Here is a 223053-nt window from a genome sequence, read left to right as displayed (position 1 = left end):
AGCCCGGCCGCTTGCACAGCACCGCGGGCAGTTTCACCGGGGAGCAAATCATCGTTTGCTCGGGCCACGATTATCAGACCCTGCTGGCCGAGCCGATTGCCGCCCTCAACCCGCAAATCTGTCGCCTGCAAATGCTTCGTGCCCGGCCGCAGATCAACCTCAACCTGCAACATGCGCTGCTCACCGGTCTGAGCTGTGTGCACTACGGTGCCTTCGCCGATTTGCCGGAAGCGGAAGCCGTGCAGGCGCAGATTCTGCGCGAGGCGCCGCACCTGCATGAGCATGGCATTCACCTGTTGATCAGCCCGACGCCTCACGGCGAGCTGATCATCGGTGATTCCCACGATTACGGCAGGGACCCGTCGCCGTTCAACGCTGAACAGGTGGACAACTGGATGCTCGAACTGGTCGAGCAGACGCTGGGTTGCAAGGTGCAGGTGATCGAGCGTTGGCAGGGCGTTTATGGGGCGCGCGGGGCGGTGCCGTTTTCGTTCTTGCAGGCCGCACCGGGCGTGCATGCCGCGTTGATGCACACGGGTGTCGGCATGAGCGTGGGGCCGGCGATGGCTGAACGTAACGTCAGGACCTTGTTGGGAGAACACTGATGGGCCGCAACGAACAGGTGATCGCCGAAGTGTTCGGCTGGTACGAGCGCTTCGGTGACAGCGACTACATCGGCGAGCCGGTGTCGCAGATCGAGCACATGTCCCAGACCGCCGAACGGGCCATGGCCGAAGGTTTCGACGATGAAGTGGTGCTGGCCGCGTTCTTCCACGACATCGGGCATCTCTGCGTTGAGAACGCCGAACACATGGGCGGCTTTGGCGTGGTCAGCCATGAACGCCTCGGCGCTGACTACCTGCGTCGTCTGGGTTTTAGCGAACGCCTGGCGCGGCTGGTGGAGTATCACGTTGAGGCCAAGCGTTACCTGACGTTCAAAGAACCGGGCTACTACCAACGCTTGAGCGAGGCCAGTCGGCGCACGCTGGAGTATCAGGGCGGGGTGATGACGGCCACCGAGGCGCAGGTGTTTGAGCAGGATCCGTTGTGCGCCATCAGTTTGCGGATGCGCGAGTGGGATGAACAGGCGAAGGAGATCTGGGTGCCGGTGATTGATCTTGAGGTGTTGAAGGCGAAGGCTTTGGGAGTGTTAGCGTTCTGACCCTTGTTTGGATTTTACGGATGGAATGGTGGAAGTCAGCAAATCTAGACGTTTCCTACGAGATATCAGGACGAGGCTGACTAGTCGCTTCGCAAGGGGCTGTCTAGCTTTGCTGACCTTTTCGCGTAAGAGACACCATCATGCGTTACTTAAAAATTACCGCTCAGGATCGCAGTGGCAACCATCGTGCAGATACGCTCCTTCTGCATTTTTTCGAAGCAGTGAAAGATGGCGAAGACACACTGATTCACAAGGCGTATGCGCTGGATATCACGGCTGATGGCAAGGTTGATTTTCAGGTCGGTGACGTCAATAACGACGGCAAGGAGAACACCCGGGATGAACGGTTGCTCAAGAAGTTCGCAGATGCTTTTTTGCAACTGAACTGGTTCAACGCTGGCGACACTTCGGCGCGCTACCTGAAGATTTTTGTCGAGGACTTTGCTCAGGACGGCTCTCCCGATACGGTCCGTTTGCACTTTCATGAGGGCGAGGGCGAGCCGACGGATAACTCCATCGTCTATACCGCGTCGGCTTATGACACCAACAATGACGGGAAGCTGGATTGGCTCGTGCATTTTGATGTCGACAACGATGGCGACGTTGATGCGGTGGATCAGAAACTTGTCACGTTGCTGAGTAACGAGTACTTGAAGTTCAAATGGAAATGACCGGTCGATCGGCAACGTTTTCAACGTCGCCTTGAAGCGTCATTGATGCGGCTTCGGCATTGTCCGAATGCCGCATTTTTCAACCTCGTCGACGCCGTCCCGCAAACAGGCGCCAATTGAGGAAAATCCTTACGGGCCGTGGTGGCCTGATGCCGTAGAGGCGTTTTGCTCGAGTGGTTAGTGTTCCAGACTCTTTACTTCGCAAGGAACGCTTATGCGCTATTTAAAAGTAACCGCTCAGGACCGGAACAGGACGGGTAAGGCAGACACTGTTCACTTCCAGTTCTATGAAGATGAACTCCTGACAAGGGAGACGATGGTGACTGCTACGGACTCTGGGCGTCAGCCACTGGTGAAGCTTGCCAGGACCTATTTGAAGCTCGGATGGCTCAACGTGGGAGATGGTTCGGAGCGGTACCTGCAGATATTTGCGCAAAACCCTGTCAGCGACGGAACCCCCGAAGCGGTGCGGCTGCATTTCCATGATGGATCGTTGCCCCCGCCCGGGAGCACGATTGCTTACAAGGCGTCAGCGCTTGACCGGGATATTGACGGGCGTTTCGAATTGATCCTGAGTTCGGATGTGGACAATGACGGTCGTGCAGACAGAACGGACCGAAGCCGGGTGAAGTCGTTGGCCCTCGAATTTCTGAAACTCAATTGGCACTAAAGACGCTTCGGTATGGGCTACAACTGCCGCGCTAACACTTCAACTTGCTCCTGGCGTTCCGCCTGGCTCAACCTTGCATGAGAATTGAGCGATGACCACTGCGGATGCGCGCGTGCCTTGCTCAGCGCCTCCGGCAGTTTGCCTTCGCGCCAGCTCTTGTCCTGTGGCGTGGCGACCTGGATGCTGTCCATCGCCGCGTGTCCGCGCAGGTTCAAGGCGTGCACCAGTTGCCGCTGACGCAAGGCCAGCAAGCGCAGTACGCTGTCGTCGACGGTCAGTTCGCGCTGGCCTTTGATCTTGCCCAGCAAACGGCTGCCGTAACTGCGCGCCGTTTGCAGCGCGCCCCCGGCAATCGCCCCGGCCAGCGCCGCTGCACCCAGGGTCAGGCCGCCCACCAGCAAATCCACGCCGGCACCCGCCGCCGCGCCCGCCGCGATTCCGCCGCCGACCCGCACGCCCAATTGTTTGAGAGTTTCAGGGTTGAACAAATCATCGCCCCAACGACCGTCCAGCAGCGGCAAATCGCTGGCGGCGGCATCCTGTGGGCGGAAGGCATAGAGCTTGAGCAGCGCTTCGACGCAGCGTTGTTCGCGCTGGCGCACCGCTTTGCGCAGCTCGCTGATGGCTTGGCGTTCCTGCTCGGCGTCGCTGGCCACGCTGCGCCGACACGCCGCGCAGTCGATCAGCAGTTCGGCGATCAAGCGTGCCGCGCTTTGCTGGCGCGCTTCACGTTGCGCCTGTTGATCGGCGATCAGGCGCTCCAGTTGTCCGCGGGCGCTTTCCATCAGCAGCGCAAGGCTTTCATAGAGTCGGCGCTCGCCGTCCTCGGGCGGCGCCACGCTGTCGAAACGCACCAGTGCATGCAGCCCCAAGCGCGCCAGGGCTTCGCGCCAGTCCGGCTCGCGGTGGTTGGCGCTGCTGACGAAATTCAGCACCGGCAGCAGCGGTTTGCCGCAACTGGCCAATACTTCGAGTTCGTCACGGTATTTGGCCAGCACCGGCTCGCGGGCGTCGATCACGTACAGCCCGGCGTCGGAGGCCAGCAGTTGCCGCAGCACTTTGGCTTCCTGTTCGAAACGCTGGCGCGCCTCGCTGCCATCAAGGAAGCGCGCCAGCCGCGCCGGGCCGTCGAGGCGTTCGCCGGGGCGTTCCAGCCGCTCCAGGTAATCGAGCAGGGCGATGGCGTCTTCCAGGCCAGGCGTGTCGTAGAGCTCCAGCAAGGCTTCGCCGTCCACCGACAACCGCGCCCCTTCGACATGCCGCGTGGTGCTGGGGCGATGGGACACTTCGCCGAAGCCGACGTCGCGGGTCAGGGTTCGCAACAGTGAGGTCTTGCCGACATTGGTGTGGCCGACCACGGCGAGTTTCAGCGGCTTGTTTACAGCATCAGTCATGGCCCGACTCCAGCCAGTTCATGGGTGCGCAGTCGGCGAACGGCAGTTCCAACTGTTGCAGCGCGGCATGCCAGTCGCCCAGGCGTTCGGCGTCCAGCGCCTGGCCGGGTGGCGCTTGCAGCAGCCAGACCCGTGTCGCGGCGGCGCTGCGGGCGAGTTCGGCGATCAATGCCAGGCTGCCGCGATCCGGCGAACGCCGAGGGTCACAGGCAATGGCCAGGCGTGCCGGCGGGAAACGGGTCAGTTGTTCGAGCAGTTTCTGTCGGGATTCGCGGCTGTCGAGAATCCCGGCATCGTTGACGTTTTTCGGCAGCTGCGGTGGCCATGGGCGCTGATCGTCCAGCTCTATGGCCACCAGCAGCGCGCCGTTGCTGTCCAGCGCGTGGGCGCCGCCCTCGACCTGATGCAATCGCTCGGGCGCGGCATCGCTGACGCCGAGGCGCTCGCTGCTGGGCATCAGCCGTTCGCGCAGCTGTGCGTAGCCGGGCAGTTTCAGGTCCAGCCCCAGCGCCGCACGGCCGGTTTTCCAGCGCCACAGGCAAAACAGCGCCAGCAACAGGCGTGGCAACACGCCGTACACCAGCAACACACCGACCAACCACGTCGCCCAGGCTTGCCGGGCGCTTTCGATGTTCAGCGCGGCGTCACCGCTGGCGCGGATCATCTCCACGGTGGGCACATTGAAACCCAGCAGCGCGGGCAGGGCGCCGAGGGTTTGGGTCATGGTCACGAAAGTGTCGCCGCTCAGCAGCGTGGTTTCCCAGACAAAGCCGTAGCGTCGGGTCGCCATCAGTATCAGCAACATCGCCAGGGCGCTGAGCATTGCCAGCAGCCACAAGCCGTTGACCAGAATGCCGAGCACCCAGCGATTGAGTTTCTGGCGTTGCAGCAACAGCAGCAGGGCTGGCGCCAGTTGTGCGGCTTTGGCGTCGCGGGCGAATTTCTCGCTGAGCCACAGCCACAAGCGTCCGAGGGTGGCGCCGTAGTCGCCGGCGAAGATCAGGCCCGAGGCCCAGCTCAGCAGTAGAATCAGGTTCAGCCCGAGCAGGCTGCCCAGGGCCCAGAACACATTCACCGGTTGCCGGCCATCGCTCAGCGCGGCCAACGCCAGGCCCGCGCCGCTGATGACTGCGACCACGGCCAGCACGATCAACGCCAGTCGCGCCCCTTGCAGCCAGTGGCGCAGGGCGCCGGTCAAGCCATCGCGTTCGGCCAGCCACCGGGCGCGGGCCTGGATGCGGCCCGGCAGGTCGCCGCCAGCGCTGCGGGCCAGTCGGTTGGCTTCCTGATCTTCCAGTGGGCCTGCATGTTCCTCGCGCAGGCGCACGGTTTCAGTCAACCAGAGTGTTGTCAGTTCAGTCACGCGCCATCCCGTCGCTCAAATGAGCCGTGAGCATAACCGCTGTGGCGCTTATCGGGGTAAGCGAGCCTCTGGTATCCTCGCCGACATGAAAAAAACTCTCCCTCTCAGCCTGATCGCAGCCCTCGGTGAAAACCGTGTGATCGGCGTCGACAACAGCATGCCCTGGCACTTGCCGGGGGATTTCAAATACTTCAAGGCCACCACGCTAGGCAAGCCGATCATCATGGGCCGCAAGACCTGGGATTCCCTGGGTCGTCCGCTGCCGGGTCGGTTGAACATCGTGGTCAGCCGTCAGGCGGATCTGGTGTTGAAAGGGGCGGAGGTTTATCCGTCGCTGGAAGCTGCCGTTGTTCGCGCAGAAGAATGGGCGAAAGAACAGGGCGTCGATGAGCTGATGCTGATTGGCGGCGCGCAGTTGTATGCGCAAGGAATGGCGCAGGCCGATCGCTTGTACTTGACCCGCGTGGCGTTGAGCCCGGAAGGGGATGCGTGGTTTCCGGCGTTTGATTTGAACCAGTGGAAACTGGTGTCGAATGTGCCGAACCCGGCGGAAGGCGACAAACCGGCATTCAACTTCGAAGTCTGGGAGAAGGCCTAGAAACTGTGGCGAGGGAGCTTGCTCCCGCTGGGTCGCGAAGCTGCCCCAATAAGGCTGGTGCAGTCTTTCAGAAAGAACGCGGCGCCGGGTTTTAGGGCTGCTGCGCAGCCCAGCGGGAGCAAGCTCCCTCGCCACAAAGTTGTTCTACCCGTTAAGCGTGCGCCAGATCCTCATGCTCATCGGCATCCAGCAGTGCTTTGTCGGTCTGCTGCATCATCTGGCTGGTAATCGCACCGGCCGTCATCGAACCACTGACGTTCAACGCGGTACGGCCCATGTCGATCAACGGTTCAACCGAGATCAGCAGCGCCACCAGTGACACCGGCAAGCCCATGGCCGGCAGCACGATCAGCGCGGCGAAGGTTGCGCCGCCGCCAACCCCGGCAACTCCTGCCGAACTCAAGGTCACAATCGCCACCAGCGTCGCGATCCACAGCGGGTCCAGCGGGTTGATGCCTACGGTCGGCGCTACCATCACCGCCAACATCGCAGGGTAAAGACCGGCGCAGCCGTTCTGGCCAATGGTCGCGCCAAACGAGGCGGCGAAACTGGCGATCGACTGTGGAATGCCCAGGCGACGGGTTTGCGCTTCGATGCTCAGCGGAATGCTCGCGGCGCTGGAGCGGCTGGTGAAGGCGAAGGTCAGTACCGGCCAGACTTTACGGAAGAAGCGCAGCGGGTTGATCCCGGCCAGCGACACCAATACGCCGTGAACCACAAACATCAGGCCCAGGCCGATGTACGACACCACCACGAAGCTGCCGAGTTTGATGATGTCCTGCAGGTTGGAACCGGCGACCACTTTGGTCATCAGCGCCAGCACACCGTACGGGGTCAGCTTCATGACCAGACGCACCAGACGCATCACCCAGGCTTGCAGGGTGTCGATGGCGTTGATCACTTTCTGACCTTTTTCCACGTCATCCTTGAGCAGTTGCAGCGCTGCAATCCCCAGGAATGCCGCGAAGATCACCACGCTGATGATCGAGGTCGGCTTGGCCCGGGCCAGATCGGCGAACGGGTTCTGCGGGATGAACGACAGCAGCAGTTGCGGCACATTCAGGTCCGCGACCTTGCCGGCGTAGTCGGTCTGGATGGTTTGCAGGCGCGCCATTTCCTGGGTGCCGGCCACCAGGCCTTCGGCGGTCAGGCCGAACAGGTTGGTCAGGCCGATGCCGACCAGCGCCGCAATGGCGGTGGTGAACAGCAGGGTGCCGATGGTCAGGAAGCTGATTTTGCCCAGTGACGAGGCATTGTGCAGACGGGCCACGGCGCTGAGGATCGAGGCGAACACCAGCGGGATCACGATCATTTGCAGCAACTGCACATAACCGTTGCCGACCAGGTCGAACCAGCCGATCGAGGCTTTGAGCACCGGGTTGCCGGCACCGTAGATCGTGTGCAGCGCGACGCCAAACACCACGCCGAGTACCAGCGCGAGCAAGACCTTCTTGGCCAGGCTCCAGGTGGTGTGGCGGGTTTGTGCCAGGCCGAACAGCAGGGCGAGGAACACCAGCAGATTGAGGATCAGCGGCAGATTCATTGAGGCTCCGTTAAGTCTTTGCCAGTCGCACGCTTGGGCAACCGCGAACCGGCAAGCCTAACAGCTTGATATTTATTGATTTAATAACAAAAACGCATGGCAACTGTCGTTTTTGGAATAAGGCCCTGACGCTGTGGCGAATGCCGGTGACGCAATCGGGACGCAAGCGGTCGTGCGCAGACGAGGGCTGTCACACTTATTTGTTAGCGTCGATGGCTTTCAGTCAGGGAGAAATGCACATGAAGTTCGCTCCGAAAATGTTAGCCGTTGCGATGTGCCTGGGCCTTGCCGGTCAGGCGTTTGCCACCGAACTCAAGCACTGGCCCCAGGATCAGGCCAAGCAGTTGGACGCCATGATCGCGGCCAACGCCAACAAAGGTAACTTTGCGGTGTTCGACATGGACAACACCAGTTACCGCTACGACCTCGAAGAGTCCCTGCTGCCGTTCATGGAAAACAAGGGGCTGATCACCCGTGAAACCCTCGATCCGTCCCTGAAACTGATGCCGTTCAAGGACACCGCCGACCACAAGGAAAGCCTGTTCAGCTATTACTACCGCTTGTGTGAAGTCGACGACATGGTCTGCTATCCATGGGTCGCGCAGGTGTTTTCGGGCTTCACCCTCAAGGAACTCAAAGGCTACGTCGATGAGTTGATGGCGTCCGGCAAACCGGTGCCGAGCACGTATTACGAAGGCGATGTGGTCAAGACCATCGAGGTTCAGCCGCCAAAAGTCTTCACCGGCCAAGCCGAGCTGTACAACAAGCTGATGGAGAACGGCATCGAGGTCTACGTGATGACGGCCGCGTCTGAAGAGCTGGTGCGCATGGTCGCCGCCGATCCGAAGTACGGCTACAACGTCAAACCGCAAAACGTCATCGGCGTGACCACGCTGCTCAAGGACCGCAAGACCGGCGAGCTGACCACTGCACGCAAGCAGATCGCCGCTGGCAAATATGACGAGAAGGCCAACCTGGGCCTGGAACTGACCCCGTACCTGTGGACGCCCGCGACTTGGATGGCCGGCAAGCAAGCGGCGATCCTGACCTACATCGACGAGTGGAAAAAACCGGTGCTGGTGGGCGGCGATACGCCGAGCAGTGACGGCTACATGCTGTTCCACAGCGTCGACGTGGCCAAGGGCGGCGTGCACTTGTGGGTCAACCGCAAGGACAAATACATGACCCAGATTAACGGCATGATGGCCAAGCACGCAGCGGCCCAGGCCAAAGAAGGCTTGCCGGTGACGGCGGACAAGAACTGGGTGATCGTCAAACCGGAGGATATTCAGTAAAACCCGGTAGCCTGCATCGCCAATAGCGCTCTGGCTCGGCCGGTTGCGGGGGATTGCACCCCCGTCACCGGCGAGTCCGGGTGCTTTGTTCATTCCTGAGAGTGTTTCAACTTGTGACGGCTAAAGGCGTTCTGCCATACTCGCGGCCCTTTGCGCCCCGGCCTGTTCTTTCAGTGCCGGGCTCTGGTTTCTGCTGTACGTAATGGACTACGTTGTGAGCTATCTCTCGATTGAATTCGGCTTGTGTTTCATCCTCTTTTTCCTCGTTTACTGGTCGGTGTGCTGGAGTACGCGTCTACAGAACGTACTGTTGCTGGCCGCCAGTTACGCGATCCTCGCCAGTTTCAGTCTGGACTTCCTCTACATCCTGTTGGGCTACACCGCATTGGTGTACCTGCTCGGGCTGTTGAGTGAACGTTTTCCGGGGCGTTCATTCGTCAACGGGTTGATGTTGCTGCTGGTGCTCGGCTGCTTTTACCTGTTCAAGTACCAGGACTTCTTTACCAGCACGGTGCAAAGCGCCTTCGCTCAGCTAGGGCTGGACGTCTCGCTGCCGCTGCTGGAAGTGCTGCTGCCGGTCGGCCTGTCGTTCTACACGTTTCACTCGGTCAGTTACCTGGTGTCGATCAATCGCGGCGAGCTGAAACCGGGTTCGCCGTTTGACCTGGCGCTGTACCTGGCGTTTTTCCCGAGCCTGATCGCCGGCCCCGTGAACCGGGCCACCGACATGCTGCCGCAGATTCGCCCGGCGCAAGCCCGGCAGGTGCTGGAACCGCAGCGGGCGTTGGGGCTGATTGCGCTGGCGGTGGTCAAGCTGTTCTTCCTCAGCTCCTGGCTGGCCAACGAATGGGTCGACCCGGTGTTCGAGTCGTCTGTCAGCTTTTCGGCCGAGCAGATCCTGCGCAGCGTTTACGGTTATTCGTTCCTGATCTACTTCAACTTCAGCGGCTACACCGACCTGGTGACGGGCATCGCCTTGCTGTTGGGCTTCCGTTTGCCGCTGAACTTCAACTTCCCGTACACCGCGCGCAACCTCAAGGAGTTCTGGGGACGCTGGCACATCAGCCTGTCGACGTTTATCCGTGACTACGTGTACATCCCGCTCGGTGGCAACCGCCGTGGGGTCTGGCGCGGCAATCTGAACATGCTGCTGGCCATGCTGATTTCCGGGCTGTGGCACGGCGCCAGTGTGAACTTCATCATCTGGGGCGCACTGCATGGCGTGGGGCTGGCGCTGTACAAGCTCTTCAGCCACTGGTTGCCTGCGCGTCCGACCTGGTTGGGCGCCGGTCTGCTGGCGCGGTTGTTGACCTTCCACTATGTGGCGTTTGCCTGGATCTTCTTCCGTTGTGCGTCCCTGGGCGATGCCATCGAGATGCTCAGCGGCCTGGGCGGGATGTCGCGGGCGGGGCTGGTCAGCAACGGTCTGTCGCTGCTGGGCTGCCTGTTGTTCGTGGCGCTCTATCCGCAGATCGTGGCGCTGACGCGTCGGCTGTTCGACGCCAGCATCCGGTTGCCATGGCTGCTGTATCCGGTGCCGTTGGGACTGTTCATTTGCGTGGTTATCTTTGCTTCACCATCGGGCGTACCGGGGTTTATTTATGCCAGTTTCTAATGCGTCGCCACTGTCCACGAACCTGAGCGGCGCACTTAAAGTGCTGTACGCGATCCTCGTCATCAGCGCGCTGCTGTTTTGGTTCAACCAGGACTCGATTCGCCTGTACTGCCAGCAGAAGTATCACGACGGCTGCGAGATTCCGGGCCTGGCGCAGAACCCGCAGTGGCGTTTGGGGGCTCAGTTGAACCAGACGCTGGCGGATGCGCGATCCGAAATCGTCGCCCGGCTTGAGGGCCTGGGTGACGTCAAACTGATCGCGCAAGCTCAAGCCGCAGCGAATGAAGAGGAACCGCTTGGCGAGACGCTTGCGCCATTGCCGACGCTCGAACCGGCACCGGTAGACGCTGCGTCCCAGGTTGTGACTCATCCGGCGGTGACGCCTGCGCCGCCCGTCGAGGTAGTCAGCGCACCGGCCGCGCCGGTTAATCCTGTACCGGTCGGCGCCGCGCCGGACACTCCGTTGATGGCGACGCTGGCGCTCGGTGACGAAGTGTTTTTTGTCGGCGACTCGCTGATGCAAGGGGTCGCCCCGCACATGGCGAACACCTTGCTCAAGCGTTACAAGGTCAAGAGCATCAATCTCAGTCGGCAGAGTACCGGGCTGGCCTATCCGAGCTTCTTCAACTGGCCGAAGACCGTCGAAAGCACCTTGCAGGGCAACCGGAAGATTCGCCTGATGGTGATGTTCCTCGGCCCCAACGATCCCTGGGACATGCCCGAAGGCAAGGGCAAACCGTTCTTGCGCTTCAAGACCCCGGAATGGGAAGTGGCCTATCGTCAGCGTATTGATTCCATTCTCGACTCTGCCCGGGCGCACCAGGTACAGGTGATCTGGGTCGGCCCGCCGAACATGGAGAAGGCCAAGCTGTCGACGGCCATGGCCTACCTGAACGGGCTCTACAAAAGCCAGCTCGAGGCCTATCACCAGCACTTTGTGTCGGCCAACGAGATTCTGGGCTATCAAACCGATGAGTTCTCCTATTACCTGACGGTCGACGGGAGCCGGAAGGTCAAGACCCGGGTCGATGACGGCATCCATTTCACACCGACCGGGCAAAGGCTGATCGCCGAACACGTGTTGTCGCTGATCAACTTTCCCAGCCAACAATTGACGGAGCACTGACATGCGGCGACTGCACGGCATTGCGCTGTTGTTGAGCATTACCCTGCTGAGCAGTTGCAGCCCCACGGCCGAGGTCCAGGCCACACCGGTGCCGGCGCTGAAAAAACCGGGCTACACCTCAAAGAAAGTCGTGCCGGTGGCGGGCGGCGATCCGAACATGGTGGCACTGGCGCGCAAGTTCAATACGGCGGATCGCACGCCGATCACCATCGTGCAGTTGGGCGACTCCCACACGGCGGCCGACCTGTTCAGTGGTGAGGTGCGGCGGTTGTTGCAGGCCCAGTACGGTGACGGCGGGATAGGGTTTGTCGCCGCAACGCCGGTGCCCGGCACGCGCTATGAGCGCGTCATCCTCACCGCCGCCAAGCGCCAGTGGTCGCTGGTCTCGGCGCGTAATCAACAGAGCACGCAGTTCCCGCTGGGCGGTTATCTGTCATTGCCGATGACTCCGGGGGCCAAGGTGCAGATCGCCGAGCGCCAGGGCAGTCGCCAGCAATACCGGATTTCCGCACTCTATCAGGCGACGGCCAACAGCAGCCTCAAGGCCCAGACCAATCTCACTCAGGCCAGCCGCATGCTTGCGGCCACGGGTGGACAGTGGCGCTTCAGCCCGCCGTTCAACAACCTGACGCTGCCGGTGGAGATGAGTGTCGCCAACCCCCAGGGGCTGGCCCTGGGTGGCTGGAATATCCTCGGGCAGAAGAGCGCCGGGGTGATTTATTCGGCGCTGGGCATCAACGGTGCGCGGCTGGATGTGCTGGACAAGTGGCAGGCCGATTGGCCGGACACGCTCAAGGCATTGCGCCCGGACATGGTTGTCCTGGGCCTATGGCACCAACGAGGCGTTCGACGACGATCTGGACCTGGATAAATACCGTAGCCAGTTGCAGGACAAAATCACGCTGTTGCGTAAAACCGTGCCCAAGGCAGTGATTCTGCTGGTCGGCGCGCCAGACTCCATCAAGCGCCGTGGCGCGAGTGCCTGCGCCGCCGCGCAGCCGCCGCCCTTGCGGCAGGTTATCCAGATCCAGAAAGCGGTGGCGCAGCGCAATCGCGTACTGTTCTGGGACTGGCAGGCCTTCATGGGTGGTGATTGTTCCATCCGCCAGTGGCAGGCCAGTGAGTTGGCCCGCAACGATCTGGTGCACCTGACCGCGGACGGTTATCGCAAAAGCGCCGAGGGGCTGTATCGCTTCCTGCGGGGCCAGTTGGGCGAGCGCATGCCGTGAGCCTTGCTGCGGCTGCGCAGCTTTAGGCGCCGACAAGGTCTTCTGAAGCGCAAAAAAAGGCCCCGCACTTGGCGGGGCATTTTTATGGCCGACGGTTAAGCCTTACAGCCCGTCGAGCATCGCCTTGTTGCGTACCGCGCCCTTGTCGGCGCTGGTTGCCAGCAGGGCGTAGGCTTTCAGCGCGGTGGTCACTTTGCGTGGGCGCACCTCTACCGGTTTCCAGCCTTTCTTGTCTTGCTCGACCCGGCGCGCGGCCAGCTCTTCATCGCTGATCAACAGGTTGATCGAGCGGTTCGGAATGTCGATCAGCACTTTGTCGCCGTCCTGTACCAAGCCGATTGCACCACCAGCGGCGGCTTCTGGCGAAGCGTGGCCGATGGACAGGCCCGAGGTGCCGCCGGAGAAACGACCATCGGTGAGCAGGGCGCAGGCTTTGCCCAGGCCTTTGGATTTCAGGTACGAAGTCGGGTAGAGCATTTCTTGCATGCCCGGGCCGCCTTTCGGGCCTTCGTAACGGATGATCACGATGTCGCCGGCCTTCACTTCGTCAGCGAGGATGCCGCGCACGGCGCTGTCCTGGCTTTCGAAGATCTTCGCGTTGCCTTCGAACACGTGGATCGATTCGTCGACGCCGGCGGTTTTCACTACGCAACCGTCCAGTGCGATGTTGCCGTACAGAACGGCCAGGCCGCCTTCTTGCGAGTAAGCGTGCTCGACGCTGCGGATGCAGCCGTTTTCACGGTCGTCATCGAGGGTTTCCCAACGGGTCGACTGGCTGAACGCGGTTTGCGTCGGAATGCCTGCCGGGCCGGCCTTGAAGAAGTGGTGCACAGCTTCGTCGTCGGTCTGGGTGATGTCCCACTTGGCGATGCCTTCGGCCAGGGTCTTGCTGTGCACGGTCGGCAGGTCGGTGTGCAACAGGCCGCCACGGGCCAGCGAACCGAGGATGCTGAAGATCCCACCAGCGCGGTGCACGTCTTCCATGTGGTACTTCTGGATGTTCGGCGCGACTTTGCACAGTTGCGGTACGTGGCGCGAAAGACGGTCGATGTCCTTCAGGTCGAAGTCGATCTCGGCTTCTTGCGCTGCGGCCAGCAAGTGCAGGATGGTGTTGGTCGAGCCACCCATGGCGATGTCCAGCGTCATGGCGTTTTCGAACGCCTTGAAGTTGGCGATGTTGCGCGGCAACACCGATTCATCGTTCTCGCCGTAGTAGCGTTTGCACAGCTCGACGATGGTGCGGCCGGCTTGCAGGAACAGTTGTTCGCGGTCGCTGTGGGTGGCCAGGGTCGAACCGTTGCCCGGCAGTGCCAGGCCGAGGGCTTCGGTCAGGCAGTTCATCGAGTTGGCGGTGAACATGCCGGAGCACGAACCGCAGGTCGGGCAGGCGCTGCGCTCGTACTCGGCGACCTTCTCGTCAGAGGCGCTGGAGTCGGCGGCGATCACCATGGCGTCGACGAGGTCGAGGCCGTGGCTGGCGAGTTTGGTCTTGCCGGCTTCCATCGGGCCGCCGGAGACGAAGATCACCGGGATGTTCAGGCGCAGGGCGGCCATCAGCATGCCAGGGGTGATCTTGTCGCAGTTGGAGATGCAGACGATGGCGTCGGCGCAGTGGGCGTTGACCATGTACTCGACGGAGTCGGCGATGATCTCGCGGCTCGGCAGCGAATAGAGCATGCCGTCGTGGCCCATGGCGATGCCGTCATCCACGGCGATGGTGTTGAATTCCTTCGCTACGCCGCCAGCGCGTTCGATCTCGCGGGCGACCAGTTGGCCCAGGTCCTTGAGGTGGACATGGCCCGGTACGAATTGGGTGAACGAGTTGGCAATGGCGATGATCGGCTTCTTGAAGTCGTCATCTTTCATCCCCGTGGCACGCCACAGTGCGCGGGCGCCGGCCATGTTGCGGCCGTGAGTGGATGTTTTCGAGCGGTAATCAGGCATTGGAGCACTCCGGGCGGCTAATCAGGTATCAAAAGGGGAGTGAGCTTCTATTGACCTCGGTAACACGCAGCAATAACCGCATGCCCTGAAGATGCCGATGACTTTGCGGGATCGCCGCGCGCCTCAGCCTGAGCTCATAAACCCGCCGGGGGATGACTGGCGATGAATCTCGCGATTCTACACCGCTGGCGTCAGGAAGGAATGCCGGGAAAGCCCGATGCAGGGCTGACGCCTTGGGATGGCTGATGACCGGTCGCTGCAGGCATCGCCCGAATGGCGTTGGCGGGGATATCGGCGGGTGGCGCGCTTGGTTAGACTGCCGCCCTTCGCGCAGTCGCCACCAAAGGGAGTTGGAATGCAGGTCCTCAGTCGTTCGTTATGGTTTTACCTGATCATCGGTTTGGTGCAGGGCGTGGTGATCTGGCACTCCGATGCCCTGGACATGTCGGGCGACTACCGCCTGTTGGCCGCCGTGGTCACCGCGCTGCTGGTGGGCGGCACGCTGCTGCAACTGTTGGGCGACAAGGCCAGCAAGCCGCGTGCGCTGCTGGCAGGGCTGGGATTCACCCTGTTGGTGGCGGGCATCAGCGCCTGGGTACTCACCTCCCATGGCAAAAGCCTCATGCAGTGGCAGTGGGCGAGTTGGTCCTGGCTCTTCAGCCTGGTCTTGCTGAGTTACATCGCCAGCATTTTCATTGTCGCCTGGGCGACGTCGGCAGATCGTCGCGTGCGCTATGAAGCGCTGTTCCTGCATGCCTGGAGCAACGTGTTCATCGTGGGCTTTGCCCTGGCGATGACCGTACTGTTCGGCCTGTTGGTGGCATTGTGGAACAAGCTGTTCCTGATGGTGGGCATTGAATGGTTTACCACGCATCTCCTCAGCGCAGGCTTTCTCTGTGTCAGCATCGGCGTCGTGTTTTCTCTGGCCATGTGGCTGGGGCGGCGCAATGAGAAGATCTTTGCTCTGCTGAGTTCGCTGCTGTTCAATGCCTGCCGCTATCTGTTGCCGCTGATCGCCCTGATCAGCGTGTTGTTTACCCTGGCCCTGCCGTTTACCGGCTTGCGGCAGATCTGGTTTACCGGTTACTCGACCCCCATTCTGCTGTTGTTGGCAGGGGTTCATCTGTTGCTGCTCAACGGTGTGTTTCAGGGCGGTCAACAACCGCAGCCTTATCCCCGCTGGATGATGCGCGGTATCAATTTGAGCCTGCTGTGCCCGCCCTTGCTGGTGGGGTTGGCGGCTTATTCGAGCGGGTTGCGGGTCGATCAGTACGGCCTGACACCGGTGCGTTTTGTCGCGCTGTTGCTGACATTGCTGCTGGGCATCTACAGCCTGTTGGTGGTCTGGGCGGTGGCGCTGCGTTCGTCGTCCTGGCTGGGCAGTTTGCGTGTCAGCAACCCGTTGATGGGCGTGATGTGTGCGGTAGTGCTGGTGCTTCTCAACAGTCCATGGCTCAACCCACTGGAAATCAGCGCCAGATATCAGGTGCAACAACTGTTGGACGGCCGTCTGAAAGTCGAGAACTTCGACCCTTACTACCTGCACTACAACCTCGGTGAATTTGGTGATTCGGCTTTCTCGGCACTGGAAGAAGCGCTGAAAGCGCAGAGCATTCTCGACGCGGATTCGCGTCGGGCTCTGGACCGGAAAATGAGAGAGGCAAAGGGTTCGGGCAAATGGTACGACTCGTTAACTACCGAGGAGAGTGTGCCGGTGCTGGAATGGGTCGGCCCCGAGGAGCCGGGCAGTGAACAGTTCGTGCAGCTCAATGGTAGCGAGCACCGTTGTTTGCTCTTGGGTTGCGTGTTGTGGGGGGTTGATCTTGATGGGGACGGGCGCCATGAAGTCGTGCAGATCCCCCGCAGTGACTACAACGAGCCCGTTCGCATTTTCTCCCGTGCTGCCAGCGACAAATGGGAGGCAGTGGGGATCATGATGGGCATTAACGAGGGTGGGCAATACGATTCACAGGCGCTGATCGACCGCATTCGTGATGGTCGGGTCAAACGTGTTTCGCCCCACTACAAGAGCCTGGATGTCGATGGCATGTTGCTCGCGCCTGTCGCCGGGCCCTGACACGATTCAGGCCGGGCTCAGAACCCTGCCCCGATGACTGATACGCCAGTTCAGCAACAGGCCCAAGGTACTGAGCACCAGGAAACTGAAGGCCAGCGTGACTTGCAGGTCGGCGGTGCTCAGGTTGACCAGTGCACTGATCAACCCGCCGAATATGAAGATCAGCGTGTTACCCGCCGACGCTGATGCACCGGCATTGTCGGGAAACAGGCTCATGGCTTTCGAAGTCGCCGCCGGGCGGGCGATGGTGGTACCGGCGGTGCAGATGATCATCGGCAGCAGGATGGTCGCGGTCGACAGGCTGAACTGGTGCCACAGGTACAACAACGTTACACCGGCGAAACCGATCAGGCTCAGCCCGACGACGATTTGTGTATTCGGGGTGATTCGGTTGCCGAGCACCCGGGCAACGATTCCGCCAATAATGTAGGCCGCGCCATAGAGCAGCAGGGTCAGGGAAAACTCATAGGCCGTCAGTTGCAACTGCTCCATGAAGATCAGGGGCGAAATGACGATGAAGGAAAAGTGGCAGGCGAACACGATTGCCGCGATCAACCAATAGCCCACGAACGTGAAGTTGCTGAAGACCAGCCGGTAAGCCCCGATGATGCCGTGGCGGGGCCCCTGGGGTGTGTGCGAGTTCTCCAGGAACAGGCAGGCTTTCAGGAAGACGGCGGCGCAAAGGGCAATAAAAACATGGAAGCTACCGGGCCAGCCCAGCAGTTCTTGCAACAGTGTGCCGGCCAGTGGTGAGACGGAAATGAAGATCCCGCTCGCGGTGACCATCAGGATGCGCAACTGATCGCGCTCCTTGCCCTCGAACAGGTCCTGGACCAACGCCTGGGACAACACGAAACAACCGCAACCGAGTGCCTGGACGACCCTGAACAACAGGAAGTAGCCATATTCGGTGGACATCACGCAGCCCACCGAGCCGACAACCGACACCGCCATGCCCGCCAGCAGCAGGCGTTTGCGGCCGATGACATCCGAGAGTGGCCCGATCAGCAGTTGCGAGACGGAAATGCCGATGGCAAACAGGCTGATGGAAAAGGCAATGTCGGCGGGTGAAGTACCAAAATGTTCCGACAGCGCTGGAAACGATGGCAGCAGCACATCCACCGGAAACACCCCGAGCATGACCATGGTCATCAATAGCACCGTGGCCGCGCGGCGTTTGTTGAGGTCTTTCGCAGTGTTCACTTCAGCCATCGATAAGGCCCGCCTTCAAGAACAGTAGCCGGTTGTGGGAAAGGTCAAAGAAGCCTGCTTTTTTCATCGCCAACAGCGTAGCCGTTGCGCCTGATCGCGCACGCTGGAGCTGCGCCGCTGCTGTTGAGAGGTTGCCGAGCAGGTCGGCGATGGTGTCAGCCGGCAGGGCCGACGCTGTGCAGGCTGCTGCTCAGCCACGGCTCATCGATTTCGAAGAAAATCATGATGATTTCCAGCAACAGGTCCGCAGCGAATGTGCGCTGACGGGCGTCGAGGGTCGGCCACAGGTGCTCGAACACCTCGCAGAAGTAACGACTGTGTCGGGCCTCGTCTTCAAGGTGGTCCCTGAGCATTTCATAGACGCCGCTTACCAGGCTTTGCCGGGTGATGTTCAGCAGTTCTTTGGCGATGATCGTTTCGCTGACAAAACCCATCAACAACCACGCCAGCGCGGTATGTCGGTTGGGTGTATGACTGATCACGCCAAGTAAACGGCTGATGCGGCGCGGGGACGTGCCGCGCAGGCTCATGCCGTAATGGCTCGCCACTTGCTCGGCGATCGCGTTGGAAAACAACGCGTGATAACCCTCGTCTGTGTAGAGCTGCAGGGCGGCGGTTTTCATGGCGGAGGGGACGACGATATCGAGTTCGCCGTGGACGAGGGTTTCGACCGCACGATTGACGATTTTGTGTTCAAGGCGGGTGGTGTAGTCGAGGAAGTACACCAGGTGGTTGGCCGCCAGCCGCTGGCAGGCGCCCTGTCCCATTGCTTCGACTCTCGGGTGTTGCAGGTAGGGCAGGAAGGCCGGTGGGAACCAGTCTTTGGTTTCCAGTGCTTGTTCCAGCGCGTCGGGCAGCACATAGGCATGTCGGTGATTACGTACCGCTGCTTTGGTGTCCCAGTCCCCCAGGGTGAAACGTAGCGGCAGTGATTGCGTGGCGGTGCCGGGCATTATCGAGGCTCCCGGGTGTTGATCAGTGCGTTGAGTTCCTGGCACTGCGCATGCCCGTTCCCCGGCCCGCAGCCTACAAAGAATAATGGCTGCTCTGCGTTGTTCTCAAGCCCCAGCAGGGTTTCGACTCGCTGGTCCGTCAGTGCGCCGGTCAACCAGGTGTCCAGGCCCATGGCAGTGGCCAGTAGTTGAAACGTCTGGGAAATATGGCCAGCCTCGACGTAGGCCATTCGGTAGGCGCGCGAGTGTGGGTATTTCCACCAGAGCTTGTCGAACCGCGAGGTGATGAACAGCCCGCAAGGCAGGTTGTCGATGAAGTGCTGGCCGCAGAGCAATTGCCCCAAGGGTTGATCGGGCAGTGGATTGACCGGGCTCAGGGCGTGCGCGTCTGGGTGATAGGCATAAAGGCCCGGGGCCAGGCCGTCGATGTTGCGGGCATACAGATAGCCTTCGCAGGCATTGAGGCCACCGCCGGAAGGGCTGCTGCGCCGCGCCCGCAGGTTTTCGGGGACACAGGCGTCGACAGCGTCTTCGCGCGCCTTCAGGTAGCCCAGAGACAGGTAGAGCAGGGTGCCGACCTCGTCAAGGGCAATGGCTTCGCCAGTGAAGGACCTGGAGGTTTTTCGGGTCAGCAGGGTGCTGGCGAGCGTGGCTGAAATGTCGGCGGCCGGCGAGGGATGAGGGAGGAATATCAGCGTGTCGCTGTTACCCGCATGCAAACCGGCGCGGGGCTGTTCAGTGGTGAGCACTTCGTCGCAGTGGGCGAGGTAGTACGCGGACCATTGGTGGGCATCTTCGGGCATCTGCTCAAAGGGGATGTCCTTGGTGCCGATATGGAATATTTTTGATAAGTCGTCCCATCCCCAATCAATCTCGGGGCTGGGGTGTGAAGTCATGATCCCGGCCTCCAGAAAGGCTGCATCTATACTGTTGTGGCTGTCGAAGTGTTCGGGAGTACTTATAAGGTGTGCCAGTCGAGCCGAATGTTCTTCGTCCAGTTCAAATTGTGTATGGTTTTTGTAGTTCCATACAACTTGATAAGGTGTGCGGGCAAGAATGAACAAATAAGGATTTATATGCATGGTTCTTGGGGTGCTCTTGAGAACCTCAGGATAGAGCTGGGTAGCCGGCACTCCCCAGCTCTTCGTTTACTTAGCGGGCTTTAGCGGCAACCAGGCAAGCCAGGTTGGCGATTTTTTTTGCTTCCAGAGTAATGGCTTTCATTTTTATTGCTCCTTGTTGTTATGTGGCGGATGTCACCTTCGTGGTGACATTCCAAGAGTAGTTTGTAGCGGGGCCTTATCAAGGATTAGTTGAGTAGGACTTATCCAGTAGTTATGTGGGAGTGATCTTACTTATTAAGATATCTGAGAACTTTCTGAGGCAAACAGTGGCCGAACGGAAACTTCCCGCAGGTTAGTAGGGCCTGGAGAGTCAGAAAGTTTACGGAGTGCTTAAGATACAGGACGGATGCGGCGGGGAAAGCAGCAGTGGGGAGCCTGCTGGCTCCCCACGGATTCAACGGCCTTAGCTGTTAGGCAGCAGTCGGCAAGTGATGCTCTTGATGTAGCGGGTTTCAGCGATGGCCGGGTGTACCGGATGGTCCGGGCCTTGACCGCCACGTTCCAGCATCTGGATGTTGCGATCCAGGTGACGGGCGCTGGTCAGCAGGATGTTCTGCAGATCATCTTCCGGCAGGTGCATGGAGCACGAAGCGCTGACCAGGATGCCGTCCTTGCTGAGCAGGCGCATGGCTTGCTCGTTCAGGCGACGGTAGGCGCCTTCGCCGTTCTTCATGTCTTTCTTGCGTTTGATGAATGCCGGAGGGTCGGCCACGATCACGTCGAAACGTTCTTCGCTGGCTTTCAGCTCTTTCAGGGCTTCGAACACATCGCCTTCAATGCAGGTCATCTTGTCGGCGAAACCGTTCAGGGCGGCGTTACGCTCGACGCCGTCGAGGGCGAAGGCCGAAGCGTCGACGCAGAACACTTCACTGGCACCGAAAGCGGCAGCCTGCACGCCCCAGCCGCCGATGTAGCTGTACAGGTCCAGCACGCGTTTGCCTTTGGCATAAGGTGCCAGGCGCGCGCGGTTCATGCGGTGGTCGTAGAACCAGCCGGTTTTCTGCCCCTGGATGACCGGCGCTTCGAATCTCACGCCGTTTTCTTCCAGCGCTACCCACTCCGGCACCAGGCCGAACACGGTTTCGACGTAGCGGTTGAGGCCTTCGGCATCACGGGCGGCGGAGTCGTTCTTGAACAGAATGCCGCTTGGCTTGAGCACTTGGGTCAACGCGGCAATCACGTCTTCTTTATGGGCTTCCATGGTCGCCGAAGCGATCTGCACCACCAGGATGTCGCCGAAACGGTCGACCACCAGGCCTGGCAGCAGGTCGGAATCACCATAGACCAGACGATAGAACGGCTTGTCGAACAGGCGGTCGCGCAGGGACAGTGCCACGTTGATGCGGTGCACCAGCAACGACTTGTCGAGTGGCAACTTGATGTCGCGCGACAGCAGGCGTGCGCAGATCAGGTTGTTCGGGCTCATGGCGACGATGCCCAGCGGTTTGCCGCCGGCTGCTTCGAGGATTGCTTGATCGCCCGCCTTGAAGCCATGCAGTGGGGTGGCGGCTACATCGATTTCGTTACTGTAGACCCACAGGTGGCCGTTGCGCAGGCGACGGTCGGCGTTGGCTTTGAGGCGCAGGCTTGGCAGGGACATGACGTCGCTCCAGGTGAAAAAAAGAGCGGGATTATAGCGTTAGTCGGCCTGGCGCAGCGCGGTTGTTTCTGGACATTGCGTCGGACAGATCGCCCATGGCGCGGAAAATTTCCGCTAGAATCCCCGCCTGGCCCAGAGTGAGTACTTATGTCCCAAGAGCTATCTTCCGAGCAGATTCAACAGGCCCTGCAAGGCATCAGCGTGCCGCCCCAGCCGCAAATCATGGTGGATTTGCAGATGGAGCAGTACATGCCCGACCCGGATCTGGAAGTGATCGCCAAGTTGATCTCCCAGGACCCCGGCCTCTCTGGGGCGCTGTTGAAGATCGTCAATTCGCCGTATTACGGCCTCAGCAACAAGATTGCCTCGATCCAGCGGGCGGTTAACCTGCTGGGCAGCCGTTCGATCATCAACCTGATCAACGCGCAGTCGATCAAGGGCGAGATGAACGACGACACCATCGTCACGCTCAACCGTTTCTGGGACACCGCCCAGGACGTGGCGATGACCAGCCTCAGCCTGGCCAAGCGCATTGGCTCGCAAGCAGTGGACGAGGCGTACGCCCTGGGGTTGTTCCACGATTGTGGCGTGCCGCTGATGCTCAAGCGCTTTCCCGACTATATGACGGTGCTGGAACAGGCTTACGCCAGTGCCAGCCCCGAGTGCCGGGTGGTGGACACCGAGAACCATGCGTTCAACACCAACCACGCCGTGGTCGGCTATTACACCGCCAAGTCCTGGCGGTTGCCGGAACACGTTACCAACGCCATCGCCAATCACCACAATGCGCTGGCGATTTTCAGCGATGAGTCGTCGCGCAACAGCCAGTTGAAAAACCTGTTGGCGATCCTGAAGATGGCCGAGCACATTTGCGCGTCTTACCGGGTACTGGGCAACCAGGCCGAAGACCACGAATGGAACAATGTCGGGGCCATGGTGCTCGATTATGTGGGCTTGTCGGACTACGATTTCGAGAACCTCAAGCAGACGATTCGCGAGCTCGGCGCTCACCATTGAGTGTTGGCTCCCGCCTGATCCGAGAACGCCATGCCTGAACTGCCAGAAGTCGAAACCACCCGCCGCGGGATCGCGCCGCACCTTGAAGGGCAGCGCGTCAGCCGGGTGATTGTGCGTGACCGGCGGCTGCGCTGGCCGATTCCCGAAGACCTCGATGTGCGCTTGTCCGGGCAGCGCATCGTATTGGTGGAGCGGCGCGCCAAGTACCTGCTGATCAACGCCGAGGTCGGTACGCTGATCAGTCATTTGGGTATGTCGGGCAATTTGCGTCTGGTGGAGGTCGGCTTGCCGGCGGCCAAGCATGAGCACGTGGACATCGAGCTTGAGTCCGGCCTGGCCCTGCGCTACACCGACCCACGCCGGTTTGGCGCGATGCTCTGGAGCCTCGACCCGCTCAATCACGAGTTGCTGGTTCGGTTGGGGCCGGAGCCGTTGACCGACCTGTTCGACGGTGATCGGCTGTTTCAGCTGTCCCGTGGGCGTTCGATGGCGGTCAAGCCGTTCATCATGGACAACGCGGTGGTGGTGGGCGTGGGTAACATCTACGCCACCGAAGCCTTGTTTGCCGCCGGAATCGATCCGCGCCGCGAGGCCAGGGGCATTTCGCGGGCGCGTTACTTGAGGCTGGCCATCGAGATCAAGCGCATTCTGGCCGCCGCCATCGAACAAGGCGGTACTACGTTGCGCGACTTTATTGGCGGTGACGGCCAGCCTGGCTACTTCCAGCAGGAGCTGTTCGTGTACGGCCGCGGTGCCGAGCACTGCAAAGTCTGTGGCACACAGTTGCGCGAAGCTCGCCTGGGGCAGCGCACCAGCGTCTTTTGCCCACGCTGCCAGAGCTGAAAAAGTCCCACGGTCTATAGTCAGTTATCTCACTGACCCGCCGAAGGACCGCGCCATGAATCCGTTTCGAATCCTTGCCGTTGCGGTGCTGCTCAGCGCCGGTTTGTCCGCTCAGGCGTCCGAAGGCGGTAGCGGCGACCCGAACTACACCCTCCAGAACCCCCCGGCCTACGCGATGATCGGCGACCTGCTGATCGCCCGCCCTTTGCTGGCGGTGGCGACGGTGATCGGTGCGGGGGTGTTTGTGGTGTCGCTGCCGTTTACCGCGCTGGCTGGCGGTATCGGCGATGCAGGCAAGGCGTTGGTGGTCGACCCGGCGAAAGCGACGTTTGTGCGTTGCCTGGGGTGTATCGGGGAGGGGTTCGAGCAGCGGGAGTGAAGTCAGTTGTATCTTCGACGTGGCTGATGACGCTTTCGCGAGCAAGCTCGCTCCCACATTGGATCTGTGTTGTTCACACATCCCCTGTGGGAGCGGGCTTGCTCGCGATAGGGCCAGAATGGGCGCCAGTAGACTTAAGCCTTGCCAGTAATGACCCGGTACTTGGCCATCAACTGTTCTTCGGTCTCGGGATGGGCTTCATCCAGCGGGATGCAATCCACCGGGCAGACCTGCTGGCATTGCGGCTCGTCGTAGTGGCCGACGCACTGGGTGCACAGGTTCGGGTCGATCACATAGATCTCTTCGCCCTGGGAAATGGCTGCGTTCGGGCACTCGGGTTCGCAGACGTCGCAGTTGATGCAATCGTCGGTGATGATCAGGGACATGGGGCACTCCTGCCGGGGCCGTCGACCCAGGCACATGAAAACTAATGCGCGCAATTGTGCCGCATTGGCGCCCGCAGTGCACGCGGGCGCCGCTTGAGCGGTCGTTACTTCTTGAAGCGCAGGGTCAGGGCGTCGGCCACGATCGGGTGGACGAACTTGGTGATGTCGCCGCCCAGGGCCGCGATTTCACGGACCAGCGTCGAGGAAATGAACGAATAACGTTCCGACGGCGTGAGAAACAGGCTCTCGACGTCCGGCGCCAGTTGGCGATTCATGTTGGCCAGCTGGAATTCGTATTCGAAGTCCGAGACCGCGCGCAAGCCACGCAGGAACACGTTGGCGTTCTGCTCCTTGGCAAAATGCGCAAGCAGCGTCGAAAAGCCGACGACTTCGACGTTCGGCAGATGTTTGGTGACCTCGCGGGCCAGCTCCACACGCTGTTCCAGGGGGAATAGCGGGTTTTTCTTGGGGCTGGCGGCGACGGCGATGATCACATGATCGAACAGGCGCGAGGCGCGTTCGACCAGATCGCCATGGCCCTTGGTAATAGGGTCGAAGGTACCTGGGTACAACACTCGGTTCATCGCGTCGTCCTGGCGGGAATCCGTTGGGGAGTCGGATGGTATCGCAGCCTTCCCGGTCGGCCAAGTCGCCTTTAGGGGAAGAAAGCACTATAGACGGTACGATTATTGTGCTTTTTCAGGTGTTTTTTAAACGTTCGACCAACGCAGTGGCCAGTTGGGCGGTCAGCCCGTAAACCGACAATTGGGGGTTTGCGCCAATGCTGGTGGGGAACAACGAGCCGTCGTGGATCGACAGATTGCTCAGTTGGTGATGCCGGCCGAGGCTGTCGGTGACCGCATTTTTCGGGTCCTCGCCCATGGTGCAACCGCCCATCACATGGGCGCTACCCAGCCGCGTTCGGTACAGCTCAAGGCTCAGGTCGTCGATCAGCGTGCGGGCTTCGGCCAGGGTTTTCACGTAGCGCGCATCCGCGTGCATCGGCATCACGGCCTTGGCACCGCCCGCGAACTGGATCTCGGCCATGCTGTGAAACGAGCGCCGCAGACCGTCCCAGGCGTAGGCAGACACCTGATAGTCGAGGACCGGCGTGCCATCGCCGCGCAATTCGACGCTGCCGCCGGGGCTTTCCGGGTGAAAGCCGTCGCGCATCAGCGCGAGCATGGCGTGGGTGTGGGGCAATTGGCGCATGTGTTCGGCGTTCTCGCCGCCAAAACCGCCGAGCAGCGTGGTGGCCAGCGCCGGGTGCAGCGGCGGGACTTCGAGCTTGTAGGACATCCTGCCGGTGGTGCCGTCCTGCCACTGGAAATGGTCGGAGTAAATCGACTGCGGCGCGCCGTAGAACGGGTTGATCACCTCGTCGAACAGCCCGGCGGACATGTTCACCAGATGCAGAAACGTACGTTTGCCCAACCGTTCGTGGGGGTCGGGGGCTTCGGAGCGCAGCAACAACGCCGGGCTGTTGATGCCGCCACCGGCCAGCACATAGTGCCGCGCCTTGACGGTGATGCTGCGCCCGGTCGGTGCCACGCAGCGTGCGTCCATCGCCACACACAGCAGGCCCGTGACCTTGTCGTCCTTGATCAGCAGCCGCTCGGCGCGGGCGAGATAGAGCAGCTCTCCGCCCTTTTCCAGGGTGGCGGGAATAGTCGTCACCAACATGGATTGCTTGGCGTTGGTCGGGCAGCCCAGGCCGCAGTAGCCCAGGTTCCAGCAGCCACGCACATTGCGCGGGATCACATGCCAGCTGTAGCCGAGTTGTTCGCAGCCTTTTTTGATCACGTCGTTGTTCGCGTTGGGTGGGACCAGCCAGGGAGCGACGCCCAGGCGCTGTTCCATTCTTTCGAACCAGGGCGCCATGTCGGCGGGGCTGTGGCCCTTGACGTTGTGTTCCGTGGCCCAGTGCGTGAGGGTCGGGTCCGGGGTGCGAAAGCTGGAGGTCCAGTTGATCAGCGTGGTGCCGCCCACTGCACGCCCTTGCAGGATGGTGATTGCGCCATCCTTGCTCATGCGCCCGATGCCTTCCTGATAAAGGCTGGTGTAGGCCTGGTCTTCGAGCATCTTGAAGTCGCTGCTGGTCTTGAGCGGACCTTCTTCGATCAACAGCACTTTGTAGCCGGCGGCACTGAGGATTTCAGCGGTGGTGCCACCACCCGCGCCGCTGCCGATGATTGCAACGTCCGTTTCCAGGGTCAGGTTCTCGCTCAGTTGCGAGCCGTCGTAGGTTTTCCAGCCTCGGGCCAGGCCTTCGCGGAACGGATCGGGTACAGGCATCTTCAGGTTCTCTTGTTGTTTTTATTGAGGGAGGTGAGGCGGCTGACGCCATCGCGAGCAGGCTCTACTCGGTCCCTGTGGGAGCGAGCCTGCTCGCGATAGGGTCGCCTAGGTCTTAAACAGTGGGAGGCCCGGGATACCCGCAATGCCCCCAGGACTCGGCCCGGCTGTACCAGGCCATCATCACCAGTTGCAGCAGTGAGCTGTGGCCCATTTTCAGCAGGCTCAATGAGCTGTTTTCCCAGCGCGTCAGGAACTGGCGGATGTCATCGCTGCTGGCGTTCTCCCAACTGCCCCAAATCCCGGTCAGCGGCCCACGGGTGACCGCCATGGCGAGGACATCGAACAGTTGTTGGGTCAGCTTGAGCATTTGCGGCGACAAGTGATCGAGGCCGTAATCCAGCGATTGCAGGGTGGCATCCAGGGCTGTCGCACGCTTGTCGGGAGCCACGGCACCGTCGAGCATCACCGGGATCAGCGCCCGCAGAAACGGCAAATCGCTGCTGCGCAAAGCCGCGTAACCGCTGGCCGGCGTGCTGGCCGAACAGCCGCTGAGGCTGGCGCCCAGGCCCGCCGTCGTCAGGAAGGCGCTGGCGCAGAGGCTGAATTTGAGCAGGCCGCGCCGTGACAGCGCGGGCGTTTGGGACAGGCTGGGGTTCATTATTGTTATTACCCGACGGTCGTTTTCAGCGAATGAACAGCTTCTGGATCAGTTTCTGGATCGACTTGCCGTAAGGCGGGTAGATCAACTTCGCCGCATTGAAACGCTGCTTGATGAACACGCCCTTGGCCTTGCTGAAGGTCAGGAAGCCTTCGTGGCCGTGGTAATGCCCCATTCCCGACGCCCCGATACCGCCGAACGGCATGTCGTCCTGGGCAACGTGCAGCAACGTGTCGTTCAGGCACACACCGCCGGAGTGGGTCTCATTGAGCACGCGGTTCTGTTCGCTCTTGTTGTAGCCGAAGTAATACAGCGCCAACGGACGTGGTCGCTGGTTGATGTAGGCAAATGCCTGATCGAGGTCCCGATAGGGCACGATCGGCAGCACCGGGCCGAAGATTTCGTCCTGCATCACCAACATGTCATCGCTGACGTTCAGCAGCAGGCTATGGCCCATGCGCCGGCCCTGACCTTGTTCGAACAGCGGAATCAGCAGCGCGCCTTTGCTGGTGGCGTCGCTGACGTAATTGTTGAGTCGCGCCAGTTGGCGATCGTTGATGATCGCTGTGTAGTCCGGGTTGTCGACGAGTGTCGGATAAAAGCTGCGAACGGCGTGGCGATAGGCTTCGACGAACGAACCTACGCGGTCTTCCGGCACCAGTACGTAGTCCGGCGCGACGCAGGTTTGCCCGGCGTTCAGGGTTTTACCGAAGGCGATGCGTTCGGGCCGCGTCGCTGAGGGGCACATCGTGAGAAACAATGGCCGGCGACTTGCCGCCGAGTTCGAGGGTGACCGGCGTCAGGTGTTCAGCGGCGGCGCGCATCACATGCTTGCCGATGCTGGTGGCGCCCGTGAACAGCAAGTGATCGAACGGCAGTCGGGAAAAGGCTATGCCGACCTCGGCTTCGCCCAACACCACGCAGACCAGGTCCTGCGGGAAGACCCGGGCCAGCAGTTCCTTGAGCAGTTGCCCGGTTGCAGGCGTCGATTCGCTGAGTTTGAGCATCACCCGGTTACCGGCCGACAGGGCGCCCACCAGCGGCCCGATGGCCAGGTACAGCGGATAGTTCCAGGGCACGATCACCCCGACCACGCCCAGTGGCTGATAAACGACCTTGGCCGAGGCTGGCTGAAAGGCCAGGCCTACAGCGCGCCGGGATGATTTCATCCAGCTCTTGAGGTGTTTACTGGCGTAATGAATGCCGTGCAGGCTGGGCATCAGTTCGGCGACCAGGGTTTCGTCGGCACTGCGATGGCTGAAATCCTGGCTGATGGCGTCGATCAGGGCCTGACGCTCATCGCTGAGGATTTCACGCAGCGCCTTGAGCCATTGCTGGCGCTGGGCGGCCGAGGGCATCGGGTTGGCGGCGTACGCCTGACGTTGGGTATCGAACAGGGTTTGGAGTTCGGCCAGATGCTGCTGAGCGTTTTGCAGGTAGGCTATTTCGGCAGACATTGTCGGCTCCGGTTTTATTGGAATGAGGAAGTTTTTAGAGTCTATACTCTAAAATGTCAATCGGGTTTATCGGCCCGACGTGTTTTATCCATCGCCGGATAGGTCGTAAGATGCCCGCCACCGCACATTGAATTAAAGCTCAAGCCATGGCCCCACGAATAAAAACCAGCGAGCGCATCGTGCAGAACAGCCTGGAGCTGTTCAATCAGTTGGGCGAGCGCAGCATCAGTACCAATCACATCGCCGCGCACATGGAGATTTCTCCGGGCAACCTGTACTACCACTTCCCCAACAAGCAGGCGATTATCGCCGTGTTGTTCAGTGAGTACGAAAGCCTGGTGGACAGTTTCCTGCGCCCACCCCAAGGGCGGGCCGCGACCGTGGAAGACAAGCGCTTTTACTTGCAGGAGTTGCTGTCGGCCATGTGGCGCTACCGGTTCCTGCACCGCGACCTTGAGCATCTGCTTGAGAGCGACGCCGATCTGGCCGCGCGCTATCGACGCTTTTCCCAGCGCTGCCTGATCCATGGCACTGCCATCTACGAAGGATTTGTCGACGCCGGGATCCTCACCATGGACAAAGTCCAGATCGAATCCTTGACGCTCAATGCCTGGATCATCCTCACGTCCTGGGTACGGTTTCTGTGCACCACGCGGGAAAACTCCAGTCACTTGAGCGAGCAAGCCATCAAGCGTGGCGTGTATCAGGTGTTGGTGCTTGAGGCCGGATTCGTCACCGAACAGTCCCGTGAGGCCGTCGACGCGTTGTTCGAGGAGTTTTACGTGCCGTTGGCCCAAGCGTTGGAAGAAGTGCAGTAGGATCGACCTTCGACCCCCTCAGAGGAGCCCGCCATGCCCATTGCGCAACTGATCAGCCCGGCCGAACTGGACCTGAAGAAGGACCAGGCCGATTGGGTGATTCTTGATTGTCGTTTTGCCCTCGAAGACCCGGATTACGGCCATCGCAGCTATGCCGAAGGGCATATTGCCGGTGCGCACCATGCCGATCTGGAACGCGATTTCAGCGGGCCGGTGGTCAAGGGTGTCACCGGTCGGCATCCCTTGCCGCAGCCCGCACACCTGATCGAGCGGTTGCAGGCGTGGGGCATCAATGCCGACAGCGACATTGTGTTGTATGACGATGGCCCGGGTGCTTACGCCGCGCGGGCCTGGTGGTTGCTGGCCTGGCTGGGTAAGCGTGACGGCGTGTTCATCCTCGATGGCGGCCTCAAGGCCTGGCATGCGGCAGGGTTGCCCCTCAGTCTTGATTCGGCACCGAACATGCGCGGGACATTCACCGGTCAACCGGACTCCGGGCTGTTGCTCAGCGCTCAGGAATTGCACAAGCGCCTCGGTCAGCCGACGCTGACCTTGCTGGACGCCCGCGCCGCGCCGCGTTTTCGCGGTGAGGTCGAACCGATTGACCCGGTCGCCGGCCATATTCCCGGCGCTCACTGTGCAGCGTTCACCGACAATCTGGGCAGCGATGGGCGTTTCCTGTCGCCTGCGCAGCTCAAGCAGCGGTTTGCAGCGAAGCTGGGTGACCGTTCGCCGACAGAACTGGTGGCGTATTGCGGTTCCGGTGTCACGGCCTGCCATAACCTGTTCGCGCTGTGCCTGGCCGGTTATCCGCTGGCGCGGTTGTATGCGGGGTCGTGGAGCGAATGGATCAACGACCCGCAACGCGGCATCGCCACGGGCGATTGAGCCGTACGGGCCAGTTCAGACCGGTAACTGGCCCAGCATCCAGCGCAGTAAAAAGAACACCAGCATCCCGCCGCCGATGGTCGCCAGCAAATGGCGACTCAGCGCGGCAATGGCGATCGCCACCAACCCTGCCAGCAAGTACGCGTTATTCAGGTTCACGGCCCACTGCTGACCGTCCGGCAGCAACATGCCGGGTACGACGATGGCGGTGAGCACCGCCGTGGGCACGTAGTGCAGCCCTTGGCGCACCAGCGGCGCAAAGCTCAGGTTGGGCCAGGCGAACAGGCTGTAACGCAGCGCAAACGTGATCGCAGTCATCCCGACAATCATCCATCCGTAACTCATGAGTGAACCTGCGCGCCTGAAGGGCTGGCCAGTTGTCGGCGCTCCAGCACGACGCCGATGGCTATCCCGCTGAAGGCGGCGGCCATCAACCCGAGTTTGTAGGGCCAATTGAACGTCATCAGCGCCACGGCACCGGCCGCCAGCGCGGCGGCGATTTGCGGCTGATTGCGCAGCAGCGGCACGACAATGCCGATGAAGGTGGCCAGCATGGCGAACTCCAACCCCCAGCTCGCCAGGTCCGGCACGGCCTGACCGAACAACACCCCCGCCAGTGAACTGACCACCCAGCAGGCGTAGAGCGAACTGGCGACGCCAAGCCAGTACCAGTGGGCCAGTGGCCGGTCGCCGTGCAGCAGGTAAAAACGCTGGACCACGGCGAAGGTTTCATCGGTCAGCCAGAACGCCAGCAGCATCCGCCAGCGTTGCGGCAATTGGCTGGTGTGAGGTTGCAGGGTGGCGCTGTACAGCACGTGCCGCAGGTTGACGATGAAGGTCGTCAACAGAATCACCCACACACTGGCAGCGGTCCCGAGCAGGCTCAGGACAATCAGTTGCGCGGAGCCTGCGTAAACGAACACTGACATGCCGACCGCTTGCCAGAGTGTCAGGCCTGCGGCCCCGGCCAGAGTGCCGAAGATCAGGCCGAAGGGCAGGATGCCGACCGCCATGGCGAAACTGTCGCGGATGCCGAGGGTGTAGAGGTGTTTTCGGGTCATGGAGACTCTCCTTGTGTCGGCATCCTGAACCACACGCAAAAAGCCTGTCTTGAACGATCTTGCAGATGACCCGGAGCCTACGAGGTTCTGCCGACTCGCCCGATATCGCTCAACCACGCTCCAGATCAGTCAACCATTGCGGGATTCGCCGTTCCAGGTAATACCCCGGATTGTTCACGGAACCGTCGACGAAGCCGACGTGCCCGCCCTTGGGCTGCAACTCGAATCGGGTGCTGGCTGACAACTCGCCAGGCTCGGGCAGGCTGTGGGGGAAGACGAACGGGTCGTCCGAGGCCTGGATAATCAGGGTTTGGGTGCGGATTTCTCCCAGGAAGTAGCGACTGGATGCGCGTCGGTAGTAGTCCTCGGCGTCCTGGAAACCGTTCAGTGGCGCGGTCACCCGGCCATCGAAATCCCAGAACGTGCGCATGTTCTCCAGCGAGCCCAGCCCGGCGAGTGTCGCCAGGCCATCGTGGCGGCCGTCATGTTGAAACTGGCGTTGTTTGGTTTTGATGTAGGCGAGCATCTCACGCATGAAATGCGCCTGATACACCTTGGAAAACCCCTGGTCGATACGGTCGGCGCACTGGTCGAGGCGAAACGGCACCGACACCGCCACGGCGCCCTGCAAGCCGCTGCTGCTGCCGGTTTCGCCCAGGTGCTTGAGCAGCACATTGCCGCCCAGCGAGTAGCCGACGGCATACAACGGCGCCAATGGCCGCGAGGCACGAAGGTGCCTGATGGCTTCGGCAAGGTCTTCGCTGGCGCCGGAGTGGTAGCTGCGTGGCAACAGATTCGGCTCGCCGGAACAGCCGCGCCAGTTCAGTGCGACGCTCGCCCAGCCGTGGTCGGCCAGGGCTTTTTGCAGGCCGGCGACGTAGGGTGAATTGGAGGAACCGGTCAACCCGTGAAGCACCAGCACCAGCGGGGCTTCGGCGCTGTGCGGGCCGTGCCAGTCGAGATCGAGAAAATCACCGTCCGCCAGCCACAGGCGTTCGCGCGGGCGTTCAAGGTGAGTGGTTTTGCGCCACAGCGGGCCCCACAAGGTTTGCAGGTGCGGATTGCCCAGGCCAAGGGCGGGGATGAAGCGGTCAGGCGGTGTGGGCACGGTTGTTCTCAATGCAGCGGTACGTACCTTGGACTGTAGACCCCCGGTACGCACCTTGTTCAGGCCGGTCGGTTAACCGGCGATCTCTGCCACACGGTGCCACAACGCGTAATAGACGCGCCCGGATTTTTGTTCGCGGTGCAGGCGCCAGCTGCCCGGCAGGCCGAGGGTCGACGGGGCGTTTTCGCTTTCGGTGTACACCCAGGCGTCATCGGCCAGCCATTGGCGTTCTTCAAGCAGCGCACAGACCGTGGGCAGCAGGTTCTGGTTGAACGGCGGGTCGAGGAACACCAGGTCGTACGGCGTGGCGGTCTGGGTTTCCAGATAACGCAAGGCGTCGGCGGTCTGGACCTGGCCAACGGTGCAGCGCAGCGTTCCCAAATGTTCTTTCAGGCTCGAAACCGCCAGGCTGCTGGCGTCGAGCGCCTGGCCCATGGCGGCGCCACGGGACAGGGCTTCGAGGAACAGCGCGCCGCTGCCGGTAAACGGGTCGAGCACTTTGGCCCCGGCGACATAAGGCGCCAGCCAGTTGAACAGGGTTTCGCGCACCCGGTCCGGCGTCGGGCGCAGGCCCGGGGCGTCGGGGAAGCTCAGCTTTCGGCTGCGCCATTCGCCGCCGATGATGCGCAATTGGTTCACGCCGTTATGCACGTTGTGAACAGGTTTTTTAGGATGGGCCATTAATGCTCCGGAACCCCGAGCGGCTGCTCGGAAGGTTTGTCAGTAGGGGCCGGTAACGGCTGTTGTGGCACGGTCGGGCCAGCGGTGACGATGACCATTTTGTCCGTGCTCAGGTGTTTGTTCATGGCCGCCTTGACCTGCTCGACGGTCAGGCTCTGGGACTGACGCATGAAGTCTTCGAGGTAGCTCAGCGGCAAGTTGTAGAAACCCATGGCGCCCAATTGGCCGACGATATCGGCGTTGCTGGCGGTGGACAGCGGGAAGCTGCCGGCCAGTTCACGCTTGGCATCGTCGAGTTCTTTTTGGGTCGGGCCTTTTTCAAGGTAGTCAGCGAGTACATCCTGCACCAGTTTGAGGGTGCCTTCGCTCATCTCGGCGCGGGTTTGCAGGTTGATCATGAACGGACCACGGGCCTGCATCGGCGAGAAGCCGGAGTACACGCCGTAGGTCAGGCCGCGCTTCTCACGCACTTCGCTCATCAGTCGGGTGCCGAAGCCACCGCCACCGAGGATCTGGTTGCCCAGCGAAACGGCGGCGTAGTCCGGATCATCGCGATCAATACCCAGTTGCGCGAGCATCAGGTTGGTCTGCTTGGACGGGAACTCGATATGCGTAATACCAGCCTTGGGTTCAACGGCTGCCGGGATTTTCGCCAGCGCCGGGCCGTGGGGCAGGGTGCTGGAAACCTGTGCGGCAATCGCTTCGGCTTCGCTGCGCGACAAGTCGCCGACCAGCGCGATCACGACGTTGCCGGCGGCGTAGGCTTTCTCATGGAACGCCCGCACTTGCGCCTGGGTGATCGACGGGATGCTTTTGGCGGTGCCATCGCTGGCGTTCGCGTACGGGTGATCGCCATACAGGCGTTTCATCAGTTCGATGCTCGCCAGTTTGCCGGGGTTCTGCTTCTGGTACTCGAGGCCGGCCAGTATCTGGTTTTTGATCCGCGCCAGCGAATCGGCAGGCAAGGTCGGCTTGCCGACGACTTCGGCGAACAGCTTGAGCGCCGGTTCGCGTTTATCCACAGCACTCAGGCTGCGCAGCGACGCGACGGCCATGTCTTTGTAGGCGCCGTTGCCAAAATCCGCGCCCAGGCCTTCGAAGCCTTGAGCGATGGCGCTGACATCCTTGCCCGCCACGCCTTCGTTGAGCATGGCGTTGGTCAGCACGGCCAGGCCTGGCGATGCGCCGTCCTGGCTGCTGCCCGCGGCGAAGATCAGGCGCAGGTCGAACATCGGTAGCTCGGGGGCGGCGACGAACAGCACTTTGGCGCCTTCGGTCGTGGTCCAGGTCTGCACGTCCAGCGCGCGGTGGCTTGGCGCCTTGCCGTCAAGTTCGGCCAGCGATTGCAGCTGTTTGCTGGCCTTGGCCTTGTCGAGGGCTTCGCTGGCGTTGGAGGTGTCCGAACGGCTGAGGTAGAAACCCGCCGAGCCGAGCAGCGAGACGACCACCAGCCCGATCAGGGCCAGGCGTGATTGTTTGCGCTCACTCATGAGCTGTCTCCTCGGGCAGTACATGCGCAACGCTGAGACGTTCGCGAGTGAAATAGAGGGTGGCGGCCTTCTGGATATCTTCCGGGGTCACGCTTTGCAGCTCGGCAAGTTCGGTGTCCATCAGCTTCCAGGACAGCCCGACGGTTTCCAACTGAGCGATGGAGGTGGCCTGGCTGGTAATCGAGTCACGCTCGTACACCAGGCCGGCGATCACTTGGGCACGCACGCGCTCCAGCTCTTCGGCCGACGGCGCGGTGGTTTTCAGTTGTTCGAGCAATTTCCACAAGCCGGCTTCGGCCTGGGCGATGGTTTTGTGTTTCTGGGTGTTTGGCGTTGCCGACAGGGTGAACAGGCTGTCGCCACGGGTGTAGGCGTCGTAGTTCGACGAACCGCCGGACACCAGTTCCTGACCTCGCTCCAGTTGGGTCGGGATGCGTGCGCTGTAACCGCCGTCGAGCAGTGCCGCGATCAGGCGCAAAGCGTTGACCGAGCGTTTGTCGGTGGCGGTCGCGATGCTCGGCACGTTGAAGGCCAGCATCAGGCTTGGCAGTTGGGTTTTCACGTGCAGGGTGATCTGCCGTTCGCCGGGTTCGGCCAGTTCCAGCGGGATCTTGGCCGGTGGCACGTCGCGTTTCGGGATCGGCCCGAAGTAGCGTTGGGCCAGGGCTTTGACTTCATCCGGGGTCACGTCGCCGACCACCACGAGCGTGGCGTTGTTCGGCACATACCAGGACTGATACCAGTGGCGCAGCTCTTCAACTTTCATGCGGTCCAGGTCCGCCATCCAGCCGATGGTCGGCGTGTGGTAACCGCTGGCCGGGTAGGCCATGGCCTTGAAGCGCTCGTAGGCCTTGGACATGGGTTTGTCGTCGGTGCGCAGGCGGCGTTCTTCCTTGATCACTTCGATCTCGCGGCTGAACTCGTCGGCCGGCAGGCGCAGGCTGGCCATGCGGTCGGCTTCCAGCTCAAAGGCCACGCCCAGGCGGTCGCGGGCCAGCACCTGGTAGTACGCGGTGAAGTCGTCGCTGGTGAAGGCGTTTTCTTCGGCGCCCAGGTCGCGCAGGATCAGCGACGCTTCACCGGGGCCAACCTTCTCGCTGCCCTTGAACATCATGTGTTCCAGGGCGTGGGACAAACCGGTCTGGCCCGGTGTTTCGTAGCTCGAACCCACTTTGTACCAGACCTGGGAAACCACCACCGGCGCGCGATGGTCTTCGCGCACGACGACTTTGAGGCCGTTGTCGAGGGTGAATTCGTGGGTCGGTTGTGGGTCGGCAGCCAAAGCTGAAAGGGGCAGACAAACTGTGCTGAGCAGCAGGCCTGCGGCGCGGCGGGCTAGAGCATTCATTCGTGTTTTAACCTGTTGGGCTACCCGCTTGGTCTTAGCCTGTACGGGTGAGGAGGTGCTAGGATAACGATCCGTTTTACTGGCGGCCACGCCTATCCGGCTTTTATGCCTGATCAGGTTGTATGGGTTCCCGGCGGAAAGCCTCGGTTTATCAGCTAAACTCCGCTTTTTCGCCGATTTTGCCAGTCCAGTCCTTCGTGAAATCGATCTTTGAGGTGCCGCTGAGCGCTTCGACAAAATATTGCGCGTGAACAAGCTGGGTTAATCGCAGTCTGTTCTGCATCGAATACTTATCTGCCGAGGCGCCGGATTGGCGCGTCGCTACCGTGAGATAGCCGTCCTCCATGTTTGGTTCCAACGACGACAAGAAGACCCCAGCTGCGGCTGGCGAGAAAAAAAGCCTGTTCGGATGGCTGCGCAAAAAACCGCAGGAACCCGTCGTTGAACAGCCACAGCCGATGCCCGAGCCAGCTCCGGAGCCGATCGTCGAAGCGGCGGCCATCGACGCTGCGCCCGCAGCCCCAGTACCGACACCGATTGTGCTGCCGATTGCCGAGCCGGTAGTGCAACCCGTTGTTGAACCAGAGCCAGAGCCAGAAGTTGTGCCAGTGGCGCCGCACGCCGAGCACAAGCTGTGGCTGACATTGCCCGTGGCGGAAGAACCGGTGGCGCTGGTTGCAGACGAGTTGACCCCGCATATTGTCCCGCCGATCCCGGCGCCGACCGATACGCAGCAAGCCGTGGAGCTGCTGGTGGTCGAGACGCATCCAGTGGTTGAGCCGGTTGTGGCCGAACCCGATGTGCCAGAGCAGGTGATTGCGGCATTCGTGGCACCCGAACCGGTTCGTGTGCCTGAAGCCGCACCGGTTGCGGTCGCAGCCCCCGTTGCGCCAATCGTTCCGGTTGCTCCGGTTGCTCCGGTTGCTCCGGTTGCTCCGGTTGCCGAGGCTGCGGTCGTCGCTGAGCCGGCTCAAACCGAAGACAATAAAGTCGGTTTCTTCGCCCGCCTCAAACAAGGCCTGTCCAAGACCAGCGCCAGCATTGGCGAAGGCATGGCCAGCCTGTTCCTGGGCAAAAAGCTGATCGATGACGAACTGCTCGAAGACATTGAAACCCGTTTGCTGACCGCCGACGTGGGCGTTGAAGCCACTTCGGTGATCATCCAGAACCTGACCCAGAAGGTTGCGCGCAAGCAATTGGCCGACGCCGATGCGTTGTACAAATCCTTGCAGGCCGAGTTGGCAGGCATGCTCAAACCCGTCGAGCAGCCGCTGAAAATCACCTCGCAGAACAAGCCGTTCGTGATTCTGGTGGTGGGCGTCAACGGCGCTGGCAAAACCACCACCATTGGCAAACTGGCCAAGAAGCTGCAACTCGAAGGCAAGAAAGTCATGCTCGCGGCGGGTGACACCTTCCGTGCAGCGGCAGTCGAGCAATTGCAGGTCTGGGGCGAGCGCAACAATATTGCCGTGATCGCCCAGCACACCGGGGCCGACTCGGCCTCGGTGATTTTCGACGCCGTGCAGGCCGCCAAGGCGCGCAATATCGACGTGCTGATCGCCGACACCGCAGGGCGCCTGCACACCAAAGACAACCTGATGGAAGAACTGAAAAAGGTTCGCCGGGTGATCGGCAAGCTTGACGCTGACGCACCTCACGAAGTGTTGCTGGTGCTCGATGCCGGTACTGGCCAGAACGCCATCAACCAGGCCAAGCAATTCAACCAGACGGTCGAACTGACCGGCCTGGCCCTGACCAAGCTCGACGGTACGGCCAAAGGCGGGGTTATCTTCGCCCTGGCCAAGCAGTTTGGCCTGCCGATCCGCTACATCGGGGTCGGTGAAGGCATCGATGACTTGCGTACCTTTGAAGCAGAACCCTTTGTCCAGGCATTGTTTGCCGAGCGGGAGCGTTCATGATTCGTTTCGAACAGGTCGGTAAACGCTATCCGAACGGTCACGTCGGCTTGCATGAGCTGAGCTTTCGAGTCCGTCGGGGCGAGTTCTTGTTTGTCACCGGCCATTCCGGTGCCGGTAAAAGTACCTTGCTGCGCCTGCTGCTGGCCATGGAACGCCCGACCACCGGCAAGCTGCTGCTGGCCGGACAGGACCTGGGCACCATCAGCAACGCGCAGATTCCGTTCTTGCGTCGGCAGATTGGCGTGGTGTTTCAAAACCATCAGTTGCTGTTCGACCGCACGGTGTTCAACAACGTCGCCTTGCCGTTGCAGATCCTTGGCCTGTCCAAGGCTGAAATCGCCAAGCGCGTGGATTCGGCGCTGGAGCGTGTTGCGCTCTCGGACAAGACCGACCTGTATCCGGGTGACCTGTCCACTGGTCAGCAACAACGTGTCGGTATCGCTCGTGCCATCGTTCACCGCCCGGCCTTGCTGCTGGCGGATGAACCGACCGGTAACCTCGACCCGCGCCTGGCGGCGGAAATCATGGGCGTGTTTGAAGACATCAACCGTCTGGGTACCAGCGTATTGATCGCCAGTCACGACCTGGCGTTGATCGCGCGCATGCGCCACCGCATGCTGACCTTGCAGCGTGGCCGATTGATCGGCGACGGGGAGGCTGGGGTATGAGCGCAACACGCAGCCCGAAAGTGGCCGAACGCGTGGCCCCCAAGGCCTCCGATCCGCAGCCGCCGAAGAAAAAACGCGACGAAGACGACGGTCCTGACTTCGGCACTTTGCTGCGGGCGTGGATTGAAAGCCACCGCGCCAGCCTGGTCGACAGCCTGCGACGCCTGGGCAAGCAGCCCATCGGCAGCTTCTTTACCTGCCTGGTGATGGCGGTTGCCCTGAGCCTGCCGATGGGGTTGTCGCTGCTGCTCAACAACGTCGAACGCCTGGGCGGTTCCTGGCAGCGCGCGGCGCAGATTTCGCTGTACCTGCAAATTGACGCCAGCGGCAATGACGGCGAGCAATTGCGCGATCAGATCAAGGCGTTGCCGGGTGTGAGCGATGCCGAGTACATCAGTCGCGAACAGGCGCTGGAAGAGTTCCAGCAACAGTCTGGCCTGGGCGAGGCGCTCAAGGAGTTGCCGCACAATCCGCTGCCGGGCGTGGTGTTGGTGACCCCGAACGAAGTCGACAAAGCGACTCTGGAAGCATTAAGACAAAGACTTTCCGAGTTGCCGAAGGTACAGCAGGCTCAACTTGATCTAGTCTGGGTCGAGCGTTTGGCGGCGATCCTCAAGCTGGGCGAGCGGTTTGTCTTCGGTCTGACCGTGCTTCTGGTTTCTGCATTACTTTTGGTGATAGGCAATACCATTCGTCTTCATATTGAAAACCGCCGCACCGAGATAGAAGTGATTAAACTCGTCGGCGGCACGGACAGCTATGTGCGTAGGCCTTTTCTGTACATGGGCGCGCTTTATGGCTTCGGTGCAGGGATTCTTTCGTGGGGTGTATTGGCGTTCGGGCTGAACTGGCTGAACGACGCGGTGGTCGGGCTGGCCGGTTTGTATGGCAGTGATTTTGCCTTGGCGGGCGTACCGGTTGCCGATGGTCTGTCACTCTTGCTAGGCGCGGTGCTGTTAGGGTATATCGGTGCTTGGATTGCGGTAGCACGCCACTTGAGAGAGCTTGCGCCGAAGTAGTGTCTTTTTGCTTGTATGACCTTTCAGCGTGTAGGGGAACTTGTTTTTCGGTTCCCGGTCAATTTTCGCAGTGCTGAACTGCACGAGTTATGTGAGTCGGAGGTTTTTTCGTATGACCACTTCTTTGCAACCTGCTTATGCTCTGGTCCCAGGCGCGAACCTGGAGGCTTATGTGCACACGGTGAACAGCATTCCTTTGCTGACACCGGAGCAGGAGCGTGAACTGGCCGAGAGTCTCTACTATGAGCAGGATTTGGGGGCGGCTCGGCAGATGGTGCTCGCCCACCTGCGTTTTGTTGTACATATTGCCCGCAGCTATTCCGGCTACGGCCTGGCCCAGGCTGACCTGATCCAGGAAGGCAACGTCGGCCTGATGAAGGCGGTCAAGCGTTTCAACCCGGAAATGGGCGTGCGTCTGGTGTCCTTTGCGGTGCACTGGATCAAGGCTGAAATCCACGAATTCATCCTGCGCAACTGGCGCATCGTGAAAGTCGCGACCACCAAGGCCCAGCGCAAGCTGTTCTTCAACCTGCGCAGCCAGAAAAAACGCCTGGCGTGGCTGAACAACGAAGAAGTCCATCGCGTGGCTGAAAGCCTCGGTGTAGAGCCGCGGGAAGTGCGCGAGATGGAAAGTCGCCTGACGGGCCATGACATGGCCTTCGACCCGGCCGCCGAAGCGGACGACGACAGTGCTTTCCAGTCGCCCGCCAACTATCTGGAAGACCACCGGTACGACCCGGCCCGTCAACTGGAAGATGCCGACTGGAGCGACAACTCGAACCACAACCTGCACGAAGCGCTGGAAGTGCTGGACGACCGCAGCCGTGACATCCTCTACCAGCGCTGGCTGGCAGAAGAAAAAGCCACGCTGCACGACCTGGCGCAGAAGTACAACGTGTCGGCCGAGCGGATTCGTCAGCTTGAGAAGAGCGCGATGAACAAGCTCAAACTGTCGATCGCCGCTTAACCGCCGCGCAAGGCAAACAAAAACGCCCCGATCATGGATCGGGGCGTTTTTGTGTGTGCCCGATAATCCGGCCTCACACCGTCCTCCTGTGGGAGCGGGCTTGCTCGCGATGACGGTTGATCATTCAACATTGGTATCGACTGACCCGACGCTTTCGCGAGCAAGCTCGCTCCCACAAGGGATCTTCAGTGTTCAGAAAATTGTGATCGACTATTGAGCCCAGGGCGAGCGGCGCGAATCATCCAGCCCGAGCAGGTAACTGCTGCCCCCCAACTGACTCATCTGCTGCCGGATCCAGCCTGCCCGCCGCAACACATACGGGCTTGGATGGCTGGCGCTCCAGACGCGAGGGTTGGGCAGCACCGCGGCCAGCAGGCTGGCTTGCTGGCGGCTCAGCGAGCGGGCGCCGATGCCGAAGTGATGCCGGGCAGCCGCTTCGGCGCCGAACACGCCTTCATCCCACTCCACGCTGTTGAGGTACACCTCAAGAATCCGTTGCTTGGGCCAGAAGACTTCGATCAGCCCGGTAAACCAGGCTTCCAGCCCCTTGCGCAGCCAACTGCGGCCGGACCACAGGAACAGGTTCTTGGACACTTGCTGGCTCAGGGTGCTGGCGCCGCGAATCGAGCCGCCACGCCCGTTGTGGGCCAGGGCAGCCTGAATCGCGTCGAAATCAAACCCCCAGTGCTCAGGGAATTTCTGGTCTTCGCCGGCCATGACAGCGACTTTCAGGTCGTCGGAGATGTTTTCCCACGGCTGCCAGCTACGTTGCAGGTCGATAGGTTCGCCATCGAACCAGGATTCGATCTTGCGCTCGACCATCAGCGTGGTTCCCGGTGGCGGGACAAAGCGAAACACCAACACCAGCAGCACGCTGCCGCCCGCGAACCAGAGCAGGGCTTTTGTGAAACGGCGGAAAAATAAACGCAGCATAGAGATGGCTTGGCCGAACCCGTCGAGCGGGCCATTATACAGACCCTGCTCAATGATTCTGACTGGAGTTCTCCATGCTGCGTGGCTTCCTGATGCTGGCCGCCTTCTTCGGTTTTACCGGCGTCGCCCTGGGGGCATTTGCCGCCCACGGCCTGAAAAACCGCCTGAGCGCCGATTACCTGGCGATTTTTCATACCGGCGTCACCTATCAACTGGTGCACACCCTGGCGCTGCTGGGCGTGGCGCTGTTGGCCGCGCAGGTTCCGGGGCGTTTGATTACCTGGGCTGGCGCCTCGTTTGCCATCGGTATTGTGCTGTTCTCTGGCAGCTTGTACCTGCTGACCCTCACGGGTGTCAGCAGGCTGGGCATCGTCACGCCGCTCGGCGGTTTGGCCTTCCTGGCGGGCTGGTTCTGCCTGGGGCTGGCGGCGTGGCGGTTGCAGTCGGCGAATTGATCTGACCGACAGGTCCATTTCAAGACGAATGGCTTGGGTCGGCCTGACTGATCGGGCTAGAATGCTGGCCCCTAAAAATGATGGCGGCATCCGGCATGCGCATTCAGTTGAACGGCGAATCCCTTGAACTGCCCGACGGTGAAACCGTTGCGGCCCTGCTGACCCGCCTGGAACTGACCGGACGCCGGGTGGCGGTCGAACTCAATCTGGATATCGTCCCGCGCAGCCAGCACGCTGACACCACGCTGAACGACGGCGATTCGGTTGAAGTGGTGCACGCCATCGGCGGCGGCTAGTTAATAGCGCTCAGGCGATTCCCGCGCCCCACACGTATTCTGCAAGAACCTCACCCCAACAGAGGATTTCCCATGAGCATCGTTCGTAGCGACAAGCCTTTCGTCCTGGCCGGTCGTACTTACCAGTCGCGTTTGCTGGTAGGTACCGGCAAGTACCGCGACATGGAAGAAACCCGCCTGGCCATCGAAGCCTCGGGCGCCGAAATCGTGACCGTCGCCGTGCGCCGGACCAACATCGGCCAGAACCCGGGTGAGCCGAACCTGCTCGATATTCTGCCGCCGGATCGCTACACGATCCTGCCGAACACCGCCGGTTGCTATGACGCCATCGAAGCCGTGCGCACCTGCCGCCTGGCCCGTGAGCTGCTCGATGGTCACAACCTGGTGAAGCTGGAAGTGCTGGCCGACCAGAAAACCCTGTTTCCCAACGTGATCGAAACCCTCAAGGCCGCTGAAACGCTGGTCAAGGAAGGTTTCGACGTGATGGTGTACACCAGCGACGACCCGATCATTGCCCGTCAACTGGCGGAAATCGGCTGCATCGCGGTCATGCCGCTGGCCGGTCTGATCGGCACGGGCCTGGGGATCTGCAACCCGTACAACCTGCAGATCATCCTCGAAGAAGCCAAGATCCCCGTGCTGGTGGATGCCGGTGTCGGGACTGCCTCCGATGCCACTATCGCCATGGAACTGGGCTGCGAAGCGGTGCTGATGAACTCGGCCATCGCCAATGCGCAGCAGCCGATCATGATGGCTGAAGCCATGAAGCACGCCATTGTGGCAGGTCGTCTGGCGTACCTCGCCGGGCGCATGCCGAAAAAACTCTATGCCAGCGCGTCCTCGCCGCTGGATGGTCTGATCAAGTAAGAGCCATTGATGACTGAATCGAACGACACGCCAATCGCGCCTGAAGAAGGCGAAGAGCGCCAACACCGCCGCATCAAGAGTTTCGTGATGCGCGCCGGACGCATGACGGAAGGTCAGCAAAAGGGCCTGGAGCAGGGCACGCCGCTGTTCGTGCTGCCATTGGCCGACGCGCCGGTGGACTTCGACCAGGTGTTCGGCCGCTCGGCACCGCGCTCGCTGGAAATCGGTTTCGGCATGGGCCATTCGCTGCTGGAAATGGCCGCCGCTTCGCCGGATCAGGACTTCATCGGCGTTGAAGTGCACCGTCCAGGTGTCGGCGCGCTGCTCAACGGCGTGCTGACGCAAGGCCTGACCAACCTGCGGGTCTACGATTGCGACGCGATCGAAGTGCTCAACCGTTGCGTGGCCGACAACAGCCTCGATCGCCTGATGCTGTTTTTCCCGGACCCGTGGCACAAGAGTCGCCACCACAAGCGTCGTATCGTTCAGGCGTCGTTCGCTGAACTGGTGCGCAGCAAGTTGAAGGTCGGCGGTGTGCTGCACATGGCCACCGACTGGGAACCGTATGCCGAGTACATGCTGGAAGTGATGAACGTCGCGCCGGGCTACCGCAACCTCGCCGAAGACGGCAAGTGCGTACCACGCCCGACCGAACGTCCGATCACCAAGTTCGAACGCCGCGGCGAACGTCTTGGGCATGGCGTGTGGGATCTGAAGTTCGAAAAGCAGTCCTAAGCCATAACGCTATAAAAACTGTGGGAGCGAGCTTGCTCGCGAAGAGGGAGTGTCAGTCGACGTTAATGTTGCCTGATACGCCGCCTTCGCGAGCAAGCTCGCTCCCACAGTTGTTTTGTGCCGCTATTCTTCAAGTGCCTTGCTTCCTACAAGGGGCTGATAAATTTCACCGGCACCTGTTCTGTCAGCCACACGCCATTCTCGGCCTGATAGAACTTGAAGCCTTGCTCCAGCATCTGCAATGCAGCGACCTGCAAAATGACCACCGTCCCATAGCGCTGGCCCACGGCGCTGGCGGTTTCGACTTCCTGTGACAGGTGCACATGATGCCGTGAGCCCGGGATCAAACCTTTCTCATTGATCGACGCCATGAACCGCGTGGCGGTGCCGTGGTAGAGCGTCGCGGGTGGGCGCTTCTCTTCGAATTGCAGATCTACGGTCTTTGTCGAATGGCCCTGTACGGCCCGAATGCGTTGGGCGTCTTCGGAGATCGAAAAGCGTTTCTTGTCGCTGCTGTCGACGACGTGCTGGATCAATTCCCGATCCAGGGTTCTACCGTCGCGTGTTGCGCCGCTTATCAGCGCGTCGATATCCGCCCATCCGTCAGTATCCAGTTCCAGTCCAATGGCCTGCGGTTCGTGACGCAACACATAACTGAGAAATTTGCTGGTGTCGTCTAGCAGCTTTTTACTCATGATCTTCCTTGTTTCCAGGCAAAAAACCGCGACGAATGTTGCGGGCATGGCGTATGGGGTTTGAAGCTCGAAAAGCAGTCCTAAGCCTTAACGCAATACAAACTGTGGGAGCGAGCTTGCTCGCGATGAGGCCATAACATTCAACATCTCAGTTGACTGTCAGGCCGCTTTCGCGAGCAGGCTCGCTCCCACAGTTGTTTTCGGTTGTAGCTCAGCGGCGGTCGGCGACCACGCCAATCAATACCAGCACCACCAACAGCACCGGCGCCAGGCTGTAGTTGTTGAACTGGCTCAGGCCCTTGATGATCCATGGCGTGGCGTAGATCAGGGCGGCGCCGCTGCCGATTACACACAGCAGGGCCATCAACGGGACGCGCAACGCGCCGGCAATGTTGCCCAGGCGTTGCTCGACCCAGCCTTTGAAGTCCGCGCCAAAGAGCACCAGCAAACACCCCACCAATGCCAGCGCGATCTCCGACAGGTTGCTGCGGCTCCAGCGGGACACGGTGGCGAGCAGGTCGAGTACCAGATCCATTCGATTTCCTTATGTCAGAAAATTCTGTAGCAAGTCATTGAGAAACAGCTGTCCGCGCATCGTCGCCGCCAGACGTGACGGTTCGACCTGCAACAGGCCACTTTGTTCGGCCTCGCGACGGCCTTCGGCAAGGCTTTCCAGGGTCAGCCCGGTGCGCTCCGGATACAAGCGTGCCTCGACGCCTTCGGTCAGGCGCAGGGCGTTCATCAGGAACTCGAACGGCAGCTCATCGTTGGTCAGGGCTTTCGAGCCTGCCTGAAAGCTCTTGGCCGGGTTGAGGTAGTCCTTGGGCAGGCGAGTCTTCCAGGTGCGCACAATGCGCCCGTCCGGGTGGCTGAGCTTGCCGTGGGCGCCCGCGCCGATACCGATGAAGTCGCCAAAGCTCCAGTAGTTGAGGTTGTGTCGCGCCGCACGACCGGGCTGGGCATACGCCGAGACTTCATACTGGGCGTAACCGTGTTCGGCCAGCAGCGCTTGCCCGGCCTCCTGAATGTCCCACAGGGTGTCGTCCTCGGGCAGGGTCGGCGGCTGATTCCAGAACACCGTGTTCGGCTCCAGCGTCAGCTGATACCAGGACAGGTGGGTCGGCTTCAGGGCGATGGCCTGGCGCAGGTCGGCGAGGGCATCGTCCAGGGACTGATCGGGCAAACCGTGCATCAGGTCCAGGTTGAAGTTGTCGAACCCGGCCTGACGGGCCATGCCGGCGGCGCGAATCGCTTCGTCGCCGTTATGAATCCGGCCCAGGGCCTTGAGCTTCTCTTGCTGGAAGCTCTGGATGCCGATCGACAGGCGATTGATACCCAGGGCGCGATAAGCGACGAATTTTTCCTGCTCGAAGGTTCCCGGGTTGGCTTCCAGGGTGATTTCGATGTCGCGGGCAAACGGGATGCGTTGCTCCACGCCTTTAAGCAAACGGCCCAGCGCCTGGGCGCTGAACAGGCTCGGCGTGCCGCCACCGAAGAAGATAGAGCTCAGCTCGCGGCCGTACACCGCGTGCAGGTCCTGATCAAGGTCGGCCAGCAACGCGTCGACGTATTCTTCTTCCGGCAGCACTACGCTTGCGGTGTGGGAGTTGAAATCGCAATACGGACATTTGCGTACGCACCACGGGATGTGGATGTACAGCGCCAGCGGCGGCAAGACCGGCAAGGCCGCCCGAGGCGTTTGCGCGCCGCCGATAATCAGCGGCAGCGCGGAAGGATCATGGGTCATTTCAGGCCCAGACGCTGGCGCAGCAAATCCATTGCACGGGCGCGGTGGCTGAGCTGGTTCTTCTCGGCCGGGGTCAGTTCGGCGCTGGAGCAGTCGCGCTCCGGCACCCAGAACAGTGGATCGTAGCCAAAGCCGTGTGCACCGCTGGCCTGGGTCAGGATGCGCCCGTGCCACAGGCCTTCACACAGAATGGGTAGCGGATCATCAGCGTGACGCACCAGCGCCAGCACGCAGACGAACTGCGCGCCGCGTTCGGCTTGCGGCACGTCTTTCAAGGCGTCCAGCAGTTTGGCGTTGTTCGCCGCATCGCCCTGGCCGTCGGCATAACGTGCCGAGTAGATGCCCGGCGCACCGCCGAGGAAGTCCACGGCCAGCCCCGAATCGTCGGCCAGCGCCGGCAAGCCGGAAATGCGCGAGGCGTTGCGGGCCTTGAGGATGGCGTTTTCGACGAACGACAGGCCGGTTTCTTCCGGCTCTACGCTGCTGAACTCGCCAATCGAGCGCAGGTGCACCGATTCGCCGAGCATGGCCTGGAGTTCTTTGAGTTTGCCGGCGTTATGGCTGGCCAATACGAGTTGCGTGAAGTTGATCATTCGCCGGGGAACAGCTCTTGGTTGAAGTTGATGGTGTTGATTTTGTCACCAGTCTGCACCTTGATCTCGAAGGTGCGGGTTTCCTGCTGGTCGACCGGGTATTGCGCCAGGTAGTAGATCGCGCCTTGTTCGGTGACCTGTTTGAAGTTCAGCGTCACGCTTTTGCTGGTCAGGTCTTTCACGGTGCCGGTGACGCTGGCAACCATCGGTTGGCCGGCCTTGATCACTGAGACGTTGATCACGCCCTGGTTCTTGCTGCGGATCAATTCGGCGGCTTTGGCGATGTCCGGTTGAATGAACGTCGAGTTGAAGGTGTTGTAGTGCACCGTCACATCGCCAAAGGTTTCCTGGCGATCGCTCTTGATGGCTTCAGCCGCCATGGCGCTGACGCTCAGGCAGGCGGTTAACAGAAGCAGGGCTAGACGACCCATGATCGTTCTCCTTGAAATAGTGTGGGTTACACCGCGACCTTATGGTCCGCAAGGCCGGGGCTGCTCACGCGGTAAATGCCAATCTCACCTAACAGATTAGGCCATAGCTTACTGGCCCACCCGTGTCGGTGTTGTTGATCGACGGCAAGCCGATCGATGACCTTGGCTTCACGTTCGCGGCACAGCGCCTCAAAGTCTTCGAAAGTGCAGAAGTGGATGTTCGGCGTGTTGTACCAGGTGTACGGCAGAAACTCCGACACCGGCATCCGGCCCTTGCTGGCCAGGTACCAGCGGCAGCGCCAGTGGCCGAAATTGGGGAAGGTGATGATGCACTGGCGACCGACCCGCAGCATCTCGTCGAGGAGCTTGTCCGGGTAATGCACGGCTTGCAGGGCCTGGGTCATGACCACGATGTCGAAACTGTTGCTGGCGAAGTTGCCCAGGCCCTTGTCCAGGTCCTGTTCGATGACGTTGATGCCTTTGGCCACGCATTCGGCGATGTTGTCGGCGTCGTTTTCCAGGCCATAGCCGGTGACTTGCTTGTTGTCGCGCAGCCAGGTCAGCAGCTCGCCATCACCGCAACCGAGGTCGAGCACACGGCTACCGGCGGGGATCCATTCCTGGATGATTTCCAGATCAGCTCTCATGGCTTTCTCACAGCGTAATTCGGTTCATGTAATTGCTGAACGCTTGCAGGTAGCGCGGGATCGGAATCAGGAAGGCGTCGTGGCCTTGCGGAGCGTCGATCTCCAGGTAGCAAACGTCCTTGCGGGCCGCCATCAGTGCGTCTACCAATTCCCGCGAACGGGCTGGGGAGAAGCGCCAGTCGGTGGTAAAGGACATCACGCAGAACTTGGCCTGGCTGCCGGCGAAGGTTTTCGCCAGGTTATCGTCGAAGTTCGCTGCCGGATCGAAGTAATCCAGCGCTTTGGTCATCAGCAGGTAGGTGTTGGCGTCGAAGCGCCCCGAGAATTCCTCACCTTGATAACGCAGGTAGCTTTCCACCTGGAACTCGACGCTGTGGAAGTCGTAGTTGAGCTTTTCGCTCTTGAGGCCACGGCCGAATTTCTCGCCCATGGAGTCGTCCGACAGGTAGGTGATGTGCCCGACCATGCGCGCCAGCATCAGCCCGCGCTTGGGGATCACGCCTTGTTCCTGGAACGAGCCGCCATGGAACTCCGGGTCGGTGAGGATCGCCTGGCGGGCCACTTCGTTGAAAGCGATGTTCTGCGCCGACAACTTGGGCGCCGAGGCGATGGCCACGCAGTGACGGATACGCTCGGGGTAGCTGATGCTCCATTGCATCGCCTGCATGCCGCCCAGGCTGCCACCGATGACGGCGGCCCATTGGCTGATGCCGATGTGGTCCGCCAGGCGCGCCTGGCTGTGGACCCAGTCTTCCACGGTCAGCACCGGGAAGTCGGCGCCGAACGGCTTGCCGGTGTCCGGGTTGATGCTGCTCGGGCCGGTAGAACCGTTGCAGCCGCCGAGGTTGTTCAGGCTGACCACAAAGAACCTGCGGGTGTCGATGGGTTTGCCGGGGCCGATGCAACTGTCCCACCAACCGGGTTTGCGGTCTTCGACGCTGTGGTAACCGGCGGCGTGGTGATGACCGGACAAGGCGTGGCAGATCAGCACGGCGTTGCTCGCCGTGGCGTTCAGCGTGCCGTAGGTTTCATAGATCAGGTCGTAGGCAGGCAAGGAACGGCCGCAGGCCAAAGCCAGGGGTTCGCTGAAGTGCGCCACTTGGGGCGTCACCAGACCAACAGAATCGGCGGGAAAGGCAGTTGGCATCGACCCTGCTCTCGTTGAAATGAGGCGTAAGTCTAAAGACCGCTGTGGTTAGCGGCAAGCAATGGCCGGGCTCATTTCATTCAGTTGGACCGAGGTGCGGCATTCGCGAGCAAGCCCGCTCCCACATTGGAATGTATTCCCGTGTGGGAGCGGGCTTGCTCGCGAAGAACGATGGCGTGGTCAGCCAGGCTGTCGCACTAACTCGGGCAACTCCGGCAACTTCTTCGGCGAACAAATCCGCACCCGCTTCTGCCGGTTCAGCTCGCCGCTGATCAGGCTCACCTGGCTTTTGGACACGCCAAACGCCTTGGCCAGAAACGCCATCAGGTAGGCGTTGGCCTTGCCTTCGACCGGTGGGGCGGTGAGGCGGATTTTCAGGCGGTCACCGTGCAGCCCGCAGAAATCATCGCTGCGGGCCGCCGGTTGCAGATGACATTCGAGGATCAGGTCCTCGCCGTCCCAGCGGTAATAGCTCATTCACAAAGGCCGGGGTCAGATCAGCAGGCGCAGGATTTCCGGCATCATGCTCATGGCGGCGAGGTTGTTGATCACCAGCATATCCAGCAGCTTGAGCACCATGAACGCCAGGATCGGCGAGATATCCAGGCCGCCCATGCTTGGCAGGAGTTTGCGGAACGGCGCCAGGGCCGGCTCGCAGATCTGGTTCACCAGCTCGGCGCCGGGGTTATGGCTGCCCGGTGCGACCCACGAGAGGATCACGCTGATGATCAGGGCGAAGAAGAAGATCTTCAGGAACAACGCGGTCACGCCGATGAGCGACCAGACCAGCAGTTGCAGCGGGTTGCCGGTGGTGCCGTAAGTCAGCAGCAGGGTCAGGGCCATCAGTGCCAGTTGCACAAGGATCGCCAGCATCAGCGAAGACATGTCCAGCCCGAACATGCTCGGAATGACCCGGCGCAGTGGCTTGAGCAGCGGTTGAGTGGCGCGCACGGCGAACTGGCAGAGCGGGTTGTAGAAGTTGGCGCGTACCAGTTGCAGTACGAAACGCAGCAGCACGATCAGCAGGTACAGGCTGCCGAGGGTTTGCAGCACGTACACCGCTGCAGTGTTCAATCCAATCATGAATGGCTCCTTATTGACCCAGTTGTTCGGCCATTTCGGCCGAGCGGTGTGCCGCGGCACCCAATGCTTTTTCGACCAGGGCTTCGAAACCCCCAGTCTGGAATGATTTGATCGCCGCTTCCGTGGTGCCTGCTGGCGAGGTCACGCGACGGCGCAGCTCCGCGGCGTCGACATCGCTGGCGACCGCCATGTGGGCAGCGCCCAGCGCGGTTTGCAGGGTCAGTTGGGCGGCGATGTCTCGCGGCAGGCCGAGTTTTTCGCCCGCCGCCGTCATGGCTTCGATCAACAGGAAGAAATACGCCGGACCGCTGCCAGACACGGCAGTGACCGCGTCCAGTTGTTGTTCTTCGTTCAGCCACAGGGCAATGCCGACGGCCGACAGCAGTTCTTGCGCTTGCTGGCGTTGCTCGGCGGTGACCAGTGCGGTGGCGAACAAGCCGCTCACGCCTTGGCGCAGCAAGGCCGGGGTGTTGGGCATGCAGCGCACGACAGGTTGCTCGCCGAGCCAGTTGTTCAGGCTGGCGCAGGTGATCCCGGCCGCAATCGACACCACCAGTTGATGGGGCGCAAGGCTTGGGCGAAGGGCTTCACACACGGCTTTCATCGCCTGGGGCTTGACCGCCAGAACCACTACGTCGGCACCCTGAATGGCTTCGGCGTTGTCGGCGAACACGTCGATGCCGTGTTCGGCGTTCACCCGTGCGCGGGTTTCAGCGCCCGGATCGCTGGCGCGGATCTGCGCGGCGTCCAGACCTTTGGCGCGCAGGCCGCCGATCAGGCTGGCGGCCATGTTGCCGGCACCGATAAAGGCAATACGAGTCTTGCTCATGACAGGTCCTTATAGAGAGGGGTGTGAGCCATTGTTCAAGGCTGGCCGGCTATTGATGACCAAGGGCGCGGGTGCCAAACAGGGCCGTGCCGATGCGCACCCAGGTGGCGCCCATGGCGATGGCCGACTCAAGGTCATGGCTCATGCCCATGGAAAGTGTGTCGAGCGGCAGGTTCAGGCTGGCTTGCAGTGCCTGCACCGCGCCAAAGGCTGCATCCTGAGCGGCGCGATCTTCCGTTGGCTCGGGAATGGCCATCAACCCGCGCAGTTTCAAGCGCGGCAATGCACTGATGGCGTTGGCCAGGGCCGGCAGGTCTGCCGGCGTACACCCGGATTTGCTCGCTTCGCCGCTGACATTGACCTGGATGCAGATGTTCAGTGGCGGCAGGTCCGCCGGGCGTTGTTCGGACAGGCGTTGTGCGATTTTCAAGCGATCCACGGAGTGCACCCAAGCGAAGTTCTCGGCGATAGCGCGCGTCTTGTTCGATTGAATGGGGCCGATGAAGTGCCAACTCAAGGGCAGGTCGGCCAATTCGAGCTGTTTGCCCAGGGCCTCTTGCAGGTAATTCTCGCCAAAGTCGCGGAGGCCGGCGGCGAAGGCTTCGCGGACGGCTGCGGCGGGTTTGGTCTTGCTCACGGCCAGCAGCCGGACGCTGTCTGATTCGCGGTGCGCGGCTTGTTCCGCAGCGCGGATGCGTGCGCTAACCAGAGCTATGTTGTCTGCTATCGTGGACATTCAATCCCGCCTTAAAAAGTGCCTACGCTCGATCATGCTGCGTTAAAAGTCGACTCAGAATGCTCATTGACTAACGTCAACTGCGCGTCTTCGCCAACTTTTGCCTTGCCTGATCATCGCTCGGCGACTTTTCAGGCCGGGATTCTGGCCGCCGGCAGTCTGAGGTTCGCGGCATTCTACTGGAATTGGGGAGCGCTATGGATATCACTGAACTGCTGGCGTTCAGCGCCAAACAAGGGGCGTCGGACTTGCACCTGTCGGCCGGGTTGCCACCGATGATCCGCGTTGACGGCGATGTGCGGCGGATCAACCTGCCGGCGCTGGACGGCAAGCAGGTGCATGACTTGATCTACGCCATCATGAACGACAAGCAGCGGGTAGAGTTCGAGCAGTCCCTGGAACTCGACTTCTCCTTTGAAGTGCCGGGTGTGGGGCGTTTTCGAGTGAACGCCTTCAACCAGAATCGTGGCCCTGGCGCGGCGTTCCGGACCATTCCTTCGAAGGTCCTGAGCATGGATGACCTGGGCATGGGCGATGTGTTTCGCCGTATTACCGAGTCGCCCCGTGGCCTGGTGCTGGTCACCGGCCCGACCGGTTCCGGCAAGTCGACAACCCTGGCGGCGATGATCGATTACCTGAACAACCATCGACATCACCACATTCTCACCATCGAAGACCCCATCGAGTTCCTTCACGAACCGCGCAAATGCCTGATCAACCAGCGCGAGGTCCACCGCGACACTCGCAGTTTTTCCACGGCGCTGCGTTCTGCGCTGCGTGAGGACCCGGACGTGATTCTGGTGGGGGAGATGCGCGACCTGGAAACCATCCGCCTCGCGCTGACCGCAGCCGAGACCGGGCACCTGGTGTTTGGCACCCTGCACACCACGTCGGCGGCGAAAACCATCGACCGGGTGGTGGATGTGTTTCCGGGTGAAGAAAAGTCGATGGTCCGTTCCATGCTGTCGGAGTCGTTGCAGGCGGTGATTTCCCAGGCCCTGATCAAGAAAATTGGCGGCGGCCGGGTGGCGGCCCACGAGATCATGTTGGGAACCTCGGCAATCCGTAACCTGATCCGCGAAGACAAAGTGGCGCAGATGTACTCGTCGATTCAGACCGGAGGATCGCTGGGGATGCAGACACTGGATATGTGTTTGAAGGACCTTGTGACCAAGGGTTTGATCAGTCGCGAGCATGCGCGGGAGAAGGCGCGCACGCCGGATAATTTCTGAGGTTGGAATGCGAACCTGTGGCGAGGGAGCTTGCTCCCGCTGGGCTGCGAAGCGGCCCCAAAAAACTGCGAGCGCTGCGCACTCGAACGGGAGCAAGCTCCCTCGCCACAAGTGCCCGCCCTCAGAAGGTGGGAGCTTTCAAATCAGCGCTGAACAACCCGCATCTGGTTTGGCTCTTTAGGCAGAACCCGTTTGGCAACCACGTAGTGGCTTTCCCAGTACGGTTTCTTGAGCGTATCAATGCTGACGGCTTTGCCACGACGCGGTGCATGGATGAAGCGGTCGTTGCCCAGGTAGATGGCAACGTGATTGACCTTACGGCTCTTGATGTTGAAGAAGATCAGGTCGCCCGGCTTCAGGTCCTTGCGCTCGACTTTTTGCCCGTGGCCGCTGGCCATGGCATTCGAGGTGCGCGGCAGGTCGAAGGTCGCGTCATTGAAGGCGTACTTCACCAGCCCGCTGCAATCGAAACCCTTGCTTGGGCTGCTGCCGCCCCAGCGGTACGGCGTGCCCAGCACGTTGACTGCACGGCTCAGGACGTTGCTGCTTTGCTTGGTCGCCATCGGCGGCACCAGCGCACTGTTGGCCTTGCTCAGGTGAGTCGGGCCTTTTACCGCTTGTTTGTTTTTGCTGGTGACAGCAGAAACATGGGATTTGGGGGTGTAACCATTAACGTTCGGAAGACGTTGCTCACGATTGGTGGCGTGGGCGGCCAGTGGCATTAATAGGCAAATGGTTAGCCATGTCTTGAAAAATGGACGCATTAGGCAAGGCTCTATGTAGGTAAGCGCGCAACTTTATAACAGCTTTTTTGTCTATTCCGAGGCCGTTGGTCGATTCAACCTGGGAGTCAATTTCGTCAAATGCGCGACAAATTGCCCTAATTGTCTGACAGAGGTCAGGCGCTGCAAGGCTTTGACGGGAGTGAAGGTAGCACCTGCCACACGTCGGCCGCCTGTAAAAAAGTCACAAAGAATTCAAGAATATTTATCTATCGTGTGAAATGAGGTCCCTCATGAACACCTATCAACCACCTGTTTCATACCACGACACCCACAGCAAAGTGATCGGCTACCTGTTGTGGATTTTCGGTTTTATCGGCGCTCACCGCTTTTATTACGGTAAGCCGGTGACCGGGACGATCTGGTTTTTCAGCTTTGGCTTGCTGGGTATCGGCTGGTTGATCGACCTGTTCCTGATTCCGTCCATGGACAGTGAAGCCGACCGGCGTTTCACCGCCGGGCCCATCGAGTACAGCGTCGCCTGGATTCTGCTGACGTTTCTCGGGGTGTTCGGTGTGCATCGGATGTATCAGGGGAAGTGGATCAGCGGTTTGTTGTACCTGCTGACGGGCGGGTTTTTCCTGCTGGGTGTGCTGTATGACTTCTGGACGCTTAATGACCAGATTTCCGAGTGCAATGCCCAGAATAGAGGCGCCTTCTAGGACGCCTTCGCGAGCAAGCCCGCTCCCACAGGGTTGATGCGGTCCTTGTGGGAGCGGGCTTGCTCGCGATGGCGGCGACGCGGTCTCAAGCCTGGTGGCTGATCCGCCCATCCACCAGGGTGTAACGCACCACGCCCGGCAGGCTATGGCCGAGGAACGGGCAGTTTTCGCCTTTCGACAACCAGTGCTCACCGGCCACGGTGGACGCGGCAGGGTCGAACACCACGAGGTCCGCCGGGGCACCCACCGCCAGTTTGCCCGCCGGCAGGCGCAAGGCCTCGGCAGGGCCGGCACTCAGGCGTGCCAGCAACGTCGGCAAATCGAGCAAACCGTCTTCCACCAGCGTCATCGCCAGCGGCAGCAGCAGTTCAACACTGCTGATGCCCGGTTCGGTCGCGCCGAACGGCGCCAGTTTGGCGTCGCGCTCATGCGGCTGGTGATGGCTGGAGATGGCTTGCACCACCCCGGACTTCACGGCCGCACGCAGGCCATCGCGGTCGGCGCGGGTGCGCAGAGGCGGTTGCACGTGATAGAGGCTGTTGAAGTCGATCAGCGCCTCATCGGTGAGGATCAGTTGATACAGCGCCACATCGGCGGTCACTTTCAGGCCACGAGCCTGAGCCTGCGCGATCAGGGCCACACCGCGAGCACTGGTGAGCTGGCTGAAGTGCGCACGCACGCCGGTTTGCTCGACCAGCAGCAGGTCACGGGCCAGGGCCACGGTCTCGGCGGTTTCCGGAATGCCTGGCAAACCAAGGAAACTCGCGGTCGGGCCTTCGTGAGCCAGGCCACCTTCGGCCAGGTCATGATCCTGCGAATGGAATATCACCGTCAGGTCGAACGTTGCCGCGTAGTCCAGCGCCCGGCACAGGGTGCGGGTGTTGCGGAAACTCTCCAGGCCGTTGCCAAACGCCACGCAACCGGCATCGCGCAAGGCAATCAGCTCTGCAAGCTGCTCACCGTCCAGGCCTTTGCTCAGGGCGCCAATCGGGAACACCTTGGCGTTGCCGGCTTCGCGGGCGCGGTCGAGGATCAGTTCGGCCACGGCCGAGGTGTCGAGCACCGGTTTGGTGCGAGGCGGGCAGCACAGGCTGGTAACGCCACCGGCCACTGCGGCACGGGTTTCACTGGCAATCGTGCCTTTGCGGCTGTAACCCGGTTCGCGCAGGGCGACGTTCAGGTCAACGAGACCGGGGGCGACCACCAGGTTTTTGGCGTCGATGGTTTGCACGGCACTGAAATCGGCCGGAGCGGCGCCAATGGCGAGGATCTTGCCGGCTTCCAGGTGGATATCGGTGACTTGATCCAGGCCGCTGCTTGGATCGATGACGCGTGCGCCGAGAATGCTGAGTTTCACTGGGCGTTCTCCTGCTCGAATTGGCGCTGGGCCGTTTGCCCGCTCATGGCCATGGACAACACGGCCATACGAATGGCGATCCCGTAGGTCACCTGATTGAGAATCACCGAGTGCGGACCGTCGGCCACCGCCGATTCGATCTCCACGCCCCGGTTGATCGGGCCGGGGTGCATGACGATGGCATCCGGCTTGGCACCGGCCAGGCGTGCGGTGGTCAGGCCGAACAGGCGGTAGAACTCGCCTTCGCTCGGCAACAGGCCGCCGGTCATGCGTTCACGCTGCAAGCGCAGCATGATCACCACGTCGACGTCCTTCAGGCCTTCGGTCATGTCGGTGTAGACCTTCACGCCGTACTGCTCGATACCGATTGGCAGCAGGGTTTTCGGGGCGATCACACGGATGTCCGGGCAGCCAAGGGTTTTCAGCGCCAGCATGTTCGAGCGTGCCACCCGCGAGTGCAGGATGTCGCCGACGATGGCCACCGAGAGGTTTTCGAAACTGCCCTTGTGCCGACGGATGGTGAGCATGTCGAGCATGCCCTGGGTCGGGTGGGCGTGACGGCCGTCGCCGCCGTTGATGATCGCGACTTGCGGGCACACATGCTCGGCGATGAAGTGCGCGGCGCCAGAGTCGCCGTGGCGCACGACGAACATGTCGGCGGCCATGGCTTCAAGGTTGCGCAGGGTGTCGAGCAGGGTTTCGCCCTTGCTCGCCGACGAGGTGGACACGTTCAGGGTGATCACGTCCGCCGACAGCCGCTGGGCCGCCAGTTCGAAGGTGGTGCGGGTGCGGGTGGAGTTCTCGAAGAACACGTTGCACACGGTCTTGCCGCGCAGCAGCGGGACTTTCTTGACCGCTCGGGCGCCGACTTCAAGGAACGAGTCGGCGGTGTCGAGGATCTCCGTCAGCAGCTCGCGGCGCAAACCGTCGAGCGAGAGGAAGTGGCGCAGCTGGCCCTGGTCGTTGAGCTGCAGCGGGCGCTTGGTTTCTAGAGGCGTCATCGCAATGGACTCTTTAAAAGGGCGAGTTAAATGGCGAGGTCTTGAAGTTCGAGTTGCAGCGGGTCAGGGCCGGTCAACTTGACCCGTTCGTGGGCGGCCAGCGACAGGGTTGCGCCGACCACGTTCGGGCGGATCGGCAGCTCGCCGGCGTCCAGGTCCAGCAGGCAGACCAGGGTGACGCTGGCCGGGCGACCGTAATCGAAGAGTTCATTCATGGCGGCGCGGATGGTCCGCCCGCTCATCAGCACGTCGTCGATCAGGATCAGGTGCTGGCCTTCGATTTCGAACGGCAGCGCCGAGGGGCGCACCTGCGGGTGCAGGCCGTTCTGGCTGAAGTCGTCGCGGTAGAAGGAAACATCCAGCGTGCCCAGCGGCGAATCGCTGCCCAGCTCCTGGAGCAAGGCTTGAGCGACCCATACGCCACCGGTGCGAATGCCGATGTAACGCGGTTCGCTGATGTTGCGTTTGGCCAGATAGGCGTCAAGCCGGATCGCCATCTGGCTGATCAGGTCGGCGGGATTGGGCAGGCTCATGGTTGCTCCTTCGTGGGCCCGAGCCGATGCGTGCACAGTGCGGCGCGGGGTGTCGCTAAGTAGAGCCGCGGTCACGGCTCTTCAGGATTCGGTGTTCAGGAGCCGAACAGCGCGCCGTTTTCATCGAGCCAGCCTTGCAGCAGCAGGGCGGCGGCGATGGCGTCGACGGGGTTGTCGCGGTAACTGCCTTTCTGCCCGCCACGGACCAGGCGTTCGCCTTTGGCCTCGAAGGTGGTCAGGCGTTCATCGTGGGTATAGAAGGGCAGGTTGTAGCGGCCGTTCAGGCGACGGGCGAATTTCTCGGCGCGGGCGCACATGTCACTCGGCGTGCCGTCCATGTTCAGCGGCAGGCCGACCACCACGGCGTCGGGTTTCCATTCCTTGATCAGGGCTTCGACCTGATTCCAGTCGGGAATGCCGTTTTGGGCTTTCAACGTGCACAGCTCGCGGGCCTGGCCGGTAATCACCTGGCCGACGGCGACGCCAATCTGTTTGGTGCCGTAGTCAAAACCCAGTATCAGACGCAGGGCCATCAGGCGTGCCCCGCTTGGCTGGTGAGCAGGCTGAGGTTGACGCCCAGGTGCTTGGCCGCGGCGTCGAGGCGCAGTTCGCTGCTGGTGTTGAACAGGATGTCGGCGTCGAACGGGCAGGTCAGCCAGGCGTTGTCGGCCAGTTCAGCCTCCAGTTGCCCGGCTTCCCAACCGGCATAACCGAGGGCGATCAGGCTTTTGGCCGGGCCCACGCCGTCGGCGATGGCGAACAGCACGTCCTGGGAGGTGGACAGGGCGAGGCCATCGAGTTCGACAGTTGCCTGGTACTTCGGACCGATGGGGTGCAACACAAAACCGCGATCGGTCTGCACCGGGCCGCCGGTAAAGATCGGCACGTGCTGGCAGAGTACTGGCGGCTCGATGTCGGGGCGCAACTGTTCAAGAATGTCCGCCAGGCTCAGGTCTTGCGGGCGGTTGATCACCAGCCCCATGGCCCCATTGGCGGTGTGCTCGACGATGTAGGTCAAGGTGTGAGCAAAGTTCGGGTCGGCCATGTGAGGCATGGCGATCAGGAAGTGATGCTTGAGGTAGCTGGGGCTGACGTTTTTCATGTGCGCTAGTGTGGCGTTGGAGGGGCGAACTGACAAGCTGGGGATGCGCAGGAAATGCCCTTATTCCAGCTGGCAACCCAGATCAAATGTGGGAGCGAGCTTGTTGTGGCGAGGGAGCTTGCTCCCGCTTGAGCGCGTAGCGTTCGCTTTTTTGGGGTCTGCTTCGCAGCCCAGCGGGAGCAAGCTCCCTCGCCACAGGTTTCCTCCATCCTGGAAATCTGTGGAGGTCAGTTGCTGGACAGCTTGTCCCCGCGTGCAAACTTCCAGGTGCGGATGATTTCCAGTCGGTCGATATCCGACAGATCGCCGGTAAACGGGGCAAATGGCGCCGCCAGTCGCACGATCCGTTGTGCGGCCTGGTCCAGCAGCGGCTGGCCGGAGGACTCCAGTACCAGCACTTCATAGAGCGAACCGTCGCGGTTGATCGAGACCATCAGGCGCAAATTGCCGTAGATCTGTTTGCGCCGGGCTTCGTCCGGGTAGTTCAGGTTGCCGATGCGCTCGACCTTCTTGCGCCATTCGTCTTTGTACCAGGCACCTTTGTCACGCATGGTCGACGCCGCGCTCAGGCGATGGATGCGCGGGCGCTTGGCGTACAGCTGTTGTTCGTGGGCCAGTTCCGCTTCCAGGCTGGCAATGTCGCTGGACAGTTGCGAGCTGTCGAATGTCGGTGTCGCGGCCTTGGGCGTCGGCTCTGCCTTGACCTCTTCTTTCTTGGTCGCGGCTTTCTTTGGCGCGGGGGCGACAGTGGTCACGGCCGCTTTCGGCGCGGCTTCCGGCACCTGGGGTTTGACCGAGGGTGGAGGCGTGACTTTCTGGACCTTGTTGTCCTGGAACGGCGCGACCTCGGTGGTCTTGGGAATCGCTTTTTTATCCAGGGTGCCGCTGCCTTGCTGGTTTTCCTGGGCGAGGAAATCGGCTTTTTTAGGCTTGGTTTCGCTTTTGAAAGTGGCGAGGGTGATTTCCAGGGTTTTGCTGATCTGCTTGGGTTCGACAAGGGAGAACCCGACGCCCAACAGCAAGGCCAGGTGAATCAGCGCCGCGAGAAACAGGGTAAAACCGAGGCGATCGGCCGGGCGCACGCCACTGTGGGCGAGTTCGGGGGGCAGATCGGAAGGGAGTGTCATCAGCGGTTCGACATCACAAGAGGCATCACAAAAACCAACATCACGCGTTTCACAGGCGGCGCATGATAGCGCAATGTTGGTTCCTGCTTGTTTGTTCTACATCACTTGGCTTTAAGCTTCTGATCGATGGCAGCCATCAGCATTTCGCCGATGTTCGTGCCAAAAGCGTTGTCGATCTCGCGAATACAGGTCGGGCTGGTGACGTTGATTTCCGTCAGGTGCTCGCCGATCACGTCGAGGCCGACGAACAGCAGGCCCTTTTCACGCAGCGTCGGGCCGACCTGTGCGGCGATCCAGCGGTCCTTGTCGGTCAACGGGCGGGCTTCGCCACGACCACCGGCGGCCAGGTTGCCACGGGTTTCGCCAGCGGCCGGAATCCGCGCCAGGCAGTAATCCACCGGCTCGCCGTCGATCATCAGAATGCGCTTGTCGCCGTCCTTGATCGCCGGCAGGTAGGCCTGGGCCATGATCTGCTGGCTGCCCAGCGCCGTCAGGGTTTCCAGAATCACCGACAGGTTCGGATCCCCCGCGCGATGGCGGAAGATCGAGGTGCCGCCCATGCCGTCCAGCGGCTTGAGGATCACGTCGCCGTGTTTGGCGGCGAACTCGCGCAGCACGTCGGCGCGGCGGCTGACCACGGTCGGCGGCGTGCACTGCGGGAACAGCGTGGCGAACAGTTTTTCATTGCAGTCGCGCAGGCTCTGCGGCTTGTTGACCACCAGCACGCCCGCGCGCTCGGCTTGCTCCAACAGGTACGTGGAGTAGACGAACTCCATGTCGAACGGCGGGTCCTTGCGCATCAGGATCACGTCCAGATCGCTCAGCAGCGCGTCGGTTTCGGCTTCCAGCTCGAACCATTTTTCCGGGTTGGCGAACACCTTCAGTGGGCGCATGCGTGCCCGGGCTTCACCTTCGCTTTGGTACAGATCACGCTGTTCCATGTAGAACAGCGTCCAGCCGCGAGCCTGGGCGGCCAGCAGCATGGCCAGCGAGCTGTCCTTTTTATAGGAAATGCTGGCGATAGGGTCCATGACAATCCCGACGCGAACGCTCATGGGTGTTTCCTCGAAAATGGGCTGGCCCGACTCAGGGTAAAAAGCAGGGCAAAAAATGACGTGAAAAAGTGGCGTCAGAGTGGCGCCCAGTGTGTTCCCGGTCAAGGAAAAACCACCTCGCCGGTTGCTCGATAGATTGCCGCCAGCGACTGTGCTAAAAAGGCTGCCATGCTACATGGAAGCCTTGAACATCAAGGGCTTCACGCGTTGAAAACCCGTGCATCGACAAAATCGAATCCCAGTGGCGATGGTAGAGCAGATATGGAACAGCATTCCAACGCCTTGAAGGTCATGGTGATCGACGATTCGAAAACCATACGCCGCACGGCCGAAACGTTGTTGCGCAACGTCGGCTGCGAGGTGATTACGGCGGTCGATGGTTTCGATGCCCTGGCCAAGATTGCCGATCATCATCCGGGGATCATTTTTGTCGACATCATGATGCCGCGTCTGGATGGTTATCAGACCTGCGCTTTAATCAAGAACAACAGTGCGTTCAAGTCCACGCCAGTGATTATGCTGTCGTCCAAGGACGGCCTGTTCGACAAGGCCAAGGGGCGCATCGTCGGTTCCGACCAGTTCCTGACCAAGCCTTTCAGCAAGGAAGAACTGCTGGACGCGATCCAGGCCCATGTTCCGGGCTTTGCCGCCGTTTCGCCGCAGTAGGACACGCACAGCGACACCCGGCCAACGGGCCAGGCGTCTATATGAATGGGGAAGACCATGGCACGTATTCTGATCGTCGATGATTCGCCGACTGAAATGTACAAACTGACCGGCATGCTTGAAAAGCACGGTCATGAAGTGTTGAAAGCCGAAAACGGCGCTGATGGCGTGGCCCTGGCCCGCCAGGAAAAGCCCGACGCCGTGCTGATGGACATCGTCATGCCGGGCCTCAACGGTTTTCAGGCGACCCGCCAGCTGACCAAGGACCCGGACACCGGCCACATTCCGGTGATCATCATTACCACCAAGGATCAGGAGACCGACAAGGTCTGGGGCACCCGCCAGGGCGCGAGGGATTACCTGACCAAACCGGTGGATGAAGAAACACTGATCAAGACCCTGAACTCCGTTCTGGCCAGCTGAGCCGTTGGCCATGGCCGAGTCGCTGACGGCGTTCGAACTGCTGTTGCAGATCGATGCGCGCTGCCGCTTGCTGGCGGCGGATTTGCCGTCCCAGCACACCCGCCAGCACGGCTGGAGCGGGATCGGTTTTCGCATCGGCGAGCGCTGGTACGTGGCGCCGATGGGCGAGGTCAGCGAAGTGCTGCACGAACCCCGCTTCACGCAGTTGCCCGGCGTCAAGCCATGGGTTCGCGGTGTGGCTAACCTGCGTGGGCGGTTGCTGCCGGTCATGGACCTGTGCGGGCTCTTCGGTGTCGAGCTGTCGACGGTGCGCAAGCAGCGGCGAGTGCTGGTGGTCGAACATAACGAAGTGTTTGCCGGGTTGATGGTCGATGAAGTGCTGGGTATGCAGCACTTTGACCAAGGCAGTTTCAGGCCAGACGCAGCGGACACGGCGCAAGGGTCGATGGCGGCGTTTATCAAGGGGCGCTTCGAGCGCGAGCAATGCTGGCAGGTGTTCAGCCCGTTTGCCCTCGCGCATTCACAGAGCTTCATGAACGTAGCCCTGTAACTGCGGACTTTTGTGGGGGCAAGCTTTTGTGGCGAGGGAGCTTGCTCTCGCTGGGCTGCGAAGCGGCCCTCTTTTCCAAAAAGGAAGGGGACTGCTGCGCCCGAGCGCGGACCGGTCCAAGGGGAGCAAGCTCCCTCGCCACAGGTACTTTGGTGAGTTCTAAAGGGTGTTGGTTAACAGGCGAGGATCGATGACAAAAGCAAAAGCAGGTAAGCCAACGGAAGGGTCGCGCAGCCGGTCGCAGATCATCGTGCTGTTCATCGCGCTGATCATTTTCATCGTGTTGCTGTTCGCCAACTTCGCCTACCTCAATACCCAGGCTACCTACGACAAACAGTACATCGGCCATGCCGGTGAGCTGCGCGTGCTGTCCCAGCGCATTGCCAAGAACGCCACCGAAGCGGCGGCCGGCAAGGCTGCGGCGTTCAAACTGCTGAGCGATGCACGCAACGACTTTGCCCAGCGCTGGAGCTTTCTGAAGAAGGGCGACCCGGCCACCGGCCTGCCGCCCGCGCCGTCGACCGTGCGCCCGGAAATGCGCGCCGTGCAGCTGGACTGGGAGCGCCTGCTGAAGAACACCGACGCGATCCTCTCCAGCGAACAGACCGTGTTGTCCTTGCATCAAGTCGCCGCGACCCTGGCCGAAACCGTGCCGCAGTTGCAGGTCGAGTCCGAAAAAGTCGTCGACATCCTGCTCCAGCGCGGCGCCCCCGCCACACAGGTCGCCGTGGCCCAGCGTCAGTCGTTGCTGGCCGAACGGATTCTCGGCGCGGTCAACACCGTGCTGGCCGGAGACGAAAACGCCCAGCAGGCAGCCGACGCCTTCGGCCGTGACGCAGCGCGTTTTGGCCAGGTGCTCAATGGCATGCTCCAGGGCAACCCGGCGCTGAAGATCAGCCAGGTCGAAGACCGCGACGCCCGCGCGCGGCTGACCGAGATTGCCGAGTTGTTCGAGTTCGTCTCCGGCTCCGTGGATGAAATCCTCGAAACCTCCCCCGAACTGTTCAAGGTGCGCGAGTCGGCGAGTAACATTTTCAGCCTGTCCCAGACCTTGCTCGACGAAGCGTCGCACCTGGCCAGCAGCTTTGAAAACCTGGTGGGCGGGCACACCACCGACACCATCGGCGGTTACGTGCTGGGCTTGCTGGCGCTGGCCTCGATCATCCTGATCGGCTTGGTGATGGTCCGTGAGACCAATCGCCAGTTGCAGGAAACCGCCGAGAAAAACGAACGCAATCAGAACGCGATCATGCGCCTGCTCGATGAAATCGCGGACCTGGCCGACGGTGATCTCACGGTGACGGCTTCGGTGACCGAAGACTTTACCGGGACCATCGCCGACTCGATCAACTACTCGGTCGACCAGTTGCGCGATCTGGTGGCGACCATCAACCTCACGGCCGGTCAAGTCGCGGCGGCCGTGCAGGAAACCCAGGCCACGGCCATGCACCTGGCCCAGGCGTCCGAGCATCAGGCCCAGCAGATTTGCGAAGCATCGGCTTCGATCAACGAAATGGCCCAGTCCATCGACCAGGTGTCGGCCAACGCTGCCGAGTCCTCGGCGGTGGCCGAGCGTTCGGTGGAAATCGCCAACAAGGGCAACGAGGTGGTGCACAACACCATCCACGGCATGGACAACATTCGAGAACAGATCCAGGACACCGCCAAGCGTATCAAGCGTTTGGGCGAATCTTCGCAGGAGATCGGCGATATCGTTAGCCTGATCGATGACATTGCCGACCAGACCAACATCCTGGCCCTCAACGCGGCGATTCAGGCTTCCATGGCGGGCGACGCCGGGCGCGGTTTTGCGGTGGTGGCCGATGAAGTGCAGCGTCTGGCCGAGCGCTCGTCGGCGGCGACCCGGCAGATCGAAACCCTGGTGCGGGCGATCCAGACCGACACCAACGAAGCAGTGATTTCCATGGAGCAGACCACCACCGAGGTGGTGCGCGGCGCGCGGCTGGCGCAGGATGCCGGAGTGGCTCTGGAGGAAATCGAAGGCGTGTCGAAAACCCTCGCGGCGCTGATCCAGAGCATTTCCAACGCGGCGCAGCAACAGACGTCGTCGGCCGGTCAGATCTCCTTGACGATGAACGTGATCCAGCAGATCACCACACAGACCTCGTCGGGCTCGACCGCCACCGCCGAGAGCATCGGCAACCTGGCGAAGATGGCCAGCCAGTTGCGCCGTTCGGTGTCGGGCTTCACCTTGCCGACGGCCCCTGCGCGAGACGCCGGTCAGGCCTGAGCCCTGAACGCGGTGAATGAAATTGACTGGAGTGGTTATGGGTGATCGGCACGACTATGTGGCCCTCGAATGGGTCAAGGGCGAAATTGCCGAAACGCTGAAGCAGGCTTCTCTGGCCCTCGAAAACGTGGCCCTCGACACCCTGGCCGAGGACCCGCAGGTGACGCCGGCCATCGACGAGTGCCTGGCCTGTATCCATCAGGTCCACGGCAGCCTGCAAATGGTCGAGTTCTATGGCGCGGCCCTGCTTGCCGAAGAAATGGAGCAACTGGCCGGCGCCTTGCAGCAGAACCGCGTCAGCCATCGTGACGAAGCGATTCACGTGTTGCAACAGGCCTTGGGCCAGTTGCCGATCTACCTTGACCGTGTTCACAGCGCCCGCCGTGATTTACCGCTGGTGGTGCTGCCGCTGATCAACGACCTGCGCAGCGCCCGGGACGAGAGCCTGTTGTCGGAAACCAGCCTGTTCAGCCCGCACCTGCCGGTGATCGCACCGCTGGATGCCGCCGCGCTGACGCTGCTCGAGCCCCCCGACCTGCCGAACATGCTGCGCAAGGCCCGGCAACTGCTGCAAATGGGCCTGGTCGGCCTGCTACGTGAGCAGGACGATGAAACCAACGTCGGTTACCTGGCCAAGGTCTTCGCCCGCCTGGAAGGGCTGTGTCGCAACTCGCCGCTGAACCCGTTGTGGCAAGTGGCGTCGGCGCTGGTCGAAGGCATGGCGCAAGGCTGCATCGCCAACAGCCCCGCGTTGCGCAGCCTGTTCAAGGACGCCGACAAGGAGCTCAAGCGTCTGCTTGAGCAGGGCATGACCGGGATCAATGAACCGGCCCCCGCCCGAGTTGCTCAAGAGCTTGTTGTTCTATATTGCCAAGGCCCAATACCCCAGCGCGCAGATGCATACCATGAAAGAACGTTACGGACTGGATGAGGCGCTGCCGGACAGCGCCATGGTCGATGAGGAACGCGCCCGCCTGGCCGGCCCTGACCGCGATGCCATGCGCTCGGTGCTTGCCGCGCTGTGCGAAGAGCTGGTGCGGGTCAAGGAACGGCTCGACCTGTTCGTGCGCAGCGACCGGCAGCACACCTCGGACCTCGACAGCCTGCTGGCGCCGTTGCGGCAGATCGCCGACACCTTGGCGGTGCTGGGTTTCGGCCAGCCGCGCAAGGTCATCATCGATCAGTTGGCGGTGGTCCAGAGCCTTGCCCAGGGCCAGCGCGAACCCAACGACGCGATCCTGATGGATGTTGCGGGTGCGTTGCTCTATGTCGAGGCGACCCTGGCCGGAATGGTCGGCACCGTCGAACCGGAAAACCGTGAAGAAAGCCGCCTGCCGACCACCGACCTGACGCAGATCCACCAGATTGTCATCAAGGAAGCCCGCATCTGCCTGCAACAGGCCAAGGACATGATCGTCGACTACATCGACGCTGGCTGGGACCGCCAGCACCTGCAACCGCTGCCGGCCCTGTTGACCCAGGTGCGTGGCGCGCTGGCGATGATTCCGTTGAGCCGTGCGGCGAGCCTGTTGGAAGCCTGTAACGGGTTTATCCGCGAGCACCTGCTGGTGGATCAGGCCCAGCCCGGCTGGCAGCAACTCGACCACCTGGCGGATGCGATCACCAGCCTCGAATATTATCTGGAGCGTTTGAGCGACGATCATGAAGCGCCCGGCGAGGCGCTGCTGGACGTTGCCGAGCAAAGCCTCGCGGCGCTGGGCTATTTCCCTCGCGAGCCGCAGGTGCCGCTGCTCAATGACGTGCTCGGCCCCGGCGAAGCGCGGGCGATGCAGGGCTTGCAGCCACTGGACGACCCGCAGGTGGTGCAATCCCTGGCCGAAGTGCTCGCCAGCCCGGTGTCCGCCGTGAACCCGCCGGCCCTCAATACGCCGGGTAGCCTGTTGCCGCCGCCGCTCGACGAGGAGCCGGTGGATGACGAGCTGCGTGAAGTGTTCCTTGAGGAGACCGACGAAGTCCTCGATGTGCTGCGCGAGTACCTGCCGCGCTGGTCCGCCAGCCCTGACAGTGCTTCGGCCCTGGGTGAGTTGCGTCGGGCCTTCCATACCTTGAAAGGCAGCGGTCGGATGGTCCGTGCGCTGGTCCTCGCCGAGCTGGCCTGGGCGATGGAGAACCTGCTCAACCGTGTGCTGGAACGCAGTGTCGAACCCGGCGCGGCGGTGCAGCAGCTGTTGGCCGATGCTTTGGAGTTGTTGCCTGAACTGGTGGACGAGTTTGCCGCCAATGGCCAGCGCCAGCGCGATGATGTCGACCGCTTGGCTGCCCGTGCCCACGCACTGGCCAAGGGTGATGATGCGGCTCCAGAAGGCATTTCGCCTCAGGACGCCGCTCTCGATCCGCAGTTGCTGGAGATCTTTCGCAACGAGGCCGAAACCCACCTCGCCAGCCTCAACCGCTTTCTCGATCAGGCCGCCGAGCACATGCCCTTGCAGGCCAGCGACGAGTTGCAGCGCGCACTGCACACGCTCAAGGGCAGCGCGTCGATGGCCGGCGTGTTGCCGATTGCTGAACTGGCGGCACCGCTGGACCACCTCGCCCGCGAGTTCAAGGCGCACCAGATGCCGCTGGACCTGGACGAAGTCGAGTTGCTGCTTGAAGCCGAAGGCCTGTTTCGCCGGGGCCTGAAGCAGTTGGACCGCGACCCGCTGGCCGAGATTGCCGGTGCCCAAAGCCTTATCGAACGCACCCGGACCCTGCTCGCCGAACGGCTTGAAGCCATTCTCAGTGCGCCGAATACCGGGCTGCGAATCAAGCGTGATCCGCAGCTCATCAACAACTTCCTGGCCCAGGGCATGGACATCCTGCTGGATGCCGAAAGCCTGCTTCAGCGCTGGCAGCAGCACCCCGGCGAACGTCTGGAACTCAGCGCGTTGCTCGATGAGCTGACGACACTGGGCGAAGGCGCGCACCTGGCGGACCTGCACCCGGTGGATGAGCTCTGCGAGGCGTTGCTCGACCTGTATGGCGCGGTGGAAGAAAGCAGCCTGGCGGTCAGCGACCGGTTTTTCCATGAAGCACAAAGTGCCCACGAAGCCCTGATCAACATGCTCGACGAACTGGCTGCGGGCCAGGAAGTCAGCCCGCAGCCTGCCCGTGTCCGGGCATTGCGCGAGTTGCTCGATGAGGGCCTCGACCCCTCGGCCATGGGCCTGATTCGCAGCGACGGCAGCCGAACCCTGAGCATCACCGAGCTGGGCAGTGCCACGGCAACGCTTGAGCAAGCGTCAGCGGCGCAACCCAGCCCGGACGATGAAATTGTCTCGATCTTCCTCGAAGAAGCGGCGGACATCCTCGAAAGCGCGGGCCAGGCTTTGCAGCGCTGGTTGCGCGACCCGGACAATGCGGCACCGTTGTCGTCGCTGCAGCGCGACTTGCATACCCTCAAGGGTGGCGCGCGGATGGCCGAGGTCGGGCCGGTCGGCGACCTGGCCCATGAGCTGGAAAGTCTTTACGAAGGGCTGGTGGACCGACGCCACAGCCACGGCGCGGACCTGGCGTCGTTGCTGCAACAGAGCCATGACCGGCTCGCGGTGTTGTTAGAGCAACTGCAAGGCCAGCAATCGCTGGACGACCCGACGGCGCTGATCGAGGCCATTCGCGAGTTTCGCCAGGGCAACGCTGGCAGTCCTGAAACGCTGGAAGCACCGGCCGAGTTCGACCCGGCGGCGCACGACCCGGAGTTGCTGGAGATCTTCCTCGAAGAAGGGTTCGACATTATCGACAGCTCAGGCGCGGCGCTGGTGCGCTGGCAAGCCGAGCCGCAAAGCCGTCAGGAAGTCGAAACCCTGCTGCGCGACCTGCACACCCTCAAGGGCGGTGCGCGGATGGTCGAAATCACCCCGATCGGCGACCTGGCCCATGAGCTGGAGTTTCTCTACGAAGGCTTGTCGGCCGGGCTGCTGCAACCGACCGCCGCGCTGTTTGCTCTGTTGCAGGGCTGCCAGGATCGCCTGGCGCAGATGCTCGACGCGACGCGCGCCGGTCAACCGGTGTTGCCGGCCGAGGAACTGATCGAGGCGATCCGCGACTTCACCCACCCAGCGGCCAACGCTCCAGAGGCACCCGCGGCAGAACCGCTCGCGCCGCTGCCGGTCAAGCCCGAGGCGCCGGTTGTGCCAGCCGAGATCGCCGCTGACATGGTCAAGGTCTCGGCAGAGTTGCTGGATGATCTGGTCAACCTCGCGGGCGAAACCTCGATCTTTCGAGGGCGGATCGAACAACAAGTCAACGATGCCCGCGTGGCCCTGAGCGAGATGGAAACCACCATCGAGCGGATGCGCGACCAGTTGCGCCGACTCGATACCGAAACCCAGGGGCGGATTCTCAGTCGTCAGCAGGTTGAGGCCGAGCGCTTGGGTTATGAAGAATTCGACCCGCTGGAGATGGATCGCCATTCCCAGTTGCAACAGCTGTCGCGGGCGCTGTTTGAATCCGCCTCCGACTTGCTCGACCTCAAGGAAACCCTCGACCGACGCAACCATGACGCAGAAAACCTGTTGCAGCAGCAGGGCCGCATCAACACCGAATTGCAGGAAGGCCTGATGCGCACGCGCATGGTGCCGTTCGAGCGGATGTTGCCGCGACTCAAACGCATCGTCCGCCAGGTTTCAAGCGAGCTGGGCAAGGATGTCGAATTCATCGTCGGCAACGCCGAAGGCGAGATGGACCGTAACGTGCTGGAACGCATGGCCGCGCCGCTGGAGCACATGCTGCGCAATGCCGTCGACCACGGTCTGGAAGCCGCCGAGGTGCGCGTGGCGGCCGGCAAGCCTGCCCAGGGACGGATCACCCTCGACCTGTCCCGCGAGGGCGGCGACATCATTTTCGACATCCGCGACGACGGCGCCGGGGTGCCGCTGGAGGCCGTGCGGCGCAAGGCGATCAAGCGCGGGTTGCTTGACCCGAACACCGAGATCAGTGACCGCGATGTCTTGCAGTTCATTCTGCAACCGGGGTTTTCCACCGCCGAGAAAATCACCCAGATCTCCGGGCGCGGTGTCGGCATGGACGTGGTTCACGAAGAAGTCCGGCAACTGGGCGGCACCATGACCATCGACTCTGTGCCTGGGCAGGGCGTGCATTTTCGCATTCGGCTGCCGTTCACCGTGTCGGTCAACCGCGCACTGATGGTGCAGTGTGCGGAGGATCAGTACGCGATTCCGCTGAACACCATCGACGGGATCGTGCGCGTGCTGCCCAATGAACTGGAGGCGTACTATCAGCTCGACCCGCCGCGCTACACGTACGCGGGGCAGCACTATGAACTGTGTTACCTGGGTGAACTGCTGAAAACCAGCGTGCGCCCGAAACTGCTGGGCCAGAGCCTGCCGTTGCCGGTGCTGCTGGTGCAGTGCAACGAACGGCACATCGCGGTGCAGGTCGACGCCATGGCCGGCACCCGGGAAATCGTGGTCAAGAGCCTCGGGCCGCAGTTCGCCGGGGTGCAGGGGTTGTCGGGCGCGACCATTCTGGGCGATGGCCGGGTGGTGCTGATTCTTGATCTGCTGGCACCGATCCGGGCGATGCAGGCCCGTGTGCCGTCGCGTATCGTCGTGCAGGAGTCCGGCAACGACACCCAGGCGCAGCGGCCGATGCTGGTGTTGGTGGTCGACGATTCGGTCACCGTGCGCAAGGTCACCAGCCGTCTGCTCGAACGCCACGGCATGAACGTGCTGACCGCCAAGGACGGAGTCGACGCGATGCTGGTGCTCGAAGACCACCTGCCGGACCTGATGCTGCTGGACATCGAAATGCCACGCATGGACGGCTTCGAAGTGGCCATGCAGGTACGCAATGACCCGCGTTTGCAGCACTTGCCGATCATCATGATTACCTCGCGCACCGGCCAGAAACACCGCGACCGCGCCATGGCCATCGGCGTCAACGATTACCTGGGCAAGCCGTACCAGGAATCGGTGTTGCTCGAGAGCATCGCCCTGTGGAGCAAAACCCATGCATGAACATCGCGCCAGCAACCTCACCGGGCTGCTGCTGCCGTTGGCGGATCGCAACCTGATCCTGCCCAACGTTGCCGTGGCTGAACTGATCGACTACCAGCCCGGTACCTTCGATCTCGACTCGCCGCCCTGGTACCTGGGGCTGGTGAGCTGGCGTGACCGGAAAATCCCGCTGTTGAGTTTCGAGTCGGCGTGCGGCCAGAAAACCGTGATCGGCGACCGCGCCCGCATCGTCGTGCTTAATGCCCTTGGCGGTCGCCCGGACCTCAAGTTCATTGCCTTGCTGGTGCAGGGTATCCCGCGTTCCTACAAACTCGACAGCCAGTTGAGTTACGTCGACGTGCCGCTGTGCACCCTGGAACACGCCGCGGTGCAGGTCGCCGAACAAGTGGCCAAGGTTCCGGACCTGTTGGCGCTGGAGGAGTTGCTGGTGGGGGCGGGGTTGGCCTGAGGTTGATCGTTGCCATGTCGACGGGTCGAACGCGTCCGCGGGGAACGATCCACGTTGGAAACAACATTCTTCTGAAACATTGCGCTTTCAGGCTACAAGCCTGAGCCTTGCGCACGTTTGTCCTGGTTTTTAAGGTGAGTCACACATGTATCACGGGGAAAGATTCAACGCCTGGACCCATCTGCTAGGTGCGATTGCAGCGTTTGTCGGGGCGGTCTGGTTGCTGGTGATTGCCAGCATGGACGGCAACCCATGGAAGATTGTCAGCGTGGCGATCTACGGGTTCACCTTGTTGGTGCTGTACAGCGTGTCGACGGTGTACCACAGCGTGCGCGGCCGGGCGAAAACCATCATGCAGAAGGTCGATCACCTGTCGATTTACCTACTGATTGCCGGCAGTTACACGCCGTTTTGCCTGGTCACGCTGCGCGGGCCGTGGGGCTGGACGTTGTTCGGCATCGTCTGGGGGCTGGCGGTGATCGGCATGCTGCAAGAGATCAAGCCACGCTCCGAAGCGCGAATCCTGTCGATTGTGATCTACGCGGTGATGGGCTGGATCGTGCTGGTGGCGGTCAAACCGTTGATGGCCGCGCTGGGCGGCGCGGGGTTTGCCTGGCTGGCGGCGGGCGGGGTGTTTTATACCGTCGGCATCATCTTCTTCGCCCTCGACAGCCGACTGCGCCACGCTCACGGTATCTGGCACCTGTTCGTCATTGCCGGCAGTCTGCTGCACTTCGTGGCGATCCTGTTCTACGTCCTTTAGATCGAGGCGCGGCCATCGCGAGCAAGCTCGCTCCCACAAAGGCGCCGCTGTTCCTGAGGGAGCGAGCTTGCTCGCGATGGGGTCCTAAAAGTCGCCCCAAAGCTGCTGGGCCACGGCCAACGCCACCACGGGCGCGGTTTCGGTGCGCAGCACTCGCGGGCCGAGGCGGGCGGCGTGGTAGCCGGCGCTCTTGGCCTGATCGACTTCGGCATCCGACAACCCGCCTTCCGGGCCGATCAGAAATGCCAGGGTCGCAGGCTTGGCATGGCTCACCAGCGGTTCGGCCACCGGGTGCAGCACCAGCTTCAACTCGGCCTCGGTCTGTTTCAGCCAATCGGCCAGCAGCAGCGGCGGGTGAATGACCGGTACGCGTGAGCGCCCGCATTGCTCGCAAGCACTGATGGCGACCTGGCGCCAGTGCTGTAAACGCTTGTCGGCGCGTTCATCCTTGAGCCGGACTTCACAGCGATCGCTGAAGATCGGAGTGATTTCGTTCACACCCAACTCGGTGGCTTTTTGAATTGCCCAATCCATCCGCTCGCCCCGGGACAGGCCCTGGCCCAGGTGAATGTGCAGTGGCGACTCGATTTGCCCGGCGAAGCTTTCCGTCAACGCCACGCGTACGCGTTTCTTGCCGACCTCCGCCAGCGTGCCGAGGAACTCCTGGCCAGAGCCGTCGAACACTTGCAACGCATCGCCCTCGGCCATGCGCAGCACGCGGCTGATGTAGTGCGCCTGGGCTTCGGGCAGCTCATGTTCGCCGAGGCTCAGGGGGGGGTCGATAAAGAAGCGGGACAGTCTCATTCTGGTTCTCTGTAAAAATTTGAATGTGCGGCTTGGCGATGATCTGTGGCGAAAAGCTTTTGTGGCGAGGGAGCTTGCTCCCGCTGGGACGCGAAGCGGCCCCAAAACCTGCAGCCGCGTTTTTTTGGTTCATACGCATCTGCCGGGTTACGACTGCTTCGCAGCCGAGCGGGAGCAAGCTCCCTCGCCACAGGCAAGCTCCCCTCACAGGGAGCTCTGTCAGGCTCTAGCCCGGATCGCGGAACCCCGGATGGAAGTCCTTCGGCACCGCCACGCTGACCTTGTTGCTGGTAGCGATATCGATCCCTTCACTGGCGACTTCGGCCAGGAAGTCGATCTGCTCGGGCGTAATCACGTACGGCGGCAGGAAATACACCACGTTGCCCAGCGGCCGCAGCAGCGCGCCACGCTCCAGCGCATGCTGGAACACCTTCAGCCCACGACGTTCTTGCCACGGGTAAGCGGTTTTACTGGCCTTGTCCTGCACCATCTCGATGGCCAGCACCATGCCGGTCTGACGCACTTCCGACACATGGGGGTGATCCACCAGGTGTGCGGTCGCGGTGGCCATGCGCTGGGCCAGGGCCTTGTTGTTCTCGATGACGTTGTCTTCTTCGAAGATGTCCAGCGTTGCCAGCGCTGCCGCACAGGCCAGCGGGTTGCCGGTGTAGCTGTGGGAATGCAGGAAGGCGCGCAGGGTCGGGTATTCATCGTAGAAGGCGCTGTAGACCTCATCCGTGGTGACGCACGCCGCCAGCGGCAGATAACCGCCGGTCAGGGCTTTGGACAGGCACAGGAAGTCCGGGCGAATGCCGGCCTGCTCGCAGGCGAACATCGTCCCGGTGCGGCCGAAGCCGACGGCGATTTCGTCGTGGATCAGGTGCACGCCGTAACGGTCACAGGCTTCTCGCAACAGTTTCAGGTACACCGGGTGGTACATGCGCATGCCGCCCGCGCCCTGGATCAACGGTTCGACGATCACCGCCGCCACCGTGTCGTGGTTCTCGGCCAGGGTCTGCTCCATCGCGGTGAACATAATGCGCGAGTGTTCTTCCCAGCTCATGCTTTCGGGGCGCAGATAGCAATCCGGGCTTGGCACCTTGATGGTGTCCAGCAGCAGGGCCTTGTAGGTTTCGGTGAACAGCGGCACGTCGCCGACCGACATCGCGGCGATGGTTTCGCCGTGGTAGCTGTTGCTCAGGGTGACGAAGCGCTTTTTGGCAGGCTGGCCGCGGTTGAGCCAGTAGTGAAAGCTCATTTTCAGCGCGACTTCGATGCAGGACGACCCGTTATCGGCGTAGAAGCACCGGGTCAGGCCTTCCGGGGTGATCTTCACCAGCCGCTCGGACAGCTCGATCACCGGTTGGTGGCTGAAACCGGCCAGGATCACGTGTTCCAGTTGATCGACCTGGTCCTTGATCCGCTGGTTGATGCGCGGGTTGGCGTGGCCGAACACGTTGACCCACCAGGAGCTCACCGCGTCGAGGTAGCGTTTGCCTTCGAAGTCTTCGAGCCACACACCTTCACCGCGCTTGATCGGGATCAGCGGCAGCTGTTCGTGGTCTTTCATCTGGGTGCAGGGATGCCACAGTACCGCGAGATCGCGTTGCATCCACTGATTATTCAGGCCCATGTTCAGTCTCCTCGAGGCGGCTCGCGTCGTGCGCGGGCAAACAATCGCGCAAGCCTATGCAATGCCAGGCGAGCGGACAACCTATTGTGTGGTTTGTGGGTGGCAACACAGGGGCGCCACATGGTTGTATTGACGTGTGCAGGCGCTGGCGGGGCACGCTGGAGGTTCTGCCGATTACAGGCTTAACACGTGGTTAATCTTTCCTTAACCCACCCCTTTCAGACTCTTGATCGTATTTCTCGATATTTCAAAGCAAAATTTTCCGCTTTAACTCGATAGATAACTCGATAGTCTTGGTCGCAGTTCTTACAGGATTTGGGCAATGCAGCTACGTAATTCTTCCTCCCGCTACGGCGGAGTCAGCATCTTTCTGCACTGGGGCGTGGCGCTCGTCGTCATTGGGTTGTTCGCCCTGGGCCTGTGGATGGTCGGTCTGGACTACTACAGCACCTGGCGCAAAGACGCGCCGGACCTGCACAAAAGTATTGGCCTGGTACTGTTCGCGGTCATGCTGCTGCGGGTGCTCTGGCGTTTTGTCAGCCCGCCGCCACCGGTCCTGAGCAGCTACAGCCGGATGACCCGCCTGGGCGCCAGGCTCGGCCATGGCTTTCTGTATGTCAGCCTGTTCGCGGTGATGATTGCCGGTTACCTGATTTCCACCGCAGACGGTGTCGGGATTCCGGTGTTTGGCCTGTTTGAAATTCCTGCGCTGATTTCCGGTCTACCGGACCAGGCAGACATAGCGGGTGCGATTCATCTGTATCTGGCATGGGCGCTGGTAATTTTTTCCGGTCTCCATGCGTTGGCAGCACTGAAGCACCACTTTATCGACCGTGATGCGACCCTGACACGAATGCTGGGACGCAAAGCCTGATGTTCAACCTCGACTCCAAAGGAATAGAAAGCATGTTGAAAAAGACTCTCGCCGCTCTGGCAATCGGTACTGCACTGTTGTCGGCCGGTCAGGCGATGGCCGCTGATTACGTTGTCGACAAGGAAGGCCAGCACGCCTTCGTCGACTTCAAGATCAGCCACTTGGGTTACAGCTTCATCACTGGCACATTCAAGGACATCGACGGCAAGTTCAGCTTCGACGCTGCCAAGCCAGAAGCCAGCAAAATCGAGTTCAACGTGAATACCGCCAGCGTATTTACCAACCATGCCGAGCGCGACAAGCACATCACCAGTGCTGACTTCCTGAATGCGAGCAAGTTTGGCAAGGCGACGTTCGTGTCCACCAGCGTCAAACCTACCGGCAAGAATGCCGATGGCAAGGAAACCGCTGACGTGGCAGGTGACTTGACCCTGCTGGGCGTGACCAAGCCGGTGGTGGTCAAGGCCACTTTCCTGGGTGAAGGCAAGGATCCATGGGGCGGCTACCGCGCCGGTTTTGAAGGCACTACCCACATCAAGCGCAGCGACTTCGGCAAGCAGAAGGACCTGGGCCCGGCTTCCGATGCGGTCGAGCTGTACGTCACGTTTGAAGGTGTGAAAGCGAAGTAATTTTCGCCCGACACACTAAAACGCCCCCGGTCTTGCGACCGGGGGCGTTTTTTATTGCCGAACATAAACTTCGCCACACCACAGACCCCTTGTGGGAGCGAGCTTGCTCGCGATGGGGTCATTACATTCGGCATGGATGTGACTGACAGTACGCCATCGCGAGCAAGCTCGCTCCCACAGGGAATTTGCGGCGGCCAAAAAAATGCCCCGGATCGCGAGATCAGGGGCATTTTTTATGACTGCGCTAAATCAGCGATTGCGGGTCAGCAAGGCTGGTTTTTCACCGCGTGGGCGGCTTGGCAGTTGATCGAGTTGCTCAGGTGTCGGGAAACGATCGGTTTTCGACTCCTTGTGCATGATCTTCGGCGCATTGCCACGCGGGTTCTGCACGGCAGGTTCCTGACGCGGCTGGTCGTCACGGGCCGGGCGGCGGGTGCGCGACTCTTCGCGACGGGCTTGGCCGTCCCGAGGGGCGCCACTACGTGGGCCGCTGCGTTTGGCCGGCGGGGTGCCAGTGGTGGCGCCGCTGCTGTTGCGCGGACCGTTCTGGCGACCTTGTGGCTGGCCGGTGCGCGGAGCACCTGCGCCTGCACCCGTGCCTTGCGCCGGAGCGCCCGGACGGCGGCCACGGCCCTGGGCTGGTTTGGCTTGAGGCACGTAGTCGACGCGGTTACCGAAGTTATCCACGTCGTCGTCCAGGAACTCGTCCGGTGCACGGTCAGCGGCAGCGCGAGGTGCTGGGCGCTGTTGTTCGCGGGCCGGAGTGCCTTCACGCGGCTTTTGCGCCGGGCGTTCGCCACGGCCGCTGGCAGCCGGTTTTTCCTTGCCGCCCTTGTCCTTGCCTTTGTCTTTACGACCGCCGCCACCGCCACTGCCGTTCGGGCCGTCGCCGCGTGGGCCACGTGGGTTGCGCGGGTTACGCACATCCGGACGCTCGCGAACTTCCGGCTTCTCGGCTTCAACAGCGCTGGAGTCAAAACCCATCAGGTCGCCGTCGGCGATCTTCTGCTTGGTCATGCGCTCGATGCTTTTCAGCAGTTTTTCTTCGTCCGGGGCTACCAGCGAGATGGCCTCGCCCGAGCGACCGGCACGGCCGGTACGGCCGATACGGTGCACGTAGTCTTCGTCGACGTTCGGCAGCTCGAAGTTGACCACGTGTGGCAACTGGTCGATGTCCAGGCCGCGCGCGGCGATATCGGTGGCGACCAGGATGCGCACTTCACCGGCCTTGAAGTCGGCCAGGGCTTTGGTGCGGGCGTTCTGGCTCTTGTTGCCGTGGATCGCAACGGCGCTCAGGCCGTGTTTGTCCAGGTACTCGGCCAGACGGTTGGCGCCGTGCTTGGTGCGGGTGAACACCAGCACCTGTTCCCAGGCGCCAGCGGTAATCAGGTGCGCCAGCAAGGAGCGCTTGTGGCTGGCGGCCAGGCGGAATACGCGTTGTTCGATGCGCTCGACCGTGGTGTTCGGCGGCGTGACTTCGATGCGTTCCGGGTTGTGCAGCAACTTGCCGGCAAGGTCAGTGATGTCCTTGGAGAACGTTGCCGAGAACAGCAGGTTCTGACGCTTGGCCGGCAGGCGGGCCAGGACTTTTTTCACGTCATGGACGAAGCCCATGTCGAGCATGCGGTCGGCTTCGTCCAGGACGAGGATTTCCACGTGGGACAGGTCGACGCTGCCTTGGCCGGCGAGGTCGAGCAAGCGACCCGGGCAGGCCACCAGCACGTCAACACCACGGGACATGGCCTGAACCTGTGGGTTCATGCCAACGCCGCCGAAGATGCAGGCACTGACGAATTTCAGGTCGCGGGCATAGAGCTTGAAGCTCTCGTGCACCTGGGCGGCCAGTTCGCGGGTCGGGGTCAGGACCAGGACACGCGGTTGGCGCGGGCCGTGACGCTGGGATTTGTCCGGGTGACCGTTGGGGAACAGACGCTCCAGGATCGGCAGGGCGAAACCGCCGGTTTTACCAGTGCCTGTCTGCGCCGCGACCATCAGGTCGCGACCTTGCAACACGGCGGGAATGGCCCGCTGTTGCACCGGAGTAGGCTGGGTATAGCCGGCGGCTTCGATGGCACCGACTAAAGCCTCGGAGAGACCGAGGGAAGCAAAGGACATGAGTAATCCTGTTTTAGTTAGGGCTTGGCCCAAAGGGATAGTCTTGCCTGGCGCGAATGGCGTTTAAGAGGACGCAATCCCGTCCGGTCCTGCTGGGCCTTGAAGGCTCATCTTCGAGTGCCCGCGCGGGCTGAAAAGCTGCGCTGTAGCGGTGTCGAGATGCCTTTAACAAGACCGAGCGTCCGGGCGTGAGCCTGGCGGGAAGGCCGGAGTATAACAGAGCAATCACTGCGCGCCGCTTTCCTGCTGCTCAACGGTTTTTTCAAGGTGCACTTGCGGCGATGACGCCCGTGCTTGTGCAGGGGCCGCGCCATAGCGTGCGCTCAGTTCGGCATAGGCCGGTTCGCGCTTGAAACGCTTGAGTTCAGCGCCAAAACGTTGCACCAGCAAGTCCATGCCGGCACCGCGGCGAACCGCCAGGAACTGGGCTTCGTGGCTGATGACCGTGGGGCTTTCGCTGATCTGGTCGCGCAACTTCAGTTCATCGAGCAGGTGCTGGCCGACGCGACGGTCGGTGATCAGCAGGTCGATGCGCCCGCGCACCAGTTTGCCAAAGTTGGCCTCGTGGGTCGGTGCCGGTTCGCGGGTGAACAGGGTCGATTCCCTGAAGTCCTGGCTGTAGAGGTAGCCGGGCGAGGTGCCGACGGTCAGGCCGCGCAGGTCTTCGAGGGTGCGCAAGGGATGCGGGCGTTCATTGGCGTAAAACATCACGAACTCGACTTGCGACAGCGGTTCGCTGGGATAGAGAAGGGTCGCGTCGCGTTCCTTGCTGTAGAAAATATCCAGTGCGCCGTCGGCCAGCCCTTGGTCGAGCATGGCCAGGCAGCGTTTCCAGGGCAGGAACTGCCATTGGACCTCAATCCCCAGGCGCTTGAACACAATCGCCGTGGTTTCGTAGTCCAGGCCCAGGGCTTTGCCGTTTTCCTCGTAGACATAGGGCGCCCAGGGTTCGGTGACAATGCGCAGCTTCTCGCCCCGGGCGTTAAAGCTCAGGCAAGCAAAGAGGAAGGCTGTCAGCAACTGGGCAATGACGGGCATGACTTGAGATTACGACGAGAAACCGTAAAGAGCCAGAAACGGGGGGCAGATGCTCTAACTCAAGTGTTGCTCGCAAAAAAAGGCCCTGGGTTTCGCCAGAGCCTTGTCTGAATCCACTGGCGTCTTAGCGCGGCAGTTTCAGGTTATTCCAGACGGCCAGGCTCGGCTCGGCCTGGTTCAGGGTATAGAAGTGCAACCCTGGTGCGCCGCCTTGCAGCAAACGTTCGCACATGTCGGTGATAACGTGTTCGCCAAAGCCTTGAATGCTTTGGGTGTCATCGCCGTAGGCTTCCAGCTGCTTGCGGATCCAGCGCGGGATCTCCGCACCGCAGGCGTCGGAGAACCGCGCCAGCTTGCTGTAGTTGGTGATCGGCATGATCCCCGGCACGATCGGGATGTTCACGCCCATCGCCCGTACACGGTCGACGAAGTAGAAGTAGCTGTCGGCGTTGAAGAAGTACTGGGTGATCGCGCTGTCGGCACCGGCGTTGGCCTTGCGCACGAAATTCACGAGATCGTCTTCGAAATTGCGCGCTTGCGGATGCATTTCCGGGTAAGCGGCGACTTCGATGTGGAAATGGTTGCCGGTTTCTTCACGAATGAAGCTCACCAGGTCATTGGCGTGGCGCAGTTCGCCGCTGGCCATGCCCATGCCCGAAGGCAGGTCACCGCGCAGGGCAACGATACGGGTGATGCCCGCGTCCTTGTACTGGCTCAGCAGGTCGCGCAAGTCGGCCTTGCTGTCGCCAACGCACGACAAATGCGGTGCGGCAGGGACTTTGACTTCGCTTTCGAGCTGCAACACGGTGTTCATCGTGCGATCACGCGTCGAGCCGCCAGCGCCGTAGGTGCAGGAGAAGAAATCGGGGTTGTAACCGGCCAGCTGACGGGCAGTGGCGAGCAGTTTTTCATGCCCAGCATCGGTCTTGGTAGGGAAGAACTCGAAGCTGTAGCGACGGTCTTGGGACATGGTCATACCCTTGAAAACGCGTAAGCCTGTGAAATTTGCACATCCCATGTGGGAGCGGGCTTGCTCGCGAAAGCGGTGGGTCAGTCGACATCAATGTTGAATGATAAATCACCTTCGCGAGCAAGCCCGCTCCCACAGGGAGAGCAGGCTACAGGACCGATCAGTAGCGGTAAGCGTGCGGCTTGAACGGGCCTTCGACGGTCACGCCGATGTAGTCGGCCTGGGTCTTGGTCAGTTGAGTCACGACACCACCGAAACCGCGGACCATTTCCAGGGCCACTTCTTCGTCGAGTTTCTTCGGCAGTACTTCAACGGTCAGGCGCTCGGCTTTCTGGGCTGGCGACAGGTCGGCGTACTTCTGGCCGAACAGGAAGATCTGTGCCAGAACCTGGTTGGCGAACGAACCGTCCATGATGCGGCTTGGGTGGCCAGTGGCGTTGCCCAGGTTAACCAGACGGCCTTCGGCCAGCAGGATCAGGTAGTCGTCGTTCTGTGCGTCGAAATCGCCAGGGCCGGTACGGTGAATCTTGTGAACCTGTGGCTTCACTTCTTCCCATGCCCAGTTCTTGCGCATGAAAGCAGTGTCGATTTCGTTGTCGAAGTGGCCGATGTTGCAGACGACCGCGCGCTTCTTCAGGGCTTTGAGCATGTTCGCGTCGCACACATTGACGTTGCCGGTGGTGGTCACGATCAGGTCGATCTTGCCCAGCAGTGCCTTGTCGATGCTTGCTTCGGTACCGGTGTTGATACCGTCGATGAACGGCGAAACCAGTTCGAAACCGTCCATGCAGGCTTGCATGGCGCAGATCGGGTCGACTTCGGAAACTTTAACGATCATGCCTTCCTGACGCAGGGACTGGGCCGAGCCCTTGCCCACGTCACCGTAACCGATGACCAGCGCTTGCTTGCCGGACAGCAGGTGGTCGGTGCCGCGCTTGATCGCGTCGTTCAGGCTGTGACGGCAGCCGTACTTGTTGTCGTTCTTGCTCTTGGTCACCGAGTCGTTGACGTTGATGGCCGGGATTTTCAGCTCGCCCTTGGCCAGCATGTCCAGCAGGCGGTGAACGCCGGTGGTGGTTTCTTCGGTCACGCCGTGGACGCGGTCCAGGATCGCCGGGTATTTCTTGTGCAGCAGCTCGGTCAGGTCGCCGCCGTCGTCGAGGATCATGTTGGCATCCCACGGCGCGCCATTTTTCAGGATGGTTTGCTCCAGGCACCACTCGTACTCTTGCTCGGTTTCACCTTTCCAGGCGAACACCGGGATACCGGCAGCAGCGATAGCGGCAGCGGCCTGGTCCTGAGTCGAGAAAATGTTGCAGGACGACCAGCGTACTTCGGCACCCAGGGCAACCAGGGTTTCGATCAGCACGGCAGTCTGGATGGTCATGTGGATGCAGCCCAGGATCTTCGCGCCCTTGAGCGGTTGTTCACCCGCGTACTTGCGACGCAGACCCATCAGGGCCGGCATTTCCGATTCGGCGATGATGGTTTCGCGACGGCCCCAGGCAGCCAGGGACATGTCGGCGACTTTGTAGTCGTTAAAATCTGCAGGCGTGTTGACAGCGCTCATGAAGAGCCTCCATTCGTAGTGTGCGAATGGGCGCCGTTGTGCGTTTAAGGCCTGACCGGATCATCCTGGCCAGACAACGCCCCATCCGAGCCTGACAGGTAAAACCTGCTGCAGCGCCCCTCGGACAGGTGGCGGGAAAACGGTATCAATGGATGATGACCGTTTTGAAACGGTGGCGATTATAGCTGTCTGTTCCAGACTTCCAAAGGGTTTCTGTCGGACACATGAAGAATGCTAATAGCGACCATAGTCGACCTTTCATAGAGCTGGGTCGCGGGCTCTGCCATGATGCCCGCCATCAATCGGCAAGACGGTCAGGAGTGAATATGAATTTCCACACCCGCAAATGGGTAAAACCCGAAGACCTCAACCCCAACGGCACGCTGTTCGGTGGCAGCCTGTTGCGCTGGATCGACGAAGAAGCGGCGATCTACGCCATCGTTCAACTGGGCAACCAGCGTGTGGTTACCAAGTACATTTCCGAAATCAATTTCGTCAGCGCCTCGCGCCAGGGCGACATCATCGAGCTGGGCATCACCGCCACCGAGTTCGGCCGCACCTCTATTACGCTGACCTGCGAGGTGCGCAACAAGATCACCCGCAAGAGCATCCTGACTGTCGAGAAGATGGTCTTCGTCAACCTCGGCGAAGACGGCTTGCCCGCGCCGCACGGCCGCACCGAGATCAAGTACGTCAAAGACCAGTTCCAGGACGACGTCGCCAGCGAGTGATATCGAGGCGCGCCCTTCGCGAGCAAGCCCGCTCCCACACTGGATCTCATTCGCACACAACCCCTGTGTTCGCAGAAGATCTCATGTGGGAGCGGGCTTGCTCGCGAAGGCGGTCTGATGAACACCTGGGATTTATCGTTCCCGCGCCAGAAAAGGAATGCAGCCCGGGAAGGCTGATCCGCAGAAGATCAAGAAGTGATCAGTGCTGCCCGGCCTGTGCGGCGGGTGCTGGGTCGTCCTTGGTCACGTGCTTGACCAGTTTGCCGATGCTCAGACCCTGCAACAGGATCGAGGACAGCACCACGATGTAGGTGATGCTCAGCAGCAGGTCGCGCTCCGGACCCAGCGGCAAGGCCAGGGCCAGCGCCACCGACACACCACCGCGCAAGCCACCCCAGGTGAGAATGCGGATGGTGCCGCGTGGCACCGGGCGCCAGCGCCGCAACAGCACGATGGCCGGGGCCACGGTGAGCAGCCGCGAAAGCAGGATCGCCACGGCCAGCAAACTCGCCGCCAGCAAGTGCAGCCAGTTGAACGGCAGCAGCAACAGTTCCAGGCCGATCAACGCAAACAGCAAGGCGTTGAGCATGTCGTCGAGCAGTTCCCAGAAACCGTCCAGGTAGCGCCGGGTCATGTCGTTCATCGCCAGGTTGCGACCCAGGTTGCCGATGATCAGACCGGCGACGACCATCGCGATCGGTGCGGACACATGCAGTTCGGTGGCCATCGCCGAGCCGCCGATCACCAGCGCCAGGGTCAGCATCACTTCGATCTGGTGCTGCTCGATGCTCTTGATCATCAGGTACACGAGGTAGCCGATCAGGCCGCCGAACACCACGCCGCCAATCGCCTCATGGGCAAACAGCAGGGCGGTGGCGCTGACGGTCGGGGTTTCGCCCAGTTGTGCGATGCCCAGCAACACGGTGAACACCACGACAGCCGTGCCGTCGTTGAACAGCGACTCGCCGACGATGGTGGTTTTCAGCGGCTTGGACGCATTGGCGGTCCGCAACACGCCGAGTACCGCAATCGGGTCGGTGGGTGAGATCAACGCGCCGAACAGCAGGCAGTACAGGAAACTCACTTGCCAGCCGAACAGGGCAAAAATGTAGTACGCCAGGCTGCCGATCACGAACGTGGCGATCAGTACGCCGAAGGTCGCGAGCAGGCCGATGGGCCAGCGGTAGCTGCGCAAGTCACTGAGGTTGACGTGCAGGGCGCCGGCAAACAGCAGGAAGGACAGCATCCAGTTCATCAGCAGATCGCCAAAGTCGATCTTGCCGATCAGCTGTTGCACATGTTCTTCGAGTCCTGGGTAACCGATAAAGCTCAGGCCCTGCAAGAGCAGGGAAAACATCAGCGCGGTGACCATCACGCCGATGGTCGGGGGCAGGCCGATGAAGCGGAAATTCACGTAAGTGAGAAGCGTGGTGAGGCAGATAAACGCAGCGACAAGTTCAAGCATCCGAAGTCCTTTGGATGGGGGTGTGAAAAGAATCACCCGACGGTGCGGGCAGGGCTTTGATGCGTGGCTTTCAGGAGGGGACACATGAGGTGCGCCTGTGAGCCCGCCTGCGTTGACCGCAGGATCGGCGCGGCGTTGCCTGCTGGTGCAAAAAAAGCCCGGGCAAGCCGTAATGCCTGTCAGTTAAGTGAAATCCTTATGGGAGCGAGCCTGCTCGCGAAATCGGTGGGTCAGCAAACATTGATGTTGAATGTGCCGACGCCTTCGCGAGCAGGCTCGCTCCCACATGTTTCGTTCTCTAACTGACTGGCATTAGGGCAAGCCGAGGGCGTTTTACAACGCCGGGGGCGGTGTCTGTTGCTGGCTGTCGAGCCAGCGCAGGACTTCGGCGGTGGTCTGGATCAGGTCGGCGGGGATGTACTGGTCGACATGGCTGTCCTGATACAACGCCCGGGCCAGCGGCACGCGTTGCAACACCGGGATGCCTTCTTCCTCGGCGATACGCCGTACTTGCAGGGCCAGCGCCTCGGTGTGTTTCAAGGTGACGACCGGCAGCGGCGTCTCGCCCTTCACGTAGCGAATGCCAATGGCGATGTGGGTGGGGTTGGCGACAATCACCGAGGAGCGTTTGACGTCGGCGCGCAAGTTGCTCGACTGCAATTCCTGGTGAAACTGACGCCGCTTGCTTTTGATCTCCGGGCTGCCTTCCATCTCTTTGTATTCGCGTTTGATCTCGTCCTTGCTCATGCGCAATTGCTTGTTGTGCTGGTAGCGCTCGAAGGCATAGTCGAGCGCCGAGATCAGCACGAACCCCACGCCGCAGACCAGCAGCAATTGCTCAAGCAACAGGCCGATCACCGGGGCGATGCAGCCCATGCCGCAGCCGGGCAGCCTGATCAGGGAATCCAGGTTGCCGGTCAGGGTTGTCCACACCAGCAACGACAACAGGGCCACTTTGATGATCGACTTGAGGAAGTCCACCAGGCTGCGGATCGAGAAAATCTTCTTGGCGCCTTCCACCGGGTTGATCTTTTTCAGGTCGGGCTTGATCGACTCGCCGCTGAGCAGGAAGCCGTACTGCGCCAAGTGCGCCGCGATGACCACCAGTGCCGCGACGGCCAACAGCGGCAGGCAAAGGTAAACCATCTCCTGGAACAGGTTTTCCACCATCAGTTGCAACGCCAGCCCGAAAGGCAGGTTCAGGTACGTCTCGGGCATCAGCATCAGTTGCCCCAGGTGTTCCATGTAGTACTCGGAAAAACTCATGAGCGTGGCGATCAACGACAGGATCAGTGCGGTGGACACCACTTCCTTGCTTTTGACTACCTGGCCCTTGGTGCGCGCATCGCGGAGTTTCTTTGGCGTGGGCTGTTCGGTTTTTTCGGCGCTCATGGTGTCTCCAGTACCGGGCGCAGTTGGCTCAGCGGGTCGAGTGCGATTAGCAGGCTGTCATAGGCGTGTTCCATCAACACGTTCAGGTAAATCACCAACAGCAGGCTGGCGACGATGCTCTTGATCGGCATCGCGAGGATGAACACGTTCAGGGACGGGGCGAAGCGGCTGATCAGGGCCAGGCCGAATTCGGCCAGGAACATGGCGATCAGCAGGGGCGCCGCCAGCAGCAGGCACAGGCGTAGCAGTTGCCCGAACTGAGCGTAGAAAAAGTCCACCCACTGGCTGCCGATGTATGGGAAGAAGGTCGCGACCGGCCAACTGACATAGCTCTGGAACAGCGCGCCGATCAGCGTCAGAAACGCGCCCCCGGAGAAAAACAGGGTGATCAGGGTTTGTGTCAGCAACAGGCCGGTGGGGCTGGTCTGGCTGCCCAGGGTCGGGTTGAGCGTGGACGCGATGGACGCGCCACGCTGGTTGTCGATGATGAAACCGGTCGCCTCGATGGCCCAGAACGGAATCGTGGCGACAAACCCGATCAACAGGCCGAGCAACACTTCCTTGCCGATCAGCATGGCCAGGTCGATGCCGTCGAGCGTCATGGGCAGCGTGCCGGCGACAGTCGGGTAGGCAAACAGCGCCAGCGAGCAGGGCCACGCCGTTACGAATCAGGCCACCGCCGAGCATTTGTTTGCTCAGGATCGGCATGACCACAAAGCAACTGATGATTCTGGGCAGCAGCAGGGTGTACGCCAGCATGAGCTGTTGCAGGTCCTGAATGCTCATCGCACGAGGGGAATCTTGAGCAGGGTCAGTTCGGCGAAGGCATAGAGTTCGTTACCCATCCATCCAGCCGTGGCAAACAGGGTGACGACCACGGCGATCAGCTTGGCGACGAAACCCAGGGTCTGTTCCTGGATCTGGGTCAGCGCCTGCACCAGCGACACCAGGGTGCCGACGGCGGCGGCCATGAGCACGGTGGGCATGGACAGGATCAGCACCAGCCACAGGCTCTGGCTGGTGAAGTGGAGGATTTCGGCGTTGTTCACCCTCAGCCTCCGTAACTGATGACAAGGCCGTGGGTCAGCCGCGCCCAGCCGTCGAGCAGGACAAACAGCAACAGTTTGAACGGCAGGGAAATGGTCATCGGCGAGACCATCATCATCCCCATCGCCAACAGGATGTTCGAGATGATCAGGTCGATAGCGATGAAGGGCAGGTAAATCAGAAAGCCGATTTCGAAGGCGCGGGTCAGCTCACTGACCGTGAAGGCCGGCAGCAGGATCAGCAGGCTGTCGGGTTCGAGCCGGTCCGCGTACTCGCTCGGCCAGACCTGCCGGGTGCTGTCGACGAAGAACGCGTGTTCGCGGGCCTGGATCTGTTTCTTCAAAAAGGCCCGGTACGGTTCCATGCCTTCGTCGAGGAACTGTTCCACGGATTCGGTCTTGCTCAGGCTGACGTCATGGGTGCGCAGGTAGTCGCGGGTGGCGAAACCGACGGGCGCCATCACGTACAGACTCAAGATAATCGCCAGCCCGTACATTGCCATGTTCGGCGGGATTTGCTGCACGCCCAAGGCGTTGCGCAGCAGCGAGAAGACCACGGTCATCTTGATGAATGACGTGGCCATGACCGCAATGAACGGCAGCAACGCCAGCAGCGCCAGCCCGAAGATCAGGCTGAGTTCGTCAGGCAGTTGAATCATGCGGGCAGGTCCTGCAACAGGCGGGTGACGCGTACGCCGAGGCGGTCCTGAATACTCACCAGCTCGCCCACGCCCAGGCAACGCTGGTTGACCAGGATTCGCACCTCGCCTTCGAGCGGGGCGGCCAGGTCGATCAGCGACCCCGGTTGCAGGGCGGCGAGGGTGTGCAGGTCGAGGGTCTGACGTCCCACTTCGAAGCTGACCTGGACCGGGAGCTGATCAAGACTGGCCAGATCGTGGGTGGTTTCGAGGGGCGCATCGTTGTGCATGGCGAGCAGTTCCAGTTGAGAGTCGTGGTGGCGAAATCGTGCCCAGGGGCGGTCTTCGACCACACCGAGCAAGGGGCTGGTGGCGTCGTGGCGTGCCGGCAGCAATAGAAGGTCACCCGTGGCCAGTGAGTGCAACTGCGTGGGGAGCAGGCAGACCGGGCCCCATTGCAGCGAAAGCCGCAGCGCAACCGCCGTCAGTTCCGCCAAGGGGCGAGCGGGTACGAAAGCGAGCAGCGCGCTTGGGTCACCGTCGAGCCAGATGACCAGTCGTTGCGCACCGCGTGACAGCGTCAACGCCAGCGTGGGCGTCCCCGTGCCAGGCTCGGGGCGGCACGGTTGAATGCTTTTCCAGATCAGCCCCGGCAACACCGCACTTTCCAGTTCCAGCAAGGCCAGTTGCAGCGGCGCCGGCAGGCTGCTGAACGCCGCTTCTTGCAGGTGGGGCTCAAGCCATCCGGCCAGGGCTGCGCTGTGGCACCGCCAGCGCAGCGCCAGGCCCTGCCAGTGAACATTCAACAGCACGTCCGGTTCGTCGGGTTGCGGCAGGATCGTCAACCGGGCTTCACCGTTCGCGAGCGGGTAGCGACTGCGGCAACGACTGACTTTTTGTTGCAGGGCCAGTTCCGAGGCTTCAGCGCGGGGAAGCATCAGGCTGCTCATGAGTCTTGCTCCCACTCGTCATACACGTGCCGCCGCTGCCGTGAACCCTGGTCGCCCCCGTGTTGATGCTGGGTAAAGGTCAACTGGATCGGTTGTCCGGGGTTCAGCCGTTGCAGGCGTTCCATCAGGTCGCCACGGGCGAGTTGCAGTTGCAGCAGGCTGCCGGGGCTGGCCTGGATTTCGACGTGCAGGTGCCCGCGGGAATGGGCGAGCTGGACATCGACCTGTCCCAGTTGCGCCAGGTTCACCTGAAGCAGCGTGGTGCTGCCATCACGGGAAACGCCGGCCTGGATGTGCAGTTGCAGCGTCTGCACCAGTTTGCCGAGGTCTTTGCTGAACTGCGGTTGCTCGGTGGTGTTCAGCAGGCGTGCCAGCAGCTTGTCGCCCGGGGTCTGGCCGATGGTCGAAGAGGATTTCGGGTCCTCGGCCCGTGAGTCGAAGGGCGGCTGTTCGTCACGCTCACCGGAGGTGTCGTGTTGGTCCGAGGGCGTTTCGGGGGCTGAACCGGTGGCGGGTGCGCCCAGCATGACCGGCAGATTCTGTTCCGGGTTTTTCACGGCCGTCGTGGCGCTGTCGCGGTGGCTTGTTCCGGTTTTTGGACGGTCCGTCAATGGCGGTGGCACCGTGACAATGCCCACGGGAGGCTGGGGCGTGGGCGGTTGTTCGGGCTCGGGACGCGCGACAGGTTCATCGGGTTGGCCAGTCTCGGGCTTTTCGACGGGGGCCTCCTGTGTGGCCTTTTCATCAGGCGCGGCGGTTTCCGGCCCAGTGCCTGGGAGGTGCGGTCGGCGGATAGGTTCGCGGTCGGTGGCTGTGGATGGCTCAGCCTGTTCGGCGTCATCGTCCAGTGGGCGCGAAGAGTCTCGAGGCGTTTTGCCCGGGTCGCGGATGTCGAACTTGCGCGGAGCGTCGGCACGGCGCTTTTCGCCCGCATCAGGTTTGCTGTTCAACGCCCGTTCGAACTCGGCCTGGCGGTTCTTGTCGGCGGCCACGGGTGCCGGGGCCGGTGAACGTGCAAGGACATCCTGCGTGATGTCCGGTGGGGAAATTCTGCTCATGAAACGGCCTCGACACGACGGAACTCTTCGAGCTCCTGTTCTTCTTTGAACTCAAGCAACATCCGCTCCTCGGCGAGGGCGTGACGGTTCAATTCGTTGAATTTTTCGACCTGCTGCTGAGCCTCCAGCAACTGACGCCGGCTCAGGCGTAGGCGCTCGCGTTCTTGGGTCAGGTTTTGGGCGTGCTCGGCAATGGTCTGTTCCAGTGCCGCTTCCTTTTCCCGCAGGCGTGCAACCTGTTGCTGCCATTGCTCAAGCTTTTTACGGTTCATGGGCTCAGCCTTGCAGAGGTCGAACAAACGGGTTTCTTCCGTCTGGCGCCACTGTCGGTACTCCAGGTGTTCAGCTCTCGCGGACTCATGGGCGCGGTGTACCTCGGCGACCCGCAGCTCCTGGCGTTGCAGTTCCTGTTCGGCGCGCTCGACACGCAGGCTCTTGATGCGCAGCAAGGTGGGCAGGGTCATCGGGTCAGGCTCGCGAGTTGTTCAAGGCAGTGCGGCAGGTCACTGGGTTCGTGGGTGCCCTGGCGCAACCAGGCACGGATCGCGTCCATTTTTTCGATGGCACGGTCGGCCACGAGGTCCTGGCCTTTCTGGTATTCACCGATTTTCAGCAGCAACTCGACTTCTTCGTAGCGGGCCAGCCACTCGCGCAACTGGCTGGCGGCGTTGCGGTGTTCAGGGCTCACAATCTGGTTCATCACCCGGCTGACCGAACGCAGCACGTCGATGGCCGGGTAATGGTTGGACGCGGCCAGCTTGCGCGACAGGATGATGTGCCCGTCGAGAATCGAACGGGTTTCATCCGCCACCGGCTCGGTCATGTCGTCGCCTTCGACCAGCACCGTGTACAGCGCGGTGATGGAGCCTTTGTCCGATTGGCCGGCGCGCTCCATCAACCGGGGCAGGGCGGCGAATACGGAGGGCGGATAGCCGCGTCGGGTGGGCGGTTCGCCCGCAGCCAGGCCGATCTCGCGCTGAGCCCTGGCAAACCGCGTGACCGAGTCCATCAGCAGCAGGACGCGTTTGCCCTGGTCGCGGAAGTACTCGGCAATCGTGGTGGCGACAAACCCGGCCTTGGCGCGCTCCATGGCTGGCCGGTCCGAGGTGGCAACCACCAGTACCGAGCGTTTGAGGCCTTGTTCCCCGAGGTCGGACTCGATGAATTCGCGGACTTCACGCCCCCGCTCACCGACCAGCGCCAGCACAATGACGTCGACGTCCGCGCTGCGCATCAAGGTCGCCAGCAACGTACTTTTACCGCCGCCGGCCGCCGCGAAAATCCCCATGCGCTGGCCTTCACCGCAGGTCAGCAGGCCGTCGATGGTGCGCACGCCAAGGGAGATCGGTCGCTCGATCAGGTTGCGGCTCATGGGGTCGGGCGCATCGCGGTACACCGGATACCAGGCTGCAGGTTCGCCCAGGCTGATGCCGTTGAGCGGCTGGCCGAGGCCATCAAGCACCTGGCCCAGCAAGTGATCGCCCACGCCGACCTGGTGCATGGTGCCGGTCGGGCTGACTTCGGTGTTCGAGGAAATGCCGAGCATTTCACCCAACGGGGTCAAGAGCGCCTGGTGCTGCTGGAAACCAATAACTTCAGCCATCAGCGACAGCGAGTGATCCGGGTTGCGCAATTGGCACAGCTCGCCCACGCGCACACCCGGCACCACCGCTTTGAGCAGTGTGCCAGTGACCTGGGTGACCCGGCCGCGAATTTGAATCAGCCGACATTTATCGATGGCCTGCTGCATCTGGCCGGTGATGTGTTCGAGTGAGAGGTGCATGGTCGGCTTGGGTGTAGGACTGGTGGCCACTATAGATAAAGGGCCGCTTCGGTAATTTCAGTCCCGGTCGCAAGTTTTTAGAAATTGGTTGGCGCAAGGCCTAAAAAAATGCGACCGATTTTGGCAGAGGCCCCGGCGGCCGAATTTCTACAATGGCACCCACACCACCGTTGTCTGCAAGTGAGTGCCCCTATGGCCAATATTCAGAGTGTCGTCCCTGCGGCGTCGTTGCCGGATCGACAGACCGAACCGACCATTGCGCGCGACAGCCGGCTGACCGGCAGTTTCCAGGGCGAGCGTGTGCAGTACATTTCCACCAGCCAGTCCATGGCCGACTCCGCGGAAGAGCTGACGTTCGTGTTCTCCGAGCGGGTCGAGAAGTCGCTGGCCAAGCGCAGCGTCAGCGATGGCCAGGCGCGGCTGAGTGAAATCCTCGAGATGCTCGAGGAGTACCTCAAGAAAGTCCCGGACCTGGAGTCCCAGCAAAAACTCGAAGCCTTGGTCGCGCACCTCGGCAGCGGGCAGTTGAACAACCTGGCGCAGCTCAAGGCTTACCTCAAGGGGTTCTCCCGCGAGATCAGTCATCAGTTTGTCGCCCTGTCCCATGCGCGCCAGGAACTGGCCGGCAAGACCGATGCCAGGGCGATGGTCGAGCTGATTGACCAGGCGCTGCTGGAAATGGCCCAGGAACATGGCCACGCCATTGAACTGGGCTTGCAGATCGGGCCGCTGGCCAAGGAAGCGGCAGAGCAGGGGATCGGCGATATCCAGTCACTGCGCGACACCTACCGCGATGCCGTCATGGACTATCGCGGCCTGGCCGCGGCCTGGAACGACATTCATGCGCGCTTCGGCAGCTCGACGCTCGAAGGCGTGACGGGGTTCTTGATGAAAGCCTTGAGCGCCGACCTCGACAGTCAGCAGACCCGGCTCGACCCGATCAAGCTCGAACGGGTGATGAGCGACATGCACAAGCTGCGGGTGCTGACGGGCATGTCGGATCAGGTCAATGCACTGTGGCAGGCACTGGTAACGGGGGAACGAGGCCATGGCATACGGGCCTTCTGACCTGATGGGCGGGCTGATCGGCCTGATCGACAAGCGCTGGGCCAATGTTCAGGACGTGCAGCGACTGATCGTGCCGCTGGCGATCAAGGACGCTGCGCGCCAGATCCATTTCTTTCGCGAGATCAAGCGCCTGATCCGACTGATCCCCACGGAAATTTTTACCGATGAGGAGCAGCGTCAGAACCTGCTCAATGCCTGTCAGCTCGCGCTGGACCTGGCCATCGACCAGGAAGAAGACGAATGGCGAGCACAATGAGTAAACGACATGCACTGGATTGACCAAGCACTGGCGCAGTTTTGTCAGGACCTGGGGGTGGCCGTACCGGCCCCGGCGGGGGCGCTGATTCAGCTGGAGTTCGAGGAAACCGGCACGCTGCAACTCGAACAGCATGATCGCAAACTGACCCTATGGCTGGCCGTGGACCTGGAATGGCATCAGGTTCACCAAGGCGTGATTCGTGCCCTGGCGCTGACGTTCAGCCGTACCGGGCCGGAGTTGCCGTTGCGTTGCGGGTGGGCGGCCGACACGCGCCTGTTGTTGCTGATTACCCTGGACGAGCGCCGCGTCACCGCCCCGGTGTTGCATCAGGCGTTTCGTACCTTGAGCTCGGCGCGCCACGCGGTGCTTGAGCAGTGAGTCGGATCAGCGCCCCACACATCGGCATCGAGCACCTGACCGAAGTCGGCGATCAGCATCAGGCATCGGGCTTGCCCGAGCGCTATGTGCTGCCACCCGACGGCCACTCCATTGAGGCCCACCTCGACAATCTCTACCCGGCGGACCTCGCCGGGCGTCGCTTGCTGGCGTTTGCCTGTCCCCACGAGGGCTTTCACGAGTTGCTCCGGCCACAGGCGTTTCGCCAGGCCCTGACAGACCTCAAGCAGCAGGTCTCTTCATCCGATGCGCCCGAGTTCCAGGCGGTGTCGGCGCTGCTGCAAGCGCGCAGCGAAGATGAGTACTTGCTGCAGATGGCCCTCCATTTGCTGCACAAGGTATGACCCCCATGATGTTGAAACCGGTACAGCACAACCTGCTGCTACTGCTCGGCTGGCTACAGTTGCAGTGCGGCCAGCCAGGTCGTGCGCGGATTTTTCTTGAGGCCTTGCTGGCCGTTGAACCGGCCCACCGCCAAGCGCGTCGGGCGCTGGTGGTGGCATTGTTGCAGCTGGAGGAGGGCGAACTGGCGGAGCGTCAGTGCGACCGGTTGTTGGCCGAAGGCGAGGACGACCTTGCGCTGTGGGGCTGTGTCAGCCGTGCGTGCCAGTTACAGGGGCGAATCGCCGATGCACGCGTCGCTTTCGAACGGTTTTTGGGCCAGCGGGAGTCCCATGAAGGAGCTCTCTGATTTTCTGAGGCGGGTGGGCGAGCGCCAGGACATCATGCTGGCGGTGATGCTGCTGGCCGTCGTGTTCATGATGATCCTGCCGCTGCCGCCGTTCCTGCTGGACATCCTGATTGCGATCAACATCACGGTGTCCGTGGTGTTGATGATGATGTCGGTCTACATCAGCTCACCGTTGCAGTTCTCGGTGTTCCCGGCGGTGTTGTTGATTACCACGTTGTTCCGGCTGGCGTTGTCGGTCAGTACCACGCGGATGATTTTGTTGGAGGCCGACGCCGGCCAGATCGTCTACACGTTCGGCAACTTTGTCGTGGGCGGCAACCTGGTGGTGGGCTGCATCATCTTTCTGATCATCACCATCGTGCAGTTCCTGGTGATCACCAAAGGCGCCGAGCGCGTCGCCGAAGTGAGTGCGCGGTTCTCCCTGGACGCCATGCCCGGCAAGCAGATGAGTATCGACGGCGACATGCGGGCCGGCGTCATCGACGTCAACGAGGCGCGTGACCGGCGGGCGGTGATCGAGAAAGAGAGCCAGATGTTCGGCTCGATGGACGGCGCGATGAAGTTCGTCAAAGGCGATGCGATTGCCGGCCTGATCATCATCTTCATCAACATTCTGGCGGGTATAACCATCGGCGTGACCCAGAAGGGCCTGAGCGCCGGCGATGCGTTGCAGCTCTATTCGGTACTGACCATCGGCGATGGCATGGTCAGCCAGGTGCCGGCCCTGTTGATCGCCATCACGGCCGGGATCATCGTGACCCGGGACTCGTCGGACGGCACCTCGGACCTGGGCAATGACATCGGCGACCAGGTCGTGGCGCAGCCCAAGGCGTTGCTGATCGGCGGTGTGCTGCTGGTGTTGTTCGGGCTGATTCCGGGGTTTCCGACCGTGACCTTCATGCTGCTGGCAGCGCTGGTGGGCGGGGGCGGTTACTTCATGCTGTTGCGTCAGCGCGGGCTGGCGGCCGAGGACAACCCCAGGGACTTGCCGACCTTGTTGGCGCAAGGCGCGGGTGCCGCGTCTTCGGCCAAGCCCAAAGCCAAGCCGTCGGGCAACAAGCCCAAGGGCACGCGGCTGGGGGACAAGGAAGAGTTCGCCATGACCGTGCCCCTGCTGATCGATGTGGACGCGAGCATGCAGCAGGAGCTGGAAGCGTTCGCCCTCAATGACGAGCTGGTACGGGTGCGCCGAGCGCTCTACCTGGACTTTGGCGTACCGTTTCCGGGCATCCACTTGCGCTTCAATGAAGGTTTGAAGGACGGCGAGTACCTGATTCAGCTGCAAGAGGTGCCGGTGGCCCGTGGACGCTTGCGCAGTGCGCGGTTGCTGGTGCAGGAACGGGCCAGCCAGCTGGAACTGATAGGCGTGCCGTTCGAAGAAGGCGAACCGGTGCTGCCGGGTCAGCCGACATTGTGGGTCGGCGCCGAGCATGAGGGGCGGCTGGAGCGATCCGGTTGCGCGTTCCTGAGCATGGACCAGGTGCTGACCTGGCACTTGTCCCACGTGCTGCGCGAGTACGCCGAAGACTTCATCGGTATCCAGGAAACCCGTTACCTGCTGGAGCAGATGGAGCACAGCTATTCGGAACTGGTGAAGGAAGCCCAGCGCATTATTCCGTTGCAGCGCATGACCGAAATTCTCCAGCGCCTGGTGGGCGAGGACATCTCGATCCGCAACCTGCGGGCGATTCTGGAGGCCATGGTGGAGTGGGGTCAGAAAGAGAAGGATGTGGTGCAACTGACCGAGTACATCCGCAGCAGCCTCAAGCGCTACATCTGCTACAAATATTCGAGCGGCAACAACATCCTGCCGGCCTATCTGCTGGACCAACTGGTGGAAGAGCAGATTCGTGGCGGCATCCGCCAGACCAGTGCCGGCAGCTATCTGGCGCTGGACCCGGCCGTCACTCAATCCTTCCTCGAACAAGTCCGGCAGACCGTCGGCGACCTCTCGCAGATGCAGAGCAAACCAGTACTGATCGTCTCGATGGACATCCGCCGCTACGTGCGCAAGCTGATTGAAGGCGACTACTACGGCTTGCCGGTGCTCTCGTATCAGGAGCTGACCCAGCAGATCAACATCCAGCCGTTGGGCCGGGTTTCGTTATGACCAGCGACCCGTTGACCGACTGGCTGCAAGCGCGGGGTTATGACATCCATCCGCACTTTCTGCGCCAGAGCGCACTGCCGCTGGGCTGGAAGTTTGTGCATGGCGGCTGCGAACTGGCCTGGCGCTGTGAAGGTGCGCGGGTCTGGATCGTCATGCTGCGCCGTGCCGACGGGCGCCATGGCCTGGGCAATTCCTTTGCGGCGCTGTATGTGCTGGCCGATGCGGTCCTCGCGGTGCTGGGGCCGCAGGCGTGTCTGTACGGTCAGGTGCAGGCGATGGCGGGCAGCCCGTTGGATGGCGCGCGGATGGCGCGTTTCTATCGCCATTGGACCGGTGCCGCCGAGCCGCAGCCCGGTTGGTTCGAATTGGCGGCCGGGCGAGTGTGTTCGCTGCAATCAATGAGAAAACGACAAAAAATCGACCGTACCTGACAGGAAGCCAGGCGCCCTGTCCCTACTATAGGAGCCATGGACATGTACGACGAAACCTACGCCAAAACCCTACAGGCTGCCGAGCAGGCCATTGATGACAACGATCATCGCGCGCGCTTGCTCACGGAAATGTGGGAGGGCCTCGGGCTGCCCGATGAGGTCTGTGACCGGGTCTTTCGGTCACAGGATCAGGCGCTGGTCCAGGTAGCGGAACAGGAACTGTTGCAGGAAGTGCAGCGGATGCGGATCAACCGTCCACCGGTTGCCGATGAAGGAAAACGACTGCGTCGTCCGGCGTCGATGCGTGGACTTCTGGTGTAAGGAACCCTTATGGATATCAGGCTTTACCGGCAAGACCTGTCGGCTTTTCTGACCGAGCTGCAGAGAACTCCCGACGACCAACTGCGCGGGCGCGAAACCGAAGCCCTCAAAGCGCTCAAGGAGCTGATCAGCAGTCGCAATGTCACCTTTACCCATGACGGGCAGACCTTGTCGCAAGCCCAGGTCGAAAAGCTGTTGGCTTACTTCCTGCCGCCCAAACCGAACACCACGGGCGGGCTGTATGAGCTGCAGCTCAAGTCCGGGCTCGAGTCGGTCAAACAACTGATCAACCAGTACGCCGATGCGAAGCCGGGACAGCCCTGGCCGTTGAAAGAGTTCCTGGCCAAGGCGCATTTCGGGCTGACCAGTGACCGGATCGACGATGACGTCCGGGGCGTTTATGAAGAGGTTCTGCTGATACAGGACGGCAAGCGCACCGCGCTGCGCGATGACCTCAAGTTGCTGACCGCCGAACTCAACATTTACAGCAAGATCCAGTCGCAGATCAACGCGAATCTGGCCGCCAAAAAAGAGATCGTAATCGAGCCGGGACTCAACCTGTTCGATCGCACCTTGTACGGCTACCCCGACGACAAGACCTGGCAGGGCCAGCGCGGAATACAAACTGCTGACAGGGCTCGACACCTACCGCGCCGGCAACCCGCTGAGCATCAAGAGTTTCCTCAGTGGCGCACCGAAGGAAAGTGGGGCGATGAAGCCCGGTGACTTGCTCAACAAGTATGAGTTCAAGGACGAGAACAACCCCATCGCCAACTTCGCCACGACGGTGGGCGATCGCTCCCGACCGATCAACGACAAAGTCAGTGAAAAAACCACGCTGTTGAACGATGTCAGCTCTCGCTACAACTCGGCCATCGAGGCCTTGAACCGATTCGTTCAGAAGTACGACAGCATGATGCGCGACATTTTAAATGCCATATAGGAACGGTTGATGAGCCAGCAAGAACACGATGTGTCTGAGGAATACGAGAAGGAACTGGAGGCGTTTTTGCGCGATGGCGGCACGCTGGCCATGCTCAAGAACATCTCCAGCGACAGCCTGGAGCAGCTCTATTCCCTGGCGTTCAATCAATACCAGGCCGGCAAGTGGGACGACGCCCACAAGATCTTTCAATCGCTGTGCATGCTTGATCACTACGACGTTCGGTTCTTCCTGGGCCTGGGCGCATGCCGGCAGTCCATGGGGCAGCTTGAGCAGGCATTGCAGAGCTTCAGTTATGGCGCGCTGATCGACATCAACGAGCCCAGATTTCCGTTTCATGCTGGCGAGTGTCACCTGCAACTGGGTGATCTCGACGGGGCCGAGAGTGGCTTCTACTCGGCTCAGGCCTTGGCCGCAGCACAGCCGGCGCATTCGGTTTTGGCCGAACGTGCCGGCGCCATGTTGGAAGCCGTATTAGCGAGAAAGGATCAACACAATGAATCCGATAGCGTTTGATCGCGTTGCGCTGACCACGGGGAACGTTTTTGCGAACGACCCGGTGGTCCCGCCGCGCAATGGCCGAGGGGGGGATGCACTCACGGTCACCCGGGTCGAGGCGGATGGCCGCCCAGCCGCTTCGTCTCAAGGTGTGCAACTGACAGCGCCGCTGGCGGCCAGTCAGCAGCGTCTGGAGGCCAGCACTCGGACGGATATCAACCGCCTGGTGCAGTCCGTGCGTCAGGACAGTGTGCTGGCCCAGCGGTTTATCGCCGAAACCACACGGCTTGGGGTAGCGCGGCTCAGCTCGGTGGAAGATTTCGAGATTGAACTGGCCAAGCTGACCGGTGAACTGGAGTCCACGCAGAAGAAGCTCAAGCTCGAAGAAATCAAGCAGGCGCGTGAGCAGAACCTGCAAAAGATGGAAGAAAACCAGAAGAAGATCAAAGAGTCGACCGAGGCTGCGAAAGAAGCCCAGAAGTCTGGTCTGGTGAGCAAGATTTTTGGCTGGATCAGCGCCATTGCATCGATCATCGTCGGCGCAATCATGATCGCGACGGGCGTCGGTGCGGCCGTCGGTGCACTGATGATCGCTGGTGGCGTCATGGGCATCGTTTCCCAGTCGGTACAGCAAGCGGCAAAAGACGGATTGATCAGCAAAGAAGTGATGGAAAAGCTCGGACCGGCTCTGATGGGGATTGAAATCGCCATCGCCGTGATCGCTGCAGTAGCCAGTTTTGGGGGGGCTGCCGTCGGGGCAGTCGCCAAGTTGGGGGCGAAAATCGGTGGCAAGGCTGCCGAACTCACTGCCAGCCTCGCCAGTAAAGTGGCGGATTTGGGGAGCAAGTTCGGCAATGTCGCGAGCCAGTCGATTTCCCATGGCGCCAAGCTTGGCGTGCAGATTTCCGATGTGACCCTGGATGTCGCCAACGGTGTGGCGCAAACCACCCACTCGGCGCTGCAAGCCAAGGCTGCTGACAAACAGGCCGATGCCCTGGAGGCGCGTTCCCAGCTCACCCAGTTCCAGACGGTTCTGGACAAACTCAAGGAAGAGCTCAGCCGCATGGTCGAGTCCTTTTTGCAGGTCATGGAGCTGATTTTCCAGATGATCAATGCCAAGGGCGACAGCCTGCATAACCTATCCAGCCGTCCTGCGGCTATCTGAGGAGCACATCAATGAATATTGACAAAGGCTATGCCGCTCAGGGGACGAACCCGATCGGCAACACCCAGCCATTGGAAAAAACCCAATCGGCAGCAAAGGGCGAAACGGTCCACAGCGCGGGCACGGCCCCGGTTGGCGAATCGAAAAAGGGTCAGGGCGTCGACCTGCCTGCACCGCGCCAGGGGCTCAACGCTGGCGGTCTGAGCAAGGTCAGCAGTGAGCTCAATGGCAGCGTGGAACTGATGGTGCTGCTGTTTCGCATCGCGCAGAAGGCTCGCGAGCTGGGGATCATGCAGCGTGACAGCGAGAACACTTCGATCATCAACGCGCAGAAATCCCAGGTGGACGAAATGCGCGCCGGTTCCAAGTTGATGATTGCCATGGCGGTGATCTCCGGGGTGATGGCCGTAGGGTCGGCGATTACCGGTGCCATCGGCGCGATCAAGAACGGCAAGGCGATCAGCCAGGAAAAAATGCTGGAGAAAAACATCGCCGGGCGCAACGAGCTGATCGACGCGAAGATGCAGTCGCTGGGCAAAACCTCGGACGCCGATCGCATCGAAATCGGCAAGATCTGGGCCAAGGACCAGACGGCGGACACCAGTACGCTCAAGCTGACCGGGCAGGGTGTGGATAACCGCAATGCCAAGCTGCAAAGCATCAATGGCGTGAATCAGGCACTCGGGCAGATGGCCAACACCTCGGTGCAAGTCGAGCAAACCGCTATCCAGGCCAATGCCAAGGAAGATGAAGTCAAAGCGTCGGTTGCCCAGAGCGAAAAGCAAAAGGTCGAAGACCAGTTGAGCTACAACGCCAACTTCATGAAAGAGATGCTGCAGTTGCTCCAGCAGTACACCCAGAACCACAACCAGGCGTGGCGTGCTGCCGCCGGCGTCGCCTGATGTGATTTTGTTGTAGGAAAAAAGCCGCAGTGATGTGGCTTTTTTCTTAAAAGAAAAGCCCGTCAGTGACAAAACCCCAGCATGGCCGGGTGCTAGCATTCGCCTAGCTCGAGGAGACATGCATGGATTTGAGTATCAGGGTCAATCGGCTGCTTGCCGAATTTGCCAATCGCAGTGGCCTTCCCGCTTTGTCGCTGGATGAAGAGGGGGTAGCAAGCCTGCTGTTTGATGATCAGTTGGGCGTGACGCTGGTATTGCTGGCCGGACGTGAGCGATTGGTCATGGAAGCGGACGTGGCGGGAATCGAAACCTTTGGCGACGGAATCTTCCGGCAGCTGGCGAGTTTCAATCGACGCTGGTATCGCTTCGACCTGCATTTTGGTTTTGACGAGGAATCGGGCCTGGTGCAGTTGTACGCCCAGATTCCAGCGGCCGAGTTGACCCTGGAAAGCTTCGAGACCACCTTGGCCAACTTGCTCGATCACGCCGAGTTCTGGCAGCAATTGCTGCCCGGACATGACAGTGCCGCCCAGGCGATATCCAGACCCGCCGGTATGAGGGTTTAAGCAGAGCCATGAAGATAGACAGCGCTGGCATTTCACCAGCAGCCACGATCGACCGTGCACAAGTGCCTGGAAGCTTTGCCGGACGCTCGCTCAGTCAGGTGCCCAGCCGTCAGGAAGGGGTCGCCAGTGTCGCTGAGCTGGGTCGCTGGCTGGCGACGCAGGTCGGTGCGGATCAACAGAGTGAGCGACAGCTGCAGCGATTGGTCGATGGCGATACCGCCCCTCTTTATGAGCGTCAGGTTCGTCAACCATGATGAGGGCGCTGCTGTGCAGCGTTTTTTTGGCCTTGGGCGGCTGTGTCAGTGTGCCGCCAACGCCCGTAAACAAGATTGATGTCAGGGGGCAGGTGCGCACGCCATCGCCGGTCACGCGCCCGGCCTATGTGAGTGTGCGGCTCTATGCCTTGACCGGGGGGCAACCGCGGCTGATTGCGCAGGCCCGCTACCGGGTGACGGCGCTGCCGTTGCACTTTGCTTTTCGTTTGACACCGGTGCAGGTGGCCGGTGACGGACTGTTGCTGCGCAGCGAACTGGCCTGGTCCGATGACGGTCCTGTCCAGGCTCGAAGTTGGCAACCTGCGGTACCCGGTAACGATATGAATGTGCGTCTTGGACAGTTGCCTTGTTATCCGAAGTGCGCTGTTTCGGCGACGCCGGAACACCTCTGAAATACTTTGTATCAATATTTGCCTTATTGAATTCGGTGAGTGTTCCGATACTTCGACGGCTATATAAAAATAGCGAGGGTTTCATTAAATAAGAGTAATTAACCTAATTTCAGGTCAATCATTCTCGTTAATGATAACTGTCGTTGAATTCATCATCGTTCATAGCGTCACGCAGTAGTACGTAGAGGGTGCGTTTTCGTACGGCGCCTGCCTGGGCGGCGTACAAACGGTATGTGCAGGTTCGGGGTCACTATTATATGCAAGGTGCCAGCACACTTGGCCGGAAACAGATAAAGCTGTGCCGATGGTCTATCCCAACGTTTGAGTTTGTATCGAACTGCGAAGAAGGGATTTATATCCTTATCGAGGGACAGCTCACGGTTCAGGATTGTAATGCGACACTTTGTCTCATGCCGGGTGAACTAATGTTTGCGCGCAGAGGTAATTATGTCGTGAGCACGGGCGAGCATGATTGTCGTTTGCTTTGGATCCCGTTATCGGTTGGTTTTTTGCAGAACTTCATTCAGCGTTTCGGTGCTCTATTGAGCGAGGTAGAGCGTTGGGAGGAGCCTGGGGTCAGTCTCATCGCGTTCGCCAGTACACCGTTGTTGGCCAATTGCGTCAAAGGGCTTGAAGGGCTGCTGGTGCATGAGCACCCGCCCATGCTGGCGTTGTTGCGGGTTGAAGAGTTGTTGATGTTGTTTGCCTTCAGCCCCCAGGGGCCGGCGCTGATGTCGGTGTTGCGCCAGCAGGGCAGCCGGCATGTCGAAAGGTTGCAGGCCTTCATGGAACAGCACTATCTCAAGGAATGGCGGCTCAGCGAGTTTTCTCGGGAGTTCGGCATGGGATTGACGACGTTCAAAGAGTTGTTTGGCTCGGTCTACGGCGTTTCTCCTCGTGCGTGGATCAGCGAGCGGCGTATCCTGTACGCCCACCATTTACTGCTTAACAGTGAGATGAGCATCGTGGACATCGCGATGGAAAGCGGCTTTTCCAGTCAGTCCTACTTTACCCAGAGCTATCGTCGCCGTTTCGGGTGTACGCCCAGCCGTTCCAGACAGGGAAAAGAATAGCGTCGGACTAAAAAAAAATGACGTTTTTTGCAAGTTTGGTCCGTTGCCCCTCAGTAAGATTGGTCGCAGTGAAAGACGCTGACGGGTGTGCTACGAAACAAGATAGTCAAGGCAGAGAATGAGCCAGGAAGACCATAATCAAACCCCTCAAGCAGGCATTTTTGCTGGCCGTCGGGTATCCGTAGTGGGTCAGGATGCCCGCTCTCGGGGCAGAGCCGCAGGTTGTATATCAGGCAGTTTGTATCGTGAATCGGGAATCATCAGCGCGCGACAGTTGACCTTGTTGCAGCGCCTGCTGCCGCGTGTGCAACTGGAACAGCTGTTCCAGTCCAGCTGGCTGCAACAGCGCCTGGCTCGCGGAATGGCGCTTGAGCGCGGGGACCTTCAACTGGTGCTGCGCCAGGCCACCGCCCAAGGTAACGACTGGTGCAACTGGCTGGGCGACCGAATCAACCTGGCCTCGCCCCAGGCCATGATCGACTGGGTCCTGCTGCCCGTATACAGCTGGTGGGAAAGCCTGTTCGACGAAGCGATCCCCAATTGGCGTTCTGCGCTGATGGAGTACGAAACCCAGGCCCGCCAATTGCGGATCAAGGCTGAGTTCTGGCGTCAGGTGGGCGAAGCCGATTCGCAGCTGGTGCAGCAAGAGTTGGCCAACATTGTCCGCTGTCAGGCAAAGACTGAAGCGGACACCGCGAACATGGTCCGCACGCTGAGCGCCATCTCCGAGCGAGCCAGAGAAGCCTGGCCCAACTGGCATCAGGGCATGGCCGTGTTGCTGGCCGACGGCAAGCTCGACGGCTTTGCGCCCGTGCCGGTAGTGCTGGCCTCCCTGTGGGAGCCGCTGGCCAAACTTGACGAGGACGCGCACGCCGCGGACGCCGTACAGCACTGGTTGCATGAACGCAGCCTGTGCCAGGCCCACGACCACTTTTACTGGCAGAGCCCCTGACTGCCGGATACGCCGAGGAATCATGGAACATTTACTGACTGGATTGGCCGCACGAACGGGCCAAGGGCCTTTTGTGGCCGATAAAACAGGTCGCTACCACCTGCGGGTCGACGGCCATAGCCTGTTTTTACAGCGCCAGGGTGCTGACCTTGTGCTGTCCAGCCCGTTGAACTGGCAGGTTCAGGGCCAATCCCCGGCGGATCGCGAGGTGTTGCTGAACCTGCTGGGTCAGGTCACTCGTTGGAGCCGGCGTCATCCCCAGGCGTTGGCGACCGATGAACAGTCAAACCTGATGCTTGAGGCGCGCCTGGAGCTGGGCGCCCTTGAGCTCGACGAACTTGAGCGGGCGCTGGCGGCTCAGGTCGGGATTCTGGAAACGATCAAGCCGCAGCTGCTGCGTGCAGGGCTGGAACCTCAGTGGAAACAAACTTTATGGCGTCCCTGAGAGTCTCGCGGTGCTTGAGCCTGGTCTTTGCGTTAGCGCTGACCGGGACCGCTCAAGGTCAGGATCTGGACTGGCCAACCCTCCCCTACAACTACGTCGCCCAAGGCGAAAACCTGCGTGATGTGCTGGCCAATTTCGGCGCCAACTACGACGGCTCGGTGATTGTCAGTGACAAGGTCAATGATCAGGTCAGTGGGCGCTTCGACCTCAAGGATCCCCAGTCCTTTCTGCAACTGATGGCCTCGCTCTACAACCTCATCTGGTACTACGACGGGGCTGTTCTGTATGTGTTCAAGTCCACCGAAATGCAGTCGCGGCTGGTCAAGCTGGAACAGGTCAGCGAAACCGAGTTGAGGCAGGCGCTGGAAGCGGCGGGTGTCTGGGAACCGCGTTTTGGCTGGCGACCGGACATGAGCGGGCGGCTGGTGTATGTCTCCGGCCCTTCGCGTTACCTGGACCTGGTGGAGCAAACCGCCATGGCCCTTGAACAGCAACATGCATTGCGCAGTGAGAAGACCGGCGACCTGGCCGTGGAAATCTTTCCGCTCAAGTACGCGGTCGCCGAGGATCGGCGGATCAAGTACCGCGAAGACGACATCGACGCGCCGGGCGTGGCGACCATCCTGGCCCGGGTGCTGGGTGACGCCAATGTGGTGTCGGTCGACGGCGGGCAGGACAGCCCACGGTTGCCGGCACAGTCCGGGCGTGCGGTGGTTCAGGCCGAGCCCTCGCTCAATGCCATCATCGTGCGCGATACCAAGGACCGCATGCCGATGTACCGGCGCTTGATCACAGCGCTGGATCGTCCGTCGGCGCGGATCGAAGTCGGCTTGTCGATTGTCGACATCAACGCAGAAAACCTCGCCGAACTGGGAGTGGACTGGCGTGTCGGCATCAGCGTTGGCCCGCGCCAGTTGATCGACATCCGCACCACCAGCCAGAACCTCGGCGGCCAGGGCAACGCCAGCCCCGGCACCACGCGAGAGGCCGGCGCCAGCCTGGTAGACAGTCGCGGCCTGGATTACCTGTTGGCCCGAATCACCTTGTTGCAGAGCCAGGGCCGCGCCCAGGTCGGCTCGCGGCCGACCGTGCTGACCCAGGAAAACACCCTGGCGGTGATCGACCACAGCGAAACCTACTACGTCAAAGTCGTCGGCGAGCGGGTGGCTGAACTCAAACCCATCACCTACGGCACCATGCTGAAGCTGACGCCGCGCGTCATCCAGTTGGGTGACAAACCGGAAATCAGCCTCAGCCTGCACATCGAAGACGGCAATCAGAAACCCAACAGCACGGGGGTGGACGGCATTCCCACCATCGCCCGCACCGTGGTCGATACCGTGGCGCGCGTGGGGCATGGCCAGAGCCTGTTGATCGGCGGTATCTACCGCGATGAACTCAACGAGTCGATGCGCAAGGTGCCGTTGCTCGGCGACATTCCGTACCTGGGCGCGTTGTTTCGCTTCAAGTCCAACTTCACCCGTCGTTCGGTGCGGCTGTTTTTGATCGAGCCGCGGCTGATCGACAACGGCGTCGGCCATTTCGTGGCGTTGGGCAGCAAGCGTGGCTACATGGATGGGTTGCTCCAGGTGGATGAACTGTCGAACCAGAGCCTTTCGTTGCAGAAATTGCTCGGCACGTCGCAGTGCCAGGTGCTGGGCCAGGCCCGTGAGCTGCAGCAGATACTGGCGTTGAGCGGCAAGGATTCTTCGCTGACCGCGTGCAGCCTGGGCAATGACACCACCGGTTGGCGCATTTCCGAAGGTGCCTGCGTCGAAGGCGTTGACCAGTGCGTCCGCGCGCCGAAGAAGCCCTGACATGAGCTGGAAAATCCGCTTTTACAGTGGCCTCAATCAAGGGGTCGAAGTGCCGCTGGCCGAAGGCCGGGTGGTCATCGGTTCCGACCCGTTGCAAGCCGATCTGGTGCTGGTCGATGAGGGCATTGCGCCGGTCCATCTGGTGCTGGATGTCGACCCGCAAGGCGTGCGCCTGTTGGAGTGGGCCGAGGGCAATCAGCCGCTTCAGGAGGGCCAGCCGCTGGCCGGCGGCAGCGCGTTGCAGGCGCTGGTCCGGCAGGCCTGCGGGCCGTTGCTGTGGGCCTATTGTGCCCAGGAGCGACAGTTTTCCGAACAGTTGCCGCTGGCCGCCAGCCCTCAGGAGCGCCGCGCGGTGGTGCCCCGGGCCCATTGGGGCGGGCGACTGATGCTTGGGGTCAGCGTGTTGTTGCTGGTCGGTGTGGTCGGTTTGCTCGGCGCCCCGTGGTCGGGGGGCAGCGGCGGCATGACCAGCGAGGACCCGGTCGTGGCCTTGCGCAGTTTTCTGCGTGAACGCCAGTTTCAGCATGTGCAGGTCGGCGAGCGGCAGGGCAGCGGCAATGTTCCGCTCACCGGTTACCTGGAAGACAACCGCACGCGGCTGGCGTTGCAGCAGTACCTGGAGCGCAGCGGCCTGACCTATCGGCTCGACGTTCGCAGCATGGAAGAGATTCGTCAGGGGGTGGAATTCATCCTGCAGAAATTCGGTTACCGCCAGGTGCGCACCGCCAATGCGGATCAGCCCGGCTGGATTCGTCTGACCGGCGAACTGGCGCTGGAGGACGAGCACTGGTTGCAGATCGAAAGCCTGCTCAAGGCCGACGTGCCGGGGTTGCTCGGCGTGGAGAACCGCGTTCGGCTGGCGGGCTCGCACCTCAAGCGGCTCGACCAGATGCTCGCCGATTTCGGGCTCGAAGCGGTGCTGGCCTACCAGGACAAAGGCGAGCGCATCCAGTTGCGCGGGCAACTGGATGAAGCTCAGCTCAACGAGTTCTACAAGTTACAGCGCGAATTCCGTCAGGAGTTCGGCACTCGTCCGGCGCTGGATCTGGTGAGCCGCAACAAGCGCGGCAGCACCGATGAGCTGGAGTTCGTGGTGCGTTCGGTGTCCTTCGGCAAAGTGCCGTATGTGGTGCTGGGTGACGGTCAGAAATACCCGGTCGATGCGTCGACTCCGCAAGGCGTGAGGGTGCTGGCAATCAATGCCGACGCCGTGATCGTCAGCCGCGGCAAACAACAATTCATCATCAATCTCAAGGGAGAGCCACTCAATGATGACGGCTTTGGAGGAGCGTCTGTGCGCCGCTGACGTGGACTTTGAACGGCAGGTGCGCGCGCAACTGGAACAGGCCCAGGCCAGCGGCAAGCGTCGCTTGATGGGCGGCGGTGATCCGCAGCAATACCGGCAATGGCAGATGGAAGCCCAGGCAGTCGAGGCCGCCATCAGCATTCTCAACACCCTCAAGGGAGCTTCGTGATGGCATCGATCTTTACCAATGACAGCAGCGTCAACACCCTCGACAAAGTCGCGGAAAACCTCAAGGAGCAGGCCAACAACGCCAACAAGGAAGTCGGCGACGCCATCGCGGCCCTCAAGGACTCCGCGGACAACCCGGCGCTGTTGGCCGAACTGCAACACAAGCTCAACAAGTGGTCGGTGATCTACAACATCAACTCGACTGTCACCCGTTCGATGAGAGACCTGATGCAGGGCATCCTGCAGAAAATCTGATGATGGACAGTTCATTGAAAGGGCTGATGGCAGAACTAGCCCTGGCCGGTAGCGGCCATCACTGCCACGAAGAAGCCCAGCAGATTGCAAACTGGCTGGAACAGGTCGAGGGGCAGGAGGAAGCCGCGTGCCTGATCCGTCTCTCCAGCCTGATGAACCAGGGGCACTATCAACAGGCACTGGCGCTGGGCGAAGGTAAACCCTGGCCGGCACTTGCGCCGTGGCTGGCGTTGTGTGAGTGGCGGCTGGGGTTGGGCACGGCGCTGGACCGGCGCCTGGCCGAGCTGGCGGCGAGCGAGGACCCTCGGCTGGTGCAGTTCGCCCTCGGCATGCGTGACCCGGAGGGGCCATGAACCGGATCGACTCGTCGCCTTCGCAGCTGCCGCCACGCCATGGGCTGGACACACAGCCCGTGGCGCCGGTCGAGCCCGGTCAGGCGCACGCCTTCGAGGCGGCGATGAAAAGCCCACCGGTGTCGTCCAAATCGGCACCCGCCGACGCACCCTTGCAGCTCTGGTTGCAAGGTGCGGACCTGACGACGGCCCTGGCGGGCATGGACCCTCGGCAACAGCGCGAAACCGTCTGGAAATGGTATCGCCAGGACCTGCCGGCCTCGGCCGAGGGGCGTCGTGATGAGCTGCGCAACTGGCTGATGCAAGGCTTGTCGGACCGTTTGCTGGTGCGTTTCCCGGAACAACAGCTGGGGCTTGAGCAGGATCGTCTGGCGCTCAAGGATCTGCTCAGGGAACAGGCACCGTTTGGCAAGCAGCAGGAAACGCTGTTGCTCAACGTGCTGGGCGAGATCAAGGGGGTTGAGGGCAGTGATTACCTGGCGACCATCGTGCGCCGCGAGTTGCAGATCCTGATCCCCACGAACGCAATGATCGAAAACTTGATGCGCTTCACCCACTCACCCGATTTGGAGTCGTGATGGACGTTAGTCAGATAAGTCAGGCCGCTGTCACCAGTCTCGATGAGCTCAAGGCACCCCAGGCCAGTGCCGGGCAAATCGCCGATTTCGAACAGGCGATGGGCAAGGGCGCCGAGAGCCTGGGGGGCAACCTGCTCAATGAACTCGGACAGATCAAAGAACGTTTTTCCCAGGCCAAGCATGACCTTGAGGTCGAGCTTTCGACCCCCGGCGATGACCCCGGCAGCCTGATGCAGATGCAGTGGTCGTTGATGCGCATCAGCATGCAGGAGGAACTGATAGCCAAGACGGTCGGGCGCATGAGTCAGAACGTCGAAACGCTGATGAAAACCCAATAAGGTGTTGCGTGAAGAGACTCAATCGAATCCTGATGTTGTTGACCGTGTTGCTGCTCGCCGGTTGCAAGGTCGAACTCTATGCCGGCATCAGCCAGAAAGAAGGCAACGAAATGCTCGCGTTGCTGCGCACCGAAGGGATCTGGGCGGCCAAGCAACCCGACAAGGACGGCAAGATCAAGTTGCTGGTCGAGGAGTCCGATATCGCCGAGGCCATTGATGCGCTCAAGCGCAAGGGCTACCCGCGCGAGAGCTTTTCCACGCTCAAGGATGTGTTCCCCAAGGAGGGGTTGATCTCTTCGCCGGTCGAGGAGCGAGCCAGGCTCAATTACGCCAAGGCTCAGGAAATCTCCCGGACCCTGTCGGAAATCGACGGCGTACTGGTGGCCCGGGTGCATGTGGTGTTGCCCGAAGACCGCGACGGTCTGGGCAAGAAGTCTTCGCCAGCCTCGGCGTCGGTGTTTATCAAGCACGCGGCGGACATCCAGCTCGACGCTTACATTCCGCAAATCAAGCAACTGGTGAACAACGGCATCGAAGGCCTGAGTTACGACCGTATCAGCGTGGTGCTGGTGCCTTCGGCCGATGTCCGGCAGGTCCCGCTCGCCCCGCGTTATGACACGGTGTTCTCGATTCAGGTGACAGAAGAATCCCGCAGTCGGTTGCTGGGGTTGTTCGGGTTGCTGATCGCGCTGCTGTTGGTCAGCAACCTCGGCCAGTACTTGTGGCAGCGCAGCAGGCTTTCGTGATGACGTTGTTGCTGACGCCGTACCAATTGAGGTTTTGCCCGGCCCGTTACATTCACCCCACGCACGTCCCGCCCTCGCTGACGGGGCTGGCCGACACGCTTGGCCATTGGCGTCGGCACAGCGGGATCAATGCCTGGTTGTTGGCTGAGTGCAAGCTGGACATCGAGTATGAGTTGCCACCGACACTCGGTGGCCTGGCGTTCTTTGAGCAGGCCGCGCTGGAGAAGACACTCGGTTATCTGGGCGCGCTGCTGCATGGCCACGCCATTCGCCAGGTGCTGGACGCAACAAACCTGCGACGGGTTCACGCCGCGATTGGCGAGGCCGGGCATCGTTACTGCCTGGAACAACTGGAGCTGATCATCGGCGCCTGGCCGGACGGCTGGCAGCAACCGTTGCCTGAAGGTGAGCTCGGTGACTGCTTGCGCCAACGCGCACTGGCGTTCTGGCTGCTGGCCTGCGGTGACGTGCCGCCAGGGTTTGCCCGCCGCCTCGCCTTGCGCCTGACGCATTCCGAATCCCGGCTATCCGAGCCTCCGGTGCAGTGGACGGTGAGCAGCAGCCAGCGCCCATTGGCCCAGGCGTTGTGCCTGAAAATCGCCCGACAAGTGAGCCCGCAATGCTTCCATTTATTGAAATAAAAGCCTCTGAAGTCCGACTGGCACCGGATCAGGTCCTGCTGCGCAGTGCCGATTATCAGGACTATCTGACAGCGGGAGAACTGGTCGAAGTGGCCCGCAAGCGTGCCGAAGAAATCGAGCAGGCGGCCCACGACGTCTACGAGCAACAGAAGGCGCTGGGCTGGCAGGCCGGCATCGAAGAGGCGCGCAAGCGTCAGGCCACGTTGATTCAGGAGACGCTGTTGCAGTGTCATCAGTACTACCGCGAGGTCGAGCAGCAGATGGGCGACGTGGTGCTGCAAGCGGTGCGCAAAATCCTCCAGCACTACGACAACATCGAGCTGACGTTACAGGTGACGCAACAGGCGCTGTCGTTGGTCAGCAACCAGAAGCAGGTGATCCTGCACGTGCAGCCGGATCAGGTGCTTGAGGTGCGCGAGCAGATTTCCAGGGTGCTCAAGGACTTCCCGGAGGTGGGCTATGTCGAGGTTATCGCCGACGCGCGGCTGGACCAGGGCGGCTGCATCCTGGAAACCGAGATCGGCATCATCGACGCGAGTGTCGACGGCCAGCTGGGTGCCCTGGAAGCGGCCTTGAAGCAAACGTGGATGCAGGGCGGCCGAGCTTCTGCGCCATTGATTGGCAGCGCAATCGAGGAGCAATCGCTTGAAGTTCTAAATTGATAAAAATGCGCCCGATACTGGAAAAGCCAAAAAACCGATTCCCTTAGTATTTGCTCCAGGAAAGAACCTACGTTCTACAGGAGCCTTTTATGCACATTCAGTCGTCAGTCAACCCGCTTGCCGGTGCCAGCCAGCCGCAGGAAATCACCCCGCCGAAGGATCAACAACCGGCCAAGGGCACGTTGTCCACGGACCCTGTGGGTCAGGGTTTGACGGCGGCGCTCAAGAGCACGATCGGCATTGCGGTCAGCGCGCAACTGCCGGACATCGGCCGTGCAAGCCTAGTGAAACCGCAGCCCGAAGGCGCGTCGCAACTGATCGCCGAAGGGGCGGGACAGCGGCAAGTCACACTGCGCAGTTTCGAGAACGGCGTCACCGAGGTGCAACTGACCCGGCCACCCCTGACCAGCCTGGTCCTCAGTGGCGGGGGCGCCAAAGGCGCGGCGTATCCGGGGGCGATTTCGGCGCTTGAAAACAAGGGCGCGCTGGAAGGCATCAAGAGCATTTCCGGCTCTTCTGCCGGGGCCATCACTGCTGCATTGTTGTCGTCCGGCATGAACGCCGGCTCGTTCAAGAGTCTGTCGGACGGCATGGACCTGATTTCCCTGCTCGACAGCGGCAACAGCTTCCAGAAGAAAATCCAGCATGCGGTTTCCGGCTACGGCAACCTGATTACCGGGGGCAAGTTGGGGGTGGTCGGCAGCATCATTCGCTTGCTCTACAACATCCTTCCTCGCCTGGGGTCTGAAGCCGCGCCGTTGGAGAAAGTCCTGCGCACGGAGTCCAGCAAGTCTGTGCTGAACCAGATCGCGGCGCATCCCGAGATCGCTCGGCAACCCGCCGTCAGCGCCATTTCGCAAAAACTGGAGAAGGGCGGGGTGGTGACCTTCGGCGACCTGGCCGTGCTCAGCAAGCAGATCCCGCAGATCAAGGAACTGAACATCACCGCCACGGCGATGTTTGAAGGGCGTCCGCAGTTGGTCGTGTTCAATGCCGAACTGACCCCCGACATGGACATCGCCCGCGCCGCGCACATCTCCGGCTCGTTCCCGATTGTCTTCAAGCAGATGGGTGAAACCAGCCATCCGTTCCAGGAAAAGGGCGAGCGTACGTTCTTCCAGGATGGCGGCGTCATGCTCAACGTCCCGGTGCCGGAGATGATCAATCGCCAGTTCGCGAGCAGCCCGTTGCGTCAGGCCGATAACCTCATTCTCAAGTTTCCCGAGGAGGCGGCCGCTGAGCGCGGTCCTGGCGCGGGCTCCCTGAATTTGAAGGAATGGCTCGTGGGGGCTCCGCTGGGGGCGCAAGCGGCATTGCAAGAGCGGGGGCTCGCCGCGTTTGAAGACCAGACCGTCGTGGTACCGCTCAAGACCGAGTCGGGCGATTACAGTGGCATGCTCAGCGGAACCTTGAACTTCACCATGCCCGATAACGTCAAGAACGAGCTGCAGTCATTGTTGCAGGACGAAGTCGGCAACCACCTCGATAACCGTTTGCAGGCCCGCGAGGCCCACACGTTTGCGACGATGGAAGGCGCGCTGCTGGCGCTGGACGATGAAATGCTGGCCGGCGTCGCGGCGCAGGACCCGGTGCGCACGGCGGACGTGGTGCAGTTTCGGCGAGCGGCGGCCGAGGCGTTGTCCGAGTTGACGGTGGCCATCGTCTCGGCCGACGAGATGAAGCTGACGGGCGACATGAATTCGGCCTTCGCGCGCCTGGATGCTTTGGCGTCGACCCCGGACCGTCAGGCATGGATGACCAACACGCTGAACAACACGGATAACGTCGATCATCAACGCTTGCTCGGCGCCCTGCGCAACACGCCTGTGGAGTCGCCGGTGTTGAAGGCGGCGGTCGATGAAATGCGCAAGCGCGATGTGGCGGTGATCGCCGACAACATCCGCAAGGAAGTGATTCTGCCGTCCCTCTACCGTGTCGGGCAGCCGGACTCCAACGTGGCGTTGCTGCGTCGTGTCGAGCACAGCCTGATGCGTGCCGCCACCCCGGCCCAGATCAATCAGGCGCTGGACGACCTTGCCGACAACTATGGCGCCCGTAACAAACCCTGGAGCAAGCCGGTGAGCTCCACCACTATCGAGATGGCCAAGGCCTGGCGAATCACGGAGTAAGCCCCATGACTTTAAAGAACTGGCTGGACCAATGGGACCTGGCGTTACCGTCCGAGGATCAGCACACCTGTCGCCTGCGCATTGGCGAGGGACCGGAACTGCTGCTGGAGCGGATGCCGGACGGCTGGTTGATCGCTTTGCGCCTGGGCGCGTTGCCCAAGACCCTGCTTCAAGGCGTGGTGCTGCAGTTGTTGCAGGTCAACAGCCCGTTCTCGCCGCTCGCCCCCGTACGGCTGACGGCTGATGTCGCGGGTGATCTGGTGCTGTGGGTCGAGGCACTTGAAGGGCAGGCGGGTGTTGAGACCTTGAACGCCTGGTACGGCAAGTTGCTACAGGGCCATGCCTTGTTCAGTTCATTGACGGCGCAAGGGGCGACCCTGTCCGATGCACCCGCGCGGGGCGGAATTTTTGTCTGAACTGACGGCACCGACGGATCGCTGTCACTTGTGAAACATACCGGGCCCTTCAAGGGCCCGGTGTCATTTCAGGGCTGCGGTTGGGCGCCGCTTGTTTCCAGGCATACGCAGGCCGACGTCCGAATTCAAAGGATCGGGTCGCAGCAGATTTTTTTTGGAATAAGTTTGTGCGCAACTGAGTGCGGCGTGGTCGGTTGCCGTATAAACAGCTGCTGACATAGGGCGAATCAATTCTCTACCCCGCTTTATGTAGGCGCAGGGGCACCCAGCTCTTGCTCGCGATGGCGGTCTGAAGAACTCCATCGCGGACAGCTGTGCTTCTACACGTGAGGGTCGGGTCAATAAAAGGAGCGTGCCGTGCTTGCGACGGTTCTGGTGTTGGTGGCGGCGTTGTTGCACGCGGCGTGGAATACGCTGATCAAGTTCAGCGCCGAGCGGTTGCTGGTGGTGGCCTGCATGGACAGCGTGGCGATGCTGTTTGTCGTGCTGATGCTGGGTTTCGTCGAGCTGCCGCCCCTGGAGATCTGGCCATGGATTCTGGCCTCGGCGGCGTTCGAGTTGCTCTATCGTTACCTGTTGATCCAGGCCTACCGTGTCGGCGACCTGGGGTTGGTCTATCCGCTGATGCGCGGCCTGTCTCCCTTGGTGGTGTTGGCATTGACGCTGATCTTTGCCGGTGAAGTGCTGACGACTCAGCAGATCCTCGGCATTTTGTTGATCCCGCTCGGCATGCTGTGCCTGCTCTGGCAGGGCGGCGGCGGGGAGCGCTTGCCGTGGTCGATGTTGCCGGTGGTGGCACTGATCGGCTTGTGCATCGGCTGCTACACCTTCATCGACGGCCAGGCGTTGCGACGCTGGTCGCACCCGATCGATTACCTGGTCTGGGTCACGCTGCTCAGTGCCTGGCCCTTCCCGCTGCTGGCACTGGTGCGCAAGCGGCCGGCGTTCATGCGGTTCTGGCGCGAGCAGTGGCGGCTGGGATTGAGCGTCGGATTCTGCGTGTTGTTCAGCTACGCTCTGGTGCTCTGGGCCATGCAAATCGGGTCGATTGCCGAAGCGGCGGCGTTGCGCGAAATCAGCGTGATTCTGGTGGTGTTGTTCGGCATGCGTTATCTGAAAGAACCTTTCGGCAGGCCACGGCTCTTAGCCTGTGGGCTGGTGCTGGTTGGCATGCTCGTGATGAAGTTCTGAGCGAACTTTCATAGAACTCTAAATAAGGAATCTGCAATGACTGTTGCCCTGTGGTGCGTAATGATCGCGATCTTCTTGCCGTACCTGTGCACGGCCACCGCCAAGATCGGGGGTAAGTTCGGGCTTCGGGATAATCATGATCCGCGAGATTTCCTTGAGTCTCTCGACGGGTTTGCCAGGCGTGCGCACTTGGCCCAGATGAACAGCTTTGAAGTGACCCCGGCGTTTGCCGCTGCGGTCATCGTCGCGCATCTGGCCGGCAATGCCGAGTTGGTGACGATCAACGTGCTGTCGGTGCTGTTCATCACCAGTCGCCTGCTTTACATCATCTGCTACCTGGCGGACTGGGCGATGTTGCGGTCGCTGGTGTGGTTTGTCGGCATGGGGCTGGTTGCCAGTTTCTTTTTTGTGTCGATCTGAATCTGGCTGGTGGATCGCTGGTGTTGTCACTGACCTCATCGCGAGCAAGCTCGCTCCCACAGTAGATTTCGGTCGTACACAAAGTCTGTGTCTACTGAAGATCAATGTGGGAGCGAGCTTGCTCGCGATAGCTATCTAACTGCCAACACACCACTCAAGGATTAGTCTTCACCGCATCCGCCACCTGCGGCAGTTGCGGCAATGCCGCGCCTTTTGGCCATAGCATCCAGATCTGCCCTTGCTGCTTCATGTCACCCGCCAGTTGCCCGGCAGCATCGCCGGTGCCCCAGAACAGGTCGGCGCGAACTTCGCCGGTGATTGCGCCGCCCGTGTCCTGCGCGGCCACCGGACGAACCAGTGCGCTGCCGTCGGGGCGTGTGGTGGACAGCCACAACAGGCTGCCCAGCGGAATCACCTTGCGATCTACGGCCACGCTGTAGCCGGAGGTCAGCGGGACGTTGAGCGAGCCGCGCGGGCCTTCGTTGCTGTCGGGGTTACGGGTGAAGAACACGTAGCTCGGGTTGCTGCCCAGCAGTTCGGGGATGCGCGTCGGGTGAGCCTTGGCCCAGGCGCTGATAGCGCCCATGGTCACGTCTTCCTTTTTCAACTCGCCCTGATCCACCAGCCAGCGGCCAATAGGACGGTACGGGTGACCGTTCTGGTCCGCATAAGCAATGCGCAGTTGCCGACCGTTTTCCAGTTGAATGCGCCCCGAGCCCTGGATTTGCAGAAATTGCAGGTCCATCGGGTCTGTCAACCAGGCCATCACCGGTGCCTTGACCCCGTTGGTTTCGATGGTGGCAGCGTCGTCGTAGGGTTTGAGTACGCGACCTTCGAGTCGGCCACGCAGGCGTTTGCCCTTGAGCTCCGGGTAAATACTGTCCAGCGCGACGATGATCATGTCATCGGGCACGCCATACACCGGCACGGTTGCCGCTTTGGTCTGCGTGAGGCTGCCGGGGTAGACCGGTTCGTAGTAACCGGTGATCAGGCCATTGGCATTGCCACCTGAAGACCGCAGGCCATAGACCTGAAGATTGTCCTTGAGAAACCCGCGCACTTCGCCAGCGCTCAGCGGCACATTGGCGGCTGCCGCGCAGGTAGCGCCCCAGACCGGGTCGGCCTTGAGTCGGGTGCAGGCGCTGCGCCAGGAGCCGAAACCAGCCAGCAGGTCGTTGTCGGCCACAGCCGGCAGATTTTCCCAGGTCGCGCTGGCATAGGTGGCGATGGCATGGGTCTGCGGCTGCGGCTGTGTGTTGTCGCCCCCGTTGCAGCCAGCGAGCAGGGCAACAAGTGGCAGGGTCCAGGTCAGGCTCGGGCGCCAGGCCTTGAAACGGCTGTTCATGCGGTATTTCCTTTGCGGGGTGTTGGAGCGCTTCCAGCGTTCCAGCAACCCTTATTGTTAATAGGGCTATTGGTCTTGGCGGATAACGCGAGGATACTGGCCGCCGTTTCCCGTGACCTGAAGCCACCATGACTCTTAAAAGACTTTCTGTTGTATTGCTGGCCTGCCTGACACTGTCCGCCTGTGGCGGCGTCGATCCAAACTCGCCGCTGGGTCAGCGCAAGGCGATTTTCAAGCAAATGCTCAAGACCGGCGAAGACCTGGGCGGCATGTTGCGCGGCCGGATCCCGTTTGATGGCGCCCGTTTTGCCGAAGGTGCGGTCAAGCTTGATGCCTTGTCTCGTGAGCCGTGGAAGCATTTCCCACAGATTCGTGAAGAAGACCATACCAGCGCCAAGGACGATGTCTGGCAGCAGCAGGCACGCTTTCAGGAAATGGCCCGCACCCTGGAAGCGGCCACCGGTGAGCTGGTGATCGCCAGCCAGGTTCAGCCGTACAAGGCCAGTAACCTGGGGCCTGCCGTGCAGAAAGTCGAAGACGCGTGCAGTGCGTGCCATAAACAGTTTCGGGATCATTGATTCTCAGATTCAACTGATAACGCTGTGGCGAGGGAGCTTGCTCCCGCTCGGCTGCGCAGCAGTCGTAAAGTCAGCCGTCGTGCAAGTGCTGACACTGCGCGGCGGTCGGCTTGGGGCTACTTCGTAGCCCAGCGGGAGCAAGCTCCCTCGCCACAATGAGTGTCGGGTTGTAACGGTCTTACTTATCCAACTCGTCCAGCGCCTGCTGCAACTCCTTGCGGGACTCGGCGAGTTTGTCTTTGCGTTTGTTGATCTTCTCGGCATCGCCCTTTTTCATGGCCTTTTCGAGGTCGGTCTGACGGCGGCTGACTTCGTGCTTGGCATCCAGAACGTTGTTCTCGCGTTCTTTCTTCAGGGAGGCGTCGGTGCAATGGGCGGTGACTTCGCTCAGGGCTTTTTCCAGGCCTGCCTGTTGTTCGGCGTTGCCGTGGGCCTTGGCTTGTTCGATCTGGGCGCTGATGGACTGGCGCTTGGCGGCGCAACCGGTGAGCTCCGGGGCAGGTTCAGCGGCCATCAGCGGTGCAGCCATGACGCTGCACAGGGTCAGCAGGGCGAGCGGTGAAAGAAATTTCATAAAGGCTCCGGGTAAATAGGCAATTGTGTCGAGGTGCAGATGGGCGGTTGGAGCGCCTCTACCACCTTCAGGTTCAACCCTGCCAGGTCCGGGCTTAAAAACCCTCGATCCCGGCAGCGCGTAATTGTTCACTCAGGGCCAGTACCTGCGGGTCGCGGAAAAAAGCGCTCAGTTGCGCAGCGCGACCCGGGCCGATTCCGGCCTCGTTTTGCCAGTGTTCGGTGTCTCTTTGTGCCAGCGCCTGCCATGAATCACCGAGGCTGGCCGAGCCGGTCGGCGGCAATCCCAAGGCTTTGAGCCAGCGTATGAAAGGGCGTTGCCTGGCGGTGTGCAAACTGTCGAGCAGGCGCGCGCTGCTGCGCGGGCCGAAGCCGTCAATGTTAGCAAGCTCTTGAGCATCGAGGGTCAACCAATCGAGCAGACTATTGAGACGCCCGGCGCTGATGAGTTTTTCCCAGGTGCCGGGGCCGACATGGTGCAGGGCCAGCCCCTGTTTGCCACTGAGCCAGGTCAAGCGCGCAAGGAACTGGCCCTCGCAACCGGTGGTCGGTTGCCAGCAGCTCAGAGGATGAAAGCCTTCGGCCTGTGGTGCGATCACTTCCGGTCGGTCGGTGCCGCGTAACACCACGCTGTCGAGGCGCGGAATGGTCAGGCCGGCGAGGCTGATGGCGACCTGGTCGCCGGGGCGGATGTCCATGGCTTGCCAGCGTTGCAGTGAGCTGACGCTGACCCGTTTGATCTGCCGGTCATCCAGCGTAACGGGGGCAAGTTCCAGCACCGGAGTGATACGCCCAGTGCGGCCGATCTTGAAGTGAACCTTGCGGACCTCGGTCAGTGCCTGGGCGAAGGGGTATTTCCAGGCCACGGCCCAGTAAGGCGGTTTGGCCTGCCAGCGCTCGGCGGACGGGCGCGGGCCTTGGCGTAACACAATGCCATCGCTGGCGAACGGCAGGGGCGAGCGATACCAGTGCTCACGCCAGCGTTCGGCATCGGCAAAGCCTGTGATCGGCTGGCTGTAGCGTGCGCTGTCGGGGAAGCCTGATTCCTTCAGAAAGGCCAGTCGCGCCAGCAGACTGGCTGGCCCCTTTGGCCAGTCCCAGATGAACAGGCCAATCCCGGCGGCGTCTTTTTCGTCGAGCGCCTTGCGTGCCATCAAGCCGGCCACGGTACTGCGCGCGTTGAGGCTGCCTGCCTCGGCCTGCACGTGCCCGTCCAGTCGCCAATAGAGTTCGCCTTGCAGCAGGAGATCCTGCGGCTGCGGCAGGTGCTGGGGAATCGCCGCAATCTTGCGCGCCGAGGGCGTCCAGTCATGCCCCTGGAGACCGTCGCCACGGCTGATCACCTGCTGCAATTGCCCGTTGCGGTAAATCAGTGTGACGGCCACGCCGTCGACTTTCGGTTGAGCCCAGGCGTCGCTGCGGCTGTTGAGCCAGGTTTTGACCTTGTCGCCATCGGCGAGTTTGTCCAGGCCGGTGTGAGCCACCGGATGAGCCACTGTGCCGCCCGCTGTGCGCAGTGGATTGTCGGGTGTTGCGACAGCGCTGAAGCATTCGCGCCAGGCAGTGAGGCGTGCGCGGGACTGGTCGTAGAGCTCGTCGGCGACCAGTGCACGGCCCTGACGATGGTAGCTGTCGTCCCAGCGGTCGACTTGTTGTTGCAGGGCGTCGATCTCGCCCAAGGCGCGGGCGGGCGGCCAGTCGGGGCACTCGGCAGCGAGGGTGCCCGCACAGGCAGATGCCAGCAGGAAACCGAAAAACAGGCGCAGGTGTGGCAGCATCGTGAGCGTCCTTGCTCAAGGGGATGCTGGAAGGCTAGGTCAGTATTTCCTGAAGATATAGGCGGGAGTTTTGCCTGGTGTTTCTGATGGTGACTGGTCTGGCCCCTTCGCGGGCAAGCCCGCTCCCACAGGGAATCTGCGCCGTCCACGCATTTTGTACACGCCAACGATCAATGTGGGATCGGGCTTGCCCGCGAAGGGGGCGGCTCGGTCAGGCTGACCATCTCATTAAAAAACCCCGCGCGGCGAACCGGGCGGGGTTTTGTGTGCAGCCAGGAAAGGCTTACAGGCCGGCAGCAGCGCGCAGGGCGTCGGCGCGGTCGGTTTTTTCCCAGGTGAAGGTGGTGAAGGTATCGCCACCGACAGTCTTGGTTTGCGGCGTACGACCGAAGTGGCCGTAGGCTGCGGTTTCCTGGTACATCGGGTGCAGCAGGTCGAGCATGGTGGTGATCGCGTATGGGCGCAGGTCGAACACTTCGCGGACCAGTTTGATGATCTTGTCATCGCTGATCTTGCCGGTGCCGAAGGTGTTCAACGAGATCGAAGTCGGCTGAGCGACGCCGATGGCGTAGGAAACCTGAATCTCGCAACGCTCGGCCAGGCCGGCCGCGACGATGTTCTTGGCCACGTAACGACCGGCGTAGGCGGCCGAACGGTCAACCTTCGATGGATCCTTGCCGGAGAACGCGCCACCACCGTGACGGGCCATGCCGCCGTAGGTGTCGACGATGATCTTGCGACCGGTCAGGCCGCAGTCGCCCACCGGGCCACCGATGATGAACTGGCCGGTCGGGTTGATGTGGTACTGGGTGTCTTTGTGCAGCAGCTCGGCTGGCAGCACGTGCTTGACGATCAGTTCCATCACGCCTTCGCGCAGGTCTTTGTACGACACTTCCGGGTTGTGCTGGGTCGACAGAACGATGGCGTCGATACCCACCACCTTGCCGTTTTCGTAGCGGCAGGTGACCTGGGACTTGGCGTCCGGGCGCAGCCACGGCAGCAGGCCGGATTTGCGCGCTTCAGCCTGACGCTGCACCAACTGGTGAGAGAAGGTGATCGGTGCCGGCATCAGCACGTCGGTTTCGTTGCTGGCGTAGCCGAACATCAGGCCCTGGTCGCCGGCTCCCTGATCTTCAGGCTTGGCACGGTCGACGCCCTGATTGATGTCGGGGGACTGCTTGCCGATGATGTTCATCACGCCGCAGGTTGCGCCGTCGAAACCGACGTCAGAGCTGGTGTAGCCGATGTCGGTGATCACGTCACGAACGATCTGCTCCAGGTCAACCCAGGCAGAGGTGGTGACTTCGCCAGCGATGATTGCCACGCCCGTTTTCACCAGAGTCTCGCACGCCACTCGGGCGAACTTGTCTTCAGCAATGATGGCGTCCAGCACCGCATCAGAAATCTGGTCGGCGATTTTGTCCGGATGCCCTTCAGACACGGACTCGGAGGTGAAAAGGGAGTATTCGCTCATCTCGATTTTTTCCTGAATTTACCGATGGTGAGTGTCGCCAGCCGGTCGCTGAAAGTGGCGGACCTGGATCTGGAAACCATTACGTAAGCCTACATAGAGGCTTTCCCCGGGAACGAGTCCCGCAGCGGAGGCCCAACGGGCCAAATCGTCCTGTTCAAACCCCAACCAAAGATCACCGCAGGCCTCCCTGGCCCAACTTTGGTTGTGGCTACATAACTCTGTCACGAGCAGGCTACCGCCCGGTTGCAGCAAACCGGCCATGTGCTTGAGCGCATCGGCCGGCGCGGCGAAATGGTGCAAGACCATGTTCAGTACAACGCAATCGGCCGAAAGGCTCACGCCATTCAATGCATCGGCCAATTGCAGGCTGACGTTAGCCAGCTTTTCACGCACGCAAACCTGACGCGCCAGTTCGAGCATCGCCGGGCTGTTGTCCAGCGCCGTGACCTGAGTGAAGCGGCTTGCCAGTTCCGGCAGGAAACTGCCGTCGCCGGGGCCGACTTCGATGGCCGTGGCACCTTCGTTGAAACTCAACTTGTCGAGCAGCGCCAGCACGCTTTCGCGGTACTGGGGCAGGCCGGCGATCAAGTCCTGCTGGGCGCGAAACTTCTCCGCAACCCGTGAAAAAAAGTCCTGGCTGGCCGCGGCTCGTTGCCCATGGACCTGACCGATCCGCGTCTGCACATCGCCTGGCAGGGTCAGGTTGTCCACTTCTTCGAGCAAGGCTGCGTGCAGCTTGCCCCCCAGCAACTCGGTGTGGGGCAGGGCGCGACGGTAAAAAATCGCATTGCCTTCGCGGCGCGTTGCCACCAGGCCGGCCTGGGCCAGCACCTTCAAGTGATGGCTCATGCCTGACTGGCCGATCGCGAAGATCTGCGCCAGCTCCAGCACGCCGAACGAATCGTTGGCCAGCGCGCGCAGAACATTCAGCCGCAACGGATCGCCGCCGGCCTTGCACAGGGCCGCCAGCTCATCGCAATCGTCATGTCGAATGGAAGGCACACGTAAATTCATAAGGCCAGCAGTCTAGTGAGGCGCCGAAATCCCCGCAAGGGCAATATCAAAAAGTTTTGATATTGCTCGATAGATGGCACTTCTCGGGCCTGGCTTCACTCTACAAACGAAGCGCGGAAAGGTTTCACCAGTCGAAACCGCCGCTAACCATGGGAAAAACGTCTTCAGATGACTATCTGTCATTGCCCCGAGGCCGGTCGGTGAGGGAAAATGCTCGCCTTTTTTCCGTTTCGTTTTATTCACTCTCGATTCAATACCCGCAGGAGAACAGCGATGCCCAGCCGTCGTGAGCGTGCCAACGCCATTCGTGCCCTCAGCATGGATGCCGTGCAAAAAGCCAACAGCGGCCATCCCGGTGCCCCTATGGGTATGGCGGATATCGCCGAAGTACTTTGGCGTGACTACCTGAAGCACAACCCGAGCAATCCATCGTTTGCCGACCGCGACCGGTTCATCCTGTCCAACGGTCACGGTTCGATGTTGATCTACTCGCTGCTGCACCTGACCGGCTATGACCTGTCGATCGATGACCTGAAAAGCTTCCGCCAACTGCACAGCCGCACTCCGGGCCACCCGGAACTCGGTTACACACCGGGTGTTGAAACCACCACTGGCCCGTTGGGTCAGGGCCTGGCCAACGCCGTGGGTTTTGCCCTGGCCGAGAAAGTCCTGGCGGCGCAGTTCAACCGTCCAGGCCACAACGTTGTCGACCATCACACCTACGTGTTCCTGGGTGATGGCTGCATGATGGAAGGCATTTCCCACGAAGTCAGCTCCCTGGCCGGTACCTTGGGCCTGGGCAAACTGATCGCCTTCTACGATGACAACGGTATCTCCATCGATGGCGAAGTCGAAGGCTGGTTCACCGATGACACCCCGAAGCGTTTCGAAGCCTACAACTGGCAAGTGATCCGCAACGTTGACGGTCACGACCCTGAAGAAATCAAGATCGCGATCGACACTGCACGCAAAAGCGAGCAACCGACGCTGATCTGCTGCAAAACCACCATCGGTTTCGGCTCGCCGAACAAGCAAGGCAAGGAAGACTGCCACGGCGCCCCACTGGGTGACGCGGAAATCGCCCTGACCCGTGCTGCGTTGAAGTGGAACCACGGCCCGTTCGAAATCCCGGCTGATATCTACGCCGAATGGGACGCCAAGGAAGCAGGTGCTGCTGCCGAAGCCGAGTGGGATCAGCGTTTCGCTGCCTACTCTGCCGCATTCCCTGAATTGGCCAATGAGTTGGTTCGTCGTCTGAGCGGTGACCTGCCAGCGGACTTCTCTGAAAAAGCGGCTGCCTACATCGCTGAAGTCGCGGCCAAAGGTGAAACCATCGCCAGCCGTAAAGCCAGCCAGAACGCCCTGAACGCGTTCGGCCCGTTGCTGCCGGAAATGCTCGGCGGTTCGGCTGACCTGGCCGGTTCCAACCTGACCCTGTGGAAAGGTTGCAAAGGCGTCAGCGCTGAAGACGCCAGCGGCAACTACATGTATTACGGCGTTCGCGAGTTCGGCATGACCGCCATCATGAACGGCGTTGCCCTGCACGGCGGCCTGGTGCCTTACGGCGCGACCTTCCTGATGTTCATGGAATACGCCCGCAACGCAGTGCGCATGTCCGCCCTGATGAAGCAGCGTGTGATCCACGTCTACACCCACGACTCCATCGGTCTGGGCGAAGACGGCCCGACGCACCAGCCAATCGAGCAACTGGCCAGCCTGCGCTGCACGCCGAACCTCGACACTTGGCGTCCAGCCGATGCCGTTGAATCGGCCGTGGCCTGGAAGTTCGCCCTGGAGCGCAAGGACGGTCCTTCGGCCCTGATCTTCTCGCGTCAGAACCTGCAACACCAAACCCGTGATGCCGGCCAGATCGCCGACATCAGCCGTGGTGGCTACGTGTTGAAAGACTGCGCAGGCGAGCCTGAGCTGATCCTGATCGCGACCGGTTCGGAAGTCGGCCTGGCGGTTCAAGCCTTCGACAAACTGACCGAGCAGGGCCGCAAGGTGCGCGTGGTTTCGATGCCTTGCACCAGCGTGTTCGATGCCCAGGATGCCGGCTACAAGCAATCGGTCCTGCCGTTGCAGGTCAGCGCCCGTATCGCCATCGAGGCCGCTCACGCGGACTACTGGTACAAGTACGTGGGCCTGGAAGGCCGCGTCATCGGCATGACCACCTACGGCGAGTCGGCGCCTGCGCCAGCCTTGTTCGAAGAGTTCGGCTTCACCCTGGAAAACATCCTGGGTCAGGCTGAAGAGCTGCTGGAAGACTAAATCCGGAAATCGGGTTGTCTGAACTGACGCTATCGCGAGCAAGCTCGCTTCCACATGGAAGGTGTACACCCTGTGGGAGCGAGCTTGCTCGCGATGACAATGGAACATTCAACGCCGCACTAACGGATTCACCCAGGTATCGAGAACCCCATGCCTCAACCGCGTCCCTACAAAGTTGCACTCAACGGCTACGGCCGGATTGGTCGTTGCGTCTTGCGTGCTTTGTTCGAGCGAGGGGCGGCTGCCGGGTTTGAAATTGTTGCAATCAACGATCTGGCCGACATGGCCAGCATCGAATACCTGACACGCTTCGACTCCACCCACGGGCGTTTTCCCGGCGAGGTGAAGGTCGACGGCGATTGTCTGCATATTAATGGCGATTGCGTGAAGGTCCTGCGCAGTGCCACCCCCGAAGGCATCGATTGGGCGTCGCTTGGCGTCGATCTGGTGCTTGAATGCTCCGGCGCCTATAACACCCGCGCAGACGGCCAGCGTTTCCTCGACGCCGGCGCGCCGCGCGTGCTGTTTTCCCAGCCGATGGCCAGCGAGGCGGATGTCGACGCCACCATCGTCTACGGCGTCAATCAGGATTGCCTGACCGGCGATGAACTGCTGGTGTCCAACGCGTCCTGCACCACCAACTGTGGCGTGCCGTTGTTGCGTCTGCTGGACCAGGCCTTTGGTCTGGATTACGTGTCGATCACCACCATTCACTCGGCGATGAACGACCAACCGGTGATCGACGCCTATCATCACGAAGACCTGCGCCGCACCCGTTCGGCGTTCCAGTCGGTGATCCCGGTGTCCACCGGTCTGGCGCGCGGCATCGAACGCCTGTTGCCGGAACTTGCCGGGCGAATTCAGGCCAAAGCCGTACGCGTGCCGACGGTTAACGTGTCTTGCCTCGACATCACGATGCAGACCGTGACCGACACCGATGCGAGCGAGGTCAACCGGATACTGCGTGAGGCGGCTACCAGCGGCCCGCTCAAAGGTCTGTTGGCCTACACCGAGTTGCCCCACGCCAGTTGTGATTTCAACCATGACCCGCATTCGGCCATCGTCGATGCCAGTCAGACCCGCGTTTCCGGTCCGAGGCTGGTGAACGTACTGGCCTGGTTCGACAACGAATGGGGCTTTGCCAACCGAATGCTGGACGTTGCAGAACACTATTTACACACAGCTGCACCACAACCAAAACCTGCTCTCTAAAACAGCTATCCAGGAAATGCGACCCATGACCGTGTTGAAGATGACCGACCTCGATCTGCAAGGTAAGCGCGTACTGATCCGCGAAGACCTCAACGTCCCAGTCAAGGACGGTGTTGTCACCAGCGATGCGCGAATCCTGGCCTCGCTGCCGACCATCAAGCTGGCCCTGGAAAAAGGCGCGGCCGTGATGGTCTGCTCGCACCTGGGCCGTCCGACTGAAGGCGAATTCTCGGCCGAGAACAGCCTCAAGCCCGTTGCGGATTACCTGAGCAAGGCCTTGGGCCGTGACGTGCCGCTGGTGGCCGACTACCTGGGCGGCGTTGACGTGAAGGCTGGCGACATCGTGCTGTTCGAGAACGTGCGCTTCAACAAGGGCGAGAAAAAGAACGCTGACGAACTGGCCCAGCAATACGCCGCCCTGTGCGACGTGTTCGTGATGGACGCCTTCGGCACCGCTCACCGTGCCGAGGGTTCGACCCACGGCGTGGCCAAGTTCGCCAAAGTCGCTGCCGCAGGCCCGCTGCTGGCGGCCGAACTGGACGCACTGGGCAAGGCCCTCGGCGCCCCGGCCCAGCCAATGGCTGCCATCGTCGCCGGCTCCAAGGTTTCGACCAAGCTCGACGTACTGAACAGCCTGAGCCAGATCTGCAACCAGTTGATCGTTGGCGGCGGCATTGCCAACACGTTCCTGGCCGCTGCCGGCCACCCGGTTGGCAAGTCGCTGTACGAACCTGACCTGCTGGACACTGCCCGCGCCATCGCCGCTAAAGTCAGCGTGCCGTTGCCGGTCGACGTGGTGGTTGCCAAGGAATTCGCTGAAAGCGCTACCGCAACCGTCAAGCTGATCGCCGACGTGGCGGCAGACGACATGATCCTGGACATCGGCCCACAGACCGCGGCGAATTTCGCCGAGCTGCTGAAGTCGTCGAAAACCATCCTGTGGAACGGCCCGGTCGGCGTGTTTGAATTCGACCAGTTCGGCAACGGCACCAAAGTTCTGGCCCAGGCCATCGCTGAGAGCTCGGCGTTCTCCATCGCGGGCGGTGGCGACACCCTGGCGGCCATCGATAAATATGGCGTTGGCGAACAGATCTCCTACATTTCTACCGGCGGTGGCGCGTTCCTCGAATTCGTCGAGGGCAAAGTGCTGCCAGCCGTTGAAGTCCTGGAAAGCCGGGCCAAGGCGTAAGCCGCCCATTGACCAGGCAAAGGAGTGTTTTCATGGTCAAGACGTTACCGCTGTTGATCGTCGCGGCGTTGCTGGCCGGCTGCGGGAGCACCCCGAATGCCGCGTCGGCGCCGGAGACGGCGACGCCTGAAAACGGTTGTTACCAGGCCGACTGGCAGGCGGAAACCAATCCGGTGCTCAACAAGCGCTCCGGGCCTGATGGCCTGGATAAATACGAGACGCGGACCCCGGCCAAGGAACATGGTTGTCCTTGACGGGTCTGACTCACTAACTCCCAGGGCTGGCAGTGTGTGCCGTCAGCCGAGGAACACCGATGAAAGGCTTTATCGCCGTTGCGGCACTGGCATTGCTGGCAGGTTGCGCCAACTTGAACCTGCTTCAGTCGCCCAAAACGGACAACTGGACGACCTGGACCTGCGACAGCGAGGCCAAAGTGGTCTGGCGTTTTACCGATGACAGCCGCAAGGAAGTCGATGTGCGTCTGGGCGGGGCCGATCAGGTCTATCGCTTGAAGCTGGAGCCAAGCGGCTCGGGTTCGCTGTACAGCAACGACATGCTGGCGTTTCACGTAAAGGGTGAGGAAGGCCTGGTGTACTGGGTCGCCACCAATGATTTGATCGGCCGCGGCTGTAAAGCCAAGTAATACCGCTGGCCGCAGGGCTTTTGTGGCGAGGGAGCTTGCTCCCGCTGGAGCGCGAAGCGGTCCCAAAGCCAGTCGACTCAGTGTTTCAGAAAGACCGAGTCAAACGGTTTACGACTGCTTCGCAGCCGAGCGCGAGCAAGCTCGCTCGCCACAGGGTTCTTCGTAACACACAAGATTTATGTTTACCGAATTCGCAGCCCGGCCTTACCCCCGATCTGCAATAACTTGAATAGCAGCCGCCGCTACGGCAGGCTTGCACGATTAACGACCCTCAACCGGGAGAGACACACACAATGGCACTCATCAGCATGCGCCAGATGCTGGACCACGCAGCCGAATTCGGCTACGGCGTTCCAGCTTTCAACGTCAACAACCTTGAACAAATGCGCGCCATCATGGAAGCCGCTGACAAGACTGACTCCCCGGTGATCGTCCAGGCTTCGGCCGGCGCCCGTAAATACGCTGGCGCGCCATTCCTGCGTCACCTGATTCTGGCGGCAATCGAAGAGTTCCCGCACATCCCGGTGTGCATGCACCAGGACCACGGCACCAGCCCTGACGTCTGCCAGCGCTCCATTCAACTGGGCTTCAGCTCGGTCATGATGGACGGCTCCCTGGGCGAAGACGGCAAGACCCCGACCGACTACGACTACAACGTGCGCGTCACCCAACAAACCGTAGCCCTGGCTCACGCCTGCGGCGTCTCGGTAGAAGGCGAGCTGGGCTGCCTGGGTTCGCTGGAAACCGGCATGGCCGGTGAAGAAGACGGCATCGGTGCCGAAGGCGTTCTGGATCACAGCCAGATGCTGACCGACCCGGAAGAAGCCGCCGACTTCGTCAAGCGCACTCAGGTCGACGCCCTGGCCATCGCCATCGGCACCAGCCACGGCGCGTACAAGTTCACCAAGCCGCCTACCGGCGACGTGTTGGCCATCGACCGTATCAAGGAAATCCACAAACGCATCCCGAACACCCACCTGGTGATGCACGGTTCTTCTTCGGTGCCGCAAGAGTGGCTGGCTATCATCAACCAGTACGGCGGCGACATCAAAGAAACCTACGGCGTCCCGGTTGAAGAAATCGTCGAAGGCATCAAGCACGGCGTGCGCAAGGTCAACATCGACACCGACCTGCGCCTGGCCTCCACCGGTGCGATGCGTCGCCTGATGGCCACCAACCCGAGCGAGTTCGACCCGCGTAAATTCTTCGGCGCCACCGTGACGGCCATGCGCGACGTGTGCATCGCACGTTATGAAGCCTTCGGTACCGCGGGCAACGCTTCGAAGATCAAGCCGATCTCCCTGGAAGCGATGTACCAGCGTTATCTGAAAGGTGAGTTGAACGCCAAGGTCAACTAAGCCTGAGTGTTTGATCGCGTTAACAAGAACCCGCCAGAGGCGGGTTTTTTGTGGGCGCTGTCATTGAACCTGGCCGTTCGTGACTGCTTATGTGCGCCTTATATTTTTTCTTGTGAATATGCTGCCCAGGTAGTCCGAAGTTGTATTAAAGACTGTTATTTCTGACAGTTGGCCCCCGATCAGTGACGACCTACTATTCGACGCGTAATGCAAAAGAGTGGGTGGCCAGATAATCAAGTCAGCTCCCCTAATATCGTTGATCGAAAGGATAGCGGCTATGTCAATGACAGAAGATGCACGCGGGGAAGGCGAGACTCAGGCACAGGAAGCCTCATTCAGTTCTGGCAGTCGGGAGGGCTCGTTGGCTCCTGTAATGGCGTTTGAAAGAAATTGGGATCGATATGGTTACTGCATAGTTAATATGACTTTAAAACTAAAGTCGGCAGTGGGTGGCACTGTTCTTCTGAGCTGGTCAGGGAGGTCTACAAGTTTGGGGCAACTTTTGCCTGGGGGCTCGGGGACCACCTACACTACGCAGATTGGTTTCAGCGAGACCCAACGAGTCGGTCTGAAAGTGACTGTAATTTCCAGTCCCAATAACACTCCGAATCCATTCGAAGTCTTGGACTCAACCTTCACGCTGACCCCCTGACGTCGGTTCGAAGATGTAAAGGTGTGGATCGCTCCCACGCTCTGCGTGGGAGTGCCGCTCCCTTCGCTGATGTGACGCAGAGCGTCACAGGATGAATGCCCGAGCGCCTCACAGTGAGAGCGATCAGGTCTTCAGGGTTTGTCGTGATCGATGTCCAGCTTGCTGAACGTCACCTTGCCGCCCTCGCTGGTGTATCCGGTGTTGTCCTGCACATACACCCCAGCCTTGAAGTACAGCGGTTTGTCGCGCCAGGTGGCGCTGATCTTCGTGTCCCACTGGTAGCCCGCGGCGCTGATACCCAAGGCTCCGCCGGGGCTGAGGTGGATCAGGTAGGAAAAGCTCTGGTCCAGTTTTACCCCGGTGGCGATGGTGATCACCCGGCCTTCTTCGTCATCCGGGCGCATGCGCACCTTGGCGACGATGTTGCCGGTCAGCGTGCTGGTCTTGTACTGGTACTCGACCTTCACCAGCGGTTTTTGACTGTTATAGGCATGGATCTGGCCGATGACGATCTTGCCCGAACTTGGCACCTGGTTCACCGTCAGGGTCGCGCGCAACAAGTTATCGGCTTCGGGGTAGAGCCAGTTGCGCAGGGTGCCGTTGCTGTAGGTCTCGCGCAATTCGCTGCGCGGGTAAATCGCATTTTCGGTACGTGAGCCAGTCACCGGGGACCAGAAAAACAACGTGCCGGTATCGGAATGGAAGTACTGATCCTTGAAGCCACTCACCAGTTTTGGGGTGTCGATGGTTGCAGGTGGGCTGCCGACGGGAACGCTCAGGTTCCAGGTTGCCAGATCGATCATGTTCAAACCTTCCGCGAGTTTTTACCGTGCGAGGAACGCCCGAGGCTTTAGCTCGCACCTTAGAGGGCGGTCTTTATAAGCGTAGAAGGTGCCCTTGTTAACGCCCGTCCGGCGGACGGCTGGCGTCAACCTTCTGTCGAATTGCCATCCTTCCCGGTTTCATGGGGTTTGGTGAGCGACCGTTAGTCGGTTGACCATGGCTTTGGCCGGGTGATGGCGTCCTGATACCTACTGCTTTCGCAGAACCGGGTCTAGAGTGATGACTCAGTAATTGTCCGGTTTTTCACGGCAGCCGGCCTGACGTTCCCGACAAGAGAAGCAGCATGGAATGCGCGCAACCGAAGCCAGGTGAAGGCAGCTCAGTCCTATTGATCGTCGATGATTACCCCGAAAACCTGCTCAGCATGCGCGCCTTGTTACAGCGCCAGGACTGGCAGGTGATGACCGCCGCCTCGGGGATCGAGGCACTGAGCCTGTTGCTTGAACACGAAGTCGACCTGGTACTGCTGGATGTGCAGATGCCCGGCATGGATGGTTTTGAAGTCGCCCGCCTGATGCGCGGCAGCCAGCGGACCCGCCTCACCCCGATCATCTTCCTGACCGCCAACGAGCAGTCCCAGGATGCCGTGATCAAGGGCTATGCCAGTGGCGCGGTGGATTACCTGTTCAAACCCTTCGACCCGCAAATCCTCAAACCCAAAGTCCAGGCGCTGCTTGAGCACCAGCGCAATCGTCGGGCACTGCAACGCCTGAGCCATGACCTGGAAGTGGCGCGGGCCTTTAATGCCTCGGTGCTGGATAACGCCGCCGAAGGCATTCTGGTGGTGGGCGAGGACGGGGTGATACGGTTCGCCAACCCGGCCATGTCGCGCCTGCTCAATGCGCCGGTCGCAGAGCTGCAAGGCGCGCCGTTTCTGGAGTTCCTGCAAAAACCCCATATTCCCCAGTGGAGCGATTCGCCGATCAACGCCAGTTACCGCCGCGGTGAAACCTGGCGCGTGCATGACGCGCTGCTGCGCACGGCCCCCGGCCAACAAGTGCCCGTGGCGTTGTCCTGTGCGCCGCTGCCCCCTGAACAAAAGGCCATGGTGGTGACCGTGCTGGACATGTCGGTGGTGCGCCACTTGCACCAGCAACTGGAGTTCCAGGCCGTTACTGACCCGTTGACCGGGCTGCTCAACCGGCGCGGGTTTTACCAGACCGTCGAAAACCTGCTGTTGCGCGGCGAACGTACGGACAGTTCATGGGTGCTGCTTTACCTGGACCTGGACGGCTTCAAACGGGTCAATGATTCACTCGGGCACGACGCGGGTGACCGTGTGTTGCGTTGGGTTTCCGAACAGCTGAAAGCCTGTTTGCGGCCCTTCGATATCCTGGCGCGAATGGGCGGCGACGAGTTCACCGCGTTGCTGGACCTGGAGTTTGCAGAGCAGGCGGCCAAGATTGCCGAGAAGCTCATCGAGCGGTTGTCGATCTGTCAGCAGATCGAAGGCATGGACGTGGTGCTGGGCGCCAGCATCGGCATTGCCACCTATCCCGATTGCGGTTCCAACCTCGACGGATTGCTGCGCGCATCCGACATCGCCATGTATGAAGCCAAGCGAGCGGGGCGTCAGCAGTATCGCTTTTACGATCATGAAATGAATGGCCGTGCCCGTTCGCGCCTGATGCTCGAAGAGAGCGTGCGCACGGCCATTGAAAACAAGGATTTCAACCTCGTGTATCAACCTCAGGTGTCGATTGCCGACGGCCGTCTGCGCGGGTTTGAAGCGCTGTTGCGCTGGCAGCATCCCAGTGTGGGCGATGTGCCGCCGGGGCTGTTTTTACCGTTGCTGGAAGAGGTGCGGCTGATCAGCCGCCTGGGCAGCTGGATTTACCATCGCGGTGCGGGCCAGCGAAAAGCCTGGGAGGGCGTGTTCGCCGATGACCTGGTGCTGGGCGTGAGCTTGAGCAGCACCCAGTTCGGCATGCCGAACCTGGTGACGGAGTTGCGCCAGGTGCTGGAGCGCCACGCGTTGCAGCCACGTCAGCTTGAGGTCGAGATCACCGAAGACGCCCTGATGCAGAACCTCGATGAGTCCCGCAAACAACTGCGTTTGCTGCGCAACCTAGGGGTGCGAGTGGCGCTGGACGATTTTGGCTCCGGGCCGTGTTCGTTGGCGTATTTGCGCGATCTTGAGTTCGACACCCTCAAACTGGACCGGCACCTGATCGCCCGGTTGCTGGAGTCGCCACGGGATGCGGCGATCGCCCGTAGCGTGATCGATCTGTGCAAGGAATTCGGCGTGCTGGTGATCGCCGAAGGGGTGGAGACGCCTGCGCAGTATCAGTGGTTGCAGGCCAACGGTTGCGAGTACGTGCAAGGCTTCCTGGTGGCGCGACCGCTGATGGCCGAGGACGCCGGCCAGTTTGTGCAGCCTTTCGACTGGAGCGCGCTGGGAACCTGAATTCGTTACACTGGCGACCTTTCGTGACTCTGCCGCCGCCCCATGACCGTGCTCAAATACCTCCAGGCTTATCCCCCCGCATTGCAAGAGCAGGTTCAGCAGCTGATTGCTCAAGATCGGCTGGGTGCTTACCTCACTCAACGTTATCCAGAGAAACATGCGGTGCAGAGCGACAAGGCGCTGTACAGCTACGCACTGGAACTCAAGCAGGAGTATTTGCGCAATGCGCCGGCCATCGACAAGGTGCTGTTCGATAACCGCCTCGACCTGACCCACCGCGCATTGGGCCTGCACACTGCGATATCCCGGGTGCAGGGTGGCAAGCTCAAGGCCAAGAAAGAAATTCGCATCGCGTCATTGTTCAAGGACGCGGCGCCCGAGTTTCTGAAAATGATCGTGGTGCATGAGTTGGCGCATTTCAAAGAGTCGGATCACAACAAGGCGTTCTACAAGTTGTGCGAACACATGTTGCCGGGGTATCACCAGGTGGAGTTCGATCTGCGGGTGTACCTGACCTGGCGGGATATGCAGTAAGCCTTGCAACAAGGAGTGTGTGGATGGACGTGAGCAAGACCAAAAGCAGCTTTTACCGCCGGTTGTACGTGGCGTACCTGATCGACAGCGGGCTGGCCAGCAGTGTCCCGGCGTTGACCGAAGTGACCGGCATGCCCCGGCGCACGGCCCAGGACACCATTGCGGCATTGGCGGATCTGGACATTGTCTGCGAGTTCGAGCAGCAAGGCGGTGCGCGCAATCATGCAGGCCGTTATCGGATTCGCGAGTGGGGGGCCATTGACCGGGGATGGATCGAGCGCAATCTTCGGCAGATCAAAGCGGTGCTTGAGTATCCCTGACGGCTGGGTTCGCTTTAGACCGACCCCTCACCCCAACCCTCCCGAAACGTCGGACCGCCCCAGAGGGGAGAGGGTGAGGGTGATTCCAGAGTCTGTCGTAACTCTTAAGCCCGGCGCATACCGATGTGCGGAATATCGTCCTCCAGGTATTCTTCGCCCGCCACCACAAAACCGTACCGTGCGTAGTACGCCTGCAAATGCGCCTGGGCGGACAGATAGATCGAGATTTCCGGCCAGTGTTTTTCGGCCTGCTTCAGGCCCTGGCTCAGCAACTCGTGGCCCAGCCCGGTGCCCCGCGCTGGCGGGGCGACGATGACCCGGCCAATCACCACGTCACCGCCCTGTGAGGTCGGGTCCAGCAGGCGCAGATACGCGACCAACCGATCACCGTCCCAGCCCATCAAGTGGCAGGTATCGCCATCCAGGTCCTGTTCATCGAGGTCTTGATAGGTGCATTTCTGCTCGACCACGAACACTTCGGCACGCAAGCGCAAAATGGCGTAGAGCTGTTCCTTGCCCAGATCGCTGTGATGTTTACAGACCCAATCGATTGTCATTCTTTTCGTCCTGTCAGAAGCCTGGTTTCGATACTAAGCGCCCTGCCGTCGGATGTCTTGCCTGCGTTGGCGACGCAATGTGTGATAAAGGCCAAAATGCCATCATTCATTTCTCGCCAGATTGTCTTCTTTGTGTAATCTGCGAGGTAGCTCCGTGCACTGGCTTCAATGAGCTAATGTTAGGGCCGGGCCTGTGGCCGTTTGTCGGTATACCGGCCTTTGAGTTTTGGCTAAAAACACGCTGGGCTTCCCGCCCGCTAAGGATTTTTTAGCATGCCGCGATTGCATCGAGCCTGTGCTTTGATTGGATTGCTGTTGCTGACCCAGAGCGCTGCAGCGGAAAAATTGCGTCTGGTTGCCGATGCCTGGCCGCCGTTCACCGACGCGACGCTGGTCAACGGGGGGCTGGCCACTGATATCGTCAGTACCGCGTTGGCGCGGGCGGGGTATGCCAGCGAGTTCGAGCAGGTGCCTTGGGCACGGGCACTGCTGGGTGTGGGCGAGGGGCGCTATGACGTGCTGGTTAATGCCTGGTACGACAAGGCGCGCACACAATTGGGGCAGTTCTCCAATGAGTACCTGCTGAACCGCATACGGTTCATCAAGCGCAAAGATGCACCGCTGGAGTACAACACGTTGCAGCAACTGCACATGTACCCGATTGCGGTGGTGCGGGGTTACGCCTATTCGGCGGAGTTCGACGGCGATGCGGCGTTGCAGAAAGTGCCGGTGCATAACTTCGCCATGGCCGTGCGTATGCTGGCGGCCGACCGCGTGAAGCTGACTCTCGAAGACGAATACGTGGCCCGTTACTACCTGGCCCGGGAATCATCCAAAGTGCGCAACGCAGTGGAGTTCCTGCCCAAGCCCTTGAGCGAAAACAGCCTGCACATCCTGGTCAGTCTGAAGAACCCCGAGCATGCGCAAATCGTCGCGGGTTTCGACCGCGAGATCGCCAAGATGAAGGCGGACGGCAGCTATGACCGATTGATGAAGCAGCATGGGATGTGAGGTTTGCTGCTGTGGCGAGGGAGCTTGTCGGAACGCCGCACCGTCCCGCTGGGTTGCGAAGCGACCCAATACAAGCCACTCAATGTGTCAGGTAGAAAACCATTTACCGGTTTACGGCTGCTACGCACCCGAACGCGAACAAGCTCGCTCGCCACAGGGGTGTGCGCGTGTCCTCAATCTTCGCTGGTGTCTTTAATGAGGTGCGCCGCCAAGGTCCGCAACGGTCCCAACTGTCGGCAGATCAGCGCCAGTTGGGTTTGCACCAATCGCTGGCCTTCGTCGATTTCATCGGGCATCTGCTCCAGCGTCGCGGCCAACGCTTCTTCCTCGTCGCTCTGAATCGCAATCGGCAGTTTGCTCGCCAGCCCCTGGGCGATTTCGTCGATGCTGGCCGCCAGACTCACCCCGGCACCGTCGATCAACTGTTCACGCACATCGGGCGGCAGCTGGGTTTCGCGGTGCGCGCCCAGGCCCGACAAGTAGCTGAGCAAGGTGTGGGAGAGCACCAGGAAACGGAACCCGACATCGGCCTCCTTACGGAAATGCCCTGGTTCCATGAGCATGTTGGCCAGGGTGGTCGACAACGCGGCGTCGGCGTTGTGTGCATTGCGTCGCGCCAGCCGATAAGCCAGGTCATCACTTTTACCCGCCGCGTATTGCAGCATGATTTGCCGCAGGTAAATGCTGTTGCACGTCAGGGTGTTGGCCAGCACTTTGTTCAGCCGACGGCCCTGCCAGTCCGGCAGGAACAGGAACACCGCGAGCCCCGCAATCAAACTGCCGAGCAAGGTGTCGAACAGCCTTGGCAGAAACAGCCCGTAACCGTCGCCCACCTGGTTGAAGCAGAAGAGCACCATCAAGGTGATTGCTGCCGTGGCCAGGGTGTAGCGGGTGGTGCGGTTGATAAAGAACACCACCCCGGCGGCGATGGCGAAACACGATTGCACCAGCGGGTTGGGGAACAGGTCGAACAACGCCCACGCCACCGTCAGGCCAATCGCTGTGCCGACAATCCGCTGGCCGAGTTTGCGCCGCGTGGCGCCGTAGTTCGGTTGGCAGACGAACAGTGTGGTGAGGATGATCCAGTAGCCTTGCGACGGGTGGATCAAATGCACCATGCCGTAGCCGATGGTCAGCGCCAGGGGCAAGCGCAGGGCATGCCGGAACAACAACGAGGTCGGCGTGAGCTGGGTACGCAAGCGGCTCCAGACGTCCTTGAGGTTGCGCGGCGAGCGATCGAGCAGGCTGCTGTCGGTGGCGTCGGCGAGGTTGTCGGGGTTGCTGGCGTCGCTGAGCAACCGGTCGAGGGTGCCCAGGTTTGCGGCCAGCGCACGCAACGAACGCAGCAGCCCGCGCCAGGCCGGGTTGCTCTGGATGCGCAGGTGTTCGAGGGAAGCGTGCAGGTCGTTCAGGGCTTCGGCGAACGTGGCGTCGTAGACGAACGGCTGGCGCATCTGGATCGACTCGGCCAGCGCCCGGCAGGCCTTGCCTTGCTGGCGCAGCAGGCGTTGGCAGCGGAACAGCACGTCGCTGTGGAAGAAGGCTTCAGCCAAGGCGTTGTAAGGGTAGTGCGAGGAACTGGCGCGTTCGTGGATGTCCTGCGCCAGGAAGTACAGCTTCAGGTAGCGGCTGACTTTCGACCCCGGCCGGCCATTGCCGACCCGGTGCAGGATGATTTCCTTGGCCGCATTGAGCGCGGCGACCACCCGGCCATTCTGCTGCGCCAGTTCCAGCCGACGGGCCTCGACGTCCATCTGCCGGATCGGTTCGAACAATGACGATTTGAGTTTCAGGTAAAAACCCAGCTCGCGGAACAGTCGCGCCAGGCTTTGTTGCACCGGTTGGTTGGAAAACAACGCCTGCCAGAGTACCGAGAGCAAGCCGTACCAGGCCGCGCCGGCCACCAGCAGCACCGGTTCATGCCAGAGGTCGGTGACCGCGCCACCGCGCTGGTCCACGCCAATCATGGTGTACACCGAGAGGATCAGCGTCGCTGAAGCAATCGCCCCATACCGTTCGCCCAAGGCACCGAGCATGGTCAGGCCGAAACTGGCCAATGCCAGGGCGAACACGAAGACGTACGGGTAGGGGAATAACAACTCGACCGAGAAGGCGGCGACGCTGAAACACACCAGCGTCACGGCGAGCGCATTGAGGCGACCCTGCCAACTGTCGTCGGTCTCGGCCAGGGCGCTGGCGATAATCCCCAGGAACAACGGGATCAACAGGCCCATTTCATCCTGATACCAGCACAGCGCCATGCTGCCGGTCAGGGCGATGAACACCCGCACGCTATAGCTGAATTTATCCAGTGCCCAGAGGCGACGCAGAGACTGACGAAGTGGAGTCGATGACATGAAGTGCGAAGGCCTTCCGGGGCAATGCAGCTAAATTGAGCCAGTAATGACGACGGCGCAATGGCGCCGATCACATCTGGCAGCAAAAACTGTTCCTTGCTTGGTGAAGATTTCAGGTCTGCATTGAACCTGTGGCGAGGGAGCTTGCTCCCGCTCGGCGGCGTAGCCGTCGTAAATCCTGCGAATGCGGTTTGTCTGGCAGATTGTAATGACGGGTTTTGGGCCTGCTTCGCAGGCCAGCGGGAGCAAGCTCTCTCGCCACAAAGGCCTGCTTCCACATGTGATTTACATCGCGTTAGACGTACTGCGCCGCCGCATAACCCGAAGCCCAGGCCCATTGGAAGTTGAAACCGCCCAGGTGGCCGGTGACGTCCAGCACTTCGCCGACAAAGTACAAACCAGGGCTTTTCAGGGATTCCATGGTCTTGGACGAGACTTCATGGGTGTCGACGCCACCCAGCGTCACTTCGGCGGTGCGGTAGCCTTCGGTGCCGGCCGGCACGACTTTCCAACTCGCGAGTTTTTCGGCGATGTCCGCGAGTTCGGCGTGGGTGTACTGCTTCATCGGTTTGGAGACGAACCAGTTGTCGGCCAACAGGTTGGCCATCTTCTTGGTGAAGATCTCGCCGAGCAGGGTTTTCAGTTCGCTGTTCGGGCGTTCGGCTTGCTGCTGTTGCAGCCAGCCCGGTACGTCGTGGTCGGGCAGCAGGTTGATTTCAACCGTGTCACCGGATTGCCAGAACGAGGAAATCTGCAGAATCGCCGGGCCGCTAAGGCCGCGGTGAGTGAACAGGATGTTCTCGCGAAAACTCTGGTCGTTGCAGCTCACCAGGCAATCCACCGACGTGCCGGACAGCTCGCCACACAGTTCTTTGAGCTGATCGGTGATGGTGAACGGCACCAGGGCCGGCGCGGGTCGGCAACAAGGTGTGGCCGAATTGCCTGGCCACCTGATAACCGAAACCGGTAGCGCCCAGGGTCGGGATCGACAAACCGCCCGTGGCGATCACCAGGGATTCGCAGGTCAGTTGGCCCAACGTGGTTTCCAGCAGGTAGCCGCTTTCGAGTTTTTCGATGGTCTGGATCGAGGTATCCAGGTGCAGGCTGACGCCGACCTGATCGCACTCGTTGAGCAGCATTTCGAGGATGTCGCTGGATTTGTTATCGCAGAACAGCTGGCCGAGTTTCTTCTCGTGGTACGGCACGCCGTGTTTGGCGACCATCCCGATGAAATCCCACTGGGTATAACGCGCCAGCGCGGATTTGCAGAAATGCGCGTTTTGCGAGAGAAAATTGCCAGGTTCGGTGTACATGTTGGTGAAGTTGCAGCGTCCACCACCAGACATGAGGATTTTCTTGCCAGCTTTGTTCGCGTGGTCGAGCAACATCACCTTGCGCCCGCGCCCGGCGGCGGTCAGCGCACACATCAAACCTGCGGCGCCAGCGCCAATGATCACGACTTCGGTAGAGCGCAAAACGGTGTCCTCACAATGTGTCACCACAAAACTAATGTGGGAGCGAGCTTGCTCGCGATGGGGCCAGCACATTCAACATAGTTGTTGTCTGTCAGTCCGCTATCGCGAGCAAGCTCGCTCCCACAGGGAAGTGCGCTGTTCTTATAAGATGCGAACGCGCAGCGAGCGGCCTTTGATTTTACCGTCGCTCAAGCGTTGCACAGCCTGTTTGGCGATGGTGCGGTCGACAGCCACATAAGCCTGGAAGTCGAAAATCGCGATCTTGCCGACCTGGGCGCCCGGAATACCGGCATCGCCGGTCAGTGCGCCAAGGATGTCGCCCGGGCGAACCTTGTCTTTACGGCCAGCGCCGATGCACAGGGTGCTCATGGCCGGCAGCAGCGGACCGCCGCCCTGGGACGTCAGGTTGTTGATTTGATCCCAGCTCAGTGGCGACTTCTGCAGTTGTTCGATGGCTTGGGCGCGGTGGGCTTCGGACGGGGCAACCAGGCTGATGGCGATGCCTTTCTCACCGGCGCGACCGGTACGGCCTACACGGTGAATGTGAATTTCCGAGTCGCGGGCCAGTTCAACGTTGATCACCATGTCCAGTGCGTCGATGTCCAGACCACGGGCGGCGACGTCGGTGGCCACCAGTACCGAGGTGCTGCGGTTGGCGAACATTGCCAGGACCTGGTCGCGGTCACGCTGTTCCAGGTCACCGTGCAGACCAACGGCCGAGATGCCTTTGGCGGTCAGGTGATCGACGGTTTCCTGGACCTGCTGCTTGGTGAAGCAGAAGGCTACGCAGGAGGCCGGGCGGAAGTGGCCGAGCACCTTGGTCACCGCGCTCATGCGTTCTTCAGGGGAAATCTCGTAGAAACGCTGCTCGATCTGCGTGTCGTCGTGGAACGCCTCGGCCTTCACTTGCTGCGGGTTGCGCATGAACTTCGAGGCCAGTTGCTTGATGCCCACCGGGTAGGTGGCGGAGAACAGCAGGGTCTGGCGACGCTCCGGGCACTGAGCGATGATTTCTTCGATGGAGTCGTAGAAACCCATGTCGAGCATGCGGTCGGCTTCGTCGAGGATCAGCGTGTTCAGGCCGTGGAGTACCAGCGAGCCCTTGCGCAGGTGCTGCTGAATGCGCCCCGGGGTGCCGACGATGATGTGCGCGCCGTGTTCCAGCGAACCGATCTGCGGGCCGAAGGACACGCCGCCGCACAGGGTCAGGACCTTGATGTTGTCTTCGGCGCGGGCCAGGCGACGGATTTCCTTGGCCACCTGGTCGGCCAGCTCACGGGTCGGGCAGATGACCAGCGCCTGGCAACCGAAGAAGCGCGGATTGATCGGGTTCAACAGGCCGATACCGAAGGCGGCGGTCTTGCCGCTGCCGGTCTTGGCCTGGGCGATCAGGTCCATCCCCTTGAGGATCACCGGCAAGCTTTGCGCCTGAATCGGCGTCATCTGGGCATAACCGAGGGAGTCGAGGTTAGCCAGCATGGCGGCGGACAGCGGCAAAGTATTAAAAGCGGTGGCGATGGTGGTCACGGGACTGGCCTGCAAAACAAAATGTCGCGCAGTGTACCAGTCCGCTGGCCATTCGCCCGCAGTTTCCAGACGAGAAGTCGCCGAGCGACGACCAGGCAAGGCGAGCGGAGGCACTTATCGTCTGGAAACTAAGGCTCGATGTGTTGTTCCGGACGTCTGCCCCGCCGTCCGTCTTTTGGCGAGAGTTGCAAAAAGATTGCCGCCGCCAGCATGGCCATGATGCCGACCGTCAAAAAGGTCAGTTGGAAGGCTCCGAGAACGCTACTCACGCCATTACTTGCGATCTCTGCGGTAAAGCCGCCGAGCAGGGCGCCGGCGCAGGCAACGCCCAGGCTTAGTGACAATTGCGCAACCACCGACAACAGGCTGTTGCCGCTGCTGGCGCTGGCGTCGTCGAGGTCGATGAGCGTGACGGTGTTCATCGCAGTGAACTGCAAGGAGTTGATCGCTCCCAGCACGGCGAGTTGCGCCAACAGTAGCCAGTAGGGCGTCTGTTCGCTGACCAGCCCCATGCTCGCCAGCATGATGCCCAGCGCCAGCGTGTTACCGGTCAGGATTATGCGATATCCCAGGCGTTCGATCAGCGGCCGCGCGACGGACTTGGCGAGCATGGCCGCCAGCGCCAGCGGCAACATGCTCATCCCGGCCTGGGACGGTGAGTACCCCAGCGCCACTTGCAGCAACAGCGGCACCAGAAACGGCAGGGCGCCGCTGCCCAGGCGGGCGAACAGGTTACCCAGAATGCCGACGGCAAAGGTCCGGGTCTTGAACAGCGCCGGCGGGAACAACGGATTTTCGGTGTGCACGGCCCGCAGCCAGTACGCCGCCAGGCACGCCATGCCGCCGAACAGCAGCAACATCACGCGCAAGTGCGGCAGGTGCAATTCGCCCAGGCCTTCCATGGCAATGGTGATCAGCACCATCGCCGCGCCGAACATCAAAAACCCCGGCCCATCGAAACGGGTGCGCTCGGTGCCGCGCAGGTCCGGGATGAATTTCCACACGGCGTAGCAACCGATCAGGCCAACCGGCAAGTTGATCAGGAAGATCCAGTGCCAGGTCAGGTATTGCACCATCCAGCCGCCCGTAGTCGGGCCGAGCAAGGGGCCGAGCAGGCCGGGAATGGTGATGAAGCCCATGGTGCGCACCAGTTCCGAGCGCGGGTAGGCGCGCAATACCACCAACCGCCCGACCGGCAGCATCAGCGCGCCGCCCAGGCCCTGAATGACCCGGGCGCCGATCAGCATGCTCAAGGTGCTCGATAGCGCGCAGAGCAGTGAGCCGATACTGAACAGCAGGATCGCGCCGAAGAAGATTTTCCTGGTGCCAAAACGGTCGGCGATCCAGCCCGATGCTGGAATCAGCAAGGCCACGGTGAGCATGTAGGCAATGATGACGCCCTGCATGCGCAACGGGTTTTCCGCCAGGTCCCGGGCCATGGCGGGCAGGGCGGTATTGAGGATGGTCCCGTCGAGGGACTGCATGAAGAACGCAATGGCCACCACCCACGGCAACCAGCGGGTAGTGGTGGCGTCGAGAGCGGGACGATTGGGCATGGGACCTCTGAGGTTTGGAGTTAACGCAAGGTCATGGCTGGCACTGCCCTCTGTGGCGAGGGAGCTTGCTCCCGCTCGGCTGCGTAGCAGTCGTAAATCCGGTCAATGCGGTCTGTCTGGTGAAGCGCGTTTGGGGTTTTGGGGCCGCTTCGCGGCCCAACGGGGGCAAGCCCCCTCGCCACATGTTCCCATTACACAGGGTTTTGTATTTACAAGGTCAGCGTGAGTTTTTTGACCAGCGCCCCCGGCAACAACGCAGAAGATGTATTGCGTTGGCTGTAGGTGCTGGCCGACAGCATCAACTCTCGTTCACTCGTCAACGCTTCCAGCTGTGAACCCAGCAAACTGTAGGCGCTGTCATCAAAGCGCATGGTGCTGACCGGCGCTTGGATCTCGCCGTTCTCGACCCAGAACGTCGCAAACCGCGTCATGCCGGTCAGGCGCGCAGCCGGTTGGTCCGAGTAGTTCAGGTACCACAGGTTGCTGATGTACAGGCCGGTGCCCAGTTGCTTGAGAATCTGCGCATCAGGCAACGTGCCGGCCGCCATGTTCAACGCACTCGGCGACTCATCGCCACCCGCGCCGTTGGCCGTCAGGCCGTATTCGGCCGCACTGCGCGAATTCACCAACTGCTCGCCTGCCTTGCCTTCGACGATCAGTTTCAGGTCGCTGCGTGGGTAACCTTCGCCGGAAAACGCCGGGCTCAGGGAACCGCTGACTTTTTCGTCCAGCGAGACAAGAGGGCTGAACACGTTGTCGCCCGCGTAGAGTTTTTGCAGCGGGCTGTTTTTGCTGGCAATCGACTGCGCCGAAAAACCGCCCCAGCAGAGCATGTCGACGATTTCTTCCAGCGCCGCCGGGGCCAGGTAAGCGCGGTACTGACCCGGTGCCAAGGTGCGCAGCGGCCGCCCCAAAAACGCCAGTTGCTCGCGCGCTTGCTGGAAGCGCCTGGCGAAACCTTCGCTGTTCCAGTCGTGCCCGGCGTAGCTGGCTTTCACCGCTTGGCCGTTGGCGTGGAACAGGCTGAAATCGAAGTTGAAACTGTTGGCCTGATGCCAGCCGAACGCACCGCAGGAGCTGGCAAAACCACGGCTGATCGGACCCGCCGCGTAGAAGCCGACCAAATCCAGGCCATCGGCGGCACGGGCAATCTCGGCGACCACTTGCTCGGTGTCCGGCAGCGGATGGTCCTGCACGTTCTTGCTCTGCCAGTCGTCATGGTTTACCAGCAAATAGGGATCCTGTGGCAGCAACGGCAGGGTCTCGCGCAGTTGTTGCAGGCCTTCGGCCAAGCGTTGTTGGTCAACCTCGGGGTCGCCGGCCAGGGTGATGTTCAGGTCGGCATGCCGACCGTCATCGATCAGTTTGAAGCCCATGCTGGCCTGTTGAACCTGACCCGCCTGACGAACCTTGGCATGGTTGAAACGCACGAACGCCGATGATTCGGCGGCGTAGCTCAAGGTGAACTGCTCAGGTTCGCGCATGGCCTCACGCAGCCACGCCACCAGTCCTTTGAATTGCTCGACCTGACTCAAGACCGTACCCATCAGGCGTCTCCTCCGAATACGTCAATGTTGCTGAATACGCAGGCTGGCGAGGCGTGGCCGACGCGAATGACCTGGTTCGGTTCGCCCTTGCCGCAGTTTGGTGTACCCAGGACCTTGAAGGTGCTGATGTCGCCAACCGCGCTGAGGTTGCGCCAGAAGTGTGAGGACACCCCGCGATAGTTGGGGTTTTTCACCACGCCCTTGAGTTCGCCATTTTCGATCAACTGGCCCCATTCGCAACCGAACTGGAATTTGTTGCGTGCATCGTCAATCGACCATGAGCGGTTGGTCGACATCAGCACGCCGTGTTCGATGTTGCCGATCAGGCGTTCGAGCGGTTGATCGCCGGGCTCGATGTTGAGGTTGGCCATGCGGTCGATGGGCGGACGGTTCCAGCCACAGGCGCGGCTGTTGGCGACGCCGTCGAGGCCGGCGCGAAATTGCGAGAGAGCGCCACCCAGAGGACGCTGAAGCACGCCTTCGCGGATCAGGAATTGCTTGCTTGCGGCGGTGCCGTCGTCGTCATGGCCGTAGCTGGCGAGTTCTTCCGGGATGCCCGGGTCGAAGGTCACGTTGAGCAGGCTGGAGCCGTATTGCAGGCTGCCGAAGTCGCCGGTTTTGACGAAACTGGTGCCGGCGTAGTTACGCTCGTCACCGAGGATGCGGTCCAGTTCCAGCGGATGGCCGATGGACTCGTGGATTTGCAGCATCATCTGGTCGGGCATCAACAGCAGGTCGCGTTTGCCTGCCGGGGTGTTCGGTGCCAGCAGCAATTGCAGCGCCTGATCGGCGACATTCGGCGCGGCGCCGATCAGGCCGCAGCGGCTGATCACATCGCCACTGCCTTGCTGGCCGAAGTTCTCGCGGCCCAGGCTACGGGTCTGGCTGTCGTTGCCGTCGTAGGCGGTGACGTCCAGCCCCGGATAAACGAAGCGTTGCGCCTGGCGCAGTTCGGCACCGGCACTGTTGAGGTAGATCTGCTCGACGTGAGTGATGCCGATGCTGACTTCCCAGTTCACCAGCCGCTCATCCTTGGGCACAGCGGCCGATTCGGCGCCGAGCATCTGGTAGCAGTCGCTCAGGGACGGAAAGGGTTGTTCCAGGTTCGGCGAAAAGTAGTCGGCGCGGTCGCTGGACACCGGTTGCTGGCGCAGGTCGAGCAGGGCGTGGGCGGCGATCGAACGGGCCTGTTGTTCGGCACGGTCGAGGGCGGCTTGCAGGCCGGATGGCGACAGGTCGTTGGTCGCGGCGTAGGCTTCGACGCCGTTGACCCGGGCGGTCAGCATCGCGCCTTCGTCACGGCTTAGGCTTGGCGGTTCTGCGACGTTCTTGCGCACCGACAGGTATTGGCCGGATTCGCGCACATAACGCAGCGAAAAGAATTCAGCGCCCGTGCGCAACGCAGCGAAACGCTGCTTGAGCTGGGGGTGGAAATCGAACATTGGAGAACCTCCTTGTGAGTGGCGGCGACCTCAAGGGCCTCATCGCGAGCAAGCTCGCTCCCACATGGGGTTCAGGTTGATCACACAATCTGCAATCCAATCTGAAACCTGTGGGAGCGAGCTTGCTCGCGATGCTTTTGGCTTTAGACCGGGCAACCCTTGGCGCGCAAGATCGCGTCGAAACGATCCGGGTCCAGGGTGCCAGCCTCGATAGCCGCAAGCGTAGCCTTTTCTCGTGCCAGCAGGTCGTGGCAACGCACCAACAGTTCCGGCAGTTCGCTGCGCGAGGCAGCCACCACGCCGTCACCGTCGCCGATCATCAAATCACCCGGTGCCACCAACATGCCGGCGCAGGAAATCGGCACGTTGATTTCGCCACCGCCGTCGGTGCTCGGGCCACGGTGTACGCCGCCGATGGCGTAGGCCGGCAGCTCACCGGTTTGCCATTCATCGAGGTCGCGCAGGGCGCCGTTGATCACCACGCCGACGATCCCGGCCTTGAGCGCCATGGCGCGCATGATGCCGCCGAACACGGCGCGGGTCAGGTCGGCGCTGCCGTCGATCACCAGCACATCGCCGGGGCGGGCCATCTGCATGGCTTTGAGGATCATCAGGTTGTCGCCGGGGCGCACGCGCACGGTCAGCGCGCTGCCGAGCATTGGCGCATTGCCGTGGAAGGCTTTCAGGCCCAGGCCGCCGACGTTGCGTCCCAGGCAGTCGCTGACGGCGGCGGCGGGGATCTCGCTGAATTCTTTCAGCCATTTCGGATCGAGGGGTTCAACGTTGGGATTGATCAGGTAGCCGGTGGGCCATTTGCTCGAAGACACGACATCAAACATGAGAAAGCCTCGTGGCCAGCCAGGTGGCGGCTTGTCGATTGGGGCGGGGAGGTGAAACGTTTGCGCGGTGACTAGAGTAGGCCTGCGCGGGGGGTAGGATCAAGGGTGAAGCGGTGTGGGAGGGTGCAAGGCGGGTAGAGGTGTGTCGTTTGGTAGTAAGCCATCGCGGGCAAGCTCGCTCCCACATGGGTATCAGGCTGATCACAAAATCTGCAATCGACCTGAAACCTGTGGGAGCGAGCTTGCTCGCGATGGTCGCGCGGCGGTGTAACGGCTTACTGCGCGGTACGGCTCACTTCACGCAGTGGCTTGCCACGCACCGGGGCTTCGCCCGCGACGTAGTATTTGGCCTGGCTGCGTGGCAGTGGCTGACGGCCGCGGATCTTGTCGGCGATTTTCTCGGCGATCATGATCGTTGGGGCGTTCAGGTTGCCGGTGGTGATCAGCGGCATGATCGAGGCATCAATCACACGCAGGTTCTGCATCCCGTGGACGCGACCCTGGCCATCGACCACGGCCATCTCGTCGGTGCCCATCTTGCACGAGCAGGACGGGTGGAACGCGGTTTCGGCGTGCTCACGGATGAACGTGTCCAGTTGCTCGTCGGTTTGCACCTCGATGCCCGGGCTCAGCTCACGACCACGGAACGCGTCGAGTGCCGGCTGCTGCATGATTTCACGGGTCAGGCGGATGCCGTCACGGAACTCCTGCCAGTCTTGCTCGGTGGCCATGTAGTTGAACAGGATGCTCGGGTACTGGCGCGGATCCTTGGATTTAACCTGGATCCGGCCACGGCTTGGCGAGCGCATGGAGCCCATGTGCGCCTGGAAACCGTGCTCTTTCACACCGTTGCTGCCGTTGTAGTTAATCGCGACCGGCAGGAAGTGGTACTGAATGTTCGGCCATTCGAAATCCGGACGCGTGCGGATGAAACCGCCGGCTTCGAACTGGTTGCTGGCGCCGATGCCGGTACCGTTGAACAGCCACTCGGCGCCAATGGCCGGCTGGTTGTACCAAAGCAGCGAGGGGTACAGCGAAACCGGCTGGGTGCATGCGTATTGCAGGTACAGCTCCAGGTGGTCTTGCAGGTTCTCGCCTACGCCCGGCAGGTCGTGAACCACGGGGATGTCCAGGCTCTCGAGCAGCTTGGCCGGACCCACGCCGGAACGTTGCAGGATTTGTGGCGAAGCAATCGCGCCGCTGCACAGCAACACTTCTTTGCGCGCACGGGCTTCGACGCGCTCTTCAGCGCTGCCCACCAGGTAACGCACGCCAACGGCACGCTTGCCGTCGAACAGAATCTTGTCGGTCAGGGCGTGAGTGACGATGTTCAGGGTCGAACGCTTTTTGGCGGTGTCCAGGTAACCGCGAGCGGTGCTGGAGCGACGGCCTTTAGGCGTTACGGTACGGTCCATCGGGCCGAAACCTTCCTGCTGGTAGCCGTTCAGGTCTTCGGTACGCGGGTAACCGGCCTGTACGCCTGCTTCAACCATCGCGTGGAACAGCGGGTTGTTGCCGGCTTTAGGCGTGGTCACGCTGACCGGGCCTTCGCCACCATGGTAGTCGTTCGGGCCGATGTCACGGGTTTCCGCTTTGCGGAAATACGGCAGGCAATCGAGGTAGGTCCAGTCTTCCAGCCCCGGGTTTTTTGCCCAGCCGTCGTAGTCCATCGCGTTACCGCGGATGTAGCACATGCCGTTGATCAGCGAAGAGCCGCCCAGGCCCTTGCCGCGACCGCATTCCATGCGGCGACCGTTCATGTGTGGTTCTGGATCGGTCTCGTAGGCCCAGTTGTAGCGACGGCCTTGCAGCGGGAACGCCAGTGCCGCAGGCATTTGCGTGCGGAAGTCGAAGCGGTAGTCCGGGCCGCCGGCTTCGAGCAGCAGGACGGTGACGCCTTCGTCTTCAGTCAGACGGGTCGCCAGGGTGTTACCGGCAGAGCCGGCACCGATGATGATGTAATCGTATTCTTGGGACATTGAATGCACCCTCTTTGAAGTTGGTCAGGTCACCGAGTTGCCACCTTCTGTGGCGAGGGAGCTTGCTCCCGCTCGGCTGCGCAGCAGTCGCAAAATCAGCGACCGTGCTCTTTCTGCATGAACGCGGTGTCTGAAGTTGGGGCCGCTTCGCAGCCCAGCGGGAGCAAGCTCCCTCGCCACAACGGCCCGCAACTTCAGAGTTGCGTCAGATCAGAAAACCGAGGCGTAATCACCCAGCTCGACCTGTACCGATTTGATGCGAGTGAAGTTGTTCAGCGAGCTGATGCCGTTTTCACGACCCACGCCCGACTGCTTGTAGCCGCCAACCGGCATCTTGGCGTCGGACTCGCCCCAGGCGTTGATCCAGCAGATACCGGCTTCCAGCTGATGAATCACGCGGTGAGCGCGGTTCAGATCCTTGGTGACGACGCCAGCGGCCAGGCCGAAGTCGGTGTCGTTGGCACGACGGATCACTTCTTCTTCGGTTTCATAGGTCAGGATGCTCATCACCGGGCCGAAGATTTCTTCGCGCACGATGGTCATCTCGTCGGTGCAGTCGGTGAACACGGTCGGTGCCACGAATGCGCCTTTGGCGAATTCGCCTTCGGTCAGACGGCTGCCGCCGCACAGAACGCGAGCGCCTTCTTCTTTACCCTTGGCGATGTAACCCAGCACGCTCTCCATGTGAGCGAAGCTGACCAGCGGGCCGAAGTTGGTGTTTTCGTCTTCCGGGTTGCCAACGCGGATGCGCGCAACGCGTTCAACGATCTTGGCTTCGAAAGCGGCTTTCAGGTGGCTCGGGACGAACACGCGAGTGCCGTTGGTGCAGACCTGGCCGGAGCTGTAGAAGTTGGCCATCATGGCGGTGTCGGCGGCGCGATCCAGGTCGGCGTCGTCGAAAATGATCAGCGGGGACTTGCCGCCCAGTTCCATGGTCACGTCTTTCAGGGACGAGGCAGAAGCGCTGGCCATGACCTTTTTGCCGGTGTCGGTGCCGCCGGTGAAGGAGATTTTTTCGATGCGCGGGTGCTCGGTCAACCAGGTGCCGACTTCACGGCCGCTGCCGGTCAGCACGTTGAACACGCCTGCTGGCAAGCCGGCTTCGGTGTAGATTTCAGCCAGTTTCAGGGTTGTCAGGGAGGTGACTTCGCTCGGCTTGAAGATCATCGCGTTACCGGCCGCCAGGGCTGGAGCGGATTTCCACAGGGCGATCTGGATGGGGTAGTTCCACGCGCCGATACCGGCCACGACGCCCAGTGGCTCGCGACGGGTGTAGACGAACGAAGTGGTGCGCAGCGGAATCTGCTCGCCTTCGATGGCCGGAACCAGGCCCGCGTAATATTCCAGCACGTCAGCGCCGGTCACGATGTCGACGTAACGGGTTTCAGAGTACGCCTTGCCGGTGTCCAGGGTTTCCAGAGCGGCCAGTTCATCGTTGCGCTCGCGCAGGATATCCACGGCACGACGCAGGATGCGCGAACGCTCCATGGCGGTCATTGCGGCCCAGATTTTCTGGCCCTTTTCGGCGCTGACCACAGCGCGCTCAACGTCTTCTTTTGTCGCACGTTGCACTTTGGCGAGAACTTCACCGTTAGCCGGGTTGATGGCTTCGAAGGTGGCATCGCTGCCCGCGTCGGTGTAGCCGCCGTCAATGTAGAGTTTTTGCAGTTCGAAACGGGCCATAAAGTCCTCGCAAGTGCATAAGTAGTGGGCGTTGACCACCGGGCGTGCCGTAAAACCTGGGCAACGCTGATCAGTGGCCGTTCAGGGGCCGAGCGTTATAGGTGCTCTAGCGTTCCTGCTTAGCCAGTTGGAAATCCATGTATTCGTAAGCGATCCGTTGCGCCTGCTCGGTGTCGAAAGCGTCTCCCGACAGCGCGCCGCGCAACCACAAACCGTCGATCAGGGCTGCCAGGCCACGTGCTGCACTGCGTGCTTGATCAAGCGGCAGCACTCGGCGGAACTCGCAGCACAGGTTGGAATACAGGCGGTGATCGTTGATCCGCTGCAACCTGTGTAAAGACGGTTGGTGCATGCTGGTGGCCCAGAAGGCCAGCCAGGTTTTCATTGCCGGGCCATTGACCTGGCTGGCGTCGAAGTTGCCTTCGATAATCACCTGAAGATGAGCCCGCGGGCTGTTATCTCCCAGCGCCTGGCGGCGCGCGGTGACGTTCTCGCTGAGGACGTTCATCAGGTACCGCATCGTGGCGGCGATCAGGCCGTTCTTGTCCTGAAAATAATGACTGATGATGCCATTCGAGACACCGGCCAAACGGGCGATCAGCGCAATGCTGGCGTCCCCCATACCGACCTGATCGACCGCCTGCAACGTGGCTTCGATCAATTGCTGGCGGCGGATGGGTTGCATACCGACCTTGGGCATCTTGCACATCTCCTTAGGCCTTCCGGAGGTCGACAAGCGGCTTCCGGATTGAGGGCCAGTCTATTTTGTTTTGATTGAACGTTCAATCAACAAAGAATAAGATCTGCGACAAATCGTCGCTGCTTACAGATTTTTCCTACGTGTAACTGGCGAAAGACGACATCTGAAAATACTCGAAACCCACGCGGGGCATGGCGCGGATCGACGTAACGGACCTGTTGAATGGGCAAGACGCTTGAAGCCCTGTGTCGCGGTACACCCGCGCGCAAGGCTTACGACGCCGGTTTTCAACGCAATCCCTGTGGTTTCGGGCTTTTTTCGGGGTGTCTTTATATCACCCGCTGGTCGGCTGCCAACTAACCGATTGGTCGGGTACTGCTTTGCCTTGTGTCCTTCTCTCGCACTGCCTGGAGCATCTGTGCAATGAGTTCTGCCTCTCTTATAAAGACCCCACCCGAGAAGGTGACGGTCAACGGTTGGGTGTTCTACACCTCGACCGCACTGATCCTGCTGTTGACCGTCATTCTCATCACCGCGCCGCAAGAAGCCGGGAGAATTCTGGGGATAGCTCAAGCCTGGTTGTCGCGCAGCTTCGGCTGGTACTACATGGTGGTGATTGCCGCTTACCTGGTGTTTGTTGTTGGCCTGGCGTTTTCGTCCTACGGCAAACTCAAACTGGGCAGCAAGGACGACACCCCGGACTTCAGTTATGGCGCCTGGGCCGGGATGCTGTTCTCGTCCGGTATCGGCATCTCGCTGCTGTACTTCGGTGCTTCCGAGCCGCTTGACCACTTCTTCAACCCGCCGGAAGGCGTGGCCGGCACCAACCTGGCGGCACGTCAGGCTGTGCAGCTGACTTTCCTGCACTGGGGCCTGCATGGCTGGGCGATCTACGCATTGGTCGGCCTGGCCGTGGCGTACTTTGCCTACCGTCATAACCAGCCGCTGGCACTGCGTTCTGCGCTGTATCCGCTGGTGGGCGAGCGCTGGGTCAAGGGCGCGGCCGGTCATGCGGTCGACGGCTTTGGCATGTTCGTGACCCTGCTGGGGCTGGTGACCAACCTGGGCATCGGTGCGTTGCAGGTACGCTCGGGGCTGGAAAACCTGTTCGGCATGGATCACACCGACACTAACCTGTTGATCGTGATCATCGTGATGAGCACCGTGGCGACCATCGCTGCCGTGTCGGGTGTGGAAAACGGCATCCGCCGTCTGTCCAACCTGAACATCGTGCTGTTCAGCGGTCTGCTGATTTTCGTGCTGCTGTTCGGCCCGACCCTGCACCTGCTCAACGGTTTCGTGCAGAACATCGGCGACTACCTGAACGGCGTGGTGCTGAAAACCTTCGACCTTTATGTGTACGTGGGCGACAACGAAAAATCCGAGCGCTGGTTGGGCCTGTGGACCCTGTTCTACTGGGCCTGGTGGATTTCCTGGGCCCCATTCGTCGGCATGTTCATTGCGCGTATTTCCCGCGGTCGTACCGTGCGTGAACTGGTGGCCGGCGTGCTGCTGATTCCGCTGGGCTTCACCCTGGCCTGGCTGTCGATCTTCGGTAACTCGGCCCTGGACCTGGTGATGAACCAGGGAGCGGTGGAACTCGGGAAGACGGCGCTCGAGCAGCCGTCCATGGCGATCTACCAACTGCTCGAGCATTACCCCGCGTCGAAAATCGTGATCGGCGTGTCGATCTTTGTCGGTTTCGTGCTGTTCCTGACCCCGGCCGACTCCGGCGCGGTGATGATGGCCAACCTGTCCTGCAAGGGCGGTAACGTCGACGAAGATGCGCCGCACTGGTTGCGGATCTTCTGGTCGGTGGTGATCACCCTGGTGACCATCGGTCTGTTGCTCGCCGGTAACTTCGAAGCCATGCAAACCATGGTGGTGCTGGCCGGTCTGCCGTTCTCGGTGGTACTGGTGTTCTTCATGTTCGGCTTGCACAAGGCCATGCGCCAGGACGTGCAGATCGAGCAGGAGCAAGCCGAACTGGCGGCCCGTGGTCGTCGTGGCTTCAGCGAGCGGCTGTCGGCGCAGGACCTGCAACCGACTCAGTCGATTGTTCAGCGCTTCATGGACAAACACGTCAGCCCGGCACTGGAAGATGCGGCCGCACAACTGCGCACTCAAGGCCTGGACGTTCAGACGTTGCTGGGTAAAGCCAAGCGGTGCATGGGCGTGCGGATCGAGATGGAAGAGGGCAACCCTTTTGTCTACGAAGTGAGCCTGGACGGCTACCTGGCCGCGCCAAGCGAATCGCCGAATGCCGATGAAGAGCGCAGCCGCTACTACCGTGCCGAGGTGTATCTGCACAACGGCAGTCAGGAATATGACCTGATGGGCTTCACTCAAGAGCAGATCACGCGTGATGTGATCGATCAGTTTGAAAGCCATCGGCAGCTCCTTGGCCGGGTTTATAGCTAAGGCTTGAGGTGATGCGGTGCATCAGCTGCACCGCAGCACCATTGTGGCGAGGGAGCTTGCTCCCGCTGGGCTGCGAAGCGGCCCCAAAACCCGCGACCCGGTTCTTGCAGATAACCCGCGCTGTATGGATTTGCGGTTGCTACGCAACCGAGCGGGAGCAAGCTCCCTCGCCACAGTTGTCCGTGTTCCAAGTCATATATGTGTACGAACAAAAACGCCGCGATCCTCTCGCGGCGTTTTTGTGTCTGCTGCCTTACCCCAGGTTCTTGCCGAGCAGCGCGTGATACAGCTCGCTGTCGCCCAGAATCCCCACCACATGGTTGTTGTCGTGCAGCACCAGTTTGTTGCCGGTCTGATAACGAATCTGCAACGCGTCGCGCATGCCGATGTTCGAATCCACCAGCGTTGGACGACGGCCAAGGCCTTCGACCGCTTGCCCCGGTGCCCAGTTTTGCAGGTCCAGGCTGGCGCCGTTTTGCCGGGCGCCCTTGATGGTGTTGCCTTCGGCCAGGTCCAGCCACGAGTCGCCGCCTGGGTCCAGGCATACCGAACCGTTGATGCGTTTGCACTTGTCCAGGGTGCGCATCAGGCTGCGCCCGCACAGCACGTTGAGCGGGTTGGTGTGCGCGACGAAGGTGCGTACGTAGTCATCGGCCGGGTTGAGGACGATTTCTTCCGGCTTGCTGTACTGGATGATCCGACCGTCTTTCATGATCGCGATACGGCTGCCCAGTTTCAGCGCTTCATCGAGGTCGTGGCTCACGAACACGATGGTTTTGCTCAGCTTGTTTTGCAGTTCCAGCAGTTCGTCTTGCAGGCCCTGGCGGATCAGCGGGTCGAGTGCCGAGAACGGTTCGTCCATCAGCAGGATGTCGGCGTCCATCGCCAGTGCGCGGGCCAGGCCCACACGTTGCTGCATGCCGCCGGAGAGCTCGTCGGGTTTCTTGTTGCGCCATTGGGTCAGGCCCACCAGTTCGAGTTTTTCATCGACCAGTTTTTTCCGTTCCTTCTCCGGTCGGCCCTGCATTTCGAGGCCGAAGCTGATGTTTTCACGCACCGTCAGCCACGGCATCAGGGCGAATTTCTGGAAGACCATGGCGATGCGTTTGGTGCGCATCATTTTCAGTTCGGCCGGGGTGCAGGAGGCGATGTCGATCTGCTTGCCTTCATGCTCGACGAACAACTTGCCACGGCTGACGGTGTTCAAGCCGTTGATGCAGCGCAGCAGGCTGGATTTGCCTGAGCCGGAAAGGCCCATCAGCACGCAGATTTCGCCTTTCTCGATGTCCAGGCTGGCTTTTTCAACGCCAACGATCTGCCCGGTTTTTTTCAGGATCTGGTCACGGGTCATGCCCTGGTCGAGCAGTTTCAGGGCTTCACGCGGGTCTTTGGAGAAGACCACGTCGACCTGATCGAAGCGGATTATGCTCATGCGTCACCCCCTACTTTGGCGTCGGGTTGTTTGCAGATTCGGTCGAGCATGATCGCCAGCAGTACGATCGCCAGGGCCGGCTTCGAAGCCCAGGGCGATATCGGCAGTGTTCAGTGCGTTGACCACGGGTTTGCCCAGGCCGTCGGCACCCACCAGTGCCGCGATCACCACCATCGACAGCGACAGCATGATGCACTGGGTGATACCGGCCGCGATGCTTGGCATGGCGTGGGGCAATTCGATCCGTGAAAGCAGTTGACGGCGCGAGCAGCCGAAGGCTTTGCCGGCGTCCATCAGTTCTTGCGGGACATCGCGGATGCCCAGGTAAGTCAGGCGGATGGGCGCGGCAATCGCGAACACCACCGTCGAGATCAGACCGGGGACCACGCCCAGACCAAACAGGGTCAGGGTTGGAATGAGGTACACGAACGTCGGCACGGTCTGCATCAGATCGAGCACCGGACGCATCATGGTGTAGAACATCGGCTTGTGCGCGGCGACGATGCCCAACGGCACGCCGATCACGACGCACACCAGGGTGGCGAACAGCACCTGGGCGAGGGTTTCCATGGTTTCCTGCCAGTACCCCAGGTTGAGGATCAGCAGGAAGGAGGCGATGACAAAAACGGTCAGGCCCCATTTGCGTTGAATGAAATGAGCCAGCAAGGCGATCAACCCGATCAATGCAAAAGGATTGAACCAGGTCAGCGCGAACGTCACGCCGTGGATCATCGTTTCCAGTGTCACGGCGATTGCGTCAAACGTGCTGGCGCCATGTTGCGTCAACCATTCGACGAAGCCCGCGATGTACTGGCCTAAAGGGATTTTCTGATCAATCAGCATGGTAGTGAACGTCCGCATGCAAGGAAATAAACAGCCGGGCGGGCGAGCCCGCCCGGCGTCAGCGACTTTACTGTTTCAAGGGCTGCGCAAGCTTGGCTTTCACGGCCTCCAGGCCAGGTTTACCGTCAATGGTGGTCACGCCAGCGAGCCAGGCATCGAGTACCTGTGGGTTCTTTTTCAGCCAGGCCCGGGCGGCGGCATCAGGCTTCATCTTGTCGTCCAGGATATTGCCCATCAATGAGCTTTCCATGTCGACGGTGAACTCCAGGTTTTTCAACAACTGGCCCACGTTGCTGCATTCCTGGGTGTAACCCTTGCGGGTGTTGGTCAGGACGGTGGCTGCACCGAAATCCGGACCGAAGAAGTCATCGCCACCGGTGAGGTACTGGATCTTGAAGCGCTTGTTCATCGGATGCGGTGCCCAGCCCAGGAACACCACGGCGGTATCACGCTTCTGGGCGCGGTCGACTTGCGAGAGCATGCCGGCCTCGCTGGACTCGACCACTTTGAAGCCGGCGTCCTTGAGGCCGAAGGCGTTCTTGTCGATCATGCTCTGGATCAGGCGGTTACCGTCGTTGCCGGGTTCGATACCGTAGATCTTGCCGTCGAGTTCTTTCTTGAATTTGGGGATGTCGGCGAAGTCATGCAGCCCTTTGTCGTACAGCGCTTGTGGCACCGCCAGGGTGTATTTGGCGCCCTTGAGATTGGTACGCACAGTTTCGACGGTGCCGGCGTCGCGGTAGGCCTTGATGTCGTTTTCCATGGTCGGCATCCAGTTGCCGAGGAACACGTCCATGTTCTTGCCGTCGGCCAGCGACTTGTACGTCACGGGCACCGAAATCATGGTGGTCTTGGTTTTGTAGCCCAGGGCGTCGAGCACGACACTGGTGGTGGCGGTCGTGGCGGTGATGTCGGTCCAGCCGACATCGGAGAAGTTTACGGTACTGCATTGTGCCGGTTCTGCGGCATGAGCCAGAACCGGCAGACTCAGCAGGGCGGCCAACAACAACGAGGGGGAACCTTTCATGGGTGGACTCCTGAGTGTTTTTTTTTGGCGGTGTTCTAGCCGCACTTATGAGTGTTGCGGTTGGTGGGCGTGTGGAGACAGCTCTGCCACGGTGCCTTGCAATCGAGTCGAGACTGATCATGGACCAGTGAAAATCTGACGCCTACAGGGTGCGTCGTATCCAGTACAGGGATGGTCGCATCCAGTGTCAGTGAGGTCGTTTACAGCTTTATTCCGACCTTTTTAGTCCTCTGAGCCGCAAAAAAACGGCCAAAACGAATCGTCTTGAGCCTGCGGCGTTGGTGGGCATGGGTGAGTCGGTGTGAGACGTCGAACGACCTGATAAAAGCCTGATGATGCGGCCATCTCGGCGGATTGCACTTTGAGCGTAGCAGCTCCGTCACCGGGTGTTTCTATGCCTGGAATGTGCTCGTTCTGGAGGTTTGCAGTCATGGCAATCAGTGTGTTCGACCTGTTCAAAATCGGTATCGGCCCATCCAGCTCCCATACCGTCGGTCCCATGCGCGCGGCGGCGCTGTTCGTAGAGTCGCTGCGTGAAAAGGTGCTGCTGGATCAGGTGCACCGGGTCGAAGTTCAATTGTTCGGGTCGTTGTCGGCCACCGGCATCGGCCACGGCAGCGACAATGCAGTGATCATGGGCCTGATGGGCGAATGGCCGGACGCGATAGACCCGTCGCAAATCGGTCCGCGCATCGACACCCTGCGTGAAACCCATACCCTGTTACTCGACGGGCGCCTGCCGGTGCCTTTCATCTGGGCGCGGGACATGCGCCTGATCGACGAAAACCTGCCGTTCCACCCCAACGCCATGACGCTGGTGGTCTTCGGCGAGCGCGGTGAACTGCATCGCGACACCTATTATTCGGTCGGCGGCGGTTTTGTCGTGGACGAGGCGCAGGCTTCAAGCGGTGTGGTGGACCTGGACCGCACGGTGTTGCCGTACGACTTTTCCAGTGCGGTGGAGCTGCTGGCGCTGTGTCAGAAGCACAACCTGCGCGTGGCCGAACTGATGTTGGCGAACGAGAAAGTCTGGCGTTCGGAGGAAGAAATTCGCGCCGGGCTGATGACGCTCTGGCGGGCCATGCAGGATTGCGTCGAGCAGGGCCTCAAGCACGAAGGCATCCTGCCCGGCGGCCTGAATGTGCGGCGCCGCGCCGCCAGGTTGCACCGCAGCCTGCAAGAGCTGAACAAACCCAATGTGATCGGCTCGACCCTGAGCGCGATGGAATGGGTCAACCTGTTCGCCCTGGCGGTGAATGAAGAAAACGCGGCGGGCGGGCGGATGGTCACGGCGCCCACCAACGGCGCGGCGGGGATTATCCCGGCGGTGCTGCATTACTTCATGAAGTTCAGCGAAGTGGTGACAGAGGCGAACGTCGTCGACTACTTCCTTGGCGCGGCAGCCGTCGGGATTCTGTGTAAAAAGAACGCCTCGATTTCTGGCGCCGAAGTCGGTTGCCAGGGTGAAGTCGGTTCGGCGTGCGCCATGGCGGCGGCCGGGTTGGCGGAGATTCTCGGCGCCACGCCGGAGCAGTTGTGCAACGCGGCGGAAATCGGCCTGGAGCACAACCTCGGCCTGACGTGCGACCCGGTCGGCGGGCTGGTGCAGGTGCCGTGCATCGAGCGCAATGCGATTGCTGCGGTGAAGGCTATTAATGCTGCACAAATGGCCTTGCGCGGTGACGGTCAGCATTTCATCTCGCTGGACCGGGTGATCCGCACCATGCGCGACACCGGCGCCGACATGCACGACAAATACAAAGAAACCTCGCGGGGCGGGTTGGCGGTCAGCGCGGTGGAGTGCTGACATCGCAGAGCCCTGTGGCGAGGGAGCTTGCTCCCGTTCGGCTGCACAGCAGTCGTAAGGATTCAGGGCCGCTTCGCGCCCCAGCGGGAGCAAGCTTCCTCGCCACAGCAGAGCAGTCAAAACTGCGCGCCAAGTGAACACCGGATCGAAACCGCGCCACCTTTTAGCGCGTCGCAATCAGGCAACAAACTTCCCCCTCGGTCGGGCCCCACTCAAGGGCCCCGACCACCCATCACCCGTGCTTGGGGTGACACTCTTCCCCGGCACTTTTCAGGGCGCTTCCCACAAGTGCTACCGATTTGCTCACACGCAACGGGGCAGGGCGCTTGTCGTCGTTGACGGCACTCATAGCCCCCACTCGACGCATGTCACATCCAGACACATCGCGACGTCGTTTTCAGGAGTTATTGAATGCTCATTCAACTTTAGGCATGGCAATTGCTCTGTCATATCAAAGCCCCGTCTCACGCAGAGAACGATGGCAATAAGAAGAGCCTCCGCCTGAGGCCATCACCCGCTTTGTGTGAGGAGATACCGCGATGACGTCGTTCAACTCCGGGGCTCAACCCCAGAACCGTGCGCCTCAATCCATCGGCTTTTTGCTGCTGGACAATTTCACGCTGATTTCCCTGGCCTCCGCAGTAGAACCCCTGCGCATGGCCAACCAATTGTCCGGTCGCGAGCTGTATCGCTGGACCACCCTCACTGTCGACGGTGGTCAGGTCTGGGCCAGTGATGGTCTGCAAATCACCCCCGACGCCTCCATGCACAAAGCCCCCGCCCTGGACACCGTGATTGTCTGCGGCGGCATCGGCATTCAACGCACCGTGACCCGTGAACACGTGTCATGGCTGCAAAGCCAGGCCCGTCAGTCCCGTCGCCTCGGTGCGGTCTGCACCGGCAGCTGGGCGTTGGCCTGCGCAGGTTTGCTGGACGGTTTCGATTGCAGCGTGCACTGGGAATGCCTGGCCTCGATGCAAGAAGCCTTCCCGCGGGTGGCCATGAGCACGCGCTTGTTCACCCTCGACCGTAACCGTTTCACCAGCTCCGGCGGCACCGCGCCGCTGGACATGATGCTGCACCTGATCAGCCGCGATCATGGCCGTGAACTGTCGGCCGCGATCTCGGAAATGTTTGTGTACGAGCGCATTCGTAACGAACAGGATCACCAGCGCGTGCCGCTCAAGCACATGCTGGGCACCAATCAGCCGAAGTTGCAGGAAATCGTCGCGCTGATGGAAGCCAACCTCGAAGAGCCGATCGACCTCGATGAACTGGCGGTGTACGTCGCCGTGTCCCGTCGTCAGCTGGAGCGGCTGTTCCAGAAATACCTGCACTGCTCGCCGTCGCGTTACTACCTCAAGCTGCGCCTGATCCGCGCCCGGCAGTTGCTCAAGCAAACGCCGATGTCGATCATCGAAGTGGCGTCGGTGTGCGGCTTTGTATCCACGCCGCACTTCTCCAAGTGCTACCGCGAATACTTCGGCATTCCACCGCGTGACGAACGCGTCGGTTCCAACACCACCCAACAGGTGGCGATGATGCCGTTGCCGCAAGCGCTGGTGCTGGCGCCGTTGTCCGGGCCGATGTCGGCACTGAGTCAGGCGCGTAACGAGTCGACGTTTGCCAGCGTAAGGCTGTAACTGAGCACGCTTTTGTGGCGAGGGAGCTTGCTCCCGCTGGGCTGCGTGGCAGCCCCAAATTGAAGAACGCGCAATGTCAGTCAAAACGCGTGTACCGGATTTGCGACCGCTTTGCGGTCGAACGGGGGCAAGCCCCCTCGCCACAGAGAGTGATCAGGCGCTACGGCTTTGCTGGTACTGCGCCAACGCCGGCAGCAATTGCTTGTCGATGGCCTGGCGTACGGCCGGCAAGATGGTCGCGCTGCTGGTATACATCTGTTTGACCATGGTCCGCAGGGTCATGGCCCGCACATCGTTCAAACCCCTTACCGCGCACTCACACGCCTGTTCGGCGGTGGCACCGCTGGGCACTTCGAATCCCAATGCCTTGAGCTGGCCCAGCAGGTCTTCCTGGTCAATCAAATCGGCGTGCATCATGACGCAATCCTTCTTCAGGGAACGGTGTCGTGGCTCGATTCTGGTAGGGGTGAGGGGCATGGGCAAGGGCGAATTGTCGCAATGGCCGCGATACCTATGAACAGGTCGTTTTCGGCTAACTCACACGGGTGGTGACTGGGCACACTGGGCTTGCTGGCTCAGCGAAGGTTTGGTCACCCTCGTCCACAGCTCCCGCGAAAAATGCTCTCTGCCCCGATCTTGTCACGGCTTGATCGGGGCTTTTTTTGCCCATGAATCAGGTCGGGTTCTATTGCCTGGTTGGACGCCATCGCGAGCAAGCTCGCTCCCACAGGTTTCCGTGTCGCTCACAGATCCAATGTGGGAGCGAGCTTGCTCGCGATGAACGATGACGCGCTCTAGCGTTGCAACACGAGAATGCGCGAAAGCAATTCATCGCGGTCGATGTAGCAGCCCTGGAAATGTCGGGCGCCGCTGGCGGGGTCGAAGGCGTTGCGGGCGTGGAGGGTGCGGCGGTTGTCGAAGCACCACAGTTCGCCGGGGTTGAGCCGCTGGATCAGCCGGAAACGTGCTTCGCGGGTCATGGCAATAAAACGTCGATAGGCCCGGTACAGCCTGGGCATCTGGTCGACTGTCGCATCGAACGGCCCGCGCAGGAAGTTCGCCATGCGGATTTCCGAGACCTGCCCCAGTGCATTGAGGGCGATGATCGGCGCCAGGCAGCGATAGTCGCTGTGGCGGTCCTTGTTGCGAAACTCCACGGGGATCTCGCACAGCGCGCAGAAGGCATCCGGGTCTTCCTGGCGCAGGGCATCGGCGATGGCAAAACCGTCGACGAAAATGCTCTCGCCACCGTCCGCGTCATTGACCAGGCAATGCAGAAATTGCAGCCCCGGTTGCAACTCCCGCGTCGGCAGGTCGCTGTGCAGCGGCAGGTTGAAGGCGGTGTAGGCGTTGCTGTCGGCGTCGGTCTTGGACTGCACGTTGAACAGCACGCCGAAATTGCTCTCGCGGATAAACGAAATCCGCTGGGCGATGTGCATCAGCGAACCCGGTTCGGTGGGCACTCCCCGAATCTGGGTCAGGCCGATATCCCTCAGCGCCAACAACCATTGCAGCAGGGCCTTGGGGTCGTCCATCACTGCTTGATAATCAAACACCGGCAGCGTCAGTTGGCTGTTCCACAGCTGACTTTGGGGCTTGCCCGCACGGCGTTCGGCGCGGGACTCGTCATCATAGGCGTGGGCCCGCAACCAGCCGGGATCAAAGCGGCTGACGTGGCCGTCCAGCCAATCGATGGAAAGACAGCCTTCGGCATCCACCCGGCTGACGACGGGGAACAGATCCTCTGCAACATCGACGATTTCCAGCACCTGCTCGCGCGTCACGCTGTACACGCACACCGGGCACGGGCAGTTGTCGCGCAGCCATGGGTGATGAAAGGGGCTGACCCGCCCATCGGCCCATGTCACCAGCACGCGGTCCGGCAGGGTTTGCACGGCGGTCAGGGCGCTGATCAGCGGGTAACGGCGAAAGTCGGCAACAGCGGCGGCGGTGTTCATGGGCGCTCCTTTTTCAGGTGTTACTTCTCGGTTGGCAGTGCGATCACCCGGCCGATGTAGGCCGGTGGGGGCAGGTCCGATTGCAGCGCGGTCATGGCCAGCAATTTATTCGCGACAGGTTCGCTGAACGGTGCCGATCGCGGGCCTGCGAGGTCGACATGCAGCAGCATTTGTTCGTTGCCCGCCAGTTCCTGCGCTTCACCCACCCGGTGCAGGCTGTGATAGAGGTGCAGGCGCTTGCGGTCGTGGCCGATGATCTGTGTGTGCACCTCGACTTCGGTGCCGAGCTTCACTTCGTGCAGGTAATTGAGATGCAGTTCGAGGGTGAACAGCGAGTTGCCGCTGGCCTCGCGGTTGCTGCTGTCCATGCCCAACTGGTCCATCAGCGCGTCGGTGGCGTAGCTGAAAATCAGCAGGTAAAAGGCATCGCGCAGATGGCCGTTGTAGTCGACCCAGTCGGGGATGATGGTGGTTGTGTAGGTGGTGAGGGTTGGCATGGTGTGCGTTCCGACATTGGTGGTGACTGGACTGATGCTATCGCGAGCAAGCTCGCTCCCACAGTTGATTTGGGGTGTGATTGCTATGTGTGTCACCCAGTGATCCCTGTGGGAGCGAGCTTGCTCGCGAAGGGGCCAGACCTGCTACTCGCTGAACGTCATGCCATGTTTGGCCTTGGTGGTTTTCACCGCCTCAAGCACCGCCAGCAGGCAGTCATCACGATAGCGCTCCAGTGCGGAAATGCTGTGTTTGCCCAGTTGATCGGCGGTGCCGTCAACCACGTCGTCGATCAGCTTGTCGGTCAGTTCCGGTGCGGGCAGGTAAGTCCACGGTAGTTGCAGCGCCGGCCCGAACTGCGCCATGAAGTGCCGCATGCCGGCATCGCCACCCGCCAGGGTGTAGGTCAGGAAAGTGCCCATGAACGACCAGCGCAACCCCGCGCCAAAACGAATCGCATCGTCGATTTCGCCGGTGGTCGCCACGCCGTCGTTCACCAGGTGCAGCGCCTCGCGCCACAGTGCTTCGAGCAAGCGGTCAGCGATAAAGCCCGGCACTTCCTTGCGCACATGCAGCGGGCGCATGCCCAGCGATTCGTAGACCTTGATCGCCGCTTGCACTGCTTCGGGGGCGGTGTTCTTGCCGCCGACCACTTCCACCAATGGCAACAGGTAAACCGGGTTGAACGGATGGCCGACCACGCAGCGTTCCGGGTGAGTTGAGCTCTCGTAGAACTCGCTCGGCAACAGCCCTGACGTGCTGGAGCCGATCAGTGCATCGGGCTTGGCCGCCGCGCTGATTTTGCTGTGCAGCTCGAGCTTCAGCTCCAGGCGTTCCGGAGCGCTTTCCTGAATGAAATCGGCGTCACGCACGCACTCTTCGATGGTTGCGACAAAGCGCAGCCGATCCTGTGACGCGCCGGGTGCCAGGCCTTGTTTCTCCAGCGCACCCCAGGCATTGGCGACGCGTTTGCGCAAGGCGGCTTCGGCACCGGGCGCCGGGTCCCAGGCCACCACGTCCAGGCCATGGGCGAGGGCGCGGGACACCCAACCACTGCCGATGACACCACTGCCCAAGGCTGCGAAGGTTTTGATTTCGGTGATAAAGCTCATGGCGGATTCCTGAGAAAGTTCTGTGGTCCCCTGTGGGAGCGAGCTTGCTCGCGATTGCGTCGGTACATCCCAAGCATCTTCTGCGACTGGAATACCGTCATCGCGAGCAAGCTCGCTCCCACAGGGGGAATAGGTGAGACGGGGTTAACCGCGCTGGGTCAGGCCCATTTTCTTGCGGCCTTCAGCCGGGGTCAGGACGCGGGCGCCGAGGCGGCTGAGGATTTCACTGGCGCGTTCGACCAGTTGGCCGTTGGTCGCCAGCACGCCTTTGTCCAGCCAGAGGTTGTCTTCCAGGCCGACCCGCACATTGCCGCCCAGCAGCACCGCTTGGGCAGCCATCGGCATTTGCATGCGGCCGATACCGAAACCGGCCCACACCGCATTGGCGGGCAGGTTGTCGACCATGGCTTTCATGGTGGTGGTGTCGGCCGGAGCGCCCCACGGGATCCCCAGGCACAGTTGGAACAACGGGTCGTCGAGCAGCCCTTCCTTGATCATTTGCTTGGCGAACCACAGGTGACCGGTGTCGAAGATTTCCAGCTCGGCCTTCACGCCCAGTTCCTGGATGCGTTTGGCGCCCGCCCGTAGCTGGGCTGGGGTGGAGACGTAAACAGTGTCGCCGTCGCCGAAGTTCAGGGTGCCGCAATCCAGGGTGCAGATTTCTGGCAGCAGCTCTTCAACGTGGGCCAGGCGGGTCAGAGGGCCGACCAGATCGGTGTTCGGGCCGAACTCCATCGGGTTTTCGCCGGCACCGATTTCCAGGTCGCCGCCCATGCCGGCGGTCAGGTTGACGATGATGTCGACGTCCGCCTCGCGGATGCGCTCCATCACCTCGCGGTACAGCGCCACGTCACGGCTGAACTTGCCGGTTTCAGGGTTGCGCACATGGCAGTGGACCACGGTGGCGCCAGCCTTGGCGGCCTCCACCGCCGCGGCGGCAATCTGTTTCGGGGTGACCGGCACATGGGGGCTCCTGGCGGTCGTGTCGCCAGCACCGGTGAGTGCGCAGGTGATGATGACGTCGTGGTTCATGGTGCGATTTCCTTCAGGCCGTTTTTCTGGGGCGTGTTTTTTGGGCGTAGTGAGCCCGTTCGCATCCGTGGTCGGCTGCGAAGAGGGCGTTCAGGACGATGTTATTGACTGGTCAGTTGCAGGTTCTGGGCGGCCGGTTTGCCGTCGAATGTGGTCACGCCCTCAAGCCAGCGTTGCTTGTCTTGCGGGTGATCCTTGAGCCACTGCTTGGCCGACTCGAAAGCGTCCTTGTGATCGAGCAGCGGCTGCATCATCCGGCTCTCGTCTTCGGCGGTGAAGGTCAGGTTGCTCAGCAAGCGGCTGACGTTCGGGCACTGGCTGGCGTAGTTCGGGGCGGTCACGGTCCAGACGGTGGCCGAGCCTTCGTTCGGGCCCAGGGCGTTTTCGCTGCCGGTGAGGTAAGTCATTTTCACGTTGACGTTCATCGGGTGCGGCGCCCAGCCGAAGAACACCACGGCTTCGTTGCGTCGCACGGCGCGATCCACTGCCGCGAGCATGCCGGCTTCACTGGATTCGACCAGTTGGAACTTGCCCAGGCCGAACTGGTTCTTGGCGATCATTTCCTTGATCTGGGTGTTGGCGCCCGAGCCGGGTTCGATGCCGTAGATCTTGCCGCCCAGTTCTTTTTCGAATTTGGCGATGTCGGCGAAGGTTTTCAGGCCCTTGTCCGCCAGGTAAGTCGGCACGGCCAGGGTGGCGCGGGCGTCTTTGAGGCTCGGCTCCTGCAGGACAGTCACTTGTTTGCCGTCGATGAACGGGGTGATGGTCTGGGTCATCAGCGGGTTCCAGTAGCCGAGGAACAGATCCAGGCGCTGGTCGCGGATGCCGGCGAAGATGATTTGCTGGGAGGCGCTGGTCTGTTTGGTCTTGTAGCCGAGGCCATCGAGCAGCACTTGGGTCATGGCGCTGGTGGCGATCACGTCGGTCCAGTTCACCACCCCCATGCGCACGTTCTGGCACGCGGCGGGGTCGGCGGCCATCACGCCGGAACTCAAGAAAGCGGTACCGCTGAGTGCAAGAACACAGCTGCTGATCAGTCGTTTCATGGTGGGATCCTCGGCAGGTCGTTATTGTGGGTTCCGGTGTCTGTGCGCCGGTGATGTCACGTTACGCAGCTCAACGGGGCAGAAAACGCACTGCGGCGACCCGCTCTTGCACAGCAGCGACCTGTGCCCTTGTCTGGCGCTTGCAAGTGGCGTATCAACGTCCACACGCTACCCGACGCATCGGAGTGCGTTCCATGTCCCAGGATTTCTACTTTTTGTTGATGCCGGGTTTCTCGGCGATCGGTTTCATCTCGGCGATTGAACCGCTGCGGGTGGCCAACCGCTTTCGTGGCGAGCTTTACCGCTGGCATGTGCTGAGTGCCGATGGCGGGCCGGTGTTGGCGAGCAATGGCATGTCGCTCAACGCGGATGCGGCGCTGGAGCCGCTGAAGAAGGGCGCGACCTTGTTGGTGGTCGCAGGTTTCGAGCCGTTGAAGTTCGTCAACCCGGTGCTGGAACACTGGCTGCGCCGCCTCGACCACGACGGCGTGACCCTCGGCGGCATCGACACTGGCAGTGTTGTGCTCGCCGAAGCCGGCCTGCTCGACGGCCATCGCGTGACGTTGCACTGGGAAGCTATCGACGCCTTCAAGGAGTCTTACCCACAGCTGAGCGTCACCCAGGAACTGTTCGAAATCGACCGCCGCCGCATCACCTCGGCCGGTGGCACGGCGTCCATCGACCTGATGCTCGACCTGATCGGCCAGGCCCACGGCCCGCAACTGGCGATTCAGGTCAGCGAACAATTCGTACTGGGGCGCATCCGCCCGCGCAAAGACCACCAGCGCATGGAAGTCGCCAGCCGCTATGGCATCAGCAACAAGAAACTGGTGCAGGTGATTGGCGAGATGGAACAGCACAGCGAACCGCCGCTGAGCACCCTGGAACTGGCGGACTCGATCAAGGTGACGCGCCGTCAGTTGGAGCGCCTGTTTCGCCTGCACCTCAACGACACCCCGAGCAATTTCTACCTGGGATTACGCCTGGAGAAGGCCCGGCAACTGCTGCGCCAGACCGACATGAGCGTGCTGGAAGTGAGCATCGCCTGCGGCTTCGAGTCGCCGTCGTATTTCACCCGCAGCTATCGGGCCAGATTTGCGCGGTGCCCGCGGGAGGATCGACGACGATTGGGGGATGGGCGGGAGGTGGTTTGATGGTGGTCTTGGGCTAGACACAAAACCACCGCCTTCGCGAGCAAGCTCGCTCCCACATTAAATCCTCTTTGTCTGAAGGACTGGGTTACTTCTTCATAAGGGCAGAACACGCTGCCTTATACGCCTCATGCTGATATTTGTTCAGCGTGGCCGGCAGTGCAAAGTCGAATTTCTTGTTCTGCGCATTGATGGTCTGTGGCGACAGCAGCGTGACCTCGCAATTTTCCAGCAACTGGAAAACACCCTCGATCTTGAACGTGGTCGGCCCACCGGCGAACTCGCCTTTCTTGCTGCGCTTCTTGATCGCAATCCGGTCGACGGCATTCTCGCGCACAAACGACGCCACCTGAGCAGCAAACACTTTGACGTTCGCGGCTTCGTCGTCATCGTCGAGGGCGATTTTCTTGGTGGTTAGCGCAACGTGATTCAACGCCTGACCGTCGAGAGAGGCCACGGCGATGATGGCTTCGCTGCCTTTGATTTCGATGCCGCAGAATTTCATTTGAGTCTCTTTCCCAGTAGATGATGTGCAGTTTATAGCTCACGGCCTAAACGTAGCTTGTACACGAAATGTCCAAGTGACATTTAACACGTGCGAATAAAGGTCTAAATATTATCCTTTAATTAAAATTTACCTAGTTAAAAGATAAAATATTGGCTCTTGAGGTTTATTAAACTATAGCGCTGCTACACTTGCTCACATTCCTCTTGAGGTCAACTCATGGCTCTTACCCATATCTTCTACTCCCCCGGAGAGGTCGCTTTACAGATAGCCGGGAATGCCAAGCGTCTGAGGCTCAGCAAAAACCTTTCGCGGCGCACGCTCGCGCAAAAGTCAGGCGTCCCCGAGTCGAATATCAAGCGCTTTGAAACCACCGGCAAAATCTCTCTGGATGGCTTGTTACTGATCGCGATCTGCCTCGGGGCAGAAGAACCACTAACAACTTTGTTCGCCTCGGCTCAATCGCTGACACTTGAACAACTGAAAAACTACGAAAGGGCTCGTGGCCGACAATGAAATCCGTTAAGGCACTCAGCGTCATGCTTCAGGAATCAAGGGTCGGCGAATTGGTTGCGATTCCTCGTCAAGGCCTGTTTTTTTCCTATGATCCCGGGTGGCTGGCGAAAGGATTCAACCTCGCTCCGTTTCACATGGATTTCTCTATCACCCCCCAGAAGGCTGCCGATGCGCTGCTGTTTGATGGCCTGCACGGCGCTTTCATTGATTCGTTGCCCGATGGCTGGGGGTTGTTGCTCATGGATCGATTTTTCCGAAGTCAGTTGGGAATCGAGCGCCACGCAATCGGCCCGCTGGATCGTCTGGCCTATATGGGCAACCGAAGCATGGGCGCGCTTGAATACGTGCCGATGTTCGAAACCGTTGAAACAGACGAAGACCTCGATCTGGCCGCGCTCTATGAGGCATCACAAACGATACTTTCAGGCAGTGCTGACGAGGTCATCACATCCCTGCGCCTGGCGGGAGGGTCCCCCGGTGGTGCTCGGCCCAAAGCAGTGATTGGCCTGTCGCCGGACAAATGCCGCGCTGTTTCGTCATTCGGTGAAATGCCCAAGGGTTATGAGCACTGGTTGATCAAATTTCGCTGCGAAGAAGAGCATCGTGATAGCGGCGCTATTGAGCAGGCCTATGCTCTGATGGCCCATCGGGCAGGGGTGGAAATTTCCGAGTCGAAACTGTTTCAGGTAGAAACCACCAAGGGGGTCGAGCAATTCTTCGCCACGAAACGTTTCGATCGAGAAGCAGGTTCCAAGCGCCACATGCTTACCGCTGCGGCGATTCTATATGCTGACTTCCGTGCGCCAAGCCTCGATTACAGTGATTTACTGCGAGCGACCTGGACAATGACCAAGGATGCGACCGAGGTCGAGAAAATGGCCCGATTGATGGTCTTCAACGCTCTCGCTCATAACCACGACGATCACGCGAAGAACTTCTCGTTTTTTGGCGGCAAGGACGGCTGGAAAATGGCTCCGGCTTACGATCTGACCTTTTCCAGTACCGCAGGACGCGGTAACGAACACACCACTGCATTCGCGGGAAAAGGCATACCCACACGCAAGGCTCTTATTGAGGTGTGCAAAACCTTCAGTTTCCTGGAGCCTGAACGCTACATCGAACAGACGCTGGATGCTTTTTCCGGGTGGGTTATCTGTTGCGACGATCTGGAAATCGATAAAGCGGTGAGCAAAAAAATGCTGACCGCTCTTGAGTCAGTGTGGCAGGCACTCTGACGCCTCACTCCTGCCCAATCGACTCCAAAAACTCCGACCGTTCGTCGCTCATTCGCGCAATGCAGTCATTGAGCGCAATGGTGTGGGCCTTGCTGCCGGCCGTGGCGGGGAAGGCTTCCACCGCGCAATCGGCGTCGCGAGTCTTCAGCCACTGTTGTTGCGCGGCCTTGAGCTTGCCGGTGATGTCCGTCAGTTGCGCCTTGTTGTTGCCGTAGAGCGTTTGCATGCGCTCGGTCAGGCCCTGGAAGTTGTCGTTCAAGAGCTGTTCGGCGGTGGTTTTGCTGTAGGCCGAGCATTCCAGGGTCTGGACGTCGTTTTCGACCGCATCACACGGGGAGTTGTCGGCCTCTTCAGCCGCCTGTACGCCGGTCGCTATCAGTGCCAAAGCCAGGAAGATCGTTTTCATTGCGTTGCCGCCCCTTGTTCCAGTGATGCCGCGAATTCTGGCCCAAGCGCCGGCCAAAGAACAGACGGGCAAATGGCCCTTGGCGAGACCCTTTGTCGTGGATTGACGCTTTCGGCAATTGCGCTGTCGTTTTTGCACCCGGCTGCCCTGTCCCTCAGGCATATGCTGGCCCCAAAGCGCCGGCACACGATTCGGCGCATGAATCGCCAATAGGGGACAGCCTGATGAGCCCAGCCGAATTGCACGCCGACAGCATCGTTATCGACGGGCTGATCATTGCCAAGTGGAACCGTGAGCTGTTCGAAGACATGCGCAAGGGCGGCCTGACCGCGGCCAACTGCACCGTGTCGGTGTGGGAAGGCTTTCAGGCGACCATCAACAACATCGCCGCCAGCCAGAAGCTGATCCGCGAGAACAGCGACCTGGTGATTCCGGTCAAGACCACCGCCGACATTCGTCGCGCCAAAGAACAGGGCAAGACCGGGATCATCTTCGGCTTCCAGAATGCCCATGCGTTTGAAGACCAGCTCGGCTACATCGAGATCTTCAAGCAGCTCGGCGTGGGCGTGGTGCAGATGTGCTACAACACCCAGAACCTGGTGGGCACCGGTTGCTACGAGCGTGATGGCGGCCTGTCGGGTTTCGGCCGCGAAGTGGTGGCCGAGATGAACCGCGTCGGCATCATGTGCGACCTGTCCCACGTCGGTTCCAAGACCTCTGAAGAGGTCATCCTCGAATCGAAAAAACCGGTGTGCTACTCCCACTGCCTGCCGTCGGGGCTCAAGGAGCACCCGCGCAACAAGTCCGATGCAGAGCTGAAGTTCATTGCCGACCACGGCGGTTTTGTCGGCGTGACCATGTTCGCGCCGTTCCTCGCCAAAGGCATCGATTCGACCATCGACGATTACGCTGAAGCCATTGAGTACACCATGAACATCGTCGGTGAAGACGCCATCGGCATCGGCACCGACTTCACCCAGGGGCATGGCCAGGACTTCTTCGAAATGCTGACCCACGACAAGGGTTACGCCCGCCGTCTGACCAGCTTCGGCAAGATCATCAACCCGCTGGGCATCCGCACCGTGGGCGAGTTCCCGAACCTGACCGAGACGCTGCTCAAACGCGGCCATTCCGAGCACGTGGTGCGCAAGATCATGGGCGAAAACTGGGTGAGCATCCTTAAAGACGTCTGGGGCGAATAACGCTTTCCACAGACCGCCGCCGATCTGCCCCCTCTCCCACCGGGAGAGGGCTGGGGTGAGGGCCGCGGCCACCACCGAACCGAATATTTTCTGGAGTTAAGTTTCCATGGCCAAAATCGCCCCGCAATTGCCTATCGAAGTCGACAGCGAAACCGGTGTCTGGACCTCTGACGCCCTGCCGATGCTGTATGTGCCGCGTCATTTCTTCGTCAACAACCACATGGGCATCGAAGAAGTCCTGGGCGCTGACGCTTACGCGGAAATCCTCTACAAGGCCGGCTACAAATCCGCCTGGCACTGGTGCGAAAAAGAAGCCGAATGCCACGGCCTGGAAGGCGTCGCGGTGTTCGAGCACTACATGAAACGCCTGTCGCAACGCGGCTGGGGCCTGTTCAAGATCCAGGACATCGACCTCGACAAAGGCACTGCCAGCGTCAAGCTCGAACACTCGGCGTTCGTCTACGTGTACGGGAAGGTCGGACGCAAGGTCGACTACATGTTCACTGGCTGGTTTGCCGGTGCCATGGACCAGATTCTGCAGGCGCGCGGCAGCAAGATCCGCACCGTCGCCGAACAGGTTTACGGTGGCTCCGAAGAAGGCCACGACGACGGGCTGTTCACCGTCAAGCCGTTGTAAGTCGAGGACCCCGTCATGGCTTTCGAAGCAATGTTCCAGCCAATTCAAATTGGCAAACTGACCATCCGCAACCGCGTGCTCAGCACCGCGCACGCCGAGGTTTACGCCACCGACGGCGGGATGACCACCGATCGGTACGTGAAGTATTACGAAGAGAAAGCCAAGGGCGGGATCGGCCTGGCGATTTGCGGCGGTTCCTCCAGCGTGGCCATCGACAGCCCGCAAGGCTGGTGGAAGTCGGTCAACCTGGCCGACGACCGGATCATTCCGCACTTCCAGAACCTGGCCGACGCCATGCACAAGCATGGCGCCAAGATCATGATCCAGATTACCCACATGGGCCGTCGTTCGCGTTGGGACGGCGAGCATTGGCCGACCCTGCTGTCGCCGTCGGGCATTCGTGAGCCGGTGCACCGTGCGACCTGCAAAACCATCGAGCCGGAAGAAATCTGGCGCGTGATCGGCAACTACGCCACGGCGGCTGGCCGTGCCAAGGCCGGTGGCCTGGACGGCGTTGAACTGTCGGCGGTGCACCAGCACATGATCGACCAGTTCTGGAGCCCGCGCGTCAACAAACGTACCGACGAATGGGGCGGTAGCTTCGAGAACCGTATGCGTTTCGGCCTGGAAGTACTCAAGGCTGTGCGCAAGGAAGTCGGCCCGGATTTCTGCGTCGGCATCCGCCTGTGCGGTGACGAGTTCCACCCGGACGGTTTGTCCCACGAGGACATGAAGCAGATCGCCAAGTATTACGACGACACGGGGATGATCGACTTCATCGGTGTCGTGGGTTCGGGGTGCGACACCCACAACACCCTGGCCAACGTAATCCCCAACATGAGTTATCCACCGGAGCCGTTCCTGCACCTGGCGGCCGGTATCAAAGAGGTGGTCAAGGCTCCGGTGCTGCACGCGCAGAACATCAAGGACCCGAACCAGGCCACGCGGATTCTGGAAGGTGGCTATGTCGACATGGTCGGCATGACCCGCGCCCACATCGCTGATCCGCACCTGATCGCCAAGATCAAGATGGGCCAGGTCGACCAGATCAAACAATGCGTCGGCGCCAACTACTGCATCGACCGCCAGTACCAAGGCCTGGACGTGTTGTGCATCCAGAACGCCGCGACCTCCCGTGAATACATGGGTGTACCGCACATCATCGAGAAATCGACCGGTGTGAAACGCAAAGTCGTGGTGGTCGGTGCAGGTCCTGCCGGGATGGAAGCCGCACGCGTGGCGGCCGAACGGGGCCATGACGTGACCCTGTTCGAGAAGAAAGAATTCATCGGCGGGCAGATCACCACCGCTTCGAAAGCCCCGCAACGGGACCAGATTGCCGGTATCACCCGCTGGTTCCAACTGGAGCTGGCACGTTTGAAAGTCGACCTGCGCCTGGGCGTGGCGGCGGATGCGGCAACCATTCTCGACCTGCGTCCGGACGTGGTGGTGCTCGCCGTCGGCGGCCATCCATTCCTGGAGCAGAACGAACACTGGGGCGCGGCTGAAGGCCTGGTGGTCAGCAGTTGGGACATCCTCGACGGCAAGGTTGCACCGGGCAAGAACGTGCTGGTCTACGACACCATTTGTGAGTTCACCGGGATGTCGACGGCCGATTTCCTCGCCGACAAGGGCAGCCAGGTCGAGATCGTCACCGACGACATCAAACCGGGTGTAGCCATCGGTGGCACGTCGTTCCCGACTTACTACCGCAGCATGTACCCCAAAGAAGTGATCATGACCGGCGACATGATGCTGGAGAAGGTCTATCGCGAAGGCGACAAGCTGATTGCCGTGCTGGAAAACGAATACACCGGCGCCAAAGAGGAGCGGGTGGTGGACCAGGTGGTGGTCGAGAACGGTGTGCGCCCGGACGAAGAAATCTACTACGCGCTGAAGGAAGGCTCGCGCAACAAAGGCCAGATGGACATCGAAGCCTTGTTCGCGATCAAGCCGCAGCCATCGTTGAGTCAGCCGGGCGATGGCTACCTGCTGTTCCGCATCGGCGACTGCGTGGCCCAGCGCAACACGCATGCGGCGATCTACGACGCCCTGCGGCTGTGTAAAGACTTCTAACGGATTACCACCATCACCTGTGGCGAGGGAGCTTGCTCCCGCTGGGCTGCGAAGCGGCCCCAAAACCTGCAGTAGCGGTGTATCAGATATACACCTGCGGCTGTTTTGGGAGCGCTTCGCGCTCCAGCGGGAGCAAGCTTCCTCGCCACAAGTAGGTGCGTCGCTCTTACCGGCGCGTACATGACCCCGAGGTCTTTGGGAGCAACACCTATGTTGAACACCCTTCTTCCAATCCTGCTGTTCGCAGCCACCGGACTTGCTGTCCTGGGCGCGTTGCGGCGGGTGGCTATGTGGCGCCGGGGCCGGGCTTCCAAAGTCGACCTGATCGGCGGCCTGTTCGCCATGCCCAAGCGCTACATGGTCGATTTGCACCACGTCGTCGCGCGGGACAAATACATCGCCAACACCCACGTTGCCACGGCCGGTGGCGCGGTGGCATCCGTCGTGCTTGCGATCCTGGTTCACGGTTTTGGCTTGCATAACCGTTTCCTCGGTTATGCACTGTTGCTGATGACGGCAGTGATGTTCGTCGGGGCGATCTTTGTGTACCTGCGTCGGCGCAACCCGCCGGCCCGTTTGTCCAAAGGCCCGTGGATGCGCCTGCCGAAAAGCTTGCTGGCGTTCTCGGCGTCGTTCTTCCTGGTGACCTTGCCAGTGGCGGGCATCCTCCCGGAAAACTTCGGCGGCTGGGTATTGGCGGTGATCCTCGGTATCGGCGTGCTGTGGGGCGTCTCGGAATTGTTCTTCGGCATGACCTGGGGCGGGCCGATGAAGCACGCCTTTGCCGGTGCCTTGCACTTGGCCTGGCACCGTCGCGCCGAGCGTTTTGGGGGTGGCCGCTCCACCGGTTTGAAGCCGCTGGACCTGAACGACCCGACCGCACCATTGGGCGTGGAAAAACCCAAGGATTTCACCTGGAACCAACTGCTGGGTTTCGACGCCTGCGTGCAGTGCGGTAAATGCGAAGCCGCATGCCCGGCGTTCGCCGCTGGCCAGCCGCTGAACCCGAAAAAACTGATTCAGGACATGGTCGTTGGCCTGGCGGGTGGCACCGATGCCAAATTTGCGGGCAGCGCCTATCCGGGTAAGGCTATCGGCGAACACGCCGGCAACCCGCATCAACCGATCGTCAACGGTCTGGTCGACGCTGAAACCCTCTGGTCCTGCACCACTTGCCGGGCCTGCGTCGAAGAGTGCCCGATGATGATCGAGCACGTGGACGCCATCGTCGACATGCGCCGTTACCTGACCCTGGAAAAAGGTGCGACGCCGAACAAGGGCGCCGAGGTCCTGGAAAACCTGATCGCCACCGACAACCCGGGCGGTTTCGCGCCGGGCGGGCGGATGAACTGGGCGGCGGACTTGAACCTGAACCTGCTCAGCGAGAAGAAGTCCGTCGACGTGCTGTTCTGGGTTGGCGACGGGGCGTTCGACATGCGCAACCAGCGCACCTTGCGCGCCTTCGTCAAAGTGCTCAAAGCCGCGAAAGTCGACTTTGCCGTACTGGGTCTTGAAGAGCGTGACAGTGGCGACGTGGCCCGACGCCTGGGCGACGAAGCAACCTTCCAGTTATTGGCCAAACGCAATATTCAGACCTTGGCCAAGTACAGCTTCAACCGTATCGTCACCTGCGACCCGCACAGCTTCCATGTGCTGAAAAATGAATACGGCGCCTTCGACGGCAACTATCTGGTGCAACACCACAGCACCTACATGGCGGAAATCATCGACGCGGGCGCGCTCAATCTGGGCCAGCACAAAGGCAACAGCGTGACCTACCACGACCCGTGCTACCTGGGCCGCTACAACGGCGAATACGAAGCACCGCGCCAAGTGCTGCGGGCGCTGGGGATCGAGGTCAAGGAAATGCAACGCTCCGGTTTCCGCTCGCGCTGCTGCGGCGGCGGTGGCGGTGCGCCGATCACCGACATTCCGGGCAAGCAGCGGATTCCCGACATGCGCATGGAAGACATCCGCGAAACTGGCGCCGAACTGGTGGCCGTGGGTTGTCCACAGTGCACCGCGATGCTTGAAGGCGTGGTTGAACCACGACCGCTGATCAAGGACATCGCCGAACTGGTGGCCGATGCGTTGCTTGAAGACGCGGCGCCCAGCCAGTCACCGTCACCGATCAAACGTGAACCTGCGGAGGCCCACTGATGAGCGACATTATCCGCCGCGATCCGCGCGCCGAATGGATCGCCCGCAACCGGTTGCATCCGCTGCACGCGGCCATGCAACCGGTGCAACACAGCTGGATGGGGCCTAACGGGATCATCCGCAAGAATCCTCACGGCATCGGTTTCATCGGCCCCAACGGCATCAAGCGGATTGACCGCAGTGGTGCGCAACAGGGTGGAGCGGCCAAACGTACGGCGGCGGTTGAAGTGCAATTGCCGCTGCATCAGGTGGCTGCACCTGCGTTCTACATCAGCGTGGTGCCGGACATGGTCGGCGGCCGCTTGAGCAGCCACGACCGGGATTTGCTCGGGCTGGCCCATCAGTTGGCCGGGAAGGACGGTGCGGTGCTGGCGGTGATCTTTGGCGAACACAAGGAAAACGCTTTCGCCACGGCGGGTGTCGACCGTCTGCTGGTGCTCGATGGCGACGAATTCAGCGGTTATGCACCGGAACAACGGGTGCAGGGGCTGCGGGCTGTGGATAACCAGTTCAACCCACGTCACTGGCTACTGCCGGACAGCCGCAGCGGCGGCGGTGAGCTGGGTCGCCGCTTTGCCGCGGCACTGGGCGAGCGCCCGGCCACGCGGGTCTGGCAGGTCAAGGATCAGGCATGTATCGGCCGCGCCGGTGCAGGTTTACAAGACCTGGCGCGCCCGGTCGCCCGGTTGATTCTGGCGGCGGTGGAATGCGCCGAGCCGGTCAGCGAAACCCGTCACGAAGCCTTGCCGGTGGAGTTATCCACAACCGTGGCGCGCAGCTTGTCGCGCATCGAGGATTTGGGCGCGGTAGCGGTGGACCCGGCGGCGATTCCCATGGCCGAGGCCGAGTTCATTTTCTCGGGCGGCAACGGGGTCAAGGACTGGGGACTTTTCCACAGGACCGCCGAGGCGTTGGGCGCAACCGAAGGGGCTTCGCGGGTCGCGGTGGACGACGGCTTCATGGCCCGCGACCGTCAGGTCGGTGCATCCGGCACTTGGGTCACCGCTCGGGTGTACGTGGCCGTGGGGATTTCCGGGGCGATCCAGCACCTGCAAGGCATCGGTGCCTGCGACAAAGTGGTGGCGATCAACCTCGATCCTGGTTGCGACATGATCAAACGCGCCGACTTGTCGGTGATTGGCGAGAGCGCCGAGATTCTTCAAGCCTTGATCGCGGCGGTAGCGGCTTACCGCAACGACGCCAAGCGTGATGCGGCTTAAGGGAAGGAAAGGGTTATGAGTACTCATGTCATCAGCCTCGTGTCCATCGGCGCCCACCCGACCTCGGGCCGACCCCGGCGCGCCGAGCAGGATGCGCGGGCGGTTGAACTCGGCCTGCAACTGGCCGGGGATAACCTGCAAGTGCTGCACGCCGGCGACGTCGCAGAACCTGCATTGCGCGCTTACCTGGGCATGGGCCTGGAACAACTGCACGTGCTGGAGCAACCGGAAGGCGCGGATGCGCTGCCAGCGCTGACCGCGTACCTGCGCGACGCCGGGGCACAGGTGGTGCTGACCGGCAGCCAGGCGGAAACCGGTGAAGGCTCGGGCATGTTGCCGTTCCTGCTGGCGGAAAGCCTGGGCTGGCCACTGGTGGTCGGGCTGGCGCAGGTCGAATCCATTGACGGCAATTCGGCCCTGGTGCTGCAAGCCTTGCCCCGTGGCCAGCGTCGACGCTTGAAAGTACGCCTGCCGTTTCTCGCCACTGTGGATAACGCGGCACCCAAGCCTCGGCAAAGTGCGTTCGGCCCGGCCCGGCGCGGGGTGTTGCAGGCGGAGGATGTGGAAGTCATCGACGATGAACTGTTGGCGGTCGCGACCCTGCAACCGGCCAAGCCACGACCCAAGCGCTTGAAGGTGATCAAGGCCAAAAGCGGCGCCGACCGGATGAAGGCCGCCACGGCCAAGGCCAGCGGCGGCGGTGGGCAGGTGCTCAAGGGCGTGAGCGCCGAAGCGGGCGCCGACGCCATCCTCAAGCTGCTGATCGAAGAAGGCGTGGTCCGCTAAGTGGTTAATCCATAACCTGTGGGAGCGGGCTTGCTCGCGAAGGGGCCCTGACATTCAGCATTGATGTCGGCTGGTACTCCGCTTTCGCGAGCAAGCCCGCTCCCACACTTGATTTATGTCGACTTCGCAATGGTTACCCACAATCCCTGTTAGCGCTTCTGTGGATAACGTGTTCGCCCTTCGCTACACCCCACGCACATCAAGCCCTGCAAGCCTTTGTACGAAAAACAACCAGCCTGAGTTGTTGTTTTTCCGGGCTTTTTTTCGTGGATAAGGGCATCGGGGACTCATGACTTGCCCCCAATCTCTGTTGGCGCTTCTGTGGATAAGATGTTCGCTCTCCGCTGTAAGCCATACAGACTGTGGCTTCCAAGCTTCTGATCAATAAATAACCAAATACCGGGTTTTACCCTTCTCCGGTGACTCAAACCCGCGAAATATGCAGTCTGGACGTAGTTTTCCACAAAGTAGCGAAGGTGTTGTGGAGTTGCCCCCAAAGTCTGTTGGCGCTTCTGTGGATAAGGTGTTCGCCATCCTCTACAGGCCATGTAAATCGTGCTCTGTAGGTTTTCGATCAAAAAACAACCAATCGTTGTTCAAAACCCTGCTTCTGGATAAGTCACGGATTTTCTTCGGTTTCTGTGGAGAAAGTTTGCAGCCTTTCCACAGTTGTCCCCATTAGCTGTGGGTGGAGGTGTGGATAACTTGTTCGCTAAAGGCTGCGAGCCACGTGCAGCATAGGCCTGAACGCAATAGATCATATTTTGTACAGTTCTGATGTGACTGTTTGCCACGTAGGCGCTACTCCCATTAGCAACTGTCAACTGTCAGATATAACAGCTATCGGATCGTTCTTATTGTGTGTTGAATGTTTGTTCGGCTGCTTCAAGCAGAACAAGAACCAGCAGCGTCGACACCGTGAAGGAACCATTATGGCCAGAGAGTCCCAGCCACCCAGCCCATCTGATCCGTCCGAGAGCACACCAGGTCGGATTGATAAGCATGCAGAACACACCACGCCAACGCCAACTCGTACTGCCGAGATAAGCAAGGTGGTGAGAGAAGGGCATGTCTATGAGGTCGATGGGCATTATCGCTACACGCCTAAGGACCAGTGCGAGTAGTTCGGGTCTTGGCTTGGGAGCCATGACAGGGAAGGGATCAAGGCCAGGAGCAGTGCCTGCGGGCGAATTGAAAGGTGCAGGCGCTGCTCGGGTTCAGGTAATCGTTGAACTTAACTGTGCGCGGCTACACCCTTGAGGTAAGGCGCAGGCTCGGCCCCGAGGTTGTTCAGCAGGCGTTCGCTGTACCAATCCACGAAGTTCACCACGCCAAACTCGTAAGTCTTGGAGTACGGGCCCGGCTGGTACGCGGTGGAGTTGATCCCGCGCTGGTTCTCTTCGGCCAGGCGACGGTCCTCGTTGTTGGTGGCGTCCCAGACTTCACGCATGCGGTCGACGTCGTAATCCACGCCTTCGACTGCGTCCTTGTGCACCAGCCATTTGGTGGTGACCATGGTTTCCTGCGCGCTGATCGGCCACACGGTGAACACAATGATGTGATCGCCCATGCAGTGGTTCCACGAGTGTGGCAGGTGCAGGATGCGCATCGAGCCCAGGTCCGGGTTCTGAATGCGGCCCATGAGCTTTTTGCAGGCTTGCTTGCCGTCCAGGGTCATCGACACGGTGCCCTTGAGCAGCGGCATACGCACGATACGGTTGCGCAGGCCAAAGCTTGCGTGTGCGTAAGGAATCTTCTCGGCTTCCCAGGCAGCGGCAGACGCAGCGACGTGGTCCTTGAACGCCTGGTCGGCGCGCGGGTCGGTGACGTCGTCCCATTCCAGCAGGGTTTTGAGCAGGGCCGGGTGCGACGCGTTGCAGTGATAGCACTCGCGGTTGTTTTCCAGCACCAGTTTCCAGTTGGCCTGTTCTACCAGGGTGGTTTGCACCGCCACCTTGGTGTTCTCCATGTCGTACGGTTCCATGTAATGGTTCAGTGTCGCCAGGAAGTCATCGATGGCCGGCGGGTTTTGCGCCAGGCTGATGAAGATGTAGCCGCCGGCCGTCTTCACGTTCACCGGTTTGAGGCCGTACTGCTTCATGTCGAAGTCGTCGCCCATCTCGGTGCCGGCGAACAGCAGGCGACCGTCCAGCTCGTAAGTCCACTGGTGATAGTGGCAGACCAGTTTGGCGACTTTGCCTTTTTCGCTGGTGCACAGCCGTGAGCCCCGGTGGCGGCAGACGTTATGGAACGCATGCACCACGCCGTCGGCGCCGCGAATCACGATGATCGGGTTTTTGCCGATCTGCAGGGTCAGGTAGTTGCCCTTGGTCGGGATTTCGCAGGTCATGCCGGCGATCAACCACTCTTTCTGGAAGATCTCCTGCATGTCGATATCGAACAGGCGCTCATCGGAATAGAACGGCTGGGGCAGCGAGAAGGTGCGCTCGCGCTCTTGCAGCATCTGGGCGGTGGCCTTGCGTGCGGGTTCCAGTGGATCGCCCAGGCTCAGGGTAGTGGTGACGTCCATCGATTCAGTCCTCATGGCCATTCTGTGTGGCCGGCGAAAGTGGCTACTGATGGCCGGTATGGCTGGTTGTGATGATCAATTTCGGCGCTTGAAGTCCTGATCCTGTGTTGCCGCTCCTCGCCATAGCGGGCTATGACTCGTCGCGGCGCCTTGTCTCAGAACTCCATGCCTCCGAACTTGATTCATCACAACCAGCCACACCGGCCATGTTGCAACGCAAGGCATAAAAACAGCGTTTGTCTGTTGAGCCGAGTGTGGGGCCGCTGTCGGCCAGAACCTTATCCATGGGCGACATGGCCCAATCTGTTCCCGACGCCCAACCCCCGGTGGTTGGGGGCTGGTCGCGATAAGCATGTGAATGTCGCAGATAGGTAAACGGGTGTTCTGCGCTATACGCAGAATCGGCAACATGAGGCCGACAGTCGGCCGTGGAGATCAGCATGTCCAACAGCTTCCTGAATCCGGTTACCACCCAGACCTGGGCCAATGGCCGACACATCGTCCGTTGCGTCAAAGTCATCCAGGAAACCTGGGACGTGCGCACCTTCTGCTTCATGGCCGACCAGCCGATCATGTTCTTCTTTAAACCGGGGCAGTTCGTCACCCTGGAGCTGGAGATCGAAGGCCAGCCGATCATGCGCTCGTACACCATTTCCAGCTCGCCGTCGGTGCCTTACAGTTTTTCGGTGACCATCAAGCGTGTGCCGGGCGGCAAGGTCTCCAACTGGCTGCACGACACCCTGCACGAAGGCCAGGAGCTGGCGGTGCACGGGCCGGTCGGGCTGTTCAATGCGATGGATTTCACCGCGCCGAAAGTGCTCTACCTCAGCGGAGGCGTCGGGATCACCCCGGTCATGTCCATGGCGCGTTGGTTCTACGACACCAACGGCAACGTCGACATGGTGTTTATCCACAGCGCCCGTTCGCCCAAAGACATCATTTATCACCGCGAGCTGGAACACATGGCGTCGCGGATCGACAACTTCAGCCTGCACCTGATCTGCGAAAAACACGGCTTGGGTGAACCCTGGGCCGGGTATCGCGGTTACCTGAACCACAAAATGCTCGAACTGATGGCGCCGGACTTCCTGGAGCGGGAAGTCTTCTGCTGCGGCCCGACGCCATACATGCACGCGGTCAAGCGCCTGCTCGAAGCCGCCGGTTTCGACATGACGCGTTATCACGAGGAGTCCTTCGGTGCCACACCGCCCGAGGCCCGCGCCGATGCCGTCGAACAAGCCGAGCAAGCGGCTGATGCGCCGGAAATCGACGTGGCCGACCTGCATCAGGTTGAATTCACCGCGTCCGGCAAGAGCATCCGGGTGGCGCCGGGCGAAACCGTCCACGCCGCCGCGGCCAAGCTCGGGTTGCTGATTCCCAAGGCGTGCGGGATGGGCATCTGCGGCACCTGCAAGGTGATGAAACTGGGCGGGGAAGTCGAAATGGACCACAACGGCGGGATCACCGAGGAAGACGAAGCAGAAGGGTTTATTTTGTCGTGCTGCAGCGTGCCAAAGGGGGATGTGCGCATCGAATTCTGAGTGGGCGAATTTTTGCGTTCGGCTTGCCCCTCACCCCAGCGCTCTCCCTAAGGAGAGGGAACCGACCGAGGTGTCTTGGGCGATCCATCGACCTGAAAGACCGGGTCGATTATGGATTCGCTACTTCACATACAGGTCGGCATCATTCATGAGCATCCCCCAATCAGTCCCCTCTCCCTCTGGGAGAGGGCTAGGGTGAGGGGCTTTTCAGTCGATGAATAAATCCGGTATCAACGCCGCGTCGCTTTCTCGATCAAATCTGTAGTGATCAAACTCCGCCACGCCGCTCTCGCGCAAAATCTCCTCATCAATCAACAATCGCCCGGTGATTTTCCGTCCGCGGCTATCCAAAATCACATGCGCCGCATCCGCCATAATCGCTGGCGTGCGCGCATGCTTGAACGACTCCCGCGAGCCCAGCTGAAACTCGATGGCAGCGGTGGCGATCATGGTCTGCGGCCATAACGAATTGACGCTGATGCCGTAGGCCGCAAATTCCTCGCTCATGCCCAGGGTCAGCATGCTCATGCCGTACTTGGTCACGGTGTAGGGGCTGTATTGGGCGAACCATTTGCTTGCCAGGTTCAGCGGTGGGGAAAGGTTGAGGATGTGCCCGCCGCTCTTCTTCAGATAGGGCAGGGCAGCCTGACTGCACAGCAGCACGGCGCGGGTGTTGATCTGGTGCATCAGGTCGAAGCGCTTGAGTTCGATGTGCGCAACCCCGGTCAACTTGATCGCCCCGGCGTTGTTGACCAGTGCATCGATGCCGCCGAAATGCTCACTGGCCTTGACCATCGCCTGATGCACGGCGGCTTCATCGCGCACATCCACCTGCAAGGCCAGCGCTTTGCCTCCTGCGTCTTCGACTTCCTTCGCGACGCTGAAGATGGTGCCGGGCAGTTTGGGGTGCGGCTCCGCGCTTTTAGCTGCAATCACAATGTTGGCCCCGTCCCGCGCCGCCCGCAGCGCAATTTCACGACCGATCCCACGGCTGGCGCCGGTAATGAACAGGGTTTTGCCTTGTAAGGACATGCGTGCGCTCCTGATTATTATTGTCTGAGCGAATGGAACGGCTCGTCAGACAATGTAGACGAAGTCTTCAGGTGTACACGGTCACTGTGGCGAGGGAGCTTGCTCCCGCTGGGGCGCGAAGCGGCCCTGAAGTCTGAGAATGCGGTCTGTCAGGCAGACCGCATTGGCTGGCTTTACGGCGGCTGCGCCGCCGAGCGGGAGCAAGCGCCCTCGCCACAGGAGGATGCAGATAGATGTCAGTGAGACATCACTTCCCGAATATCCGCCGCCAATTCGCGCACGCGGTCTTCTTCGGTGTCCCACGAACACATGAAGCGTGCGCCGCCGTCGCCAATGAAGGTGTAGAAGCGCCAGTTGCGGGCGGTCAGTGCGGCGATGGCAGGTTCCGAGAGCTGCAGGAACACGCCGTTGGCCTGTACCGGGAACATCAGTTCCACGCCAGGGATGTCGCTCACCAGCTCAGCCAGCAGTTGCGCGCAGTGGTTGGCATGGCGGGCGTATTTGAGCCAGGCGTCGTTTTCCAGGATGCCGACCCACGGCGCCGACAGAAAGCGCATCTTTGACGCAAGCTGCCCGGCCTGTTTGCAGCGGTAGTCGAAGTCTTCGGCCAGTTTCTGGTTGAAGAACAGAATCGCTTCCCCCACCGCCATGCCGTTTTTCGTGCCGCCGAAGCACAGCACATCGACCCCGGCCTTCCAGGTCAGGTCGGCCGGCGAGCAGCCAAGGAATGCGCAGGCGTTGGAGAAGCGCGCGCCGTCCATGTGCAGGTTCAGGCCCAGCTCTTTACAGGTGGCGCTGATGGCGCGGATTTCTTCCGGGGTGTAGACGCTGCCGACTTCGGTAGCCTGGGTCAGGGTCACGACGCGTGGTTTCGGGTAGTGGATGTCCTGGCGCTTGAGGGCGACCTCGCGGATCGATTCCGGGGTCAGCTTGCCGTTTACGGTGCGGGCAGTGAGCAGTTTGGAGCCGTTGGAGAAGAATTCCGGCGCGCCGCATTCGTCGGTTTCGACGTGGGCGGTTTCCGAGCAGATCACGCTGTGGTAACTCTGGCACAGCGACGACAGGGCCAACGAGTTGGCGGCGGTGCCGTTGAAGGCGAAGAACACTTCGCAGTCGGTTTCAAACAGTTTGCGGAAATCATCCGAGGCGCGTGCGGTCCACTCATCGTCGCCATAGGCGCGTTGGTGGCCATGGTTGGCCTGTTCCATGGCAGCCCAGGCTTCAGGGCAGATACCGGAGTAGTTGTCGCTGGCGAATTGTTGGCTCTTGTCGGTCATGGCCTGCTTCCGTGGTCGATGATGGTGCGCACTGTACCCAAGATTGCCGGGAGAACACACGCGATGTGTCTGTCAGAAAAATACAAAGTCTGTGGGCAATTATGCACATGACGACACGCGACGGCGCGCTGGATCTGCTCAAGTGGCTGGCGCTGCTGTGCATGGTGCTCGATCACCTGCGTTATGTCGGTCATCCGGTGGATCTGCTCTATGTGCCGGGGCGATTGGCCTTTCCCTGGTTCTGCCTGGCCATGGCGGCCAATCTGGCGCGGGCACGCATGGCGACCGCCGGCAGTCAGTGGCGTTACCTGGGCTGGTTGTTGCTGTTTAGTGCGCTGAGCGAAATCCCCTACCGGCTGTACATTCCTGATCCCGACACCTTAAACGTGCTGCCCACCCTGACGCTGGGCTTGTTGGTGGCACGTGGCTGGCAGGATCGAACATCGGCATCGCGACTGTTGGCCGTGATTGCCCTGGTGATGGGCGGACTGTTCTCGCCGCGCCTGATGTTCGGTTTTTTCGGGGTGCTACTGCCGTTGGCCCTGCTGCTGGTGATCAGGCGTCCCTGGTATTTCGCGTTGCTGCCGGGGCTGGTGTGTCTGGCGGCCAATGAATGGCGGGTGCTGATTTATGCCGCGAAGCTGGGCAACAGTGCCGCCGTTCCCGGCATTGCCGCTTGTCTGATTGCGCCACTGTTGGGGGTGCTGCTTTTGCGACATGCCCAAGGCATCCATCCACCTCCGATGCGACGCTGGGCGTACGGGCTCTATCCCGCGCATTTCTTCGTACTTCTGGCCCTGCGCCAACTCATCGCCTGACATCGTCCCCTGTGGCGAGGGAGCTTGCTCCCGCTGGGTTGCGAAGCAGCCCCAATGCGATTCACCAGACACATTGCATAGGCCGGTTATGCGACTGCTTCGCAGTCGAGCGGGAGCAAGCTCCCTCGCCACAAAGGTCTGGCTGCGACCGACCTTTTTCAGTCATGTCGTAAACGCACCTTTGCGTGGCGTCCATAGGCATTTGACCACTCGAAGCCGGTCATACCATCGCATCCAAAGGGCACTGCCTTAGTGCAGAGGCCTCACCGAGACGAATGGCGCACCGCCGCCGCTGGGAGAGACGCGATGTTCAGCAAGCAAGACCAGATCCAGGGTTACGACGATGCACTGCTGGCGGCGATGAATGCCGAGGAGCAACGCCAGGAAGATCACATCGAGCTGATCGCGTCAGAGAACTACACCAGCAAACGCGTGATGGAAGCGCAAGGCAGCGGCCTGACCAACAAATACGCCGAAGGTTATCCGGGCAAGCGTTATTACGGTGGCTGCGAGCACGTCGACAAAGTCGAGGCGCTGGCCATTGAACGCGCCAAGCAACTGTTCGGCGCCGATTACGCCAACGTCCAGCCGCACTCCGGCAGCCAGGCCAACGCCGCGGTTTACCTCGCGCTGCTGAATGCGGGCGACACCGTGCTCGGCATGAGCCTGGCCCACGGCGGTCACCTGACCCACGGCGCCAAGGTGAGTTTCTCCGGCAAGCTCTACAACGCGGTGCAATACGGCATCGACACCAAAACCGGCCTGATCGACTACGACGAAGTCGAACGTCTGGCGGTCGAACACAAACCGAAAATGATCATCGCCGGGTTCTCGGCCTACTCCAAAACCCTGGACTTCCCGCGTTTCCGGCAGATCGCCGACAAAGTGGGCGCCTACTTCTTCGTCGACATGGCCCACGTGGCCGGTCTGGTTGCCGCTGGCCTGTACCCGAACCCGCTGCCGTATGCGGATGTGGTCACCACCACCACCCACAAGACTCTGCGCGGTCCACGGGGCGGCCTGATTCTGGCCCGTGCCAATGAAGAACTGGAAAAGAAATTCAACGCAGCCGTGTTCCCCGGTGGCCAGGGCGGCCCGCTGATGCACGTGATTGCTGCCAAAGCCGTGTGCTTCAAGGAAGCGCTGGAGCCAGGCTTCAAGGTTTATCAGCAACAAGTGATCGACAACGCCCAGGCGATGGCCGGCGTGTTTATCAAACGTGGCTACGATGTAGTGTCCGGCGGCACCGATAACCACCTGTTCCTGGTGAGCCTGATTCGTCAGGGCCTGACCGGCAAAGAGGCGGACGCAGCACTCGGTCGCGCCCACATCACCGTGAACAAGAACGCCGTACCGAACGATCCACAGTCGCCGTTCGTAACCTCGGGCCTGCGCATCGGCACCCCTGCGGTCACCTCGCGCGGCTTCAAGGTCACCCAGTGCATTGAGCTGGCCGGCTGGATTTGCGACATCCTCGACAACCTCGGCGACGCCGACGTCGAGGCCAACGTTGCCAAGCACGTAGCGGCCCTGTGCGCGGACTTTCCGGTTTATCGCTGAGCGCGGTTTTGGAGTAAATGACTATGCAACGCTACTCAGGCTTCGGCCTCTTCAAACACTCCCTCAGCCACCACGAAAACTGGCAGCGGATGTGGCGCACGCCGACTCCGAAGAAAGTCTACGACGTGGTCATCGTCGGCGGCGGCGGGCATGGTCTGGCGACCGCCTATTACCTGGCCAAGGAGCACGGCATCACCAACGTGGCCGTGGTCGAGAAAGGCTGGCTGGGCGGCGGTAACACCGCGCGCAACACCACCATCGTGCGTTCCAACTACCTCTGGGACGAGTCGGCGCACTTGTATGAACACGCGATGAAACTCTGGGAAGGCCTGTCCCAGGACCTGAACTACAACGTGATGTTCTCCCAGCGCGGCGTCTACAACCTGTGCCACACGCTGCAGGACATCCGTGATTCCGAACGTCGGGTCAGCGCCAACCGCCTCAACGGCGTCGACGGCGAACTGCTCACCGCCCAACAAGTGGCCGACGAGATTCCGTACCTCGACTGCTCGAAAAACACCCGCTACCCGGTGATGGGCGCAACCGTCCAGCGTCGCGGCGGCGTGGCCCGTCACGATGCCGTGGCGTGGGGCTTTGCCCGTGCGGCCGACGCCTTGGGCGTGGACCTGATCCAGCAGACCGAAGTGATCGGTTTTCGCAAGGAAAACGGCGTGTGCATCGGCGTGGAAACCAACAAGGGCTTCATCGGCGCCAAGCGCGTTGGCGTGGTGACTGCCGGTAACTCCGGGCACATGGCCAAACTCGCCGGTTTCCGCCTGCCGATCGAGTCCCACCCGCTGCAAGCGCTGGTGTCCGAGCCGATCAAACCGATTATCGACAGCGTGATCATGTCCAACGCCGTGCACGGTTACATCAGCCAGTCCGACAAGGGCGACCTGGTGATCGGTGCCGGTATCGACGGCTACAACGGCTACGGCCAGCGCGGTTCGTACCCGGTGATCGAGCACACCATCCAGGCCATCGTCGAGATGTTCCCGGTGCTGTCCCGCGTGCGCATGAACCGCCAGTGGGGCGGCATCGTCGACACCACGCCGGACGCGTGCCCGATCATCTCGAAAACCCCAGTGCCGAACATGTTCTTCAACTGCGGTTGGGGCACCGGTGGCTTCAAGGCAACACCTGGCTCGGGCAACGTGTTTGCCGCCAGCCTCGCCAAGGGTGAAATGCACCCGCTGGCGGCACCTTTCTCCATCGACCGTTTCCACAACGGTGCGTTGATCGATGAACATGGCGCAGCAGCAGTCGCCCACTAACAAAGCCTCATGAAAACTACTGCGCTCGGCAATACTGCGTTAAAAACAGGCTCGAAATGCTCACTTAGTAAACTAAGCTCCGCTTTCTCTCCTGTTTTTGCCTTGTCTTGCCTTCGCTCGCTACGTTCTCAAGAGGCTTGAGAGGAGAAATCCCTATGTTGCATATCTTCTGTCCTCATTGCGGTGAGCTGCGCTCCGAAGAGGAATTCCATGCTTCCGGCCAGGCGCATATCCCGCGCCCGCTGGACCCGAATACCTGCACCGACGAGGAGTGGGGCGACTACATGTTCTTCCGTGACAACCCGCGCGGGTTGCACCACGAACTGTGGATTCACGCCGCCGGTTGCCGTCAGTACTTCAACGCGACCCGCGACACCGTGACCTATGAAATTCTCGAAACCTACCTGATCGGCACCAAGCCACAGTTCACCGACAAGGCAGACAGTCCGAAAGTGGCCGCGCAGGCTCTGGGAGCGAAGGTATGAGCCAGATCAATCGCCTGTCCAACGGTGGACGGATCGACCGCAACAAAGTCCTCAGCTTCACCTTCAACGGTCAGAGCTACAAAGGCTTTGAAGGTGATTCCCTGGCCGCTGCACTGCTGGCCAACGGCGTCGACATCATCGGTCGCAGCTTCAAGTATTCCCGCCCACGCGGCATTTTTGCAGCGGGCGCCGAAGAGCCGAACGCGGTGTTGCAGATCGGCGCCACCGAAGCCACGCAGATTCCCAACGTACGCGCCACGCAACAAGCGCTGTATCAAGGTTTGGTCGCCACCAGCACCAACGGCTGGCCGAGCGTGAACAACGACATGATGGGGATTCTCGGCAAGGTCGGCGGCAAGCTGATGCCGCCGGGTTTCTACTACAAAACCTTCATGTACCCGCAATCGTTCTGGATGACCTACGAGAAGTACATTCGCAAGGCCGCAGGTCTTGGCCGTTCGCCGACCGAGAACGATCCGGACACCTACGACTACATGAACCACCACTGCGACGTGCTGATCGTCGGCGCTGGCCCGGCCGGTCTGGCGGCGGCACTGGCGGCTGCGCGCAGCGGCGCCCGGGTGATCCTGGCCGATGAGCAGGAAGAGTTCGGCGGCAGCCTGCTCGATTCCCGCGAAAGCCTCGACGGCAAGCCGGCCACCGAGTGGGTCGCCAGTGTCATCACCGAACTGAAAGACACCCCGGACGTGCTGCTGTTGCCGCGTGCGACCGTCAACGGTTACCACGACCATAACTTCCTGACCATTCACGAGCGCCTCACCGATCACCTCGGCGACCGCGCCCCGATTGGCCAGGTGCGTCAGCGTATCCACCGGGTTCGCGCCAAACGCGTGGTGCTGGCGACAGGCAGCTGCGAGCGTCCATTGGTTTACGGCAACAACGACGTACCGGGCAACATGCTGGCCGGTGCAGTTTCCACTTACGTACGTCGCTACGGCGTAGCGCCGGGCAAAAAACTGGTGCTGTCCACCAACAACGACCACGCTTACCGCGTGGCGCTGGACTGGCTCGATGCCAGTCAGCAAGTGGTGGCCATTGCCGATGCGCGGAGCAACCCGCGCGGCGCGCTGGTGGAAGAAGCACGGGCCAAAGGCATTCGCATCCTGACCGGCAGCGCGGTGATCGAAACCCGTGGCAGCAAACGCGTGACGGCGGCCCGCGTGGCGGCCATCGACGTCAAGGCACACACCGTCACCAGTCCAGGTGAATGGCTGGACTGCGACCTGGTGGCCAGTTCCGGCGGCTACAGCCCGGTGGTTCACCTGGCCTCGCACTTGGGCGGTAAACCGACCTGGCGCGAAGACATCCTCGGTTTCGTACCGGGCGAAGCACCGCAGAAACGCGTGTGCGTCGGCGGTATCAATGGCGTCTACGGCCTCGGCGATTCGCTGGCCGACGGTTTTGAAGGCGGCGTGCGCGCGGCGGCCGAAGCCGGGTTCCAAACGGTCGAAGGCGTGCTGCCCAAAGCCTTGAGCCGTCTTGAAGAACCGACCCTGGCGCTGTTCCAGGTGCCGCATGAAAAGAACACCGCACGGGCGCCGAAGCAATTCGTCGACCTGCAAAACGACGTCACCGCAGCCGCCATCGAACTGGCAACCCGCGAAGGCTTCGAGTCGGTTGAGCACGTCAAGCGCTACACCGCGCTGGGCTTCGGCACTGATCAGGGCAAACTCGGTAACGTCAACGGCCTGGCGATTGCCGCCCGTTCGCTGAACGTGACCATCCCGCAGATGGGCACCACCATGTTCCGCCCGAACTACACGCCGGTCACATTTGGCGCGGTAGCCGGCCGTCACTGTGGGCACATCTTCGAGCCGGTGCGTTACACCGCGCTGCAAGCCTGGCACGTGAAGAACGGCGCCGAGTTCGAAGACGTCGGCCAGTGGAAGCGCCCTTGGTACTTCCCGAAAAACGGCGAAGACCTGCATGCCGCCGTCAAACGCGAATGCCTGGCTGTGCGTGAAAGCGTCGGCCTGCTGGATGCTTCGACGCTCGGCAAGATCGACATTCAAGGGCCGGATGCCCGTGAGTTCCTCAACCGCATCTACTCCAACGCCTGGACCAAGCTCGACGTGGGCAAGGCCCGCTACGGCCTGATGTGCAAGGAAGACGGGATGGTCTTCGATGACGGCGTAACCGCCTGCATCGGCGACAACCACTTCCTGATGACCACCACCACGGGCGGCGCGGCACGCGTGCTGCAATGGCTGGAAATCTACCAACAGACCGAATGGCCAGACCTGAAGGTGTACTTCACCTCGGTCACCGACCACTGGGCAACCATGACCCTGTCGGGGCCGAACAGCCGCAAGCTGCTCAGCGAAGTCACCGATATCGACCTGGACAAGGACGGCTTCCCGTTCATGACCTGGAAAGAAGGCCTGGTGGGCGGTGTGCCGGCGCGGGTGTTCCGGATCTCGTTTACCGGTGAGCTGTCGTACGAAGTCAACGTGCAGGCCGACTATGCGATGGGCGTGCTGGAAAAAATCGCCGAGGCCGGCAAGAAGTACAACCTGACGCCGTACGGCACCGAAACCATGCACATCCTGCGGGCGGAGAAGGGTTTCATCATCGTCGGCCAGGACACCGACGGCTCGATGACCCCGGACGACCTGAATATGGGCTGGTGCGTCGGCCGCACCAAACCGTTCTCGTGGATCGGCTGGCGTGGGATGAACCGCGAAGACTGCGTGCGTGATCAGCGCAAACAGTTGGTGGGCCTGAAGCCAATCGACCCGACCAAATGGCTGCCGGAAGGTGCGCAACTGGTGTTCAACACCAAGCAGGCGATCCCGATGAGCATGGTTGGTCACGTGACCTCCAGCTACTTGCACAACTCCCTCGGCTATTCGTTTGCCATGGGCGTGGTCAAGGGCGGCTTGAAGCGCATCGGCGAGCGGGTGTTCGCACCGCTGGCCGACGGCAGCGTGATCGAGGCGGAAATCGTTTCTTCGGTGTTCTTCGATCCGAAAGGTGATCGCCAGAACATTTAATGGTCTTGAGTCCTGTGGGCGCGCTGTTAAACCGCGTCGTCTGCATCGCGAGCAAGCTCGCTCCCACAGGATTGAAGTAGCCAGAAAAGTTTGTGTCAGGCATCAGTTCACTGTGGGAGCGAGCTTGCTCGCGATGGCGGTAGACCCGCCACCACAAGAGCCGGAACCAACAGAATTCAGGAAAGGTGCTTTATGACCGCAGCCAATGTTTACCAACAACGCCCAACCACCGGGGCCAAGGCCGAGTCGTCGCTGCATCATGCCGACCTCGCCAGCCTGGTGGGTAAGGGCCGTAAAAACGCCGGTGTCACTGTGCGTGAAAAGAAACTCCTGGGCCACCTGACCCTCCGTGGCGACGGCCACGATGCCGCGTTCGCCGCTGGCGTGCACAAGGCTTTGGGCATTGAGTTGCCGGGGGCGCTGACGGTCGTGGTCAAAGGCGAAACCAGCCTGCAATGGCTGGGGCCGGACGAATGGCTGCTGATCGTGCCCACCGGTGAAGAGTTCGCCGCCGAGCAAAAACTGCGTGAAGCCCTGGGCGACCTGCACATCCAGATCGTCAACGTCAGCGGCGGCCAGCAGATTCTTGAACTGAGCGGCCCGAAAGTCCGCGAAGTGCTGATGAAGTCCACCAGCTACGACGTGCACCCCAACAACTTCCCGGTGGGCAAGGCCGTGGGCACGGTGTTCGCCAAGTCGCAACTGGTGATCCGCCATACCGCTGAAGACACCTGGGAATTGCTGATCCGTCGCAGCTTCTCGGATTACTGGTGGCTGTGGTTGCAGGATGCGGCGGCTGAGTATGGGTTGAATGTTCAGGCGTAATGATCGGCCCATCTGTGGCGAGGGAGCTTGCTCCCGCTCGGCTGCACAGCAGTCGTAAAACCTGAGTCTGCGTTCCTCCTGAAGGATCGCGGTTGCTGATTTTTGGGTCGCTTCGCAACCCAGCGGGAGCAAGCTCCCTCGCCACAAGGTTGCGTCAGTTTTCGCAGTCGCGAAGGTATTTTCGAACAGGAGTCACCAAACGATGAGCCGCGCCCCAGACACATGGATCCTGACCGCCGATTGCCCGAGCGTCCTGGGCACGGTCGATGCGGTGACCCGCTTTCTGTTCGAGCAGGGCTGCTACGTCACCGAGCACCACTCCTTCGATGACCGACTCTCGGGTCGCTTCTTCATTCGGGTGGAATTCCGTCAACCCGAGGACTTCAACGAGCAGGCGTTCCGCGCAGGGCTGGCCGAACGGACCGACGCGTTCGGCATGATCTTCGAGCTGACACCGCCGCACCACCGGCCAAAAGTGGTGATCATGGTGTCCAAGGCCGATCACTGCCTCAACGATTTGCTCTATCGCCAGCGCATCGGCCAGTTGTCGATGGACGTGGTCGCAGTGGTGTCCAACCACCCGGACCTCAAGCCGTTGGCCGACTGGCATGAGATTCCCTATTACCACTTCCCGCTCGACCCGAACGACAAGCCCTCGCAAGAGCGGCAGGTCTGGCAGGTGATTGAAGACTCCGGCGCCGAACTGGTGATCCTCGCCCGTTACATGCAGGTGCTGTCGCCAGAGCTGTGCCGCAAGCTCGACGGCAAGGCGATCAATATCCACCACTCGTTGCTGCCCGGTTTCAAAGGCGCCAAGCCGTATCACCAGGCCTACAACAAGGGCGTGAAACTGGTCGGCGCCACGGCGCACTACATCAACAACGACCTGGACGAAGGCCCGATCATCGCCCAGGGCGTGGAAGCGGTGGATCACAGCCATTACCCCGAAGATTTGATCGCCAAAGGTCGGGATATCGAAGGGCTGACGTTGGCGCGTGCCGTTGGTTATCACATTGAGCGACGGGTGTTCCTGAACGCCAATCGCACGGTCGTTCTTTAGATTTCTGGGGCCGCTGCGCAGCCCATTCGCGAGCAAGCTCGCTCCCACAGGGGGCTGTGTCAGTACACAGATCTCAGACACACCCTAGATCCAATGTGGGAGCGAGCTTGCTCGCGATGAGGCCCTTACAAGCAACACAAGAAGCAGCATCTGTACCCGAGCACTTAACGCGCTGCCTGCCTGGGCAACGCGGTTTCATAAAAACAACAGCGAGGTGAAAGCATGTCTGGCAATCGTGGTGTGGTGTATCTCGGCAACGGTAAGGTCGAGGTGCAGAAAATCGACTATCCGAAAATGCAGGACCCGCGCGGCAGGAAGATCGAGCACGGCGTCATCCTGCGTGTGGTTTCCACCAATATCTGTGGTTCGGACCAGCACATGGTGCGCGGTCGCACCACGGCCCAGACCGGTCTGGTGCTGGGCCACGAGATCACCGGTGAAGTGATCGAGAAGGGCAGCGATGTCGAGAACCTGAAGATCGGCGACCTGGTGTCCGTGCCGTTCAACGTCGCATGCGGCCGTTGCCGCTCCTGCAAGGAAATGCACACTGGCGTGTGCCTGAGCGTCAACCCGGCCCGTCCGGGCGGTGCCTACGGTTACGTCGACATGGGCGACTGGACCGGTGGCCAGGCCGAGTACGCGATGGTGCCGTACGCCGACTTCAACCTGCTGAAACTGCCGGACCGCGACCGGGCCATGGAGAAAATCCGCGACCTGACCTGCCTCTCCGACATCCTGCCGACCGGTTACCACGGCGCAGTCACTGCGGGCGTTGGGCCGGGCAGCACGGTGTACATCGCGGGCGCTGGCCCGGTGGGTCTGGCGGCTGCCGCTTCCGCTCGCCTGCTGGGTGCGGCGGTGGTGATCATCGGTGACGTCAACCCGATCCGCTTGGCTCACGCCAAGGCCCAGGGGTTTGAAATCGCCGACCTGTCCCAGGACACGCCGCTGCACGAACAGATCGCTGCACTGCTGGGCGAACCGGAAGTCGATTGCGCCGTCGATGCAGTCGGCTTCGAAGCCCGTGGTCACGGCCATGACGGCGTGAAACACGAAGCGCCGGCCACCGTACTCAACTCGCTGATGGGCGTGGTTCGGGTGGCGGGCAAAATCGGTATTCCGGGCCTGTACGTCACTGAAGATCCGGGTGCTGTGGACGCCGCCGCGAAAATGGGCAGCCTGAGCATTCGTTTCGGTCTGGGCTGGGCCAAATCCCACAGCTTCCACACCGGCCAGACCCCGGTCATGAAGTACAACCGCCAGCTGATGCAGGCGATCATGTGGGACCGGATCAAGATTGCCGACATCGTGGGTGTCGAAGTCATCAGCCTCGACGATGCCCCACGTGGTTACGGCGAATTCGATGCCGGTGTGCCGAAGAAGTTCGTGATTGACCCGCACAAGCTGTTCAGCGCGGCGTAAGGCTTCACGCAATGCAGAACGGCGACCTCAGGGTCGCCGTTTTTTTATCCTCAGAACACCAATCCTGCGGTCCAACCTTGTGGCGAGGGAGCTTGCTCCCGCTGAGCTGCGAAGCAGCTCCAAACCATTCACCTTGGTGTGTCAGTCGAAACCAGTCAGCCGGTTTACGACTGCTGCGCAGTCGAGCGGGAGCAAGCTCCCTCGCCACAGTGCATGGCTACAACCCCGCCAGCGCCCCTTGATACAACACCGGCCCGGTCGGTTGTCCGGTCGGCGAACCGCCTTCAGGTTCAAGGCTGACCGCCAGTGCGATGGGTTTGCCCAGCAGCGCCTGTTGTTCAGTGCTCAACGCAACCCGGCCCTTGCCTCCGGCCGGGATCACACCCAGCGAGACCGGTTTGCCATCGGCCGGAATCGCCCACAGTTCAAGGCTGCGCCCGGGGGCGACGGCGGCCAGGGTCAGCGGATCGACTTGCAGGTAGTCGTCGTGGGCCTTGATCCTCAAGGCCGGTTGCGCGCTGGCGCTGAGCAAGGTCGCGCTGTAATGGGCGCTGTCACGGTTGTAGAGCATGCCCAGCGTCACCGCCAGCAGCAGCGAGCAAATCGCCACCGTCATGCGCAACCAATTCCAGAACGGCCGTTTGGCCGGTACATGCAAGTGTTGTGGCTCGATCCGCGCGTTGATGGCGGTCCACACTCGGTCGGGCACGGGGACTTCCACCAGCGGTTCATTGAGGCTGGCCAGGCTTTCCTGCCACTTGGCCAGCTCCATGCGCAGTTCGGCATCGTCCAGCAACAGCTGTTCGAAACGGCGGCGGGCGGCGGCGGGCATCAGGTCAATGGCGTAGTCGGCGGCGAGGGCGCGGCGCAGGCGTCGGGTTTGATAGTTCATGATTCAAGGCACCTGCGCAGACGCTCCATGCCACGGCGAATCCAGGATTTGACCGAGCCCAGGGGCGCGGCCAGGTACTCGGCCAGTTCAGAGCAGGTCAACCCCTGGAAGTAGGCCACGGTAATCGATTGGCGCTGCATGCCTTCAAGGGTGTTCAGGCAGCGGTTCAACGCGCTGGTTTCACGGTCGTTGCTGAGCAGTTCGTGGGCCGAAGGGGCCTCGTCCACCAGGGCTTGTTCTTCCATATCCGTGAGGGGGCGGTCGCGGTGTTTGCGTAACTGGTCGATGGCCTGGTTGCGGGTGATGTTGATCATCCAGGTCATGGGGGCCGACAAATGGGCCTGATAACGCGAGGCGTTGTTCCAGATGCGCACGAAGCTTTCCTGCAGGACTTCTTCGGCCAGGTCGTTGCGCCCCATGAAACGCAGGGCCACCCCGTGCAGGCGCGGTGCCGCGCTGCGGTAGAGCGTCTCGAACGCATGGCGATCGCCCAGTGAACATTGGGCCAGGAGTTGTCTGAGTGGGTCGGCGTCGGCGATGGAAATGGTCATTCTCCAAGCGAAAGCAGCGCGGTGGCCTGTCAGGGCGCAATGTTCGTAGGCTAGTTCAGCTTGCAGATGCATGCCATTCATCGGGCTCTGCTCCGGGTATCTCGTCTGATATACGTGGCGGCGCTGAAAATGGATGCGTGACCATGGAACAATGCCCCGACAGTTCCGGTCAAAAGGCCAGTTTTCCACCCGCATCAGGGTGGCTTTCAGGGTTCAGGAGTTAGTCTCGATGAAGATTTCCCGTGGTTTTGCTTTGGCTTCACTCATGACCCTGGCGACTGGCCCGGTCTTCGCTGGCGGTTTCAGCCTCAACGACGTGGCCGGTGCCGTGGCCGGCATGCAGGGCGGTGATAAGGCGGCGGCCGCAGCGCCGACCTCGCAAACCGCCGGTTTGTTGAGCGCGCTGGGTGCGTTGAACGTGACCCCGCAACAAGCGGTGGGCGGCACCGGGGCGATGCTGGGGCTGGCGAAAAACCAGCTGAGCTCGACCGATTATTCCCAGTTGGCCAAAAGCGTACCGGGAATCGACAAGCTCTCCGGTGGCGGTGAGTTGGGTGCCCTGAGCGGGTTGCTCGGTTCGTCCGGCAAAGCGGCCGGCCTGGACAACGCACTGGGCAATGTCAAAGACGCCAATGACCTGAACAATGCGTTCGGTGCGCTGGGCATGGACAGCGGCATGATCGGCCAGTTTGCCCCGATCCTTCTGCAATACCTCGGTCAGCAGGGTGTGGGCGGTCCGCTGTTGCAAAGCCTGGGCAGCATCTGGGGCGCCGGTAGCTGATTCAACGACGCTCGGCGCGCAAGGCGTCGATGCGTGAGTCCTTCTCGGTCCAGAGCTGGTTGACCCAGTTCTGGACGTCTTCCCGAAACGCCGGATCGTTTTCGTAATCGCCCTGCCACAACGCCGGATCAAGTTCACGGGTCTTGATGTCGATGATCACGCGCGGCACAGCGCCGCTGATCAAGTCCCAGAAACCCGGAATCCGCGCCTGTGGATAAACCACCGTCACATCCAGCACGCCGTCCAGTTGTTCACCCAACGCTGCCAGGACAAACGCCACGCCGCCGGCCTTGGGCTTGAGCAGGTGCTTGAAGGACGATTGCTGGTCGATGCGTTTGGCCTGGGTGAAACGGGTGCCTTCCAGATAATTGACCACCGTCACCGGTTGGCGCTTGAACAGTTCGCACGCGGCTTTGGTGATGTCCAGGTCCTTGCCTTGCAGCTCCGGGTGCCGGGCCAGAAACGTTTTGCTGTAGCGCTTCATGAACGGGTAATCCAGCGCCCACCAGGCCAGGCCCAGGAACGGCACCCAGATCAATTCCTTCTTCAGGAAAAACTTGAAGAACGGCGTACGGCGGTTGAGGGTCTGGATCAGGGCGGGAATGTCGACCCAGGACTGGTGATTGCTGATGACCAGGTACGAGGTGTCGGGCCGCAGGCCTTCGCCGCCGCGAATGTCCCATTGGGTCGGGATGCACAGGGCAAAGATCAGCTTGTTGATCTCGGCCCAGGTCTCGGCGATCCACATCACCGCCGCGCTGGCGTGATCACGCACGCGTGCGGGCAGGAGCAGTTTGAGCAGGGCAAACACCATCAGCGGGCCAAACAGCACCAGGGTGTTGAGTAACAGCAGCAGGATGACGAAACAGCCGGTGAGCAGGCGGCGCATAAATGACTCTTGGAAACCTTTGGGCGCGCCATGATAAGCAGCTTCGGCCAGCAGGCCAAATCCGGGTGCCGACGAATGTTTCACCTTTGCAGCGATATTCTTTCGGCGCAATGAGGCCACTGGTGGCGAGGGAGCTTGCTCCCGCTGGGCTGCGAAGCGGCCCCAAAACCATGCACCGAGATTTCTCAGGCGTCGGTATTACGACTGCTGCGCAGCCGAGCGGGAGCAAGCTCCCTCGCCACAGAGGCGGTGCTCTAACTTACGATGTTTTTCGCGGTCTAGACTTCAGCGTCAACGCCCATTATTTCTCAAGGGAATCCATTACGTGAAATCCGTCCTCGCATTGTTATCCCTTCTGGCCCTGCCGGTGATGGCTGCCGAGCCGACCCTGTATGGTCGTTACGAATACATCAAATTGCCGGAAATCGGCGGCGAAGTGCTCAAGGCCAAGATGGACACGGGCGCCCTGACGGCGTCGCTGTCGGCCAAGGACATCGAAACCTTCACCCGCGATGGCGAAGAATGGGTGCGCTTTCGCCTCGGCACCAAAGAGGCCAGCAACAAGGTCTACGAGCACAAAGTCTCGCGCATCAGCAAAATCAAAAGCCGCGCCGATGAAGATGACGAGAAGGACGTGGCCGACGTCGCCAAGCGCCCGGTGGTCGACCTGGAACTGTGCCTGGGCAGCATCAAGCGCACGGTCGAGGTCAACCTGACCGACCGCAGCACCTTCAACTACCCCTTGCTGATCGGCGCCAAGGCGTTGCGCGAGTTTGGCGCGGCGGTGAACCCGGCCCGGCGCTTTACCGCTGACAAACCGGACTGCTGAATTGAAGTGGTCTCATTGACGTGGGGTATGGCTTGGGGCACCGTTCGCGCACCTAACTGTCGGGCTCGGACGCCATGCCTCATATCCTGATTGTCGAAGACGAAGCGGCCATTGCCGATACGCTGATTTTTGCCTTGCAGGGCGAGGGTTTCACCACCACCTGGTTGAGCCTGGGCGCTGCGGCGCTTGAGCACCAGCGCGCCACTCCGGCGGATCTGATCATCCTGGACATCGGCCTGCCGGACATCAGTGGTTTTGAAACCTGCAAGCAACTGCGCCGTTTCAGCGACGTGCCGGTGATGTTCCTCAGCGCCCGCGACGGTGAAATCGACCGGGTGGTGGGGCTGGAGATCGGTGCCGACGATTATGTGGTCAAGCCGTTCAGCCCACGAGAAGTGGCCGCGCGGGTCCGGGCGATTCTCAAGCGCATGGCGCCGCGCGCGGTGGTGGAGATCAGCAGCACACTGTTTCAGGTCGACAGCGAGCGGGTGCAGATCAGCTATCGCGGCCAACTCCTGAGCCTGACCCGTCACGAATTTCGCCTGCTGAACTGTTTGCTTGAGCAACCCGAACGGGTCTTCAGCCGCGAGCAATTGCTCGATGCGCTGGGCGTCGCCGCTGACGCCGGTTACGAGCGCAGCATCGACAGCCACATCAAAAGCGTGCGGGCCAAGTTGCGCCTGGTTGCGGCCGATGCCGAACCGATCCAGACCCATCGCGGCCTTGGCTACAGCTACAGCCCGGGGCGCAGCTGATGCCGCTGGGGATCCGGATTTTCCTGGTCTACGTGTTCTTCATCGCCTTGACCGGGTATTTCGTGCTCAACACGGTCATGGAAGAAATCCGCCCCGGCATGCGTCAATCCACCGAAGAAACCCTGGTGGACACCGCGAACCTGATGGCCGAAATCCTGCGCGATGATTTCAAGGCCGGCACCCTGAACCAGAATCGCTGGCCCGAGTTGCTCAAGGGCCTACGGCGAGCGGCAACCGGCGGCGACCATCTGGGGCCTGCCGAAGAACCAGGTCAATCACCGCATCTACGTCACCGACGCCAAAGGCATCGTCCTCCTGGATTCCAACGGCACGGCGGTCGGCCAGGATTATTCGCGCTGGAACGACGTGTACCTGACCCTGCGCGGCGAGTACGGCGCACGCTCGACCCGCAGCCAGCCTGACGATCCCAACTCCTCGGTGATGCACGTCGGCGCACCGATTCGCGACAATGGGCAGATCATCGGCGTGGTCACCGTGGCCAAGCCCAACAGCTCATTGCAACCTTATGTCGACCGCACTGAGCATCGGTTGCTCTGGTACGGCGCGGGCCTGATCGGCCTCGGTTTGCTGTTGGGCGCGTTGCTGTCCTGGTGGCTCAGCGCGGCGCTGCGGCGTTTGACTGCGTACGCCCAGGCGGTCAGCGAAGGTCGGCGGGCCGAGCTGCCGCACTATCGAGGTGGCGAACTGGAGCAACTGGCCACGGCCGTGGAGCACATGCGCACGCAGTTGGAGGGCAAGGCTTACGTCGAGCGTTACGTGCACACCCTGACCCACGAATTGAAGAGCCCGTTGGCAGCGATTCGCGGCGCGGCGGAGTTGCTGCAAGGCGAGATGCCGGTGGTGCAGCAACAGCGTTTCGTCAGCAATATCGACAGCGAAAGTGCGCGCATGCAACTGTTGATCGAGCGTTTGCTGGACCTGGCACAGGTGGAGCAGCGCCAGGGCCTGGAAGAACGTGTGCCGGTGCCGCTGGCGGCATTGGTCGAGGCGTTGCTTGATGCTCAGCACGCCCGGATCGAGCGTAAGCAGTTGCAGGTCGAGCAACGAATTCCTGCGCAACTGCACCTGACGGGCGAGCCGTTTCTGTTGCGCCAGGCCTTGGGCAATCTGCTGGAAAATGCCCTGGACTTCACCCCGGCCCACGGTGTCTTGCGGTTCAGCGCGCAACGGCATGGCGCGTTCATCGACGTGACGCTGTTCAATCAGGCCGAGCCGATTCCCGACTACGCCCTGCCACGTTTGAGCGAGCGCTTCTATTCACTGCCACGGCCCGACAGTGGGCGCAAAAGTACTGGCCTGGGGCTGAACTTCGTGGAAGAAGTGGTGCAGTTGCATGGCGGAACGCTGACCATCGGCAATGTCGAGGGCGGCGTCGCCGTGACGCTGCGTTTGCCTTAGACCACTCTCCACACACTCTCCACATTTCCCCCATAAATCCCCCACACCCGCGCGCCAGACTCTCCCCCATTGAAAAAAGGGAGAGAACCCATGAACCGCAGCTTGACCATGAAACTGGGGGCGATTGCCCTGTTGATCCTGTTGTTGCTGATCCCACTGATGATGATCAGCGGCGTGATCCAGGACCGTCAGCAGTTGCGCGACGGGGTGCTGGAAGATATCGCCCGCAGTGCCAGTTTCAGTCAGCAGATCAGCGGGCCGGTCATGGTGGTGCCGTACCGCAAGGTGGTGCGCACCTGGGTCAGCAACGCCCAGACTCACGAACGTCAGCAGGAGTTGAGTGAAGAACGCGGGCGGTTGTATTTCCTGCCGGAGCGTTTCGAACTCGATGGCAAGGTGCAGACCGAAGTGCGTGCGCGAGGTATCTATGAGGCGCGGCTGTTCCATGCCGACAACCGCATCAGCGGTCAATTCGCGATTCCCGAGCGCTTGGGCATCACCGAGAACTTCGCCGATTACCAGTTCGACGCGCCATTTCTGGCGGTTGGTATCAGCGACATACGGGGCATTGAAAACGCGCTGACGCTGGAACTTGACAGCCAGCGACTGGACTTTGTGCCCGGTACGCAGGTCGGCTGGCTGGGCGAGGGTGTACGGGTGACGTTACCGGCGCTGGATGCGCAAAAAGCCACGCAACTGACGTTCGGTTTTGACCTGCGCCTGCAAGGCACCGGGCATTTGCAGATCACCCCGGTGGGCAAGACCAGCAAAGTGCATCTGGCGGCCAACTGGCCTCATCCGAGTTTCGTCGGCAATTACCTGCCGGCCCAGCGTGAAGTCAACAGCGAGGGGTTCAGCGCCCATTGGCAGACGTCGTTCTTTTCCACCAACTTGCAGGACGTCATGTCCAGTTGTGTCTACGACACGCTGTGCGAAGCGTTCACGAGCCGCAGCTTCGGGGTGAGTTTCATTGATCCGGTGGATCAGTACCTCAAGAGTGATCGGGCGATCAAATACGCACTGTTGTTCATCGTGCTGACATTCGCCGGGTTCTTCCTGTTCGAAGTGCTCAAGAGCATGGCGGTTCACCCGGTGCAATATGCACTGGTGGGTGTGGCACTGGCGTTCTTCTACCTGCTGTTGCTGTCGCTGTCCGAACACATCGGTTTCTCACTGGCTTACCTGCTGTCGGCCAGCGGCTGTGTGCTGTTGATTGGTTTTTATGTCTGCCACGTGCTGCACAGCGTGAGCCACGGGCTGTTCTTTTCGGCGGGGTTGGCGGCGTTGTACGGCTTGCTCTATGGCTTGCTGAGTGCCGAGGATTACGCACTGTTGATGGGCTCGTTGCTGCTGTTCGGCCTGCTCGGCGTGTTCATGGTGCTGACGCGGAAGCTGGATTGGTATGGCGTGGGGTTGAACCGTACCGCCAAGCCCGAGGTGGCTCATGAGTAGGTCGTTGGGGTTGCGCGAAGATCAGCGGGTGGGGGAGGTGTTGGCGGCGCGGATTGTCGGGTTGTTTCCGTTAGATCCATTGTGGTGTCATCGTCGGATCGCCGCCCGGAGCAGGCTCGCTCCACAAGGGATCTCCAGTGAACACAAGGTTTGTGCGCACCACCGATCAACTGTGTGAGCGAGCTTGCTCGCGATGAGCTCGGTGCCGTCAGCGAAGATTTACACCTTCGGTATCGTCGCCAACATCGAAGGCCGTTGACTCACCTCGAAGTACCACCCTGCCAGCTGCGGATTAGCGTCGCGCCATTCCAGGTCCGGATGGCGCAAATCCAGATAGCCCAAGGCGCAGGCAACGCTGATCGCCGCGATATCAAAATGGCTGGTCAGCTCGGCAATCGCATCCTTTTCCAACAAGGTTAACGCGCGGCGGATCTTGTCGCGCTGGGCGTCGAGCCATTCGTTCCAGTGTTTTTCCGGAGGGCGCAGGGCCAGTTCGTAACGGATCATCACCGAGGCGTCCATGATCCCGTCGGCCATCGAGGCCAGGGTCAGGCGCCGCCAGCGGGCGTGGCCTTCGCGAGGGATCAGCGGGTTGCCGACGTGTTGCTGGTCAAGGTAATCGAGGATCACCCGGCTATCGTGCAGCACCGTGCCGTCGGCCAGGCGCAGCGCGGGGATCTTGCCCAGCGGGTTGTCCCGGTTCAGCGCGGCGTCCGGGCTGACCGGGCTGAGCTGACTGTGTTGCAGGGCCACGCGGTTCAGTTGGCCGGTCTCGTGCAGCAGCACCATGACTTTACGGACGAAGGGCGACGCCGGGTTGTGGAACAGGGTCATGCTGGGGGCGGACATGGACATTCCTCTCGATAAGGGACCGGGCCAGTGTAGCCGTTATGACGGCTTCTGATACCCTGCGCGCCCCTTCAAGGAGCACGTCATGCCAAGGATCTATTTCAAACACTTGCTATTGAGCATTGCGCTGATGGCGCTGGGCTGGCTGGCGGTTTATCTGTGCCTCTACCTCGAACCGCGCCCGGTCAGGCCGCCGGGCGAAGGGGGGGTGACCTTGCTCGTCTTCTCGGGTGTGACGTTGATGCTCAGCTCTGTCGCAGGGGCGATTGCCGTGGCGGGCCTGGGGCTTTTCTGGTGGTTGACCCGCCGTGGGGTGACAGCGCGTTTGCGCCTGATGCTGGTGGTGAGCTATTTACCGCTGCTGGGGATCATCTGGGTGAACCTGCAGTTCAGTTTCTGGCATCTGTCGGACAACCTCTACATGCTGTCGGCGATCTTCATTGAACTGGGCTTCCTGGCCTGCCTGGTGCTGGGCTTCCCCAGAGGCCCGAAAGCGTTCGCTACCGCGCCGGTCTCCGGCTGAGTAATCCGCGCACGCCGAACACGGCCGGCACCCCCAGACCGAGCCAGCTCAAGCCATCCCAAATACCGTCCCCGAGCAGCGCCGCGAACAACCCCGCGGCGCTGAGCAGGGCAATCACGGTGGGAATCGTAAAGACCTTCCAGAAATTCGACTGCCGCGGCCTCATGACGTCGCTCCCTCTTGCGCACTCACCGGTTTGGCGGCGGCCTTGCGACGCACGACCCACAAATACACGCCGCTGCCGAGCACGATGATGGTCAGCCCATCCAGCACCGCCCAGAGGATTTTCATCGGCATGCCGCCGTAATCACCGAAATGCAGCGGTTGTGACATGCCCATGGCGTCCATGTACCACGGCCGTTCGGCGATGGCCGTGACCTGCAAGGTGCTGGCGTCGATCAGGACCGGCGTCAGCAGGTGCGAGGTCAGGTGGGTACTGCCTTTCATGAACACCGCGTAATGGTGTTCGCTGGAGAACCGCGTGCCGGGGAACGCAATGAAGTCCGGCTGCATGTCCGGGGCGACTTCGGCGGCGATGTCGAGCAAACGGCTGGCCGGCGCCAATTGGGTCAGCGGCGGCGCGTCACGGTAGGGTTCGATCATCGCGCTCAGGCTTTCGTTGCGCCACGCCGCGATGATCAGGTCGGCGCAGGCGCTGATCACCCCGGTCACGCCCACTACCAGGGCCCAGGTCAGGGTGACCACGCCGATCAGGTTGTGCAGGTCGAGCCAGCGCAGGCGGGTGGATTTGTCGTGGCGCACGGTGGCGAAGGTCTGCCGACGCATGAACGGCAGGTAGAGCACCGTTCCGGAAACAATCGCGACCACAAACAAAATCCCCATGAACGCCAGCAGCAGTTTGCCCGCCAGCCCGGCAAACATGTCCACGTGCAGGCGCAGGATGAACAGCATCAGGCCACCGTTCGCCGACGGCACTTCCAGTGCCTCGCCGGTGCGGGCATCGAGCATGAAGGTGTGGGAAGAATTGGGTTCGGTGCCGGCGGTCCTGGCCATGATCGCGATCACGCCGTTCTTGTCGTCCTCATCCCAGGCCAGGTATTGCATGACGTCGCCGGGGCGATGGGCCTCGGCCTTCACGACCAGTTGCTGCAGGTTCAGTTGCGGGGTGTCGGCTGGCATCGTTCGCAGTTGCGGCGCGTCGCCCAGCAGGTGATCGATCTCGTGATGAAAGATCAGCGGCAGGCCGGTCAGCGCCAGCATCAGCAGGAACACCGTGCAGATCAGGCTGGTCCAGGTGTGGACGAAGGACCAGCGGCGGATGGTTTTGCTTTTCATGAATCATCCAGATGCAAAAGGGCCACGGCTGTGCCGTGACCCTTGTTTACCGCAGGGGTGGGTGAATCACCACTTGTAGTTGACGCTGGCCATCACGTTACGACGGTCGCCGTAGTAGCAGTAGAAACCGTCGCAGGTGGACAGGTATTCCTTGTCGAACACGTTGTTGGCGTTGATGGCGACACTGGCACCCTTGAGCGAGTTGTCCAGGCGACCGAGGTCGTAATGCACGGCGGCATCGTAGACGGTGTAGGCGTCGGTATGACCGTCGGACTTCTTGCTGACGTAGCTCAGGTTGCCCGGCGCAATGTTGTCGGTCTCGCCGATGTAACGCACGCCAAAGCCCAGGCCGAAACCCTCCAGTACGCCGGTGTGCCAGGTGTAGTCAGCCCAGACCGATGCCTGGTTTTCCGGGGTCAGTGTCAACGGACGGTTTTTGTCCTGCGGGTCGCCGACCTTGGTCATTTTGCTGTTGGCGTAGGTGTAGGCGGCGGTGAGCTTGAGGTTGTCGGTGACGTTCCCCACGGCTTCCAGTTCAAAACCGCGCACTTGCGCTTCGCCCAGTGGCCGGCTGACGCCAAGGCTGTCGGTCAGCACGATGTTTTTGCGCGTCAGGTCGTACACGGCGGCGGTCAACAGCATGTCGGTGCCGGGCGGTTGGTACTTGATGCCCAGTTCGTATTGCTGGCCGGTGCTCGGTTCGAATGCCTGGCCCTTGGCGTTGCCGCCACCTTCTGCCTGGAACGACTCGGCGTAGGAGATGTACGGTGTGAAGCCCGAATCAAGGACATAGCTGAGGGCCGCGTTGCCAGTAAACGCGTGGTCGTCGCGAGTGTCGCGCGGGTCATTGGCGATGTTGTAGAACGTGGTGTCGGTGTGCAGCCAGTCCTGACGACCGCCGAGGGTCAGGCGCCAGTTGTCCAGGGCCATCTGGTCCTGGAGGTAGACGCCGGTGCCCTGGCGTTTCTGGTTGTAGTCGTTGTAGGCGAAGTAGTTGACCTTGCTGAAGTCCTGGCCATACACCGGTTTGATGATGTTGCTGGTCGGGGCCTCGCCGAACAGCCATTTGTAATTGGTGTTGACCCGTTGGTGATCCAGGCCCAGCAACAGGGTGTGGGCGATTGCGCCGGTGTTGAAGTCCGCCTGGAAGTGGTTGTCCACGGCGAACTGGCTGATGTCTTCGTCGACGATGTTGGCGCCGCGACGCACGGTGCCGTCATCGCTGACCGCCTGGTCCGGCTTGTTCGGCCAGAAGCTGCCACCCGCGGTAATGCCCTGGAAGGATAGGTCGCTTTTGGTGTAGCGCAGGTTCTGACGGAACTGCCAAACATCGTTCAGGCGATGTTCGAAGGCATAACCGAGCGCGTAATAGGTCTTGTCGTAGAACTCCCAGCTCGGGTCGCCGAGGTTCTTGTGGTACTTCACTTCGCCGGCCGGTGTCGACAGCTTGGTGCCTTGCAACGGCAGGAACTGGCTGGTGATGCCGGTATCGTCGCGATTGAACTGGCTGAGGAACGTCAGCTTGGTGTCTTCGTCGATGTTCCAGGTCAGGCTCGGCGCGATGTTGTAGCGTTTGTCTTCGTTGTGGTCGATGGCGGTGTTGCTGTCGCGGACCACGCCGCTGACGCGGTACAGGAACTGGCCTTCATCATCGATGGGGCCGGTGCTGTCGAAACTGATTTGCTTGCGCTGGTAGCTGCCGACCTGCACTTGCACTTCATGGCCGCTGATGGCTTCCGGGCGACGGCTGACCATGTCCAGCAAGCCGCCGGGCGGGGTTTGGCCGTAGACCGACGACGCCGGGCCACGCAGCAGTGCCACGCGTTCCAGGTCCCAGGTTTCGAGCTTGGGCATGGTGTAGGTGCCCTTGGGTAGCGGCAACCCGTCGAGGAACTGGGTCGGTTCAAAGCCGCGTACTTTCAGCCATTCGGCGCGGCTGTCGCTGCCGTAGCTGCTGGCGACCACGCCGGGCATGTAGCGCACGGCGTCGTCGAGGTTCTGCACGGCGCGGTCATTCATCTGCTCGCGGGTGGCGATTGAAATCGAACGCGGCACTTCACGCAGCGCGGTATCGGTCTTGGTCCCGGAAGCGGTGCGGGTGGCGACGTAGCCGTCCACCGGCCCCCAGGCGCTTTCGCTGTTTTCCTGACCCAGGATGCTGGTGGCCGGCAGGGCCAACGCGCCCTCGGGCACGGCGACCAGGCTGAAGGTGCCGGCACTGCTTTGTTCCAGTTGCAGGCCGGTGCCATGCAGTGCTTCACGCAGGGCGCCGGCGGCGTCGAACTGGCCGTTGACTGGCGCCGAGGTTTTGCCCGAGGCCAGCGACGGGTTGAGGCTCAGGGCGAGGCCGGCCTGGCTGGCGATCTGGTTCAGGGTGCTGGCCAACGGGGCGGCCGGCAGGTTGTAGGCGCGCACGCTGGACGCCTGTTCGGCGGCGATCAGCGGGCTGCTGGCCAGCGGGGTGCACAGGGCAATGGCCACAGCCAACAGGCTGGGGCGCAACAAGGTGTCTAGCGAGCGGGACATACGACGGCTCCGAATGAAAGTATTTCTCAATTGCCTAGGTGCCGGACGAGATTCGAAAAGTGATAGGGCAAGATGAAAATAATTTCGATTCAGTAAAGAACGGTTACAGATTGCAGGTTTTTGGCGGCTTATCAGACGCCGCAGGACTCAGGGTTTTGTATTGGCCTTCGCCACCACCGTCACCCACCACGGCGTGTGCTGTTCGATCTGCACGGGCAGGGTCGGCAGCAGGGCGGTCAGGGCCAGGTCAGTGTTGTTCAGCGGAAAGCTGCCGGTGATCCGCAGGTCAGCAATCTCCGGCGCCACGCCCAGATACCCGCGCCGGTAGCGACCCAGTTCATGCACCAGGTCTTCCAGCCGCGCGTTGTCCACCACCAGCATGCCGCGTGTCCAGGCATCGGCGCCGGTGTTCAGCGCCTGCATCGGGCCAAGGCCGTTGCCGCGCATCAGCACCTGCTGGCCTTCGTGGAGAATCTGTTCGTCGGGGCTGCCTTGCGGGCGTGCCGCCACCGCCGACTTGAGCACGCCGAGGCGCGTGCCGTCGTCCTCGCGTTTGACCAGGAACCGCGTCCCGAGCGCACGCATCTGACCGTCGCGGGTTTCGACGATGAATGGTCGGGTGTCGTTGTGGCCGGTCTCGATAAGGATTTCGCCTTCTTGCAGAACGATTCGCCGCTGCTTTTCATCAAACCGCACATCCAGCGCACTGTGGGTGTTCAGGTTGATGACCGTGCCGTCGGCCAGGTGCAGGGTGCGTTGTTCGCCGGTGGCGGTGCGTTGATCGGCCAGCCAGTAATCGAGCGGCATGTAGCGGTCGCCGACGAACAACGCGAGCCCGACTACCAGCAGCACGCTGGCGACTCCGCTGCCCAGTTTGCGGACCTGTCGGCGAATGCCTTCGCGAGACTGCAACAACGCCGTGCGGGCTGGCCCGTTGGCGACACTGAAGCGTTGATCGAGCATGCCCAGTTGCCGCCAGGCACGGGCGTGTTCTTCATCGGCGGCGTGCCATTTGGCGAACTCTTCGCGCTCCACCGGGCTACCGCTGCCGGCGTCCAGCGACAATTGCCAGGCGATAGCGGCATCGAGCACCCGTGCCGAGACCGGTTTCGAGCTGACCTGATTCATAGCGGTTCGCCGTACAGCGCCACGTAACACTGGCGAATGCCTTGCGCCAGGTACTGCCGCACGCGAGGCACGGAGACACCGAGGCGTTCGGCGATCTCGGCGTGGCCGAGGCCGTCGAGGCGGTTATAGAGGAACGCTGCACGGGCCTTGCTCGAGAGTTTGCCGAGCAGACGGTCGATGGCCTTGAGGTCTTCGAGGATCAGTTGCTGCTCTTCGATGGAAGGGTGTTGCGCTTCCGGAGTCAACATCAGTTCGGTGAGGTAGGCCTGTTCCAGCGCGGCGCGGCGGAAATAGTCGAACAACAGCCCCTTGGCGATGGCCACCAGAAACGCCCGGGGTTCGCGGGGTTCCTTCAGTTCGTCACGCCCCAGCAAGCGCACGAAGGTGTCCTGGCTCAGGTCTTCGGCCCGCGACGGGCACGCCACATTGCGCCGCAACCAGGCCAGCAGCCAGCCGCGATGGTCGCGATACAACGCACCAACGAGCTCACTGTGAGGGCTTTGGACTGACGACAAGGGGCTTCACCGAATAGACGTTTAAACTAACGAGAATTATTCGCGATTGTGTCAGAGGCCATGGATGGGCGCAATTGGCGTTGGTCGGGTGGTTTTGGCTCGGGGGCGACCTGTAGGGCCGAGTTATCGTTTTCGCGGGCAAGCCACGCTCCCACAGTTTCTAAGTCGTTCGCGAAATGGGTAAACGACTCAATACCTGTGGGAGCGGGCTTGCCCGCGAAGGCGTTAGAGCAGGTGCCAGGGATCAGAAGGAAGGCACCCGCTGTCTGCGTTTCCACTGACTCAACCGCTGTTGCAGGTTCAACGGGCTGTGAATCTGCTGCGCGCGCGCGCGGCTGAACAGGATCAAGGCCAGCTCCGCGGTGGCCAAGGCGTCGGCACTGGCGTTATGGCGATCGAAGACCTGCAACTTGAACCAGTCGACCCAGTCATCCAGCCCGGCTTCACGGATGTGTGCCTGCGGGCACAACAGCGGCGCCATGTCGGCGACGTCGAGAAACGGGTGCTGCAAGCGGTAACCCAGGCTGTCCTTCAAGGCGCGCCCGAGCATGTGCTGATCGAACGGCGCATGAAACGCCAGCACCGGGCTGTCGCCGACGAACTCCATGAAATCGAGCAACGCTTCCAGCGGATCACAACCGGCGGCAATCGCACTCGGCCCCAGCTCATGCAGCAACACGCTGGGCCCCAGTTTGTGTTCGCTGCGATACAAGGTCCGCTCGAACTGTTGGCTGAAATCGATGGCACCGTCCTCGATCACCACCGCGCCGATGGACAGCACCACGTCTTTATTCAGGTTCAACCCGGTGGTTTCCAGGTCAAGCACCACCCAGCGCTGCTCGCGCAGGCTGCATTCGCTCAGGCTGGGCGCTGGCGGCAGCCGTTCCAGACGGTGTTGCTGCTCGCGGCTCAAGGTCGGCGCGGCCGGGCGCAGCCAGGAAAACAGGTTCATAGCTGATACCGCAGGGTCAGGCTGCTTTGCAGGCGTTGGGCCTGACGCAGGGATTCACGCAAAATCCGTCGGTCCAGGTGATTGAGGCTGTCAGGATCGACCCGGTTGGAGTAGGGCAGGTTCTCGCGGGTCTGTCGCTGATGTTGCTGCATACGGGTTTGCTGGATGAAGTGGTAGGCCTCTTCATACGCCGCGCCGTCCAGGCGTTCGATAACGTCTTTGTCCACCAGTTGGCGCAAGCGCTCCAGGGTGTTGTTGGCATCGATGCCATTGGCCAGCGCAAGCAGCCGGGCGCCATCGACGAAGGGCGTGAGGCCCTGGACTTTCAGGTCGAGGGTGGCTTTCTCGCCGTTCTTTTTCGCCAGCACGAACTCGCGGAAGCGTCCCACGGGTGGGCGCTGGCGCAAGGCATTCTCAGCGAGCATGCGCTGGAACAGTCGGTTGTCGGCGACCTGATCAAGGACCCCGCGTCGCAACTGCGCGCAGCTGTGTTCATCGCCCCAGACCACCCGCAGGTCGAAATAGATGCTGGAGGCCAGCAGGTTTTCCGGCGTGGCCTCGCGGATAAACGCGGCGAAACGCCGGGCCCATTCGGCGCGGGACAAACACAGCTCGGGGTTGCCGGCCATGATGTTGCCCTTGCACAAGGTGAAGCCGCAAAGCACCAGGCTCTGGTTGATCTGTTGGGCGATGGGCAATAGCTTGCTGCGAATCTCGGCGGCGTGGGCCGCGTCCTGCGCGTCGAAAAGGATGCCGTTGTCCTGATCGGTGTGCAGCGTTTGTTCGCGGCGACCTTCGCTGCCAAAGCACAACCAGCTGAACGGCACGCCGGGGTCGCCGCGCTCGGCGAGGGTCAGTTCGATCACTCGGCACACGGTGTGGTCGTTGAGCAGTGTGATGATGTGGGTGATCTGCGTCGAAGAGGCGCCGTGGGCCAGCATGCGCTCCACCAGTTGACCGATCTCGCCCCGTAGCGCGACCAGGTTTTCCACGCGCGGTGCATTGCGGATGGTACGAGCCAGGTGCACCAGGTCGACCCGTTGCAGGGAAAACAGATCACGCTCGGACACCACGCCACACAGCCGCTGGTCTTTCACCAGGCAAACGTGGGCGATGTGCCGTTCGGTCATGGCAATGGCCGCGTCGAATGCGCTGTGGTCCGGCGTCAGGGAAAACGGCGCCTGGGTCATGTGGTGTTCGATGGCCTGGTTGAAGTCGCTGGTGCCGTCGGCGACTACCTGACGCAAATCGCGCAGGGTAAAAATGCCGATGGGGGCCTTGTGCTCATCGACCACCACGATGCTGCCCACTTGTTGCTCGTGCATCTGGGTCACCGCTTCGCGCAGCGGGGTCGTCGGGCGACAGGTTACCGGGTGGCGCATGGCCAATTCACCGAGCCGGGTGTTGAGCGAGTACTGGGTGCCGAGGGATTCCACGGCTTTTTGCTGCACTTGCTGATTGACCTGATCCAGCAAACTGCTGACGCCGCGCAGGGCAAAGTCGCGAAAGGCGTTGGACAGCGCAAACAGTTTGATGAACGCCAGCTTGTTCAACTGGAGGCAGAAAGTGTCTTCGGCCGCCAGGTGTTCGGTGCGCGTGGCGCGCTCACCCAGCAGCGCGGCCAGCGGAAAACATTCACCGGTGGCGATTTCAAAGGTGGTTTCGGTGCCACCCTTGGCGGTGTGCGGGCGTTCACCCACGACCCGGCCTTGCTTGACGATGTAGAAGTGTTCCACTGGACCGTCGGCGGGTTTGATGATGCTCTCGCCCGGGCTATAGAAACGCAGCTGGCATTGTTCGACCAGGTAGACCAGGTGCGCGTTTTCCATCTGGTTGAACGGCGGGAAACGCTGAAGAAACTGCAAGGTGCCCTGGATGTTCTGCAACACCGCGGTTTTCCCGGCCTGGGTGAATGCGTCCGTTTTGCTCATAACCATTACCGCAGTCTTTTTGAATTGTTGTTGTCGGATCATCAGCTATGGTCAGCCTGTACGTGCAGCGTGCCCATTGGACGTAAGTCTAGGTGGCCGAGTGCCAGTCGCGATTTCGGAAATGCCCTACGCAGTAACTGCGTAAACCGCGTGCTGACCTCTTGGAAAACTATCGGACGACGTGCACATTTAAGCGCTGCTCAGTGATGTCTGATGGTTGTGCCAAGGGATTGAACCGAACATGTAGAGAAGCTTATGTCCGAGCACGATATTTTGAGCGAAGCCGAGCGTGAGGCGCTGCATGCGATCATGCATGAACCGGATCTACCGCCGCAGCGAGTATTGATCGTTGACGATGACAAGGATGCGCGGGAGCTGTTGTCCGAAGTGCTTGCCCTGGAAGGCATCCGCTGCATGACCGCCGCCAGCGGCGAGACCGCGCTCAAGCTGTTGGACTCGAACAAGTCGATTGGCCTGATCATCACCGACCTGCGCATGCACCGCCTCAGTGGCCTGGAACTGGTGCGCGAGGTGCGCGAATCCGTGCGGGCAGCGTTGCCGATCATCATGGTTTCCGGCGACGCCGAGGCGTGTGACGTTATCGCCGCCATGCATTTGAACGTGGTGGATTTCCTGCTCAAGCCCATCGACACCGACAAGCTGTTGGCATTGGTCAAGCATGAACTGGGGATCTGAGCTGTCACCCACGTGTGCAAAAATGAAAAAGCCCTGATCTTTCGACCAGGGCTTTTTCTTGTCCGGCGCTAGCGCTGGCTCACAGGCCGTTTTTGGCCTTGAACTCGCGGCGGCGACGGTGCAGGACCGGCTCGGTGTAGCCGTTGGGTTGTTTCGTGCCTTCGATCACCAGTTCGACGGCTGCCTGGAAGGCGATGTTGCTGTCGAAGTCCGGTGCCAGCGGACGGTACAACGCGTCGTTGGCATTCTGGCGGTCAACCACCGGCGCCATGCGCTTGAGGCTTTCGAGCACCTGATCCTGGGTCACGATGCCATGACGCAGCCAGTTGGCGATGTGCTGGCTGGAAATCCGCAGGGTGGCGCGGTCTTCCATCAGGCCGATGTCATTGATATCCGGCACTTTCGAACAGCCCACGCCCTGATCGATCCAGCGCACCACGTAGCCAAGGATGCCCTGGGCGTTATTGTCCAGCTCGTTCTTGATCTGTTCTGCGGTCCACTGCGGGTTGACTGCCAGCGGAATCGTCAGGATGTCGTCCACCGAAGCACGAGCGCGCTTGGCCAGTTCGGCCTGACGGGCGAACACGTCAACCTTGTGGTAGTGCAGCGCGTGCAGCGCAGCGGCGGTTGGCGACGGGACCCACGCAGTATTGGCGCCGGCCAGCGGGTGAGCGATTTTCTGCTCAAGCATCGCGGCCATCAGGTCGGGCATGGCCCACATGCCTTTACCGATTTGCGCACGACCTTGCAGGCCGGTACTCAAACCGATGTCGACGTTCCAGTTCTCATAGGCGCCGATCCACTTTTCAGCCTTCATGTCGGCCTTGCGCACCATCGCGCCGGCTTCCATGGAGGTGTGGATTTCGTCGCCCGTGCGGTCGAGGAAACCGGTGTTGATGAACACCACGCGCTCGCTGGCCGCTTTGATGCAGGCCTTGAGGTTGACGGTCGTGCGCCGCTCTTCGTCCATGATGCCGACTTTGAGGGTGTTGCGCGGCAGCCCAAGAACGTCTTCGATGCGCCCGAACAGTTCGTTGGTGAACGCGGCTTCTTCGGGGCCGTGCATCTTCGGTTTAACGATATAGACCGAACCGCTACGGCTGTTTTTGCGCGAGGTGTTGCCGTTGAGGCTGTGGATCGCCGCGAGGCTGGTAATCAGGCCGTCGAGGATACCTTCCGGCACTTCATTGCCATGGCTGTCGAGGATCGCGTCGATGGTCATCAGGTGACCCACGTTGCGCACGAACAACAACGAGCGGCCGTGCAGGCTCAGCTCGCGACCATCGACGCCGGTGTAGGTGCGGTCGGCGTTCATGGTGCGGGTAAAGGTCTTGCCGCCCTTGGAGACTTCTTCCGACAGGTCGCCCTTCATCAGGCCAAGCCAGTTGCGGTAGATCACCACTTTGTCGTCGGCATCGACGGCGGCAACCGAGTCTTCGCAGTCCATGATGGTGGTCAGTGCGGCCTCCATCAGTACGTCTTTGACGCCGGCGGCGTCGGTCTGGCCGACCGGGGTGCTGGCATCGATCTGGATTTCGAAGTGCAGGCCATTGCTTTTCAGCAAAATGGCCGTCGGTGCTGCGGCATCGCCGTGGAAACCAATCAGTTGAGCGTCATTGAGCAGGCCGACCTTGTTGCCAGCCTTGAGGCTGACCACCAGTTTGCCGCCAACGATGGAGTAACCGGTGGAGTCGACGTGGGAGCCGGTTGCCAAAGGCACGGCTTCGTCGAGGAAAGCACGGGCGAAGGCAATCACCTTGTCGCCGCGAACCTTGTTGTAGCCTTTGCCTTTTTCCGCGCCGTCAGCCTCACTGATGGCGTCGGTGCCGTAGAGCGCGTCGTACAGCGAGCCCCAGCGGGCGTTCGAGGCGTTGAGGGCGAAGCGGGCATTCATCACCGGGACCACAAGTTGTGGGCCGGCCATGCGGGCGATTTCGTCGTCGACGTTTTGCGTCGTGGCCTGGAAATCGGCCGCTTCTGGCAGCAGATAACCGATGTCTTGCAGGAAGGCTTTGTAGGCCACGGCGTCATGCGCCTGGGCTGTCCCAAGCGCTCGGCGGGATTGGTGCCAGGCATCGATGCGCGCCTGGAAGTCGTCGCGTTTGGCGAGTAGGGCTTTGTTCTTCGGCGCCAGGTCGTGAATGACCTTGTCGGCACCGGCCCAGAACTTGTCGGCGGTGAGGCCGGTACCGGGAATGGCTTCGTTGTTCACGAAGTCGAACAGGACTTTGGCGACCTGCAGGCCACCGACTTGAACGTGTTCAGTCATTGCTTGCCTCACTCTGCTCAGCTATTTCGCTTTTCAGCTCTTCAAATTGACAATGAAGCCTCTGGCCATTTAAACCACAAACCCCTGCACCAGTACATGCCATCACTGGCGGCTGGGTGGTTCCAATCAACGGCCCGGAGCCTTGCTGACGGGGATTTGGGGGTCGTGACGGCGCCTTGGCAGACATCGATCCAACGTTATGTAGTGCGCGCTGCGGCATACTACATGATGAATTGCGGTTGTGAAAATTAGACTAATTACGTCGTTTAGCGACCCGGCAACGCTATTCGGTCACGCCGGGGAACGGGATGTTCTCAAAAAACTATTAGATTGTTCCAGTTAAATATAAAAACTTGTACACATAATCTTCGGTGTACTGCTATGGGGCCTGAATGTGTTGGCTATGGAATTCAGTTCGTAGGGCTTGTCTGTGGCGAGGGAGCTTGTCGGATCGCCGCACCGTCCCGCTCGGCTGCGAAGCAGTCGCAAAATCAGCGAATGCGTTCTGTCTGAATATTTGAAGGGGCCGCTTTGCGCCCCAACGGGAGCAAGCTCCCTCGCCACACAAAAGCAGTGCCGCGCTGAATTTAGTCCCTTGCCTATACTTGCCTATCTATAACAAAAGTCATGACAAGAGGGCTGCGCCATGGACCACCTCGTACTCACCGTATTCGCCCCGGACAAGGCTGGCCAAGTCGAACGCATCGCTCAATGTATAGCCGAACATGGCGGCAACTGGCTGGAAAGTCGCATGTCGCGGATGGCCGGGCAGTTTGCCGGGATCCTGCGGGTTGGCGTGCCGGCCGAGGCCTATGATGAATTGGTAGACGCCCTGCAGGCGCTGTCCGCCCAGGGCATTCGCGTATTGATCGCTGAAGGTGGCATCGAGCAGTCCTGCACCTGGAAGCCGATCGCCATGGAGCTGGTGGGCAACGACCGTCCGGGGATCGTGCGCGACATCACCCGATTACTGAGTGAGCAAGGCGTCAACCTCGAGCGGCTGGTAACGGACGTACGGCCAGCGCCGATGAGCAGCGAGCCGCTGTTCCACGCCGAAGCGATTCTTGCCGTGCCACTGACCCTGTCGCTGGACGTGTTGCAGTCACGGCTGGAAACCCTGGCCGATGACCTGATGGTGGAGTTGGTGCTGCGCAGCGACCCGTAAGCGGGGAAAGGTTATCCCGATAAAACGTGCACCTGCCTGTGGATAACCTGTAGAGACTCGTCGCCAGGCCACGCCGTCCGGGGTTCTTCAGCGATTGATCAAAAAACCGGCAATTTCAAGGGCTTGTGCACAAACGGCGGGGATCACGCTGTGGATAACCTTGGGAAGGATGCTTGCAGGCCACGATGGCCGTGGCCTGCAAGGTTTTGTGCGTTTTTTGATCAGCTGCGGCGGCGCAAACTTATCCAGGCGTCGACGCTGTAAACCGCCAGGCCAGCCCAGATAAACATGAAGGCCACCAGGGTGCTGGACGACAGGTGTTCACCAAACAACAGCACGGCTTGCAGCAGCACCAGGGTCGGCGCCAGGTATTGCAGGAAGCCGATGGTGGTGTAGGGCAAATGCCGTGTAGCGGCGTTGAAACACACCAAAGGCACCAGCGTTACCGGGCCGGCGGCCACCAGCCACCAGGCTTGGGACGAGGTCCAGAATTCGGCTTGTGCGCTGCTCGCGGTCGGGTTGAACAGCAACCAGGCGACGGCAATCGGCACCAGCATCCAGGTTTCCACCACCAGCCCCGGCAGTGCCTTGACTGGCGCCTGTTTGCGGATCAGCCCGTAGAAACCGAAGGTCAACGCCAGCACCAGCGACACCCACGGCAGGCTGCCGACCTGCCAGACCTGTTGCGCCACACCGATGGCGGCCAGCCCGACGGCCACCCACTGCATGCGTCGCAACCGTTCGCCGAGAATCAGCATCCCGAGCAACACGTTCACCAGCGGGTTGATGTAGTAACCGAGGCTGGCTTCGAGCATGCGCCCGTTGTTCACCGACCAGACGTACGTCAGCCAGTTGGCCGCGATCAGCGTGCCGCTCAGGGCCAGGATAGCCAGCCGCCGCGGGTTCTCGCGCAGCTCGCGCCACCAGCCCGGATGCTTCCAGACCATCAGCAGCAACGCGCCGAACAGCGCCGACCACAGCACCCGGTGGATGATGATCTCCACGGCGGGTACGGCGGCGATGGCTTTGAAGTAGATCGGGAACAATCCCCAGATGATGTAGGCACTCAGGCCCAGGATGTACCCGCGACGCGGGTTGGCAGCTTGCATGCAGAATCCTTGCTTAGGCAGCTAACAAAGAGGGGATTGTAAGGAGATTTTTCGGAACTTGTCGCGAACCTTGTGGGGGCGAGCCGGGCGGCGTTCCGATGCTCGCGCTGGCATCACCGCGGTCATCCAGATACACGGCGGTGTTCGCATCGCGAGCAGGCTCACTCCCACATTGGATCTGTGTGTGTCAGAACAGCTTCAATGGTTCTTCATTGAGCGCTGAAAGCTGTTCGCGCAACGCCAGCACTTGGTCGCCCCAATACCGTTCGGTGCCGAACCACGGGAAGCTGCGGGGGAACGCCGGGTCATCCCAGCGTCGGGCCAGCCAGGCGCTGTAGTGCATCAGGCGCAGGGCGCGCAACGGTTCGATCAGCGCCAGTTCGCGTGGGTCGAAGTCGTGGAACTCGCTGTAGCCGTCCATCAGTTCCGACAGTTGACCCAGGCATTCCTGACGATCACCGGCGAGCATCATCCACACATCCTGCACCGCAGGGCCCATGCGGCAGTCGTCCAGGTCGACGATGTGGAACATCTCGTCGCGGCACATCATGTTGCCGGGGTGGCAATCGCCGTGCATGCGGATGTTCTGGTGCGGGGTGACGCTGTAAACCTCTTCCACCCGCTTGAGCAGGTCGCGGGCGACCGACTCGTAGGCTGGCAGCAGGCTGCGCGGGATGAAGTTGCCTTCCAGCAGGGTGGTCAGCGAATCGTGGCCGAAGTTCTTCACGCCCAGCGCTTCGCGGTGCTCGAAGGGCCGGGTGGCACCCACGGCATGCAAGCGTCCGAGCAATTGCCCAAGGCGATAGAGCTGGTCGAGATTGCCTGGCTCCGGCGCGCGGCCGCCCCGGCGTGGGAACAGGGTGAAGCGAAACCCGGCGTGTTCGAACAGGCTTTCGCCGTTGTGGATCATCGGCGCGACCACCGGTACGTCGCACTCGGCGAGTTCGAAGGTGAAGCGGTGTTCTTCGAGGATGGCGTCGTTGGTCCAGCGCTGCGGACGGTAGAACTTGGCGATCAGCGGTTCGCCATCTTCGATGCCGACTTGATAAACACGGTTTTCGTAGCTGTTGAGCGCCAGCACGCGAGCATCACTGAGAAAACCGATGCTTTCGACGGCATCGAGGACCAGGTCGGGGGTAAGTGTTTCAAACGGATGGGACATGCTGACTCCTGCGCGCAGCAGGCTGCCGCGTCCGGCCAAGCATGGTAGCGCAAAGCAGTCTGAATTGATCGTTGTGGCTTGAGCGCATTACCTGTGGCGAGGGAGCTTGCTCCCGTTCGGCCTCGAAGTGGTCGCACAACATTCAACCGAGTTCAGTCAGGCAAACGGCATTTGCCGGACTGTGACCGCTTCGCGCTCAAGCGGGAGCAAGCTCCCTCGCCACAGTAGGAGTCAGGCGCCGACGATTCCGCCGTCTTCGCGGGTGATGGCCATTACCGAGGAGCGTGGCTTGCCGTTCGGCAGGTGTTCGGGGAATGTCGAGCCGCCGTTTTCACCCGGATGCTGAATCCCGACAAACAAGGTCTTCTGGTCTGGCGAGAAGCTGATGCCGGTGACTTCGCAGCCCACCGGGCCGACCATGAAGCGGCGGATCTCACCGGTGTCGGGGTCGGCGCAGAGCATTTGATTGTTGCCCATGCCCGCGAAATCGCCCGCGTTGCTGGAGTCGCCGTCGGTGAGGATCCACAGCCGGCCGGCCTTGTCGAAGCCCAGGCCGTCGGGGCTGTTGAACATGTTTTGCGGGGTGATGTTCGACGAGCCACCTTTGGGTTTGCCGGCGTGCAGGGTCGGGTTGCCGGCGACCACGAACAGGTCCCAGGCGAATGTTGGCGAGGCATGGTCATCGCGCTCGGTGCGCCAGCGCAGGATCTGGCCGTAGACGTTTTTCTCCCGTGGGTTCGGGCCGCCTACTGGTTGCCCGTCTTCGCCGCGCTTGGCGTTGTTGGTCAGGGTGCAATAGACCTGGCCGTCCTTGGGGCTGACCACGATCCATTCCGGACGGTCCATGCGCGTGGCGCCGACGACGCTGGCGGCCAGGCGTGCGTGGATCAATACCTCGGCCTGATCGGCAAAACCGCTGCTGGCGTCGATGCCGTTTTTGCCGTGGGTCAGCTCGACCCACTGGCCCTGGCCCTTGGGGTGGTCCGGGTTGCTGTCACCGGCGTCGAAGCGCGCGACATACAGCGTGCCGTGGTCCAGCAGATCGCGGTTGGCCTTGGGGTTGCGATGATTGATTTTGTCGCGGCTGATGAACTTGTAGATGAACTCACCACGTTCGTCGTCGCCCATGTACACCACGGCGCGACCGTCGTTGGTCTCGGCCAGCGCAGCGTTTTCATGCTTGAAGCGGCCCAGGGCGGTGCGTTTGACCGGGGTCGATTGCGGGTCGAACGGGTCGATTTCCACGACCCAGCCGTGGCGGTTGAGTTCGTTGGGGTTCTTTGCCAGGTCGAAACGCGGGTCGTGTTGATGCCAGTTGATCTCGCGGCTGGCGGCCGATGCGCCGTAGCGCTTTTGCGCGGCGTCGAATTTCTGTTCGGCGTTGCTGCTGCCGAAGCAGTCGGTGAAGTTTTCTTCACAGGTCAGGTAGGTGCCCCACGGTGTTTTACCGTTGGCGCAGTTCTGGAACGTGCCGAGGACTTTCTTGCCGCGCTTGTCGGCGCTGGTTTTCATCCGTTCATGGCCGGCGGCCGGACCGCTCAGGCGCAACGGCGAATTGCCGTGGATACGGCGGTTGTAGCGCGAGCCCTGGACGAACTGCCACTGGCCGTTTTTACGTTGCACTTCGATCACCGACACGCCTTCGCAGGCCAGTGCCTTGCGCACGTCTTCGGCCGACTGCGGCATGCCGCCGTGAGGGTAGAGGTAGCGGTAGTTGGTGTATTCGTTGTTGATGGCCATCAACGCACGGTCGCGCTCGCCGGGGAACGCAAACAGACTCATGCCGTCGTTGTTGTCGCCAAACTGCACTTCCTGGGCCTGGGCGGTGCCGTTGCCGCTGGGGTCAAAGGCCGGGCCGTTCTTTTGCAGCGGCTGGCCCCAACTGATCAGCACTGAAGAGGTGTAGCCTGCAGGCAGGCTGATGGTGTCGGTGGTGGCTGCCGCAATGCTGCTGAACCCCAGCAGTTTGCTGGTGCCGGCGCTGACGCTGGCGGCCAGCGCGCTGCGGCTGAGCAGGTTGCCGCCCAAAAACATCGCCGCGCCACACAGGGCGCCGGCACTGATAAAGCCGCGACGGCTGAGACCGACGATTTTTTCGAGGTCGGTGGCTTGGTTTTCTTCTAATAGGTTCACATCAGGCTCCCTGCGGGTTTTTGCAGTCACCTTAAAGAGCGTCGATGAAGGAAATGTTGCAGGGGTGTTCGGCGTTGCGTAGCGGCCTTCACTCAGAGCGGCGTACCCAGCAACACATTGGAGGGCGAGAACTGCACCTGTACGGCTTTTTCAGCACTCAAGCCCAGCGTTTTCAGGTGCAGCGGCTCCGCCAGGGCGCACAAGGTCTGACCATTGGGCAGGGCGATTCGCACTTCGCTGGGGCCGTCTTCGGCGTCGAGAATCTCCTCGATGATGCCCTTCAGGCAATTGTGTCCCGGTGTTGCCGATTGATCGGCGGCCAGCAACTCCAGCCAGCCGGCCTTGATCAGCGCCACGACTTCGGTGCCGGTTTCCAGCTCCAGGCGCCGCGTGCTGTCGTGGGTGATCTGCGCCTGGAGGATCAGCCCTTCGGCCAGTTCCAGGCTGATCAGGTCGTTGCGGCCCTGAGTGTCGATGGTCGCGACCTTGCCGTGCAGTTGATTGCGCGCGCTGGTCCTGAGCATCAGGCGCCCGAGCAGGTCGAGGTCGAGGTCGCTGGCGTCTTCGGCGGCTTCCAGCACTTGTGCCTGCAAGGCTTGCAGCCGTTGATAAAGCCGCAGCACGCGTTCGCCTTCGGCCGAGAGCTTCGCGCCACCGCCGCCCTTGCCGCCGACGCTGCGTTCCACCAAGGGTTTTTGCGCCAGGTTGTTCAGTTCATCGATGGCATCCCAGGCCGCTTTGTAGCTCAGCCCCGCGCTTTTCGCCGCACGGGTGATCGAGCCTTGTTCGGCGATGTGTTGCAGCAAGGCAATGCGCTGCGGACGACGGACGATGTGTTGGGACAACAAGGTAGGCAAGGACATGGCAAGGCGCTGCACGCAAGGGTTGATAGGGTTGATAGGGTTGGACGTTGGCGGCTTGGCACGCGGGAGTCAAGTCAGCCCCCGGGTTTTGGGGTGCGCGCCAGGCAATAGACATCCACCCGCGCTGCGCCGGCCTTGAGTAACAGGCGAGCAAGGCTTTCGGCCGTGGCGCCGGTGGTCAGCACGTCGTCGACCAACGCCAGGTGTCGGCCAGTGACCACGGCCCCGGCGGTCAGCGCAAAGGCTGTGCGCAGGTTCTGTTTGCGCGCCTTGGCGTCGAGGTCCTGTTGCGCGGCGGTGTCGTGGGTTCGCAGCAGCAACCCTTCATCGCACGCAAGCTTCAGGCTGTCGCTAAGCCAGTGAGCCAACATCGCGGCCTGATTGTAACCGCGCTCACGCAGGCGTTTGCTGGCCAGAGGCACCGGCACCAGCGCATCAGGGCGAGTCAGGCCTTCATCGAAGCGATGTTGCAGCGATTGCGCGAGAAGTTCGCCGAGCAGGCGCCCATAAGGCCACTTGGCGTTGTGCTTGAAACGGGTGATCAGGCTGTCCACCGGAAAGTTGTAGGTCCAGGGGGCGATAACCTGTTCGAAGGCTGGCGGTTGCTTCAGGCATTGGCCGCAGGTCATGCCCGCCACGGGCAGTGGCAGGGCGCAGGTCTGGCAATGATCGCCGAGCCAGGGCAGCTCGGTTTCGCAGGGTGTGCATATCGCTTGAGGGGTATCGGACGGTTCGTTGCACAACAAACAGGTCTGTTTGTTTTTTAACCAGATGTAAACCGAGCCTTTGTGTCGTGGTTGACAGCGCATAAGTCTTCCTTAAATATGCCGAACATCCGTGTCGCGGCTGTGGACATTCCCTTTCCACCCCGCAAGCCAAGCATAAACAAGGAAACGCCCATGAGCGCCAGCACCACTGCCACCCTGCGTCATGACTGGTCTTTGGCCGAAGTCAAAGCACTCTTCGTTCAGCCATTCAATGACCTGTTGTTCCAGGCGCAGACGGTGCACCGTGCACACTTCGACGCCAACCGGGTCCAGGTCTCGACCCTGTTGTCGATCAAGACTGGCGCCTGTCCGGAAGATTGCAAATATTGCCCACAGTCCGGTCACTACAACACCGGCCTGGAAAAAGAAAAACTGATGGAAGTGCAGAAGGTCCTCGAAGAGGCTGCCCGCGCCAAGGCCATTGGTTCGACCCGTTTCTGCATGGGCGCGGCGTGGAAACACCCGTCAGCCAAAGACATGCCCTACGTGCTGGAGATGGTCAAAGGCGTGAAAGCCATGGGCCTGGAAACCTGCATGACCCTCGGCCGCCTCGATCAGGACCAGACCGAAGCGTTGGCCCAGGCTGGCCTCGATTACTACAACCACAACCTCGACACCTCCCCGGAGTTCTACGGCAGCATCATCACTACCCGTACGTACAGCGAGCGCCTGCAAACGCTGGCGTACGTGCGCGATTCGGGGATGAAGATCTGTTCGGGCGGCATCCTGGGCATGGGCGAGTCGCTGGATGACCGCGCCAACCTGCTGATCCAGTTGGCCAACCTGCCGGAGCACCCGGAGTCGGTGCCGATCAACATGCTGGTTAAGGTCGCCGGTACGCCGCTGGAAAACGCCGAAGAAATCGACCCGTTCGACTTCATCCGCATGCTCGCGGTTGCCCGTATCCTGATGCCGCAATCCCACGTGCGTCTGTCCGCCGGCCGCGAGGCAATGAACGAACAGATGCAGGCCCTGGCGTTCTTTGCCGGTGCCAACTCGATTTTCTACGGCGAAAAACTGCTGACCACTGCCAACCCGCAAGCCGACAAGGACATGCAGTTGTTCGGGCGCTTAGGGATTCTGCCGGAGGCCCGCGAAGAGCACGCCGACGAAGTGCATCAGGCAGCCATCGAGCAAGCGCTGGTGGAGCAGAAGAGCAGCGAGCAGTTCTATAACGCCGCTGTTTGACGCTTCGACCGATTCCTCTGAAGGAATGCAAAGTCCTGTGGGAGCGGGCTTGCCCGCGATAGCGATCTGTCAGTCGACACTTATGTTGAACCTGATGCCCTCATCGCGGGCAAGCCCGCTCCCACATAGATTGCATCTACCTTGATTTATGTGATCTGACTGTCCGAGGTCTGCATGTCTTTCGATCTCAGCGCGCGCCTTGCTGCCCGTCGTGCCGAAAACCTTTATCGCCAGCGCCCATTGCTCGACAGCCCTCAAGGGCCGCACGTGGTGGTCGACGGTCAGCCGTTGCTGGCGTTCTGCAACAACGATTACCTCGGTCTGGCCAATCACCCTCAAGTGATCGAAGCCTGGCGTGCCGGTGCCTCCCGTTGGGGCGTCGGGGGCGGTGCTTCCCATCTGGTGATCGGCCACAGCGGTCCGCATCATGCCCTGGAAGAAGCACTGGCCGACCTGACCGGACGCCCGCGTGCGCTGCTGTTCACCACCGGTTACATGGCCAACCTCGGTGCCGTGACGGCGCTGGTCGGGCAGGGCGACACCGTGCTGGAAGACCGGCTCAATCACGCTTCACTGCTGGACGCGGGCCTGTTGTCCGGTGCGCGCTTCAATCGTTACCTGCACAACGACGCGGTCAGCCTGGCCAAGCGTCTGGAGAAAGCCACCGGCAATACGCTGGTGGTCACCGATGGCGTGTTCAGCATGGACGGTGATATCGCCGACCTGCCTGCGCTGGCCCAGGAAGCGAAAGCCAAGGGCGCGTGGCTGATGGTCGACGACGCCCACGGCTTCGGTCCGCTGGGTGCCAACGGTGGTGGGGTGGTCGAGCACTTCGGCCTGAGCCAGGATGAGGTACCGGTGTTGGTCGGCACGCTGGGCAAGGCGTTCGGTACGGCGGGCGCGTTTGTCGCCGGCAGTGAAGACCTGATCGAAAGCCTGATCCAGTTTGCTCGGCCCTACATTTACACCACCAGCCAGCCACCTGCGCTGGCCTGCGCGACGCTGAAAAGTCTTGAACTGCTGCGCAGCGAACACTGGCGCCGTGAGCACTTGAACACGCTGATCCGCCAGTTCCGCCAAGGCGCGCAGCAGATAGGCCTGACGTTGATGGAGAGCTTCACGCCGATCCAGCCGATCATGATCGGTGACACCGCAGTTGCCATGCGCTGGTCGCAGCGATTGCGTGAGCGCGGCTTGATGGTGACGGCGATTCGTCCGCCCACCGTGCCGGCTGGCAGCGCACGTCTGCGCGTGACCCTGACCGCCGCCCACAGTGAAGCGCAGGTCCAGCTATTGTTAGAAGGTCTGGCCGATTGTTTTCAACACCTGAAACCGGAGCCAAACCATGCGTGATCGTCTGATTCTGCTACCCGGTTGGGGCCTGGGCATTTCACCGCTGGAACCTCTGGCCGCCGCGTTGCAAGGGTTGGATGAACACCTGCGGGTCGAGATCGAGCCGCTGCCGGAACTTCAGTCCTGCGACCTTGAAGAATGGCTCGACGAGCTGGATTCGAACCTGCCTCAAGACGCCTGGCTGGGTGGCTGGTCGCTGGGCGGGATGCTGGCATCCGAGTTGGCGGCCCGTCGTGGCGAGCATTGCTGCGGTGTGCTGACGCTGGCCAGTAATCCGTCTTTCGTAGCCCATGCCCAATGGCCGAACGCGATGGCGGGGGAGACCTTCGATGCGTTCCTCGCGGGATGCGCCGCCGACCCGCGCCTGACCCTCAAACGCTTCAGCCTGTTGTGCGCTCAGGGCGCCGCCGACCCGCGTGGGCTCGCGCGCCTGCTGCTGGGTGGTGCGCCGCATACACCGGCGCCGGTCTTGATGGCCGGTCTGGAGTTACTCGCACAAATGGATACACGCCAGGCCTTGCAGGCTTTTCGTGGCCCGCAGTTGCACGTGTTTGCCGGCCTCGATGGCCTGGTCCCGGCCGAGGCGGCCAGTGATTTGCTGACGTTGTTGCCGGATGTTGAAATCGGTCTGATTGAACAGGCCAGCCACGCGTTTCTTCTGGAAGACCCTCACGGTGTGGCGGGGGCGATCCAGGCTTTTTTGCATGAGTGCGCTGATGACTGATTTATCCCTTCCCAAC

209 protein-coding genes, 8 pseudogenes and 1 riboswitch (2 of these 218 only partly in view) are annotated in these 223053 nt (G+C 61.1%); of the genes and pseudogenes, 113 read left to right on the top strand and 104 right to left on the bottom strand.

Annotated features, from left to right (window positions below):
- The 4 genes from AABM54_RS24950 to AABM54_RS24935 all read left to right on the top strand — a co-directional run.
- Window positions 1-605: the 3' portion of a TIGR03364 family FAD-dependent oxidoreductase gene (locus AABM54_RS24950; RefSeq protein ID WP_347902560.1), read on the top strand. It extends 529 nt beyond the left edge of the window; only the last 605 of its 1134 coding nucleotides appear in the window; its start codon lies beyond the left edge, outside the window; it ends in the stop codon at window positions 603-605.
- On the top strand, window positions 605-1162 hold the full coding sequence (locus AABM54_RS24945) for a phosphonate degradation HD-domain oxygenase (protein ID WP_347902559.1): 558 nt from the start codon (window positions 605-607) through the stop codon (window positions 1160-1162). Before AABM54_RS24950 ends, AABM54_RS24945 begins: the two co-directional genes overlap by 1 nt.
- 140 nt (window positions 1163-1302) lie before the next feature.
- Entirely contained in the window at window positions 1303-1833 is a 531-nt protein-coding gene (locus AABM54_RS24940) for a hypothetical protein (protein WP_347902558.1), read from the top strand.
- 214 nt (window positions 1834-2047) lie between these two features.
- The gene (locus tag AABM54_RS24935; protein WP_347902557.1) at window positions 2048-2503 is read left to right on the top strand and encodes a hypothetical protein; all 456 of its coding nucleotides are present in this window, start codon (window positions 2048-2050) and stop codon (window positions 2501-2503) included.
- Window positions 2504-2520: 17 nt separating this feature from the next.
- Here AABM54_RS24935 and AABM54_RS24930 read toward each other — a convergent pair whose 3' ends face one another.
- Both AABM54_RS24930 and AABM54_RS24925 read right to left on the bottom strand, forming a co-directional pair.
- Window positions 2521-3897, bottom strand: a complete 1377-nt coding sequence (locus AABM54_RS24930) for a GTPase/DUF3482 domain-containing protein (RefSeq protein WP_347902556.1) — start codon at window positions 3895-3897, stop codon at window positions 2521-2523.
- Window positions 3890-5260 carry a DUF2868 domain-containing protein gene (locus tag AABM54_RS24925; protein ID WP_347902555.1) on the bottom strand — a complete coding sequence of 457 codons (1371 nt, stop codon included), beginning with the start codon at window positions 5258-5260 and terminating at the stop codon, window positions 3890-3892. Before AABM54_RS24925 ends, AABM54_RS24930 begins: the two co-directional genes overlap by 8 nt.
- 85 nt (window positions 5261-5345) lie before the next feature.
- Here AABM54_RS24925 and AABM54_RS24920 point away from each other — a divergent pair, with 85 nt between their 5' ends.
- Window positions 5346-5858, top strand: coding sequence for a dihydrofolate reductase (locus tag AABM54_RS24920; RefSeq protein WP_347902554.1), 513 nt, complete (start codon window positions 5346-5348; stop codon window positions 5856-5858).
- A 151-nt stretch (window positions 5859-6009) separates the two neighbouring features.
- Here the strand turns inward: AABM54_RS24920 and AABM54_RS24915 are convergent, their stop codons facing one another.
- The gene (locus AABM54_RS24915) at window positions 6010-7401 is read right to left on the bottom strand and encodes an L-cystine transporter (protein WP_347902553.1); all 1392 of its coding nucleotides are present in this window, start codon (window positions 7399-7401) and stop codon (window positions 6010-6012) included.
- 239 nt (window positions 7402-7640) lie between these two features.
- Between AABM54_RS24915 and AABM54_RS24910 the strand changes: the two genes are divergently transcribed.
- The 5 genes from AABM54_RS24910 to AABM54_RS24890 all read left to right on the top strand — a co-directional run bounded on the left by AABM54_RS24910 (window position 7641) and on the right by AABM54_RS24890 (window position 12666).
- Complete coding sequence (locus tag AABM54_RS24910; protein WP_347902552.1) at window positions 7641-8696, top strand: haloacid dehalogenase-like hydrolase; 1056 nt, start codon at window positions 7641-7643, stop codon at window positions 8694-8696.
- A gap of 214 nt (window positions 8697-8910) precedes the next feature.
- Window positions 8911-10311, top strand: coding sequence for an MBOAT family O-acyltransferase (locus tag AABM54_RS24905; RefSeq protein WP_347902551.1), 1401 nt, complete (start codon window positions 8911-8913; stop codon window positions 10309-10311).
- On the top strand, window positions 10298-11437 hold the full coding sequence (locus AABM54_RS24900) for a DUF459 domain-containing protein (RefSeq protein WP_347902550.1): 1140 nt from the start codon (window positions 10298-10300) through the stop codon (window positions 11435-11437). Before AABM54_RS24905 ends, AABM54_RS24900 begins: the two co-directional genes overlap by 14 nt.
- A 1-nt stretch (window position 11438) precedes the next feature.
- Window positions 11439-12308 carry a hypothetical protein gene (locus tag AABM54_RS24895; protein ID WP_347902549.1) on the top strand — a complete coding sequence of 290 codons (870 nt, stop codon included), beginning with the start codon at window positions 11439-11441 and terminating at the stop codon, window positions 12306-12308.
- Entirely contained in the window at window positions 12253-12666 is a 414-nt protein-coding gene (locus tag AABM54_RS24890) for a hypothetical protein (RefSeq protein WP_347902548.1), read from the top strand. Before AABM54_RS24895 ends, AABM54_RS24890 begins: the two co-directional genes overlap by 56 nt.
- Before the next feature lie 102 nt (window positions 12667-12768).
- Here AABM54_RS24890 and ilvD read toward each other — a convergent pair whose 3' ends face one another.
- Window positions 12769-14610 (bottom strand): dihydroxy-acid dehydratase, encoded by a 1842-nt coding sequence (ilvD, locus tag AABM54_RS24885; RefSeq protein WP_347902547.1) that lies wholly within the window; start codon window positions 14608-14610, stop codon window positions 12769-12771.
- A 355-nt stretch (window positions 14611-14965) separates the two neighbouring features.
- On the opposite strand from ilvD, the gene AABM54_RS24880 reads away from it, so the two are divergent.
- A complete protein-coding gene (locus AABM54_RS24880; protein ID WP_347902546.1) occupies window positions 14966-16687 on the top strand; it encodes a DUF4153 domain-containing protein in 1722 nt (573 codons plus the stop codon).
- Between the two features lie 6 nt (window positions 16688-16693).
- Here the strand turns inward: AABM54_RS24880 and AABM54_RS24875 are convergent, their stop codons facing one another.
- From AABM54_RS24875 to AABM54_RS24860, 4 genes and pseudogenes are all read right to left on the bottom strand, one after another.
- Window positions 16694-17899 carry an MFS transporter gene (locus AABM54_RS24875; RefSeq protein WP_347902545.1) on the bottom strand — a complete coding sequence of 402 codons (1206 nt, stop codon included), beginning with the start codon at window positions 17897-17899 and terminating at the stop codon, window positions 16694-16696.
- A pseudogene (locus AABM54_RS24870) lies at window positions 17892-18852 on the bottom strand (diiron oxygenase). Before AABM54_RS24870 ends, AABM54_RS24875 begins: the two are co-directional and overlap by 8 nt.
- Complete coding sequence (locus tag AABM54_RS24865; RefSeq protein ID WP_347902544.1) at window positions 18852-19934, bottom strand: SagB family peptide dehydrogenase; 1083 nt, start codon at window positions 19932-19934, stop codon at window positions 18852-18854. The pseudogene AABM54_RS24870 and the gene AABM54_RS24865 overlap by 1 nt, the downstream one beginning before the upstream one ends.
- Window positions 19935-20379: 445 nt before the next feature.
- On the bottom strand, window positions 20380-21576 hold the full coding sequence (locus tag AABM54_RS24860) for a class I SAM-dependent rRNA methyltransferase (protein WP_347902543.1): 1197 nt from the start codon (window positions 21574-21576) through the stop codon (window positions 20380-20382).
- Window positions 21577-21777: 201 nt separating this feature from the next.
- Here AABM54_RS24860 and AABM54_RS24855 point away from each other — a divergent pair, with 201 nt between their 5' ends.
- From AABM54_RS24855 to AABM54_RS24845, 3 genes are read left to right on the top strand one after another with little or no spacing between them, the layout of a single operon-like run.
- Window positions 21778-22593, top strand: coding sequence for an HDOD domain-containing protein (locus AABM54_RS24855; RefSeq protein WP_347906293.1), 816 nt, complete (start codon window positions 21778-21780; stop codon window positions 22591-22593).
- 30 nt (window positions 22594-22623) lie between these two features.
- Window positions 22624-23436: a bifunctional DNA-formamidopyrimidine glycosylase/DNA-(apurinic or apyrimidinic site) lyase gene (mutM, locus tag AABM54_RS24850; RefSeq protein WP_347902542.1), complete on the top strand. Its 813-nt coding sequence runs from the start codon at window positions 22624-22626 to the stop codon at window positions 23434-23436.
- A 55-nt stretch (window positions 23437-23491) separates the two neighbouring features.
- On the top strand, window positions 23492-23815 hold the full coding sequence (locus AABM54_RS24845) for a multidrug transporter (protein WP_347902541.1): 324 nt from the start codon (window positions 23492-23494) through the stop codon (window positions 23813-23815).
- Window positions 23816-23949: 134 nt separating this feature from the next.
- Here the strand turns inward: AABM54_RS24845 and AABM54_RS24840 are convergent, their stop codons facing one another.
- The 5 genes and pseudogenes from AABM54_RS24840 to AABM54_RS24820 all read right to left on the bottom strand — a co-directional run bounded on the left by AABM54_RS24840 (window position 23950) and on the right by AABM54_RS24820 (window position 28614).
- Complete coding sequence (locus AABM54_RS24840) at window positions 23950-24201, bottom strand: YfhL family 4Fe-4S dicluster ferredoxin (RefSeq protein WP_048722619.1); 252 nt, start codon at window positions 24199-24201, stop codon at window positions 23950-23952.
- Window positions 24202-24305: 104 nt separating this feature from the next.
- The gene (gene coaD / locus AABM54_RS24835; protein WP_071552943.1) at window positions 24306-24785 is read right to left on the bottom strand and encodes a pantetheine-phosphate adenylyltransferase; all 480 of its coding nucleotides are present in this window, start codon (window positions 24783-24785) and stop codon (window positions 24306-24308) included.
- Window positions 24786-24900: 115 nt separating this feature from the next.
- Window positions 24901-26496 carry a GMC family oxidoreductase gene (locus tag AABM54_RS24830; protein WP_347902540.1) on the bottom strand — a complete coding sequence of 532 codons (1596 nt, stop codon included), beginning with the start codon at window positions 26494-26496 and terminating at the stop codon, window positions 24901-24903.
- A gap of 115 nt (window positions 26497-26611) precedes the next feature.
- Window positions 26612-27157: a twin-arginine translocation pathway signal protein gene (locus AABM54_RS24825; protein WP_347902539.1), complete on the bottom strand. Its 546-nt coding sequence runs from the start codon at window positions 27155-27157 to the stop codon at window positions 26612-26614.
- Window positions 27158-27182: 25 nt separating this feature from the next.
- Window positions 27183-28614, bottom strand: a pseudogene (locus tag AABM54_RS24820) (coniferyl aldehyde dehydrogenase).
- Window positions 28615-28760: 146 nt separating this feature from the next.
- Between AABM54_RS24820 and AABM54_RS24815 the strand changes: the two are divergent.
- Both AABM54_RS24815 and AABM54_RS24810 read left to right on the top strand, forming a co-directional pair.
- Window positions 28761-29432 carry a TetR/AcrR family transcriptional regulator gene (locus tag AABM54_RS24815; RefSeq protein ID WP_347902538.1) on the top strand — a complete coding sequence of 224 codons (672 nt, stop codon included), beginning with the start codon at window positions 28761-28763 and terminating at the stop codon, window positions 29430-29432.
- Between the two features lie 33 nt (window positions 29433-29465).
- Entirely contained in the window at window positions 29466-30320 is an 855-nt protein-coding gene (locus tag AABM54_RS24810; RefSeq protein ID WP_347902537.1) for a sulfurtransferase, read from the top strand.
- 15 nt (window positions 30321-30335) lie between these two features.
- Here AABM54_RS24810 and AABM54_RS24805 read toward each other — a convergent pair whose 3' ends face one another.
- The 7 genes from AABM54_RS24805 to AABM54_RS24775 all read right to left on the bottom strand — a co-directional run bounded on the left by AABM54_RS24805 (window position 30336) and on the right by AABM54_RS24775 (window position 36354).
- Entirely contained in the window at window positions 30336-30665 is a 330-nt protein-coding gene (locus tag AABM54_RS24805; protein WP_347902536.1) for an AzlD domain-containing protein, read from the bottom strand.
- The gene (locus AABM54_RS24800) at window positions 30662-31381 is read right to left on the bottom strand and encodes an AzlC family ABC transporter permease (RefSeq protein ID WP_347902535.1); all 720 of its coding nucleotides are present in this window, start codon (window positions 31379-31381) and stop codon (window positions 30662-30664) included. The genes AABM54_RS24805 and AABM54_RS24800 overlap by 4 nt, the downstream gene beginning before the upstream one ends.
- Before the next feature lie 109 nt (window positions 31382-31490).
- Window positions 31491-32489, bottom strand: coding sequence for a hydrolase (locus tag AABM54_RS24795; RefSeq protein ID WP_347902534.1), 999 nt, complete (start codon window positions 32487-32489; stop codon window positions 31491-31493).
- A 72-nt stretch (window positions 32490-32561) separates the two neighbouring features.
- Entirely contained in the window at window positions 32562-33170 is a 609-nt protein-coding gene (gene rsmD, locus AABM54_RS24790) for a 16S rRNA (guanine(966)-N(2))-methyltransferase RsmD (protein WP_347902533.1), read from the bottom strand.
- Window positions 33170-34660 carry a pitrilysin family protein gene (locus AABM54_RS24785; protein ID WP_347902532.1) on the bottom strand — a complete coding sequence of 497 codons (1491 nt, stop codon included), beginning with the start codon at window positions 34658-34660 and terminating at the stop codon, window positions 33170-33172. Before AABM54_RS24785 ends, rsmD begins: the two co-directional genes overlap by 1 nt.
- On the bottom strand, window positions 34653-36008 hold the full coding sequence (locus AABM54_RS24780) for a pitrilysin family protein (RefSeq protein WP_347902531.1): 1356 nt from the start codon (window positions 36006-36008) through the stop codon (window positions 34653-34655). The genes AABM54_RS24785 and AABM54_RS24780 overlap by 8 nt, the downstream gene beginning before the upstream one ends.
- Before the next feature lie 151 nt (window positions 36009-36159).
- Window positions 36160-36354: a hypothetical protein gene (locus AABM54_RS24775; RefSeq protein ID WP_347902530.1), complete on the bottom strand. Its 195-nt coding sequence runs from the start codon at window positions 36352-36354 to the stop codon at window positions 36160-36162.
- Between AABM54_RS24775 and ftsY the strand changes: the two genes are divergently transcribed.
- The 4 genes from ftsY (at window position 36353) to rpoH (ending at window position 40581) form a co-directional block, all read left to right on the top strand.
- On the top strand, window positions 36353-37927 hold the full coding sequence (gene ftsY / locus AABM54_RS24770) for a signal recognition particle-docking protein FtsY (RefSeq protein WP_347902529.1): 1575 nt from the start codon (window positions 36353-36355) through the stop codon (window positions 37925-37927). The two genes, AABM54_RS24775 and ftsY, sit on opposite strands and share 2 nt — an antisense overlap.
- Entirely contained in the window at window positions 37924-38595 is a 672-nt protein-coding gene (gene ftsE / locus AABM54_RS24765; RefSeq protein WP_017341290.1) for a cell division ATP-binding protein FtsE, read from the top strand. The genes ftsY and ftsE overlap by 4 nt, the downstream gene beginning before the upstream one ends.
- On the top strand, window positions 38592-39614 hold the full coding sequence (gene ftsX, locus AABM54_RS24760; protein WP_347902528.1) for a permease-like cell division protein FtsX: 1023 nt from the start codon (window positions 38592-38594) through the stop codon (window positions 39612-39614). Before ftsE ends, ftsX begins: the two co-directional genes overlap by 4 nt.
- 112 nt (window positions 39615-39726) lie before the next feature.
- Window positions 39727-40581, top strand: coding sequence for an RNA polymerase sigma factor RpoH (gene rpoH / locus AABM54_RS24755; RefSeq protein ID WP_003176698.1), 855 nt, complete (start codon window positions 39727-39729; stop codon window positions 40579-40581).
- An 86-nt stretch (window positions 40582-40667) separates the two neighbouring features.
- On the opposite strand, the pseudogene AABM54_RS24750 reads toward rpoH, so the two are convergent.
- A pseudogene (locus AABM54_RS24750) lies at window positions 40668-40757 on the bottom strand (metal ABC transporter ATP-binding protein); the annotation flags it as partial.
- 34 nt (window positions 40758-40791) lie between these two features.
- Window positions 40792-41514, bottom strand: coding sequence for a monofunctional biosynthetic peptidoglycan transglycosylase (gene mtgA, locus AABM54_RS24745; protein WP_347902527.1), 723 nt, complete (start codon window positions 41512-41514; stop codon window positions 40792-40794).
- Window positions 41515-41588: 74 nt separating this feature from the next.
- Between mtgA and AABM54_RS24740 the strand changes: the two genes are divergently transcribed.
- The 4 genes from AABM54_RS24740 (at window position 41589) to trmB (ending at window position 43867) form a co-directional block, all read left to right on the top strand.
- Window positions 41589-41969, top strand: a complete 381-nt coding sequence (locus tag AABM54_RS24740; RefSeq protein WP_347902526.1) for a DUF423 domain-containing protein — start codon at window positions 41589-41591, stop codon at window positions 41967-41969.
- Window positions 41970-42064: 95 nt separating this feature from the next.
- Window positions 42065-42265, top strand: coding sequence for a sulfur carrier protein ThiS (thiS, locus tag AABM54_RS24735; protein ID WP_008026157.1), 201 nt, complete (start codon window positions 42065-42067; stop codon window positions 42263-42265).
- 72 nt (window positions 42266-42337) lie between these two features.
- The gene (locus AABM54_RS24730) at window positions 42338-43132 is read left to right on the top strand and encodes a thiazole synthase (protein WP_017845016.1); all 795 of its coding nucleotides are present in this window, start codon (window positions 42338-42340) and stop codon (window positions 43130-43132) included.
- Between the two features lie 9 nt (window positions 43133-43141).
- Complete coding sequence (gene trmB, locus AABM54_RS24725) at window positions 43142-43867, top strand: tRNA (guanosine(46)-N7)-methyltransferase TrmB (RefSeq protein WP_347902525.1); 726 nt, start codon at window positions 43142-43144, stop codon at window positions 43865-43867.
- A gap of 146 nt (window positions 43868-44013) precedes the next feature.
- Here the strand turns inward: trmB and AABM54_RS24720 are convergent, their stop codons facing one another.
- From AABM54_RS24720 to AABM54_RS24670, 11 genes are all read right to left on the bottom strand, one after another.
- Complete coding sequence (locus tag AABM54_RS24720; RefSeq protein ID WP_347902524.1) at window positions 44014-44562, bottom strand: RNA 2'-phosphotransferase; 549 nt, start codon at window positions 44560-44562, stop codon at window positions 44014-44016.
- 211 nt (window positions 44563-44773) lie between these two features.
- Entirely contained in the window at window positions 44774-45097 is a 324-nt protein-coding gene (locus AABM54_RS24715; protein ID WP_347902523.1) for a DUF3392 domain-containing protein, read from the bottom strand.
- A 9-nt stretch (window positions 45098-45106) separates the two neighbouring features.
- Window positions 45107-46309, bottom strand: coding sequence for a radical SAM family heme chaperone HemW (hemW, locus tag AABM54_RS24710; RefSeq protein WP_347902522.1), 1203 nt, complete (start codon window positions 46307-46309; stop codon window positions 45107-45109).
- A complete protein-coding gene (gene rdgB / locus AABM54_RS24705; RefSeq protein WP_347902521.1) occupies window positions 46306-46902 on the bottom strand; it encodes an RdgB/HAM1 family non-canonical purine NTP pyrophosphatase in 597 nt (198 codons plus the stop codon). Before rdgB ends, hemW begins: the two co-directional genes overlap by 4 nt.
- Complete coding sequence (locus AABM54_RS24700; protein WP_347902520.1) at window positions 46899-47333, bottom strand: DUF4426 domain-containing protein; 435 nt, start codon at window positions 47331-47333, stop codon at window positions 46899-46901. The genes rdgB and AABM54_RS24700 overlap by 4 nt, the downstream gene beginning before the upstream one ends.
- A 26-nt stretch (window positions 47334-47359) precedes the next feature.
- Window positions 47360-47980, bottom strand: a complete 621-nt coding sequence (gene metW, locus AABM54_RS24695; RefSeq protein WP_347902519.1) for a methionine biosynthesis protein MetW — start codon at window positions 47978-47980, stop codon at window positions 47360-47362.
- A gap of 7 nt (window positions 47981-47987) precedes the next feature.
- Window positions 47988-49127: a homoserine O-acetyltransferase gene (locus tag AABM54_RS24690; protein WP_347902518.1), complete on the bottom strand. Its 1140-nt coding sequence runs from the start codon at window positions 49125-49127 to the stop codon at window positions 47988-47990.
- Between the two features lie 180 nt (window positions 49128-49307).
- Window positions 49308-49604: a DUF167 domain-containing protein gene (locus tag AABM54_RS24685; protein WP_347902517.1), complete on the bottom strand. Its 297-nt coding sequence runs from the start codon at window positions 49602-49604 to the stop codon at window positions 49308-49310.
- A gap of 15 nt (window positions 49605-49619) precedes the next feature.
- Window positions 49620-50210, bottom strand: a complete 591-nt coding sequence (locus tag AABM54_RS24680) for a YggT family protein (protein WP_347902516.1) — start codon at window positions 50208-50210, stop codon at window positions 49620-49622.
- A 10-nt stretch (window positions 50211-50220) separates the two neighbouring features.
- Window positions 50221-51039, bottom strand: a complete 819-nt coding sequence (gene proC, locus AABM54_RS24675; protein WP_347902515.1) for a pyrroline-5-carboxylate reductase — start codon at window positions 51037-51039, stop codon at window positions 50221-50223.
- 49 nt (window positions 51040-51088) lie between these two features.
- Window positions 51089-51775: a YggS family pyridoxal phosphate-dependent enzyme gene (locus AABM54_RS24670; RefSeq protein WP_347902514.1), complete on the bottom strand. Its 687-nt coding sequence runs from the start codon at window positions 51773-51775 to the stop codon at window positions 51089-51091.
- Window positions 51776-51972: 197 nt separating this feature from the next.
- On the opposite strand from AABM54_RS24670, the gene AABM54_RS24665 reads away from it, so the two are divergent.
- On the top strand, window positions 51973-53007 hold the full coding sequence (locus AABM54_RS24665) for a type IV pilus twitching motility protein PilT (protein ID WP_347902513.1): 1035 nt from the start codon (window positions 51973-51975) through the stop codon (window positions 53005-53007).
- Window positions 53008-53150: 143 nt separating this feature from the next.
- Here AABM54_RS24665 and AABM54_RS24660 read toward each other — a convergent pair whose 3' ends face one another.
- Window positions 53151-53771, bottom strand: a complete 621-nt coding sequence (locus tag AABM54_RS24660) for a C40 family peptidase (RefSeq protein ID WP_347902512.1) — start codon at window positions 53769-53771, stop codon at window positions 53151-53153.
- 251 nt (window positions 53772-54022) lie between these two features.
- On the opposite strand from AABM54_RS24660, the gene AABM54_RS24655 reads away from it, so the two are divergent.
- Window positions 54023-54451: a TM2 domain-containing protein gene (locus AABM54_RS24655; protein WP_347902511.1), complete on the top strand. Its 429-nt coding sequence runs from the start codon at window positions 54023-54025 to the stop codon at window positions 54449-54451.
- Window positions 54452-54536: 85 nt separating this feature from the next.
- Here AABM54_RS24655 and AABM54_RS24650 read toward each other — a convergent pair whose 3' ends face one another.
- The 7 genes from AABM54_RS24650 to gshB all read right to left on the bottom strand — a co-directional run bounded on the left by AABM54_RS24650 (window position 54537) and on the right by gshB (window position 60626).
- Window positions 54537-55808, bottom strand: a complete 1272-nt coding sequence (locus tag AABM54_RS24650) for a dihydroorotase (RefSeq protein ID WP_347902510.1) — start codon at window positions 55806-55808, stop codon at window positions 54537-54539.
- Window positions 55805-56809 (bottom strand): aspartate carbamoyltransferase catalytic subunit, encoded by a 1005-nt coding sequence (locus AABM54_RS24645; protein WP_103395764.1) that lies wholly within the window; start codon window positions 56807-56809, stop codon window positions 55805-55807. The genes AABM54_RS24650 and AABM54_RS24645 overlap by 4 nt, the downstream gene beginning before the upstream one ends.
- Before the next feature lie 26 nt (window positions 56810-56835).
- Entirely contained in the window at window positions 56836-57342 is a 507-nt protein-coding gene (gene pyrR, locus AABM54_RS24640; RefSeq protein WP_347902509.1) for a bifunctional pyr operon transcriptional regulator/uracil phosphoribosyltransferase PyrR, read from the bottom strand.
- A 95-nt stretch (window positions 57343-57437) separates the two neighbouring features.
- On the bottom strand, window positions 57438-57875 hold the full coding sequence (gene ruvX, locus AABM54_RS24635; RefSeq protein WP_347902508.1) for a Holliday junction resolvase RuvX: 438 nt from the start codon (window positions 57873-57875) through the stop codon (window positions 57438-57440).
- On the bottom strand, window positions 57875-58444 hold the full coding sequence (locus AABM54_RS24630; protein ID WP_347902507.1) for a YqgE/AlgH family protein: 570 nt from the start codon (window positions 58442-58444) through the stop codon (window positions 57875-57877). The genes ruvX and AABM54_RS24630 overlap by 1 nt, the downstream gene beginning before the upstream one ends.
- A 227-nt stretch (window positions 58445-58671) precedes the next feature.
- Complete coding sequence (locus tag AABM54_RS24625; protein WP_347902506.1) at window positions 58672-59571, bottom strand: energy transducer TonB; 900 nt, start codon at window positions 59569-59571, stop codon at window positions 58672-58674.
- A 101-nt stretch (window positions 59572-59672) separates the two neighbouring features.
- Window positions 59673-60626, bottom strand: a complete 954-nt coding sequence (gene gshB / locus AABM54_RS24620) for a glutathione synthase (protein WP_347902505.1) — start codon at window positions 60624-60626, stop codon at window positions 59673-59675.
- Between the two features lie 261 nt (window positions 60627-60887).
- On the opposite strand from gshB, the gene pilG reads away from it, so the two are divergent.
- The 7 genes and pseudogenes from pilG (at window position 60888) to AABM54_RS24585 (ending at window position 71705) form a co-directional block, all read left to right on the top strand.
- Window positions 60888-61292, top strand: a complete 405-nt coding sequence (pilG, locus tag AABM54_RS24615; RefSeq protein WP_347902504.1) for a twitching motility response regulator PilG — start codon at window positions 60888-60890, stop codon at window positions 61290-61292.
- 57 nt (window positions 61293-61349) lie between these two features.
- Window positions 61350-61715, top strand: a complete 366-nt coding sequence (gene pilH, locus AABM54_RS24610; protein ID WP_347902503.1) for a twitching motility response regulator PilH — start codon at window positions 61350-61352, stop codon at window positions 61713-61715.
- Between the two features lie 10 nt (window positions 61716-61725).
- Complete coding sequence (locus AABM54_RS24605; protein ID WP_347902502.1) at window positions 61726-62265, top strand: chemotaxis protein CheW; 540 nt, start codon at window positions 61726-61728, stop codon at window positions 62263-62265.
- Between the two features lie 190 nt (window positions 62266-62455).
- Window positions 62456-64516: a methyl-accepting chemotaxis protein gene (locus AABM54_RS24600; RefSeq protein ID WP_347902501.1), complete on the top strand. Its 2061-nt coding sequence runs from the start codon at window positions 62456-62458 to the stop codon at window positions 64514-64516.
- A 37-nt stretch (window positions 64517-64553) separates the two neighbouring features.
- Window positions 64554-70494 (top strand): annotated as a pseudogene (locus AABM54_RS24595) (Hpt domain-containing protein).
- Window positions 70487-70942, top strand: a complete 456-nt coding sequence (locus tag AABM54_RS24590) for a chemotaxis protein CheW (RefSeq protein ID WP_347902500.1) — start codon at window positions 70487-70489, stop codon at window positions 70940-70942. The pseudogene AABM54_RS24595 and the gene AABM54_RS24590 overlap by 8 nt, the downstream one beginning before the upstream one ends.
- 145 nt (window positions 70943-71087) lie before the next feature.
- Window positions 71088-71705, top strand: a complete 618-nt coding sequence (locus AABM54_RS24585) for a hemolysin III family protein (protein ID WP_347902499.1) — start codon at window positions 71088-71090, stop codon at window positions 71703-71705.
- Between the two features lie 84 nt (window positions 71706-71789).
- Here AABM54_RS24585 and AABM54_RS24580 read toward each other — a convergent pair whose 3' ends face one another.
- Both AABM54_RS24580 and AABM54_RS24575 read right to left on the bottom strand, forming a co-directional pair.
- Window positions 71790-72509 (bottom strand): 16S rRNA (uracil(1498)-N(3))-methyltransferase, encoded by a 720-nt coding sequence (locus AABM54_RS24580; protein ID WP_347902498.1) that lies wholly within the window; start codon window positions 72507-72509, stop codon window positions 71790-71792.
- A gap of 226 nt (window positions 72510-72735) precedes the next feature.
- Window positions 72736-74142 (bottom strand): adenosylmethionine--8-amino-7-oxononanoate transaminase, encoded by a 1407-nt coding sequence (locus AABM54_RS24575; protein ID WP_347902497.1) that lies wholly within the window; start codon window positions 74140-74142, stop codon window positions 72736-72738.
- 322 nt (window positions 74143-74464) lie between these two features.
- Between AABM54_RS24575 and AABM54_RS24570 the strand changes: the two genes are divergently transcribed.
- Together AABM54_RS24570 and AABM54_RS24565 are read left to right on the top strand one after the other, a co-directional pair.
- A complete protein-coding gene (locus AABM54_RS24570; protein WP_347902496.1) occupies window positions 74465-75016 on the top strand; it encodes a cytochrome b in 552 nt (183 codons plus the stop codon).
- 32 nt (window positions 75017-75048) lie between these two features.
- The gene (locus AABM54_RS24565; RefSeq protein WP_347902495.1) at window positions 75049-75645 is read left to right on the top strand and encodes a YceI family protein; all 597 of its coding nucleotides are present in this window, start codon (window positions 75049-75051) and stop codon (window positions 75643-75645) included.
- A gap of 249 nt (window positions 75646-75894) precedes the next feature.
- Here the strand turns inward: AABM54_RS24565 and AABM54_RS24560 are convergent, their stop codons facing one another.
- The 4 genes from AABM54_RS24560 to ahcY all read right to left on the bottom strand — a co-directional run bounded on the left by AABM54_RS24560 (window position 75895) and on the right by ahcY (window position 81338).
- A complete protein-coding gene (locus AABM54_RS24560) occupies window positions 75895-77760 on the bottom strand; it encodes a DEAD/DEAH box helicase (protein ID WP_347902494.1) in 1866 nt (621 codons plus the stop codon).
- Between the two features lie 225 nt (window positions 77761-77985).
- Window positions 77986-78798, bottom strand: a complete 813-nt coding sequence (locus tag AABM54_RS24555) for a transporter substrate-binding domain-containing protein (protein WP_347902493.1) — start codon at window positions 78796-78798, stop codon at window positions 77986-77988.
- Window positions 78799-78922: 124 nt separating this feature from the next.
- On the bottom strand, window positions 78923-79768 hold the full coding sequence (gene metF, locus AABM54_RS24550) for a methylenetetrahydrofolate reductase [NAD(P)H] (protein WP_347902492.1): 846 nt from the start codon (window positions 79766-79768) through the stop codon (window positions 78923-78925).
- Window positions 79769-79928: 160 nt separating this feature from the next.
- Window positions 79929-81338: an adenosylhomocysteinase gene (ahcY, locus tag AABM54_RS24545; protein ID WP_347902491.1), complete on the bottom strand. Its 1410-nt coding sequence runs from the start codon at window positions 81336-81338 to the stop codon at window positions 79929-79931.
- Between the two features lie 21 nt (window positions 81339-81359).
- Window positions 81360-81466: riboswitch (S-adenosyl-L-homocysteine riboswitch) on the bottom strand.
- A gap of 198 nt (window positions 81467-81664) precedes the next feature.
- Between ahcY and AABM54_RS24540 the strand changes: the two genes are divergently transcribed.
- Window positions 81665-82069, top strand: coding sequence for a hotdog domain-containing protein (locus tag AABM54_RS24540; protein ID WP_347902490.1), 405 nt, complete (start codon window positions 81665-81667; stop codon window positions 82067-82069).
- A gap of 199 nt (window positions 82070-82268) precedes the next feature.
- Here AABM54_RS24540 and AABM54_RS24535 read toward each other — a convergent pair whose 3' ends face one another.
- The 9 genes and pseudogenes from AABM54_RS24535 to sctN form a co-directional block, all read right to left on the bottom strand.
- Complete coding sequence (locus tag AABM54_RS24535; protein WP_347902489.1) at window positions 82269-83534, bottom strand: sodium:proton antiporter; 1266 nt, start codon at window positions 83532-83534, stop codon at window positions 82269-82271.
- Window positions 83535-83867: 333 nt separating this feature from the next.
- Window positions 83868-84926 carry a type III secretion system export apparatus subunit SctU gene (sctU, locus tag AABM54_RS24530; RefSeq protein ID WP_347902488.1) on the bottom strand — a complete coding sequence of 353 codons (1059 nt, stop codon included), beginning with the start codon at window positions 84924-84926 and terminating at the stop codon, window positions 83868-83870.
- Window positions 84923-85712: pseudogene (gene sctT, locus AABM54_RS24525) on the bottom strand (type III secretion system export apparatus subunit SctT). The gene sctU and the pseudogene sctT overlap by 4 nt, the downstream one beginning before the upstream one ends.
- Window positions 85709-85975, bottom strand: coding sequence for a type III secretion system export apparatus subunit SctS (gene sctS / locus AABM54_RS24520; RefSeq protein WP_347902487.1), 267 nt, complete (start codon window positions 85973-85975; stop codon window positions 85709-85711). The pseudogene sctT and the gene sctS overlap by 4 nt, the downstream one beginning before the upstream one ends.
- Before the next feature lie 2 nt (window positions 85976-85977).
- Window positions 85978-86631, bottom strand: coding sequence for a type III secretion system export apparatus subunit SctR (gene sctR / locus AABM54_RS24515; RefSeq protein ID WP_094949080.1), 654 nt, complete (start codon window positions 86629-86631; stop codon window positions 85978-85980).
- Window positions 86628-87560, bottom strand: coding sequence for a type III secretion system cytoplasmic ring protein SctQ (sctQ, locus tag AABM54_RS24510; RefSeq protein ID WP_347902486.1), 933 nt, complete (start codon window positions 87558-87560; stop codon window positions 86628-86630). Before sctQ ends, sctR begins: the two co-directional genes overlap by 4 nt.
- The gene (locus AABM54_RS24505; RefSeq protein ID WP_347902485.1) at window positions 87557-88618 is read right to left on the bottom strand and encodes a type III secretion system needle length determinant; all 1062 of its coding nucleotides are present in this window, start codon (window positions 88616-88618) and stop codon (window positions 87557-87559) included. Before AABM54_RS24505 ends, sctQ begins: the two co-directional genes overlap by 4 nt.
- Window positions 88615-89082, bottom strand: coding sequence for a YscO family type III secretion system apparatus protein (locus tag AABM54_RS24500; protein ID WP_347902484.1), 468 nt, complete (start codon window positions 89080-89082; stop codon window positions 88615-88617). Before AABM54_RS24500 ends, AABM54_RS24505 begins: the two co-directional genes overlap by 4 nt.
- Window positions 89079-90401 (bottom strand): type III secretion system ATPase SctN, encoded by a 1323-nt coding sequence (sctN, locus tag AABM54_RS24495; protein WP_347902483.1) that lies wholly within the window; start codon window positions 90399-90401, stop codon window positions 89079-89081. Before sctN ends, AABM54_RS24500 begins: the two co-directional genes overlap by 4 nt.
- A gap of 192 nt (window positions 90402-90593) precedes the next feature.
- Here sctN and sctW point away from each other — a divergent pair, with 192 nt between their 5' ends.
- From sctW to AABM54_RS24330, 33 genes are all read left to right on the top strand, one after another.
- The gene (gene sctW / locus AABM54_RS24490; protein ID WP_347902482.1) at window positions 90594-91469 is read left to right on the top strand and encodes a type III secretion system gatekeeper subunit SctW; all 876 of its coding nucleotides are present in this window, start codon (window positions 90594-90596) and stop codon (window positions 91467-91469) included.
- A complete protein-coding gene (locus AABM54_RS24485; protein ID WP_347902481.1) occupies window positions 91450-91725 on the top strand; it encodes a TyeA family type III secretion system gatekeeper subunit in 276 nt (91 codons plus the stop codon). The genes sctW and AABM54_RS24485 overlap by 20 nt, the downstream gene beginning before the upstream one ends.
- Window positions 91726-91734: 9 nt before the next feature.
- Window positions 91735-92106, top strand: a complete 372-nt coding sequence (gene sycN, locus AABM54_RS24480) for a type III secretion chaperone SycN (RefSeq protein WP_347902480.1) — start codon at window positions 91735-91737, stop codon at window positions 92104-92106.
- Window positions 92103-92468 (top strand): YscX family type III secretion protein, encoded by a 366-nt coding sequence (locus AABM54_RS24475; protein WP_094949073.1) that lies wholly within the window; start codon window positions 92103-92105, stop codon window positions 92466-92468. Before sycN ends, AABM54_RS24475 begins: the two co-directional genes overlap by 4 nt.
- Before the next feature lie 5 nt (window positions 92469-92473).
- A complete protein-coding gene (locus AABM54_RS24470; protein WP_347902479.1) occupies window positions 92474-92815 on the top strand; it encodes a tetratricopeptide repeat protein in 342 nt (113 codons plus the stop codon).
- Window positions 92799-94925 (top strand): type III secretion system export apparatus subunit SctV, encoded by a 2127-nt coding sequence (sctV, locus tag AABM54_RS24465; RefSeq protein ID WP_347902478.1) that lies wholly within the window; start codon window positions 92799-92801, stop codon window positions 94923-94925. Before AABM54_RS24470 ends, sctV begins: the two co-directional genes overlap by 17 nt.
- Window positions 94922-95356: an LcrR family type III secretion system chaperone gene (locus tag AABM54_RS24460; RefSeq protein WP_347902477.1), complete on the top strand. Its 435-nt coding sequence runs from the start codon at window positions 94922-94924 to the stop codon at window positions 95354-95356. The genes sctV and AABM54_RS24460 overlap by 4 nt, the downstream gene beginning before the upstream one ends.
- Before the next feature lie 42 nt (window positions 95357-95398).
- Window positions 95399-95677: an LcrG family type III secretion system chaperone gene (locus tag AABM54_RS24455; RefSeq protein WP_347902476.1), complete on the top strand. Its 279-nt coding sequence runs from the start codon at window positions 95399-95401 to the stop codon at window positions 95675-95677.
- Window positions 95678-95686: 9 nt separating this feature from the next.
- Window positions 95687-96403 (top strand): virulence-associated V antigen, encoded by a 717-nt coding sequence (locus AABM54_RS24450; protein WP_347902475.1) that lies wholly within the window; start codon window positions 95687-95689, stop codon window positions 96401-96403.
- Window positions 96303-96620, top strand: coding sequence for a virulence-associated V antigen (locus AABM54_RS24445; protein WP_347906292.1), 318 nt, complete (start codon window positions 96303-96305; stop codon window positions 96618-96620). The genes AABM54_RS24450 and AABM54_RS24445 overlap by 101 nt, the downstream gene beginning before the upstream one ends.
- A gap of 9 nt (window positions 96621-96629) precedes the next feature.
- Window positions 96630-97136, top strand: a complete 507-nt coding sequence (locus AABM54_RS24440) for a SycD/LcrH family type III secretion system chaperone (protein WP_347902474.1) — start codon at window positions 96630-96632, stop codon at window positions 97134-97136.
- On the top strand, window positions 97117-98283 hold the full coding sequence (gene sctE, locus AABM54_RS24435; RefSeq protein ID WP_347902473.1) for a type III secretion system translocon subunit SctE: 1167 nt from the start codon (window positions 97117-97119) through the stop codon (window positions 98281-98283). Before AABM54_RS24440 ends, sctE begins: the two co-directional genes overlap by 20 nt.
- 11 nt (window positions 98284-98294) lie before the next feature.
- On the top strand, window positions 98295-99185 hold the full coding sequence (locus AABM54_RS24430; RefSeq protein WP_347902472.1) for a YopD family type III secretion system translocon subunit: 891 nt from the start codon (window positions 98295-98297) through the stop codon (window positions 99183-99185).
- Between the two features lie 122 nt (window positions 99186-99307).
- Window positions 99308-99751, top strand: a complete 444-nt coding sequence (locus AABM54_RS24425) for a type III secretion system chaperone (protein WP_347902471.1) — start codon at window positions 99308-99310, stop codon at window positions 99749-99751.
- Between the two features lie 8 nt (window positions 99752-99759).
- Entirely contained in the window at window positions 99760-100005 is a 246-nt protein-coding gene (locus tag AABM54_RS24420) for a T3SS regulon translocated regulator ExsE family protein (RefSeq protein ID WP_347902470.1), read from the top strand.
- Window positions 100002-100418 carry a YscW family type III secretion system pilotin gene (locus tag AABM54_RS24415; RefSeq protein WP_347902469.1) on the top strand — a complete coding sequence of 139 codons (417 nt, stop codon included), beginning with the start codon at window positions 100002-100004 and terminating at the stop codon, window positions 100416-100418. Before AABM54_RS24420 ends, AABM54_RS24415 begins: the two co-directional genes overlap by 4 nt.
- A gap of 257 nt (window positions 100419-100675) precedes the next feature.
- Complete coding sequence (locus AABM54_RS24410) at window positions 100676-101491, top strand: AraC family transcriptional regulator (protein ID WP_347902468.1); 816 nt, start codon at window positions 100676-100678, stop codon at window positions 101489-101491.
- Window positions 101492-101609: 118 nt separating this feature from the next.
- A complete protein-coding gene (locus tag AABM54_RS24405) occupies window positions 101610-102443 on the top strand; it encodes a T3SS regulon anti-activator ExsD domain-containing protein (protein WP_347902467.1) in 834 nt (277 codons plus the stop codon).
- A gap of 22 nt (window positions 102444-102465) precedes the next feature.
- A complete protein-coding gene (locus tag AABM54_RS24400) occupies window positions 102466-102888 on the top strand; it encodes a YscB family type III secretion system chaperone (protein ID WP_347902466.1) in 423 nt (140 codons plus the stop codon).
- A complete protein-coding gene (gene sctC / locus AABM54_RS24395; protein WP_347902465.1) occupies window positions 102876-104705 on the top strand; it encodes a type III secretion system outer membrane ring subunit SctC in 1830 nt (609 codons plus the stop codon). The genes AABM54_RS24400 and sctC overlap by 13 nt, the downstream gene beginning before the upstream one ends.
- A gap of 1 nt (window position 104706) precedes the next feature.
- On the top strand, window positions 104707-106011 hold the full coding sequence (gene sctD, locus AABM54_RS24390; protein ID WP_347902464.1) for a type III secretion system inner membrane ring subunit SctD: 1305 nt from the start codon (window positions 104707-104709) through the stop codon (window positions 106009-106011).
- On the top strand, window positions 105974-106180 hold the full coding sequence (locus AABM54_RS24385; protein ID WP_347902463.1) for an EscE/YscE/SsaE family type III secretion system needle protein co-chaperone: 207 nt from the start codon (window positions 105974-105976) through the stop codon (window positions 106178-106180). Before sctD ends, AABM54_RS24385 begins: the two co-directional genes overlap by 38 nt.
- Window positions 106180-106434, top strand: coding sequence for a type III secretion system needle filament subunit SctF (gene sctF / locus AABM54_RS24380; RefSeq protein WP_347902462.1), 255 nt, complete (start codon window positions 106180-106182; stop codon window positions 106432-106434). Before AABM54_RS24385 ends, sctF begins: the two co-directional genes overlap by 1 nt.
- Window positions 106434-106787 (top strand): YscG family type III secretion system chaperone, encoded by a 354-nt coding sequence (locus AABM54_RS24375; RefSeq protein WP_347902461.1) that lies wholly within the window; start codon window positions 106434-106436, stop codon window positions 106785-106787. The genes sctF and AABM54_RS24375 overlap by 1 nt, the downstream gene beginning before the upstream one ends.
- Complete coding sequence (locus AABM54_RS24370) at window positions 106784-107365, top strand: YopR family T3SS polymerization control protein (protein ID WP_347902460.1); 582 nt, start codon at window positions 106784-106786, stop codon at window positions 107363-107365. Before AABM54_RS24375 ends, AABM54_RS24370 begins: the two co-directional genes overlap by 4 nt.
- The gene (sctI, locus tag AABM54_RS24365) at window positions 107365-107703 is read left to right on the top strand and encodes a type III secretion system inner rod subunit SctI (RefSeq protein ID WP_347902459.1); all 339 of its coding nucleotides are present in this window, start codon (window positions 107365-107367) and stop codon (window positions 107701-107703) included. Before AABM54_RS24370 ends, sctI begins: the two co-directional genes overlap by 1 nt.
- Window positions 107700-108449, top strand: a complete 750-nt coding sequence (gene sctJ, locus AABM54_RS24360; RefSeq protein ID WP_347906291.1) for a type III secretion system inner membrane ring lipoprotein SctJ — start codon at window positions 107700-107702, stop codon at window positions 108447-108449. Before sctI ends, sctJ begins: the two co-directional genes overlap by 4 nt.
- A complete protein-coding gene (locus AABM54_RS24355) occupies window positions 108449-109090 on the top strand; it encodes a Yop proteins translocation protein K (RefSeq protein ID WP_347902458.1) in 642 nt (213 codons plus the stop codon). The genes sctJ and AABM54_RS24355 overlap by 1 nt, the downstream gene beginning before the upstream one ends.
- Window positions 109069-109752, top strand: coding sequence for an HrpE/YscL family type III secretion apparatus protein (locus AABM54_RS24350; RefSeq protein ID WP_347902457.1), 684 nt, complete (start codon window positions 109069-109071; stop codon window positions 109750-109752). The genes AABM54_RS24355 and AABM54_RS24350 overlap by 22 nt, the downstream gene beginning before the upstream one ends.
- 89 nt (window positions 109753-109841) lie before the next feature.
- Window positions 109842-111881, top strand: a complete 2040-nt coding sequence (locus AABM54_RS24345) for a patatin-like phospholipase family protein (protein WP_347902456.1) — start codon at window positions 109842-109844, stop codon at window positions 111879-111881.
- A 5-nt stretch (window positions 111882-111886) separates the two neighbouring features.
- Window positions 111887-112297: a CesT family type III secretion system chaperone gene (locus AABM54_RS24340; RefSeq protein WP_347902455.1), complete on the top strand. Its 411-nt coding sequence runs from the start codon at window positions 111887-111889 to the stop codon at window positions 112295-112297.
- Window positions 112298-112654: 357 nt separating this feature from the next.
- Window positions 112655-113488: an EamA family transporter gene (locus AABM54_RS24335; protein WP_347902454.1), complete on the top strand. Its 834-nt coding sequence runs from the start codon at window positions 112655-112657 to the stop codon at window positions 113486-113488.
- Window positions 113489-113524: 36 nt separating this feature from the next.
- Window positions 113525-113908, top strand: coding sequence for an MAPEG family protein (locus AABM54_RS24330; RefSeq protein ID WP_347902453.1), 384 nt, complete (start codon window positions 113525-113527; stop codon window positions 113906-113908).
- 154 nt (window positions 113909-114062) lie between these two features.
- Here the strand turns inward: AABM54_RS24330 and AABM54_RS24325 are convergent, their stop codons facing one another.
- Entirely contained in the window at window positions 114063-115253 is a 1191-nt protein-coding gene (locus AABM54_RS24325; RefSeq protein ID WP_347902452.1) for a murein transglycosylase A, read from the bottom strand.
- 128 nt (window positions 115254-115381) lie between these two features.
- Between AABM54_RS24325 and AABM54_RS24320 the strand changes: the two genes are divergently transcribed.
- Window positions 115382-115831: a cytochrome c gene (locus tag AABM54_RS24320; RefSeq protein ID WP_347902451.1), complete on the top strand. Its 450-nt coding sequence runs from the start codon at window positions 115382-115384 to the stop codon at window positions 115829-115831.
- A 178-nt stretch (window positions 115832-116009) separates the two neighbouring features.
- Here the strand turns inward: AABM54_RS24320 and AABM54_RS24315 are convergent, their stop codons facing one another.
- The 4 genes from AABM54_RS24315 to AABM54_RS24300 form a co-directional block, all read right to left on the bottom strand.
- Window positions 116010-116405, bottom strand: a complete 396-nt coding sequence (locus AABM54_RS24315; protein WP_347902450.1) for a DUF1090 domain-containing protein — start codon at window positions 116403-116405, stop codon at window positions 116010-116012.
- 94 nt (window positions 116406-116499) lie between these two features.
- Window positions 116500-118182 carry an NAD-dependent DNA ligase LigB gene (ligB, locus tag AABM54_RS24310; protein ID WP_347902449.1) on the bottom strand — a complete coding sequence of 561 codons (1683 nt, stop codon included), beginning with the start codon at window positions 118180-118182 and terminating at the stop codon, window positions 116500-116502.
- A 283-nt stretch (window positions 118183-118465) separates the two neighbouring features.
- Window positions 118466-119656, bottom strand: a complete 1191-nt coding sequence (metK, locus tag AABM54_RS24305; RefSeq protein ID WP_347902448.1) for a methionine adenosyltransferase — start codon at window positions 119654-119656, stop codon at window positions 118466-118468.
- Between the two features lie 18 nt (window positions 119657-119674).
- Window positions 119675-120670, bottom strand: a complete 996-nt coding sequence (locus tag AABM54_RS24300; protein WP_347902447.1) for a metalloregulator ArsR/SmtB family transcription factor — start codon at window positions 120668-120670, stop codon at window positions 119675-119677.
- 273 nt (window positions 120671-120943) lie between these two features.
- On the opposite strand from AABM54_RS24300, the gene tkt reads away from it, so the two are divergent.
- The 6 genes from tkt to fba all read left to right on the top strand — a co-directional run bounded on the left by tkt (window position 120944) and on the right by fba (window position 127343).
- Window positions 120944-122941 (top strand): transketolase, encoded by a 1998-nt coding sequence (gene tkt, locus AABM54_RS24295; RefSeq protein WP_347902446.1) that lies wholly within the window; start codon window positions 120944-120946, stop codon window positions 122939-122941.
- Window positions 122942-123091: 150 nt separating this feature from the next.
- The gene (gene epd / locus AABM54_RS24290) at window positions 123092-124153 is read left to right on the top strand and encodes an erythrose-4-phosphate dehydrogenase (protein WP_347902445.1); all 1062 of its coding nucleotides are present in this window, start codon (window positions 123092-123094) and stop codon (window positions 124151-124153) included.
- A 25-nt stretch (window positions 124154-124178) separates the two neighbouring features.
- Window positions 124179-125342, top strand: a complete 1164-nt coding sequence (locus tag AABM54_RS24285) for a phosphoglycerate kinase (protein WP_347902444.1) — start codon at window positions 124179-124181, stop codon at window positions 125340-125342.
- A gap of 32 nt (window positions 125343-125374) precedes the next feature.
- The gene (locus AABM54_RS24280; protein WP_347902443.1) at window positions 125375-125596 is read left to right on the top strand and encodes a hypothetical protein; all 222 of its coding nucleotides are present in this window, start codon (window positions 125375-125377) and stop codon (window positions 125594-125596) included.
- Window positions 125597-125655: 59 nt separating this feature from the next.
- On the top strand, window positions 125656-125985 hold the full coding sequence (locus tag AABM54_RS24275; RefSeq protein ID WP_347902442.1) for an MliC family protein: 330 nt from the start codon (window positions 125656-125658) through the stop codon (window positions 125983-125985).
- Window positions 125986-126278: 293 nt separating this feature from the next.
- Window positions 126279-127343 (top strand): class II fructose-bisphosphate aldolase, encoded by a 1065-nt coding sequence (gene fba / locus AABM54_RS24270; protein ID WP_027617054.1) that lies wholly within the window; start codon window positions 126279-126281, stop codon window positions 127341-127343.
- A gap of 783 nt (window positions 127344-128126) precedes the next feature.
- Here the strand turns inward: fba and AABM54_RS24265 are convergent.
- A complete protein-coding gene (locus tag AABM54_RS24265; protein WP_347902441.1) occupies window positions 128127-128798 on the bottom strand; it encodes a polysaccharide lyase family 7 protein in 672 nt (223 codons plus the stop codon).
- Between the two features lie 323 nt (window positions 128799-129121).
- On the opposite strand from AABM54_RS24265, the gene AABM54_RS24260 reads away from it, so the two are divergent.
- The 3 genes from AABM54_RS24260 to AABM54_RS24250 are packed head-to-tail and all read left to right on the top strand — an operon-like array spanning window position 129122 to window position 132099.
- A complete protein-coding gene (locus AABM54_RS24260; RefSeq protein ID WP_347902440.1) occupies window positions 129122-131245 on the top strand; it encodes an EAL domain-containing protein in 2124 nt (707 codons plus the stop codon).
- A gap of 42 nt (window positions 131246-131287) precedes the next feature.
- Window positions 131288-131779, top strand: a complete 492-nt coding sequence (locus AABM54_RS24255) for a M48 family metallopeptidase (protein ID WP_347902439.1) — start codon at window positions 131288-131290, stop codon at window positions 131777-131779.
- A 23-nt stretch (window positions 131780-131802) separates the two neighbouring features.
- Window positions 131803-132099 carry a winged helix-turn-helix domain-containing protein gene (locus AABM54_RS24250; protein ID WP_347902438.1) on the top strand — a complete coding sequence of 99 codons (297 nt, stop codon included), beginning with the start codon at window positions 131803-131805 and terminating at the stop codon, window positions 132097-132099.
- 104 nt (window positions 132100-132203) lie between these two features.
- On the opposite strand, the gene AABM54_RS24245 is transcribed toward AABM54_RS24250, so the two are convergent.
- A complete protein-coding gene (locus tag AABM54_RS24245; RefSeq protein WP_347902437.1) occupies window positions 132204-132656 on the bottom strand; it encodes a GNAT family N-acetyltransferase in 453 nt (150 codons plus the stop codon).
- A 273-nt stretch (window positions 132657-132929) separates the two neighbouring features.
- Here AABM54_RS24245 and AABM54_RS24240 point away from each other — a divergent pair, with 273 nt between their 5' ends.
- Entirely contained in the window at window positions 132930-133667 is a 738-nt protein-coding gene (locus AABM54_RS24240) for a transporter substrate-binding domain-containing protein (protein WP_347902436.1), read from the top strand.
- Between the two features lie 173 nt (window positions 133668-133840).
- On the opposite strand, the gene yccS is transcribed toward AABM54_RS24240, so the two are convergent.
- The 10 genes and pseudogenes from yccS to betI all read right to left on the bottom strand — a co-directional run bounded on the left by yccS (window position 133841) and on the right by betI (window position 148772).
- Complete coding sequence (gene yccS / locus AABM54_RS24235) at window positions 133841-136024, bottom strand: YccS family putative transporter (RefSeq protein ID WP_347902435.1); 2184 nt, start codon at window positions 136022-136024, stop codon at window positions 133841-133843.
- A gap of 295 nt (window positions 136025-136319) precedes the next feature.
- A pseudogene (locus AABM54_RS24230) lies at window positions 136320-137499 on the bottom strand (NAD(P)/FAD-dependent oxidoreductase).
- A 141-nt stretch (window positions 137500-137640) separates the two neighbouring features.
- Window positions 137641-138978: an ATP-dependent RNA helicase DbpA gene (dbpA, locus tag AABM54_RS24225; RefSeq protein WP_347906290.1), complete on the bottom strand. Its 1338-nt coding sequence runs from the start codon at window positions 138976-138978 to the stop codon at window positions 137641-137643.
- A 176-nt stretch (window positions 138979-139154) separates the two neighbouring features.
- Window positions 139155-140582 (bottom strand): multidrug transporter subunit MdtD, encoded by a 1428-nt coding sequence (gene mdtD / locus AABM54_RS24220; RefSeq protein WP_347902434.1) that lies wholly within the window; start codon window positions 140580-140582, stop codon window positions 139155-139157.
- 209 nt (window positions 140583-140791) lie between these two features.
- Window positions 140792-142129: a TldD/PmbA family protein gene (locus AABM54_RS24215; RefSeq protein ID WP_347902433.1), complete on the bottom strand. Its 1338-nt coding sequence runs from the start codon at window positions 142127-142129 to the stop codon at window positions 140792-140794.
- Window positions 142129-143571 carry a TldD/PmbA family protein gene (locus tag AABM54_RS24210; RefSeq protein WP_347902432.1) on the bottom strand — a complete coding sequence of 481 codons (1443 nt, stop codon included), beginning with the start codon at window positions 143569-143571 and terminating at the stop codon, window positions 142129-142131. The genes AABM54_RS24215 and AABM54_RS24210 overlap by 1 nt, the downstream gene beginning before the upstream one ends.
- Before the next feature lie 143 nt (window positions 143572-143714).
- Window positions 143715-144410, bottom strand: a complete 696-nt coding sequence (locus tag AABM54_RS24205; RefSeq protein ID WP_347902431.1) for an RraA family protein — start codon at window positions 144408-144410, stop codon at window positions 143715-143717.
- A 275-nt stretch (window positions 144411-144685) separates the two neighbouring features.
- A complete protein-coding gene (gene betA / locus AABM54_RS24200; RefSeq protein ID WP_347902430.1) occupies window positions 144686-146389 on the bottom strand; it encodes a choline dehydrogenase in 1704 nt (567 codons plus the stop codon).
- 210 nt (window positions 146390-146599) lie between these two features.
- Window positions 146600-148072 (bottom strand): betaine-aldehyde dehydrogenase, encoded by a 1473-nt coding sequence (gene betB, locus AABM54_RS24195; protein ID WP_347902429.1) that lies wholly within the window; start codon window positions 148070-148072, stop codon window positions 146600-146602.
- A 106-nt stretch (window positions 148073-148178) separates the two neighbouring features.
- Window positions 148179-148772: a transcriptional regulator BetI gene (gene betI, locus AABM54_RS24190; RefSeq protein WP_347902428.1), complete on the bottom strand. Its 594-nt coding sequence runs from the start codon at window positions 148770-148772 to the stop codon at window positions 148179-148181.
- Window positions 148773-149252: 480 nt separating this feature from the next.
- On the opposite strand from betI, the gene AABM54_RS24185 reads away from it, so the two are divergent.
- On the top strand, window positions 149253-151193 hold the full coding sequence (locus AABM54_RS24185; RefSeq protein WP_347906289.1) for a BCCT family transporter: 1941 nt from the start codon (window positions 149253-149255) through the stop codon (window positions 151191-151193).
- Window positions 151194-151446: 253 nt separating this feature from the next.
- Here AABM54_RS24185 and choV read toward each other — a convergent pair whose 3' ends face one another.
- The 3 genes and pseudogenes from choV to AABM54_RS24170 all read right to left on the bottom strand — a co-directional run bounded on the left by choV (window position 151447) and on the right by AABM54_RS24170 (window position 154495).
- A complete protein-coding gene (gene choV / locus AABM54_RS24180; protein WP_347902427.1) occupies window positions 151447-152625 on the bottom strand; it encodes a choline ABC transporter ATP-binding protein in 1179 nt (392 codons plus the stop codon).
- Window positions 152622-153468 (bottom strand): annotated as a pseudogene (gene choW, locus AABM54_RS24175) (choline ABC transporter permease subunit). The gene choV and the pseudogene choW overlap by 4 nt, the downstream one beginning before the upstream one ends.
- Before the next feature lie 67 nt (window positions 153469-153535).
- Window positions 153536-154495 carry a choline ABC transporter substrate-binding protein gene (locus AABM54_RS24170; RefSeq protein WP_347902426.1) on the bottom strand — a complete coding sequence of 320 codons (960 nt, stop codon included), beginning with the start codon at window positions 154493-154495 and terminating at the stop codon, window positions 153536-153538.
- Window positions 154496-154925: 430 nt separating this feature from the next.
- Here AABM54_RS24170 and AABM54_RS24165 point away from each other — a divergent pair, with 430 nt between their 5' ends.
- Window positions 154926-156302 (top strand): L-serine ammonia-lyase, encoded by a 1377-nt coding sequence (locus AABM54_RS24165; protein WP_347902425.1) that lies wholly within the window; start codon window positions 154926-154928, stop codon window positions 156300-156302.
- 539 nt (window positions 156303-156841) lie between these two features.
- Window positions 156842-157945 (top strand): GlxA family transcriptional regulator, encoded by a 1104-nt coding sequence (locus AABM54_RS24160; protein WP_347902424.1) that lies wholly within the window; start codon window positions 156842-156844, stop codon window positions 157943-157945.
- A gap of 153 nt (window positions 157946-158098) precedes the next feature.
- On the opposite strand, the gene AABM54_RS24155 is transcribed toward AABM54_RS24160, so the two are convergent.
- From AABM54_RS24155 to AABM54_RS24130, 6 genes are all read right to left on the bottom strand, one after another.
- Window positions 158099-158362: a hypothetical protein gene (locus tag AABM54_RS24155; protein WP_347902423.1), complete on the bottom strand. Its 264-nt coding sequence runs from the start codon at window positions 158360-158362 to the stop codon at window positions 158099-158101.
- A 377-nt stretch (window positions 158363-158739) separates the two neighbouring features.
- The gene (locus AABM54_RS24150; protein ID WP_347902422.1) at window positions 158740-159903 is read right to left on the bottom strand and encodes a gamma-butyrobetaine dioxygenase; all 1164 of its coding nucleotides are present in this window, start codon (window positions 159901-159903) and stop codon (window positions 158740-158742) included.
- A 20-nt stretch (window positions 159904-159923) separates the two neighbouring features.
- Entirely contained in the window at window positions 159924-160400 is a 477-nt protein-coding gene (locus tag AABM54_RS24145; protein WP_347902421.1) for a thioesterase family protein, read from the bottom strand.
- A gap of 144 nt (window positions 160401-160544) precedes the next feature.
- Complete coding sequence (locus tag AABM54_RS24140) at window positions 160545-161510, bottom strand: L-carnitine dehydrogenase (protein ID WP_347902420.1); 966 nt, start codon at window positions 161508-161510, stop codon at window positions 160545-160547.
- A gap of 144 nt (window positions 161511-161654) precedes the next feature.
- Window positions 161655-162542, bottom strand: coding sequence for a 3-keto-5-aminohexanoate cleavage protein (locus AABM54_RS24135; protein ID WP_347902419.1), 888 nt, complete (start codon window positions 162540-162542; stop codon window positions 161655-161657).
- 101 nt (window positions 162543-162643) lie between these two features.
- The gene (locus AABM54_RS24130; protein WP_347902418.1) at window positions 162644-163588 is read right to left on the bottom strand and encodes a choline ABC transporter substrate-binding protein; all 945 of its coding nucleotides are present in this window, start codon (window positions 163586-163588) and stop codon (window positions 162644-162646) included.
- 194 nt (window positions 163589-163782) lie between these two features.
- On the opposite strand from AABM54_RS24130, the gene AABM54_RS24125 reads away from it, so the two are divergent.
- On the top strand, window positions 163783-164742 hold the full coding sequence (locus tag AABM54_RS24125) for a GlxA family transcriptional regulator (RefSeq protein WP_347902417.1): 960 nt from the start codon (window positions 163783-163785) through the stop codon (window positions 164740-164742).
- Window positions 164743-164827: 85 nt separating this feature from the next.
- Here the strand turns inward: AABM54_RS24125 and AABM54_RS24120 are convergent, their stop codons facing one another.
- Window positions 164828-165244 (bottom strand): DUF3010 family protein, encoded by a 417-nt coding sequence (locus tag AABM54_RS24120; RefSeq protein ID WP_347902416.1) that lies wholly within the window; start codon window positions 165242-165244, stop codon window positions 164828-164830.
- Between the two features lie 219 nt (window positions 165245-165463).
- On the opposite strand from AABM54_RS24120, the gene AABM54_RS24115 reads away from it, so the two are divergent.
- Window positions 165464-165760, top strand: a complete 297-nt coding sequence (locus AABM54_RS24115; RefSeq protein WP_347902415.1) for a helix-turn-helix transcriptional regulator — start codon at window positions 165464-165466, stop codon at window positions 165758-165760.
- On the top strand, window positions 165757-166995 hold the full coding sequence (locus AABM54_RS24110) for a type II toxin-antitoxin system HipA family toxin (RefSeq protein ID WP_347902414.1): 1239 nt from the start codon (window positions 165757-165759) through the stop codon (window positions 166993-166995). The genes AABM54_RS24115 and AABM54_RS24110 overlap by 4 nt, the downstream gene beginning before the upstream one ends.
- 4 nt (window positions 166996-166999) lie before the next feature.
- On the opposite strand, the gene AABM54_RS24105 is transcribed toward AABM54_RS24110, so the two are convergent.
- The gene (locus AABM54_RS24105) at window positions 167000-167401 is read right to left on the bottom strand and encodes a lysozyme inhibitor LprI family protein (protein ID WP_347902413.1); all 402 of its coding nucleotides are present in this window, start codon (window positions 167399-167401) and stop codon (window positions 167000-167002) included.
- A gap of 224 nt (window positions 167402-167625) precedes the next feature.
- Between AABM54_RS24105 and AABM54_RS24100 the strand changes: the two genes are divergently transcribed.
- The 6 genes from AABM54_RS24100 (at window position 167626) to AABM54_RS24075 (ending at window position 175482) form a co-directional block, all read left to right on the top strand.
- Window positions 167626-168603 (top strand): dipeptidase, encoded by a 978-nt coding sequence (locus tag AABM54_RS24100; protein WP_347902412.1) that lies wholly within the window; start codon window positions 167626-167628, stop codon window positions 168601-168603.
- A 106-nt stretch (window positions 168604-168709) separates the two neighbouring features.
- Entirely contained in the window at window positions 168710-169240 is a 531-nt protein-coding gene (locus tag AABM54_RS24095; RefSeq protein WP_008033249.1) for a DUF5943 domain-containing protein, read from the top strand.
- 15 nt (window positions 169241-169255) lie between these two features.
- On the top strand, window positions 169256-171316 hold the full coding sequence (gene dgcA / locus AABM54_RS24090) for a dimethylglycine demethylation protein DgcA (RefSeq protein ID WP_347902411.1): 2061 nt from the start codon (window positions 169256-169258) through the stop codon (window positions 171314-171316).
- Window positions 171317-171526: 210 nt separating this feature from the next.
- Window positions 171527-173476 carry a dimethylglycine demethylation protein DgcB gene (dgcB, locus tag AABM54_RS24085; protein ID WP_347902410.1) on the top strand — a complete coding sequence of 650 codons (1950 nt, stop codon included), beginning with the start codon at window positions 171527-171529 and terminating at the stop codon, window positions 173474-173476.
- Complete coding sequence (locus tag AABM54_RS24080) at window positions 173476-174696, top strand: electron transfer flavoprotein subunit alpha/FixB family protein (RefSeq protein WP_347902409.1); 1221 nt, start codon at window positions 173476-173478, stop codon at window positions 174694-174696. Before dgcB ends, AABM54_RS24080 begins: the two co-directional genes overlap by 1 nt.
- Before the next feature lie 15 nt (window positions 174697-174711).
- Window positions 174712-175482, top strand: coding sequence for an electron transfer flavoprotein subunit beta (locus tag AABM54_RS24075; RefSeq protein WP_347902408.1), 771 nt, complete (start codon window positions 174712-174714; stop codon window positions 175480-175482).
- A gap of 1234 nt (window positions 175483-176716) precedes the next feature.
- Here AABM54_RS24075 and gbcA read toward each other — a convergent pair.
- Entirely contained in the window at window positions 176717-178012 is a 1296-nt protein-coding gene (gene gbcA, locus AABM54_RS24070) for a glycine-betaine demethylase subunit GbcA (protein WP_347902407.1), read from the bottom strand.
- A gap of 440 nt (window positions 178013-178452) precedes the next feature.
- Between gbcA and gbcB the strand changes: the two genes are divergently transcribed.
- Entirely contained in the window at window positions 178453-179553 is a 1101-nt protein-coding gene (gene gbcB / locus AABM54_RS24065) for a glycine-betaine demethylase subunit GbcB (protein ID WP_347902406.1), read from the top strand.
- A gap of 207 nt (window positions 179554-179760) precedes the next feature.
- Here gbcB and AABM54_RS24060 read toward each other — a convergent pair whose 3' ends face one another.
- Both AABM54_RS24060 and AABM54_RS24055 read right to left on the bottom strand, forming a co-directional pair.
- Entirely contained in the window at window positions 179761-180585 is an 825-nt protein-coding gene (locus AABM54_RS24060) for an NAD(P)-dependent oxidoreductase (RefSeq protein WP_347902405.1), read from the bottom strand.
- 236 nt (window positions 180586-180821) lie between these two features.
- Window positions 180822-181862: a low specificity L-threonine aldolase gene (locus AABM54_RS24055; protein WP_347902404.1), complete on the bottom strand. Its 1041-nt coding sequence runs from the start codon at window positions 181860-181862 to the stop codon at window positions 180822-180824.
- Between the two features lie 101 nt (window positions 181863-181963).
- Between AABM54_RS24055 and AABM54_RS24050 the strand changes: the two genes are divergently transcribed.
- The 8 genes from AABM54_RS24050 to fdhA all read left to right on the top strand — a co-directional run bounded on the left by AABM54_RS24050 (window position 181964) and on the right by fdhA (window position 192320).
- Window positions 181964-182680, top strand: coding sequence for a TraX family protein (locus AABM54_RS24050; protein ID WP_347902403.1), 717 nt, complete (start codon window positions 181964-181966; stop codon window positions 182678-182680).
- Between the two features lie 306 nt (window positions 182681-182986).
- Window positions 182987-184240 carry a serine hydroxymethyltransferase gene (gene glyA, locus AABM54_RS24045; RefSeq protein WP_347902402.1) on the top strand — a complete coding sequence of 418 codons (1254 nt, stop codon included), beginning with the start codon at window positions 182987-182989 and terminating at the stop codon, window positions 184238-184240.
- 23 nt (window positions 184241-184263) lie between these two features.
- Window positions 184264-185514, top strand: a complete 1251-nt coding sequence (locus AABM54_RS24040; RefSeq protein WP_071553033.1) for a sarcosine oxidase subunit beta — start codon at window positions 184264-184266, stop codon at window positions 185512-185514.
- 155 nt (window positions 185515-185669) lie between these two features.
- Window positions 185670-185999: a sarcosine oxidase subunit delta gene (locus tag AABM54_RS24035; RefSeq protein WP_347902401.1), complete on the top strand. Its 330-nt coding sequence runs from the start codon at window positions 185670-185672 to the stop codon at window positions 185997-185999.
- Entirely contained in the window at window positions 185996-189013 is a 3018-nt protein-coding gene (locus tag AABM54_RS24030; protein WP_347902400.1) for a sarcosine oxidase subunit alpha, read from the top strand. The genes AABM54_RS24035 and AABM54_RS24030 overlap by 4 nt, the downstream gene beginning before the upstream one ends.
- A gap of 192 nt (window positions 189014-189205) precedes the next feature.
- Window positions 189206-189838 (top strand): sarcosine oxidase subunit gamma family protein, encoded by a 633-nt coding sequence (locus tag AABM54_RS24025; protein ID WP_347902399.1) that lies wholly within the window; start codon window positions 189206-189208, stop codon window positions 189836-189838.
- Between the two features lie 202 nt (window positions 189839-190040).
- Complete coding sequence (gene purU, locus AABM54_RS24020; RefSeq protein ID WP_347902398.1) at window positions 190041-190898, top strand: formyltetrahydrofolate deformylase; 858 nt, start codon at window positions 190041-190043, stop codon at window positions 190896-190898.
- Between the two features lie 222 nt (window positions 190899-191120).
- Window positions 191121-192320, top strand: coding sequence for a formaldehyde dehydrogenase, glutathione-independent (fdhA, locus tag AABM54_RS24015; RefSeq protein WP_347902397.1), 1200 nt, complete (start codon window positions 191121-191123; stop codon window positions 192318-192320).
- Between the two features lie 217 nt (window positions 192321-192537).
- Here the strand turns inward: fdhA and AABM54_RS24010 are convergent, their stop codons facing one another.
- Together AABM54_RS24010 and AABM54_RS24005 are read right to left on the bottom strand one after the other, a co-directional pair.
- Window positions 192538-193212 (bottom strand): anti-sigma factor, encoded by a 675-nt coding sequence (locus AABM54_RS24010; RefSeq protein ID WP_347902396.1) that lies wholly within the window; start codon window positions 193210-193212, stop codon window positions 192538-192540.
- Entirely contained in the window at window positions 193209-193844 is a 636-nt protein-coding gene (locus AABM54_RS24005; RefSeq protein WP_347902395.1) for a sigma-70 family RNA polymerase sigma factor, read from the bottom strand. Before AABM54_RS24005 ends, AABM54_RS24010 begins: the two co-directional genes overlap by 4 nt.
- A 148-nt stretch (window positions 193845-193992) precedes the next feature.
- Here AABM54_RS24005 and AABM54_RS24000 point away from each other — a divergent pair, with 148 nt between their 5' ends.
- A complete protein-coding gene (locus AABM54_RS24000; RefSeq protein ID WP_347902394.1) occupies window positions 193993-194544 on the top strand; it encodes a DUF2780 domain-containing protein in 552 nt (183 codons plus the stop codon).
- Window position 194545: 1 nt separating this feature from the next.
- Here the strand turns inward: AABM54_RS24000 and AABM54_RS23995 are convergent, their stop codons facing one another.
- Window positions 194546-195433: an acyltransferase gene (locus tag AABM54_RS23995; RefSeq protein ID WP_347902393.1), complete on the bottom strand. Its 888-nt coding sequence runs from the start codon at window positions 195431-195433 to the stop codon at window positions 194546-194548.
- Window positions 195434-195758: 325 nt separating this feature from the next.
- Here AABM54_RS23995 and AABM54_RS23990 point away from each other — a divergent pair, with 325 nt between their 5' ends.
- The 4 genes and pseudogenes from AABM54_RS23990 to creD all read left to right on the top strand — a co-directional run bounded on the left by AABM54_RS23990 (window position 195759) and on the right by creD (window position 199888).
- Window positions 195759-196262 carry an ATP-dependent zinc protease gene (locus AABM54_RS23990; RefSeq protein ID WP_347902392.1) on the top strand — a complete coding sequence of 168 codons (504 nt, stop codon included), beginning with the start codon at window positions 195759-195761 and terminating at the stop codon, window positions 196260-196262.
- 74 nt (window positions 196263-196336) lie between these two features.
- Window positions 196337-197017 carry a two-component system response regulator CreB gene (gene creB, locus AABM54_RS23985; protein WP_347902391.1) on the top strand — a complete coding sequence of 227 codons (681 nt, stop codon included), beginning with the start codon at window positions 196337-196339 and terminating at the stop codon, window positions 197015-197017.
- Window positions 197017-198436, top strand: a pseudogene (gene creC, locus AABM54_RS23980) (two-component system sensor histidine kinase CreC). The gene creB and the pseudogene creC overlap by 1 nt, the downstream one beginning before the upstream one ends.
- 90 nt (window positions 198437-198526) lie before the next feature.
- Window positions 198527-199888 carry a cell envelope integrity protein CreD gene (creD, locus tag AABM54_RS23975; protein ID WP_347902390.1) on the top strand — a complete coding sequence of 454 codons (1362 nt, stop codon included), beginning with the start codon at window positions 198527-198529 and terminating at the stop codon, window positions 199886-199888.
- Between the two features lie 219 nt (window positions 199889-200107).
- Here creD and AABM54_RS23970 read toward each other — a convergent pair whose 3' ends face one another.
- Window positions 200108-200737 (bottom strand): glutathione S-transferase, encoded by a 630-nt coding sequence (locus AABM54_RS23970; RefSeq protein ID WP_347902389.1) that lies wholly within the window; start codon window positions 200735-200737, stop codon window positions 200108-200110.
- An 85-nt stretch (window positions 200738-200822) separates the two neighbouring features.
- Between AABM54_RS23970 and AABM54_RS23965 the strand changes: the two genes are divergently transcribed.
- Window positions 200823-201260: a hypothetical protein gene (locus AABM54_RS23965; protein WP_347902388.1), complete on the top strand. Its 438-nt coding sequence runs from the start codon at window positions 200823-200825 to the stop codon at window positions 201258-201260.
- Here the strand turns inward: AABM54_RS23965 and AABM54_RS23960 are convergent.
- The 7 genes from AABM54_RS23960 to AABM54_RS23930 form a co-directional block, all read right to left on the bottom strand.
- Window positions 201238-201426: a hypothetical protein gene (locus tag AABM54_RS23960; protein ID WP_347902387.1), complete on the bottom strand. Its 189-nt coding sequence runs from the start codon at window positions 201424-201426 to the stop codon at window positions 201238-201240. The genes AABM54_RS23965 and AABM54_RS23960 overlap by 23 nt on opposite strands.
- A complete protein-coding gene (locus tag AABM54_RS23955; protein WP_347902386.1) occupies window positions 201423-202556 on the bottom strand; it encodes a PepSY-associated TM helix domain-containing protein in 1134 nt (377 codons plus the stop codon). Before AABM54_RS23955 ends, AABM54_RS23960 begins: the two co-directional genes overlap by 4 nt.
- A gap of 66 nt (window positions 202557-202622) precedes the next feature.
- Complete coding sequence (locus AABM54_RS23950; RefSeq protein ID WP_347902385.1) at window positions 202623-205082, bottom strand: TonB-dependent siderophore receptor; 2460 nt, start codon at window positions 205080-205082, stop codon at window positions 202623-202625.
- A gap of 147 nt (window positions 205083-205229) precedes the next feature.
- Window positions 205230-206210 (bottom strand): FecR family protein, encoded by a 981-nt coding sequence (locus tag AABM54_RS23945; protein ID WP_347902384.1) that lies wholly within the window; start codon window positions 206208-206210, stop codon window positions 205230-205232.
- Entirely contained in the window at window positions 206207-206725 is a 519-nt protein-coding gene (locus AABM54_RS23940; protein ID WP_347902383.1) for an RNA polymerase sigma factor, read from the bottom strand. Before AABM54_RS23940 ends, AABM54_RS23945 begins: the two co-directional genes overlap by 4 nt.
- Window positions 206726-206969: 244 nt before the next feature.
- A complete protein-coding gene (locus tag AABM54_RS23935) occupies window positions 206970-207677 on the bottom strand; it encodes an exonuclease domain-containing protein (RefSeq protein ID WP_347902382.1) in 708 nt (235 codons plus the stop codon).
- Window positions 207674-209614 (bottom strand): putative nucleotidyltransferase substrate binding domain-containing protein, encoded by a 1941-nt coding sequence (locus tag AABM54_RS23930; protein ID WP_347902381.1) that lies wholly within the window; start codon window positions 209612-209614, stop codon window positions 207674-207676. Before AABM54_RS23930 ends, AABM54_RS23935 begins: the two co-directional genes overlap by 4 nt.
- A gap of 249 nt (window positions 209615-209863) precedes the next feature.
- Here AABM54_RS23930 and AABM54_RS23925 point away from each other — a divergent pair, with 249 nt between their 5' ends.
- Window positions 209864-210304, top strand: a complete 441-nt coding sequence (locus AABM54_RS23925; RefSeq protein WP_347902380.1) for a response regulator — start codon at window positions 209864-209866, stop codon at window positions 210302-210304.
- Window positions 210305-210383: 79 nt separating this feature from the next.
- On the opposite strand, the gene AABM54_RS23920 is transcribed toward AABM54_RS23925, so the two are convergent.
- Window positions 210384-212573 carry a malate synthase G gene (locus tag AABM54_RS23920; RefSeq protein WP_347902379.1) on the bottom strand — a complete coding sequence of 730 codons (2190 nt, stop codon included), beginning with the start codon at window positions 212571-212573 and terminating at the stop codon, window positions 210384-210386.
- Between the two features lie 646 nt (window positions 212574-213219).
- Between AABM54_RS23920 and AABM54_RS23915 the strand changes: the two genes are divergently transcribed.
- On the top strand, window positions 213220-213738 hold the full coding sequence (locus AABM54_RS23915) for a glycine cleavage system protein R (RefSeq protein WP_347902378.1): 519 nt from the start codon (window positions 213220-213222) through the stop codon (window positions 213736-213738).
- A 221-nt stretch (window positions 213739-213959) separates the two neighbouring features.
- Here AABM54_RS23915 and rarD read toward each other — a convergent pair whose 3' ends face one another.
- The 5 genes from rarD to AABM54_RS23890 form a co-directional block, all read right to left on the bottom strand.
- The gene (gene rarD / locus AABM54_RS23910) at window positions 213960-214847 is read right to left on the bottom strand and encodes an EamA family transporter RarD (protein WP_347902377.1); all 888 of its coding nucleotides are present in this window, start codon (window positions 214845-214847) and stop codon (window positions 213960-213962) included.
- Between the two features lie 187 nt (window positions 214848-215034).
- On the bottom strand, window positions 215035-216009 hold the full coding sequence (locus tag AABM54_RS23905) for a serine/threonine protein kinase (RefSeq protein WP_347902376.1): 975 nt from the start codon (window positions 216007-216009) through the stop codon (window positions 215035-215037).
- 231 nt (window positions 216010-216240) lie between these two features.
- A complete protein-coding gene (locus AABM54_RS23900) occupies window positions 216241-218142 on the bottom strand; it encodes a PhoX family phosphatase (protein WP_347902375.1) in 1902 nt (633 codons plus the stop codon).
- A 92-nt stretch (window positions 218143-218234) separates the two neighbouring features.
- On the bottom strand, window positions 218235-219005 hold the full coding sequence (locus tag AABM54_RS23895; protein WP_347902374.1) for a TOBE domain-containing protein: 771 nt from the start codon (window positions 219003-219005) through the stop codon (window positions 218235-218237).
- Between the two features lie 74 nt (window positions 219006-219079).
- Complete coding sequence (locus tag AABM54_RS23890) at window positions 219080-219814, bottom strand: ComF family protein (protein ID WP_347902373.1); 735 nt, start codon at window positions 219812-219814, stop codon at window positions 219080-219082.
- A gap of 90 nt (window positions 219815-219904) precedes the next feature.
- Here AABM54_RS23890 and bioB point away from each other — a divergent pair, with 90 nt between their 5' ends.
- The 4 genes from bioB to bioC form a co-directional block, all read left to right on the top strand.
- Complete coding sequence (gene bioB / locus AABM54_RS23885) at window positions 219905-220960, top strand: biotin synthase BioB (protein WP_347902372.1); 1056 nt, start codon at window positions 219905-219907, stop codon at window positions 220958-220960.
- 174 nt (window positions 220961-221134) lie between these two features.
- Window positions 221135-222313 carry an 8-amino-7-oxononanoate synthase gene (gene bioF / locus AABM54_RS23880; RefSeq protein WP_347902371.1) on the top strand — a complete coding sequence of 393 codons (1179 nt, stop codon included), beginning with the start codon at window positions 221135-221137 and terminating at the stop codon, window positions 222311-222313.
- A complete protein-coding gene (locus tag AABM54_RS23875) occupies window positions 222306-223037 on the top strand; it encodes an alpha/beta fold hydrolase (protein ID WP_347902370.1) in 732 nt (243 codons plus the stop codon). Before bioF ends, AABM54_RS23875 begins: the two co-directional genes overlap by 8 nt.
- Window positions 223030-223053, top strand: partial view of a malonyl-ACP O-methyltransferase BioC gene (bioC, locus tag AABM54_RS23870; RefSeq protein ID WP_347902369.1) — the 5' portion only. The gene runs 789 nt beyond the window's last position; the window shows 24 of its 813 coding nt (coding positions 1-24); its start codon is at window positions 223030-223032; the stop codon falls past the right edge of the window. Before AABM54_RS23875 ends, bioC begins: the two co-directional genes overlap by 8 nt.

The sequence above is a fragment of the Pseudomonas purpurea genome (assembly GCF_039908635.1).
GTDB classification, from domain to species: Bacteria; Pseudomonadota; Gammaproteobacteria; order Pseudomonadales; family Pseudomonadaceae; genus Aquipseudomonas; species Aquipseudomonas purpurea.
The sequence above is the reverse complement of the archived record's forward strand: the minus strand, read 5'-3'. Positions and strand labels throughout refer to the sequence as shown.

What these genes read in the sequence shown, in the direction of transcription:
- gbcA (WP_347902407.1), bottom strand. Translation starts at nt 178,012, where the DNA reads ATGGACGTCACCACTACCCTGAGCCTGGGCGATCCACTGGAACCCGCA.
- AABM54_RS24370 (WP_347902460.1), top strand. Translation starts at nt 106,784, where the DNA reads ATGAACCGGATCGACTCGTCGCCTTCGCAGCTGCCGCCACGCCATGGG.
- fdhA (WP_347902397.1), top strand. Translation starts at nt 191,121, where the DNA reads ATGTCTGGCAATCGTGGTGTGGTGTATCTCGGCAACGGTAAGGTCGAG.
- AABM54_RS24205 (WP_347902431.1), bottom strand. Translation starts at nt 144,410, where the DNA reads ATGTTTGATGTCGTGTCTTCGAGCAAATGGCCCACCGGCTACCTGATC.
- AABM54_RS24825 (WP_347902539.1), bottom strand. Translation starts at nt 27,157, where the DNA reads ATGAACCCCAGCCTGTCCCAAACGCCCGCGCTGTCACGGCGCGGCCTG.
- AABM54_RS24605 (WP_347902502.1), top strand. Translation starts at nt 61,726, where the DNA reads ATGGCCGAGTCGCTGACGGCGTTCGAACTGCTGTTGCAGATCGATGCG.
- AABM54_RS24280 (WP_347902443.1), top strand. Translation starts at nt 125,375, where the DNA reads ATGGTCAAGACGTTACCGCTGTTGATCGTCGCGGCGTTGCTGGCCGGC.
- AABM54_RS24440 (WP_347902474.1), top strand. Translation starts at nt 96,630, where the DNA reads ATGAGCCAGCAAGAACACGATGTGTCTGAGGAATACGAGAAGGAACTG.
- AABM54_RS24120 (WP_347902416.1), bottom strand. Translation starts at nt 165,244, where the DNA reads ATGAAATTCTGCGGCATCGAAATCAAAGGCAGCGAAGCCATCATCGCC.
- AABM54_RS24260 (WP_347902440.1), top strand. Translation starts at nt 129,122, where the DNA reads ATGGAATGCGCGCAACCGAAGCCAGGTGAAGGCAGCTCAGTCCTATTG.
- AABM54_RS24035 (WP_347902401.1), top strand. Translation starts at nt 185,670, where the DNA reads ATGTTGCATATCTTCTGTCCTCATTGCGGTGAGCTGCGCTCCGAAGAG.
- AABM54_RS24680 (WP_347902516.1), bottom strand. Translation starts at nt 50,210, where the DNA reads ATGATTGGATTGAACACTGCAGCGGTGTACGTGCTGCAAACCCTCGGC.
- AABM54_RS24170 (WP_347902426.1), bottom strand. Translation starts at nt 154,495, where the DNA reads ATGAAAGGTTCCCCCTCGTTGTTGTTGGCCGCCCTGCTGAGTCTGCCG.
- AABM54_RS24215 (WP_347902433.1), bottom strand. Translation starts at nt 142,129, where the DNA reads ATGGGTACGGTCTTGAGTCAGGTCGAGCAATTCAAAGGACTGGTGGCG.
- creB (WP_347902391.1), top strand. Translation starts at nt 196,337, where the DNA reads ATGCCTCATATCCTGATTGTCGAAGACGAAGCGGCCATTGCCGATACG.
- AABM54_RS24285 (WP_347902444.1), top strand. Translation starts at nt 124,179, where the DNA reads ATGACCGTGTTGAAGATGACCGACCTCGATCTGCAAGGTAAGCGCGTA.
- dgcB (WP_347902410.1), top strand. Translation starts at nt 171,527, where the DNA reads ATGTTGAACACCCTTCTTCCAATCCTGCTGTTCGCAGCCACCGGACTT.
- AABM54_RS24255 (WP_347902439.1), top strand. Translation starts at nt 131,288, where the DNA reads ATGACCGTGCTCAAATACCTCCAGGCTTATCCCCCCGCATTGCAAGAG.
- AABM54_RS24575 (WP_347902497.1), bottom strand. Translation starts at nt 74,142, where the DNA reads ATGGGCCTGAATAATCAGTGGATGCAACGCGATCTCGCGGTACTGTGG.
- dbpA (WP_347906290.1), bottom strand. Translation starts at nt 138,978, where the DNA reads ATGCTGGCTAACCTCGACTCCCTCGGTTATGCCCAGATGACGCCGATT.
- AABM54_RS23945 (WP_347902384.1), bottom strand. Translation starts at nt 206,210, where the DNA reads ATGAATCAGGTCAGCTCGAAACCGGTCTCGGCACGGGTGCTCGATGCC.
- AABM54_RS24300 (WP_347902447.1), bottom strand. Translation starts at nt 120,670, where the DNA reads ATGAATTTACGTGTGCCTTCCATTCGACATGACGATTGCGATGAGCTG.
- AABM54_RS24900 (WP_347902550.1), top strand. Translation starts at nt 10,298, where the DNA reads ATGCCAGTTTCTAATGCGTCGCCACTGTCCACGAACCTGAGCGGCGCA.
- rdgB (WP_347902521.1), bottom strand. Translation starts at nt 46,902, where the DNA reads ATGATCAACTTCACGCAACTCGTATTGGCCAGCCATAACGCCGGCAAA.
- sctU (WP_347902488.1), bottom strand. Translation starts at nt 84,926, where the DNA reads ATGAGCGCCGAAAAAACCGAACAGCCCACGCCAAAGAAACTCCGCGAT.
- AABM54_RS23995 (WP_347902393.1), bottom strand. Translation starts at nt 195,433, where the DNA reads ATGCGCCGCCTGCTCACCGGCTGTTTCGTCATCCTGCTGCTGTTACTC.
- AABM54_RS24030 (WP_347902400.1), top strand. Translation starts at nt 185,996, where the DNA reads ATGAGCCAGATCAATCGCCTGTCCAACGGTGGACGGATCGACCGCAAC.
- AABM54_RS24460 (WP_347902477.1), top strand. Translation starts at nt 94,922, where the DNA reads ATGACCAGCGACCCGTTGACCGACTGGCTGCAAGCGCGGGGTTATGAC.
- AABM54_RS23895 (WP_347902374.1), bottom strand. Translation starts at nt 219,005, where the DNA reads ATGTCCTTGCCTACCTTGTTGTCCCAACACATCGTCCGTCGTCCGCAG.
- sctR (WP_094949080.1), bottom strand. Translation starts at nt 86,631, where the DNA reads ATGATTCAACTGCCTGACGAACTCAGCCTGATCTTCGGGCTGGCGCTG.
- AABM54_RS24320 (WP_347902451.1), top strand. Translation starts at nt 115,382, where the DNA reads ATGACTCTTAAAAGACTTTCTGTTGTATTGCTGGCCTGCCTGACACTG.
- AABM54_RS24730 (WP_017845016.1), top strand. Translation starts at nt 42,338, where the DNA reads ATGAGCATCGTTCGTAGCGACAAGCCTTTCGTCCTGGCCGGTCGTACT.
- AABM54_RS24340 (WP_347902455.1), top strand. Translation starts at nt 111,887, where the DNA reads ATGACTTTAAAGAACTGGCTGGACCAATGGGACCTGGCGTTACCGTCC.
- AABM54_RS24810 (WP_347902537.1), top strand. Translation starts at nt 29,466, where the DNA reads ATGCCCATTGCGCAACTGATCAGCCCGGCCGAACTGGACCTGAAGAAG.
- AABM54_RS24845 (WP_347902541.1), top strand. Translation starts at nt 23,492, where the DNA reads ATGAATCCGTTTCGAATCCTTGCCGTTGCGGTGCTGCTCAGCGCCGGT.
- AABM54_RS23905 (WP_347902376.1), bottom strand. Translation starts at nt 216,009, where the DNA reads ATGTCCCATCCGTTTGAAACACTTACCCCCGACCTGGTCCTCGATGCC.
- pilG (WP_347902504.1), top strand. Translation starts at nt 60,888, where the DNA reads ATGGAACAGCATTCCAACGCCTTGAAGGTCATGGTGATCGACGATTCG.
- AABM54_RS24000 (WP_347902394.1), top strand. Translation starts at nt 193,993, where the DNA reads ATGAAGATTTCCCGTGGTTTTGCTTTGGCTTCACTCATGACCCTGGCG.
- AABM54_RS24915 (WP_347902553.1), bottom strand. Translation starts at nt 7,401, where the DNA reads ATGAATCTGCCGCTGATCCTCAATCTGCTGGTGTTCCTCGCCCTGCTG.
- AABM54_RS24875 (WP_347902545.1), bottom strand. Translation starts at nt 17,899, where the DNA reads ATGGCTGAAGTGAACACTGCGAAAGACCTCAACAAACGCCGCGCGGCC.
- AABM54_RS24165 (WP_347902425.1), top strand. Translation starts at nt 154,926, where the DNA reads ATGGCAATCAGTGTGTTCGACCTGTTCAAAATCGGTATCGGCCCATCC.
- purU (WP_347902398.1), top strand. Translation starts at nt 190,041, where the DNA reads ATGAGCCGCGCCCCAGACACATGGATCCTGACCGCCGATTGCCCGAGC.
- AABM54_RS24375 (WP_347902461.1), top strand. Translation starts at nt 106,434, where the DNA reads ATGATGGACAGTTCATTGAAAGGGCTGATGGCAGAACTAGCCCTGGCC.
- AABM54_RS24895 (WP_347902549.1), top strand. Translation starts at nt 11,439, where the DNA reads ATGCGGCGACTGCACGGCATTGCGCTGTTGTTGAGCATTACCCTGCTG.
- AABM54_RS23955 (WP_347902386.1), bottom strand. Translation starts at nt 202,556, where the DNA reads ATGAAAAGCAAAACCATCCGCCGCTGGTCCTTCGTCCACACCTGGACC.
- AABM54_RS24060 (WP_347902405.1), bottom strand. Translation starts at nt 180,585, where the DNA reads ATGTCCTTACAAGGCAAAACCCTGTTCATTACCGGCGCCAGCCGTGGG.
- ftsE (WP_017341290.1), top strand. Translation starts at nt 37,924, where the DNA reads ATGATTCGTTTCGAACAGGTCGGTAAACGCTATCCGAACGGTCACGTC.
- betI (WP_347902428.1), bottom strand. Translation starts at nt 148,772, where the DNA reads ATGCCCAAGGTCGGTATGCAACCCATCCGCCGCCAGCAATTGATCGAA.
- gshB (WP_347902505.1), bottom strand. Translation starts at nt 60,626, where the DNA reads ATGAGCGTTCGCGTCGGGATTGTCATGGACCCTATCGCCAGCATTTCC.
- AABM54_RS24425 (WP_347902471.1), top strand. Translation starts at nt 99,308, where the DNA reads ATGGATTTGAGTATCAGGGTCAATCGGCTGCTTGCCGAATTTGCCAAT.
- AABM54_RS24115 (WP_347902415.1), top strand. Translation starts at nt 165,464, where the DNA reads ATGGCTCTTACCCATATCTTCTACTCCCCCGGAGAGGTCGCTTTACAG.
- AABM54_RS24105 (WP_347902413.1), bottom strand. Translation starts at nt 167,401, where the DNA reads ATGAAAACGATCTTCCTGGCTTTGGCACTGATAGCGACCGGCGTACAG.
- AABM54_RS23965 (WP_347902388.1), top strand. Translation starts at nt 200,823, where the DNA reads ATGCCAAGGATCTATTTCAAACACTTGCTATTGAGCATTGCGCTGATG.
- AABM54_RS24720 (WP_347902524.1), bottom strand. Translation starts at nt 44,562, where the DNA reads ATGAGTAAAAAGCTGCTAGACGACACCAGCAAATTTCTCAGTTATGTG.
- AABM54_RS24690 (WP_347902518.1), bottom strand. Translation starts at nt 49,127, where the DNA reads ATGCCAACTGCCTTTCCCGCCGATTCTGTTGGTCTGGTGACGCCCCAA.
- AABM54_RS24780 (WP_347902531.1), bottom strand. Translation starts at nt 36,008, where the DNA reads ATGAATGCTCTAGCCCGCCGCGCCGCAGGCCTGCTGCTCAGCACAGTT.
- sctF (WP_347902462.1), top strand. Translation starts at nt 106,180, where the DNA reads ATGGCATCGATCTTTACCAATGACAGCAGCGTCAACACCCTCGACAAA.
- mtgA (WP_347902527.1), bottom strand. Translation starts at nt 41,514, where the DNA reads ATGCTGCGTTTATTTTTCCGCCGTTTCACAAAAGCCCTGCTCTGGTTC.
- AABM54_RS24805 (WP_347902536.1), bottom strand. Translation starts at nt 30,665, where the DNA reads ATGAGTTACGGATGGATGATTGTCGGGATGACTGCGATCACGTTTGCG.
- AABM54_RS24625 (WP_347902506.1), bottom strand. Translation starts at nt 59,571, where the DNA reads ATGACACTCCCTTCCGATCTGCCCCCCGAACTCGCCCACAGTGGCGTG.
- yccS (WP_347902435.1), bottom strand. Translation starts at nt 136,024, where the DNA reads ATGTCATCGACTCCACTTCGTCAGTCTCTGCGTCGCCTCTGGGCACTG.
- mutM (WP_347902542.1), top strand. Translation starts at nt 22,624, where the DNA reads ATGCCTGAACTGCCAGAAGTCGAAACCACCCGCCGCGGGATCGCGCCG.
- choV (WP_347902427.1), bottom strand. Translation starts at nt 152,625, where the DNA reads ATGAGCATAATCCGCTTCGATCAGGTCGACGTGGTCTTCTCCAAAGAC.
- AABM54_RS24630 (WP_347902507.1), bottom strand. Translation starts at nt 58,444, where the DNA reads ATGAAAAACGTCAGCCCCAGCTACCTCAAGCATCACTTCCTGATCGCC.
- AABM54_RS23875 (WP_347902370.1), top strand. Translation starts at nt 222,306, where the DNA reads ATGCGTGATCGTCTGATTCTGCTACCCGGTTGGGGCCTGGGCATTTCA.
- coaD (WP_071552943.1), bottom strand. Translation starts at nt 24,785, where the DNA reads ATGAACCGAGTGTTGTACCCAGGTACCTTCGACCCTATTACCAAGGGC.
- sctW (WP_347902482.1), top strand. Translation starts at nt 90,594, where the DNA reads ATGGCCAATATTCAGAGTGTCGTCCCTGCGGCGTCGTTGCCGGATCGA.
- rpoH (WP_003176698.1), top strand. Translation starts at nt 39,727, where the DNA reads ATGACCACTTCTTTGCAACCTGCTTATGCTCTGGTCCCAGGCGCGAAC.
- AABM54_RS24415 (WP_347902469.1), top strand. Translation starts at nt 100,002, where the DNA reads ATGATGAGGGCGCTGCTGTGCAGCGTTTTTTTGGCCTTGGGCGGCTGT.
- AABM54_RS24450 (WP_347902475.1), top strand. Translation starts at nt 95,687, where the DNA reads ATGGATATCAGGCTTTACCGGCAAGACCTGTCGGCTTTTCTGACCGAG.
- betB (WP_347902429.1), bottom strand. Translation starts at nt 148,072, where the DNA reads ATGGCCCGTTTCGAACTGCAAAAACTCTACATTGACGGCGGCTACACC.
- AABM54_RS24660 (WP_347902512.1), bottom strand. Translation starts at nt 53,771, where the DNA reads ATGCGTCCATTTTTCAAGACATGGCTAACCATTTGCCTATTAATGCCA.
- AABM54_RS24935 (WP_347902557.1), top strand. Translation starts at nt 2,048, where the DNA reads ATGCGCTATTTAAAAGTAACCGCTCAGGACCGGAACAGGACGGGTAAG.
- AABM54_RS23890 (WP_347902373.1), bottom strand. Translation starts at nt 219,814, where the DNA reads ATGCGCTGTCAACCACGACACAAAGGCTCGGTTTACATCTGGTTAAAA.
- AABM54_RS24410 (WP_347902468.1), top strand. Translation starts at nt 100,676, where the DNA reads ATGCAAGGTGCCAGCACACTTGGCCGGAAACAGATAAAGCTGTGCCGA.
- AABM54_RS23915 (WP_347902378.1), top strand. Translation starts at nt 213,220, where the DNA reads ATGGACCACCTCGTACTCACCGTATTCGCCCCGGACAAGGCTGGCCAA.
- AABM54_RS24155 (WP_347902423.1), bottom strand. Translation starts at nt 158,362, where the DNA reads ATGATGCACGCCGATTTGATTGACCAGGAAGACCTGCTGGGCCAGCTC.
- betA (WP_347902430.1), bottom strand. Translation starts at nt 146,389, where the DNA reads ATGTCCCAAGAATACGATTACATCATCATCGGTGCCGGCTCTGCCGGT.
- AABM54_RS24040 (WP_071553033.1), top strand. Translation starts at nt 184,264, where the DNA reads ATGCAACGCTACTCAGGCTTCGGCCTCTTCAAACACTCCCTCAGCCAC.
- tkt (WP_347902446.1), top strand. Translation starts at nt 120,944, where the DNA reads ATGCCCAGCCGTCGTGAGCGTGCCAACGCCATTCGTGCCCTCAGCATG.
- AABM54_RS24345 (WP_347902456.1), top strand. Translation starts at nt 109,842, where the DNA reads ATGCACATTCAGTCGTCAGTCAACCCGCTTGCCGGTGCCAGCCAGCCG.
- AABM54_RS24055 (WP_347902404.1), bottom strand. Translation starts at nt 181,862, where the DNA reads ATGACCGACAAGAGCCAACAATTCGCCAGCGACAACTACTCCGGTATC.
- sctN (WP_347902483.1), bottom strand. Translation starts at nt 90,401, where the DNA reads ATGCACCTCTCACTCGAACACATCACCGGCCAGATGCAGCAGGCCATC.
- AABM54_RS24265 (WP_347902441.1), bottom strand. Translation starts at nt 128,798, where the DNA reads ATGATCGATCTGGCAACCTGGAACCTGAGCGTTCCCGTCGGCAGCCCA.
- AABM54_RS23925 (WP_347902380.1), top strand. Translation starts at nt 209,864, where the DNA reads ATGTCCGAGCACGATATTTTGAGCGAAGCCGAGCGTGAGGCGCTGCAT.
- ruvX (WP_347902508.1), bottom strand. Translation starts at nt 57,875, where the DNA reads ATGGCCCTGCGTCTGATACTGGGTTTTGACTACGGCACCAAACAGATT.
- AABM54_RS24470 (WP_347902479.1), top strand. Translation starts at nt 92,474, where the DNA reads ATGATGTTGAAACCGGTACAGCACAACCTGCTGCTACTGCTCGGCTGG.
- AABM54_RS24250 (WP_347902438.1), top strand. Translation starts at nt 131,803, where the DNA reads ATGGACGTGAGCAAGACCAAAAGCAGCTTTTACCGCCGGTTGTACGTG.
- AABM54_RS24145 (WP_347902421.1), bottom strand. Translation starts at nt 160,400, where the DNA reads ATGCCAACCCTCACCACCTACACAACCACCATCATCCCCGACTGGGTC.
- AABM54_RS24245 (WP_347902437.1), bottom strand. Translation starts at nt 132,656, where the DNA reads ATGACAATCGATTGGGTCTGTAAACATCACAGCGATCTGGGCAAGGAA.
- AABM54_RS24715 (WP_347902523.1), bottom strand. Translation starts at nt 45,097, where the DNA reads ATGGATCTGGTACTCGACCTGCTCGCCACCGTGTCCCGCTGGAGCCGC.
- AABM54_RS24785 (WP_347902532.1), bottom strand. Translation starts at nt 34,660, where the DNA reads ATGAGTGAGCGCAAACAATCACGCCTGGCCCTGATCGGGCTGGTGGTC.
- AABM54_RS24920 (WP_347902554.1), top strand. Translation starts at nt 5,346, where the DNA reads ATGAAAAAAACTCTCCCTCTCAGCCTGATCGCAGCCCTCGGTGAAAAC.
- AABM54_RS24025 (WP_347902399.1), top strand. Translation starts at nt 189,206, where the DNA reads ATGACCGCAGCCAATGTTTACCAACAACGCCCAACCACCGGGGCCAAG.
- AABM54_RS24685 (WP_347902517.1), bottom strand. Translation starts at nt 49,604, where the DNA reads ATGAGCTATTACCGCTGGGACGGCGAGGACCTGATCCTCGAATGTCAT.
- AABM54_RS24555 (WP_347902493.1), bottom strand. Translation starts at nt 78,798, where the DNA reads ATGCCCGTCATTGCCCAGTTGCTGACAGCCTTCCTCTTTGCTTGCCTG.
- sctD (WP_347902464.1), top strand. Translation starts at nt 104,707, where the DNA reads ATGAGCTGGAAAATCCGCTTTTACAGTGGCCTCAATCAAGGGGTCGAA.
- AABM54_RS24125 (WP_347902417.1), top strand. Translation starts at nt 163,783, where the DNA reads ATGTCCCAGGATTTCTACTTTTTGTTGATGCCGGGTTTCTCGGCGATC.
- AABM54_RS24075 (WP_347902408.1), top strand. Translation starts at nt 174,712, where the DNA reads ATGAGTACTCATGTCATCAGCCTCGTGTCCATCGGCGCCCACCCGACC.
- AABM54_RS24500 (WP_347902484.1), bottom strand. Translation starts at nt 89,082, where the DNA reads ATGACCCTGCCCACCTTGCTGCGCATCAAGAGCCTGCGTGTCGAGCGC.
- AABM54_RS24910 (WP_347902552.1), top strand. Translation starts at nt 7,641, where the DNA reads ATGAAGTTCGCTCCGAAAATGTTAGCCGTTGCGATGTGCCTGGGCCTT.
- AABM54_RS24830 (WP_347902540.1), bottom strand. Translation starts at nt 26,496, where the DNA reads ATGCCTGTACCCGATCCGTTCCGCGAAGGCCTGGCCCGAGGCTGGAAA.
- AABM54_RS23950 (WP_347902385.1), bottom strand. Translation starts at nt 205,082, where the DNA reads ATGTCCCGCTCGCTAGACACCTTGTTGCGCCCCAGCCTGTTGGCTGTG.
- AABM54_RS24050 (WP_347902403.1), top strand. Translation starts at nt 181,964, where the DNA reads ATGCACATGACGACACGCGACGGCGCGCTGGATCTGCTCAAGTGGCTG.
- AABM54_RS24485 (WP_347902481.1), top strand. Translation starts at nt 91,450, where the DNA reads ATGGCATACGGGCCTTCTGACCTGATGGGCGGGCTGATCGGCCTGATC.
- AABM54_RS24150 (WP_347902422.1), bottom strand. Translation starts at nt 159,903, where the DNA reads ATGAACACCGCCGCCGCTGTTGCCGACTTTCGCCGTTACCCGCTGATC.
- sctI (WP_347902459.1), top strand. Translation starts at nt 107,365, where the DNA reads ATGGACGTTAGTCAGATAAGTCAGGCCGCTGTCACCAGTCTCGATGAG.
- AABM54_RS24135 (WP_347902419.1), bottom strand. Translation starts at nt 162,542, where the DNA reads ATGAACCACGACGTCATCATCACCTGCGCACTCACCGGTGCTGGCGAC.
- AABM54_RS24580 (WP_347902498.1), bottom strand. Translation starts at nt 72,509, where the DNA reads ATGAGACTGTCCCGCTTCTTTATCGACCCCCCCCTGAGCCTCGGCGAA.
- AABM54_RS23960 (WP_347902387.1), bottom strand. Translation starts at nt 201,426, where the DNA reads ATGAGGCCGCGGCAGTCGAATTTCTGGAAGGTCTTTACGATTCCCACC.
- AABM54_RS24210 (WP_347902432.1), bottom strand. Translation starts at nt 143,571, where the DNA reads ATGTTCGATTTCCACCCCCAGCTCAAGCAGCGTTTCGCTGCGTTGCGC.
- fba (WP_027617054.1), top strand. Translation starts at nt 126,279, where the DNA reads ATGGCACTCATCAGCATGCGCCAGATGCTGGACCACGCAGCCGAATTC.
- ftsY (WP_347902529.1), top strand. Translation starts at nt 36,353, where the DNA reads ATGTTTGGTTCCAACGACGACAAGAAGACCCCAGCTGCGGCTGGCGAG.
- sctQ (WP_347902486.1), bottom strand. Translation starts at nt 87,560, where the DNA reads ATGAGCAGCCTGATGCTTCCCCGCGCTGAAGCCTCGGAACTGGCCCTG.
- mdtD (WP_347902434.1), bottom strand. Translation starts at nt 140,582, where the DNA reads ATGCCCAATCGTCCCGCTCTCGACGCCACCACTACCCGCTGGTTGCCG.
- glyA (WP_347902402.1), top strand. Translation starts at nt 182,987, where the DNA reads ATGTTCAGCAAGCAAGACCAGATCCAGGGTTACGACGATGCACTGCTG.
- gbcB (WP_347902406.1), top strand. Translation starts at nt 178,453, where the DNA reads ATGTCCAACAGCTTCCTGAATCCGGTTACCACCCAGACCTGGGCCAAT.
- AABM54_RS24560 (WP_347902494.1), bottom strand. Translation starts at nt 77,760, where the DNA reads ATGTCCTTTGCTTCCCTCGGTCTCTCCGAGGCTTTAGTCGGTGCCATC.
- AABM54_RS23920 (WP_347902379.1), bottom strand. Translation starts at nt 212,573, where the DNA reads ATGACTGAACACGTTCAAGTCGGTGGCCTGCAGGTCGCCAAAGTCCTG.
- AABM54_RS24740 (WP_347902526.1), top strand. Translation starts at nt 41,589, where the DNA reads ATGCTGCGTGGCTTCCTGATGCTGGCCGCCTTCTTCGGTTTTACCGGC.
- sctC (WP_347902465.1), top strand. Translation starts at nt 102,876, where the DNA reads ATGGCGTCCCTGAGAGTCTCGCGGTGCTTGAGCCTGGTCTTTGCGTTA.
- AABM54_RS24815 (WP_347902538.1), top strand. Translation starts at nt 28,761, where the DNA reads ATGGCCCCACGAATAAAAACCAGCGAGCGCATCGTGCAGAACAGCCTG.
- ilvD (WP_347902547.1), bottom strand. Translation starts at nt 14,610, where the DNA reads ATGCCTGATTACCGCTCGAAAACATCCACTCACGGCCGCAACATGGCC.
- AABM54_RS24400 (WP_347902466.1), top strand. Translation starts at nt 102,466, where the DNA reads ATGGAACATTTACTGACTGGATTGGCCGCACGAACGGGCCAAGGGCCT.
- AABM54_RS24240 (WP_347902436.1), top strand. Translation starts at nt 132,930, where the DNA reads ATGCCGCGATTGCATCGAGCCTGTGCTTTGATTGGATTGCTGTTGCTG.
- AABM54_RS24775 (WP_347902530.1), bottom strand. Translation starts at nt 36,354, where the DNA reads ATGGAGGACGGCTATCTCACGGTAGCGACGCGCCAATCCGGCGCCTCG.
- AABM54_RS24570 (WP_347902496.1), top strand. Translation starts at nt 74,465, where the DNA reads ATGCAGCTACGTAATTCTTCCTCCCGCTACGGCGGAGTCAGCATCTTT.
- hemW (WP_347902522.1), bottom strand. Translation starts at nt 46,309, where the DNA reads ATGACCCATGATCCTTCCGCGCTGCCGCTGATTATCGGCGGCGCGCAA.
- ligB (WP_347902449.1), bottom strand. Translation starts at nt 118,182, where the DNA reads ATGCTGCCACACCTGCGCCTGTTTTTCGGTTTCCTGCTGGCATCTGCC.
- AABM54_RS24455 (WP_347902476.1), top strand. Translation starts at nt 95,399, where the DNA reads ATGTACGACGAAACCTACGCCAAAACCCTACAGGCTGCCGAGCAGGCC.
- metW (WP_347902519.1), bottom strand. Translation starts at nt 47,980, where the DNA reads ATGAGAGCTGATCTGGAAATCATCCAGGAATGGATCCCCGCCGGTAGC.
- AABM54_RS24350 (WP_347902457.1), top strand. Translation starts at nt 109,069, where the DNA reads ATGCTTCCATTTATTGAAATAAAAGCCTCTGAAGTCCGACTGGCACCG.
- AABM54_RS24940 (WP_347902558.1), top strand. Translation starts at nt 1,303, where the DNA reads ATGCGTTACTTAAAAATTACCGCTCAGGATCGCAGTGGCAACCATCGT.
- AABM54_RS24860 (WP_347902543.1), bottom strand. Translation starts at nt 21,576, where the DNA reads ATGTCCCTGCCAAGCCTGCGCCTCAAAGCCAACGCCGACCGTCGCCTG.
- AABM54_RS24160 (WP_347902424.1), top strand. Translation starts at nt 156,842, where the DNA reads ATGACGTCGTTCAACTCCGGGGCTCAACCCCAGAACCGTGCGCCTCAA.
- trmB (WP_347902525.1), top strand. Translation starts at nt 43,142, where the DNA reads ATGACTGAATCGAACGACACGCCAATCGCGCCTGAAGAAGGCGAAGAG.
- bioF (WP_347902371.1), top strand. Translation starts at nt 221,135, where the DNA reads ATGTCTTTCGATCTCAGCGCGCGCCTTGCTGCCCGTCGTGCCGAAAAC.
- AABM54_RS24130 (WP_347902418.1), bottom strand. Translation starts at nt 163,588, where the DNA reads ATGAAACGACTGATCAGCAGCTGTGTTCTTGCACTCAGCGGTACCGCT.
- AABM54_RS24315 (WP_347902450.1), bottom strand. Translation starts at nt 116,405, where the DNA reads ATGAAATTTCTTTCACCGCTCGCCCTGCTGACCCTGTGCAGCGTCATG.
- AABM54_RS23970 (WP_347902389.1), bottom strand. Translation starts at nt 200,737, where the DNA reads ATGTCCGCCCCCAGCATGACCCTGTTCCACAACCCGGCGTCGCCCTTC.
- AABM54_RS24800 (WP_347902535.1), bottom strand. Translation starts at nt 31,381, where the DNA reads ATGACCCGAAAACACCTCTACACCCTCGGCATCCGCGACAGTTTCGCC.
- AABM54_RS24110 (WP_347902414.1), top strand. Translation starts at nt 165,757, where the DNA reads ATGAAATCCGTTAAGGCACTCAGCGTCATGCTTCAGGAATCAAGGGTC.
- AABM54_RS24535 (WP_347902489.1), bottom strand. Translation starts at nt 83,534, where the DNA reads ATGCTTGAACTTGTCGCTGCGTTTATCTGCCTCACCACGCTTCTCACT.
- AABM54_RS24600 (WP_347902501.1), top strand. Translation starts at nt 62,456, where the DNA reads ATGACAAAAGCAAAAGCAGGTAAGCCAACGGAAGGGTCGCGCAGCCGG.
- rsmD (WP_347902533.1), bottom strand. Translation starts at nt 33,170, where the DNA reads ATGGCCCATCCTAAAAAACCTGTTCACAACGTGCATAACGGCGTGAAC.
- AABM54_RS24095 (WP_008033249.1), top strand. Translation starts at nt 168,710, where the DNA reads ATGGCCAAAATCGCCCCGCAATTGCCTATCGAAGTCGACAGCGAAACC.
- AABM54_RS24420 (WP_347902470.1), top strand. Translation starts at nt 99,760, where the DNA reads ATGAAGATAGACAGCGCTGGCATTTCACCAGCAGCCACGATCGACCGT.
- AABM54_RS24880 (WP_347902546.1), top strand. Translation starts at nt 14,966, where the DNA reads ATGCAGGTCCTCAGTCGTTCGTTATGGTTTTACCTGATCATCGGTTTG.
- AABM54_RS24325 (WP_347902452.1), bottom strand. Translation starts at nt 115,253, where the DNA reads ATGAACAGCCGTTTCAAGGCCTGGCGCCCGAGCCTGACCTGGACCCTG.
- AABM54_RS24945 (WP_347902559.1), top strand. Translation starts at nt 605, where the DNA reads ATGGGCCGCAACGAACAGGTGATCGCCGAAGTGTTCGGCTGGTACGAG.
- bioB (WP_347902372.1), top strand. Translation starts at nt 219,905, where the DNA reads ATGAGCGCCAGCACCACTGCCACCCTGCGTCATGACTGGTCTTTGGCC.
- AABM54_RS23930 (WP_347902381.1), bottom strand. Translation starts at nt 209,614, where the DNA reads ATGGTTATGAGCAAAACGGACGCATTCACCCAGGCCGGGAAAACCGCG.
- sctV (WP_347902478.1), top strand. Translation starts at nt 92,799, where the DNA reads ATGAAGGAGCTCTCTGATTTTCTGAGGCGGGTGGGCGAGCGCCAGGAC.
- AABM54_RS24330 (WP_347902453.1), top strand. Translation starts at nt 113,525, where the DNA reads ATGACTGTTGCCCTGTGGTGCGTAATGATCGCGATCTTCTTGCCGTAC.
- AABM54_RS24840 (WP_048722619.1), bottom strand. Translation starts at nt 24,201, where the DNA reads ATGTCCCTGATCATCACCGACGATTGCATCAACTGCGACGTCTGCGAA.
- AABM54_RS24585 (WP_347902499.1), top strand. Translation starts at nt 71,088, where the DNA reads ATGTATCACGGGGAAAGATTCAACGCCTGGACCCATCTGCTAGGTGCG.
- dgcA (WP_347902411.1), top strand. Translation starts at nt 169,256, where the DNA reads ATGGCTTTCGAAGCAATGTTCCAGCCAATTCAAATTGGCAAACTGACC.
- sycN (WP_347902480.1), top strand. Translation starts at nt 91,735, where the DNA reads ATGCACTGGATTGACCAAGCACTGGCGCAGTTTTGTCAGGACCTGGGG.
- AABM54_RS24930 (WP_347902556.1), bottom strand. Translation starts at nt 3,897, where the DNA reads ATGACTGATGCTGTAAACAAGCCGCTGAAACTCGCCGTGGTCGGCCAC.
- AABM54_RS24540 (WP_347902490.1), top strand. Translation starts at nt 81,665, where the DNA reads ATGAATTTCCACACCCGCAAATGGGTAAAACCCGAAGACCTCAACCCC.
- proC (WP_347902515.1), bottom strand. Translation starts at nt 51,039, where the DNA reads ATGAGCAAGACTCGTATTGCCTTTATCGGTGCCGGCAACATGGCCGCC.
- AABM54_RS24655 (WP_347902511.1), top strand. Translation starts at nt 54,023, where the DNA reads ATGAACACCTATCAACCACCTGTTTCATACCACGACACCCACAGCAAA.
- AABM54_RS24430 (WP_347902472.1), top strand. Translation starts at nt 98,295, where the DNA reads ATGAATATTGACAAAGGCTATGCCGCTCAGGGGACGAACCCGATCGGC.
- AABM54_RS24355 (WP_347902458.1), top strand. Translation starts at nt 108,449, where the DNA reads ATGACGTTGTTGCTGACGCCGTACCAATTGAGGTTTTGCCCGGCCCGT.
- AABM54_RS24275 (WP_347902442.1), top strand. Translation starts at nt 125,656, where the DNA reads ATGAAAGGCTTTATCGCCGTTGCGGCACTGGCATTGCTGGCAGGTTGC.
- sctE (WP_347902473.1), top strand. Translation starts at nt 97,117, where the DNA reads ATGAATCCGATAGCGTTTGATCGCGTTGCGCTGACCACGGGGAACGTT.
- thiS (WP_008026157.1), top strand. Translation starts at nt 42,065, where the DNA reads ATGCGCATTCAGTTGAACGGCGAATCCCTTGAACTGCCCGACGGTGAA.
- creD (WP_347902390.1), top strand. Translation starts at nt 198,527, where the DNA reads ATGAACCGCAGCTTGACCATGAAACTGGGGGCGATTGCCCTGTTGATC.
- AABM54_RS24100 (WP_347902412.1), top strand. Translation starts at nt 167,626, where the DNA reads ATGAGCCCAGCCGAATTGCACGCCGACAGCATCGTTATCGACGGGCTG.
- AABM54_RS24590 (WP_347902500.1), top strand. Translation starts at nt 70,487, where the DNA reads ATGCATGAACATCGCGCCAGCAACCTCACCGGGCTGCTGCTGCCGTTG.
- metK (WP_347902448.1), bottom strand. Translation starts at nt 119,656, where the DNA reads ATGAGCGAATACTCCCTTTTCACCTCCGAGTCCGTGTCTGAAGGGCAT.
- ahcY (WP_347902491.1), bottom strand. Translation starts at nt 81,338, where the DNA reads ATGAGCGCTGTCAACACGCCTGCAGATTTTAACGACTACAAAGTCGCC.
- epd (WP_347902445.1), top strand. Translation starts at nt 123,092, where the DNA reads ATGCCTCAACCGCGTCCCTACAAAGTTGCACTCAACGGCTACGGCCGG.
- AABM54_RS24700 (WP_347902520.1), bottom strand. Translation starts at nt 47,333, where the DNA reads ATGGGTCGTCTAGCCCTGCTTCTGTTAACCGCCTGCCTGAGCGTCAGC.
- AABM54_RS23935 (WP_347902382.1), bottom strand. Translation starts at nt 207,677, where the DNA reads ATGAACCTGTTTTCCTGGCTGCGCCCGGCCGCGCCGACCTTGAGCCGC.
- AABM54_RS24080 (WP_347902409.1), top strand. Translation starts at nt 173,476, where the DNA reads ATGAGCGACATTATCCGCCGCGATCCGCGCGCCGAATGGATCGCCCGC.
- rarD (WP_347902377.1), bottom strand. Translation starts at nt 214,847, where the DNA reads ATGCAAGCTGCCAACCCGCGTCGCGGGTACATCCTGGGCCTGAGTGCC.
- AABM54_RS24005 (WP_347902395.1), bottom strand. Translation starts at nt 193,844, where the DNA reads ATGAATGGCATGCATCTGCAAGCTGAACTAGCCTACGAACATTGCGCC.
- AABM54_RS24645 (WP_103395764.1), bottom strand. Translation starts at nt 56,809, where the DNA reads ATGACGCCTCTAGAAACCAAGCGCCCGCTGCAGCTCAACGACCAGGGC.
- AABM54_RS24385 (WP_347902463.1), top strand. Translation starts at nt 105,974, where the DNA reads ATGATGACGGCTTTGGAGGAGCGTCTGTGCGCCGCTGACGTGGACTTT.
- AABM54_RS24865 (WP_347902544.1), bottom strand. Translation starts at nt 19,934, where the DNA reads ATGCATATAAATCCTTATTTGTTCATTCTTGCCCGCACACCTTATCAA.
- ftsX (WP_347902528.1), top strand. Translation starts at nt 38,592, where the DNA reads ATGAGCGCAACACGCAGCCCGAAAGTGGCCGAACGCGTGGCCCCCAAG.
- AABM54_RS24565 (WP_347902495.1), top strand. Translation starts at nt 75,049, where the DNA reads ATGTTGAAAAAGACTCTCGCCGCTCTGGCAATCGGTACTGCACTGTTG.
- AABM54_RS24405 (WP_347902467.1), top strand. Translation starts at nt 101,610, where the DNA reads ATGAGCCAGGAAGACCATAATCAAACCCCTCAAGCAGGCATTTTTGCT.
- AABM54_RS24505 (WP_347902485.1), bottom strand. Translation starts at nt 88,618, where the DNA reads ATGAGCAGAATTTCCCCACCGGACATCACGCAGGATGTCCTTGCACGT.
- AABM54_RS24670 (WP_347902514.1), bottom strand. Translation starts at nt 51,775, where the DNA reads ATGTCCACGATAGCAGACAACATAGCTCTGGTTAGCGCACGCATCCGC.
- AABM54_RS24010 (WP_347902396.1), bottom strand. Translation starts at nt 193,212, where the DNA reads ATGAACTATCAAACCCGACGCCTGCGCCGCGCCCTCGCCGCCGACTAC.
- AABM54_RS24665 (WP_347902513.1), top strand. Translation starts at nt 51,973, where the DNA reads ATGGATATCACTGAACTGCTGGCGTTCAGCGCCAAACAAGGGGCGTCG.
- pyrR (WP_347902509.1), bottom strand. Translation starts at nt 57,342, where the DNA reads ATGAGCCTGCCCAATCCCGCCGACCTGATCAGCCAGATGGCGATCCGG.
- pilH (WP_347902503.1), top strand. Translation starts at nt 61,350, where the DNA reads ATGGCACGTATTCTGATCGTCGATGATTCGCCGACTGAAATGTACAAA.
- metF (WP_347902492.1), bottom strand. Translation starts at nt 79,768, where the DNA reads ATGTCCCAAGACCGTCGCTACAGCTTCGAGTTCTTCCCTACCAAGACC.
- AABM54_RS24140 (WP_347902420.1), bottom strand. Translation starts at nt 161,510, where the DNA reads ATGAGCTTTATCACCGAAATCAAAACCTTCGCAGCCTTGGGCAGTGGT.